Origin of the sequence: Desulfovibrio gilichinskyi (assembly GCF_900177375.1) — a bacterium.
Taxonomy (GTDB): domain Bacteria; phylum Desulfobacterota; class Desulfovibrionia; order Desulfovibrionales; family Desulfovibrionaceae; genus Maridesulfovibrio; species Maridesulfovibrio gilichinskyi.
In genome coordinates, this window is sequence record NZ_FWZU01000002.1 from 518,672 (window position 1) to 749,357 (window position 230,686).

The 230,686-nt window shown below is 42.5% G+C and carries 217 protein-coding genes and 6 tRNA genes (2 of these 223 cut by a window edge); 136 read left to right on the forward strand and 87 right to left on the reverse strand.

Annotated features, from left to right (window positions below):
* The 6 genes from B9N78_RS07235 to B9N78_RS07260 form a co-directional block, all read left to right on the forward strand.
* Positions 1 to 340, forward strand: partial view of an ABC transporter substrate-binding protein gene (locus B9N78_RS07235; protein ID WP_085100520.1) — the final stretch only. It extends 488 nt beyond the left edge of the window; only the last 340 of its 828 coding nucleotides appear in the window; the start codon falls outside the window, past its left edge; it ends in the stop codon at positions 338 to 340.
* 75 nt (positions 341 to 415) lie between these two features.
* Positions 416 to 1,111: an ABC transporter permease gene (locus B9N78_RS07240; protein WP_085100523.1), complete on the forward strand. Its 696-nt coding sequence runs from the start codon at positions 416 to 418 to the stop codon at positions 1,109 to 1,111.
* Complete coding sequence (locus B9N78_RS07245; RefSeq protein WP_085100526.1) at positions 1,108 to 1,758, forward strand: ABC transporter ATP-binding protein; 651 nt, start codon at positions 1,108 to 1,110, stop codon at positions 1,756 to 1,758. Before B9N78_RS07240 ends, B9N78_RS07245 begins: the two co-directional genes overlap by 4 nt.
* 182 nt (positions 1,759 to 1,940) lie before the next feature.
* A complete protein-coding gene (locus B9N78_RS07250; RefSeq protein WP_085100528.1) occupies positions 1,941 to 4,412 on the forward strand; it encodes a glycogen/starch/alpha-glucan phosphorylase in 2,472 nt (823 codons plus the stop codon).
* 156 nt (positions 4,413 to 4,568) lie between these two features.
* Positions 4,569 to 4,862 carry an MTH1187 family thiamine-binding protein gene (locus B9N78_RS07255; protein WP_085100531.1) on the forward strand — a complete coding sequence of 98 codons (294 nt, stop codon included), beginning with the start codon at positions 4,569 to 4,571 and terminating at the stop codon, positions 4,860 to 4,862.
* A 59-nt stretch (positions 4,863 to 4,921) separates the two neighbouring features.
* Positions 4,922 to 5,416, forward strand: coding sequence for a hypothetical protein (locus B9N78_RS07260; protein ID WP_085100534.1), 495 nt, complete (start codon positions 4,922 to 4,924; stop codon positions 5,414 to 5,416).
* Between the two features lie 10 nt (positions 5,417 to 5,426).
* Here B9N78_RS07260 and B9N78_RS07265 read toward each other — a convergent pair whose 3' ends face one another.
* Positions 5,427 to 6,197 carry a UPF0280 family protein gene (locus B9N78_RS07265; RefSeq protein ID WP_085100537.1) on the reverse strand — a complete coding sequence of 257 codons (771 nt, stop codon included), beginning with the start codon at positions 6,195 to 6,197 and terminating at the stop codon, positions 5,427 to 5,429.
* A 116-nt stretch (positions 6,198 to 6,313) separates the two neighbouring features.
* Entirely contained in the window at positions 6,314 to 6,964 is a 651-nt protein-coding gene (locus tag B9N78_RS07270; protein ID WP_085100540.1) for a lactate utilization protein, read from the reverse strand.
* A 411-nt stretch (positions 6,965 to 7,375) separates the two neighbouring features.
* Between B9N78_RS07270 and rpmH the strand changes: the two genes are divergently transcribed.
* The 7 genes from rpmH to B9N78_RS07305 all read left to right on the forward strand — a co-directional run bounded on the left by rpmH (position 7,376) and on the right by B9N78_RS07305 (position 13,156).
* A complete protein-coding gene (rpmH, locus tag B9N78_RS07275; protein WP_085100543.1) occupies positions 7,376 to 7,510 on the forward strand; it encodes a 50S ribosomal protein L34 in 135 nt (44 codons plus the stop codon).
* Positions 7,501 to 7,878, forward strand: a complete 378-nt coding sequence (rnpA, locus tag B9N78_RS07280) for a ribonuclease P protein component (protein ID WP_085100546.1) — start codon at positions 7,501 to 7,503, stop codon at positions 7,876 to 7,878. Before rpmH ends, rnpA begins: the two co-directional genes overlap by 10 nt.
* A gap of 11 nt (positions 7,879 to 7,889) precedes the next feature.
* Positions 7,890 to 8,150 (forward strand): membrane protein insertion efficiency factor YidD, encoded by a 261-nt coding sequence (yidD, locus tag B9N78_RS07285; protein ID WP_212637016.1) that lies wholly within the window; start codon positions 7,890 to 7,892, stop codon positions 8,148 to 8,150.
* A gap of 14 nt (positions 8,151 to 8,164) precedes the next feature.
* Positions 8,165 to 9,769 (forward strand): membrane protein insertase YidC, encoded by a 1,605-nt coding sequence (gene yidC, locus B9N78_RS07290; RefSeq protein ID WP_085101311.1) that lies wholly within the window; start codon positions 8,165 to 8,167, stop codon positions 9,767 to 9,769.
* 49 nt (positions 9,770 to 9,818) lie between these two features.
* Positions 9,819 to 11,420, forward strand: coding sequence for an RNA-binding cell elongation regulator Jag/EloR (gene jag / locus B9N78_RS18500; protein ID WP_085100553.1), 1,602 nt, complete (start codon positions 9,819 to 9,821; stop codon positions 11,418 to 11,420).
* Positions 11,421 to 11,514: 94 nt separating this feature from the next.
* A complete protein-coding gene (gene mnmE / locus B9N78_RS07300) occupies positions 11,515 to 12,900 on the forward strand; it encodes a tRNA uridine-5-carboxymethylaminomethyl(34) synthesis GTPase MnmE (RefSeq protein ID WP_085100555.1) in 1,386 nt (461 codons plus the stop codon).
* A 1-nt stretch (position 12,901) separates the two neighbouring features.
* On the forward strand, positions 12,902 to 13,156 hold the full coding sequence (locus B9N78_RS07305) for a hypothetical protein (RefSeq protein WP_085100558.1): 255 nt from the start codon (positions 12,902 to 12,904) through the stop codon (positions 13,154 to 13,156).
* Here the strand turns inward: B9N78_RS07305 and B9N78_RS07310 are convergent.
* Both B9N78_RS07310 and B9N78_RS07315 read right to left on the reverse strand, forming a co-directional pair.
* Positions 13,153 to 13,815 (reverse strand): TIGR04282 family arsenosugar biosynthesis glycosyltransferase, encoded by a 663-nt coding sequence (locus B9N78_RS07310; RefSeq protein ID WP_085100560.1) that lies wholly within the window; start codon positions 13,813 to 13,815, stop codon positions 13,153 to 13,155. The two genes, B9N78_RS07305 and B9N78_RS07310, sit on opposite strands and share 4 nt — an antisense overlap.
* Positions 13,812 to 14,519 (reverse strand): TIGR04283 family arsenosugar biosynthesis glycosyltransferase, encoded by a 708-nt coding sequence (locus B9N78_RS07315; RefSeq protein ID WP_085100563.1) that lies wholly within the window; start codon positions 14,517 to 14,519, stop codon positions 13,812 to 13,814. The genes B9N78_RS07310 and B9N78_RS07315 overlap by 4 nt, the downstream gene beginning before the upstream one ends.
* Positions 14,520 to 14,566: 47 nt before the next feature.
* Here B9N78_RS07315 and B9N78_RS07320 point away from each other — a divergent pair, with 47 nt between their 5' ends.
* The gene (locus B9N78_RS07320) at positions 14,567 to 15,037 is read left to right on the forward strand and encodes a pyridoxamine 5'-phosphate oxidase family protein (RefSeq protein ID WP_170921392.1); all 471 of its coding nucleotides are present in this window, start codon (positions 14,567 to 14,569) and stop codon (positions 15,035 to 15,037) included.
* Between the two features lie 48 nt (positions 15,038 to 15,085).
* Here B9N78_RS07320 and B9N78_RS07325 read toward each other — a convergent pair whose 3' ends face one another.
* Positions 15,086 to 15,439 (reverse strand): TraR/DksA family transcriptional regulator, encoded by a 354-nt coding sequence (locus tag B9N78_RS07325; RefSeq protein ID WP_085100569.1) that lies wholly within the window; start codon positions 15,437 to 15,439, stop codon positions 15,086 to 15,088.
* Between the two features lie 159 nt (positions 15,440 to 15,598).
* Here B9N78_RS07325 and B9N78_RS07330 point away from each other — a divergent pair, with 159 nt between their 5' ends.
* Positions 15,599 to 16,243, forward strand: coding sequence for a class I SAM-dependent methyltransferase (locus tag B9N78_RS07330; protein WP_085100572.1), 645 nt, complete (start codon positions 15,599 to 15,601; stop codon positions 16,241 to 16,243).
* Positions 16,244 to 16,272: 29 nt separating this feature from the next.
* On the opposite strand, the gene malQ is transcribed toward B9N78_RS07330, so the two are convergent.
* Together malQ and B9N78_RS07340 are read right to left on the reverse strand one after the other, a co-directional pair.
* Entirely contained in the window at positions 16,273 to 17,784 is a 1,512-nt protein-coding gene (gene malQ, locus B9N78_RS07335; protein WP_085100576.1) for a 4-alpha-glucanotransferase, read from the reverse strand.
* Positions 17,785 to 17,884: 100 nt separating this feature from the next.
* The gene (locus B9N78_RS07340; RefSeq protein ID WP_085100579.1) at positions 17,885 to 19,735 is read right to left on the reverse strand and encodes an alpha-amylase family glycosyl hydrolase; all 1,851 of its coding nucleotides are present in this window, start codon (positions 19,733 to 19,735) and stop codon (positions 17,885 to 17,887) included.
* 128 nt (positions 19,736 to 19,863) lie between these two features.
* Here B9N78_RS07340 and B9N78_RS07345 point away from each other — a divergent pair, with 128 nt between their 5' ends.
* Both B9N78_RS07345 and B9N78_RS07350 read left to right on the forward strand, forming a co-directional pair.
* Positions 19,864 to 20,217, forward strand: coding sequence for a hypothetical protein (locus B9N78_RS07345; RefSeq protein WP_085100581.1), 354 nt, complete (start codon positions 19,864 to 19,866; stop codon positions 20,215 to 20,217).
* 213 nt (positions 20,218 to 20,430) lie between these two features.
* Entirely contained in the window at positions 20,431 to 22,305 is a 1,875-nt protein-coding gene (locus B9N78_RS07350) for a bifunctional lysophospholipid acyltransferase family protein/GNAT family N-acetyltransferase (RefSeq protein WP_085100584.1), read from the forward strand.
* A gap of 120 nt (positions 22,306 to 22,425) precedes the next feature.
* Here B9N78_RS07350 and B9N78_RS07355 read toward each other — a convergent pair whose 3' ends face one another.
* Positions 22,426 to 23,445, reverse strand: coding sequence for a threonine aldolase family protein (locus B9N78_RS07355; RefSeq protein ID WP_085100586.1), 1,020 nt, complete (start codon positions 23,443 to 23,445; stop codon positions 22,426 to 22,428).
* 229 nt (positions 23,446 to 23,674) lie between these two features.
* Between B9N78_RS07355 and B9N78_RS07360 the strand changes: the two genes are divergently transcribed.
* Both B9N78_RS07360 and B9N78_RS07365 read left to right on the forward strand, forming a co-directional pair.
* Entirely contained in the window at positions 23,675 to 24,499 is an 825-nt protein-coding gene (locus tag B9N78_RS07360) for a metal ABC transporter ATP-binding protein (protein ID WP_085100590.1), read from the forward strand.
* Complete coding sequence (locus B9N78_RS07365) at positions 24,492 to 25,307, forward strand: metal ABC transporter permease (RefSeq protein ID WP_085100593.1); 816 nt, start codon at positions 24,492 to 24,494, stop codon at positions 25,305 to 25,307. Before B9N78_RS07360 ends, B9N78_RS07365 begins: the two co-directional genes overlap by 8 nt.
* A gap of 144 nt (positions 25,308 to 25,451) precedes the next feature.
* Here B9N78_RS07365 and B9N78_RS07370 read toward each other — a convergent pair whose 3' ends face one another.
* The 4 genes from B9N78_RS07370 to B9N78_RS07385 form a co-directional block, all read right to left on the reverse strand.
* Positions 25,452 to 27,860, reverse strand: coding sequence for a methyl-accepting chemotaxis protein (locus tag B9N78_RS07370; protein ID WP_085100596.1), 2,409 nt, complete (start codon positions 27,858 to 27,860; stop codon positions 25,452 to 25,454).
* A 137-nt stretch (positions 27,861 to 27,997) separates the two neighbouring features.
* Positions 27,998 to 28,435: a hypothetical protein gene (locus B9N78_RS07375; RefSeq protein ID WP_085100600.1), complete on the reverse strand. Its 438-nt coding sequence runs from the start codon at positions 28,433 to 28,435 to the stop codon at positions 27,998 to 28,000.
* A 221-nt stretch (positions 28,436 to 28,656) separates the two neighbouring features.
* Positions 28,657 to 29,283 (reverse strand): LysE family translocator, encoded by a 627-nt coding sequence (locus tag B9N78_RS07380; RefSeq protein WP_085100604.1) that lies wholly within the window; start codon positions 29,281 to 29,283, stop codon positions 28,657 to 28,659.
* A gap of 38 nt (positions 29,284 to 29,321) precedes the next feature.
* Positions 29,322 to 29,939, reverse strand: coding sequence for a D-sedoheptulose 7-phosphate isomerase (locus tag B9N78_RS07385; RefSeq protein WP_085100607.1), 618 nt, complete (start codon positions 29,937 to 29,939; stop codon positions 29,322 to 29,324).
* 172 nt (positions 29,940 to 30,111) lie between these two features.
* Here B9N78_RS07385 and B9N78_RS07390 point away from each other — a divergent pair, with 172 nt between their 5' ends.
* On the forward strand, positions 30,112 to 31,233 hold the full coding sequence (locus B9N78_RS07390) for a glycoside hydrolase family 3 protein (protein ID WP_085100610.1): 1,122 nt from the start codon (positions 30,112 to 30,114) through the stop codon (positions 31,231 to 31,233).
* Positions 31,234 to 31,236: 3 nt separating this feature from the next.
* On the opposite strand, the gene B9N78_RS07395 is transcribed toward B9N78_RS07390, so the two are convergent.
* A complete protein-coding gene (locus B9N78_RS07395) occupies positions 31,237 to 33,768 on the reverse strand; it encodes a PAS domain-containing sensor histidine kinase (protein WP_085100613.1) in 2,532 nt (843 codons plus the stop codon).
* An 878-nt stretch (positions 33,769 to 34,646) separates the two neighbouring features.
* Between B9N78_RS07395 and B9N78_RS07400 the strand changes: the two genes are divergently transcribed.
* Together B9N78_RS07400 and icd are read left to right on the forward strand one after the other, a co-directional pair.
* Complete coding sequence (locus B9N78_RS07400) at positions 34,647 to 35,531, forward strand: flagellin N-terminal helical domain-containing protein (protein WP_085100616.1); 885 nt, start codon at positions 34,647 to 34,649, stop codon at positions 35,529 to 35,531.
* A 485-nt stretch (positions 35,532 to 36,016) separates the two neighbouring features.
* The gene (icd, locus tag B9N78_RS07405) at positions 36,017 to 37,162 is read left to right on the forward strand and encodes an NADP-dependent isocitrate dehydrogenase (protein ID WP_085100619.1); all 1,146 of its coding nucleotides are present in this window, start codon (positions 36,017 to 36,019) and stop codon (positions 37,160 to 37,162) included.
* Between the two features lie 86 nt (positions 37,163 to 37,248).
* Here the strand turns inward: icd and B9N78_RS07410 are convergent, their stop codons facing one another.
* Complete coding sequence (locus B9N78_RS07410; RefSeq protein WP_085100622.1) at positions 37,249 to 37,581, reverse strand: hypothetical protein; 333 nt, start codon at positions 37,579 to 37,581, stop codon at positions 37,249 to 37,251.
* A 146-nt stretch (positions 37,582 to 37,727) separates the two neighbouring features.
* Positions 37,728 to 38,888 (reverse strand): pyridoxal phosphate-dependent aminotransferase, encoded by a 1,161-nt coding sequence (locus tag B9N78_RS07415; RefSeq protein ID WP_085100625.1) that lies wholly within the window; start codon positions 38,886 to 38,888, stop codon positions 37,728 to 37,730.
* A 247-nt stretch (positions 38,889 to 39,135) separates the two neighbouring features.
* Here B9N78_RS07415 and B9N78_RS07420 point away from each other — a divergent pair, with 247 nt between their 5' ends.
* Genes B9N78_RS07420 through B9N78_RS07430 form a run of 3 tightly spaced genes read left to right on the forward strand, consistent with a single transcriptional unit; the run spans position 39,136 to position 41,748 of the window.
* Positions 39,136 to 39,714 (forward strand): aminodeoxychorismate/anthranilate synthase component II, encoded by a 579-nt coding sequence (locus B9N78_RS07420; protein WP_085100628.1) that lies wholly within the window; start codon positions 39,136 to 39,138, stop codon positions 39,712 to 39,714.
* On the forward strand, positions 39,680 to 40,984 hold the full coding sequence (locus B9N78_RS07425; RefSeq protein WP_085100630.1) for an anthranilate synthase component I family protein: 1,305 nt from the start codon (positions 39,680 to 39,682) through the stop codon (positions 40,982 to 40,984). The genes B9N78_RS07420 and B9N78_RS07425 overlap by 35 nt, the downstream gene beginning before the upstream one ends.
* Positions 40,981 to 41,748 carry an aminotransferase class IV gene (locus B9N78_RS07430; RefSeq protein ID WP_085100633.1) on the forward strand — a complete coding sequence of 256 codons (768 nt, stop codon included), beginning with the start codon at positions 40,981 to 40,983 and terminating at the stop codon, positions 41,746 to 41,748. Before B9N78_RS07425 ends, B9N78_RS07430 begins: the two co-directional genes overlap by 4 nt.
* 122 nt (positions 41,749 to 41,870) lie before the next feature.
* On the opposite strand, the gene trpS is transcribed toward B9N78_RS07430, so the two are convergent.
* The 4 genes from trpS to B9N78_RS07450 all read right to left on the reverse strand — a co-directional run bounded on the left by trpS (position 41,871) and on the right by B9N78_RS07450 (position 44,152).
* Positions 41,871 to 42,866: a tryptophan--tRNA ligase gene (trpS, locus tag B9N78_RS07435; protein WP_085100636.1), complete on the reverse strand. Its 996-nt coding sequence runs from the start codon at positions 42,864 to 42,866 to the stop codon at positions 41,871 to 41,873.
* 23 nt (positions 42,867 to 42,889) lie between these two features.
* Entirely contained in the window at positions 42,890 to 43,528 is a 639-nt protein-coding gene (locus B9N78_RS07440; protein ID WP_085100639.1) for a site-2 protease family protein, read from the reverse strand.
* 36 nt (positions 43,529 to 43,564) lie between these two features.
* Positions 43,565 to 43,641: transfer RNA gene (locus B9N78_RS07445), tRNA-Trp, on the reverse strand.
* Positions 43,642 to 43,789: 148 nt separating this feature from the next.
* Positions 43,790 to 44,152, reverse strand: coding sequence for a response regulator (locus B9N78_RS07450; protein ID WP_085100642.1), 363 nt, complete (start codon positions 44,150 to 44,152; stop codon positions 43,790 to 43,792).
* A 454-nt stretch (positions 44,153 to 44,606) separates the two neighbouring features.
* On the opposite strand from B9N78_RS07450, the gene B9N78_RS07455 reads away from it, so the two are divergent.
* Genes B9N78_RS07455 through B9N78_RS07465 form a run of 3 tightly spaced genes read left to right on the forward strand, consistent with a single transcriptional unit; the run spans position 44,607 to position 46,749 of the window.
* Positions 44,607 to 44,804 (forward strand): hypothetical protein, encoded by a 198-nt coding sequence (locus tag B9N78_RS07455; protein ID WP_085100645.1) that lies wholly within the window; start codon positions 44,607 to 44,609, stop codon positions 44,802 to 44,804.
* Positions 44,805 to 44,809: 5 nt separating this feature from the next.
* The gene (locus tag B9N78_RS07460) at positions 44,810 to 45,733 is read left to right on the forward strand and encodes a PP-loop family protein (RefSeq protein WP_085100648.1); all 924 of its coding nucleotides are present in this window, start codon (positions 44,810 to 44,812) and stop codon (positions 45,731 to 45,733) included.
* Entirely contained in the window at positions 45,730 to 46,749 is a 1,020-nt protein-coding gene (locus B9N78_RS07465; RefSeq protein ID WP_085100650.1) for a glycosyltransferase family 2 protein, read from the forward strand. The genes B9N78_RS07460 and B9N78_RS07465 overlap by 4 nt, the downstream gene beginning before the upstream one ends.
* A gap of 19 nt (positions 46,750 to 46,768) precedes the next feature.
* Here the strand turns inward: B9N78_RS07465 and B9N78_RS07470 are convergent, their stop codons facing one another.
* From B9N78_RS07470 to B9N78_RS07480, 4 genes are all read right to left on the reverse strand, one after another.
* Positions 46,769 to 47,311: a hypothetical protein gene (locus B9N78_RS07470; RefSeq protein WP_085100653.1), complete on the reverse strand. Its 543-nt coding sequence runs from the start codon at positions 47,309 to 47,311 to the stop codon at positions 46,769 to 46,771.
* Between the two features lie 157 nt (positions 47,312 to 47,468).
* Positions 47,469 to 47,624 (reverse strand): hypothetical protein, encoded by a 156-nt coding sequence (locus B9N78_RS18145; RefSeq protein ID WP_170921393.1) that lies wholly within the window; start codon positions 47,622 to 47,624, stop codon positions 47,469 to 47,471.
* 48 nt (positions 47,625 to 47,672) lie between these two features.
* On the reverse strand, positions 47,673 to 48,830 hold the full coding sequence (locus B9N78_RS07475; protein WP_425429857.1) for an SO_0444 family Cu/Zn efflux transporter: 1,158 nt from the start codon (positions 48,828 to 48,830) through the stop codon (positions 47,673 to 47,675).
* Positions 48,830 to 49,210, reverse strand: coding sequence for an ArsR/SmtB family transcription factor (locus tag B9N78_RS07480; RefSeq protein WP_085100659.1), 381 nt, complete (start codon positions 49,208 to 49,210; stop codon positions 48,830 to 48,832). The genes B9N78_RS07475 and B9N78_RS07480 overlap by 1 nt, the downstream gene beginning before the upstream one ends.
* A gap of 210 nt (positions 49,211 to 49,420) precedes the next feature.
* Between B9N78_RS07480 and B9N78_RS07485 the strand changes: the two genes are divergently transcribed.
* Positions 49,421 to 50,725 (forward strand): OprO/OprP family phosphate-selective porin, encoded by a 1,305-nt coding sequence (locus tag B9N78_RS07485; protein WP_085100662.1) that lies wholly within the window; start codon positions 49,421 to 49,423, stop codon positions 50,723 to 50,725.
* Between the two features lie 33 nt (positions 50,726 to 50,758).
* On the forward strand, positions 50,759 to 51,082 hold the full coding sequence (locus tag B9N78_RS07490) for an Hpt domain-containing protein (protein WP_085100665.1): 324 nt from the start codon (positions 50,759 to 50,761) through the stop codon (positions 51,080 to 51,082).
* 23 nt (positions 51,083 to 51,105) lie between these two features.
* On the opposite strand, the gene B9N78_RS07495 is transcribed toward B9N78_RS07490, so the two are convergent.
* The 5 genes from B9N78_RS07495 to B9N78_RS07515 form a co-directional block, all read right to left on the reverse strand.
* Entirely contained in the window at positions 51,106 to 51,756 is a 651-nt protein-coding gene (locus B9N78_RS07495) for a putative molybdenum carrier protein (protein WP_245805493.1), read from the reverse strand.
* A gap of 13 nt (positions 51,757 to 51,769) precedes the next feature.
* On the reverse strand, positions 51,770 to 54,268 hold the full coding sequence (locus tag B9N78_RS07500; RefSeq protein ID WP_085100668.1) for an ATP-binding protein: 2,499 nt from the start codon (positions 54,266 to 54,268) through the stop codon (positions 51,770 to 51,772).
* On the reverse strand, positions 54,265 to 55,524 hold the full coding sequence (locus B9N78_RS07505) for an ABC transporter substrate-binding protein (RefSeq protein WP_085100671.1): 1,260 nt from the start codon (positions 55,522 to 55,524) through the stop codon (positions 54,265 to 54,267). The genes B9N78_RS07500 and B9N78_RS07505 overlap by 4 nt, the downstream gene beginning before the upstream one ends.
* A 94-nt stretch (positions 55,525 to 55,618) precedes the next feature.
* Positions 55,619 to 57,397, reverse strand: a complete 1,779-nt coding sequence (locus tag B9N78_RS07510) for an HD domain-containing phosphohydrolase (RefSeq protein WP_245805494.1) — start codon at positions 57,395 to 57,397, stop codon at positions 55,619 to 55,621.
* The gene (locus tag B9N78_RS07515) at positions 57,394 to 57,780 is read right to left on the reverse strand and encodes a response regulator transcription factor (protein ID WP_085100678.1); all 387 of its coding nucleotides are present in this window, start codon (positions 57,778 to 57,780) and stop codon (positions 57,394 to 57,396) included. The genes B9N78_RS07510 and B9N78_RS07515 overlap by 4 nt, the downstream gene beginning before the upstream one ends.
* A 229-nt stretch (positions 57,781 to 58,009) precedes the next feature.
* On the opposite strand from B9N78_RS07515, the gene B9N78_RS07520 reads away from it, so the two are divergent.
* From B9N78_RS07520 to B9N78_RS07535, 4 genes are read left to right on the forward strand one after another with little or no spacing between them, the layout of a single operon-like run.
* Complete coding sequence (locus tag B9N78_RS07520) at positions 58,010 to 59,083, forward strand: hypothetical protein (protein WP_085100681.1); 1,074 nt, start codon at positions 58,010 to 58,012, stop codon at positions 59,081 to 59,083.
* Positions 59,083 to 60,285 (forward strand): ABC transporter substrate-binding protein, encoded by a 1,203-nt coding sequence (locus B9N78_RS07525; protein WP_085100684.1) that lies wholly within the window; start codon positions 59,083 to 59,085, stop codon positions 60,283 to 60,285. The genes B9N78_RS07520 and B9N78_RS07525 overlap by 1 nt, the downstream gene beginning before the upstream one ends.
* Positions 60,285 to 62,288: an ATP-binding protein gene (locus tag B9N78_RS07530; RefSeq protein ID WP_085100687.1), complete on the forward strand. Its 2,004-nt coding sequence runs from the start codon at positions 60,285 to 60,287 to the stop codon at positions 62,286 to 62,288. The genes B9N78_RS07525 and B9N78_RS07530 overlap by 1 nt, the downstream gene beginning before the upstream one ends.
* Positions 62,289 to 62,321: 33 nt before the next feature.
* Positions 62,322 to 63,035: a response regulator gene (locus B9N78_RS07535; RefSeq protein ID WP_085100690.1), complete on the forward strand. Its 714-nt coding sequence runs from the start codon at positions 62,322 to 62,324 to the stop codon at positions 63,033 to 63,035.
* Between the two features lie 73 nt (positions 63,036 to 63,108).
* Here B9N78_RS07535 and mltG read toward each other — a convergent pair whose 3' ends face one another.
* From mltG to B9N78_RS07550, 3 genes are read right to left on the reverse strand one after another with little or no spacing between them, the layout of a single operon-like run.
* A complete protein-coding gene (mltG, locus tag B9N78_RS07540) occupies positions 63,109 to 64,236 on the reverse strand; it encodes an endolytic transglycosylase MltG (RefSeq protein ID WP_342743606.1) in 1,128 nt (375 codons plus the stop codon).
* Complete coding sequence (gene ruvX, locus B9N78_RS07545; protein ID WP_085100693.1) at positions 64,158 to 64,565, reverse strand: Holliday junction resolvase RuvX; 408 nt, start codon at positions 64,563 to 64,565, stop codon at positions 64,158 to 64,160. The genes mltG and ruvX overlap by 79 nt, the downstream gene beginning before the upstream one ends.
* Complete coding sequence (locus B9N78_RS07550) at positions 64,562 to 68,113, reverse strand: FAD-binding and (Fe-S)-binding domain-containing protein (protein WP_085100696.1); 3,552 nt, start codon at positions 68,111 to 68,113, stop codon at positions 64,562 to 64,564. The genes ruvX and B9N78_RS07550 overlap by 4 nt, the downstream gene beginning before the upstream one ends.
* A 289-nt stretch (positions 68,114 to 68,402) precedes the next feature.
* Here B9N78_RS07550 and B9N78_RS07555 point away from each other — a divergent pair, with 289 nt between their 5' ends.
* The 8 genes from B9N78_RS07555 (at position 68,403) to B9N78_RS07590 (ending at position 77,124) form a co-directional block, all read left to right on the forward strand.
* Positions 68,403 to 69,542, forward strand: a complete 1,140-nt coding sequence (locus B9N78_RS07555) for a pyridoxal-phosphate-dependent aminotransferase family protein (protein ID WP_085100699.1) — start codon at positions 68,403 to 68,405, stop codon at positions 69,540 to 69,542.
* Positions 69,543 to 69,914: 372 nt separating this feature from the next.
* Entirely contained in the window at positions 69,915 to 70,508 is a 594-nt protein-coding gene (locus B9N78_RS07560) for a TetR/AcrR family transcriptional regulator (protein ID WP_085100702.1), read from the forward strand.
* A 13-nt stretch (positions 70,509 to 70,521) separates the two neighbouring features.
* Positions 70,522 to 72,657 carry a SulP family inorganic anion transporter gene (locus tag B9N78_RS07565; protein ID WP_085100705.1) on the forward strand — a complete coding sequence of 712 codons (2,136 nt, stop codon included), beginning with the start codon at positions 70,522 to 70,524 and terminating at the stop codon, positions 72,655 to 72,657.
* Between the two features lie 12 nt (positions 72,658 to 72,669).
* A complete protein-coding gene (locus B9N78_RS07570) occupies positions 72,670 to 73,884 on the forward strand; it encodes a response regulator (protein WP_085100708.1) in 1,215 nt (404 codons plus the stop codon).
* 22 nt (positions 73,885 to 73,906) lie between these two features.
* The gene (locus B9N78_RS07575; RefSeq protein ID WP_085100711.1) at positions 73,907 to 75,646 is read left to right on the forward strand and encodes a sensor histidine kinase; all 1,740 of its coding nucleotides are present in this window, start codon (positions 73,907 to 73,909) and stop codon (positions 75,644 to 75,646) included.
* Positions 75,643 to 75,996: a response regulator gene (locus B9N78_RS07580; protein WP_085100714.1), complete on the forward strand. Its 354-nt coding sequence runs from the start codon at positions 75,643 to 75,645 to the stop codon at positions 75,994 to 75,996. The genes B9N78_RS07575 and B9N78_RS07580 overlap by 4 nt, the downstream gene beginning before the upstream one ends.
* 21 nt (positions 75,997 to 76,017) lie before the next feature.
* Positions 76,018 to 76,650: a sensor histidine kinase gene (locus tag B9N78_RS07585; protein WP_085100716.1), complete on the forward strand. Its 633-nt coding sequence runs from the start codon at positions 76,018 to 76,020 to the stop codon at positions 76,648 to 76,650.
* Positions 76,651 to 76,695: 45 nt separating this feature from the next.
* Positions 76,696 to 77,124, forward strand: coding sequence for a response regulator (locus B9N78_RS07590; protein WP_085100719.1), 429 nt, complete (start codon positions 76,696 to 76,698; stop codon positions 77,122 to 77,124).
* Between the two features lie 145 nt (positions 77,125 to 77,269).
* Here B9N78_RS07590 and hypF read toward each other — a convergent pair whose 3' ends face one another.
* The 4 genes from hypF to B9N78_RS07610 are packed head-to-tail and all read right to left on the reverse strand — an operon-like array spanning position 77,270 to position 83,384.
* Positions 77,270 to 79,672 (reverse strand): carbamoyltransferase HypF, encoded by a 2,403-nt coding sequence (gene hypF, locus B9N78_RS07595; RefSeq protein WP_085100722.1) that lies wholly within the window; start codon positions 79,670 to 79,672, stop codon positions 77,270 to 77,272.
* A gap of 51 nt (positions 79,673 to 79,723) precedes the next feature.
* Complete coding sequence (locus B9N78_RS07600; RefSeq protein WP_085100725.1) at positions 79,724 to 80,650, reverse strand: DUF362 domain-containing protein; 927 nt, start codon at positions 80,648 to 80,650, stop codon at positions 79,724 to 79,726.
* Between the two features lie 29 nt (positions 80,651 to 80,679).
* Positions 80,680 to 81,936, reverse strand: coding sequence for a hypothetical protein (locus B9N78_RS07605; protein ID WP_085100728.1), 1,257 nt, complete (start codon positions 81,934 to 81,936; stop codon positions 80,680 to 80,682).
* Positions 81,933 to 83,384, reverse strand: coding sequence for a sulfite exporter TauE/SafE family protein (locus tag B9N78_RS07610; protein WP_085100731.1), 1,452 nt, complete (start codon positions 83,382 to 83,384; stop codon positions 81,933 to 81,935). The genes B9N78_RS07605 and B9N78_RS07610 overlap by 4 nt, the downstream gene beginning before the upstream one ends.
* Positions 83,385 to 83,570: 186 nt before the next feature.
* Here B9N78_RS07610 and B9N78_RS07615 point away from each other — a divergent pair, with 186 nt between their 5' ends.
* On the forward strand, positions 83,571 to 85,061 hold the full coding sequence (locus B9N78_RS07615; RefSeq protein WP_085100734.1) for an ATP-binding cassette domain-containing protein: 1,491 nt from the start codon (positions 83,571 to 83,573) through the stop codon (positions 85,059 to 85,061).
* A 105-nt stretch (positions 85,062 to 85,166) separates the two neighbouring features.
* Here B9N78_RS07615 and B9N78_RS07620 read toward each other — a convergent pair whose 3' ends face one another.
* Positions 85,167 to 85,433 carry a hypothetical protein gene (locus B9N78_RS07620; RefSeq protein WP_085100737.1) on the reverse strand — a complete coding sequence of 89 codons (267 nt, stop codon included), beginning with the start codon at positions 85,431 to 85,433 and terminating at the stop codon, positions 85,167 to 85,169.
* A gap of 12 nt (positions 85,434 to 85,445) precedes the next feature.
* Positions 85,446 to 86,201, reverse strand: coding sequence for a 3'(2'),5'-bisphosphate nucleotidase CysQ (gene cysQ / locus B9N78_RS07625; protein ID WP_085100740.1), 756 nt, complete (start codon positions 86,199 to 86,201; stop codon positions 85,446 to 85,448).
* A gap of 101 nt (positions 86,202 to 86,302) precedes the next feature.
* Between cysQ and B9N78_RS07630 the strand changes: the two genes are divergently transcribed.
* The 4 genes from B9N78_RS07630 (at position 86,303) to B9N78_RS07645 (ending at position 89,504) form a co-directional block, all read left to right on the forward strand.
* The gene (locus B9N78_RS07630; protein ID WP_085100743.1) at positions 86,303 to 86,527 is read left to right on the forward strand and encodes a MoaD/ThiS family protein; all 225 of its coding nucleotides are present in this window, start codon (positions 86,303 to 86,305) and stop codon (positions 86,525 to 86,527) included.
* Between the two features lie 4 nt (positions 86,528 to 86,531).
* The gene (locus B9N78_RS07635; protein ID WP_085100746.1) at positions 86,532 to 87,377 is read left to right on the forward strand and encodes a ThiF family adenylyltransferase; all 846 of its coding nucleotides are present in this window, start codon (positions 86,532 to 86,534) and stop codon (positions 87,375 to 87,377) included.
* A 532-nt stretch (positions 87,378 to 87,909) separates the two neighbouring features.
* Entirely contained in the window at positions 87,910 to 88,143 is a 234-nt protein-coding gene (locus B9N78_RS07640; protein ID WP_085100749.1) for a hypothetical protein, read from the forward strand.
* A 173-nt stretch (positions 88,144 to 88,316) separates the two neighbouring features.
* Complete coding sequence (locus B9N78_RS07645) at positions 88,317 to 89,504, forward strand: PP2C family protein-serine/threonine phosphatase (RefSeq protein WP_245805495.1); 1,188 nt, start codon at positions 88,317 to 88,319, stop codon at positions 89,502 to 89,504.
* A gap of 36 nt (positions 89,505 to 89,540) precedes the next feature.
* Here B9N78_RS07645 and B9N78_RS07650 read toward each other — a convergent pair whose 3' ends face one another.
* The 7 genes from B9N78_RS07650 to flgB all read right to left on the reverse strand — a co-directional run bounded on the left by B9N78_RS07650 (position 89,541) and on the right by flgB (position 95,582).
* Positions 89,541 to 90,869, reverse strand: a complete 1,329-nt coding sequence (locus B9N78_RS07650; RefSeq protein ID WP_085100752.1) for a FliI/YscN family ATPase — start codon at positions 90,867 to 90,869, stop codon at positions 89,541 to 89,543.
* Positions 90,862 to 91,611: a FliH/SctL family protein gene (locus tag B9N78_RS07655; protein ID WP_085100755.1), complete on the reverse strand. Its 750-nt coding sequence runs from the start codon at positions 91,609 to 91,611 to the stop codon at positions 90,862 to 90,864. Before B9N78_RS07655 ends, B9N78_RS07650 begins: the two co-directional genes overlap by 8 nt.
* Entirely contained in the window at positions 91,598 to 92,599 is a 1,002-nt protein-coding gene (gene fliG / locus B9N78_RS07660) for a flagellar motor switch protein FliG (protein ID WP_085100758.1), read from the reverse strand. Before fliG ends, B9N78_RS07655 begins: the two co-directional genes overlap by 14 nt.
* Before the next feature lies 1 nt (position 92,600).
* On the reverse strand, positions 92,601 to 94,205 hold the full coding sequence (gene fliF, locus B9N78_RS07665; protein ID WP_085100761.1) for a flagellar basal-body MS-ring/collar protein FliF: 1,605 nt from the start codon (positions 94,203 to 94,205) through the stop codon (positions 92,601 to 92,603).
* 124 nt (positions 94,206 to 94,329) lie between these two features.
* Positions 94,330 to 94,656 carry a flagellar hook-basal body complex protein FliE gene (fliE, locus tag B9N78_RS07670; protein ID WP_085100764.1) on the reverse strand — a complete coding sequence of 109 codons (327 nt, stop codon included), beginning with the start codon at positions 94,654 to 94,656 and terminating at the stop codon, positions 94,330 to 94,332.
* A 75-nt stretch (positions 94,657 to 94,731) separates the two neighbouring features.
* Positions 94,732 to 95,172: a flagellar basal body rod protein FlgC gene (gene flgC, locus B9N78_RS07675; protein ID WP_085100767.1), complete on the reverse strand. Its 441-nt coding sequence runs from the start codon at positions 95,170 to 95,172 to the stop codon at positions 94,732 to 94,734.
* Positions 95,172 to 95,582, reverse strand: a complete 411-nt coding sequence (gene flgB / locus B9N78_RS07680) for a flagellar basal body rod protein FlgB (RefSeq protein ID WP_085100770.1) — start codon at positions 95,580 to 95,582, stop codon at positions 95,172 to 95,174. The genes flgC and flgB overlap by 1 nt, the downstream gene beginning before the upstream one ends.
* Positions 95,583 to 95,895: 313 nt before the next feature.
* On the opposite strand from flgB, the gene B9N78_RS07685 reads away from it, so the two are divergent.
* The 5 genes from B9N78_RS07685 (at position 95,896) to B9N78_RS07705 (ending at position 99,707) form a co-directional block, all read left to right on the forward strand.
* Positions 95,896 to 96,450: a tetratricopeptide repeat protein gene (locus tag B9N78_RS07685; protein WP_085100773.1), complete on the forward strand. Its 555-nt coding sequence runs from the start codon at positions 95,896 to 95,898 to the stop codon at positions 96,448 to 96,450.
* Positions 96,451 to 96,619: 169 nt separating this feature from the next.
* Positions 96,620 to 97,219, forward strand: a complete 600-nt coding sequence (locus B9N78_RS07690; protein ID WP_085100776.1) for an IMP cyclohydrolase — start codon at positions 96,620 to 96,622, stop codon at positions 97,217 to 97,219.
* Positions 97,220 to 97,466: 247 nt separating this feature from the next.
* On the forward strand, positions 97,467 to 98,945 hold the full coding sequence (hflX, locus tag B9N78_RS07695; RefSeq protein ID WP_483863775.1) for a GTPase HflX: 1,479 nt from the start codon (positions 97,467 to 97,469) through the stop codon (positions 98,943 to 98,945).
* A gap of 282 nt (positions 98,946 to 99,227) precedes the next feature.
* A complete protein-coding gene (gene infA, locus B9N78_RS07700) occupies positions 99,228 to 99,446 on the forward strand; it encodes a translation initiation factor IF-1 (RefSeq protein WP_085100782.1) in 219 nt (72 codons plus the stop codon).
* Between the two features lie 51 nt (positions 99,447 to 99,497).
* Positions 99,498 to 99,707 carry a cold-shock protein gene (locus tag B9N78_RS07705; protein ID WP_085100785.1) on the forward strand — a complete coding sequence of 70 codons (210 nt, stop codon included), beginning with the start codon at positions 99,498 to 99,500 and terminating at the stop codon, positions 99,705 to 99,707.
* 88 nt (positions 99,708 to 99,795) lie between these two features.
* Here B9N78_RS07705 and B9N78_RS07710 read toward each other — a convergent pair whose 3' ends face one another.
* Together B9N78_RS07710 and B9N78_RS07715 are read right to left on the reverse strand one after the other, a co-directional pair.
* Positions 99,796 to 100,107 carry a hypothetical protein gene (locus B9N78_RS07710; RefSeq protein ID WP_085100788.1) on the reverse strand — a complete coding sequence of 104 codons (312 nt, stop codon included), beginning with the start codon at positions 100,105 to 100,107 and terminating at the stop codon, positions 99,796 to 99,798.
* 206 nt (positions 100,108 to 100,313) lie between these two features.
* Positions 100,314 to 101,261 carry a chemotaxis protein gene (locus B9N78_RS07715; protein ID WP_085100791.1) on the reverse strand — a complete coding sequence of 316 codons (948 nt, stop codon included), beginning with the start codon at positions 101,259 to 101,261 and terminating at the stop codon, positions 100,314 to 100,316.
* A gap of 201 nt (positions 101,262 to 101,462) precedes the next feature.
* On the opposite strand from B9N78_RS07715, the gene B9N78_RS07720 reads away from it, so the two are divergent.
* The 4 genes from B9N78_RS07720 (at position 101,463) to B9N78_RS07735 (ending at position 105,530) form a co-directional block, all read left to right on the forward strand.
* On the forward strand, positions 101,463 to 101,828 hold the full coding sequence (locus B9N78_RS07720; RefSeq protein ID WP_085100793.1) for a response regulator: 366 nt from the start codon (positions 101,463 to 101,465) through the stop codon (positions 101,826 to 101,828).
* 232 nt (positions 101,829 to 102,060) lie between these two features.
* Positions 102,061 to 103,149 (forward strand): hydrogenase formation protein HypD, encoded by a 1,089-nt coding sequence (gene hypD / locus B9N78_RS07725; protein ID WP_170921397.1) that lies wholly within the window; start codon positions 102,061 to 102,063, stop codon positions 103,147 to 103,149.
* 1 nt (position 103,150) lies between these two features.
* Positions 103,151 to 104,158: a hydrogenase expression/formation protein HypE gene (gene hypE / locus B9N78_RS07730; RefSeq protein WP_085100798.1), complete on the forward strand. Its 1,008-nt coding sequence runs from the start codon at positions 103,151 to 103,153 to the stop codon at positions 104,156 to 104,158.
* Between the two features lie 127 nt (positions 104,159 to 104,285).
* Complete coding sequence (locus B9N78_RS07735) at positions 104,286 to 105,530, forward strand: EAL domain-containing protein (protein WP_085100801.1); 1,245 nt, start codon at positions 104,286 to 104,288, stop codon at positions 105,528 to 105,530.
* Here the strand turns inward: B9N78_RS07735 and B9N78_RS07740 are convergent.
* The 3 genes from B9N78_RS07740 to B9N78_RS07750 all read right to left on the reverse strand — a co-directional run bounded on the left by B9N78_RS07740 (position 105,527) and on the right by B9N78_RS07750 (position 109,379).
* Positions 105,527 to 107,326 (reverse strand): chloride channel protein, encoded by a 1,800-nt coding sequence (locus B9N78_RS07740; RefSeq protein ID WP_085100804.1) that lies wholly within the window; start codon positions 107,324 to 107,326, stop codon positions 105,527 to 105,529. The genes B9N78_RS07735 and B9N78_RS07740 overlap by 4 nt on opposite strands.
* Positions 107,327 to 107,348: 22 nt before the next feature.
* Entirely contained in the window at positions 107,349 to 108,299 is a 951-nt protein-coding gene (locus B9N78_RS07745) for a chemotaxis protein (RefSeq protein ID WP_085100807.1), read from the reverse strand.
* 114 nt (positions 108,300 to 108,413) lie between these two features.
* Positions 108,414 to 109,379 (reverse strand): tRNA dihydrouridine synthase, encoded by a 966-nt coding sequence (locus B9N78_RS07750; protein WP_085100810.1) that lies wholly within the window; start codon positions 109,377 to 109,379, stop codon positions 108,414 to 108,416.
* Positions 109,380 to 109,715: 336 nt separating this feature from the next.
* On the opposite strand from B9N78_RS07750, the gene B9N78_RS07755 reads away from it, so the two are divergent.
* The 48 genes from B9N78_RS07755 to B9N78_RS07990 all read left to right on the forward strand — a co-directional run bounded on the left by B9N78_RS07755 (position 109,716) and on the right by B9N78_RS07990 (position 141,995).
* Positions 109,716 to 109,791 (forward strand) — tRNA-Thr (locus tag B9N78_RS07755).
* Between the two features lie 24 nt (positions 109,792 to 109,815).
* Positions 109,816 to 109,900: transfer RNA gene (locus B9N78_RS07760), tRNA-Tyr, on the forward strand.
* Positions 109,901 to 109,958: 58 nt separating this feature from the next.
* Positions 109,959 to 110,034: transfer RNA gene (locus tag B9N78_RS07765), tRNA-Gly, on the forward strand.
* A gap of 44 nt (positions 110,035 to 110,078) precedes the next feature.
* Positions 110,079 to 110,154 (forward strand) — tRNA-Thr (locus B9N78_RS07770).
* Between the two features lie 71 nt (positions 110,155 to 110,225).
* Positions 110,226 to 111,419 (forward strand): elongation factor Tu, encoded by a 1,194-nt coding sequence (gene tuf, locus B9N78_RS07775; RefSeq protein WP_085100812.1) that lies wholly within the window; start codon positions 110,226 to 110,228, stop codon positions 111,417 to 111,419.
* Between the two features lie 3 nt (positions 111,420 to 111,422).
* Positions 111,423 to 111,572, forward strand: coding sequence for a 50S ribosomal protein L33 (gene rpmG / locus B9N78_RS07780; RefSeq protein WP_031479713.1), 150 nt, complete (start codon positions 111,423 to 111,425; stop codon positions 111,570 to 111,572).
* Between the two features lie 15 nt (positions 111,573 to 111,587).
* Positions 111,588 to 111,664 (forward strand) — tRNA-Trp (locus B9N78_RS07785).
* 79 nt (positions 111,665 to 111,743) lie between these two features.
* Positions 111,744 to 111,938, forward strand: coding sequence for a preprotein translocase subunit SecE (secE, locus tag B9N78_RS07790; RefSeq protein WP_342743608.1), 195 nt, complete (start codon positions 111,744 to 111,746; stop codon positions 111,936 to 111,938).
* Positions 111,939 to 111,963: 25 nt separating this feature from the next.
* The gene (gene nusG, locus B9N78_RS07795; RefSeq protein ID WP_085100818.1) at positions 111,964 to 112,524 is read left to right on the forward strand and encodes a transcription termination/antitermination protein NusG; all 561 of its coding nucleotides are present in this window, start codon (positions 111,964 to 111,966) and stop codon (positions 112,522 to 112,524) included.
* A gap of 73 nt (positions 112,525 to 112,597) precedes the next feature.
* Positions 112,598 to 113,023, forward strand: coding sequence for a 50S ribosomal protein L11 (rplK, locus tag B9N78_RS07800; protein ID WP_085100821.1), 426 nt, complete (start codon positions 112,598 to 112,600; stop codon positions 113,021 to 113,023).
* Between the two features lie 16 nt (positions 113,024 to 113,039).
* The gene (gene rplA, locus B9N78_RS07805; RefSeq protein WP_085100825.1) at positions 113,040 to 113,744 is read left to right on the forward strand and encodes a 50S ribosomal protein L1; all 705 of its coding nucleotides are present in this window, start codon (positions 113,040 to 113,042) and stop codon (positions 113,742 to 113,744) included.
* 144 nt (positions 113,745 to 113,888) lie between these two features.
* Complete coding sequence (gene rplJ / locus B9N78_RS07810; RefSeq protein ID WP_085100828.1) at positions 113,889 to 114,410, forward strand: 50S ribosomal protein L10; 522 nt, start codon at positions 113,889 to 113,891, stop codon at positions 114,408 to 114,410.
* 44 nt (positions 114,411 to 114,454) lie between these two features.
* Entirely contained in the window at positions 114,455 to 114,841 is a 387-nt protein-coding gene (rplL, locus tag B9N78_RS07815) for a 50S ribosomal protein L7/L12 (protein WP_085100831.1), read from the forward strand.
* Between the two features lie 298 nt (positions 114,842 to 115,139).
* Positions 115,140 to 119,255, forward strand: coding sequence for a DNA-directed RNA polymerase subunit beta (rpoB, locus tag B9N78_RS07820; protein ID WP_085100834.1), 4,116 nt, complete (start codon positions 115,140 to 115,142; stop codon positions 119,253 to 119,255).
* 85 nt (positions 119,256 to 119,340) lie between these two features.
* On the forward strand, positions 119,341 to 123,474 hold the full coding sequence (gene rpoC / locus B9N78_RS07825) for a DNA-directed RNA polymerase subunit beta' (RefSeq protein WP_425429858.1): 4,134 nt from the start codon (positions 119,341 to 119,343) through the stop codon (positions 123,472 to 123,474).
* Positions 123,475 to 123,632: 158 nt separating this feature from the next.
* Positions 123,633 to 124,004, forward strand: coding sequence for a 30S ribosomal protein S12 (rpsL, locus tag B9N78_RS07830; RefSeq protein WP_085100839.1), 372 nt, complete (start codon positions 123,633 to 123,635; stop codon positions 124,002 to 124,004).
* 23 nt (positions 124,005 to 124,027) lie between these two features.
* Positions 124,028 to 124,498 (forward strand): 30S ribosomal protein S7, encoded by a 471-nt coding sequence (gene rpsG / locus B9N78_RS07835; RefSeq protein ID WP_085100842.1) that lies wholly within the window; start codon positions 124,028 to 124,030, stop codon positions 124,496 to 124,498.
* A 21-nt stretch (positions 124,499 to 124,519) separates the two neighbouring features.
* Positions 124,520 to 126,580 carry an elongation factor G gene (gene fusA / locus B9N78_RS07840; RefSeq protein WP_245805502.1) on the forward strand — a complete coding sequence of 687 codons (2,061 nt, stop codon included), beginning with the start codon at positions 124,520 to 124,522 and terminating at the stop codon, positions 126,578 to 126,580.
* A 240-nt stretch (positions 126,581 to 126,820) separates the two neighbouring features.
* Positions 126,821 to 127,138, forward strand: coding sequence for a 30S ribosomal protein S10 (gene rpsJ, locus B9N78_RS07845; RefSeq protein WP_085100847.1), 318 nt, complete (start codon positions 126,821 to 126,823; stop codon positions 127,136 to 127,138).
* Positions 127,139 to 127,149: 11 nt separating this feature from the next.
* Positions 127,150 to 127,782, forward strand: coding sequence for a 50S ribosomal protein L3 (gene rplC / locus B9N78_RS07850; protein WP_085100850.1), 633 nt, complete (start codon positions 127,150 to 127,152; stop codon positions 127,780 to 127,782).
* Between the two features lie 11 nt (positions 127,783 to 127,793).
* Positions 127,794 to 128,414 carry a 50S ribosomal protein L4 gene (rplD, locus tag B9N78_RS07855; RefSeq protein WP_085100853.1) on the forward strand — a complete coding sequence of 207 codons (621 nt, stop codon included), beginning with the start codon at positions 127,794 to 127,796 and terminating at the stop codon, positions 128,412 to 128,414.
* A gap of 2 nt (positions 128,415 to 128,416) precedes the next feature.
* Positions 128,417 to 128,707 (forward strand): 50S ribosomal protein L23, encoded by a 291-nt coding sequence (gene rplW / locus B9N78_RS07860; RefSeq protein ID WP_085100856.1) that lies wholly within the window; start codon positions 128,417 to 128,419, stop codon positions 128,705 to 128,707.
* Between the two features lie 3 nt (positions 128,708 to 128,710).
* Entirely contained in the window at positions 128,711 to 129,541 is an 831-nt protein-coding gene (rplB, locus tag B9N78_RS07865) for a 50S ribosomal protein L2 (RefSeq protein WP_085100860.1), read from the forward strand.
* Positions 129,542 to 129,550: 9 nt separating this feature from the next.
* Positions 129,551 to 129,832 (forward strand): 30S ribosomal protein S19, encoded by a 282-nt coding sequence (gene rpsS / locus B9N78_RS07870; RefSeq protein ID WP_015337856.1) that lies wholly within the window; start codon positions 129,551 to 129,553, stop codon positions 129,830 to 129,832.
* 13 nt (positions 129,833 to 129,845) lie between these two features.
* Positions 129,846 to 130,178 (forward strand): 50S ribosomal protein L22, encoded by a 333-nt coding sequence (gene rplV / locus B9N78_RS07875; protein ID WP_085100863.1) that lies wholly within the window; start codon positions 129,846 to 129,848, stop codon positions 130,176 to 130,178.
* A gap of 9 nt (positions 130,179 to 130,187) precedes the next feature.
* Positions 130,188 to 130,829, forward strand: a complete 642-nt coding sequence (rpsC, locus tag B9N78_RS07880) for a 30S ribosomal protein S3 (protein WP_085100866.1) — start codon at positions 130,188 to 130,190, stop codon at positions 130,827 to 130,829.
* A complete protein-coding gene (gene rplP / locus B9N78_RS07885) occupies positions 130,829 to 131,242 on the forward strand; it encodes a 50S ribosomal protein L16 (protein ID WP_085100869.1) in 414 nt (137 codons plus the stop codon). Before rpsC ends, rplP begins: the two co-directional genes overlap by 1 nt.
* A 1-nt stretch (position 131,243) precedes the next feature.
* Entirely contained in the window at positions 131,244 to 131,438 is a 195-nt protein-coding gene (gene rpmC / locus B9N78_RS07890; RefSeq protein WP_085100871.1) for a 50S ribosomal protein L29, read from the forward strand.
* A 3-nt stretch (positions 131,439 to 131,441) separates the two neighbouring features.
* Positions 131,442 to 131,708 carry a 30S ribosomal protein S17 gene (gene rpsQ, locus B9N78_RS07895; RefSeq protein WP_085100874.1) on the forward strand — a complete coding sequence of 89 codons (267 nt, stop codon included), beginning with the start codon at positions 131,442 to 131,444 and terminating at the stop codon, positions 131,706 to 131,708.
* Between the two features lie 11 nt (positions 131,709 to 131,719).
* The gene (rplN, locus tag B9N78_RS07900) at positions 131,720 to 132,088 is read left to right on the forward strand and encodes a 50S ribosomal protein L14 (protein WP_085100877.1); all 369 of its coding nucleotides are present in this window, start codon (positions 131,720 to 131,722) and stop codon (positions 132,086 to 132,088) included.
* 29 nt (positions 132,089 to 132,117) lie between these two features.
* Complete coding sequence (gene rplX / locus B9N78_RS07905; RefSeq protein ID WP_085100880.1) at positions 132,118 to 132,435, forward strand: 50S ribosomal protein L24; 318 nt, start codon at positions 132,118 to 132,120, stop codon at positions 132,433 to 132,435.
* Positions 132,436 to 132,444: 9 nt separating this feature from the next.
* Positions 132,445 to 132,984 carry a 50S ribosomal protein L5 gene (gene rplE / locus B9N78_RS07910; RefSeq protein WP_085100883.1) on the forward strand — a complete coding sequence of 180 codons (540 nt, stop codon included), beginning with the start codon at positions 132,445 to 132,447 and terminating at the stop codon, positions 132,982 to 132,984.
* A 9-nt stretch (positions 132,985 to 132,993) separates the two neighbouring features.
* Complete coding sequence (locus B9N78_RS07915) at positions 132,994 to 133,179, forward strand: type Z 30S ribosomal protein S14 (RefSeq protein WP_085100886.1); 186 nt, start codon at positions 132,994 to 132,996, stop codon at positions 133,177 to 133,179.
* 15 nt (positions 133,180 to 133,194) lie between these two features.
* Positions 133,195 to 133,578 (forward strand): 30S ribosomal protein S8, encoded by a 384-nt coding sequence (gene rpsH / locus B9N78_RS07920; RefSeq protein WP_085100889.1) that lies wholly within the window; start codon positions 133,195 to 133,197, stop codon positions 133,576 to 133,578.
* A gap of 12 nt (positions 133,579 to 133,590) precedes the next feature.
* A complete protein-coding gene (gene rplF, locus B9N78_RS07925) occupies positions 133,591 to 134,127 on the forward strand; it encodes a 50S ribosomal protein L6 (protein ID WP_085100892.1) in 537 nt (178 codons plus the stop codon).
* Between the two features lie 9 nt (positions 134,128 to 134,136).
* Complete coding sequence (gene rplR, locus B9N78_RS07930) at positions 134,137 to 134,496, forward strand: 50S ribosomal protein L18 (RefSeq protein WP_085100895.1); 360 nt, start codon at positions 134,137 to 134,139, stop codon at positions 134,494 to 134,496.
* Between the two features lie 16 nt (positions 134,497 to 134,512).
* Complete coding sequence (gene rpsE / locus B9N78_RS07935) at positions 134,513 to 135,004, forward strand: 30S ribosomal protein S5 (RefSeq protein ID WP_085100898.1); 492 nt, start codon at positions 134,513 to 134,515, stop codon at positions 135,002 to 135,004.
* Positions 135,005 to 135,014: 10 nt separating this feature from the next.
* The gene (gene rpmD, locus B9N78_RS07940; RefSeq protein WP_085100901.1) at positions 135,015 to 135,188 is read left to right on the forward strand and encodes a 50S ribosomal protein L30; all 174 of its coding nucleotides are present in this window, start codon (positions 135,015 to 135,017) and stop codon (positions 135,186 to 135,188) included.
* The gene (rplO, locus tag B9N78_RS07945; protein ID WP_085100904.1) at positions 135,185 to 135,631 is read left to right on the forward strand and encodes a 50S ribosomal protein L15; all 447 of its coding nucleotides are present in this window, start codon (positions 135,185 to 135,187) and stop codon (positions 135,629 to 135,631) included. Before rpmD ends, rplO begins: the two co-directional genes overlap by 4 nt.
* Before the next feature lie 2 nt (positions 135,632 to 135,633).
* Complete coding sequence (secY, locus tag B9N78_RS07950; protein ID WP_085100907.1) at positions 135,634 to 136,944, forward strand: preprotein translocase subunit SecY; 1,311 nt, start codon at positions 135,634 to 135,636, stop codon at positions 136,942 to 136,944.
* 6 nt (positions 136,945 to 136,950) lie between these two features.
* Positions 136,951 to 137,718, forward strand: coding sequence for a type I methionyl aminopeptidase (gene map / locus B9N78_RS07955; RefSeq protein ID WP_085100910.1), 768 nt, complete (start codon positions 136,951 to 136,953; stop codon positions 137,716 to 137,718).
* 195 nt (positions 137,719 to 137,913) lie between these two features.
* Positions 137,914 to 138,027: a 50S ribosomal protein L36 gene (rpmJ, locus tag B9N78_RS07960; protein ID WP_005027799.1), complete on the forward strand. Its 114-nt coding sequence runs from the start codon at positions 137,914 to 137,916 to the stop codon at positions 138,025 to 138,027.
* 12 nt (positions 138,028 to 138,039) lie between these two features.
* Positions 138,040 to 138,408 carry a 30S ribosomal protein S13 gene (gene rpsM, locus B9N78_RS07965; RefSeq protein ID WP_085100913.1) on the forward strand — a complete coding sequence of 123 codons (369 nt, stop codon included), beginning with the start codon at positions 138,040 to 138,042 and terminating at the stop codon, positions 138,406 to 138,408.
* An 88-nt stretch (positions 138,409 to 138,496) separates the two neighbouring features.
* Positions 138,497 to 138,886 carry a 30S ribosomal protein S11 gene (gene rpsK / locus B9N78_RS07970; protein WP_085100915.1) on the forward strand — a complete coding sequence of 130 codons (390 nt, stop codon included), beginning with the start codon at positions 138,497 to 138,499 and terminating at the stop codon, positions 138,884 to 138,886.
* Between the two features lie 19 nt (positions 138,887 to 138,905).
* Positions 138,906 to 139,532, forward strand: coding sequence for a 30S ribosomal protein S4 (gene rpsD / locus B9N78_RS07975; RefSeq protein ID WP_085100918.1), 627 nt, complete (start codon positions 138,906 to 138,908; stop codon positions 139,530 to 139,532).
* Positions 139,533 to 139,545: 13 nt separating this feature from the next.
* Positions 139,546 to 140,586 (forward strand): DNA-directed RNA polymerase subunit alpha, encoded by a 1,041-nt coding sequence (locus tag B9N78_RS07980; protein ID WP_085100920.1) that lies wholly within the window; start codon positions 139,546 to 139,548, stop codon positions 140,584 to 140,586.
* The gene (gene rplQ / locus B9N78_RS07985; protein WP_085100923.1) at positions 140,576 to 141,007 is read left to right on the forward strand and encodes a 50S ribosomal protein L17; all 432 of its coding nucleotides are present in this window, start codon (positions 140,576 to 140,578) and stop codon (positions 141,005 to 141,007) included. Before B9N78_RS07980 ends, rplQ begins: the two co-directional genes overlap by 11 nt.
* A gap of 88 nt (positions 141,008 to 141,095) precedes the next feature.
* Positions 141,096 to 141,995, forward strand: a complete 900-nt coding sequence (locus B9N78_RS07990) for a selenium metabolism-associated LysR family transcriptional regulator (protein ID WP_085100926.1) — start codon at positions 141,096 to 141,098, stop codon at positions 141,993 to 141,995.
* 62 nt (positions 141,996 to 142,057) lie between these two features.
* Here the strand turns inward: B9N78_RS07990 and B9N78_RS07995 are convergent, their stop codons facing one another.
* The 3 genes from B9N78_RS07995 to mqnE are packed head-to-tail and all read right to left on the reverse strand — an operon-like array spanning position 142,058 to position 145,085.
* A complete protein-coding gene (locus B9N78_RS07995) occupies positions 142,058 to 142,885 on the reverse strand; it encodes a menaquinone biosynthesis protein (protein ID WP_085100929.1) in 828 nt (275 codons plus the stop codon).
* On the reverse strand, positions 142,878 to 143,975 hold the full coding sequence (gene mqnC, locus B9N78_RS08000; protein WP_085100932.1) for a cyclic dehypoxanthinyl futalosine synthase: 1,098 nt from the start codon (positions 143,973 to 143,975) through the stop codon (positions 142,878 to 142,880). Before mqnC ends, B9N78_RS07995 begins: the two co-directional genes overlap by 8 nt.
* Positions 143,976 to 143,993: 18 nt before the next feature.
* Positions 143,994 to 145,085, reverse strand: coding sequence for an aminofutalosine synthase MqnE (mqnE, locus tag B9N78_RS08005; protein WP_085100935.1), 1,092 nt, complete (start codon positions 145,083 to 145,085; stop codon positions 143,994 to 143,996).
* 89 nt (positions 145,086 to 145,174) lie between these two features.
* Between mqnE and B9N78_RS08010 the strand changes: the two genes are divergently transcribed.
* Positions 145,175 to 146,023 carry a 1,4-dihydroxy-6-naphtoate synthase gene (locus B9N78_RS08010; RefSeq protein ID WP_085100938.1) on the forward strand — a complete coding sequence of 283 codons (849 nt, stop codon included), beginning with the start codon at positions 145,175 to 145,177 and terminating at the stop codon, positions 146,021 to 146,023.
* On the opposite strand, the gene B9N78_RS08015 is transcribed toward B9N78_RS08010, so the two are convergent.
* The 5 genes from B9N78_RS08015 to B9N78_RS08035 all read right to left on the reverse strand — a co-directional run bounded on the left by B9N78_RS08015 (position 146,013) and on the right by B9N78_RS08035 (position 149,348).
* Entirely contained in the window at positions 146,013 to 146,933 is a 921-nt protein-coding gene (locus tag B9N78_RS08015) for a DMT family transporter (RefSeq protein WP_085100941.1), read from the reverse strand. The genes B9N78_RS08010 and B9N78_RS08015 overlap by 11 nt on opposite strands.
* A 117-nt stretch (positions 146,934 to 147,050) precedes the next feature.
* Positions 147,051 to 147,308: a hypothetical protein gene (locus B9N78_RS08020; protein WP_085100944.1), complete on the reverse strand. Its 258-nt coding sequence runs from the start codon at positions 147,306 to 147,308 to the stop codon at positions 147,051 to 147,053.
* A gap of 86 nt (positions 147,309 to 147,394) precedes the next feature.
* Positions 147,395 to 147,925 carry a ribosome biogenesis factor YjgA gene (gene yjgA, locus B9N78_RS08025; RefSeq protein ID WP_085100947.1) on the reverse strand — a complete coding sequence of 177 codons (531 nt, stop codon included), beginning with the start codon at positions 147,923 to 147,925 and terminating at the stop codon, positions 147,395 to 147,397.
* Between the two features lie 98 nt (positions 147,926 to 148,023).
* Positions 148,024 to 148,905: a DMT family transporter gene (locus B9N78_RS08030; RefSeq protein WP_085100950.1), complete on the reverse strand. Its 882-nt coding sequence runs from the start codon at positions 148,903 to 148,905 to the stop codon at positions 148,024 to 148,026.
* Positions 148,905 to 149,348, reverse strand: coding sequence for a C-GCAxxG-C-C family protein (locus B9N78_RS08035; protein ID WP_085100953.1), 444 nt, complete (start codon positions 149,346 to 149,348; stop codon positions 148,905 to 148,907). Before B9N78_RS08035 ends, B9N78_RS08030 begins: the two co-directional genes overlap by 1 nt.
* Before the next feature lie 476 nt (positions 149,349 to 149,824).
* Here B9N78_RS08035 and B9N78_RS08040 point away from each other — a divergent pair, with 476 nt between their 5' ends.
* Together B9N78_RS08040 and B9N78_RS08045 are read left to right on the forward strand one after the other, a co-directional pair.
* Positions 149,825 to 150,307, forward strand: coding sequence for an Lrp/AsnC family transcriptional regulator (locus tag B9N78_RS08040; RefSeq protein WP_085100955.1), 483 nt, complete (start codon positions 149,825 to 149,827; stop codon positions 150,305 to 150,307).
* A gap of 157 nt (positions 150,308 to 150,464) precedes the next feature.
* On the forward strand, positions 150,465 to 153,503 hold the full coding sequence (locus B9N78_RS08045) for a proline dehydrogenase family protein (RefSeq protein ID WP_085100958.1): 3,039 nt from the start codon (positions 150,465 to 150,467) through the stop codon (positions 153,501 to 153,503).
* A 61-nt stretch (positions 153,504 to 153,564) separates the two neighbouring features.
* On the opposite strand, the gene B9N78_RS08050 is transcribed toward B9N78_RS08045, so the two are convergent.
* The gene (locus tag B9N78_RS08050) at positions 153,565 to 155,526 is read right to left on the reverse strand and encodes a methyl-accepting chemotaxis protein (RefSeq protein ID WP_085100961.1); all 1,962 of its coding nucleotides are present in this window, start codon (positions 155,524 to 155,526) and stop codon (positions 153,565 to 153,567) included.
* A gap of 342 nt (positions 155,527 to 155,868) precedes the next feature.
* Between B9N78_RS08050 and B9N78_RS08060 the strand changes: the two genes are divergently transcribed.
* Genes B9N78_RS08060 through B9N78_RS08075 form a run of 4 tightly spaced genes read left to right on the forward strand, consistent with a single transcriptional unit; the run spans position 155,869 to position 159,577 of the window.
* Entirely contained in the window at positions 155,869 to 156,984 is a 1,116-nt protein-coding gene (locus tag B9N78_RS08060; protein ID WP_085100967.1) for an ABC transporter permease, read from the forward strand.
* Entirely contained in the window at positions 156,985 to 157,782 is a 798-nt protein-coding gene (locus tag B9N78_RS08065) for an ABC transporter ATP-binding protein (protein ID WP_085100970.1), read from the forward strand.
* Positions 157,779 to 158,924 carry an MlaD family protein gene (locus tag B9N78_RS08070; RefSeq protein WP_085100973.1) on the forward strand — a complete coding sequence of 382 codons (1,146 nt, stop codon included), beginning with the start codon at positions 157,779 to 157,781 and terminating at the stop codon, positions 158,922 to 158,924. Before B9N78_RS08065 ends, B9N78_RS08070 begins: the two co-directional genes overlap by 4 nt.
* An 11-nt stretch (positions 158,925 to 158,935) precedes the next feature.
* Entirely contained in the window at positions 158,936 to 159,577 is a 642-nt protein-coding gene (locus B9N78_RS08075; RefSeq protein WP_245805496.1) for an ABC-type transport auxiliary lipoprotein family protein, read from the forward strand.
* Positions 159,578 to 159,612: 35 nt separating this feature from the next.
* Here the strand turns inward: B9N78_RS08075 and B9N78_RS08080 are convergent, their stop codons facing one another.
* Positions 159,613 to 160,749, reverse strand: coding sequence for a diguanylate cyclase (locus B9N78_RS08080; RefSeq protein ID WP_085100979.1), 1,137 nt, complete (start codon positions 160,747 to 160,749; stop codon positions 159,613 to 159,615).
* Positions 160,750 to 160,981: 232 nt separating this feature from the next.
* Between B9N78_RS08080 and B9N78_RS08085 the strand changes: the two genes are divergently transcribed.
* Positions 160,982 to 161,584 carry a DUF445 domain-containing protein gene (locus tag B9N78_RS08085; protein WP_085100982.1) on the forward strand — a complete coding sequence of 201 codons (603 nt, stop codon included), beginning with the start codon at positions 160,982 to 160,984 and terminating at the stop codon, positions 161,582 to 161,584.
* Positions 161,585 to 161,787: 203 nt separating this feature from the next.
* Positions 161,788 to 162,606, forward strand: coding sequence for a sterol desaturase family protein (locus B9N78_RS08090; RefSeq protein WP_085100985.1), 819 nt, complete (start codon positions 161,788 to 161,790; stop codon positions 162,604 to 162,606).
* 117 nt (positions 162,607 to 162,723) lie between these two features.
* On the opposite strand, the gene rpe is transcribed toward B9N78_RS08090, so the two are convergent.
* The 17 genes from rpe to B9N78_RS08175 all read right to left on the reverse strand — a co-directional run bounded on the left by rpe (position 162,724) and on the right by B9N78_RS08175 (position 180,451).
* Complete coding sequence (gene rpe, locus B9N78_RS08095; RefSeq protein ID WP_085100988.1) at positions 162,724 to 163,395, reverse strand: ribulose-phosphate 3-epimerase; 672 nt, start codon at positions 163,393 to 163,395, stop codon at positions 162,724 to 162,726.
* On the reverse strand, positions 163,395 to 163,859 hold the full coding sequence (gene ahbA / locus B9N78_RS08100) for a siroheme decarboxylase subunit alpha (RefSeq protein ID WP_085100991.1): 465 nt from the start codon (positions 163,857 to 163,859) through the stop codon (positions 163,395 to 163,397). The genes rpe and ahbA overlap by 1 nt, the downstream gene beginning before the upstream one ends.
* A complete protein-coding gene (ahbD, locus tag B9N78_RS08105) occupies positions 163,860 to 165,029 on the reverse strand; it encodes a heme b synthase (RefSeq protein WP_085100994.1) in 1,170 nt (389 codons plus the stop codon).
* Positions 165,029 to 166,012 carry a porphobilinogen synthase gene (gene hemB / locus B9N78_RS08110; protein ID WP_085100997.1) on the reverse strand — a complete coding sequence of 328 codons (984 nt, stop codon included), beginning with the start codon at positions 166,010 to 166,012 and terminating at the stop codon, positions 165,029 to 165,031. Before hemB ends, ahbD begins: the two co-directional genes overlap by 1 nt.
* 173 nt (positions 166,013 to 166,185) lie before the next feature.
* The gene (gene ahbC / locus B9N78_RS08115) at positions 166,186 to 167,370 is read right to left on the reverse strand and encodes a 12,18-didecarboxysiroheme deacetylase (RefSeq protein WP_085101000.1); all 1,185 of its coding nucleotides are present in this window, start codon (positions 167,368 to 167,370) and stop codon (positions 166,186 to 166,188) included.
* Between the two features lie 332 nt (positions 167,371 to 167,702).
* A complete protein-coding gene (locus tag B9N78_RS08120) occupies positions 167,703 to 168,848 on the reverse strand; it encodes an OmpA family protein (RefSeq protein ID WP_085101003.1) in 1,146 nt (381 codons plus the stop codon).
* A 159-nt stretch (positions 168,849 to 169,007) separates the two neighbouring features.
* A complete protein-coding gene (locus B9N78_RS08125; RefSeq protein ID WP_085101006.1) occupies positions 169,008 to 169,343 on the reverse strand; it encodes a hypothetical protein in 336 nt (111 codons plus the stop codon).
* 18 nt (positions 169,344 to 169,361) lie between these two features.
* Positions 169,362 to 170,342 (reverse strand): zinc-ribbon domain-containing protein, encoded by a 981-nt coding sequence (locus tag B9N78_RS08130; RefSeq protein WP_085101010.1) that lies wholly within the window; start codon positions 170,340 to 170,342, stop codon positions 169,362 to 169,364.
* An 87-nt stretch (positions 170,343 to 170,429) separates the two neighbouring features.
* Positions 170,430 to 171,623 carry a glycosyltransferase gene (locus B9N78_RS08135; protein WP_085101013.1) on the reverse strand — a complete coding sequence of 398 codons (1,194 nt, stop codon included), beginning with the start codon at positions 171,621 to 171,623 and terminating at the stop codon, positions 170,430 to 170,432.
* A 1-nt stretch (position 171,624) separates the two neighbouring features.
* Positions 171,625 to 172,713, reverse strand: a complete 1,089-nt coding sequence (locus tag B9N78_RS08140; protein WP_085101016.1) for a glycosyltransferase family 4 protein — start codon at positions 172,711 to 172,713, stop codon at positions 171,625 to 171,627.
* Between the two features lie 106 nt (positions 172,714 to 172,819).
* Positions 172,820 to 173,362 (reverse strand): flagellar export chaperone FliS, encoded by a 543-nt coding sequence (fliS, locus tag B9N78_RS08145; protein WP_085101018.1) that lies wholly within the window; start codon positions 173,360 to 173,362, stop codon positions 172,820 to 172,822.
* Positions 173,363 to 173,475: 113 nt separating this feature from the next.
* The gene (fliD, locus tag B9N78_RS08150; RefSeq protein ID WP_085101021.1) at positions 173,476 to 175,227 is read right to left on the reverse strand and encodes a flagellar filament capping protein FliD; all 1,752 of its coding nucleotides are present in this window, start codon (positions 175,225 to 175,227) and stop codon (positions 173,476 to 173,478) included.
* Positions 175,228 to 175,415: 188 nt separating this feature from the next.
* Positions 175,416 to 176,300: a flagellin N-terminal helical domain-containing protein gene (locus tag B9N78_RS08155; protein WP_085101024.1), complete on the reverse strand. Its 885-nt coding sequence runs from the start codon at positions 176,298 to 176,300 to the stop codon at positions 175,416 to 175,418.
* Between the two features lie 213 nt (positions 176,301 to 176,513).
* The gene (gene tsaB / locus B9N78_RS08160) at positions 176,514 to 177,323 is read right to left on the reverse strand and encodes a tRNA (adenosine(37)-N6)-threonylcarbamoyltransferase complex dimerization subunit type 1 TsaB (protein ID WP_085101027.1); all 810 of its coding nucleotides are present in this window, start codon (positions 177,321 to 177,323) and stop codon (positions 176,514 to 176,516) included.
* Positions 177,324 to 178,388, reverse strand: a complete 1,065-nt coding sequence (gene rseP / locus B9N78_RS08165) for an RIP metalloprotease RseP (RefSeq protein ID WP_085101030.1) — start codon at positions 178,386 to 178,388, stop codon at positions 177,324 to 177,326. It lies immediately after the preceding gene.
* 8 nt (positions 178,389 to 178,396) lie between these two features.
* Complete coding sequence (locus tag B9N78_RS08170; RefSeq protein ID WP_085101033.1) at positions 178,397 to 179,599, reverse strand: 1-deoxy-D-xylulose-5-phosphate reductoisomerase; 1,203 nt, start codon at positions 179,597 to 179,599, stop codon at positions 178,397 to 178,399.
* 48 nt (positions 179,600 to 179,647) lie between these two features.
* Positions 179,648 to 180,451 (reverse strand): phosphatidate cytidylyltransferase, encoded by an 804-nt coding sequence (locus B9N78_RS08175; protein ID WP_085101035.1) that lies wholly within the window; start codon positions 180,449 to 180,451, stop codon positions 179,648 to 179,650.
* Between the two features lie 482 nt (positions 180,452 to 180,933).
* Here B9N78_RS08175 and B9N78_RS08180 point away from each other — a divergent pair, with 482 nt between their 5' ends.
* Entirely contained in the window at positions 180,934 to 182,670 is a 1,737-nt protein-coding gene (locus tag B9N78_RS08180) for an HD family phosphohydrolase (protein WP_085101038.1), read from the forward strand.
* Positions 182,671 to 182,676: 6 nt separating this feature from the next.
* Here B9N78_RS08180 and B9N78_RS08185 read toward each other — a convergent pair whose 3' ends face one another.
* On the reverse strand, positions 182,677 to 183,657 hold the full coding sequence (locus B9N78_RS08185; protein WP_170921394.1) for an MJ1477/TM1410 family putative glycoside hydrolase: 981 nt from the start codon (positions 183,655 to 183,657) through the stop codon (positions 182,677 to 182,679).
* A gap of 426 nt (positions 183,658 to 184,083) precedes the next feature.
* Here B9N78_RS08185 and B9N78_RS08190 point away from each other — a divergent pair, with 426 nt between their 5' ends.
* The 11 genes from B9N78_RS08190 to B9N78_RS08240 all read left to right on the forward strand — a co-directional run bounded on the left by B9N78_RS08190 (position 184,084) and on the right by B9N78_RS08240 (position 199,812).
* A complete protein-coding gene (locus tag B9N78_RS08190) occupies positions 184,084 to 184,644 on the forward strand; it encodes a CsgG/HfaB family protein (protein WP_085101321.1) in 561 nt (186 codons plus the stop codon).
* Complete coding sequence (locus B9N78_RS08195) at positions 184,563 to 185,483, forward strand: glycoside hydrolase family 191 protein (RefSeq protein WP_085101040.1); 921 nt, start codon at positions 184,563 to 184,565, stop codon at positions 185,481 to 185,483. Before B9N78_RS08190 ends, B9N78_RS08195 begins: the two co-directional genes overlap by 82 nt.
* A complete protein-coding gene (locus B9N78_RS08200; RefSeq protein WP_085101043.1) occupies positions 185,431 to 187,551 on the forward strand; it encodes a polysaccharide deacetylase family protein in 2,121 nt (706 codons plus the stop codon). Before B9N78_RS08195 ends, B9N78_RS08200 begins: the two co-directional genes overlap by 53 nt.
* A complete protein-coding gene (locus B9N78_RS08205; protein WP_085101046.1) occupies positions 187,548 to 190,385 on the forward strand; it encodes a tetratricopeptide repeat protein in 2,838 nt (945 codons plus the stop codon). Before B9N78_RS08200 ends, B9N78_RS08205 begins: the two co-directional genes overlap by 4 nt.
* A 2-nt stretch (positions 190,386 to 190,387) precedes the next feature.
* Positions 190,388 to 192,268, forward strand: a complete 1,881-nt coding sequence (locus B9N78_RS08210; protein ID WP_245805497.1) for an SPOR domain-containing protein — start codon at positions 190,388 to 190,390, stop codon at positions 192,266 to 192,268.
* A gap of 93 nt (positions 192,269 to 192,361) precedes the next feature.
* Positions 192,362 to 193,771 (forward strand): sensor domain-containing diguanylate cyclase, encoded by a 1,410-nt coding sequence (locus B9N78_RS08215; RefSeq protein WP_085101048.1) that lies wholly within the window; start codon positions 192,362 to 192,364, stop codon positions 193,769 to 193,771.
* On the forward strand, positions 193,752 to 194,813 hold the full coding sequence (locus B9N78_RS08220; protein ID WP_085101051.1) for a HEAT repeat domain-containing protein: 1,062 nt from the start codon (positions 193,752 to 193,754) through the stop codon (positions 194,811 to 194,813). The genes B9N78_RS08215 and B9N78_RS08220 overlap by 20 nt, the downstream gene beginning before the upstream one ends.
* Positions 194,806 to 196,326, forward strand: coding sequence for a GT4 family glycosyltransferase PelF (pelF, locus tag B9N78_RS08225; RefSeq protein WP_085101052.1), 1,521 nt, complete (start codon positions 194,806 to 194,808; stop codon positions 196,324 to 196,326). The genes B9N78_RS08220 and pelF overlap by 8 nt, the downstream gene beginning before the upstream one ends.
* Before the next feature lie 3 nt (positions 196,327 to 196,329).
* Positions 196,330 to 197,700: an exopolysaccharide Pel transporter PelG gene (pelG, locus tag B9N78_RS08230; RefSeq protein WP_085101055.1), complete on the forward strand. Its 1,371-nt coding sequence runs from the start codon at positions 196,330 to 196,332 to the stop codon at positions 197,698 to 197,700.
* A gap of 22 nt (positions 197,701 to 197,722) precedes the next feature.
* On the forward strand, positions 197,723 to 198,682 hold the full coding sequence (locus B9N78_RS08235) for an NAD-dependent epimerase/dehydratase family protein (RefSeq protein ID WP_085101056.1): 960 nt from the start codon (positions 197,723 to 197,725) through the stop codon (positions 198,680 to 198,682).
* Positions 198,683 to 198,735: 53 nt separating this feature from the next.
* Positions 198,736 to 199,812 (forward strand): HDOD domain-containing protein, encoded by a 1,077-nt coding sequence (locus tag B9N78_RS08240; RefSeq protein ID WP_085101059.1) that lies wholly within the window; start codon positions 198,736 to 198,738, stop codon positions 199,810 to 199,812.
* A gap of 55 nt (positions 199,813 to 199,867) precedes the next feature.
* On the opposite strand, the gene B9N78_RS08245 is transcribed toward B9N78_RS08240, so the two are convergent.
* Both B9N78_RS08245 and B9N78_RS08250 read right to left on the reverse strand, forming a co-directional pair.
* Positions 199,868 to 201,250: an MBL fold metallo-hydrolase gene (locus B9N78_RS08245; RefSeq protein WP_085101061.1), complete on the reverse strand. Its 1,383-nt coding sequence runs from the start codon at positions 201,248 to 201,250 to the stop codon at positions 199,868 to 199,870.
* Between the two features lie 26 nt (positions 201,251 to 201,276).
* Positions 201,277 to 201,699: a desulfoferrodoxin family protein gene (locus tag B9N78_RS08250; protein WP_085101064.1), complete on the reverse strand. Its 423-nt coding sequence runs from the start codon at positions 201,697 to 201,699 to the stop codon at positions 201,277 to 201,279.
* 296 nt (positions 201,700 to 201,995) lie between these two features.
* Between B9N78_RS08250 and B9N78_RS08255 the strand changes: the two genes are divergently transcribed.
* On the forward strand, positions 201,996 to 204,671 hold the full coding sequence (locus tag B9N78_RS08255; protein ID WP_085101066.1) for an ABC transporter substrate binding protein: 2,676 nt from the start codon (positions 201,996 to 201,998) through the stop codon (positions 204,669 to 204,671).
* A gap of 9 nt (positions 204,672 to 204,680) precedes the next feature.
* On the opposite strand, the gene B9N78_RS08260 is transcribed toward B9N78_RS08255, so the two are convergent.
* From B9N78_RS08260 to B9N78_RS08275, 4 genes are all read right to left on the reverse strand, one after another.
* Positions 204,681 to 206,336, reverse strand: coding sequence for an alpha-keto acid decarboxylase family protein (locus B9N78_RS08260; RefSeq protein WP_085101069.1), 1,656 nt, complete (start codon positions 206,334 to 206,336; stop codon positions 204,681 to 204,683).
* A 146-nt stretch (positions 206,337 to 206,482) separates the two neighbouring features.
* Complete coding sequence (locus tag B9N78_RS08265; RefSeq protein WP_085101072.1) at positions 206,483 to 206,893, reverse strand: bacteriohemerythrin; 411 nt, start codon at positions 206,891 to 206,893, stop codon at positions 206,483 to 206,485.
* Positions 206,894 to 206,929: 36 nt separating this feature from the next.
* Positions 206,930 to 208,717, reverse strand: coding sequence for an HD family phosphohydrolase (locus tag B9N78_RS08270; protein WP_085101075.1), 1,788 nt, complete (start codon positions 208,715 to 208,717; stop codon positions 206,930 to 206,932).
* A 266-nt stretch (positions 208,718 to 208,983) separates the two neighbouring features.
* Positions 208,984 to 209,433, reverse strand: coding sequence for a YaiI/YqxD family protein (locus B9N78_RS08275; protein WP_085101078.1), 450 nt, complete (start codon positions 209,431 to 209,433; stop codon positions 208,984 to 208,986).
* A gap of 311 nt (positions 209,434 to 209,744) precedes the next feature.
* On the opposite strand from B9N78_RS08275, the gene B9N78_RS08280 reads away from it, so the two are divergent.
* Positions 209,745 to 212,165 carry a tetratricopeptide repeat protein gene (locus B9N78_RS08280; RefSeq protein WP_085101081.1) on the forward strand — a complete coding sequence of 807 codons (2,421 nt, stop codon included), beginning with the start codon at positions 209,745 to 209,747 and terminating at the stop codon, positions 212,163 to 212,165.
* An 8-nt stretch (positions 212,166 to 212,173) separates the two neighbouring features.
* Here B9N78_RS08280 and B9N78_RS08285 read toward each other — a convergent pair whose 3' ends face one another.
* The 4 genes from B9N78_RS08285 to B9N78_RS08300 form a co-directional block, all read right to left on the reverse strand.
* On the reverse strand, positions 212,174 to 213,415 hold the full coding sequence (locus B9N78_RS08285) for a serine hydroxymethyltransferase (RefSeq protein WP_085101085.1): 1,242 nt from the start codon (positions 213,413 to 213,415) through the stop codon (positions 212,174 to 212,176).
* A gap of 30 nt (positions 213,416 to 213,445) precedes the next feature.
* Entirely contained in the window at positions 213,446 to 214,369 is a 924-nt protein-coding gene (locus B9N78_RS08290) for a tyrosine-type recombinase/integrase (RefSeq protein ID WP_085101088.1), read from the reverse strand.
* 153 nt (positions 214,370 to 214,522) lie between these two features.
* On the reverse strand, positions 214,523 to 216,079 hold the full coding sequence (locus B9N78_RS08295; RefSeq protein WP_085101091.1) for an NAD(P)/FAD-dependent oxidoreductase: 1,557 nt from the start codon (positions 216,077 to 216,079) through the stop codon (positions 214,523 to 214,525).
* A gap of 71 nt (positions 216,080 to 216,150) precedes the next feature.
* Positions 216,151 to 217,995 (reverse strand): UbiD family decarboxylase, encoded by a 1,845-nt coding sequence (locus B9N78_RS08300; RefSeq protein WP_085101094.1) that lies wholly within the window; start codon positions 217,993 to 217,995, stop codon positions 216,151 to 216,153.
* A 433-nt stretch (positions 217,996 to 218,428) separates the two neighbouring features.
* Between B9N78_RS08300 and tssA the strand changes: the two genes are divergently transcribed.
* The 9 genes from tssA to B9N78_RS08345 form a co-directional block, all read left to right on the forward strand.
* Positions 218,429 to 220,012, forward strand: coding sequence for a type VI secretion system protein TssA (tssA, locus tag B9N78_RS08305; protein WP_085101097.1), 1,584 nt, complete (start codon positions 218,429 to 218,431; stop codon positions 220,010 to 220,012).
* A 46-nt stretch (positions 220,013 to 220,058) separates the two neighbouring features.
* Entirely contained in the window at positions 220,059 to 220,541 is a 483-nt protein-coding gene (gene tssB, locus B9N78_RS08310; RefSeq protein WP_085101099.1) for a type VI secretion system contractile sheath small subunit, read from the forward strand.
* A gap of 11 nt (positions 220,542 to 220,552) precedes the next feature.
* Positions 220,553 to 222,037 carry a type VI secretion system contractile sheath large subunit gene (gene tssC, locus B9N78_RS08315; RefSeq protein ID WP_085101102.1) on the forward strand — a complete coding sequence of 495 codons (1,485 nt, stop codon included), beginning with the start codon at positions 220,553 to 220,555 and terminating at the stop codon, positions 222,035 to 222,037.
* A gap of 90 nt (positions 222,038 to 222,127) precedes the next feature.
* On the forward strand, positions 222,128 to 222,610 hold the full coding sequence (locus tag B9N78_RS08320) for an Hcp family type VI secretion system effector (RefSeq protein ID WP_085101105.1): 483 nt from the start codon (positions 222,128 to 222,130) through the stop codon (positions 222,608 to 222,610).
* A gap of 54 nt (positions 222,611 to 222,664) precedes the next feature.
* The gene (gene tssE, locus B9N78_RS08325; RefSeq protein ID WP_085101108.1) at positions 222,665 to 223,084 is read left to right on the forward strand and encodes a type VI secretion system baseplate subunit TssE; all 420 of its coding nucleotides are present in this window, start codon (positions 222,665 to 222,667) and stop codon (positions 223,082 to 223,084) included.
* Between the two features lie 7 nt (positions 223,085 to 223,091).
* Positions 223,092 to 224,822: a type VI secretion system baseplate subunit TssF gene (gene tssF / locus B9N78_RS08330; RefSeq protein WP_085101111.1), complete on the forward strand. Its 1,731-nt coding sequence runs from the start codon at positions 223,092 to 223,094 to the stop codon at positions 224,820 to 224,822.
* Positions 224,786 to 225,829, forward strand: coding sequence for a type VI secretion system baseplate subunit TssG (tssG, locus tag B9N78_RS08335; protein WP_085101114.1), 1,044 nt, complete (start codon positions 224,786 to 224,788; stop codon positions 225,827 to 225,829). Before tssF ends, tssG begins: the two co-directional genes overlap by 37 nt.
* A gap of 28 nt (positions 225,830 to 225,857) precedes the next feature.
* Positions 225,858 to 228,488, forward strand: coding sequence for a type VI secretion system ATPase TssH (tssH, locus tag B9N78_RS08340; RefSeq protein ID WP_085101116.1), 2,631 nt, complete (start codon positions 225,858 to 225,860; stop codon positions 228,486 to 228,488).
* A gap of 23 nt (positions 228,489 to 228,511) precedes the next feature.
* Positions 228,512 to 230,686, forward strand: partial view of a type VI secretion system Vgr family protein gene (locus tag B9N78_RS08345; protein WP_085101119.1) — the 5' portion only. The gene runs 135 nt beyond the window's last position; only the first 2,175 of its 2,310 coding nucleotides appear in the window; it begins with the start codon at positions 228,512 to 228,514; the stop codon falls past the right edge of the window.

Consider the following 230,686-nt stretch of genomic DNA (forward strand, 5'->3'; position numbering starts at 1 on the left):
TCCTGATAAAGAAGCTTGGTATGTTCAGACAGGACAGGGCATGATCAAAAGTATCAACATTGCCGAAGAACGCGATGGATACACAATGACTGACCGTGGAACTTACATTAAGTACGAAGCTACCAAGAAGGGTTCTCCTGATCTGAAAGTTCTGGTTGAAGGTGATAAGACCTTATTCAATCAGTACAGTGTTCTTGCTGTAAATCCTGAAAAATGCAAAAACGCTAAATATGAACTTGCAACTAAATTTTCTGACTGGCTTACTTCCCCTAAAGCTCAGAAAGATATTGCAGACTTCAAACTTCTCGGCAAAAAATTATTTATTCCTAATGCAAAATAGTTTTAAGTTGTCACTATAATGTTGAAAGAAAAGGGGATGCATCTGCGTCCCCTTTTTTTGTACAAGGGTAACTAAATGGACTTTATCACAACCGGTTTTCTTCAGGCATTTGTACTCCTCTTCGGCGGTGACCCCGAAACATATTCAGCAATATTAACCACCATCTCTGTTTCGACTCTTTCTATTATGGCAAGCCTGATAATAGGCGCGCCGCTCGGTTTTATGCTTGGCTATCACGATTTTCTCGGAAAGAAATTTTTGAGGACTGTAGCTGATTCACTGCTCTCGTTTCCTACTGTTGTTATTGGTCTTCTTGTTTACGCATTACTTTCCCGCCGAGGCCCTTTAGGGGAGATGGATCTTCTCTTTACTATTCCGGGTATTGCTGCGGGACAGGCTCTTTTGGGTATTCCCATTGTGACCGCAATGATGGCTACAGCTGTTGAAAATCTTGATCAGCGATTAAAAAATACATTGCTTACTTTAGGAGCAGGGCGCAGTCAGATTTTGCGAACAACTCTTTGGGAAGCCCGCTATAGTCTTGTACTTGCCGTTGCTGCTGCATACGGGAGAATCGTTTCGGAAATAGGTATTTCCATGATGATCGGTGGAAATATTAAATGGCATACAAGAACCATTACAACTGCAATTGCTTTGGAAACAGGCAAGGGCGAATTTGCAATGGGTATTGCGCTCGGGCTTGTCTTAATGATTATAGCCTTCGGAGTTAATTTTTCCATGTCAGGTATTAAAAAGAGGGCTGGTAAGTGAGTGATATCCTATACAAACTATCTAATATAACTCAAAGCTACAGCGGTAAAATAGTTCTTGAACTTGATAGCTTTACCATTCCTAAAGGTGCAATAATCGGTCTGGCCGGACATAACGGCAGTGGCAAGAGCACTCTTATGCGAATTTTGGCTTTTCTTGAGAGTCCATCTTCGGGTGAGATCATTTTTGATGATAAAAAAATTGAAACGCTGGAAACTTCACTTCGTCGCGAAGTCACTTTGCTTACTCAGGAACCTTACCTCCTGAAAAGGACTGTTGCTGGTAACGTTGCCTACGGTCTCGAGCTCAGAGGAGCGAAAAATATTGATAATAAGGTTCGAGAATCTTTAAATCTTGTCGGTCTTGAACCGGATTCTTTTATGCCCCGGCAATGGTTTGAACTTTCCGGCGGTGAGGCGCAGAGAGTTGCTCTTGCAGCACGGCTTGCGCTTAATCCGAAGGTTCTGCTCCTTGATGAACCGACAGCCAGTCTAGACCGGGAAAGCACACTGCTGATACATGACGCTGCGGTAAAGGTTCGCGAAAAATGCGGGACAACTCTTGTGATTGTCAGTCATGATTATCTTTGGCTGGATGATGTTTCTGATACGATTTTTACTTTTGCGCAGGGTCATCTTGAATATTAACACGAATTAATAAGCGTGGTGTATTCTTGGACTGCATGTTTTTTATAACGGTTAGTTTATGGAATTAAAAACGACTCTTTCGATACAAGATGAAATGTGATGGTTATATTTTTCAAGTGGATTTAGACAACTGAAATTGTTAATATGGTCCAATTATCCATTATGAATAAGTAGGAGTACTTATGGCAAAATGTAAATCTGTATTGAAAAAGAAAAATGATCGTGAAAGCCTTAATGCCGATATCTGTGATCACGTGGTATTTTCGCTCAGTAAGGATATAGAGAATGCTACTGAACGGGATATGGGAAGGGCCCTCGCATTGTCATTGCGTGACCGTCTTGTTGAGAGAATGCTGGAAACTCGTGACCGTTACCGCGAGACGAAAGCTAAGCGTATGTATTATTTTTCCATTGAGTATCTGCTGGGTCGCTGCCTTGGTAACTCCTTGTGTAATATGGAAATGCTTTCAGAGTGTGAGGATATGTTTAAAGACCTCGGGTTTGATTTAGATGAAGTCCGTGAAAGCGAGCGTGACCCTGCGCTTGGAAATGGCGGCCTTGGTAGATTGGCCGCTTGTTTTTTAGATTCTTTAGCCACACTTGATATGCCCGGGTGCGGGTACGGTATCCATTATGAATATGGACTTTTCAGGCAGTCAATTCAGGACGGCTACCAGAAAGAATTAGCCGATTACTGGATGGCTGACGGTATGCCGCTTGAAATAATCCGTCCTGATCAGGCTGTTCTTATTCCGTTATACGGCAGAGTTGAAAACAGTATTCTGCCTAATGGTGAATATTTGCCAATGTGGTTGGACTGGGAAGATATTGTAGGTGTTCCGTATGACATTCCAATCGTGGGCTATGGCGGGAAAACTGTAAATTATCTCAGATTGTTTGCTGCGCGGGCTTCGCAGAATTTTGATATGGAAATTTTTAATAGCGGTGATTACATTCGTGCTGTCCAGCGCAAGATTGAATCAGAAATGGTTTCAAAGGTTTTATATCCAAGTGAATCAGTTTCTTTCGGTAAAGAATTACGTCTTGTTCAGGAATATTTTCTGGTTGCGTGCGGCTTAAGGGATATAACCCGTCGGTTCTCAGCTCAAAACAAGAATTTTGAAGAATTTTCAGATTATGTAGCCATTCAGCTAAATGATACTCATCCGGCTTTGACTGTTGTAGAGTTGATGCGTTTTCTGGTGGATGAGAAACGCATTGAGTGGGGACGGGCGTGGAAGATTACTCAGGCAACCTGTGCATATACAAACCATACTTTGTTACCTGAAGCTCTGGAATGCTGGTCGGTAGATCTGCTTGAAAAAGTCCTGCCGCGTCATTTACAGCTTATATATGAAATTAACAGTCGTTTTTTGGATGGGATTAAGAAAAAATATTCGGAAGATATTGAGAAAATCAGGCGCATGTCGCTCATTGAGGAAGGGGGCAAGAAAGAAGTCCGTATGGCAAATCTTGCTGTTATAGGTTCTCATTCCGTTAACGGGGTTTCAGAGCTTCATTCTGAACTCGTAAAGCGCAGGCTTTTCCCTGATTTTTATGAAATGAATCCTGAGAAATTCAATAATAAAACAAATGGTGTTACCCCGAGACGCTGGCTGCTTAAATCAAACCGCCCGCTCGCTAAGTTGTTAACTGATTGTGCGGGGGACAAGTGGATTACTGATCTCAGTGAACTTAAGAAAATTGAAAAATACGCAACAGATTCAGAATTCAGGGATAAATTTGTTGCAGCTAAGCGTGAAAATAAAATTATCCTTTCAAATTTTATAAGAAGCACTTTGGATATCGATGTTTCACCTGATTCTCTTTTTGATATCCATGCAAAACGTATTCATGAATATAAGCGGCAACTACTGAATGTTTTACATATCATCCATATGTATCTGGAAATGGTTGATCATGGGCGGGAACCGCTTTGTGCCCGAACTTTTATTTTTGCAGGAAAGGCCGCACCCGGATACTGGGAAGCGAAGCAGATAATTAAGCTTATCCATAGTGTCGGCGGTGTCATAAATAAGGACAAAAGGGTCAAGGGGCTGATTAAAGTGGCCTTTACCCCTGACTATCGAGTTTCCCTTGCAGAAAAAATTATTCCGGCATGTGATCTCAGTGAGCAGATTTCAACAGCAGGGACTGAAGCATCAGGCACAGGCAATATGAAATTTGCTATAAATGGCGCCTTGACTATCGGGACTCTAGACGGGGCGAACATTGAAATGCGGGAAGAGGTCGGGGAGGATAATTTCTATTTATTCGGCCTTAGACAGGATGAGGTCGAAAACCTTTTAACGACCCGTTCATATCATCCGCGCGAGATTTATGAAAGTTCTGCTGAAGTAAGAGAAGTCCTTGACGCATTGTACTCAAACAGATTCTCTCCGAAAGATCCCGGTCTGTTCAACTGGATAGTGGATAAACTGCTTGCTGATAATGAACAGTATCTGCATCTGGCTGACTTTGCTGAGTACATAGAGGTCCAAAAAACAGTCGGACTGGAATACTCTGATCCTGTTCTTTGGAATAAGAAAGCTATCCTTAACACTGCCCGCATGGGTAAATTCTCAACTGATAGAACTATGCGGGAATATGCTGAAGATATCTGGAATATTAAAGCTCTTAAAAATTTAGAATAGGACTTTATCTGTTATAATTCATGTACTCACTGCGAAGGAGCTTCGAGAAGAATCTCTTTCGCAGTTATTTTTTAGGAATGTTCTTTTGAAGATGCTTGCTTTCTAATACTTTGAACATATAGTATTAGTTCACCAATTAAAATCGGAGAATATGAAATGAGTGTATTAGTTGAGCTTACAATTTTCCCGACGGATAAAGGCATCAGCGTCAGCCCATATGTAGCACGTGTTGTTGAAATACTTCGCGCAAGCGGTTTATCTTGCAACCTTGGACCGATGGGGACCAATATAGAAGGTGAATGGGATGACATTATGGCTGCTGTTACCAGATGTTACCGGGCATTAGCAGAAGATTGCGACCGCATATATATAGTTATGAAGGCCGATTGCAGAAAAGGTGCTGAAAACAGAATGGAAGGTAAAATAAAATCCGTTGAAGCAAAGTTGTAGCTTTTAAAAATTTTAATAATGAAATGTCGAAACTAAAATGTTGCAAACCGGAGATGGTGATGCATTTAGGTATAAAAAAAGTAAACGGGGTATTGTCGCTCTTGGTTGTTTTGATGCTTTCCGGATGTGCTCATCTTGATGTTTCACATTTGAACCGAAAGCCGTGGCAACTTGAGATTCAAAAATCTGTATCAATGGAATTTATGGATTTTGACTATCAGGTAATTCCGCGCACTGACAGCTTCGGAGTACGCGGTACAGCCTTTATCAAAAAAGCAAATGTTCCTGTATGGGCGCAGTGGGTTGGCGAACTTTGGATTCAGGGATATTTAAGCGATGAGGACGGAACTGTTCTTGCGCAGGGAATGCAGGTTTTTTCCCCGGCAAAGCTTGAGAACGGTGTCGGAGTTCCGTTTGATTTTGAATTGAAGCCTGATCAGCTGGACTTAGGTCCTCTGTTCATTTCTTTCGGTTACAGGCTGGTACTCCTCAAAGATAAGCATGACACCGTAAACCCGCCGTTTATGGCTATTGAAAGAGCTGTCATAAAGTAGCTGACAGATTTTACAATGCTATAAGTTCAATATTGCCCCATGCTCCTATTTTAGAGTCATATTGAACGAAAACTCCATCCAGACCGTATTTTGCCCCGGATTTTGTCAAACTTTCTGACAGGGTCCGGGCTTTTTCTATGACAATCGGAACATCAGCAGGGGACTTCAGCAAATTGGCAAGTGCTGTTGCCGCTGCATCTGCAAGCCGTCCGTCTTGAGATCTGACAGTTACAAGATCACCGCTGCCGAGGCTTAAAGAATGCCCTATTGTTCCGGATGACGAGCATACCGATACGGGGAATTCATTCGACTTGATGACTAAACCTATTTTCGAGCCGGATTCCGGATCGGAAAGCAGTGCAACTCTGCGTGTAACGGTTGAGTGCATGTATATATCCCCGCCGTTCTCGACCAGTATATTTTCACTTACCGGTTTCAGGCGCGTCGCAACTTCCTGCGCAACGGCCCCTGCAACCGCGGCCATCGGTCCCACATTACAAAGTTTGGCTGCTTCGGCCATAGCTGTTATTATGGGATCAGCATCCTTAGGGACATCAACAGGTGTAAGACTTGTTCCAAACTGCGGATTCAGAAATATGTGGGCTTTGATTACAGAACGTACTTCATGGATAATTGCAGCAACTTCTGCACGCAAATCTTTTTGAGCCGTGACAAAAAGGTCTGTCTGCTCAACCACCACCTGAAAAGAAGTTTCATTTTGAGATGGTGTAACATTTTTTCTGTAATTTCTAGCGGAATCAGTGTGCTTTTTTCTGGTCAAAGTAATCCCGTAGGTTAATCAGAAAACAGGTTGTTGATTTGTCTAAAAGTTGTTGAAGCAGTCAGGCCGAGTTGCAGTAAACACAATTCAGCCTGACTGTGGTGCAGTCAAAAAGCTTAGAATCCTAGGTCTTCATTGATAAGGACAACGTGGATACGTCCTTTCGGCGAAGATTTTTCAGTGATGCCCCATACTGAACAGATTCTTTCAGGGGAGCTGCAATCGGCGCATGTGCCGGTGACGGCGCAAGGAGTTTTTCTTTTAAGCCTCATGGCATTAACCGGAGCCACATATTCTTTGATGCGGCGTGTTGCTGCTTCAAGGTCTCCGCAAATTTTATTTCTGCCGACAAGGACGATGACATTTTTCGGTCCGAATGCCATTGCTGCGACTCTGTTGCCTGTACCGTCGAGGTTTACCAGTTCTCCCTCATTGGTCACAGCATTTGCGCTTGTGATGAACAGATCGCTTAAAAGAGACTGTCTGCGGCGTTCAATTCTTTCTTCAGGAGCAGGCTTCATATCGTAAGTATCAATTACTTTGACATTTTTAAGCTGTTTAATCTGACCGAAAAGACCTGAGTCCACAACAGTCATAGAACCGCCGAAACTTATAGACTTAGGTGACAGCTGAGGGATAATTTTATCAAGAACAAGGGCTGCTGCGGCGTGGGAGCTGTTTGCAACATGGGTTGTAAAACCGTTGTCATCAAGAACTTCTTTAAGTTCTCCGAGGCGAATGTTCCAAAAATTTTGTATAGGGCTCATTAACTTTCTCCTTAAATTATTTTAGCATTTATAGATTTAACTGCCGGATTTAGGTTTACTGAATCATTTTTTAAATTATGCTTAACAAATCGGCATAACGAAGAACATAATCATTATGAAACGATTAGCCATACTCCTCAATAGATTTTCATGAAAAAATTGATAAAATCAAATTCATAGTGTATCTAAGCAGTAATAGACTTTGACAGAACGGCAAACATCAGGGTATGCGGTCTTGTTTTCACTTCGAAGAACATAGATTATTCAAAGTGATATTAAAAGGTTTTCGCGGTGACCCAGTTTTAAAAACATTTCTTGACGATGTCCCCCGTAGGGGATATATGTTCCCGTTCCTCGTGACCGGAATTATCCCGGCTTAATCAAGAAAATAATTTTTGGAGAAATAGAACAATGAAAAGAACTTATCAGCCTAGCAAAATCAGAAGAAAAAGAACCCACGGTTTTCTCGTTCGTTCACGCACTAAAAGCGGTCGTGCTATGATTGCAAGACGTCGTGCTAAAGGACGCAAAAGATTATCTGTTTAAATTGGACTAAGGAGCATCGTCTCCTTAGAAAGCCTGATTTCGATCACTGCTATGAGCAGGGAAAGAAACACTACACGAGAAATTTCATATTATTCGTGTTATGCCATGGTAGCGGCCCCGGCGGGGTTCGTTTGGGCCTTACCGTGAGCAGGAAAAAAGGGCCTGCTGTTGTCAGGAATCGTATCAAAAGAGTGATACGTGAATTCTTCAGGCTCTATCAAAATCAAATCCAGATCCGTGCTGACATAATTTTTGTGCCGAAGCGCGCTTTGGATGGCAAGAAAATAACTCTTGGTCTTGCTGAAAAAGAACTGATTCCGGTGATAGACAAGCTTAATAAGATTGTTGTCAGCCCGGAACAGCAATGAGAAATCAGGGAATGCGGACTCTGTTTCTTTATCTTATACGCTTTTATCAGAAGTTTATTTCCCCGTTGTTTCCGGGGTGCTGCCGTTTTCATCCTACCTGTTCGCAATATGCCATAGAGGCGATTTCCCTTCATGGAGTGATCAAAGGAGGGATGTATACTTTGTGGCGTCTGATGCGTTGTCATCCGCTATGCAAGGGCGGACATGATCCTGTCCCAGCCCCAAAAAATCTACCACCGCGCAGTCTCGACCTTAATTTAAAGGTCAAATGAGTGAGAAATTAAAAATGGAAAATAAACGCGTTATCTTGGCGGTTGCCTTATCTTTTGTAGTACTTCTTGGCTGGCAATTTCTTTTCCCGACTCAGCCGCAACAACCTGTTCCTGTTCAGACACAACAATCAGTTGAAAAGCAAGAGGCCGTAAAAGGTCCTGTTTCAAACCAATTTCCTGACCCGATGACCACAAGTGCAATAGTTTCTGCAAAAGGAACTAAGCTGAAAGTGGAAACACCTCTCTATTCCGCTGTGATCAATTCACAGGGCGGACTTCTTGAGAATTTTAAACTTAAACTTTATAAAGAGACAATCGAAGCAAATTCACCTGATGTGGATATGGTCGGCGCTAATGCTCTTGATAAAGCTCCTATGGGAATTATTCTTAACGGAATACCCACATGGACTCGCGGAGTCTGGGGTTACGAAGGGGATAATTTGTCTCTTAACGGCGATAAAATCGGGACCCTCGTATTTCGCGGAGAAGTAGAAGGGTTCAGAATTGAACGCCGACTTACATTTCATGCAGACAACTATCTGATTGATGAAGATGTTCGTATTCTTAATGAGTCTAATCCGAGCGGTCAGGGCAGAGTTGCCTTTACCACAGCGACTAAGAGCCTCAGTGCAGACGGTGACCGCTACAATCCTACACGCATTTCATGGTATGGAACTGATGGTCTTAAAACAGAGAGCGACCGTGAAGATCTTCAAAAGACCGGAATTGAAGTCACTGGAGACTTGAACTGGGGAGCTATCGATTCTAACTTCTTTATTCTTGCTCTTCTGCCTGAAGCCAAAGACGTTACTGTAAAAGGTAAAGTGCAGGATGATATTTTCAGAGTAGCCGCTGAGCATACGGTTTCTTTAGATAAAGGAATTGAACGCAAACTGGCTTGTTCTTATTTCTTCGGTCCGATGGATCCGAATTATATGAACAAGGTTTCTGGGAACCTTGCAGCAGCAATTGATTTCGGCTGGTTTGATATTATTGCAAAACCGCTGACAATCGCGCTTGAATGGTTTAACCAGTATGTACATAACTACGGTATTTCCATTATCCTGTTGACGATTGCTATTAAGCTCCTTTTCTGGCCGCTGTCACAGAAAAGTTATAAGTCTATGGAACAGATGAAGCGTTTGCAGCCGATGGTAGCAAAACTTCGTGAAAAATATGGTGACGATAAAGAAAGACTCAATAAAGAGTCTATGCAGCTCTACAAGACATATAATGTCAATCCGGCCGGCGGGTGTTTACCGATGGTGCTGCAGATTCCTGTATTCTTCGGTTTGTATAAGGCTCTGTTGGGGACAGTTGCACTTAGACATGCCGATTTTATTACTCATTTCCCTTTTACTGATATCATTTGGCTTGCCGACCTTTCGGCTAAAGACCCACTTTACATCACTCCTATCGTGATGGGTGCTACCATGTTCCTTCAGCAGAAAATGACACCTTCAGCAGGTGATCCTACTCAGCAGAAAATCATGATGCTTTTGCCCTTAGTGTTCACGTTTATGTTCCTCAACTTCCCGGCAGGGCTTGTTGTTTACTGGTTAGTGAATAACGTACTTTCAATAGCCCAGCAGTGGATTATTACTCGCAAAGTAAAATAAAGGGCGTACGACTGAATTGTTAGAGTGATGAATACTATTAGGAGACAGAATGAGCGAATTCAAAGAATTCCAAGGGAAGAATCTGGACGAGGCAATTAATACAGCCTGTGATTACTTCAATCTGAATCGCGATAAGCTTGAAATTGAAATACTCAGCGGCGGATCTACCGGAGTTTTCGGACTGGTAGGAAAAAAGAACGCCAAAGTTAAAGCCCGTCCCAGAGGCGGAGAAACAAAAGCTTTACTTAATAGCGAGACTAAGCCCGAAAAGACTCAGTCAGTTAAATATGAAAAACCGGTTGAGCGTCCTGTAGAAAGAAAGCCTGCACCGGAAGAAAAGAAGATTCAGCAGGAAGTTGCTGCTGTAAAAGAAGAATCAGCTATCGCGCCACGCGCAGAAGTGGAAACTCCTGCAGTAAAAAGAGAATCTGTTGTTGCTGTCAGAGAAAAAGCAGCTGTTCCAGCTGTTTCTGAGTCCAAAGTTAAAGCAGAAGTTAAAGCAGAAGATGATGCTGTTGATGATGGAATGGATGAGGACATTGAAAATGAAAACTTCAGAGAACGTCGCAGCATTATGGAAGCTGATCCTGAAGATATCGCAGCAGCAGTTCGTGAAGCTCTTGAAAGGATGATTGAACCCATTGTTCAGCAGCCTCCGAAGCTTGAAATTGAAGTCGGTGCAGACAGAGTCAACGTACTTGTTGACGATGAAGAAAACTCCGGTCTTATTATAGGTCGTGAAGGTCAGACTCTTTCCTCATTGCAGTATCTTTGCAACAGGATGGTTTCTAAGAAGCTTCAGACTTCAGTTCGTGTTCAGATTGATACAGGTGACTATCGCGATCGTCAGGATGAAAAACTCCGTCAGCTCGCATGGCATCTTGCTGATAAAGCTATGCATACCGGAAGGGTGCAGAGCACTAAGCCTTTAAGTTCTTATCACCGCAGAGTCGTTCATATGGCTTTGCAGGAAGATAAGCATGTTAATACTCGCAGTAAGGGCGATGGTCCTATGAAGCGTGTGCTGATTCTGCCGCGTCGCAGCCGGAACACCGGTGGCCGTGTTGGCGAACGCACTGAAAGTACCGACCGTCCGGAACGCAGCGAAGGATATACTTCTCAGCCTGCTGACCGCTATAACAGTCGCGGACCAGCTCGTAGTGATGACCGCGGACCTGCTCGCAGTGATGCCCGCGGCCCAGCCCGTAGCGATGACCGCGGACCAGCACGCAGCTATGATCGTGGCCCAGCCCGCAGCAGCGAGCGTGGCCCTGCCCGTAGCGATGACCGCGGCCCAGCTCGCAGCAGTGAGCGTGGACCAGCACGCAGCGGCGAACGTGGACCTGCTCGCGCACCTGAACGCGGTACCCCGCGTACAGATGGTCGCAATGAAGGTTACGCAAGCCGTAATCGCTCTGAAGGATATGCCGGAAGCGGACGTGATGAAAACTTCGGTAATCGTCCTCCTCAGGATGAAAACTTCGGTAATCGCGCCCCGCGTGACGAAAACTTCGGCAACCGTGCACCGCAGAACGAAAGTTTCGGTAATCGCGCACCGAGACCAAGCAACACACGTAATACTGGACGTACCGGCGCAAACAGTGCTGATACTACCGATGGTTACAACGACGATCGTTACAACCGCTATTAGACACCAGTTCACGAGCGGTGAATACAGACTTTAAGATAACCCCGTGGACATTGTTCACGGGGTTAATTTTTTAATCTGTTAATGGAGACTTAATATGTCAGTCAGTTCTTCCGGCACTATTGCTGCTATTGCTACTCCTCCAGGTGAAGGTGGAGTGGGAATTATCCGTGTAAGCGGCGAAAATGCGCTATCTATTGCAAAAACTATTTTTAAATCCTCTAAAGATTCTTTTTCAGGGTTTAAGCCATACACAATGCATTATGGCTATGTGCTGGATGAAAACGGTCTGGAACTGGACGATGTTCTAGCTGTTTTCATGCCCGGACCGAATTCATATACCGGTGACGATACCGTTGAGTTTAACTGCCATGGCGGCAGAGCTATTCTGGGTGCGGTTCTCGGTGAAATTTTGTCACGGGGAGCGGTCCTCGCACGTCCGGGGGAATTCACCTTAAGAGCTTTTTTGAATGGTAAAATGGATCTTACGCAGGCTGAAGCTGTTGCGGAAATGATTCATGCTCCATCTAAGGGAGCCGTCCAGCTAGCACGTGTAAAACTTTCAGGAGTGCTTGGAAACCGTATTGAAGAACTTCGCGGCAGGCTGGAAGTGCTCCGTACTCATTTATGCGTGGCTGTTGATTTTCCGGATGATGAACTTGAGTGCTTGCCACTTGAGGAGATGATGACGGAAGTAACCGATGCTGTAAAAAATATTTCTGAAATTCTTGCAGGCGTTGAACGCACCCGTGCGTGGCGCGAGGGCGGGCTTGCTGTTCTTTCCGGTAAAGTAAATGCCGGAAAATCGAGCCTCCTAAACGCATTGCTTGGCCGTAACCGTGCTATTGTTACCGATATTCCGGGTACAACCAGAGATTTTATTGAAGAAACTCTCAGTTTAGACGGCCTTCAAGTGCGAGTGGTCGATACTGCCGGACTGCGTGAAACGACTGATAAAGTTGAACAGGCCGGTCTTGATATGGGTAAAGAACTTGCGCAGCAGGCTGATCTGGTCCTTTTAATTATTGACGGCTCCAAACCGTTTGACCTTTCTGATATTGATCCTGAATTCTCAGCGCAAAGCGGCAAATGTATAGCTGTAATCAATAAGATCGACCTTGTGCAATCAATTCCATCTCCATCAGAAGTAATGCTTGGTGCAGGGTATGAAGTTGTTGAGATATCTGCCAAAAAGGGACAGGGTATTGACCAGCTTGCTTCAACTATCCGGGAGCATATCCTGTCTGGTTCCGGCGAACCTGACCCTGATGAACTTGTGCCTAACTCAAGGCAGGCTGCAACACTGCGAAGAGCTTTAGCTGAACTTGACGGGCTTGTTGAAGATATTAAAATGACAATCCCTTATGATTTACTCGGAGTCCGTTTGGAATCGGCTTGTTCCGCCTTATCTGAAATAACAGGTGAAATTACTCCTCAAGAAGTTCTTGATTCAATTTTCAGTAAATTCTGCGTTGGAAAATAAAATGAAAAATAAGATTGTTGATATGCGCGCTGTTACATGCGGTCTTGTTCCTGCAATAGTTGCAGAACTGGATGGAACATCAGCTCCTGTTGTTGATTTTCATATCAGAATGGGAATCCGCGAAGAAATAATGAGCGGTTTCGGTTCAGGCGGTAATTGGGATATCGAGATAATTCCTGATCTCGGTTATGATCTTTTAAGATTTACCCGCAAGCATAACAGCGTTGTTTCCACCCTTAATGTTGTCGAGTATTAAGTGATTTTTAGGTAATCTTGGTATGTTTTAAACGTATTCGGGCAGTTTTTTTCACACTCTTTATTTTGCAGTAAAGATATTAAATCTTCAAGCGTATCAACATCTGAGTGTTCCGGTAGAACGTATGGCTCTAGTTTGGCTGATTTAAATTTTTGCATTGTTTGTTCAAAAACATGCGGAGTGCTCCAGCATATGTTTGTGAATGGAATCTCGGTCAATGTCTCAGCCTGAAATCCTATAAGGTAATATCCTCCGTCTTTTGCCGGACCGATGCATGCCGGATATTTACCAAGAACGGCTAAACCTTTTTTAATTGTTGAAGTTGAAAGATCCGGCAAATCACTTCCAATTAAAACACATTTATCGTAACCAAGCTTAAATGCATCGATAAATGCGTTTAGCATCCGCTTTCCTAAATCCTTTCCCCGTTGCGGGATCAGCCTTCTATTTCCAAGCCATTTATTATATTCTGACGCTGGTTCTTCCGGGTCAAAAAAGATTAAAGTTTCAATTTCGCTCTTATCAACTCTTGCAAGTAAATCCTCAACAAAAGCCGCGTAAAAAAGTGCCGCCTGTGTATTGCCGACATCTTTTCCAAGCCTTGTTTTGACCTTGCCAGCTATCGGTAACTTTACGAATATCAGCAGAGCCTTATTCAATTTTCAGCTCCATTATCAGAATACATTTTTTTAAGAGTAACCGGACTTAATCCGCATAAATGAAGTATTCTAAGCAGCCAGTTGCGCAAAAAACATTTAACCTTTCCTGTTTTTTGGTACCGACGGGCAGAGGTTATTACTGATTCTTTGAGTATAACAATTTCAAGCCGCTTTTTTTTAATATTTCTGAAAAACTCAACGTCTTCCATAATGGGAATCAACGGGAAACATCCTAGTTTGAAAAATGTTTCTTTTTTAATAAAAGGAGCTTGATCTCCGTACGGAACACGTTCTATTCGTGAACGAATGTTTCCTACATATGCGATCAGCCGCATGATTCTGGAATAGTCGTCAAAACTGAGATTGAATGCTCCGGCTGAGGAACTTGGAACATCTAATGCTTCGCGGATAAGTGTGCCGGAATTTGGAGGCAATATTGTATCTGCGTGCAGAAACATCAGTATTCCACCTGTAGCAACGCCGGCTCCTGTGTTCATTTGAGACGCGCGTCCTGACTTTGCTGAAATTTTGATTATGGTTTTATCTTTGATGAATTTATTCGTTGATTGACTTGGCGATCCGTCTACGACAATAATTTCGCATCCGGTTCCCAAGTTTGATCTAACGTTATTTATGCAAGTATTTATAGTTGCTTGTTCATTGAATACGGGGATAATAACGGATATTGGTGTATGGATAGACATGAAGTATGTTTATACTCTTTAACCGACAGAATAAAGAGGAGATGAGTATGTCTGAAAAGATGAAGCCCAGAAAGGGTTTTTCCAGTGATGAAGGTGTAATCGAAGAAGTATTACGGAAAGGGGAAGTTCTCCATCTGGCCTTAAAGGACACGGACGGTGTGTATTCTGTTCCTGTGAATTATGGTTTTAAACGCGGAGCAATATACATTCATTCTTCTAAAACCGGACGCAAAATATCTGCGCTGGCTTTAGGTGATGAAGTCGGCTTCAGCGTACTTGCTTCGCATGAGGTTAAGCCGCATGAAAAACCATGCAAGTGGGGATGCTCATTCAGCTCTGTAGTCGGATGCGGAGTCCCGCGCATTCTTGAAGATCGTGAAAAAATAGCTGCCCTTAATTTGATTATGAAGCAGTACAGTGATGAAAAATGGGAAATAGAACCAGCCGCTGCAAGTGCCATAGAAGTTGTTGAAATAATGATTACAACAGCTACTGCGCGGATAGTGGATAGGGAATAAACTCCGACTGAGAATATTCCCTTCCGTAAATTGTGGCAGCTGATCTGCTCAACCTGCCCATGCAAACTGGCTTTCTTCTTCCAAGCGAGCCTGACAGGATATGCAGAGGCGCGCAGTAGGATTGGCCTTGATTCTGGCGAGTCCAACTTCCTGTCCGCAATCATCACAGATGCCGAAATCGTAATGGTCGACTCTGGCAAGAGTTTCTTCGGTTTCTTTAATAAGCTTGCTTTCACGTAAATGAAGAGCAAGGTTGATTTTCTGTTCACTTAAACGTGAAGCATACTCATTGTCATCAGCACAAGTTTCAACGACCGTTTCACGACTTTCTGACCTTGCGATGAGTTCGGCAAGATTCTGTTCAAGATGTTTTCTGATGAGAGCCCGTTGAGTCGAATTCATGATTTTCTCCATGTAATGTTGGAATCATTTATTGGTTTTTGGACTATGGGGCTTATACATTTGACGATCTTCCTTTAAATCGCGAGACCGTGACGGTTTTGAGTCATATTGGTGTCATTTTTTTAGTGCAGACTGTTTTGAGATTAATGGAGAATATTTATGGCTTTATATTCAAGAGATTACGCAGAATATTGGGAAGATAAAGGTTCATTAAAAAACTTTTCAACTCCTGTTAAATTTACAGAATTTAAGAAATATGTTTCCAGCGATGCGGATATTTTGGATGTGGGATGCGGCTACGGACGCGTCATGAAGACTCTTTTTGAGGAAGGTTTTAAAAATATAAAGGGTGTTGAACCTTCTGCCGCCTTGCGTCAAAGGCTGCTTAAAGAGGGGGGAGAGTTTGAAGTTAAGCCGTTAGAAGATGGGATAATACCTTATAAAGACGGATCCGTTGACGCAGTTCTTCTCGTTGCTGTTCTCACCTGCATACCGGAAAATAAAGATCAGGATCAGCTTATGAGTGAGGTTTACCGCGTGCTTAAACCGAGCGGAGTTCTGTATATTAATGACTTTTTACTCAATACAGATGAGCGCAATATTGAGAGATATAACCGCTGTCAAAAGCAGCATGGTACATACGGAATCTTTGAAATTGAGGGCGGAGGAATCCTGCGCCATTTTTCAGAAGAGCGCATTAAAGAACTGCTAGGTTCATTTGATGAACTTGAGCATGAAAAGGTTGTTTACACGACAATGAACGGTAACCGTTCCAACGGATTTTATTACATAGGCCGTAAATAGTCAGTTTGCTGTTTTTATTACTTAATAATTTAATCTATCCTGCTGGTGCGTCCGAAAAGTTCTGTCATTTCCCCCAGACGTTCCCGTATCAGTTGTGTAAGCTGCCCCGGGACCAGTTTCCAGCCCCAGTTGCCGTTGGCTTCTCCGGGGATGTTCATGCGTGCTTCTCCGCCCAGATTAAGCAAGTCCTGAGTCTGGAAAATACACAGGCAGGCTACGCTGGACATTAAAAGCCTGATGAGTTCCCATGAAATTTTGGATTCGTCTATCCAGTCATGTCCAAGATACGACAACATATTTTTGCGGCTTACTTCATCAGCATCCTGATTGAACCATCCTCGGTTTGTGTTATTATCATGAGTACCGGTATATACGACGGAATTTCGTTTATGATTGTGGAGAGCATCTGCACAGATACCGATATTTTTCCCGAAAGAAAATTGCAGAATGCTCATGCCGGGAAATTGAAAACGGTCCCTGAGATATGCAACATCAGGAGTTATATGCCCAAGATCTTCGGCTATAATGCGTAGACATCCGGTACCGCAGGTAGCTATTTCGAAAAGCTTATGCCCGGGAGCTGGAACCCAGTATCCTTCAATCGCTGATTCTGCTTCGGCCGGAACTTCCCAGTATGCTGAAAACCCTCTGAAATGATCAAGTCTGGCCCAGTTATATAAGCCTAGATTATGGTTAAGCCTGCTGACCCACCAGCCGAAACCTTCTTGCTCGAGAATTTCCCAGTTATAAACCGGATTTCCCCAGAGTTGTCCTGTTTTACTGAAATAATCAGGCGGAACACCTGCCACGCAATATGAATTACCGTTTTCATCAAGTTTGAAAATTCTGCGGTTGGCCCAGACATCAGAGCTGTCGTGAGTGACGTATATCGGGATATCTCCGATAAGTTCAACTCCGATTTCAGCAAGATGATCGCGAAGCTGCCCCCATTGCCGGAAAAAAATCCACTGGCAGAATTTAACAAATAATATTTCCCGCGCCAGCAATTCTCCCCAATAGTGCAGACTTTCTTCTGTTCGATCTCTTATATCTTGCGGCCATTTCGTCCATCTTTCACCGTTTAAATGAAGCTTAAGCGACGTAAATAGTGCAAAATCGTTAAGCCAGTGCATGTTATCAAGTAAAAACTGGGTAAACACATGGTCATCGAGTAAATTATTGGCAACTCGCGAGAAAGCCATACGGAGAAGTGTTTCTTTTGCAAGGGCAGCCGCATCAAAGTCAGCTTTATCTGAGTCCGGAAGAGCAAAATTATTTATTTCTTCATCGTCAAGCAATCCATATTCAACCATAAGTTCGGGGCTTATTAATATGGTGTTGGCGGCAAATGCTGAAAATCCTGAATAAGGTGAATTGCAAAGCTCACTCGATGTAGGAGTTATGGGCAGAACCTGCCAGAATCTCTGGCCTGCTTCCGCCAGAAAATCTGCAAATTCATAAGCCGCAGGGCCGATATCTCCGACTCCGAATCTTGACGGTAATGATGTGAAATGGAGAAGTATTCCGCTGGAACGTTTCATCATGAGCTCCTTATGCTGACCAAAAACGATATAATAATATATCTCAGAGCATGGTAAGGATGTCCAGCTACTTTGTTTTGAGCAAAGAAATAAAATCAGGTCATATATTCAATGGGGTATGAAAATATACTGCAAAAGATTGCGCGGCTAGTTCCAGCGGTGTGGTGGTTGATAAAATTTTATCTAGAGGAACACCGTATCCTCCGAAGGCTCTCGCGCCGCTGTAAAGTTTAAGTGTCCATGGTCCGGTCGGTAGATATGACTCAAGTTTTTCAGTGATTGCAACCTTATTGAAATTAAAAATGACAACCGCATACCTTCCATCCGAAGTTGAAGGATTTCGAAGCATCAGGATAACTCCTGGCTTAATTTCCTGAACCTGACACCTGTTGTGACACGGTTCTTTCAGTGCCGGGTGTTCTTTTCTTAAAAGTAACATTTTTTTATAGAACGCAAGCATGGCTCTGCCCTGTTCAGAATCCTTTTTATTCCAGTCCAGTTGACTGGTAGTGAAAGCCGATTCATCGCTGGGATCAAGCTGTTTCTCTTGGGAAAATTTCAGTTCATGGTAGTGTTTGTCTAAGGTTTCATTTAAACTTGGGGCTGTGGAATAGTCCGAAAAATAATTGAATGGAGCTGTTTCTCCGTATTCTTCTCCCATGAAAAGTAACGGAGTGTATGGAGAGAGAAGTACGGCTCCGGCGCTCAGTTTAGCAGCTTCAAATCCTGCTTTTTTGATTGTTCTGCATTCTTCTCCCGTGCAGATAGTTTGCTCATGATTTTGGGAGTAGATGACTAACTTGCTGCCTGAAAACTCTTGAGTATTGCAGCCATGGATTCTTTTCCGATAATCAGAAAATTCTCCGCGATATGCAAAGCCGTATTGCATGGCCGAGACCATTTTTTCAGGATATCGATAGTCACGGAAAACTCCGTTTATATCCCCTGTTATTCTGTAGTGCAGGGCGTGGTGGAAATCTTCATCCCATAAAGCATCAAAGCCGTATCCACCCTTGTCATTAGGCTGTATAGAGCGAGTGGAGTTGTGATGGTCATTAATTATTAAAACACATTTTCTGTTATTTTCTTTTTCAAAAGATCTAATGCGAGTGGAAAGCTCTTCCAGAAAATGGATCGGACTTTGATCATAGATTGTTTCAGCATTATTTATGCGCAGTCCGTCGATGTGAAAGTCGCGCAGCCATGACAGAGCACATTGGATATAAAATTCGCGAACACCGAAACTGTATTGCTCATCAAAATTAATGGCTTTTCCGTGTGTTGTTGTGTGTATGTCACAAAAGAATGAATCGAAGGCTGAACTTAAGCTTTTTACAATATTATGCTGGCAGAATTCTACAACTAAAATTACCGCTATACCGCGATCATGGCTTGCCTTAACTAAAGCTTTAAATTCATCCGGTGTCCCGTAACCATTGTGTACTGCATAAGGAAAAACAGTTTTATTACCCCAGCCGCGGTGACCTGCAAACTGTGCAACTGGCAGAAGTTCCAATGTGTTTATTCCAAGTTCAGACAGATAATCCAGCTTGGAAATAAGAGCGCGTAGCGTTCCTTCCTTGGTGAAAGTTCCGACATGGGCTTCGTAAATAATCATTTCGTTTATCGGCAGGCCGGAAAAATTGTCTCCTTCCCAGTCAAATTTATGATGATCAAAGACAGTTGAGTAGGTATTTATTCCTTCAGGCTGCCATAACGATGCCGGGTCGGGGATTTTTTTTGAAGCATTAAGCAGAAATGAGTATGATGTGTCCGATGTCAGATTTTTCAATGTTAATTCATGAAAACCATAGTCGGTTTGATTCATCATAAATATATGATCAGGGTCATTATTAAAATTGATTCCAACGGTTTGGACATGAGGAGCAAATAGTCTAAACATGCAATTACCATTTTCATCAAACCGTGCTCCGAAGTGTTCTTTTTCCATTCTTGCTCTCTTAAATGCGGTTTTGTTTTAAATTTCAATTTAAGTTATAGTTAAAGCAAGCTTCGTTCGGCCCGTCTTTTGCAAGTGAATGAGTACTTACAGCTCGTAACATAATGAGGAGGCAGACCATGAACAGCACTATTAAGTCAGGCGCAGTAGAAGAACATGTACAGATAGCTGAAGTTATGGCCGGTGAAAAATCAATTTTACATGAGCTTGATTTTCAAGATGTGGCCATCTCAACTGTTGCCGTGGATGCTCTTAAAAGAGCAGCTAAGGCAGTAATGGAAAAATTTCTTCCTGGTAGTCAACCCGAAAAACTCACAGAATCTCAGGCAATAGCCTTTTTTATAGACAGAGTATTCTGGGACCAGAATTCTAAGGGATTGATCCTTTGCGCTGACGTTGCCACACGTAGTTTTTGTATTCCTATTCCAAGTCATCATTGGCATATGAAAACAGACCTTGGAACTATTCAGTAAATATTTTTATAACTTATTGCAAGTAAAAATAGAATAACAGGAGGCTTAGCCTCCTTTTTTTGTAGTTATATATAGATTAATAATTTAAAAATACTAATATGCTATAATAAATGGAGGCATATTGTAAGCGGGATGTAACTATTAAGTAACACATAAAATTGCAGATTCGAGGTATTGTTTTGCGACTAAAAACAAGTAGCAAGGGAGTACCAAATGGTTAATGAGATCTGTTCCGATCTGTTTAAATTGAGGTCACCTTTCGAAGATAGATTCAGGGGGGCTCTTTTTTCAATATTAGAAAAACCATTATCAGGGCTGCTATGTCTTCCTAAGTTGAATTCAATGTATAAAAAAGTTTCTGATGAGCAATACTGGAAAGATGAGCCGGACTTTATAGGCAAGGCTCTAGATTTGCTGGGTGTTTCGTCCGAAATTTCTGAGAATGAATTAAAAAAAATTCCAAGTTCCGGTGCTGCTGTTGTTGTATCAAATCATCCTTTCGGTGTTGTTGAGGGATTAGTCTTGCTTAGAGCGCTTAAAACTGTGCGGCCTGATGTTAAAATTATGGCAAATTTCATGCTCGGACTTATTCCGGAGATGCACGAACATCTGATTTCAGTTGATCCTTTCGGTCGTAAAAAATCACATAGTGATAATATTTCCGGTTTGAAGGAAGCCGTTAAGTGGGTAAAATCCGGCGGGATGCTGGTTGTTTTTCCGGCTGGTGAAGTTTCAAACTTAAAACTTAAGGACGGAAAAGTTGAAGATTCTGCATGGAGCCCGACAATCGGCGGAATAATCAAACGTACCGGAGCCAGCGTAGTTCCTGTTTTTTTTAATGGTCGCAACAGTTTTTTATTTCAGCTGATGGGAATTATTCATCCCCACTTGCGTACCATGTTGATCCCCCGGGAAAATCTTAATAAACAATCTGATCCTGTAAAGTTTGCAGTCGGAAGTACTGTGTCAGGTGACCGTTTATCCTTGTTTGAGACAAATCAAGAGCTGATTGAGTATTTAAGATTTCGAACATACGCACTCAAATCACGCTTTAAAATTAAGAAAAAATCAAATCTTCCGGTATTTAAAAAGAAGCTTAAACCTTTGTGTGATGAAGTTTCACAGGATAGGATTATTGCGGAAGTAGGTTCGCTTTCAGCGGAAAATAAACTTGCTGAGAATAATGAGTTTACAGTCTATGAAGTTCATTCTGCAAAATGTCCTTTTATATTGCGTGAGCTTGGAAGGTTGCGCGAGAAGACATTCCGCACAGTCGGCGAAGGGACCGGAAAGCCGGTTGATGTCGACAGGTTTGATAATACGTTCATTCATCTGGTGCTTTGGAATTATAAAAATAACGAGATTGCAGGTGCATACCGTATCGCCCGCACAGATGAGCAGATTGAGCATTATGGAATGAAGGGGGTTTACAGCGATTCCTTTTTCAGATTTACGGACGGCTTTTTTAAAAGTGTAACACCTGCGCTTGAGCTCGGACGTTCGTTCATCCGGCCTGAATATCAGAAAAACTATGCGTCTCTTTTGATGCTCTGGAAAGGAATTGCCGGATATTTATCCAAGAATCCTAAGTATCGCTACTTATTCGGATGTGTCAGTATCTCGAATGATTATAAAAAAATATCACGTGAATATATGGCCGATTCACTGCTGCGTCATCATGGTAGATCTGATCTTGCCACAATGATCTCTCCGACTAAGCCTTTAAAGTTTAAAAAACTTAAATATTGGCAGAAATGTCTGCCGCAGTCGGCTTTTTCCGAACCGGATGATCTTGAAAAAGTTGTGCAGGACATTGAAGGCGGGCAGGGTATTCCTGTGCTGATTCGCCATTATTTAAAAATAGGCGGCAGGCTTGTAGGGTTCAACGTTGATCCTGATTTCGGTAATTCGCTTGACGGGCTTATTGTTGTTGATCTGCTTGAAACTTCCGAGAGAAGTCTTGCTAAGTTTATGGGTAAGGAAGAATCCAGTTGTTATCTGGATTACCACAAAGCTTTAGAAGCAGAGCAGAGTAAGATTAATGATGAAAGATTGATTACTGGGGATATTGATAGAATCGCAGTATGACAAATTATTGGTCACAAGCTTATTGAAACAGAACCTAGTCAGTATGAAAAAAGCCTCCCGCATTTTAAGTGAGAGGCTTTCTTTTTTTGCTTGAAGTCTTGCGAACTCGGCCTTGTGTGATTAGATAAGAGTCTTCAAGGCTGAGACGAAGTTATCAATATCTTGGTCTGTTGTTGCCCATGAAGTCATCCAGCGTACTTCTGATGCTGACTCATCCCATACATAGAAAGGGAATTTTTCTTGCAACTTAGGGATGACATGAGGAGGAACGATTGCAAAAACAGCATTGGCCTCCACAGGGCGGGTGATTTTTACTTCACTGACTTCTTGAACTTTGTGAGCGAGAAGAGTAGCGAGTTCGTTGGCTCTGGCGGCGTTCTCTTTCCATAGCTCATCAGTCAGCAGAGCTTTGAACTGGGCTCCTACATAACGCATTTTAGAAATCAGCTGCATGCCTTGTTTGCGGACGAATTCAAAATCCTTACCGATTTTCGAGTTGATAAAGACCGCTGCTTCGGCGCACATGCATCCATTCTTAGTGCCGCCGAAGGAGAGGACGTCAACACCGCAATCAACGGTCATTTCTTTAAATCCGGTTCCAAGGGCGACTGCTGCGTTGGAAAGTCTTGCTCCATCCATGTGGACCAGCAGTCCGTGTTTATGAGCGTAGTCGCAAATGGCTTTTATTTCAGCAAGTGTGTAAACAGTGCCTAGTTCCGTGTTTTGAGTTATTGAGATAACGGCCGGCTGACTTTGGTGTACATCTTTTCTTCCTGCCAGCAGCGGGGCGATTGATTCAACACTGAGCTTGCCGTGAACAGCTTCGGCATGGGCAATTTTTATCCCTGCAACAGCTTCGACGGCGCCGCATTCGTCAACATTTATATGTGCGGTGTCAGCGCATATGACGCTGTTCCAGCTATTTGTTATGTGTTTAAGGATCAGTGTATTGGTGGCAGTTCCGGTTGCCATGAAGAATATTTTTGCATCGCTGCCGAAATGTTTTGCAAAAAGTTCTAAAGCTGCTTCTGAAACGGGATCGTTGCCATAGGAACTCATATCGTCACTGTTAACGCTTATAATTTCCTTCATTATAGAAGGATGTACTCCCGCGTAGTTATCACTGGCAAATGCGCGCATTTAATTGTCTCCGGATGATTGATTAAGTTTTGATAGCAGAAAATAGATGTCGATTGCTGCTTAGTCAATCAGGAGCTGTGAATGAAAGCGACAGTTTGTTACAAAAATAAGTTATGTTTTTTGTTCATAATGTAATAAGTAAGATTTTGATATTATAGTGAGTGTGTATGTTTAAATTTCGTTTTAATTGCTTACTCGTTATCGAGTTTGCCGGAGGTTTTGCACTGTAATGAGCCCCGAAAAAGTTATAAGTTTTTCAAATGTAAGTTTCAGATACGGTCCTCATGACGTTATTGATGACGTCAGTTTTGATATTTTAAAGGGAGACTATCTTGCCGTGCTCGGCCCCAACGGAGGCGGCAAGACAACTATGCTTAAACTTTTGCTGGGTCTTCTAACTCCTGAAAAGGGTAGTGTGGAGGTTCTTGGCACGGTCCCGGGAAAGCATGGCGGGCAGATAGGATATATGCCGCAATATACTTCTGTTTCGAAAAGTTTTCCGATTACAGTGCGTGATGCTGTGCTTATGGGGAAAGTTTCACCCGGACTTAAAGGTGTTTTCGGCATAAAATTTGGGAAAAATGCTTCATCCGCTGTGGAAAAAGCTCTGGATCGTGTAGGGATGCTTACGCACATCAACCGGAGAGTCTCAGATCTTTCAGGAGGGCAGAAGCAACGTGTTTTTATTGCGCGTGCTATTGTTGATGAACCGCAGATTATTTTGCTTGATGAACCGACCGCAAGCATTGATCAGGCCGGTAAAAACAGTCTTTACTGCCTTCTCAGGGAACTAAATCAGGATATGACCGTTGTTATGGTAAGCCATGACATATCTGTTCTCGGTCAGGGAGTTAAGTCTGTGGCATGCGTTAATAGAAAAGTTCATATGCATGATCAACCTAAAATAACCCGCGAATTGTTAAGTGAAGCATACGGAGAAAATGAACGCGGATCGTGCCCTATTGAGCTTATTACCCATGGAGAGCTTCCGCATAGAGTGCTTGAATTCCATGACGAATCTGACCGTAAACCGGAAGGAGACTGGCATGATTGAGTCCCTCGGTTATGAATTTATGCGCAACGCTTTGATCGCAGGGTTGCTGGCTTCCATTATCTGCGGAATTATCGGCTCATTGGTGGTGGTCAACCGCGTTGTGCTTCTTGCCGGAGGAATCGCTCATGCCTCGTATGGCGGAGTGGGGCTGGCCTTTTTTCTGGGTCTTCCTATGCTTCCGGTTACTGCGGTTTTTGCCGTGTGTGCGGCTTTGCTTATGGCGCTCGTAACCATGCGGGTAAAAGAGCGGGCTGACACTTTTATCGGCGTTATGTGGGCTGGAGGGATGGCACTTGGTATTATCCTTCTCGACATCACTCCCGGCTATAATGTTGACCTAATGAGTTATCTTTTCGGAGGCATACTTGCCACTCCTAAGTCCGATCTGCTTTTGATGACTGCACTGGCTGTAATTGTGCTTTCTGTTGTTTTTGCCTGCTATAAAGGGTTTTGGGCCATGTCATTTGATGAGGATTTTGCCAGAGCCAGAGGCGTTCCGGTTACATTGCTTTATTTTATAATGCTTGCATTGATCGCTCTTAGTGTTGTGATGGTAATCCGTGTTGTCGGGCTTATTCTGGTTATTGCACTTTTGACGATTCCTCCGCAGATTGCCGAAAGCAGAACCTCATCACTGCATACAATGATGATTCTTTCAACTTTGCTCAGCATGATTTTTTGTGTGACGGGACTGCTTTTATCCTACGAGCTCAACGTTTCGTCAGGGGCAACTATCATCGGAGTAAGTGTGCTGGGATTTATTATTTCTCTTTTGGTAAATAAAATTAAAGGTCACCGTGGTGCTTGAAAATATCAGGTTTAAATTGGAAAAGCCGCCTCTCCTCATATAAAGAGGTGCGGATATTTGATTTGATACAAGTATTTTATTATTTATAAAAAAAGGCGAATTTCATTAGAAATTCGCCTTTTTTAGATTTTATAGAGTGATAAATTAAGACTGCATATTCCTGATGAGTGTCTTAATTTTTGATGCCAGTTTGGCTACCTCTGCAATGGCTTCCGCTGATTGTTCTGTCGCTTGAGCAGATTCTGCTGATATTTGATTAATCTCTTCAGTTGCTCTGTTGATTTCTTCACTTGTTGCGGACTGCTGTTCCGCGGCTGTTGCTATGCCGTGAATCTGGTCAGCGGACGCTTCAACCATATCAACTATTTCATTTAAAGCTTTTCCTGATTTGGCTACAAGGTCAGTCGATTCAACAATAGATCCGACAGCAGTATCCGTTGCCGTGATATTTGTGCGAGTGCTGGTTTGGATCGATTTAATCGCCTCGCCGACCTGTTTTGTGGCATCCATGGTTTTTTCAGCCAGCTTACGGACTTCATCCGCAACAACTGCAAATCCACGTCCTGCTTCACCTGCTCTGGCTGCTTCAATCGCTGCATTAAGTGCCAATAAGTTTGTCTGATCTGCAATGTCGGTAATAACATTCATTACAGAGCCTATCGCTTCGGTTTGAACTCCAAGCTGTTCCATGCTTGACCTAAGTTCTTCAGAATTTGTCTCAAGAGCTTTTATAGAGATAACTACCTGGCCTACTAAATTTTGTCCTTCAACCGCTTTAGCTTTAGTTACTTTTGCATTTTCGGATGCTTCACCTGCATTGCGGGCAACTTCAAGGACTGTTGAGTTCATTTCTTCCATTGCAGTTGCTGTTTCACTTGCTCTTGCCTGCTGAGTTTCAGCACCTCTGCGTGATTGCTCAACCTGTGCAGCCAGTTCTTCTGCGGCGGAGGAAAGCTGATCGGATATGCCGTCAGCTTCGCGCGCAGTTTCTGCAATTTTTTCACTCTGTGCAGTAATAGCCTGTTCGTTTTCTTTGATGGTTGTCACATCATTCATAATCATGAATGCGCCGATAAGTTTGCCATCAAGGTCATGCAACGGCGCAATGTCTATTACTGCAAAGAACTGTTTGCCGCTTTTATTTTCTGCGGATATTTCGATATTTGTCTTGTTCTGATTATTACGGATGCAATCTGCGATGGTCTCAGTAATAGTCGAATGATTCAGCAAATTATGGACGGAGGTTCCAATATACTCGTTTAGTGTTCCGGAATAGCCGAACTGATCAAGCAAGTGTTGGTTGATGAAAGTGATATTTTCATCAAGGTCTACAACTACACATGGAAGTGTTAAACCGTTTAGCAGACCACTTGAAAAACCAAGTTTGTGTTTGAGTTCTAAAACCATGCTTTTAACCGAAGCAATCGTTTCACCTACAACATCATCTGCTCCATATTCGAGATCTGAATCGTAATCGCCTTTTGATACTTTAGCCGTGAATTTTGAAAGGCTGTGCAGCGGTTTTGTCGTGTATTTAATAAGGAGCAGGAGGATAATCACTGAGACGAAAAGGGCTATAACTGCAATGACTATATTGGTAATGAAAATGTCTTTATCAACACCATGAGTCATCTCTTCTTTATTCATTATGAATGCGAAGGACCAGTTCCACGGTTTAAAGAGAGTGACGAAGGCAACTTTTTCTTTTCCATCTTTAGTATAGCGGACAAGTCCATCAGTTGCTTGTTCAAATTTGTCCCAGTAAGGTTCACCAGATAAGTTATTACCTTTCATTGTGGGATGGAGAAGTATTTCACCTTTCTTATTGAAAATGGTTGCATAACCCGTCCCACCGACATTAGCAGTGCTTACTGATTTTTCGAACGCAGGGGTTATAATTTTGCGCCCTACGAATATCACACTGACAATTTTCCCTCTAAGGTTTTGTAAAGGTTTGTAGGCAGTAATGTACCATCCGTTTACTACATATGCCATACCGTAATATGTTTTACCTTCCATTACAGCTTTATAGACTGGGCTGCTGGAAGGAATATATGTTCCTGTTGCGCGGTTTCCGTCAGTCTTTAAAACATTAGTGGAAACTCTTAAAAGTTTATCAGGTAGAACTTGAAAGACTGTAGCCGTTCCGCCTACTGTTTTTTGCAGATCGTCAACTATATCGAATGATCCGTTCATAACTATTCCACCGAATTCTAAAGAGGGAATAGTTACGTTTTCGCTTTGTTTTGTTACTTGATTAGTAATTGTTACGTTAAGAGGAGCACGTTTATTAAGTTTTGGAAATCCTAACGAAAATATTCGTTTATCCATGATATCAATGTCAGCTTTGACTTTATCAAGGATGATATCATTTTGCATTTCCATAAGAGAGTGAACGCCTTCCGCAATTGAAGCCATGGACGTTTCGCCTAATATATTCAAAGATGTCTGAACTTTGTACAGGTTGATTGTCGTCATAGATATGATGGTTGCCATAACTATTGCGACGGCTCCAAGCATCAGTTTTGCTTGAAAAGATAATTTTTTAAACACGCATAACTCCTGATCCAAGGTTATGAACTTGCATGGTATAATCTGCAATGTACTCTTTACAAATAATAGTCAAAATTATCAATTAATATATGAATTAAATTCATAGTTTGATGATAATACCAAAATTTTAATGGTTTTTAATTACTTTCATGTAATGGTCGTGATATTTTTGACAAAAGCTTAATAACGTTACTTTCCTTTTCGTTTTTTACACGCGATATTCTTGGAGCTGCTTTAGCATAATATACAATGATACTATCACCGCCGGAGAGGGCCTGCCATTGTCTGTCGGGGATGCCGGCGATTTTTTCCTGAGTCTGTCCAAGCGGGTCAATAAATTGATACCGTATAAAATGTTCGACTTTTGGGTCGGCAGAAGATTGCAACTCATGATGATTAACGCTTATTTTTTCAATCACTGTTCCTACTGTTTCACTTTCTCCAAATGCTCTGATCCGTTCAATTCTTATTTCTTGGTATGGAATAGCGTACAGGGCGCATAAGAAAAGAAATGCTCCGACAATCAGCAAGTTTTTTTTAACGGGAGAATAGTTTGGAATATAAAATATACTCATTGTTCAAAAGGTATCACCAGCGTCTTTGGTAGGCAAGTGACATGTCTAAACTTATCAGTAAAACTGATTACATAAGGTAGCAAAGTTTTATGAAAGGCGAAAAATGGAGGAGTGAACTCACTAAGTGATTCTTTTTGAAGATAAGGAGATTAATAAAATGAATTAGGATGGATTTGTTAAAACCAAGAGATTCAATAAAATAAATTTCTTGGCTGTTTTGCCTAATTTTTGGATAGGGCAATTTTTAATCCTAGCGCGATAAAGACTACACCGGAGAGAGCTTCGAGTCTTTTTTTGAATTTACTTCCGGAAATAAGCGGGCGCATTTTTCCAAGAGTCAGGGATAACGAACCAAGCCACATAACTCCCATGCAGATATGAATGCTCATAAGTAAAAAAGATTTCTCAATAATATTATCAGCAGGGGATATAAATTGCGGCAGAAGTGCAAGATAGAATACAGCTACTTTGGGGTTTAGAACATTTGTCAGAAATCCCTCGCGGACAGATGATGTAAAATTTCGTTTAGAGCCGTTGTTGATGACTTGTAATTCTTCTGAGTCAGTTCTGCTACGCCGCAGTGATTGTATTCCAAGGTAAATTATATAGAGGGCTCCGGCCATTTTGACGAATTCAAATGCAGTCGCAGAGTTCATGAGAATCATGGACAGACCGAACGCCGATGCCATCGCGTGGACAAGTAGCCCCGCGTTAACGCCAACCACGGTGCACAGCCCGTCTGATGTTGAGCGGGTCAGCGTATTGTTAACAACCAGCATTGTATCAGAGCCGGGAGTGACGGTTAAGATTGCAACAATCGGAATAAAAGCAAGAGTCAGTCCATCCATTTTATATCCCTCAACGAACACGATTATTCTGGAAAAAATTATTCTGAAATAAGGTATGGCTCCAGTTCTGAAACTGCTTCAAAAAGAAAATGGTCGATAAGCTCGCAGAACAGATGTCCGACAGCAATATGAACTTCCTGCACAATGGCTGTGTCTTTGCTTGGAATGCTTATTATGTGATCACAAATAGGAAGCATTTCACCTGAACTCATGCCGGTCATGCCGATTGTCACCATCTGTTTCCGTTTCGCTTCTTTCAATGCTCTTATCACATTCGGACTTGTGCCGGAAGTGCTGATGCCGACAAGTACGTCTCCGGGTGCTCCTAAAGCTGCAACCTGTTTTTCAAATATCATATCAAAGGAATAGTCGTTTCCAATTGACGTGAGTATTGATGAGTCGGTAGTAAGGGCAAGTCCGGGTAATGGTGGGCGTTCAAGTTTAAACCTGTTCACCAGTTCAGCTGCAAGGTGTTGACAATCAGCCGCGCTGCCGCCATTGCCACAGAATAAAATTTTCGATCCCTGAGCAAGGCGGACAGCCATGGCTCTGGATATTTCAACAACTGACTGAGCGTCCTGTTCAAAAAAGGCTTCTCTTACTTCAAGGCCGGAGCGGGCGTGATCGAGTACCTTTTGCAGAGCTGTCTGGGACATATATTTTCCTTATTGGGAGTTTGATTTTTAATCCGTATGGTGAATTCCGTTTATAGGAAATAAATCCGTGTGGCAATATGCGTGATTCGGCTTTTGTAAAACATTGATCATATATAAAGTAATTATTTATATTAGTTAACAGATCAAAACAATCTTTGCGGAGTATATACCTGTGAATAAGTTTTTATTTTTTGCATTTTTTTCACTCATTATCGGTTTTGCGGGATGTAGTTCCAAAAATATATCCGCGCCTTCTTCTGATTTGGATGCAATGATCGGCCAGATGGTTATGGTCGGATTCAGAGGGATGGAGGCCAAAGCTGACAGCTTGATTGTAAAGGATATTCGCGATGCTCGCATCGGCGGGGTCATTCTTTTCAGTAAAGACTGTGCGCTGAACAGCACTGAGCGAAATATTGCTGATTACAAACAGGTGAAAGAACTGACGGCTTCACTTCAGACTCAAGCCCGTATCCCGCTTTTTATTGCAGCGGATCAGGAAGGTGGACTGATTTGCCGATTTGCCGCCGACAGAGGTTTTCCAGCAACTTCTTCTGCTGCGGAATTAGGGAACAGCGGTGATTTGAGCGCCGCCGTTAAAGCCGGTGAAATTATAGGAAAAACTTTAAGCAAAGTCGGCGTTAATGTAGATTTTGCTCCGGTTGTGGATGTGAACCGTAATGCTGCAAACCCGGTGATAGCCGCATTGCAGCGGAGTTTTTCTGATGATCCGGCAATTGTCGCTGATTTTGCCGGAAGTTTTATCGATGGTTTGCACTCTGAAAAAGTCATTTCCTGCTTGAAACATTTTCCTGGTCACGGCAGTTCCACCGCAGACAGTCATAAAGGTTTTACCGATGTAACGGATTCGTGGTCAAACGAAGAGCTTATTCCATTTCGCAGGCTTATTAAAAGTCATAAGGTTGACATGGTCATGACAGCTCATATCTATAACAAGAACCTTGATATAAAATATCCTGCAACTCTTTCTCGTGCTGTTATCACTGGAATTTTACGCAAACAGCTTGGATTTAAGGGTGTTATTATTACTGATGATATGCAGATGCAGGCTGTGAGCGGTGAATATGGGTTTAAAGACAGTGTATTTAAAGCTGTAAATGCCGGAGCTGATATATTGTTATTTGGAAATAATCTCATATATGAACCTGGATTAGGATTTAAAGCTGTTAAAGTGCTTAAAGAACTTGTCCGTGAAGGCAGTATTTCTGAAGAGCGAATAAAACAATCATATAAGAGGATAATGAATCTTAAGAGTCGTTATCATCTAATTTAAATATTAGTTCTGTATAGTTGGCAGCATGATTGTAAATGTAGTCCCTTTTTCTTTAGAGGAATGTACACTCAGAGTTCCCTTATGATTTTGTGTAATTATAAAATATGAAACAGAAAGACCAAGCCCGGTACCATTTCCGGGCTCTTTTGTAGTATAAAACGGTTCAAAAACTCTTTTTCTGGTATCGTGGTCCATTCCAGGCCCATTGTCAGAAATAGAACATTTTATCATGTTGCCTAAATTTGAAGTTTTAATAATGATCTCAGGCGTAACCGTCATGTCATCCCAGTCAAACATTGCCTGCGCAGAGTTTCTAAGTAAGTTGAGTATGACTTGTTCAATCTCGGTTTTGGAGCAAAAAATCGGAGTCAATGATTCTGCATAATCTTTAGTTATTTTTATTTTTTTAAAATCATGCTTTTTATTAGGGTCATAGTCTTGCAGAGCTAAGGATAGAGAATTATCGATTAGATCTCTGATGTCACAGGATGCTTTGCTGAAATTGCTCTTACGGCTGAATTCGAGCATGCGCGAAACTATTTCAGCCGCGCGAACTCCAGCTTCAGTAATTCCTTCTATAATATTAATGATTTTACGGTCTTCTACATATGCGATTATCGAGTCTATATTGCATCCGGCTTTTTCTGCGGCCAGTGTATTAGGAGCAAGGTCAGGAGAGAGTCTTCTGACAATATTTTGAATGCCTTGCAGAATCCCCCCAAGCGGATTGTTAATCTCGTGGGCCATTCCTGCCGCAAGACCTCCGATGGACATCATTTTCTCTGTCTGAATCATCATTTCTTCGATTCGGGCCCGTTCTGTTGCATCATCAATTCGTATAACTGCTCCCTTAATATCTCCGCTGAGCGGGTAGATCATGATATCTTGAAATTTTTGTCCGTCCTGACCATATGGTGAGCGAATTTCTGTTTCAGGTATTCCTGTCTCGATGGCTTTTTCAATATGTGATGAGTATTTTGTAAGAGCTGGAAAAGCCTCACCTATTTTTTCCCCGAGAAGTCGGTTTGCCGCTATTGTAGATCTTTTTTCTGCATTTGAATTAAAGTGAATGATTTCTCCTTCACTGTTGACTCCGATTATCAGCGACGGCATCGAATCTATGATGTCCTTTATGTAATTTCTTGTTTGCTGCAGTTCCAGTTCAACACGTTTGCGCTCAGTTATATCAGTACCGACTGAAAGGATTTCAATCGCGTTTCCTTCGTCGTCATAAACAGGGCTGTTTGACCAGTAAAGCCATACCTTATGCCCGTCTTTACGGATATTTTGATTTATTTTGTTCGGAAAGTCCTCGGGATGTTCAAGCATTTTAAATATAAAATTTTCAAGGTCTGAGTCTCCGCTTTCAGTCGCAGTTACAATAGTTCCTATAATACTTTTTCCGAGTATTTCCTGCTGAGAGAATCCGAAAAATGACTGCGCATATTCATTAAAGAAAGTGCAATTCCCTTTCAGATCCATTCTGAGAATTATGCTGTGAGCTCTTTGAACTAAGTCTTTATATTCTTGTCTTGATTTAGAAAGATCTTTTGAATGAACCGCAACTTCATCAAGTAATTGCAATATGTTACCGGCAAAAAAAGCAGCGGTAAAAATGTACTCACGGTTTTCAATAAAAGACATTTTTTCAACTTCAGCGTTCCAGTCAACTTTCCTTATATTTTCAGCAGCATATTCTATGGCATGTAGATGAGTTAGCTTTTGAACCGGCGGCATTGATACATCGGCGAGCAGCTCTCTTATGCGGGCAAAATCTTTTTCCGTATCTGCAAGATCCCATGTTAGAAACGTAGATCTTTTAAGGATTATAATGACGGTAGTAATAGCAAGAAATATAAACAGCAAAACGCAATAAAATTCATTGGAAATGTCTTTTGCAACAATAATTGTAACTAAGCCGGCTTTATCAATTTGTCTTTCGGCTGAGGTAAATATGTGCAGTGAAGATATCATTATTCTATGCAGTTTTTCATAGTGAAGATTGTGAAGGTCCCCTGTATGGAAAATACAGTTATTGTCGTTATTAAATATGAAAAGTTCTGTTTCCTGCGGTGAGACCGGGATTAGATCTTCAGAATTGAGTTCCAAAATTATAAAAGAATTATCGAGCCGTTTGACCAAATAGAGTTGGGTTTTGTCTTGTCCGTTTCCTGAGAATAAAGAGGATTGTCCGGGGGCATAGTCTTTAATTTTATTAAATAAAAAAGAATCTGATATATCTGGATTTTCTACAGGATAAGGTCTGCTGTTGAAGATCTCTCCTTGCGTTGAAACTCTGAGTATAGAGGTTATACCATAATCAAGAGAATTCTTCGACTGCATTATCTTTTCAATGAAATCAATTCTATTAGAGAAGTATGTTCCCCATGTGTCAGCTTTTTCATTTATTTCGTTATTAATCATCCAAGAGAAAAGCATAAGTGAAAGTAATAAGCCCATAATGGAAATTATAAGTAAAAAGGAAAGGTAATTGCGTATGCGTTTGCTGAGCGTATGTATGCTTCTGATTTTCATTATGCTGAAACTGTTTAGTTTTTTAAAATATTAGAAGAAGTGTCGGTTAAAAGATCCTGTTACCCCTACTTATGCAAGTTCAATTTCTTTTTACAGGTAGATCATCAAACTGCACCTTGTAAAGATTTTCTTGCGGTGTATCAATGTAACTGCTTTGATTAATTGTGTTTTAATAAACTGCAACATTCCTCTGCTTTTTAAGTCCAATATCCGCATTCGTCCGCTTAAGGGAGGAATCTTTTTCCGTTTCAAACGGGCAGAAGTTTCCGCATCTGTGCCTTATACCCCATTTCTTAAGTATTATTCATTTTTATATATGTCTAAAAATGCAATCTAAACAAAATGTTAAGGTTGTATAAATCTAGAATTGTTAAATTAATCTTTCTTTAGGCATGACCATTGCAATGGCTTTTGCAGATAAGAGTTTCAATCAACTGACAAAGGAGAAAGTTCGAAAAAAGAACGGCGTTAAAGTGGGCATGATTGAGCAATAAGTCGGATGAAGATTCTCGGAGGTTGGTAATGTGCGGACACGTTCGCATAGAGATATTTCCCATGTGGGACATGTGAGAATCAACACCGTTTAAGGCTATGCCTGCGAAGAGTCGCGGATTCATAAAGGATTCCCGCGCATTTGTGGAAAGATCAGACGGACACCTGCGTGAGTCCGATTGCAGGTAGTGCTAAGTGATGTCCTCTAAGCGACGTTGGTTTTTGCCGGACTTGGTAGCCGCTGGCTACGACAGTCTAACTGTTCCGGAGGGTATTGTATGAAGTAAATTCGAAGTAATTTATTTAAGTTTGTCAACTAGTTAGAAGCTCGAAGTGGATGGAACCACTTAGGCGTACTTTCTGAAATAATTCAAGGAGGAATTATTATGTCGCTCGTAATTAATCACAATTTGATGGCAATGAATGCTAACCGTAACCTTGGTAGTGCTTACAACAGTCTTGGTGTATCAACCCGCAGACTGTCTTCAGGTCTCCGTGTCGGAACAGCAGCAGATGACGCAGCCGGTCTCGCAATTCGCGAACTTATGCGTGCTGATGTTAAGACTTTGAACCAGGGTATTCGTAACGCTAACGATGCTATCTCCATGATCCAGACCGCTGACGGCGCTCTCGGTGTCATTGATGAAAAGTTGATCCGCATGAAGGAACTTGCAACTCAGGCAGCTACCGGTACTTATAACTCTGACCAGCGTCTTATCATCGACTCTGAATATCAGGCAATGGCTTCAGAAATTACCCGTATCGCTAATGCAACTGACTTCAACGGAATTCATCTTCTTAACGGTAACTTGTCAGGTGCGAACTCCGCTCATAATGGTAACGGACTTACCTCTACCGGTCCTGTCAAGGTCCATTTCGGTTCAGGTAACGATAGTGCTGAAGACTATTACTACGTATCTATCAATACTTCTACCGCTTCTGCCCTTGGTGTCGGACTTGCAGCTAATAACTCAATCTCCACACAGGCTCTGGCTCAGGCGTCTCTTGATAAGTTGAATAATGCGATCATATCCAAGGATAAGATCCGTGCAAATCTAGGTGCTCTCCAGAACAGACTGGAAAACACTATTACCAACCTCTCGGTTCAGGCAGAAAACGTTCAGGCTTCAGAGTCACGCATCTCTGATGTCGACGTTGCGACTGAAATGACTGAGTTCACTAAGAACCAGATCTTAACTCAGGCCGCAGTGGCAATGCTCGGACAGGCTAACGGTATGCCTAGAATGGCAATGCAGCTCATTGGTGGCTAACATCAGTGAGTGATTAACTCAGAAGGGGAGGTCCGCTTACGCGGGCTTCCCTTTTCGTATTTCTATTGTTACTTTTTTAACAATCCGCTGAATATATAGTCTTGCAGTCTTTTAGACGTTTACTTTTTTGCAATTTTGACCTAATAACGACCTCTAAATCCGGCCTTGCCGGGTTAAAGATGTCCGTTTACTACAACTAATCATATTCAGAAGAGTGTTTATTTTACACTTCTATGCGTACAAAAAAACGGCATCATGCGCAAACGGCGTATTTGGTGTAACTTTTTTGAAACTGACTTGATCTTCTTGCCGGGAAATCCCGCTAAATATTCTTTTTCAAGCAGCCCTTCATTTTGTTGCCCGCATATTATCAGCTCTGACGTGATTCGCAGTGCTTCATCTCTTCTCTTTCTGCGTATTGCGTCGTAGCACATCCACTTGTATGGCTTTGAACTTAAGCTGTGTACCGACCAAAGGAGATCGTTTTGTCTAAAAGAACAGTATATTACATTGAAGGTGATGGTATTGGTCCTGAAGTTTGGGGACCAACACGTCCTATTATTAACGCTGCGCTGGAAAAAGCATATGCCGGTGCTAATACTTTAGAATGGAAAGAGCTGCTCGCCGGAGAAAAAGCTTTCAAAGAAACTGGCGAGTATTTGCCGCAGACAACTCTTGATACGCTTAAAACAGCTGATTTAGCTATGAAAGGCCCCCTTCAGACTCCAGTCGGAAAAGGTTTCCGTTCATTAAATGTTACTATCCGTCAAACTTTTGATCTTTATGCCTGTATACGTCCTATCCAGTATTTCAAAGGTATTGAATCTCCTGTCAAAAGACCTGACCTTGTCGATATCGTTGTTTTCCGTGAAAATACAGAAGATGTTTATGCCGGGATTGAGTGGAGTTCTAACTCTGCAGAAGCAAAAAGAGTAATCGACTTTTTAGTCGGTGAAATGGGTGCTAAAATTGACAGTTCCGCCGGAATAGGCATTAAGCCCATCACTCCTGCTGGTTCAAAACGTCTTGTTCGCAGAGCTCTTGATTTTGCTCTTGAACATAACCGTGAGTCAGTAACTCTGGTCCATAAGGGTAATATCATGAAGTACACTGAGGGTGGATTCCGTCAGTGGGGTTATGATCTTGCTGCGGAAGATTATGTCGGAAAAGTAGTAAAAGAAGGCGAAGAAGCCACAGGTAAAGTGATACTTAATGACCGCATCGCCGATGCTATGTTTCAGGAACTGCTTATGCGCCCTGAAAAATACAGCGTTCTGGCTACAACAAACCTTAATGGTGACTATCTTTCCGATGCTCTTGCAGCTCAGGTCGGCGGTCTCGGTCTTGCTCCGGGTGTTAATATGGGTGATACTCTCGCATTTTACGAGGCGACTCACGGAACAGCACCGACTATCGCAGGTAAAGATATGGCTAACCCCGGTAGTTTGATTCTTTCCGGTGCGATGATGCTTGAACATCTCGGTTGGCATGAAGCTGCTGATTTGATTAAAAACTCTGTTGAAAAATCTTTGGCTGCTAAAAAGGTTACTGTTGACCTTTCAAGCCAGATCAGCGGAGCGACAACTGTCGGCTGTAAAGAGTTTGGTGAGATTATTCTCGCTAACCTGTAGTCACGTAGAATCGGCACATAATAAAAATGAAGCCCTCCTGATATATATCAGGAGGGCTTTTTCTATAGGTGAATGAAGGTAAAAATCTACTCTACGCTGACTTCAAGTCCTTCCTTTGTGTGCTTAAGTTCAATGTAGCAGTCAGGAGAATCTAGCGTTGTGGTTGTTATTTTTGCGGCTGTGTCCAGTCCGTTATCAGCAATGGTCCGCAGAATAAGTTTGGTATCTGAAATACCTGTTCCAAGATGAACCTTTTGACCTGGTATCAATCTGAACTGGGCAAACATTACTTTGGTATCTTTGTAGCGAAGAGATCCGGCAACTGGAAAAGTGCAGGAATTTCTTATAGTGATTGCCGCGGCTGGACCCGCTGTCAAAATTGATATGAGAGCAAAAGCTGTAATTAATAAGTTTTTCATTTTTTTCCTAATATAACAAATTTGGTATCTGGATTATCTATTAACGCGACTGTGTAAAGTCAAGTTTGCCAGATTATAAATGAGGTTATAATAGTATTAAATGAGCTAGCGCCAAGAACTTATTTTATTTCAGTTATATGTTTAACCTATTTAAATTCTTTTACATACTTTTCAAATCTGTTCATGCCTTCCTCTAAATTCTCAATTGAGTTGGCATACGAAAATCTTATGTAACCTTCGGCGCCCTGTCCGAAATCAACCCCGGGAGTCACTCCTATATGGGCTTTTTCGAGAATATCAAAAGCTAGTTTGTAAGAACTCCCTTCAAATTTTTCAGCAAAAGACTTCATATTGACCAGTATATAAAAAGCTGCGGTCGGTTCAACTTTGATATCAAATCCGATTTCGCGAAGACGTTTGAGCATAAATTTGCGGCGCTGATCGTAAATACCTTTAATGCGGTTAACATCACCCCAAGATTCGGTGAGGGCGGCTACTCCGGCCCACTGGGCCATTGAGTTCGCAGATATAAAAAAGTTCTGACAAAGTTTCTGCATTGGGCGGATGTACTTTTCAGGTGCGATTATGTAGCCGAGTCTCCATCCGGTCATGGCGAATAGTTTAGAAAAACCGTTCAGCACAAAGGCGTGATCTGTATATTCAAGAATTGAATGTTCTTGCTCGCCGTAAACTAGTCCATGGTATATTTCGTCTGAAATGATCCAAGGGCCGAGGTCCGCAATTTTTTTCATACGCTCAGGTGAAAGAACCGTACCTGTGGGGTTGGATGGTGAATTGATTAAAATCGCCTTTGTTTTTTTGTTTATGGCTTTGGCAATTTCTTCAGGGCGGAACTGAAATCCGTCTTCTTCGCTGATAGTAACTTTTACAGATTCAGCTCCGGCAAATTTTATGAAGTTGTCATAGCAGGCGTAACATGGATCGGATGTGATGACGTTGTCGCCTTGATCAAGAATAAAGGTGAAGAGTAAAAGCATGGCAGGGGAGGTGCCCTGAGTCACAATTATGCGGCCAGGGTCAACGTCAACGTTATATCTGTCTTTGTGATATTTGCTGATTGCCTGACGCAGTTCAGGAATTCCAAGGCTATGAGTATAGTGAGTTTCGCCTTTATCGAGAGCTTCACAGCAGGCTTTTTTGATACATTCAGGTGTATCAAAATCAGGCTCACCGATTTCCATGTGGATTATATTTTTACCCTCGCGTTCCATTTGCTGCGCTGCTTCCAGAACGTCCATGACTAAAAATGGTGTGATCTCACAAGCTCGTTTGGAAATACATTCCATGATAGACTCCTTATTAAACAGCTCTCAGCCGTATATGTGGTGTGATAATTATTTCAATAGCATTGCTGCATTTGTAACGCTTTATACAGCCTCATAAGGCGAAGCGCAATAAGACATCTATCAAGCTTAATTGAAATTTAAGTATAAATCTGCTGACCTCATAGATCTTGCCCATGTGCGGCTGCAGGAGTAACTAGTCCGCTACCGATTCAAACAATCAAATATTCTTAATGGTACAGCGCAAGTAATGAAAATTCTTCTTATTGATAACAACGATAGTTTTACTAATAATCTTGAACATTTGTTGGTTAATGAAATTAACCATGCTGAAGTGACTGTCGTTTCATACTCTAAAATTCTACCATGCACCGTAAAAGCTGATTGTGAACATAATAAAAAGTCATTCAATCTTGATGAATTTGACCTGATAGTAATTTCGCCAGGGCCCGGAAAACCTCAGGATTATCCCGGGTATGATTTTGTGATTGACTCTGGAAAGCCCATATTGGGCATATGTTTGGGGATGCAGATTATAAATGAACATTTCGGCGGTCAGACTTCCCGCCTGACTGGCTGTTTTCATGGCAGAGCTGAGGATATTGATTTTAACGGTTTAAACATAGCCGTAGCCAGATATCATTCCCTATATTGTAATGTCGTCGGGCAAGGGGTGGAAGTGGTTGCCGCAAACAGTTGTGGAGTGCCTATGGCTATCATTCATAATAAGCGTCCATTGCTGGCTTATCAATTTCATCCTGAATCATTTTTAACAAAGCAAGCTGGAGTTTTTATTGGCTACGCCCTCAATTTTTTCGGAATTAATTAACTTTGACAGGTTCCGGGAAATAGCACTTCATTTTGTAAGAGAACAGAATGCAGATGTTCTTTTGACTTCTCCGGGATTTGGACATTGCGGGCGAAGTTTTATCGGGATTTTGCCTGACGAAGAGTTTATTCTTACTGATGAATTAATAGTCGAAACTCTTGAGCATGAAGTTAAAGCTTTCGCTTTTTCAGATAGCAAACCCAGTATAGGGTATGTCAGTTATGACTGCGGTCAGGTTTTGCGATCAGTTAAAACTATAAAACATACACAATATCCGTTTGTTCATCTTAAAAAGTACAAGGCTGTGCTTGTTCATGATGAAGTAGACGGAAGCGTTAAATGTTTGTGCGATGATAATTCCTTTATTGCTTTTATTACTGAGCAGGCACTGAGCGCAGGTCAGATTACTGATATTGAATTGCCGGGTTTTTCTGATCACGCAGTAACCATGTCACTTGATAAAAAAGGGTATGAGGACGGAGTTCGCAAAACTCTTGAACACATCCGCGATGGTCTTACATATCAGCTTAACTTGTCTACAATGTTCCGTATTAAGGATGTGGATATTGATCCTGTACTATGGTTCTTCACTCTTAATAAGAAATTTCCTGCCCCATACTATGCTATGTTTAAAAGTAGTGAAGATTTGATAATTTCCACTTCACCGGAATTATTTTTACGTGTTGAAAATGGTCATGTGCTGTCTGAGCCTATTAAGGGAACTCTTCATTTTGAGGAATATTCAGCTGAGCTTGAAAAAGAGTTAACTTCGTCACCGAAGGAAGATGCTGAATTATCCATGATTGTCGATTTGGTCAGAAATGATATTTCTTCTGATTGTAAATATGGTTCAGTTAAAGTTGAAGATCACAAATCGGTGTTTGCGGTTGATAATCTGCTCCAGATGTTCAGCCGTGTTCGCGGAGAACTTGCCGAAGGACGTGATTGTCTGGATTTATTTTTTAATGCTTTTCCGGGCGGGTCTATCACTGGTTGCCCCAAGAAGAGTTCTATGGAGCTGATTGAAAAACTTGAGCCTCATAGCCGCGGTCCTTTTTGTGGAAGTATCGTTTTGATTGAAGGCTCGCAGAATATGATTTCATCAATTGCAATCAGAACTGCTGTTTACAATCTGAAAGATAAGAATCTCACCTATTGGGCAGGAAGTGGTATTGTAATAGATTCTGACCCTGAAGATGAATACTTAGAAACGCTTGCCAAAGCCGGAAAGATTTTACATCCACAAAAGCATATCTCGGAGGACTCGTGATTTATTATAGAAACGGGAAGTTTGTAGAAGATTTAGTAGATATGGACCTGTCGCAACCTGCTTTTAGAACAGGATACGGTTTTTTTGAAACTATAGCTTGGAACGGGAGAAAAGCGTGTCATCTTGATCTACATCTTAAACGTGCACGAGTAAGTCTAAAAGAATTCAGCGTCTTTGAAGAATCAATAGATTATGAGAAAATTATTTCAGAGGTCATTGAGGCTAATGCGCTTACAGGGCGTTTTGCACGAGTAAATATCTTTTTCCCTGTAGAGAAAAGTAAAACGTTTCCTATTATTACAGCCGTCTTATTTGAACATGATCCTGAGAGAATATGGTCGCTTATGGTAGCAAAAGATATTTTTCTGACAGGACTTATGCGCCATAAAACAATGAACAGAATGGATTATCTGTATGCGTGGCAGACTGCTCATGAGTCAGGATTTGATGATGCGGTGTTGACTGATTTTGAAGGAAGGGTACTTGAATCATCAGTTGCTTCGCTTCTTTTTAAGAAGGGAGACATGTACATTGAACCGCAGACTTATTATAAGTTACCGGGAACTTCACAAGAGATAGCCGCTAAGCATTTAAAAATCGAATCTAAGCCGGTTTTGTTAGAATCGGTGCATGAATTTGATTATGTGTTTGCTCTAAACACACTTGGTGGAATGATTCCGGTTTCAGCTATCGGGGATGTTGTTTTTGATACTGAACATGAAACGTCCCGGAAAATTTCAGATATAATTTTAGAACTGAATTAAAGCATTTCTTAAGAATTTTAATCTGAGCCTCGAGCTAATAAGAAAAGCCCTTTTACATTATGTAAAAGGGCTTTTAATTGTTCTGTATTAAAAGAATCTGATGGAAATAAAATCTTATTTAATTAAAAATTAAACCCGACTTTTTCACGGATAATTTCCATGTTTTCTTGTGCTCTAGCACGGGCTTTTGCAGTGCCTTCAGCGAGAATCTGCCAGACGATGTCGGGGTTCTCGTCGAGTTTAGCGCGTCTTTCATGCATAGGCTCAAGGAATTTAGCCATGTTGTCAGCCAGAAGCTTTTTACAGTCAACGCAGCCCCAAGATGCATCCCGGCAGCCGGCTTCAATTTCTGCACACTTGTCTGCTCCGGTGAGCAGTTTGTGATAAGGGTACAGGTTGCAGATTTCAGGATCGCCAGGATCAGCCTTACGCAGTCTGTTGGAATCTGTGAGCATGGTCATAACTTTGGGGCGCATTTCGTCGGCTGATTCGCCGAGGAAAATTCCGTTGTTATAGCTTTTGCTCATCTTACGACCGTCAAGACCGGGGAGTTTTGCATCTGCTGTAAGCATTGCTTCAGGTTCCGGGAAAAATTCTCCGTTGAGATAGTTAAATCTACGGGCAATTTCTCTGGCCAGCTCAAGGTGCGGCAACTGGTCCTGTCCAACAGGTACAAGCGTCGACTTATACATGAGAATGTCGGCAGCCATGAGTACCGGGTAGCCAAGGAAACCGTAGGTAGCCAAGTCCTTCTGAGTGAGAGCTTGGCGCATTTCTTTGTAGGTCGGATTTCTTTCAAGCCAGCCGACCGGAGTCAGCATGGAAAGAATCAGATGCAGTTCCGCATGTTCTTTGACCTGAGACTGATGGAAAATTGTACACTTTTCAGGATCAAGTCCTGCGGCAATCCAGTCTTTAACAAGGTCCGGAACAAATCCTTTGATTCTTCTGGGGTCAGAGTATTCACTGGTCATGGCATGCCAGTCGGCAACAAAGAAGAAACATTCGTTATCTTCCTGAATTTTAATCCAGTTTACTAGTACTCCGAAATAATGTCCTAAATGAAGACGGCCTGTAGGTCTCATTCCCGAAACGATGCGATTGTTTGTATTACTCATGGTCCAATAGTGAGGTTAATGATTTAACTGAGCAGCAGATTATAAAAAAAGATTATAACCGGGCTGATGAATTTGCTTAAGAGCCCTAAGACTGCCAGAAGGATAACGATAACAAATCCATATCTAAACGAAAGATATTTGTAAGCTGCTTGTCTCGGCAAAAAACCGGCAACAATTTTACTGCCGTCCAAAGGTGGTAGCGGAAGCAGATTAAAAAAGCAAAGAGCCAGATTGATGATAACACCTGTTTTTGCAATCAGTGCTGTCGGTTCAAGAACTTTAAGCATGATCGGAGAAAGGCTTCTCAGATCAATGGCGAAAATACCTTTCAGTATCATAGCAAATATAATTGCTAAGATCATGTTTGCGGCAGGTCCTGCCAGAGAGACAAGCATCATTCCGCGCTGAGGATTCTTAAAGTAGGATGGATTGACAGGAACAGGTTTAGCCCAGCCGATCATGCGGGTAAGAACCAGTGCCAATGTTCCGAGTGGGTCGAGATGACGCAAAGGATTAAGCGTAAGCCTTCCTGCATCTTTAGCCGTAGGATCACCGAGCAGCCATGCCACGTATCCGTGGGCAGCCTCATGACATGTTATTGCTAGAAGAAAAGGTAGAGCCAGTATACTCAGCTCTTTGATTATGCTTGCGATGTCGAACATTGGTGTCCTTTGTTCGCTATTTGAAGAAGGATAAAATGGCAGGCCAGGAGGGATTCGAACCCCCAGCATCCGGTTTTGGAGACCGGCGTTCTAGCCGTTGGAACTACTGGCCTGCATTTTGTGAATTACTTCCCTGACGAAGAATTCATGTGGTTGCTATCATGAACTTTATGCATGGGCAAGAAAAAAAGGAGCCTGTTTTTAGCAGACTCCTTAAAAAGATTAGTAAAAATGTTTATTTTACTCTTGATCCAGAGCTTTTTAATGGCTGAGAGCTTGGACGACCTTCATCTTTAATTCACTCAAATCGACAGATTTAACCACATAATGATCAGCAGCAATTGATTTTAAATCATGCTTAAAGCTGTCATATGCGGTGCTTAAAATTACAGGTAGTTTTTGGTCCTGCCTCCTGATTTCCTGAAGCAGATCCAGTCCTGACCGATTGATTCCTAATTTTATATCAAGAATCACCAAGTCGGGAGCCTCTCTGTTTATAACTTCAAGAATATCTTCGGATCCGTCAGAGGTCGCAACCTGATATCCTTCGGCCACCAGTTCTTCCTTGTAAAGCATACGAATATGTTTTTCATCGTCAACGACTAAAATAGTAGGTTGAGCCATTTTGAACTCCTTCAAAGTCATGTTTCACTTTAATACTTTAGTTCAACATCCGAGTTCCGGTCAACATTAATAAATATTTTTTCGAATGATTTGTTGTTAAAGTTGATAAAAAGATATGTGACCGCTACAAAATTTAATAAGGTGAAAATGTTAATTGTAAGCATGTTAATTGGTTCTCCTGCTTAAGGCAAACTGTGTAATTATTAATTAAATATATTGTACTTGCCCTTTTTTAGAAGCGACTATTTTTTCACTTCTTAGTTGCACCATAGCATAAAAGAAAAGTTTTGCCTGTTAAATTTTACGGTAAAGTCAATTTTTTAATTTATCGTTAAAAGAGTTAGCTGATTTTGAATTTAAATAGCGAAAAGCTTGATGAAATCAGGGTTAAGAGATAACTCCTTTGGTCCTAGGTAATAATTAAATTTGAATGAATAAATCAAGGAGGCTGCTGATGGTTAAGGTATTACTTCAGCCTGAAGATGAAATAGTCACTTTTACGAAGATCAATACGGCGATGCAATTGCTTAATAAGTATAATCTTCATTACACGGATGCGTTGGTGATAAGAGACGGCGAGCTCTTAACTCAGGATCGTAAAATCAATAAAGACGATGAAATTATTTTGAGAAAAGTTGTCTCAGTCGGGTAAATTATATGAAATGTAAAGTTTGCAAAGCAGAGGCAGTTGTAGCACTGCCCAGTCATAATACGGCTTTTTGTCCAGACTGCTATGATCGGTTTTTCATGAAGCAGGTTTCGGAAGGAATAAGAAAACGCAAGCTGCTTGAAGCTGATGATAAAGTTCTGGTAGCTCTTTCGGGTGGTAAAGATTCCCTTGGTCTTATGTATGCCCTTGCCGAGCTGGGGTATAATGTCACAGGTCTTCATATTGATCTTGGTATTTTTGATTCCTCTAAAAAAGCCAGATCTGTTGTCGAAGATTTCTGCGCTGACAAGGGGTACCCGCTAAAGGTAGTGGAGCTTGAAAAAGAAGGAACTCCCATGCCTTTGATCAAAAAGCATATCAACCGTCCTATCTGCTCCGTGTGCGGAAAGTTTAAAAGGCACTATTTCAATAAAGTTGCACTTGAAGACGGGTATACCGCTTTGGCTACCGGGCATAATCTTGATGATGAAGTAGCAAGGCTTTTTGCCAATACATTACGCTGGGATCAAGCATATCTGTCTGATCAGGGTCCGCTTTTACCTGCCGAGAACGGGTTTGCTAAGAAGGTTAAGCCTCTTTACAGAGTTTCAGAATTCGAAACAGCCAACTTTTCATTTCTTAAAGGGATTCCCTATCATCATCTGCCATGTCCTTACAGTTCCGGTGCAAGTTTTACCGGGCATAAGATGATCTGGCGAAATCAGGAAATCCGCAGTCCCGGTTCTAAGCGAGCTTTTTACGGAGGCTTTCTTGAGCGCGGCCAGCCTGCGTTTGCTGCTATTCATCATAAAAAGAAAGAGTACGAAGTTGTGCCTTGTACTAAGTGCGGTTGTCCTACTTCGGTCGGAATATGCGGTGTATGCAGAATTCGCGAACAGCTTGATGAAGCTTTAGCTGCGGAAGCCAGATGATCGCTCCGAAAGTCTCAGTGACAATGCCCTGCTACAATTGCGAAGCAACCGTAGGGCTGGCCATTGAGAGTATTCTCGGTCAGACATTTAAAGATTTAGAATTAGTAGCGGTCGATGACGGTTCAAGTGATCAGACCGCTACAATTCTTAAAAAATATTCTGCTCTTGATTCTCGCGTTAAACCTCTCTTTTTAGATCACCAAGGAGTTGTCGGGGCTGCAAATGCTGCGATTGACCTTTCACAGGGGGAATTCCTCGCCCGGATGGATGCGGATGATCTGGCAATGCCTTCGCGTATTGAAAAGCAAGCGGATCTTTTAGCTCAGAATTCTCATGTTGGGCTTACAGGAAGCCTTGTCGTTTTCGGCGGAGACCGCGCTACATGCGGAGGATATGCTCATTATGTTGACTGGATTAATACTCTGGTTGAATCTTCCGAAATATCACTGAACCGTTTTGTTGAATTCCCTTTTGCTAATCCATCTATAATGATGCGCAGTGCGCTGGTTGACGTGCATGGCTCTTTTCGCGATGGAGATTTTCCTGAAGATTACGAATTGGTGCTTCGCTGGCTTGAGGCAGGAGTGCTGATGCAAAAGGTTGATGAAGAGCTTTTAATCTGGAATGATCCGCCAGATCGTATTTCCAGAAATCATCCCAAATATACTGTGGATGCTTTTTACCGCATTAAGAGCGAGTATCTTTATCGCTGGCTGAAAAAGAATAATCCTGATCATCCAAGGGTCGGGGTTATCGGTTCAACCAGAGTCTCCCGTAAACGTTATGGCATGCTTGAAAAATTCGGAGTTGAAACAGCTTTTTTTGTAGATGTCGACCCGCGCAAGGTTGGGCAGAATATTCATGGTATAGCGGTGATTCATCGTGATGATCTACCTGCTCCGGGTGAAGTCTTTCTGCTGTCATATGTGGCAAGTCACGGCGCAAAAAATGAGGTGACGCGGTTTCTCAACGCTCGCGGATACGTAATGGGTAAGGATTATTTGCTGGTGGCCTGATTAGCTTTTTGAAGTAAGATTAAAATTTGCTTCTGATAAAATCCGTGATTGTTTTGATTGCGGATTTTTTTTGCGGAATATCGTTTTCATCCGATGCAGAATCCCACCATTCAAGATCACTGAATTCAACCGGCAACCGTAGTGTAAGGAAAGGAATAAAAAATTTCAGAACATTTTCTTTCGAAACAGCTTTTGCAGAATCGAAATGGAAAAAAACTTCTCCGATAAACCAAGCCTTGTCTTTTGGAGTAGTCGGCTCCGGCGGGCGGATATACATAAAATGAGGGTCCATCTCAGAATTAACGCTATTATCCTGAAATGACGCAAATAGTTCGCTTACCTGCTTTCTAATTAATTTATCACCGTAAACATCCACAATAAATGTGAATTTAAGAAAGCCTGTTTCAGGCGTATGGTTATGGCGTGATATTTTAAGAACGCCGTCTTTTCTCCTGTTTTCATCATCATCAAGAAAAAGATCAAAAGCACAGAATCCGATAAAATCTTCCGTGCCGCGGAGTTCATCTAACTGTTTTTCTATTGCAGCGGTACTGTCGTCCATTAAGTGTCCTGAAAGTTGATTTTTTTTAATTTTACCAGTGATAGCATTTTACTTAACCAGCAACAAGTGTGGATAATTGAAGCAGAGAGACATGTTTGAAAAAGCCCTCTTTATACAATAACAAGAGGGCTTCATTTTTTGGTTTGTGCCGGAACTGTTATTCGCTATCTTTGCAATCCGCATTTTTGGCAGGTTCTTTTTGGTGTGAGGTTGTTTCCTCGAAAATATTCCGGGAACTTTTGCGGACCATATGAAATATCGCAAACACAATGACTAGCATTATAATGGCACCTTCAACGACTTCACCTGTCATGGCCTACTCCTTTGTCCCGTTAAATTTTTGATCTTCTTATTAAGTCTTTCAGTGAGAATGAGCTGATCCTGAATTTCCGCTTATAATCGAGATTATGCGTGGAACAGCAAGCAATACGATTAAAATAATCGCGCTGATTGTGTAGAATAATCCATGAACATCTTCAGCTCCGCTTTGGACCCAATCGGTTATGCTGAGTCCAAGTGAATAGTACATCCAGTTTGTCAGCATGCCAAGAGCAAGTGAACAAACAATTATTGTTCCAAGATAGATAAAAGCAGAACGTTTACCCAGAAGCTTGGCAACAACCGTGAATGAAGCTGCGTTTGTGGCCGGTCCTGCAAGCAGAAATACCAAAGCTGCTCCCGGTGAAAGTCCTTTAAGAGCAAGTGCTGCCGCAATCGGAGTAGATGCTGTTGCGCAGACATAGAGAGGGACCGCCGCTGCAAGCATGATCAATAACGGCAGAAAGCCGTCTCCGAGATTTCTCTCGATAAACCCGTCAGGAATGAGCGCTCCGAATATTCCAGCCAGAATAACACCGAAAATAAACCATGCTCCTATGTCCTGCAGTAAGTTGCCGAATGAGTATTTCATTCCATTTGAGATCTTGCCCATAAACGTCACAGGGGTTTCGGTTTTTCCGCAGTTGCAGTTTGAGCAATTATCAGGTTCTGAACAGCTTTGTTCTTTATCGTAGGAGTGATCATGGTTGTGATCGTGAGCGTGTCCGTGATTATGGTCATGTTGAAAAAGAACCGCATCAGGTATTATCGGAGAGGTGTGACCGTTCTTTTTTTCATCTCTATCAACCATTATTCCGGCAATTACGGCAGTAATAAAGGCTGCAATCGGCCTTAAAATTGTCATAATAGGATCGAGCAGGGCATATGTTACAGCTATTGAGTCAACTCCTGTTTCCGGGGTAGAAATCAGGAATGAGGTTGTGGCTCCTTTGCTTGCTCCCTGCTGCCTTAATTGCGCCGCCGCTGGGATTACACCACAACTGCAAAGCGGAATGGGAACGCCTAGAAGCGATGCTTTGAAAATATCCGATGTTTTGCCGGAGCCTAAATTTTTAGAAATGAATTCAGGTCCGACAAAAGCTTTGAGAAGTCCTGCAACGAAAAAACCAAAAAGCATAAAAGGTGCTGATTGAAGCAGCACATTCCATGATTCAAATAAAATTTTAGTCAATATATCGATCATTTTATCTCCTGTCCGCACCCTTCGTTAGTGAGATGCGCCAGCGCAGTTTGAATGATTGTTTCTACATGGCTGTCATCAAGCCTGTAGAGAGCCTTTCTTCCTTGTTTCTCAAAGCGAACCATTCGTGCAGCCCGAAGAATTCTGAGTTGGTGGGAAACCGCGGAATGGCTCATGTCCAAGATCTCTGCAAGGTCACATACGCATAGTTCTCGTATCGAGAGTGCGTGTAAAATTGTGATTCTTACAGGTTCACCGAGGATTTTAAAAGTTTCAGCAATTTCCTCCATCGTCCGTTTGGAGCACATTGTGCTTTTAACTGCAGCAATGTCTTCTGGATGCGGGGAATGTCCGGAACATGAGTCTGTGTCGTCAGTCATATTAATACCCTTTAAGTGTTTATGTATGATCATCTGTTCATATGTTAATATTTAAGGTAAAAAGGTCAAGCTAAAAATAGTTAATAAATTTTTGAATCATGCACATAGTAATATAATGATTTGCCGGATTGATTAAAATTATATAATCTCACAAGAAATTTTAAATATTGTGTCCAATATGATGACTTCCTAGCTTAATTGGAGATTATAATGCCTCAAGCTAATGTGATGAATAAAAGTATTGTTTGTTTTCTGACTTTTTTGATGACTCTTTTGCTTGTCCCGGCTGTTTACGCAGCGCAGGCGGATGTTCAAGTAAAAAACAGTGATATTGCAGACGAAATTATAACGATGTCGTGGCTTGACCGTCTTAAATGGGAAAACGAAGATAAGACTGTTCAGGTTAAAATCGGCGGACTTTATGGTTTTGACTGGGCCCAGATAAGTAATGATAGCCGTGTTGGGTCTGTTTATGATCCAGTGCAGAATCATAAAGAAGAAGTCAGGTTGGCGGAACCTATTATCGGTTTAAAACTTTATGATCGTTTTGAATTTCGCTTGCAGTATGAAATTGCCGGTAAGCGTGGACAGTTTCTTGATCTATGGGGACAAATAAAAGATATTCCCTATCTCGGAAAAATTAAAGTCGGTAATTTTAAAGAACCTTTTTCCATGTCCGTTTTGGCTGGGCGTACAGGGTCCACTATGATGGAGTACTCTCCGTCTACGGTTTTTGCTCAGGCTCGTAATCTTGGTATCCAGTTTGAAAATACTTATCTGGATGACCGTATTAACGCTGCGGCAGGTATTTTTAATAAAAGTAATTATCTAGATAATTCCTTCACAGATAATAATTCCGGTATGGATCTGACAGGCCGTATCGGCTGGCGCCCTTATCTTGAAGACGATGGCAAAAAGCTGATTCATGTCGGTCTTGGATATTCACACCAGTTTCTTGATGCTGACGCGCAGAAGACAAGTTTTTCTCCTACTACAGGATCCAATCTCTCGCTGATAAAGCTTTCCGGTACAGGGTCGATAGCAGCGTACAGTCAGGATCTAGTAAACCTTGAGCTCGCAGGAGTCTGGGATCAATTCTGGCTCCAAAGTGAGTACACTTCCGCTTATCTTAACACAAAAGATCGCAACAATGCCTATTTTTCAGGTTATCACGTTGATGTAGGTTATATTCTCACCGGAGAGAGCAAGCCTTTTAAATCTGCAAATGCCGTTTTCGGAGCGATTATCCCTAAAGAACCGTTCAATCCGTTGAATGGAACATGGGGTGCCTTAGAAGTTGCTGCGCAGTACTCGCATGAGGATATGAATGACTATCACGCGAATGTTCGCGGCGGAGTGCAGGATAACATCGGAGTCGCTCTTAATTGGTATCTGAATGCACACACCCGTGTTGCCGGTAACTATATTCATGCAGGAGTTGCAGGAAGAGAAAATTCAGCTCTCAGTAACGGGGAGATGGATATTTATCAGTGCAGGGTAATGTTTTATTTTTAATGGTATTAATTTGACTGAATAAGCGAGAGCTTTGTGAATAATTCTGAGGAAAATGATAATATTGTTTTTATTGAATCGGCATTAATAGATTTAGTGCCGATTTTACTTGATACTCTTGCTAAAGAATTAGCGGAGATTGAAGAAACTTTTGGAGACGGTGATTTTGTAAAATTACAGGAACTGGCTCATTCTTCACGCGGAGCTGCTTTAACCTATGGATTTGAATCATATGCCGAGGTGTTGCTTGATCTGCAACATGCGGCCAAGAGTGAAACCGCAGAAATCACAAAATATCTTTTTTGTTTATTACATGATTTGCTTGAATCGGCGGAATTTAAAGTAATCTCTTCTACTTAAAGTTTGCTGGGAGAAGTTTTATTTCAAACGGCAGAGTTTAATGCGTTGATCAGAAAGTTTTTTGTAGCCGAACATATTCCGGGACTACCACTTTCCCTTGGCCCTGCAATATTAAGCACTTTTATTTTCATAGAACTTACCCATGCCCTGAAAGTTTCAAGAGCAAGTGGAGAGTCCAGCGGGATCACTGCGGTCGGCTTGCCGTATCGTTTTGCTAATTTTATAGTCAGAGATGTTCCTTTGGACTCACAATCCCCGGGAAAAATTAATGTCCCGTCTGAATCAGCAACGTTCTGTTCTGTCCTTTTCCAGTAAGAGCTGTCATCCATTTCTCTCAGATTATATTTATCTGGGATTATGCCGTCTTCGGCTTTACGACCTTTCGGGCACCATCCCGTGTGCGGGATTCCGAGATGAATAGCTGCGTCCAGTGCTCCGCGGTCAACACCTGTCTGCCCGCCTGAGACTATGCTGAATCCGGTTGGTAATTCAAAAGTATCAGTCTTAAATGTGTTGTTTTCTATATCAAGCAATGCACCGCAATTGGGGCATCGTACTTGATCAAGACTTTTTATCAGAGCCGGAATCATGTCAAAGGCTGCAATCGGTCCGGTCCATAAACAGGCTGTACATGATCTGTAGCCTTTACTGCCGTATGGTGCTGGTCTTTCCATAGATGAATCAATATCAGTTATCAGGTATAATTACAAGCTGAACCCCCGGGGTACGTGAAATCTTGTCCAGATCAAGTGTTGTGCTGATTTCAGCCGGTACAAACAAGGTTCCTTTAAATCCTTGTTCTATTCTGATCCAAAGTTCTGAGGGTACGCAGTAGTTTATTTTACCGGGGCATATCACCAGCAGATTCGTAACAGGCGGAACTTCTGCTTTACCAAGGACCATGCAGGGATCGGTCATAATCAAATCTTCATGCAACATTCCGTGTATGGTATCAATCAGTCGCTTGTCATCGATTGGTTTGATAAGGGCCGCATCACCCCCGGCCTTTTGTCCTTCCGCAAGAGCACTGATGACAATTACCGGAATATGGCGGGTTGCGGGGGTCATGCGTAATTGTCTGATTGCTTCAGCTCCGTCCATTCGCGGCATTTTAAGGTCCATGGTGATAAGCTGCGGCAACTGTTTCCGTGCCATTTCGACCGCTTCAATTCCATCTGCTGCCGATATTATTCTGTATCCTTCGTCTTCAAGAATCTGTGATAAAAATTCGTTAAGAGCCGGATCATCGTCTGCTACGAGAATAAGGGGACTGCCTTTCATGTTAGAGCGTCTGCCGACAGTATTAATTTTGCTTAGTGTCGTGATCGGGGTCACATCTGCTTCAGGTGCTCCTATTGCCAGAGTGAAGTGAAAAGAGCTTCCTTCACCTAATTTACTGTCAACCCAGATGCGTCCGTTATGATGTTCAACGATTTGTTTACATATAGGAAGGCCGAGTCCTGTTCCTTTCGGTTTACCTGTCAAAGTGTCGCCGACCTGCTTAAAGCGTTCAAAAATTTTCTTTTGATCATTTTGGGAAATACCGCTTCCTGTATCACTCACACTGATCAATATTTCATCATCACGGCCATGGGCGGAACAGGTGATAGAACCGGAATTTGTAAATTTTACGGCATTGGAAATCAGGTTTACCATGACTTGCATAATTCTGTCGCGGTCACCGAATATAACGGGCAGGTTCTCGTCTACATCAATTTGCATGATAATGTTTTTATTATGCCAGAGCGGGTTAGTTGTCTGACTTGAAACATTGAGAACTTCCTTCATGTCTACAGGAGCATTTTTCCAGTCAACTTTACCGGATTCCATTTTAGCAATGTCCAGTACATCGTTAATAAGCTCGGTTAAGCGTTCTCCTTCGGAAACGATAATACCGATGTTGTCCTGAATCTGGGTCATAGCTCTTTGAGCTTTTATCTCTGTTGTCTGGCAATGCGGAAAAACCGTTTTCTCGAGTTTCTTACTAATTATTTTAGCGAATCCTAAAATTGAAGTCATAGGGGTTCTCAGTTCATGTGAGACGGTGGAAATAAAGTCAGTTTTCAGATTATCAACTTCTTTTTCGTATGTGATGTCTCTGACCAGAATAACCGCGCCAAGACATAGTGTTGTATCGTCTTCACAGTCTATCTTATTAATCGGTGTGGCTACAGCTTTCGCAATCATGCGGTTAGGCAAAATGATTTCAGAACTGTACACTTCCTGTTTACACCCTTTTACTAAATCAAAGAGCTGTTTCATTTCATCCGTAAAAAAATATTTTACATCTTTGCCGATAACATCCTGTCCTTCAAGGCCGAACAGTTCTGCAAGAGCCGGATTTGTGAGAGATATTTTACCTGAGATATCAATAACCAGCAAACCGTCAGCAAGGTTGTCTATAATAACTTCCATATAGGTAAGAGTGTCTTGCAACTCACTCGTCGCATTCGTCACAGCCCGTTCAAGGCCGGAAATAAGTGTGGTTAGTTCGCTGGCCATGTTTTGCATTGTTCCTGCAAGAAGGCCTATTTCGTCTTTAGAAGTTATTTCAATTGAAGCAGAAAAATCATGATCTGATAGCTTACGTGCATACTCGGTCAATTTGTTCAGGGGTTCTGAGATACGGTTAACAATTATATACAGCAGGAAGACGCTGCCCCAAAAAATAAAAAACATTACACCTTGCAGTTTTGCAATTGCTATCCATACGTATTTGGTGATCAGCTCCTTATCCATTCCAACATGTACATAGCCGGCCATGCCTGCAAGAATAGGCTTGGTAATATCAATCACTTCTCCAAATCCCGGAAGATCTATTTCTCTGATTGAAAATTCGTTGGGGTGTGAGTGGCTATGTTTTAGAATTTCCGGGACGCAGGGTACAAAGGTATGGGAAATGATATCGCCGTTTTCATCCTGCACGTACACATATGCAGCTCCGTCTATGGCCTTGAATTGGTCTATCATTGACTGAATTGTCGAAGAATCACGGTTAAGCAGAATTTCTACACTTGAACTGGCAATGCTGCTGGCGATAGCCTTTCCTTTGCTTACGTATTCATCCGTCATATGGTTATACAGAGTAAGCGCGGAGACCAGTGACATTGATATTGATATTACTCCGAATAGAACAAAGTTGAGAAGGAGAGTCGTTTGAAAAATTTTAGACATTCTCATTTTCATTTGCTCCACCTGTTCCAATTTGTAAGAGGTATGAATTGCCCTCCTGAAACAGTTGTATAGTATACTTCGTCAAGACCTTGATGTTTGCCCCGTCCGAAGCTGATTGGTTCATCGAGTCCAATATCAAGATCTCTTATGGATAACGTTGCAGAGTAAAGACTTTGGTTTTTCTGGCTTTCCATCATGCGCGTAAGGATTACCGACATCACTTTTGCATTGAGGTACCCCTCAAAGCTGATGAAGCTGAATTTCAACGGGTTATAGTCTTTGCTGAACTCTTCAGGCGGAGCGGGAGGATTTTCAGACATTACTTTCCGGTAGTCGCGCACAGCTGCAAGGGAAGTGTCTTCATAGGTTGGAACGGCTTGAGTATTTATAAGGTCTTCGGTGTAATTTTTACCGCTTGATCGCTCGAGGCTATTTAAAAGCTGCAACATGTTTTCGCTGCCGACAAAAGATAGATTGCATATTGGAATATTCAGTCCGGCATCTCTGGCATCTCTGATAAAAGCAGCACATGCTTCATATGTTCCTATTGAAATGATTGCATCAGGCTGAGCTGCTGCGAGTATTTTTACCTGCTTTTCCATGGAACTTTTAAAGTCAATTCCTCTTCTATAGGTTGCTTCTGCAACAATACGCAGATCTTTCTCCGTAAGAGCTTTTCTGACTCCGTCCCATCCGCTTCTGCCATATGCGTCTGCCTGATATAGAACTGCGATTCTTCTGCGGCCTACCATAAATAGATTATGTACGAGTCCCCATGTTTCCTGTCTGTATGATGTTCTCAGGTTGAAAACATATTCTTCATAGGGAAATTCTCGTTGCGGCTGGGCGCCTGTGAAGGGGAAGAACATATATAACGGCTTGTCTGTATTGAAGTGTTTAATAACAGGAAGAACTCGTGTCACAGTGGGAGTCCCGACATAGTTGAACAAACAGAGCACATTATCCTTTTCAATCAGGTTGATGGTATTGCGGATAGCCGGGAGAGGATCGTATCCATCATCGTAATATTTAATAACAACTTTGCGGCCGTTAATTCCTCCGTTTGCATTTACCTGATTGAAATAGGCTTGTGATCCGCGAAAAAGCTCAATCCCGAGTCCTCTGCTGTGTCCTGTAAAGGCGGCAGACATGCCAAGAAGTATAGGGTCTTTCGGTGGTGTGCTTTTTTTGGCATACGCTGTTGCAGCGAGGCAAAGAATAAAGAGCGTAGCGGAAAAGAATATATGTTTAATGTGAAGTTTGTTCATAACGGAAATCCTATAAGTTATAGTCGCTTTCTGACGAGGGTTACTGCCTTTTCGCGAACTGTTCTCTATAGATAGGCATTTCATTTCCGTCAGATCAGTTTAAATTATTTCTGGGAATTTTGCAGAATCTAGGGGAGACCGGACGGTCTAGATTGATCGAATCAGAGCCTTTTAAAATTTCTAGAATATTATCAATAAAAAATTTGACCAGATGCTTGTTCAGTTTCCCTTCTTCGGCTTCTTGCTCCAGTATCTTTAGTGCACGGGATTGCGGGGTTGCAGGTTTATAATGGCGTTCCTGAGTTATCGCATCATAAATGTCTACTATTGCCAGCATTTGACTTTGAATGAGGATATCATCACCTTTGATTCCTGATGGATATCCGGAACCGTCAAGCCGTTCATGATGTTGACAGATAATCGTCAGGAGTTGCGCCAGATCCTCGTGAAATGGAATATGTTCAAGAATTCTCTTGCTTTCAGCAGGGTGCCGTTCAATTTCACGTCTTTCTTCAGGGGTAAGGTTGCCTTTTTGAATAAGCAGACTTTTTTGTTCCTCAGGTTGGAGCAACTGAATATTTGCACCGTTGATGTTGAACTTAATTTCACTGATATTATGGATAAAATCCAGATCATCCTGCTGAGGAGAGAGGGAAATATTTATCTGCTTTACTCTGTCGTAGTCAGATTCCCACTCTTTGTGGTGGTATATGCCGAAGAGTTTCATTCGCATGCCGATTACATCAAGTATCGAACTTGGAAGGCGTGTTTTTTTAGTCAGCACATATTCTTTAATACCAATTTTCCCGATGTCATGAAGAATTCCGGAATAAAAAATTTCGCGCAGTTGTTCATCTGTGAATTTAGTTTCGGTAAAATGATTATCCTCCTGCGAAATAAGGCGCGCAAAAGAAACTGCGAGGTGGGCGACTCTGTCGGAATGACCGGCTGTGAACGGGTCTCGCGCGTCAATCGCTTCTGCCAGAGCTTTGAGGAGAGCGTCCATAAGGACTCTGATAGATTCAAAGTTATATGCGTTGCTTATGGAAATTCCTGCTACAGATGCCAGCGTGTAAACATGCTTCAGGTGGGCCGCGTTGAAAGCATTGGTATGTTTAGATGTCAGGACAAGCACACCTTCGCAAAGGTGTGGAGAAGGTATGGGCATAATAAGGATAGATCGTATTTTGCCGCAAAGTTTATTTTCACAGCGATGGTCCTGTTTGGCATCATTTAAAATTTCACCGTGCAGGCTTGTGATAATATCAGTAAAAAGCGAGCAGCCTATCAGTTCTTCAAAAGTTTCTGCACTGTCAGCACCGAAACTGTCAAAAACAGTGAAGCCATTTTCTTCCGGAAGATAAACTGCGCCCATTTCAGCAGGAATAGTGGAACTTCTGCATTCCTTAATCAGAGCTTTAATGACATCTTTAAGTTTTAGTGAGTTGTTAAGCTCGACTATGGATCGGTGTAATATCGAAAGCTCCCTATACTTAGAGAGGGTTTCCTCTCCAAGAAGGCGTCTCGCTTTTTCCGATTCAATGTGAGTTGATATGGAATATGAAGTAAATTCAAGAACGGCTTTGATCTGATTAATTTCTTTTTCAGATAAGGCATGAAAATTTTGAAGTGAAACCCCTATGAATAAATTTTCATCAGCGTCGTTAACTACAGGGGTAAATATTGTTTTCTCAAAAGGGTAAAGCGAAGGGTCCGCGCAAAAAACAGGAGAGTTGTCAATGTAAGCACATAAAAGTGAATTTTCAGGGAGCAGAGCTGTAGCCTTTTTAAAAAAAACTTTCAGCTTTTGCGGTCTGATAAATCTCTTTAACCGTATTTCTGGTTTGATGCGGGTATTCATTGAGTTGATCATTGATCAAGCTTTAGTATTTCTTTTGCAACGGCTAGAATTTCATCGGGATCGAACGGTTTGGTCATGTATCTTTCTGCGCCGATATTCAATCCGTGCTTCCTGTCGACTTCTTGCCCTTTTGCCGTTAAAAGTATTACCTTAACAGAGGATAACTCAGGATCTTCGCGAACTTCCTGACATACTTCGTAACCGTTCATGTATGGCATCATTATGTCCAGAAAAACCAAGTCTGGACGCTCGGAGCGGATTAGATCGAGTCCTTCTTCACCGTTTTCAGCGGTTAGAAGCTCAACATCATAATCATCTTCCAGTTCTTCCAGAGTTTGCTCTAAAAGCATTCTGATGTGGACTTCATCGTCCACAACTAGAATTTTTCCAGTCATGAGTTCTCCTTTTTGTTGTCATACAAGGCTTATGTTTACATATTGTAATCCTCATCTGCAAGAGGTAGTTCTGCTAAAGATTGAATTATTGTTTTTTGTGATGCAATATAAGCAATTACACGGAATTAGTACAAAAATGGAACTGGTTGTAACTAGAGTATCTGCATTTTTTTATATATTGAACACATAATAACGCTTTTAATAATAATTATTAAGTTGAGAATGTATTATGATGCAAAGTAAAGTTGATTCCAGATTCCTTGAGTCTGTTAAAACATCCTTTTTTATTTTTCCTGATATTCCTGAGCCTGTGAAAATATTTTTGTGGCTTGTAGCTTTGGGGTCTTCAATTGCTATATTTGTTGTGCTCTGGAAAAAATATAAGCCGCACACCTTTCTTAAGGAGTATCTTGAATCTTTTCCTCCGCTCGACATAAAGTCGTTCAAATTACCGAAAGTTGGAAAAGCTGTCAGTGCTGAAAGCAAAGTCCCCCGTGTCAAAGTGGCTGGGAAAATTTCTACTGATAAAAATATTTTGGACTGGCTTGTAAAAACAAAGCAGGCGCTTGATGTTTCGGTCGATAGATCTAGTCAGAGAACACTTGCAGCCGTTGTAAATGTTGTGGATATTCAAGGCCTGGATATTACTGTAAAAAATAAAGATATTGTAACTGAGTCTCTGTTGTCTCCCGGAGTCACTGTGAAGTGTATTTTTGCGGAGTTGCAAAAGGATACTAAGAAAATCAATGCCTTTGTCGGCAAGGTTAAGAATATTTCAGCTACGGGCGAAACGGTTATTACCCGTACTTCTGCATTCGGTTTTATACGGCGCAGGGCTTTTTCCAGAAGAAAAGTTGCAGACCAGCGTTATATAAAAATTAAAATATGGCGCCTTGAGGATGATAATTTTGACGCAGAGTTTCTTCTGGATCATATTGAACCGGAAATAATTATTGATAACAGGATGAATGTTGAGGTCTCAGTAAAGGTTCCGCAGGTTTTAGATATCTCAAAAGGCGGGATTGCCATTTTAGGTGCAGTTCGGGATGGCGGGGATATGTTGTCCCGCAATAACAAGGTGTTATTATGTATGCTCATTTATCAGCCTCTTCGAAAGACTTTTGATCCTCATCTTATCTATTGTGAAGTTCGCGCGGCAAAAGCAGCCGGGCAGGGAATGCTGCGTCTCAGTTTTCAATTTCTGCGCAGTGTTAAGATCCCTCCACGTAAACGCAGTACCATGTTTAAAGGGCAAGCTGTTATGGCTATGAATCTCGCTCAAACAAAAAAAGGGCAGCAGTAATGAAACGTATTGTAGTATTGTTTCTTTTACTGCTTCTTGCATGTGACAGAAGTGTTTATGTGAAGGTGCATGAAGACAAGAATCCGGGAGTTTTTCCTGATAAAGTGGTTTTAGGATCATCGCTCGCGCTTGAAGGGCATGCCAGCTATCTCGGCACACAAACTCTGCATGGAGCTCTCGCCTATATAAATGACGTTAATTCAGAAGGCGGAGTTCATGGCAGGAAGCTTCAGCTTATTTCATATGATGATTCGTATGATCCGCCTAAGTGTCTCATAAATACTCAGCAGTTAATTATTAAGGATAAGGTTTTTGCTTTGTTCGGTTATGTCGGGACACCTACAACCGTTAAAGTTCTGCCGTTGATAGCCAGTGCTCATATTCCCTTACTTGGGATGTTTACCGGAGCAAATGCTCTGAGAAAACCGTTTAACCGCTACGTCATTAATGTCCGTCCTTCATATTATCAGGAAACAAAAGAAGCTGTAAGCCATATGGTGCGTGATCTTGGGCTTAATAAAATAGCTGTTTTTTATCAGTATGATGAATTCGGTTTTGACGGCCTTACAGGGACAGAGCTTGCATTGAAAGATTGGAATCTTGAACCGGTCGCACGCGGGTCGTACACTCGAGGTTCACTTGATGTAGCGGAAGGCGTAGCCCGCATTAAGGATTCAGGCGCAGAGGTCGTTTTTCTTATCGGAACCACTGATCCATGTATAAAATTTATTAATGAACTGGGAAAAAGCGGTCTTCACCCAGTATATTATACCGTTTCTTTTATGGGAGCTAGGGAGTTTGCACGCAATCTTGGGAATAATCATAAAGACACCCTTCTCATGTCACAGGTTGTTCCTCCGTTTACATCTGTAGCTGACCTTACACATTCTGATGCAGCTGACTATGTTGCGGCATTGAGACATTCGTATCCGCATGATACCCCGAATTTGGTCGGACTTGAGGGTTTTTTTAATGCAAGAGTTCTCGTTGAAGGTTTGCGGCGCGCCGGACCTGATCTGACAAGGGATAAATTTATTAATGCCATTGAATCAATGAATAAATTTGAGATTGATCCAGGGGTTACAATTTCATTCGGCAGTAGTGATCATCAGGGAATGGACAAAATTTATTTCACCCGCTTCCATAACGGGCAATTTGAAGTCATGGATAATTGGGCTGAGCTTCGCCGGAGTCTTAACTGATGGAAAGATTTTCTAATTTGAGTCTGAAGAATAAAATTTTCTTTTCCACTCTGGGCGTAATTTTAATGCTAAGCGCGGTTATTGCTCTTTTGGCAAGGGGTATTCTTGTGTCTTCACTGACTACCGAACTTGAAATGCGCGGCGTTGCCATTGCCCACTCAATCGCTGAACGTGGAGCAGGATTTATTCTTGATAAAAAATATCCGCAGTTGCTTAGTTTAGTATTTGACGAAGCGACTCTCGGGGAACGTCAAGACCTGATAACTTATATTTTTGTGCTCGGTAAAGATGGAAACGTCCTGTGCCATACCTTTACAAATCCTTTTCCTGAAAAATTGGCCGTGGCGAACATTGTCGCGGAGAATGAATCAAAATCCGTCCGCTTAATAGATTTCGGTAAAAGCTCGGCTCATGATATTGCTGTTCCGATCAAGGAAGGTTTGTATCGTATAGGAACTGTGCATGTCGGGCTTAGTAAAGTTCATATTGATGAGCTCGTTTCGACTTTGCGTATAACTTTCTTAGGTTTTATTTCCGGCGTTGTTATCATCATATTTATAATCAGCCATAGGCTTGCCAGATACATTACCAGCCCTGTTGCCAAGCTTACACGTGTTTCAGATGAGCTTTCACGCGGAAATTTTGATACAGGTCTTGATATGCTGTCAAGCGGTAGCGGCTGGGATGCTTCGCAGTGTCCAGTGTACCAGAATACTGATTTTCCCTGCTGGCATTTTGACCAGACTTTATCTGTAAACTCTAAAGATGCCGATAATAAACATAATTTACAACACTGCAAAAATTGTCATTTTTACATAAAGCGTCAGGGCGATGAAGTTGTTCAGCTTGCTGACAGTTTTAAGAATATGGTCTGGTCTATTAAGCTGTACCGGCGCCGTTTGCGGGAGTCGGAAGAGAAATATAAATCCATGTTTGACAGCGGACCCGACCCGATCCTTGTTGTTTCCTGCTCTGATTTTAGGATTCTGGATGCTAATCCAAGAGTCAGTGAGCTGTATGGTTATTCGAAAGAAGAGCTTATCGGCGAAGAATTTTTACGTCTCGGTCCTGAATCAAATCTTGAGTGCATTAAAGCTTTTGAAGAGTATGGCGGACCTGCCGGATGTATTTATTATCCAAAAATACTTCATCTTAAAAAGAACGGGAATCCTGTTTATGTGAATATGCATGCCTGTCCTATTTCGTACAAGAGCAGTCCATCCATGATTGTGGCAATTACGGATATCACCGAAATTATTGAAAAGGATGCACAGCTGGTGCAGGCTGCGAAAATGAAATCTTTAGGTGAAATGTCCGCCGGGGTGGCTCATGAAGTCAATCAGCCGCTTAACGCCATAAAAATGGGCAGTGAATTTCTGGCACTTATGGCTGAACAGGGGCGCGATGTTCCTGCTGTTCAGCTTAGTGAGGTTGCAAGAGAAGTAAGTGCACAGGTTGATAGAGCTGCGGAAATTATAAATGCGCTTAGAGCATTCGGCCGCAAGGCTGATTTTAAGACGGATAAAATAGACATAAATGATCCTTTGCGTAGTGTACTTACGTTGGTTACCCGCCAGTTTGAGTTGCAAAATATTGTATTTAAAATAGATTTAGCAAATAACTTATCCCCGATTATTGCACAGGATAATAGATTGCAGCAGGTTTTCTTTAACCTTATTAATAATGGACGTGATGCTATTTCTGAGAAGAAAGACAACCTCAAAGCAGACAGTGAAGAATATATAACTATTAGAACTTACGAAAAAGACTCAGCAGTTTGCCTCAGTGTTTCCGATACAGGTGTAGGAGTACCCGAAGATGTCAGGGATAAAATTTTTGAACCGTTTTTTAGTACCAAAGAAGTAGGATATGGAATGGGGTTGGGGCTTGCCATTACATATGGCATAGTCCGAGATTACAAGGGCAGGGTCGATATAGAAAGTGAGGCTGGTAAGGGGGCAACTTTTATAATTTCTTTTCCGGTTCTAAGTGACGAAACTTAAGGCATTGTTACACTGTTTTCAGCAGGAGGAAGCGTGAGTAAAATTTTGGTGATTGATGACGAGAAAGCAACTTTAAGCATGTTTAAGATGTTGCTTTCAGTCTATGGTCATGAGGTTTTGACCGCTGAAAACGGCGAAGCCGGGATAGAACTGTTTATTGCGGAAAAGCCGGATTTAGTAATGACTGACATCAAAATGCCCGGAATGGACGGTTTGCAGGTTCTGGGTAAAATTAAAGTTGTGTCACCTGAAGCTGAGGTTATTGTTATAACAGGTCACGGAGATATGGAGCTTGCTATTAAGGCGCTTAATCTTGATGCAACTGATTTTTTAAACAAGCCTGTAAAACGTGAAGATCTTGAAAAAGCACTGAAACTTTCGGATGAAAGACGGGCTTTTGTTCTTAGCAAAAGGGATGAAGTTAAGCTCACCTTCGAAGGCGATGTCGCTGTTATAAGTGTAATGGGCAGCCTTACTTCAAAGTCAGACGGATTCATAAGCGGTATTTTTGCTGAGGCCATAAATAGCGACTGTAAAGAGATTTTAATGATTTTTCAGGAAAAGTCTTCGATTAACGGAGGCGGTATGGATTCCTTGCTTAAAGGAATTGAAAAAGCTTACTCCCATAATTGCAAACTTTACATTGCCGGACTGTCGGTCAATTTTCAATCTGTCTTTCATTCAATGGGCATAAGCTCCATGGCCTCTATGTATGAGACAGAGGCAGATGCCCGGGCTGATTTTTGAGATACAAGTGCACATGATACAAAAAATCCCGCTCCGGTTTAACCGTGCGGGATTTTTTATGCGATCAGTTTATTTATTCAGTATTATACGATCGGTAAGTATCTCTGTTCCGATGAATCTGAAATTTTCTGACAGCCTTGTTGTGCTCATCTAAACTTTTACTGAAATAGTGAGAACCGTCCCCTTTCGCTACAAAATAGAGATAATCATTTTTCTCAGGATCTATCGCTGCTTTCAGTGATTCCAGCCCCGGTGAGCATATAGGACCCGGTGGAAGCCCGCGGTGCTGATATGTGTTGTAAGGGTTGTTTTTGTCGTTAATATGTTTTTTCCTGATATCCCCGTCAAATGTTTCGCCGAGTCCGTAGATGATGGTAGGATCAGTTTGCAGTAGATAACCTCGTCTCAGTCTATTGGCAAAGACTCCAGCAATCCTTCTGCGTTCAGAGGCAACGCCGGTTTCTTTTTCTACCAGTGAGGCCAATATCACCGTTCTATGAATCTGTTCAGGTGATGGGAGTGTGCCGTTCCACGCTTCTTTTGCCGCAGCACGAAACTCTTTAAGCATAGTTTCGACAAGCGTTATGCCTGAGTTTTCTTTCGGGTTGGTCAACAGGTACGTTTCAGGGAACAGATATCCTTCGGCATTATCAGCCGGAATAGAATATTTAGCTAATAGTTCATGATTGAAAACTGCGTTTTTGAACTCCGCATATGTGCTCAGCTTGGATTTTTCTGCTGAATCGGCAGTATTCCACCATGAAAGCCCTTCAGGGACTGAAAATCTATGTAAAATACCGGAAGTTGTCGTCAGGGTTTTTAGAACCTGCGGCGCGGTCATGTTGGTCCAGAGATTAAATTCTCCGGCTCTGACTTTGTTTTCCTGTCCCTCCGCCTGCGCTAGTTTACGAAATCTTTTGGAGTCTAAAACAAGTCCATTTTCAGCAAGATTTGCAGAAACTGTCCAGAGGGTTTGGCCGGGGGATACTGTGAACAGAATTTCTCTTCCTTCACTTTCAGGAGGTATATTGAGAAATTCCCATGAGCTGTAGATGAACCATGAACCTGCGACCATCATGACCATGCAGGCAATAGCCAACGAAGGAAGTATAAAGCGCAGGACTATGCCCTTGCCCGCCACGTTTCCAGAATTATTTTTGCGGCCTGGCTGTCCAGATTCTTCTTTCCTTTTCTGTTCCAAAGTCCTGCCTCCTTGAGTTCATCTTCAGCAGCTATAGAGCTTAATCTTTCATCGACGAGATGTATGGGTAGAGTTGTGCGCCTTTCCAGCGAGGCCGCAAAGTTGCGGACCTGACGTGTTGTTAAGGTGTCTTCTCCTTCAAGTGAAAGAGGAAGGCCGATGACAATCTCATCGACCTTTTCCGTTTCAAATATTTCAAGAAGTTCGGAAAACATTGCGTCACGGGTAGTTTTGGCAATTACTTTGAACGGGTAAGCCAGAATACCTTCAGCGTCAGTCAGAGCAAGCCCTATCCGTTTGGTTCCGAAATCTATGCCTATAGTTTTCATGGTTTCAAATAGACGATTCCGTCTGATCTCTGGGCTTTTTCAAGCATCTTTTTAAAATCCTTGCGCCATTTAGGTCCACCGATGAGTTCTGCAATGTATTCAACAGTATGCAGGACTCTATTATGCTTTTTAAGTGTCGCAATGTTCCGCTTGATTCCGACTTTACAAGAAGGACAGCCCACAAGAACCGGAGTCTTTTTATTCTGACCATGAAGATCGTGTTCGAGCTGGCCTTTTTTACGGTCGCGCAGTTTGTTGTATATTGCAGGGCTGGATATTGCGCCAAGACCTGATTCACCGCAGCAGCCCGGTGAGAGAATAATCTTGCTGCCGAGAACTGTTTCAAGTGCCTGTTTGTAAATAGCAGGGGCTTTTGATTTAGGTGTGTCTGTCCATTCAGTGTGACATGACGCATGGTAAACAACTTCTTCATTGGCCGGTAAACTGTGAAAATCAAGGTTGCCGGGATTAGTCAGCAGATATTGCACTGCGTCATAGCGTTTTAACTTTTTGTTCATCCCTTGAGCAAAGTCATAGGATTCGATGGATTCACGGCAGGTTCCACATGCTGTGATGATAGTGGAAATGTCCATTCCTGCAATGTGAGCTTTAGCTATTTTGTACTGAATATCACTTATGTTGCGATGGCGGTTTGTGTTGTAAGCTTCTACACATCCGCTGGAGAGCAAAGGATACCCGCAGCACAGATGCTTAGAGGGCATAACAACGTTGACGCCAGATTTAAGCAGTAAGTAAAGTGTCGCCATTCCGATATTTCTGGAGAACAGACTGGCTCCGCATCCGGGGAAGTAGAAAACACTGTCCGGGGCGGAAGAACTGTTCATGAACATTGACGCAACATCAAGTGCTAAGTCTTCGCTGAGGTTTTTGAAGTCCATCGCCGGTGTTTTGCTGTGCAGCATGGGCGATTCCATACGTCTGCGCCAGTGCCCGGGGACAAGCCCCACAGCTTTACTTTGCAGAGAAGCTGAAAGTGATAAAAACTTAGCAACTTTCGGAAGTCGGCTGTGCGGATCTTTAGAAACAAAACCAAGTGCTAAGTTCTTTATCGGATGACCGCCTGTTCCTTTATATTCGAGGAAACTTCTGATTTGAAGTGCTGCTCCGGCAGAATCAATTTTAACAGGGCATACTGAAGTACACTTACCGCAGGCTGTGCAGTGTTCCATAATTTTTCTGAGTCTTGTCATAAGCTCAGGGGCCGGTTCACCGCGTTGAACCTGAGAATAGTAAATTGCTTCGATCAGCGCGCCGAGAGCAATGTTTTTATTTCTCGGGTGATACATGAGGCCCTGTTCAGGGTAGTACATCGGACAGACCTGTTTACATTTTCCGCAACGGGTGCATGTCTGAATATTACGCAGAAGTTCAATCAGGTGTTCTTTATCTTTGATCGCTGTTTTATCCAGATCGTTGATAAGCCTGTTGAAAGAGAAGGTATATGATTCAGAAGGAAGCTCTCTGCGGGTAAGCTTTCCGGGATTAAGAATGTTAAGCGGATCCACTATCTCTTTGTATTTTCTGATAGCTGATATTTTTTCGTCAGTTAAGTATCCGATTTTAGTGATACCGATTCCGTGTTCACCGGAAACCTCACCTTTCAGTTCAAGAACTTTCTTAAAAACATCGTCTACTGCTTCGTGAGCACTGTGCAGCATTTCCGGATCATTTGAGTTTACCGGAATATTTACATGGCAGTTTCCGTCTCCGGCATGCATGTGGTTTGCAATGATGATGCGCTGGTCTTTAAGTTTTTGGAAAATCTTGCTGATTTTTGCATCCAGTTTAGGGAATTCTTCACGAAGTTCCTGAAAAAGATAGTGTACCTGACTTTCAAGTTCCTGATCGCCAAGTTCTGCACCGGTTATTTTCCCTTTGAGAATGTGAGTAGTTCTTTCCAGAGCTATTTCAATTTTCGGTTCTTCAAAAGGAAAGCCTTGAAGTTCTTTTACCGCCAGCAGGGAGCGGCGGTAAATCTTGGCCAGATAAATTAAGTTTAGATTTTCCAGAAAGTCCGAAAAATCAGGAATAACTTCAAGGGGGATAACAATATCTTCATTGACTTTGAATCCTGATGTCCGTTTTGCAATCGCGGATAATTTATGCCTGTCTTCCCAGAAGAGCTCAGCTTCCTTGTCGTCTCTGGCTGCAAAAATATCTACGGAGTCGTATGGTTGCGCGATGGCAAGAATGTTGTCCACTGCCGTTTGCAAAGCATCCGCATCATCAGAGTCGAGCTGAAGCAGGAGGACTGAAATAGGATCGCCCTCATATTTTTCAGATTTCTTTATGTATTTGATAGCTTGAACATATTTAGGGCCGAATTCTTCAAGGGCGGAAATCTTTACGAGATCTCCTTCCTCACGAATTGTGTCACGCAGTGCTACAACGTCTTTAATGACCATCATTGCATTACGCATAGATTGCCCGAAAAATTCAAGGCAAAGTGTGCGGGAACTTTTAGGCCGTGGATAAAGGGTAAAACATGCTTCAGTTATGATACCGTCCACGCCTTCTTTCTGCACGCCGGGCAAGCCGCCGAGGAACTTGTTGGAAACATCTTTTCCAAGTCCCGGGCTGCGGATTTCATCAGCGGAAAGAACCAGTGTCTCGAGAAGATTTCCTTTTCCATCAAAGACTTCAAAGGTAGCTGACTCATTGACGAAAATTTTATGACGTGGGTGATCCTTACGGCGGACTTCAATCAGATTACCTTTGGGCATAACCATTTTGTAGCTTTGAATATTATCAATTGTACAACCGTATTCAAAGGCGAAAGGACCGCCTGAGTTTTCTGAAATATTACCACCGATCGAGGAAGCTGATTTGGAAGCAGGATCAACTGTGAAGAGAGTGTTTTTTTCTGCGGCCGCATTGATAGCGTCGAGGGTTATTACGCCGGACTGGGCGCAGAGTGTAAGTGCTTCTGTATCGACACTCAAAATCTTTTTGAATTTTGAAAGCGAGAGGATAACTATGCGTTCCATTGCCGGAATTGCGCCGCCTGTCAGTCCGGTTCCGCCGCCGCGGGGAATAATGCCGAACTGCATATGATTTGCCAGACGGACAATTGCGCGAACCTGCTGAGTGTCTTCCGGGAAAAGTACTGCGATTGGAAGTTCTATTCTTAAGTCTGTTGCATCGGTTGCGGATTGTACCAGTTTATCCGGTTCAATGCTGATGCCTTCGTCGGGTAGAATTTCTTTGAGCTTTTCAATAAGCCGCTGTCTGAATTCAATGTCCGCATCATGCTTAAGCCAGAAATTTTCGACCGCATGGGTTAATCTTTGCGGATATTCCCCTGACAGTGTCGGGCGGGCAAGAGTCAGATTTCTTGAAACACTTTTGCGAACCAGTTCCGGGTCTATGAACGGGTTGTATCGCACTAGAAAAAGTTCCGCAGCAATGCTTTCAGCAAGTGTGCGGACATTTTCAGGCCAGCCGTTAAAATCGAAAGGATTTAAGCCGAGGACTCGCGAAAGCAGAGCTTCGGATGCAATAGAAATATGTGGACCTAATTGAGGCATAATATCTTACCGTGAAGTTTTTGTAGTCTAAGGCAGAACTGCCGTGGTGAAGAAAAAAAAGGAAATATAGGGTCCGCCTTGATGAAATGCAAGTCTCTATTGAGAGTCTACGTTATTTTTTTAAACTTTCCCTTCATATATTGATAGGTACTCTTTGAGTTGTTGTAAAGATGAAGGTATGTAAAAGCTTGACATGCAGGGGCAAACTAAAAGATTATTCCGCTTCTTTAAATTGTTTTTACAGTGCTGATGTATCATTTAAATATATAGCTGAAATGAGGATGCAGATATGATTGGAGATGATTTCGCTGAACTGAAACTGTTCATTACCGGACCTATTATGCTGCGCGACGAAGTTCGCAAAGCTGCTTTATTGCCTGAATTCGGTCATCGCGACTCTGAAAACATCAAGCGTTTCGGCTCCATCATGAGCAATCTCATGACGATTGCCGGAAACCCTGAAGGATATACTCCTATCATATTTAATGGGTCTGGAACGAATGTGCTTGAAGCTTCAGTCCGTTCACTTGTTTCGGATACCGATAAAGTCCTCAATGTCTCGGTTGGAGCATTCGGTGATCTTTACGGTAATCTGTCTGCTGCTAACGGTAAGAATCTTGTTTCGCTAAAATTTCCATACGGCAAAGCCATTGATCTCAAAGTTCTTGAAGAATATTTGATTAAGCATAAACCGCAGGTGGTAACTTTCACTCATAATGAAACATCAACAGGTGTTATTAATGATGTTGTTGCTGTTTGTAAAATTATCAAAGCTCACGGAGCTTATGCACTTGTAGACGGTGTAAGCATCTTCGGCGGAACTGATTCGACTATCGGTGAAGCCCGTCCTTTAATGTACTGTACCTCCACTCAGAAATCACTTGGGCTTCCGGCAGGATTCGGTATCGGCTATGTTAATGACGAAACACTCGAAAAGGCTGCCGGAGTTCAAAACAGAGGATACACAACCGATATTCTGGCTCAAATTGAAAAAGCAAGGTTGTGTCAGACTTTAACAACTCCTAATGGAACTCTCAGCAATCAGATGTGTGTACAGCTGGATTACATTGTTAATACAGAAACAGTTCCAGTAAGGTTCAAACGGCACGAGGAAATGCGCAAAATTGCGCACGACTGGGTTGATGGGATGAATGGCTATGAGCTGTTTGCACAGGAAGGATACCGTTCGCCAAGCGTGACAGCTGTTAAGACAGCAGCTTACATGACAATTGACCGCTTAAAAGAAGTGAAAGAGCTTATGCGCGGGCATGGTTATTTATTTGATCCAGGTTACGGTAAAATTAATAAAGAACTACAGGATCAGGGCGAATCTCCCATATTCAGGATAGGGCACATGGGAGATATTATGCCGGATATGCTTAAAGATTATCTGAAAATTCTTGGAGAAGTCCTCAGTACTTTTGAATAATTAGTATTCAGTCTTTAATGATAAGGCCCTGAATTCGTTTTTTGCGAGTTCAGGGTTTTTTTTGTTCCGTGGTAAATGAACCGTAAATTGTTCATAATGGAACGAAACATCATAAAAAGTTCATTGATGCACTTATTATTACGATGATAAATGACTTCTGATTAGTGACTTAGGTGAAAAAAAGCATATTATGTGAAAAAAATATCATAGCGCATTAGATGCTGAAATATTTATAAAAGCCTTTGTTTAAGTCTGTTTAAATAGATTGAGTAGCAAGAAAATATGCTGCTGACATATTGACACAGGATTTGATGAAGAATAATGTCTATTTTCCGACTGAGTGCTCAGTCAGTTTTTCTATATGGAGGAATGATGACTAAAATGTCCAAAAAAAAGGCTGCTATTTTGGAAGCGGCAACCGTGCTTTTCGCGAACAAAGGGTTTGCTGATACTTCAATGAGTGAACTTGCGAGCATGACCGGAGCAGCTGAAGGGACAATCTTTTATCATTTTAAAAATAAGGAGCAGCTGCTCCTTACTATTTTGTCTGCGACAAGGGACAGCATTCTGGAAGAATTCAATGCGCATATGGAAGAGCGCGAATTCAAAACCGGAATGGAAATGATGGAAGAGGTCGTTGTTTTTTACCTTCTCCTCGCCGGACGAATGGAACATCAATTCCTTCTTCTGCATCGGCTTTTTATATATCAGCTGGCAGAAAGCAGGACGGAATTCAGAGAAAATCTGGAGGATATTTATAATTGTCTGGTGACTCTTTTTGAGCAGGCAATTGTACGAGGACAGGAAGATGGTTCCATCGGTGATGTGAAGCCTAGAAAAAGTGCACTCATTGTTTTCACGATGGTCGATGGCTTGGTGAGATTCAAAAATTTTAACCTCTATGATGCGGGGGCTCTGTTCAATGAACTTATTGAGTCCGTTCGTAGAATGTTGAAATCAAACTAGAGGTGTTTATCTGATGCTTACACGAATTTTTCCTTTTTTAGGCTGGTTTGATAAATACAGCAATACAGCATTAAGGGCCGATATTATCTCCGGCCTGACGGTTGCGCTTGTACTTATTCCCCAGTCGATGGCATATGCCCAGCTTGCCGGGATGCCTGCATATTACGGTTTGTATGCTTCGTTGCTGCCGCCTCTGGTCGCAGCTCTATTCGGCTCAAGTCGTCAGTTGGCAACCGGTCCTGTTGCCGTTGTTTCGCTTATGACTGCCGCTTCTCTTGAACCTTTAGCTACAGCCGGCAGTCCAGGATTTATCGCTTATGCACTGCTGCTGGCTCTGCTCGTAGGGGCTTTCCAGTTCCTTTTAGGCGTGCTTCGTCTCGGGCTTGTTGTTAACTTCCTGTCTCATCCGGTCGTTAACGGTTTTACTAATGCTGCTGCGATTATTATTGCGTCTTCACAGCTTTCAAAAATGTTCGGTGTTTACGTAGATAAAGCATCGTTGCAGTATGAAACCATCATGCGCGTTGTCAGCAGTGCAATGCATTACAGCCATTTGCCGACACTCGGTATGGGGGTATTGGCATTTGCCATTATGATGGGACTCAAAAGATTTAATCCTAAAATACCTAATGTCCTTTGCGCGGTTGTCATCACAACGGTACTTTCGTGGGCAACAGGTTTTAATCATGATGCAAAAATCAATATCTCTGCGATTCAGGATACAAAAGCACAGACTTTGATTACTGAATTTAATGAGACAGTAAGAGGCATTGAGCAGCTTGCCAAAAAGCGCACGGATATTTCCGTAGCTGAAGACTCTGCGAAAAGCTCAAAAAATGTTATCGGGTATTACGACGCTGAGCATGACCTTAACGTTGTTGCCTATGAATCAAAGCTTCTTAATCATAAATCACATTTATACCGTGAAGAACTTAGAAATATGCTTTTCAGCGGTGTGGCACAGGCTGACGGTACTATTAATTATTACCTGCGCGGTGCTGTTCCTGCCGGTATGACCAGTGACGGGCGTACTTGGCGTATCAAGGTCGGAAATAAAATTCTAAATCCGGAATCACTTACAATGATGGGTGGAGGTGCTGTTGTCGGCAATGTTCCTTCAGGATTCCCGCCTATCGTCATTCCGAATCTTGATATCAAAGTAATTCTTAAGCTTCTTCCTTTCGCGATTATCATTTCTTTGCTCGGTTTTATGGAAGCTATCTCCATTGCTAAAGCAATGGCAGCTAAAACTGGACAGCGTCTTGATCCTAATCAGGAACTTATCGGTCAGGGGCTTGCTAATATGCTCGGTGCCTGTACCAGCAGTTATCCCGCATCAGGCTCTTTCTCGCGTTCTGCAGTTAACCTGCAATCCGGCGCGGTGACAGGACTTTCAAGCGTTTTCACTTCGCTTGTAGTTGCCGTTACGTTGCTGTTTTTCACCCCGTTGTTGTATCATCTCCCTCAGGCTGTACTTGCTGCGGTTATTATGATGGCCGTTATCGGTCTTATCAATGCATCAGGTTTCCTGCATGCATGGAAAGCGCAGAAGTTTGACGGTGCTATCTCAGTAATATCATTTCTCGCAACTCTTGCATTTGCTCCTCATCTGGACAAGGGTATTATTATAGGAGTAACTCTGTCACTGGCAGTGTTTCTGTATAAGAGCATGCGTCCCCGTGTTGTCGCCCTTGCCAACAGTGATGATTATGTTTTGCGTGATGCCAGTTTGCATGGACTCAGGGAATGCGCGCATATGGCAGTTGTCCGTTTTGACGGTCCTCTGTTTTTTGCCAACGCAAGTTTTCTTGAAGAGCAGATTGCGAGACGGCTTAGAGAAAAGAAAGATCTCAATCATCTTATCTTGGTCTGCAACGGAATAAACGATATTGATGCATCAGGGGAAGAAGCTCTTTCTCTTGTTGTGGAAACTGTTCGCAGTGCCGGTGTGGATATCTCGCTTTCCGGAATCAATGAAGCGGTGCTGGCAGTCTTGAAACGCACGCATCTTTATGAAAAAATCGGAAAAGAAAATATTTATTCAAATACTGAAAAGGCACTTTGTCAGACTCATGAGAAAGCTCATCGTGACGGTACTGAACCTAATTGCCCTCTTTCAGATTATTGTAGCATACACAGCAACTCCTAATGGAGGTTGAAGATGTCTGATATACTTTTATTCAGCGGCCTGTTTTGTCAGGCTGAGTCTGTTGTCAAACGGTTGCTTGATGATACCCGTTGCAGTCTGATTACTGATTCGGATATTGTTGCAGAAGCTGCAAAGCTTAGCGGAATGTCTGAAAAAGCAATTGCGAAAGCTTTCGTATCAAAAGGTTCTATTTTCAATAAATTCAATCATGAAAAAGAAAGATCAGTAGCATGGCTCAGGCTTGCCTTGGCTGAAAAATTGGTCAAGGGTGAAGCTCTGCTTGTGTCGGGATTTTCAGCACAGCTGCTTTCTCAGTCTATTTCGCACGTTCTTAAAGTCTGCATTATTGATGATGTGCATAAGAGAATTGAAGTTGCACGAAATGAAGAAGGGTTTTCCGAAAAAGAAGCTATCAAGGCAATGCAGCGTAGTGATGAAGAGAGAAGTGTATGGGTAAAAGAACTCACAGGTGAAAAAGATCCCTGGACAAGTTCTCTGTACGATATGGTTGTTCCTGTCGATAAAATAGGTGTTGATGAGTCTGTTGCTCTCATTAAAGAACAGCTTGGAAATGCGGCTGTTCAGATTACTGATAATTCCAGACAGGAAGCTCTTGATTTTCTTCTTGCTGCCAAGGTTGAAACAGCACTTGTCACCAAGGGGCACAACGTTGAAGTTTCGGCTAAAGCCGGAAATGTTGTGTTGACCATTAATAAAAAGGTGTTGCTGGTTGATCGTCTTGAAAAAGAATTGGTAGAACTAACGCAGCCGCTTGACGGTGTTGAAAGCGTTGAAGTCACTTTCGGGAAAGATTTTTATTCCCCCGATATTTACCGTCGTATGGATTTTGAATTGCCGTCAAGAGTTCTGCTTGTTGATGACGAACGTGAGTTTGTTCAGACTCTTTCTGAAAGATTATTAATGCGCGATCTCGGTTCGCACGTTGTTTATGATGGTGAATCCGCGCTTGATATAGTGAAAGACGACGAGCCTGAAGTAATGATTCTTGACCTGAAAATGCCCGGAATTGACGGCATTGAAGTGCTGCGCAGGGTTAAAGCCAGCAGACCTAATATTGAGGTTGTTATCCTTACGGGGCATGGATCTGACCAAGATAAGAAAGTGTGTATGGAACTCGGAGCGTTTGCCTATTTGCATAAACCTGTAGATATAGAAGTTCTCAGTTTAACACTTAAAGAAGCTTACGCAAAAATTCGCAAAGCTTAACTTAATCTATCCGGGGTAGGCCATGTCACTTAAAGGACTTCTTCGACCGGAATTCTGGAACGCGGATAAAAAAACTGCGGGACCGTATAAGAGTTTATTTGATTACAAGCGCATCTGGCAGCTGTGCTTTGCAATTCTTGTTGTGGTTTCGCTGGTTCCGTTGTTCATCTTGGCCTTTATAGATTTTAATGTCACCCGGGTAGCTATTAAGTCTGAAAATATGCTCCGAGGGGCGAGGACGACCTCAAATACCCGAAGATCAGTCGCTTACTTTCTTGAGGAGCGGAAATCAGCTTTGCAGTTAATTGTAAAGCTTGATGATTTCCGCTCCCTGCCGCGAAAAGAACGGCTTGGAGAGATGCTGAGCGCACTTAAAAACAGTTTCGGCGGTTTTGTTGATCTGGGTATTATCGATGAAAACGGTAAGCAGCTTGCCTACGTCGGCCCCTATAATCTGGAAGGAAAAGATTATAAGGGGCAGGCGTGGTTTAAGCAGGCCTCGGATCAGGGAACATACATCAGTGATGTTTTTCTGGGATTTCGCGACAGCCCCCATCTTGTTATTGCCGTAAAGCATTTTATTGATGACGTTCACTACAAAATTTTCCGTGCAACTCTTGATACAACAGAGTTCAACGGGATTCTTTCGTCGCTTGATCTGTCCGCCGGGGCGGATGCTTTTCTTGTGAATTCTTCCGGTATTATTCAGACTCCTTCCAAATGGAATGGAAAAGTTTTTTCAAAAATGTCTTTTCCGCTGCCGGAAAAATCATTCAGGACCAAGGTGAAAGAACTTACGCTTGAAAAAGATTTGCGGGCGATTGTAGGCTATGCGTATATTGAAGGAACTCCTTTCATTATTATGGTAGTTAAGCCGGAAGCTGAACTTATGGAAGCATGGCGGGAGTCCAGGGACACACTTACATGGATATCGACAATCAGTGTGGCTGTGATTCTTTTGGTTATGTGGGGAGTTGCTTCTTATATGGTTGAACGGATCTACATGGCAGACATGACCAGATCAAAATTATTGCAGAAAATGGAGCACCACAACCGTATGGCTTCAATTGGAAGGCTGGCGGCAGGAGTTGCTCATGAGATTAATAATCCTCTGGCGATAATTAATGAAAAGGCCGGTCTTTTAAAAGATTTGTTTACATTTAATAAAGCATATGAAGCAGATGCCAGAGTTCTAGGAATTGTAGATTCCGTTATAAATTCTGTTGAAAGATGCGGCAGAATTACTAAACGACTCCTCGGATTTTCACGGCAGGACGATGTTGAACTTAGACCGGTTCTTCCACAAAAAGTAGTTGAGACAGTGCTCAGTTTTCTTAATAAGGAAGCGGAATATCGCAGTATCAATGTTACGGTTGATGTGGAAAATGGCATTTATGAGATTGTAACTGATCGGGGCAAGCTCGAGCAAGTTCTGCTTAACCTCATAAGTAATGCTTTTCAGGCTATGAAAGACGGTGGATCTTTACTGATAAAGGTCGGACGCGGTGAAGAAAATCGAATAGATTTTTCAGTTAAAGATGACGGATGCGGTATACCTGCCACAGATCTTAAACGTATCTTTGAACCTTTTTATTCTACTAAAAAGCAGACAGGCGGGACAGGACTTGGTCTTTCTATCACGTATGGACTGGTTCAAGACCTCGGTGGACAAATGACTGTTAAAAGTGAACTAGGCGTAGGGACTGAATTTTGCTTTTCAATTCCTGTGAATCCTATAGCTAAGGAGGAAAGCCGGAAATGAAAATTCTACTTGTTGATGATGAGCTTGAGCTTGTTTCCGCTCTATCGGAACGACTTTCGTTTAGAGGTTTTGACGCAGAATGGGTCACAAGCGGTGAAGAAGCTATAGCAAAAGTAAATACTTCGAAATATGATCTGGCGATACTTGATGTGAAAATGCCGCGAATCAGCGGTCTTGAACTTCGTAAGGAACTCGAAAAAATATGTCCGTCCCTTAAGTTTATATTCCTTTCCGGTCATGGCTCGGAGGATGATTACTACGAAGGATCTTCCGGCGCAGATTGTTATTTGATCAAGCCTGTTAAAATTGAAAACCTTGTTGAAAGAATTAATATTGCTTTAGGTCTTTAATAATTTCAGTAGGAGAGTATCATGGGGTCAACTGAGAATGTTCCTTGTCGGGAAGGGCTTTGTTTTTTCGGTAGGGTGAGTGCCATAATTTCTCATGATGTTAAAAATGTTCTGGCAATTATCAACGAGGAAGCCGGACTCCTGCAGGATTTATCGCTCATGGCCGCGCAGGGGATGGAACTTGCCCCTGAAAGGCTTGTCAAACTTGCTGAAAAGATACAGAAACAGATTAAGCGTGGCGACTTGATAATCAAGAATATGAACAGGTTCGCGCATAGCGTTGACGTTTCGGAATGTGAAGTTGATTTAAATGAAACTCTTGCGCTGATAATTGCTCTTTTTACAAGAGTATCCGCCTCAAAATGTGTTACTGTTCTTCTTAAGGAAGGCGAAAAGGTAACAGTAAAATGTGATCCTTTTTCAGTTGAAATGCTTATTGCCGGATGTTTGGAAATATGCATGGACAGTGCCGGAAAAAACAGTGAAATAACAGTTGAAGTTTTACAGAAAAATAGCGAAAAGGTAATCGCTGTCAGCGGCCTTGAGCATGATGTTGCAGAAGAAAAATTTCAGGCAATAGAATCGATGGCAACAGGCATTAATGTATCTGTTAAGATAAAGCCTCAGGATAAAGTCTTAGAAATTATCTTTTAAGTGTTGAAAGTTTATACTTAACTCTTAATTCAGTTGGAGAAAGCCATGGCGGAAAAAGTACTATTAGTCGACGATGAAAAAGAATTTGTGGAAGGCCTTGCTGAACGCATGGAACTTCGTGGAATGAATGTAAATACATGCACAAATCCCCAAGACGCTCTCGAAATGGTAAATAGTGATTCATACGATGCTATTATTTTAGACTTACAAATGCCCGGTATTGACGGGATTGAAGTTCTTAAACATATCAAAGAAAGTAAACCTGAAATGCAGGTGATTCTTTTAAGCGGACATGCCACAGTTGAAAAAGGCATTGAAGCTATGAAGCTCGGTGCGATGGACTTTGTCGAAAAACCGGCAGATATTAATGTTCTTATTGATAAAATTAAAAAAGCTCAGGCTCGGAAAATGATTCTGGTTGAAAAAAAGACCGAAGAAAAAGTGAAGGATATTCTGGAGCATCAGGGCTGGTAGTAAATATTTTTGCTGTTCTATAAAAATGCGGTGAAAACTTTATATAAAAGTTTTCACCGCATTTTTTTGAGCGAAAAAATTATTCGTGAAATATTATTTAAAGTTAATATTAAACATAAGTCTTAAACGTAAGTGTCCGGGGATATTAATCAGTGCTTTCAATGTTAAGCATTTGCTGACCGTATACCGCCTGTCCTAAAGATATGCATGCATCACTTGGCGGTAGAACTCTGTGAACCAGCGGAGTTAAACCCCTTTTGCAAAGCTCTGAGGGAAGTTCAACTGCAAGTGTTAAATTCTGCATTACTCCGCCGCTTAGTCCGACGGTTTTAATACCCGTCTGCTTTGATATTATTTCAGCGCAATCAGCCAGCCCTGAAATTAAACCTTTGTGAAATTTACGGCTGATTATTCCGGACGAAACTCCTGCTACATAATCGCTGTATGCCTGTTTGAAAAGCTCACCAGTGCAAATTTCTATCAGGTCGTTTGTATCATCATTTAAAGAATTCCCTGATATTTTTTTGACAGGGCATATATATTGTCCGCGTTCACCTAGATCCTGAATTTTTTCCAGAATTATAGCGGCTTGACCTTCATAGGTAATTGTACTGCAAAGCCCGAGCATTGCAGAGATTGCATCGAAAAGCCTGCCGCAGCTGCTTGTTGAAGGGCAGTTAATATCCTTATCCAGCATTTGATCCAGCATCTTTGCACCCGCACTGAATTTTTCAGGAAGCGGCAGTCGCTCTGCATCGATCCCCAGGTCGCGTGCGGCTCCTCTTGCTATTCTCCACGGTTCACGCACGGCAGCCTCGCCGCCGGGCAGTCTGAGATGAGTAAATCTGGCCAGCCGTTTATTTTTAAGTTTTTCATTATCAATAAATAAACACTCTCCGCCCCAGATGGTGCGATCCTCACCGAGTCCTGTGCCGTCCAGAGCAAGTCCTATAGCCGGACCGGAATGCTTATTTTCAGCTAAAACTGAATAAATATGGGCATAATGATGTTGCAGCGAGGTGGTTGGAATTTCTTCTATTTTTCCTATCTCAGAGGCCAGTTCCGTGGTCATGTAATCAGGGTGAAGATCATGCACAATAAGCTTTGGTTTAACCTGTAATATATTTTGCAGATGCAAACGTATTTCTTTCCAGAATTGCAAGGTTTCGAGGTTTTGCATGTCTCCGATATGCTGACTTGAAAATGCCTGATCACCTTTTGTTATACATAATGTATTTTTAAGTTCAGGGCCTGTCCCAAGTACGCATGGTCCGCTCTTTGCGAGAAATACAGGGGACGGCGTGTAGCCTCGGGCTCTGCGCATAAAGACTGTTCTGAAATCAGTTCCGGCAGATTGAGCTTCAACTTTTTCGGCCTGTTCGCTGTTGAATTCAGGTACTGAGCGGGCTACAGAATCATCCACACGGATAAGGATATCCCGATTGTGGAATAGAAAAATATCGGCAATATCCGGCAGTCTTGTTAATGCTTCGCGATTACCTATGCAGATAGGTGCGGAGCTCATGTTGCCGGAAGTCATGACCAAAGCCGCCGGAGACGGTTTCAGCTTGGAAAAATGTTTAATCAGAACATGGTGCAGCGGAGTGTATGGAACCATCAGGCCGATAAAGTCTGTGTCCGGAGCAATCTCTGAAGCAAGCGGATAATTTGAACTTTTAGGAGCAAGAACTATGGGGCGTTGTATACCTTCTAAAAGTTCATGATCATTTTCTGAAAGATCAGCAATTTTATCAGCTTCAGCCATGTCTTTTACCATCACCGCCAGCGGTTTGTCCGGACGGTTTTTCCGCTCTCTAAGAGTCTGTACTGCAGTAGAATTTGACGCGTCACATACAAGGTGAAAGCCGCCGAGTCCTTTAACCGCGGCAATTTTACCTTCGGCTAAAAATTCTGCCAGTTTTACAATACCATTATCTATTCCTTCGAACTCATGGCCTTTATTATCTGTCAGCCATACTTTCGGACCGCAATCTTTACAGGCATTTGGCTGGGCATGAAATCTGCGATCAAGTGGATTTGTATATTCTTCGCTGCATTTTTCGCAAAGCGGAAAACAAGACATTGATGTTACAGGGCGGTCATAAGGAATTGATCGCGTTATTGTGTAACGCGGTCCGCAGTTTGTACAGTTGGTGAACGGATATTCATACCTGCGGTTATCTGGATCGTTCATATCATTAAAACAATCAGGACATGTTGCCACATCAGGGCTGATCAGAACGCAATGTCCTTCCCCTGCAGTACTGGAGAGAATGCAGAATTCTGTCTCATCGTTTATCAGTTCAATTTTTTTTTCTTGCAGAGATACAATTCGGGCCAGTCGCGGAAGATCTTCTTTTAACGCTTTGTCAAAATTTTCATGATTACAACAGTCACCTTGAATCTCGATCAGCACTCCTTCGGGGCTGTTACGCACAGTGCCGGACAGTTTACACTTAAGCGCGGTTTTGTAAATAAAAGGTCTGAACCCTACGCCTTGAACTTGTCCTGTGATGGTGAGTATTCTACGTGAAAGACAGTAGGTCATATTTGAAATTCTCTTTGAATATTGTGTGTTCGATGCTGAAGATTCATAGTGCTAGCGCACCCGGCTGATAAGACTTTTTAATCTGCCTTTAATAAGGCGGACAACTTCAAATTCCATAGGACTTAAAACTTCGGGGAGTATAAAGTCTGTCGTATCAAAGTCGTCAGGAGGTTCAACTACATATTTAATTTGATCAGGATCATAGCCGCGAATTTTTTGATTTGTTATTTCTTTCCAGAGCTGCACCCGTTTAGGGCTTAACCCTAGTAACATGTAAATTGCGGTATCAAGTGCATATGGATTCGGAGAGCCTGCAAGCAAACTCATGGCAAACGGTTTTCCGGATATGGGGCCGGTTACGTGCATGGGATAAATTGCATCCATAAGGTTAAATGCAACAGGCATAGCTGCGCAAACTTCAAGGACCATTTTCTCCATGAGTCCTTTGGTTTCACCGAATCTGGTGTGAGCAAAAGCTTTTCGGAATCCAACAACTGTACCGAAAAGATTTTTGACCGCTCCGGTAACTAAAAACTGGCTATGGGCTTTTAGTTTTGGGACATTGACTATCATATCTGTTTCAAGTGCATCCCTTGAAATTCCTATTGAGGTTCCAAAGGATAATTCCAGCGGAACAGGGCGGCCGAGTGTAATGGGCTTAATTCCGAGCGCGGCAAGACCTGATGTCATACCTATAGCTTTGGAAACTTGCGCGGCAGTTCCGTAGCCTGGGGAGTCGCCTACTGTAACAACGGCTCCGCAATCAAGCAGATAGCGGCATAATGAAATTGTTACATTGGGATGAGTGCAGGCTAGAGCATTTTTGGGCGAAACTAAATTGGGTTTAACCAGAACTTTGGTTCCGGGAGCTACTTTGAATCCTGTTTCTTCAATAATCAAACCTATTGCCGCATCCATAAAGGTAGATTCGTATTCAAGTAAGCGAAAGTATGCGACTGGTTCTTTGTTCTGATTCATTATTTGTATCAATAAAATTTGTGAAATACCTACTCTTTGATCTTGGCCGTTTTAGGCGCAGGAGCTTTTGCGGGTGCTTCCGGTTTTGTTTTAGGTTTTGCGACTGCTACTTTGACATTCTCTTTTTTGTTTTCTGGTTGAGCAGTTACTTTTTTGTTCAGGTTTTGTGAAGTAGCTGTGGAAGAATTTTTTTGCGTAACAGCTGAACTTTCAGGTTTTTTTGTCGGTCTGCTATTTGCTGCCGGTGCCGTTTTAGGGGAGATTGCTGCGGCTGCTTTCCCTGCTGTTTCAGGTTTTGACGCAGGTACAATTCTTTTCTTTGCTTTAACCTGCGTATCGGTTGGTTGGCTGGATTTTTTTATAGCATCTTTTGAAATAGCGGTCTTGACCGCAGGTTTTGTTGATGTCGTTTTTTGTTTCGCTTGAGTCGGTATGTCAGTTGTTTGAGGTTTCATTTTTTTCTGAGGGGAAGCCGTTTTTGTTGGCACTTTAGTTTTTTTATCAGCTGGAGCCCCTGAGGTTTTAGCGGCTTTTTTCTTTAATTCAGCTAGTTTTTTTGCTGCTGCAAGTTTCTCTTTTTTTTCCCGTCCACTGATTCTAATTAAGAATGCAGAGTCAGTTATTGTTCTGAAAAATAGAAGATTAGCAAGATCCCAGAGCGTGGCAATAAGCAAAAGGGTTAATGTGCCAAGCGCAAGGTATGTGATTCCTGAAGTTTCATTTATAGGGGGAGCTTTTCTCAGGTTATACGCAGGAACAAGCACTTCTGACCGAATTGCTTTTGTAAGATTTTCCTGATCGGTCATTTTCTGAGATGCCAGAGAAAATGCTAAATGTTTCAAAATACGGTCAACTACAAACATGGATTGGGTTGCAGACATGGAATATTTTTTTTCAAGCGCATCGTTTCTGTTGAAGTAAAGCATCCATATATCGCGAAGAAAATATTGTAAGGTGTATCCAAGATCGCCCTGAATTCGAAGTGTTCGTCCGCTTGGTGTAACCATCATCTTATTACGAAGGAGTATACGTGTTGCAACCTCGGTTATTTCATTAGTGCTGAAGGTTAGATCTGCGGTAATGCTTTTTCCAAGGTTACCTTTATTTTGCTGTGTGAGTTTGTCAAAAGGTGGGCTTATACCTTTTCGCAGTGAATTGAATGTGCTCTCCATCGCATCAAAACCATTATGCCCGCCAAATAAAGGAATATACATTGAACCAAGGGTAAGCATGCTTAACAGGAATAATAGTGCGGATAAAATAAGAGTTTTTCCGGAGTATATCATTTGGCTGCTCCTTCTTTTTTAGCGGGTCGTATGATTTTGAAAATGTCCGCCAGAAGTGAGTAAAAGAGCCAGCTGCAAAAAATACTCATACCTATGATCATTATATATAGACCGCTTTGGTCGAGTGCTGCGGTTATATTAACGGGAATATCCGCGCCGGCTTTTCTGAGTTCTTCAGGTAGAGAAAGAACCCTGTTGAGAATTACAGAAATTACTAAGAGGGAAATTAGTCCTTTTATACGGTAAGGTTCAATAAATCTGATAGCTTTGCCGCCAAAATGAATTCCGGTCATTGTACCGAGAACAAGTCCTATCATACAGTATATATTTACAAATCCTTTGAGTCCGAAAGCACCGATTGTAAGAATCCCGGATGATGCAGCCAAACGTACAAGGTCTGTACCTGCCACCATTGCCGCCACGCATCCGAATCCTCTGGTCAGAATTGTAAAACTTAAAATTATTCCGCCTGAGCCTGTCAGAGCCATAAAAAAGCCTCCGACTATAGCAATAAGAAGTGCCGGAATTACAGGTATTTTAGAATAAGGCTTTTCGTCAGCAAGGTCTGTAATTTCTTTTGCAGCTTCTTTTGGATCAGTATCTGTTGATGCAAGGTTCAGTTCATCTGTTTCATCTTTTACTGTTCCCGGGAATTTAAGATACGGGGGAAATTTCATGGTCCTGATTGTTCGTGCTATTTCCCAAGGTTCCTCATCAGGAAATGAAATCAGTACAGATTTGTCTTTATTTTTGTCTGTTGCTTCATCTTTATTTGTTGCAGGGTTTGCAGCAAATACTCCTTCTTCTGTTGCGACCTGTTTGCTTTCTCCTTTTGCAGGGTTCATTTGCACGCCGCCGCTTTTCTCCTTATCCGCATTTTGTTTGCGCAGCATCGCAAGTGCATATTTACGTGCAGCATCACGAAAGTCAGGAACAATGATAAATGTGTATATTATAAGCCAAATGATGATCATGGAAGAAATAAAAACGTCATTACCTGCCGGATCAGCAAGGAATACACTTGTAGAGAGTTTGAAGCCGGCAATTCCTCCAAGTGTTGTTCCAACTGCTGAAATTGCGGCAAAAGGATAATTTATCCGCTTGTTGAATCCCATTCGAACAGCTTCAATTGTGCTGAAAAGGAAAAGTCTGAACATTTCCGAACCCACCGCATATATACCGGATATTCCTGCGCTCATAAGGGCCGGAACGACGATTAATCCTCCCCCGGCTCCGATTGATGAACTCAGCATTCCTGCAACGAGGCCGATTGCTGCGGATATCAAAAATCCCGGGCCTTCTCCGTCCGGAAGAATGTAAGGATTATTTGTGTTGCCGATGATGGCAGGAACTTTAAGAATGTCTTCGCAATTCCCTATAATCGGGATCAGCAAAGTCAGAAGAGTAAAGCTTAATATAAATAGATGTTTATCGGAAATGTATTTCATAGGAGTCCTGTCTGATCTATTGAATAATTTTGATAACTATAGGAATAAAATAACTTTTTATCAACTGAATATAAAATTTGATTTGTATATAGCTTAAAACTTGCACCGCCTGTTCTTAAATAGTAGTTGAATTGGTCCGAATTATTATAAAAAAGTGATTTTTGTATTTTATAAAATGGGGTTCTCATGACTAGTAAGATTGTTTCCATGCATAATGTTTCTCTTAACCTTGAGCAGGGACCCATCCTTCAATCAATAGATTGGGATATTAAAAAAGGAGAGCATTGGGCTGTGCTCGGTCCTAACGGAGCAGGAAAAACAACTTTATTCAGGGTTCTTGCCGGGGCGGTCTGGCCTGATGACGATACAACCCGTGAATATTATTTTGACGGCAAAAAAACGAATAGTCCGATTGATGCGCAAGAGCGGATATACATTGTTTCGCCGGAACAGCAGGACGTTTTTCTCCAAATGGGCTGGGACGTCAGCGGAGAAGAAGCGGTTCTTGCCGGAAAAGATAATACCCATTTTCTTTATAGACTTGCAGACGAGTGGGAATATGATGAAGCGAGAGCTTTGATGAAAACTCTCGGCATGGAAGATCTTGCTAAAAGAAGCATTGTTGCAATGTCCCGTGGTGAGGGAAGAAAAATTCTTATTGCCCGTGCGCTTATTGCCCGAGCTGACGTAATTATTCTTGATGAGTTTTTAGAAGGAATAGATCAGAAGTCTCGTGCTCAGCTTGTCGAGGCGATTGATGCTGCCGCCGCTGCCGGAGTTACAATTGTTTGCTCAGCCCACAGAAGCGAAGAACTACCTACATGTATAAATAAAACTCTTTATATCGCAGGCGGTAAAATTGATCACTGCGAAGACGGGAAGGGAAACGGGGGTTCCTGTATTATTGAAGCTGCTGCGGAACGTATTCCTCCGGCTGTAAATACGATTGAACCTGGCAAAACTCTTTTCAGGTTATGTGATGCAAGCGTTGTTTTTCTCGGTAAAACAGTTTTACATAATGTTGACTGGGAAATGAGCGGCGGGCAGAACTGGGCTGTTCTCGGAAATAACGGAGCTGGGAAGTCCACTCTTATACGACTTCTTTACGGTGACGCAGCGGCTTATGCGGCCGAGGAGCAGATGCAGCGACTGCCTGAAAAAGGTGATAATTTAAGCTCTGTCCGTGGTCGTATGGGGATGGTTTCCGCCTCGCTTCAAGCCACTTTCGGTGAAGCTGTCGGACGGCCTATCCGTATTTTGGATCTGGTTATTTCAGGTTTTTATTCTTCTGCAGGAGTTTATGATGAAATAACAGATGAATTACGCGCAAAGGCTTATGATTGGCTGAAATTTTTCGGTATTGAAAAACTGGCTGAGCGATCTACATTGCAGCTTTCATACGGACAATTACGAAAGGCTTTTATCGCGCGAGCTCTTATGTCAGAGCCGGATGTCTTGCTGCTTGATGAACCTTTAGCCGGAGTTGATGCCGGTTCGCGTAAAGAAATATCTGATTTGCTGGAATTGTTAGCTGCGGCGGGAGTCGCGATGGTTTATGTTACACATCATAAAGAAGAGCTGATCCCTTCTATTTCACATGTTCTGGAAATTACTGACGGGCGGGTTTCGTTCAGCGGTGAAAAAGACAAGTATTTTGCAAGGCAGAATGTATTGTAAAACTGGTATTACAGTTAATCAGCTAAAAATTTAATATAATAAAAAACGGGAGGATTTCTTAAAAGAAATCCTCCCGTTTTTTATTTGAAATGTTGGTAGCCGATTTTATTTCTTGACCCATCCGCGTGATGCCATACAATTTTCGTATGCTCTGTTTTCCAGCATGTATTCTTTCTGTTCCTGTTCATATGTTTTAAGAAATCTTAGATCATTTCCTGGAGCTGAACCGGTCACCTTTTTCGCTCTGGATGTACATTCTGTACGGTCTTTTACATATTGATCCCCCTGATTAATTGAGGGGTCTAAGCTGGGATTTTGATATGTAGTACACCCTGTAAAAAGAAGGAGCAGTACCAATATAAATGCGCGCATAAGTTTTCCTTATCAGGCTGTTACAAAAAAGCCTTTGTTTCGTAGATTCTCTTTATTGTAGGGAAAAAGTTCGCCGTCGAGCCCGATCATTGATCCTCCGGCAGCTTCAACAATAGCTTGTCCCGCGGCAGTGTCCCATTCCATAGTTGGGTTGAATCTGGGGTACAGATGGGCTTTTCCTTCAGCAACAAGGCAGAATTTTATAGCACTTCCGGCCGGAGTAAGTTTTGCAACATTTTTTGTGCTGAGATATTCTTCCAGCTCCGGCGAAGGGTGCGACCTGCTGCCGACGACTACAAGCCCTTCATCATTATCCGCAGGTTTGGTATGTATCTGCTCAGGAACTTTACCGTTTCTACTTACAAACGCTCCGGTTTCAATGCTTCCGGTATACAAAGTGTCACTGGTCGGCGCGTAAACAACTCCAAGTACAGGACGGTTATTGCGCATTAACGCGATGCAGACGCAGAATTCTCCGTTGTCTTTGATAAATTCTTTTGTCCCGTCCAGAGGATCAACCAGAAAGAATTCTTTCCATGCCTGCCGCTGCGAAAAAGGAATATCCGCTCCTTCTTCCGATAAAACAGGGATATCTGGATAAAGGATCGTAAGTTCCTCCATAATAACCCTGTTGGAGGCCAGGTCTGCTTCAGTCACGGGGGAGTTATCTTTTTTACTGCTGACTTTAAACCCGGTGCTGCGTACTTTCATTATAGCTTTCCCAGCTTCACGGGAAATTTTAGAGAGATTAATTATCATGTTTTTCATATGTTGATCCTTTATCAGCCTTTTTTATCGGTGTCATCAGCTCTTGCAGTAAGATTGCAGTAAGTTTTGACATATTTTGCATAGCTGATTAATTATGAACTATGAAAATTAAAGTAACTTGTTTTGGTCATCTTGCAACATTTCATGCAAGTCGTGACTATGTGGAAGTGGACAAAGGCATTGTTGCCGAAGATTTACCACGTATTTTAGGTTTTTCGGCAAAAGACGCTGCCATGTATTTTGTCGGTGAAAAACGGGTTGATCCCGAATATGAAATTTCCAGTGAAGATGTTATTAAAATATTTCCTCCAATAACCGGCGGGTGAAAAAGTGAGCATTGAAAAAGAAATTTCAGATAGATTGCAGGGGAGGGGGATTGAAAAAGAATTTTCACCTGACCTGAAAGTAAAAATTATTCCTTTAGCTGTTTCGCGATCTACTTCGGCTGAGCTTGGATTAGATCAGAATTTCGTTGAGCGTGTAGTCTTTAAACAGGGAGCCATGCCAGAGAGATATTCTCGAAACATGACAACATTCAGTCAGAGTGATCAGGAACATTTTTTCGAATCAAAGGTTGCAGTGGTTGGTCTTGGCGGCCTTGGCGGTCATTTATTGGAAGCTTTAGCCAGAGCCGGAGTCGGACATATAGTCGCGTGTGACGGAGATGTTTTCGAGCCATCTAATTTGAATAGACAGCTTCTAGCCACTGAAAGCTCGCTTGGACAGTCTAAAGCCGATGCTGCTTATGAGCTGATTAGAATTGTTAATCCTGCTGTTTTTTTAGATGTAAGGTCTGACTTTCTTGAAGGTGATCAGTTTGAAAATTTCATCAAAGGATGTGATGTTGTTGTGGATTGTTTAGGCGGCTTAGAACATCGAGTTCCGCTTAAAGATAGTGCCGCTAAACTTGGAATTCCTCTTGTTACCGCAAGTGTTGCCGGGTGGGCTGGAATTGTTTCAACTGTTTATCCCGGTGATCACTCTCCGGCAGATTTTTTTGGTGATAATAACGGTCTTGAAGAAACACTCGGAACGCCTATACCTGCAATTTTAACTGCTGTAGGTGTTCAAAGTGCTGAAGTTTTAAAAATCTTGAGCGGTAAAGGCGCTGGGTTGGCAGGTAAGGCTTTTATGTTTGATTTGTCAGGGCTTTATTTTGATGTTGTGACACTTTGATTCCGCGAAATATTATTTTACCATTTAGCTAACGTCTTAAAAGTTTGCTTTCTTCATTTCTTCAATTTTCAGCCCATATTCATATTTTAAGTGTTTATGCTAAATCATGTCTTGGGTAATCCGCTTCTTATTTAAACACAAAATCAATTTTAAGACTGCTCTTTTAGATAGATAATTATCTAAATTGAGTATTTTTTTCTGCAAAACATCAATTAATGTGATTTCACATATTATTAAATGTGTTTTTTGCATGCAATCATGATTTTATATTGTATATTTTTATTCAATCAATTTTATCAGAAAATAAGTTGTATTAATTTTTAGTGTAACTATACGTAAAATTAGAGTTTTATATTCAACTATCTAAGCAAATCTATTTAGAAAAATTTTTAATAATATAAAAATGGTTTATGGTCCGCAAATAGCTGAATCTATTAGAAAATATGCAAAAAATAGTAGACATAATAGCGTGTCAAATATAGATCAGTCTCCACATTAAACATAATGTTTCATAAAAATACATGGAGGCCATATGGACAATAAACTTGAAGAAGTTGTTACTGAGTTAAATTATATATCAGCAGCACTGGAATTTCTTGGAGAGGTTATGGAATGTTCTGAATCAGAAGGGATAAGAATTAATAAAGGCGGTGTTTCTTATATAGTTAAGATTCTCAGCCAACGTTCGTCCAAAGTTTCTGATCTATGTTGGAACATTCAGTCAGGGTGTGAAACTGTCTTTGCAGCGGATAACATTGAATCATGACGTTGCTGTTGATTATACTGTAGAATTATAAAGTACTATGATACAAGGTTCGGTAGTTGCAATGTTTTACTTAGCATGCGCGAAAGTTTAGCAGGTTCTTCTGATTATATCGCTTTTTTATGATTAATTATTAGATAATTTGTCTGAGTCGTAATTGTTTCGGAGGTAAACGGGTGAGCATTAAAGCACAAAATAGTTTGTCAGATGAAAAATCTCCTCTAATATTGGTTGTGGATGATTCCATAACCATGAGAAATTTTCTCACGAGAGTTCTTGAAGATGATTACCAAGTGGTGACTGCTTCTGACGGCCATGAATGTATCGATAAATATAAAGAAATCAGTCCAAGTGTTATTTTGCTTGATTTGCTTATGCCTGTAATGGACGGGTTTGATGTAATTGATAAAATTCGTAATGAACTTGGCGATCCGGAAGTAATTATCATTGTTCTCACAGGGCAGGATGAGCAGGAAATTAAAGCAAAAGCTCTTAATGCCGGTGCTAATGATTATTTAACCAAACCTTTTCACGTGGTTGAGCTTAAAGCACGTGTCGGCGTTGCAATCCGGCAGGTTATGCTTACACGTCAATTGCAGTCAGCAAATTCCAAGTTGCAAAAAGCATATGATATCATCGATGATGAAGTACGTTTGGTCGCAAGACTTCAGGATAAACTTTTGCCGACAAAAGTTCCGGTTATTGATGGATTAGAGATTAAAAGTTTATATAGACCGTCCGGACGGGCCAGCGGGGATTACTTTGACGTGTTTGATCTTGAAGACGGGGTAATCCGTGTTGTCATGGCCGATGTTTCAGGACACGGACCTCAGGCTGCCTTTATTATGGCGATTGTCAGAACTTTGTTTAAAGCCGACGGCTCTGAAGCACACGATCTTTCGCACAGCTTGTTTCAGATTAATACTCATTTGGTGGATCTGATCGGTGAGGACAGTTATTTTGTTACGCTTTTCGCCGCAGATATAGATTTTAATACTGGGGTTATGAAATATTTAAGTGCCGGCCATTGCCCCGCACTCATTATGCAGGACGGAGTTATGGGAGAACCTCTAAGGGCTCATGTGCCGCCTTTAGGTTTTTTCCCCGTAGACAGCACCCTCGATGAACGACATTTCAATACTTCATTAGAGTTATTTCTTTTCACGGACGGGTGTTATGAATGGCGGATGGGGGATGATTTTTTCACCCTCGAAGCCTTTATGGATATAGCAGGTAAACTGATGCGTAATGAGAGTTTAAAACTTGATGCTATTGAAGATATGCTGGAAAAAGAAACCGGAGTTCGTCCTGTTTTTGATGATGATGTTACCGCTCTTTCAATCAGCTGGAAAAAGGATGTGTGAAATTAAGCTTTCTAATCCTTTTTAGAAACATAAAATTTATTTTTTACTCTGGCTTGCAGCATTCAAGCGTATAAGAGCATCGAAACTTTCTTGAAGTGTTTGCTTTTCAGTGACCAACTGCTGCAAAAATACGTTAATAGCCGGAACCATTTTAATAGCGGTATCAATTTCAGGATTTGCGCCTGATTGGTAGGCTCCTATATTTACCATGTCTTCAACTTTTTTGAAGGTTGCAAGCTGTCTGAGAACCTGTCTGCCTGCAGTAATTACACTCTGCTCAGTGATATCACCTCTTACTCGACTGACACTCTTTAATACATCGATGCATGGATAGTGTCCCTGATCGGCTAGCTCGCGAGTGAGCACGATGTGCCCGTCAAGGATTGAGCGTGTTGCATCAGCTATAGGTTCAGTAAAATCATCGCCATCAACAAGAACAGTGTAAATGCCCGTTATTGATCCAAGCTGACTTTTTCCGGCTCTTTCCAGTAATTTGGGAAGCTGTGCAAAAACTGACGGAGTATAGCCGCCTCTGGTTGGCGGTTCGCCTGCGGCAAGTCCAACTTCACGTCCGGCCATTGCAAAACGCGTAACTGAATCCATCATCAAGATGACATCATTTTGTTTGTCGCGAAAATATTCGGCGATTGCCGTTGCGGTGTAAGCAGCTCTCATACGTAGCAGCGGGCTTTTGTCGGATGTGGCAACGACCAGAACTGAACGCGCCATGCCTTCAGGCCCTAAATCACGTTCCATAAATTCGACAACTTCTCGACCGCGTTCGCCTACAAGAGCAATAACGTTGATGTCCGCCACCGTGTAGCGGGCAATCATGCCGAGCAGTGTCGATTTTCCGACGCCTGATCCTGCCATGATACCGACACGCTGACCTTTCCCCAATGTGAGAAGGCTGTTTATAGCTTTTACGCCGACATCAAGTGGTTCATTGATGCGCGGTCTTTCAAGAGGGTTTGGCGGATCACGGTGAAGAGGGTTGAAACTTTCCGGGATAATCGGCCCCTTACCGTCAATCGGTTGCCCGAATGCGTCTACAGCTCTTCCGAGAAGGTTCATTCCAACGGGAATATGAGGCGGAGCACTGGCATTTTTGATCAGACATCCAGGCCCGATACCGTGAAGTTCTCCGTAAGGCATGAATAGACATGCACCGTCACGGAATCCGACAACTTCCGCGGGGATAGGTTCAACGGAATCTTCTCCCGGCATGAGGTGGCATACAGAACCAAGGGGAGCCTTGATTCCTTTACCTTCTGCAATCAGACCGACAACTTTTGTTATTTTGCCGTAAGAGCGGCAGGGATCAATGGTCGAGAGCAGCTCGGTGCACCCTTTCATGTCAGCCATTTACTTCTCCGGCTGTCGTTGCAAGCTGTTCAAGTATTTCCTGAACACCTTCCCAGCGGGAAGTGATAGTGTTATCGATCATAGCGTCTTCGGCTTCGAGTATAATTCCGCCATTATCAATGGCGGGGTCAGCTTTGATACGCCACTTAGAAAGGCCCGGATGGTTAGTCTGAGCCTGCTCTAGAAGTTCAGCGATAAGCTGCTGATCTACAGGGGAGACTTTTACCGTAAGCATAGTCTGAGAATCAATGCGTGACAGAGCTTCATCAAGAAGTGCTGCAAGGATTTCCTGCCTGCGTTCTTCCATTTCCACTCCCAATGCTTTTTCAATGACCATAAAAGCCAAAGAGATTACATCAGTGGATTGAGCCGCCATTACAGATTTCGATTGTTCTTGAATACCGGCTAAAGTCTGTCCGAGTTGCTGACTGAACCCGATCATATGCTGTTCGCCTTCAGCAGCAGCCTGAGTCTTCCCTTCGGCATATCCTTCAGTTTTTGCGTCAGCTTTTAGTTGTTCAGCTTCAGCCATGGCCTTAGCAATAATGTTTTTAGCCATATTTTGAGCTTTTACTTTAACTCTCTCAAAATATTCCTGATCAGTGTCTTTGTCCCACGTAGGCTTTTTTTTCCCTTCCATCTCCTGAATAGTCATTTCCTGGGCATTGTTATTTGAATCAAGCCCCATGATGACTCTACCGGTGTAGAATTTATTTTCAGCTTCTGTGCTAGACAAAGACATCTCCGGATCCTCTGCTTATCATTATACGTCCTTCGTCTTCTAGACGACGGATGCTTTTAACTATGTTTTGTTGCGCTGACTCTACATCTGAAAGTTTTACAGGTCCCATTATTTCGAGATCTTCACGAATCATGTTGGAAGCACGTTCAGACATATTCTTGAAGATAAGTTCCTGAAGATCATCAGATGCTCCTTTGAGAGCCGTGGTGAGTTCTTCGTTGGAAACTTCTTTCAGAAGTTCGCGTATTCCTCTGTCGTCGAGTCCTTTGATATCCTCGAACACGAACATGAGGTTTCGGATTTCTTCTGCCATCTGTGTGGACTCTTCTTCGATTTCCGAAAGAACTTCTTCTTCTGTTGCTCTGTCCACGGCATTGAGAATTTCTGCTACTGCAGGAACTCCGCCAACCTTCTTACCTTCCTTGCCGCCCATGGCGATAAGCTGACTCTGGAGCACTCTGTCAACTTCCATAAGCATTTCTTCTGCCACGGCTTCCAGTTTGGCAAGTCTCATAAGGACTTCGGCTCTGACTCCGCCCGGCAGACTGGAAACGAGATCCGCTGCTTTTTCGGGGTGCAGATGTCCGATAATCAGGGCCAGTGTCTGAGGATGTTCGTTCCTGAGAATCTGGGCAAGAATTTTCGGACTGACATTTTGCAATTCCTGGAATGGAGCAGGGCCGCTTTCGAGGTCGAGCTTATCCAGAATGTATTTCGCTGTTTCTTCGTCAAGGGATTTGCTGAGAAGTCTTCTGACCTGATCAGCTCCGCCCATAAGAAGTTCTGCGCCGTATGCCAGAGTTTCATTGAACTCTTTGAGTACTTCAAGGACTTGTTCCTTGGGGACTGAATCCATTTCAAGCATAGCTCTTGAAACATCAGCTATTTCCGGACGACTCATGCGCTTGAATGATTCCGCCGTAAACTTATCCCCGAGGGCAAGAAGTACTATGGCTGTTTTTTGATGCCCAGTGAATGGGGTTGACAATTTATGCTGCCTCCTGCTTCAACCATGACTTCAGAACCTGCACTGCCTGGTCCATATTCTTTTCTGAAAGCTGCAGAGCCTGAGCCTTGGCGTTCTCTAGCTTACGTGCCGTATCTAGAGCCTCTTCGTCAAGGTCGCTTTCATCAAGAGACAGTCTTTCAACTCCTTCAGGAAGTCCAGCCATTTCATCAAGATCCTCTTCTGCGATGCGAGGTTTGATGAGTGCCATCACAACCGGGCGTACTACAAGGATCAGGAAGAGGAAGATGAGAAGCCCGTTAAGGAAAGGCTTTCCAAGTCTTTGAGCGTATTCAAGCATGGTGCGCATGAGACCTTCGTCACCGAATTCGCCCTGAGTACCGAAGGTAATATTGGATACTTCCAGAGCATCACCGCGGGTGGAATCGTAACCGACCGCTGAGCGAACTAAATCTTTGATGCGCTGCATTTCTTCTGCAGAACGCGGAATGTAAGTTACTTTTCCAGTATCAGGATCTTTTTCGTATGTGCCGTCAACTACAACTGCTACACTTAAGCGTTTGAGCTCGCCGACCGGGACGATTATCTGCTGTTCTTCTTTATTAATTTCATAGTTGGTTGTTTTAGTTTCACGGTTGGATTCCTGTGTTGTGGCTGTTCCTGTGAAACCGTCACCTCTGAAATTCGCTTCAGGAACTCCGCCGTCTACGTTGGCAGTACCTTTAGTCTGTTCACCGCTGGACTGTTCACTGCGTGCAACCTGGCTGTCAGGGTCGAATGATTCAGTTTTGATTGTGCGCTGTCTGAAATCGAGATCTGCATTAACTTTGGCAATAACTTTTTCAGAACCGACTATCGGCATAAGCAGACGCTGAATGCGCTGTTCAATTTTGTTTTCCATTTCAGCTTTATACTGAAGCTGGCTGGAGCTGATGTTTAAACCAAGTCCGCCATCCTCTTCCGGCTGATACAAAACCTGACCGCGCATATCTGTAATAGTAACATGCTCTTCTTTTAACCCTTCAACAGACATAATTACCAGATTCAGGACACCCTTAATCTGCTTGTCAGAAAGTTTTTCGCCGTCTTTGAGTTTTAAAACAACGGATGCTGAAGGAGCTGATTGTTCTTCAATGAATAAAGATTTAGCAGGAATTACCAGATGTACTCTGGCTCTTTCTACCTGAGGAAATTCGCTGATTGTTCTTGCAAGTTCACCTTGGAGAGCGCGCTGATAATTGATGCGCTGAATGAAGTCAGTCTGTCCGATTTGAACTTTGTCGAAAATTTCGTAACCGATTCCCTGACCGTGCATTGCCCCTTCACCTGCAATTTTAAGGCGCAGGTCATACACTCTGTCCGCAGGAACCATGATTGTGGCCCCGTTGTCCGTAATTTTATAAGGTTCTTTTGTTGATTGCAGAATGTCTACAACGCGGGAAGCATCTTCAGGATAAAGTTTAGTGTAAAGAACTTTATAGTCAGTCTGGTTGAGCCAGAAGACCATAAGAAGGAATGCGATTACAACAGAGGCTGCAAGACCTCCGATGAGAATCCGTTGGGAGACTGTGCGGTCGGACCAGAAACCTGTAAATTTAGCTAAGTATTCATTGATGAAGTTGGGCATAATCAAACTCCTAACGATTTTTCAAAAGGCAAGCAATAAGTGGTCCGACTTTATAAAAATTAATTATTATATATAGTTAAATGTTAAAATTTGGGTTGTGAAAACTGTTGTGACAAAAAAGTGTCTAGAAAGGCATTTTAAGAACTTCCTGATATGCGGTCATTATTTTGTTACGGACGGTGCTGGTCATGCTCATTGCCAATCCTGCTTTTTGTAGTGATATCATCAGTTCGTGGACATTTTGATTTTTGCCGGAAGCAAAATCTTCAATCATGGAATTTTTTTGAGTCTGCAGGTCGTTAACAGCACCCAAAGAAGACTTGAGTGTCGTTGAAAATGAATTTTCCTCAGGCTTTCCAGTCTTCATGACCGAGTCAAATTTCTTTTCAAATTTATTTTGGGTCTGAAGTGCGTTAGTGTAAGCTTGCATAGCTATGTTTTTGATGGCCATTTTCTCATTCTCCGTAATTTCTGAAATTAAATCTGTCGACTATCGTTGATATAAATTTGTGCTCAGTAAGAATTATCAGCCTTGACCGATTTTAAGAGCTTGATTGAACATTTTTTTTGCTGAATCAACTGACTGTGCATTCGCTTCGTAAGATCTGCTGATTGTGATCATGTTAACCATTTCTTCAATCACGTTGATGTCAGGGTATCTGACCATTCCTTTGTCATCGGCGTCAGGGTGGTTCGGTTCATATACTTTTTTAAACGGGCGTGTGTCGGCGACTATGCCTCTGATTGTTACACCGCGCAGTTGTTGATTCATTTCGCTGTTCATTGCTGTGTCAAACGGGGAGAGTAGAGGGGTAGACTCCATTGCAACACTTTTGCGACGGTAAGGTCCGCCTTCTGCGGTGCGCGTAGTTCTGGAGTTCGCCATATTCATGGATACGACGTTAAGGTACTCTCTTTGCGCCTTGAGCCCTGAAGCTCCCAGTTCAAGTGCTGTCATGAAGTTCATTATCTAGCTCCATCCTGAATAACTTTCTGCATTCCCTGGAAATTCTTGCTGATTATCTGGGTCAATGCATTGTAAGCCAAAGTATTTTTGGTCATTGTGACCATTTCTTTATCAATATCTACTGCGTTTTCACCGTGAACGACTCTCGGCTCAAAATTCGAAAGAGTCCTGCCGCTGAATTTGTTCGCTTCAAAATTAGCAGGAACATGCATTTTACTGGTTTTAGTCATTTTGCCTCTGGCATCTTTATTGAGAGCCTTTTGAAGGCTGTCTTCAAATTCCAGAGTCTTTTCCTTGTAGCCGGGGGTGTTAACGTTTGCCAAATTAGATGCGACAAGATTTTGACGCTGTAGTCGCAGATCCATAACCTTACCTGTTAACGCTATTTGGTCTTCAAAGAATCCTTTCATCTCTAGGTACTCCTGCAAAAAATTCCTGGTTCTTCCAAAGTGCGGAAGCCGATTACGGTATTAATTGTCTTGTGATAAGCAAAAGCCGTTCCAAATGCATAAAGTGTTTATATAGTTGCTTATTTTTAACTATATAAAGTTTTATACTTGCAAGAGCGTCGTAAAGCGGGCGGCTTTAAAACTTATATATATATTGATGCAGGTGGCATTTTTTGTCTTGGCACACCAGTTGCATAGTTTGTGGCAGGCCAATAATGGTCGAAAAAAAATGCCGTCACTCCAATAAAGGCGGTAAATATTTTCGGAGGGGATTATGAGTCATTTAGATTATGAAATTAACAAGGAACTCGGTGAGTGTTATCTGTTCATGGGCGAACTGGATAAAGCGGAAGATTACTACAAAAAAGCTGCCGGATCTAACGGTGTACATCCTGATCCTTATATCGGGCTTGCTACTATCGCGATTCAGCGTGGTGAGTATGATTCTGCCATGACGCTTTATAAAAAGGCGCATTCTGTTGAAGTTACCGATAAGAGTTTTGCCGGTATGGGACTCATTATGATGGAAACTGACAGAAAACTTGAAGCCTTTGCAAGTTTTTCTGAAGCCTTGATGATTAATCCGAGCAATATGGTTGCACTTTTCGGCATAATCAGAATTGGACACGAAGCTGAAATAGTTGACCAGGCAGTTCCATTTTTGGAAAACTATCTGGCAATTGATCCTAAAAAGCACGAAGTCCGCTACTCTCTTGCCGGTTGTTTCATTTGTATGGACAAGAAAGCAGAAGCTATTGAACAGCTCGAAATGATTCTTGAAATGGATCCTGCAAATGTTGAAGCAAAGGAACTGCTGGAGCAGATTTAAGCTCTGCGGCACCTTTCCATAAAGATGACTCCCCTCCAGGTTGGTCCCGTTCTTAAGTTAATGATAATTTAAGAACGGGAGCCGATACTGATAAAATGTAGAAGCGGGAGCTTGCCTTTGGATGATAAATCCGGCACAACTCCACAAAAACAATAGCGGGAGAAGTGTTATGGATATGTTGCCTATAAAGCGCGGAATACTCAGTGTTACTGATAAATCCGGACTTGCAGAATTTGCGTCTGAACTGGCTGGTTTCGGTGTAGAACTTATAAGCACCGGTGGAACCAGAAAAGCTCTTCAGAGTGCTGGACTTACTGTTAAATCCGTAAGTGAAGTTACCGGTTTTCCTGAAATAATGGGCGGACGCGTCAAAACTTTGCATCCTAATGTGCATGGTGGAGTGCTTGCGGATAAGGATAATCCTGAACACATGTCTACTCTTGATGAACATGGAATCAAGACGATTGATATGGTTTGTGTAAACTTATATAATTTTGCCAAGGCTGTCAGCGAAGGACAGAATCTGAGGGACGCTGTTGAGCAGATCGACATCGGCGGACCTACTATGCTTCGTGCTGCCGCAAAGAATTTTCATTCCGTTCTGGTTGTCCCAAGCCCCGTGCATTACCCCCGAATTTTAGATGAAATGAAGCAGAATGGCGGAAAGATATCTTTGACACTTAGAAAAGAGCTTGCTGCTGAAACTTTCGCGCTTGTTTCACAATATGATTCTATGATAGCCAAATATCTGGCAGACCACGACGCGTAAATATTTAAGCGGAACGGCAGAATTCTGACGTTCCGCTTTCACTGTTCAAATATCCTGCGGGATAAAGGAAGATGCTGTCATAGCTCTTAAAGTAAAAGGAAATACGCAGGGTTTAAAACCCAGCGAAGTCAAACGGATCAATCGTCTTGCGGAACGCAGTTATAGTGATCCGTGCGGATACTCCAATGAACAGGCCCGTGAACTTTCGATTCTCAGTAACGAGATAGGAAGACAGCTCGGTTTGCTTGTGAACCGGCAAGGCCGTCCTGAGATGATTCTTGTCGGCGATCCTGCCTCGATTTATATTCCTGAATTGCCTAGGGCCAGACAATCCGAAGGACGATTGCGCGGACTCAGGCTGCTTCATACTCATATATCCGGGGAAAATCTTTCCGAAGAAGATCTCATGGATATGGTCTTTCTGCGTCTGGACAGCGTCACGGTAATTGTTTCAGATTCGCATGGCGATCCTGATTTTGTTCAATACGGCTACCTGCTTCCACCCGGATCAGGTGAGAAGGCATATGAACAATTACCTCCTGTTCGCTGGGATACAGCGGATATGGATCTTCCGGCGCAGGTAAAAGCCCTTGAAGATGAGTTCAGCCGCGCTGATAAAACCCGCGATACTGCTGACAAGCGTGAACGGGCAATTGTTGTCAGCGTTTCACAGGATTCTAAGACTGTACAGGATCGTTCTCTTGATGAACTGGTGGATCTTGCTGATACAGCAGGTCTTAAAGTCGAAGGAAGAATGATTCAGCGTATTCGTCAGATTAATCCCAAATTTATTATGGGTAAGGGAAAGCTTGCAGAACTTGAAATTCTGGCCCTGCAGGCTGACGCAGAAGTTATTTTGTTTGATCAGGAACTTTCTGCCGCGCAAATGCGTAACCTTGCCACTATCACTGAGCGAAAAGTCTTGGATCGCACACAATTGATTCTTGATATTTTTGCTCAGCACGCCACGACAAAAGCCGGCAGGTTGCAGGTCGAAATGGCGCAGCTTAAATATTTGATGCCGCGCCTTGTCGGAAAAAATAATGCCATGTCACGTTTGATGGGTGGTATCGGTGGACGAGGCCCCGGTGAAACAAAGCTTGAAATTGACCGTCGCCGAGTTAAAGATAAGCTTACAAAACTCGGGGATGAACTGAAAAAAGTCAGCAAGCAGAGAGGGTTCACCCGCGACCGCCGCGCCAGAGCAGGTGTTCCGGTTGTTTCTCTTGTGGGTTATACCAATGCAGGAAAATCCACGTTGCTTAATACTTTGACAAACAGTGTGGTGCTTGCGGAAGATAAACTTTTTGCAACTCTTGACCCCACAAGTCGGCGTATCCGTTTTCCTAATGATCAGGAGCTTATTCTTACTGACACCGTCGGTTTTATTCGTGAGCTGCCTAAAGAGCTGAAAGAAGCTTTCAGGGCTACTTTGGAAGAGCTTGAAGCCGCAGATGTTCTGATACACGTTGCGGATGTGTCCCATCCTGAAGTGGAAGAGCAGATTGAAGCGGTTGAAAAGATTATTGCAGATATGGAGATGAATGAAATCCCCATAATCCTGGTTTTGAACAAATGGGACAGAATAAGTGAAGAACAGCGTGAAATTGTGCAGAATTCTTTCCCTCAGGGAATCCCTGCCAGCGCACTGGACCGTCAGTCTCTGCGTCCTCTGGTCGAACTTGTTCTTGATAATTTAGAAAAACTGTCAAAAAAAGTCAGATAAATCGGCATCATTTTTTTGCTGATATATTAACATCTTATTGTTGATAACGGCCCTCCTCTATATTCTGAGGTGGGCCTTTCGTGTTTTATGTGGTATAGTTATACAATAGTTGAGTTGTTTTTTATTAACGAAATGACTTTTGGATAATTATTTTTTTGTTATTCCTTGTGCATTAGTGTGAAAAACTCTGTTGCAAGTCATATATGAATTTTGCTAAGGCTATCTGGTCCCGAAGGGATAGAAAAAATATCACTGGCTATGTGCTGTGTGATGGAGGAAGCTGTGGCTAAAGAAGAAGCCATTGAAGTTGAAGGTGTAGTGCAGGAAGCTCTGCCTAATGCCATGTTCCGTGTTGAACTTGAGAATGGACATATTATTCTTGGGCATATATCCGGTAAATTGCGTAAGTTTTATATTCGCATTTTACCTGGAGATAAGGTTAAAGTAGAACTTTCCCCTTATGATTTAACACGTGGGCGTATAACTTTCAGGATGCGCTAAATTTTGTTTTAGTTTTGATCCCTGTTCTAAATCCTGAGTACATGGAGTGATATGAGCTCGAAAGGCATTGTAAGCTGGTTCAACGAGCAAAAAGGGTTCGGTTTTATCATAGATGAAGCCGGGCGGGATGTGTACGTCCATTACTCCGAAGTAATTCGTGACGGGTTCAAAACTCTTAATGTCGGTGAAAAAGTTGTTTTTGAGCTTATTGATGATAGTCTTGCTCCGAAGGCTGCTTCTGTACGGATTTTGAATTATTAGATTGGAATATGAAAGGCCCGCTTGCTGTGATAACAGACGGGCCTTACTAATATTATTTCAAGTTTGCGACAAGTTCTCTTTGACCTGCCTAGTTTTTTGTCGGTTCTAAAACCGCATCGATATTTATTTTGCGGGAAGTTAGTTTCCCGTCAATTATCTCATGTCTTGTCATCTGCCAGTCCAAATGATCTATAAAATCGACCTTAGCCCATGCTGTTTTGGGAAGTCTTTTGACCAGTTCTTCTAAAAAATCATCTATATCTATATAATGACCTTCATAATCGACATTAAGTAAATCGTTTTTATAAACAATTTTATTAAATGGGATTTCATCTTTAATCTCATCAAAATCTTTTTGCGAAAGTCCCTGTACATCTCCGTAAACTCTGACAGCTTCCATTATATAAACTCCGTTATCTTGGTATAAATTGGGATCGCGTCCAGAAAAGATAAAATGATCAATTTATCATCTTATTATATCTGATTATTAGGTAATCTTTAATTAAGCATTATTTTTTGTAAGAAAAGTGCCGGTGTATAAAAAAAGATTCACTCCAAGAGTGAATCTTTTTAATAAAAATGGAAAAAATAGAAAATCCGAAATGGTTATGGTCTGACAGCCTCAATTAGTTTAATCGCTTTTTCAGGCAGTAAATGAAGGTCCGGTTTTGACACTTGCTCATTAGCTCCTACCGAGTCTCCCTTATGTCTTAGCTCCTTGGTAATGATTGAGGAATATAATATAACAGGCGTTTCTTTAAAGTCCGCGTCCTCTCTGATCCATTTAGTAAGACTGAATCCGTCCATAAGGGGCATTTCAATATCTGAGATTATGATTTCCAGGTAATCTTTTATGGGGCGTTTTTCCTTGTGAGCGATATCTTTAATTTTTTTCAGAGTATTTAGAGCTTCTTCGCCATTGTGGACGATAGTATGCCTGAAATTGGCGGAAGTAAGAATTTTGTCCAGCATAGCACGGATAGTCGGGGAATCATCACAAACCAGAGCTGTATATGCCTCTGAAGCCACCGCTGACGGTTTCGAAAGATTCCCGCCCAGAGTCGGGTCAAGATCTGCCAAAATACTTTCAAGATCCAATAGCTGAATAAATCTGTCTTCACGCTCAACTATACCTATGATACAACTCTCATTAAAGCTGCTCATAAATTTATCAGGCGAAAGAACCTGCTGCCAGCCGACTCTATGAATTTCAGTTACACCGCTTACTTGAAAACCCGAAACCGTCTGGCTGAATTCAGTTACAATGACGATGTCGTATTTCTGGTTGTCTTTTTTAAGTCCAAGCCATACGGCAAGATCAAGGACGGGCAAGATATGATTCCGCAGAGGGATTGTTCCCATAAAGCAGGGATGCTCCGCGGATTCAGGGTGCTCAAGGTTCGGACTTTCAATCACTTGCATAACCTTGGCTACGTTGACTCCAAAGTGACATCTTTCTGCAGGGCCTGAATCAGATGCGGGTATATCTATATAAAATTCAAGGATCTCAAGTTCGTTGGTCCCTGTTTCAAGTAGAATTTCGTTTTTTGCCATTTCAAAGGCTCCAGCTTTTAAAGTATGAGCAATAGATGCTCAAGTAATACGTGACAGTCATCCGATTTCAATAAATTACATCAATAGAGTTTGAAGGTCTATATTTTTTGAGATATAAAGATATAGTGAGTTAAACAATAAAATCTTTACAAATTTTTATTATCGGGTTTAATTCAAAGTATAGCAAAAAAGGTGGACATTATGTATAAAATACTGATTGCTGAAGATGATAGGATTTCTCAGAAACTGGCAGCACGATTTGTAGAAGGAATGGGACATATTCCGTTTATCAGTCCGCATGGTAAGCACGCGTACGAAGCATTAAAGGCTGAGAATGAATTTGATGTGCTGATTACAGATTATATGATGCCGGAGATGGACGGAAGGCAGCTTATTCAAACGCTCCGCGGTGATTCTAAGTTTATGAAGTTACCGATAATTTTGATGTCGGCGGTAGTAGGTGTTTCAGATATTTCTAGTCTGCTTGAACTTGGAGCTACGTATTTTTTGACAAAGCCGATTGATAAAAATGAATTTGAAGAAGTTGTTAAGCGTTGCCTGAAGTAGCTGTTAACTATTAAATATTATAGTGCCTTATAGCGTAATGAAGTTTTATTTAGCGGATTCCGAGATTTAATCGGGGTCCGTTTTTTTGTTTGTAAAATTAAGAGGTCACTACGGGGTTGTTACGAATCCAGATTGGGTATAATGAACTCCTAAGATTTTTTAAAAGTAAGGTTATATTTTAATTGTATTTAATATTACCTTAAAACGTTAATATGGGGGGTGCGCCTTGTCCCTGAAAGTTTTAGAGCAATTTAAAAATCCAGAACTTTGTAAAGAAATTCTTGATTGCCTGAATAAAGAAATTGAGAAAGAAATACGGTTCATGGAAGTCTGCGGAACTCACACTGTAGCAATTTTCAGGAGCGGGCTTCATTCTGTTTTACCTGAAAAGGTTATTCATTTGAGCGGTCCGGGGTGCCCGGTATGCGTTACTCATGAATCAGAAGTTAACGCTTTTTTGGATCTTGCAGGTAAAGACAGGGTTATCATCGCCACTTTCGGAGATCTGATAAAGGTTCCGGGGAAGAACGGGCATTGTCTTAAAAATGCTCAGGCAGACGGTGCAAGGGTGGAAATTATTTATTCACCTTTTGATGCGCTTGAAATAGCCCGCGAAAATCCGAATGATACGGTTGTTTTTCTTGGGGTAGGGTTTGAAACCACCGCTCCGGCCATAGCCGCAACGGTTTTAATGGCAGCAGAGCAGAAGCTTGATAATTTTAAGGTTCTGTCTTTTCATAAACTTGTTCCTCCAGCTCTTGATGTCCTGATATCCGATCCTGAAACAAAAATTGACGGCTTTCTGCTGCCCGGTCATGTTTCAACAGTTATCGGTATTCATCCTTATGATTTTATCGGTGCTAAGTATGGCAAACCTGCTGTTGTTGCAGGGTTTGAACCTGTAGATATCCTTTTAGCCTTACTTCAGATGGTTCGATCCAGAAAAGAGGCGCATCCAAAGGTCGTCAATCAGTACCAGCGCGGTGTTTCTGAAAACGGCAACCCAAAAGCTGTTGAAGTTATGTATCAGGTTTTTAAACCGGCTGATGCATTATGGCGCGGCATCGGGATGATTAAAGGCAGCGGTCTTGAGTTTGCAGATAGATATGAAAGCTTCGATGCTAAAAAAGTTTTTGATCTTAAAATCGGAGAATGTCCGGCTTTACCCGGTTGTAAGTGCGGAGAAGTATTGAAAGGGAAAATGACTCCAGATCAATGCCCTCTGTTCGGGAAAGCCTGTAATCCCTCTTCACCGGTAGGTCCTTGCATGGTTTCAACCGAAGGCAGTTGCGCCGCATACTTCAAATACAAAGTAGATTAATATGTCCTCAGATAAAGTTTTACTTGATTACGGTTCTGGCGGAAGAGCTTCCCAGAGACTTATTTCAGAGCTCTTCATTAAACATTTTGCTAATCCTGAACTTGAACGGCTTAATGATGCTGCCGCATTTAAAATTGACGGCAAAATTTCCATGAGTACTGACAGCTTCACGGTTGATCCGATATTCTTCCCCGGCGGAAACATCGGTTCTCTTGCTGTGCACGGCACAGTCAATGATGTGGCCATGCTCGGCGCAATTCCTAAGTATATGACTTGTGCCTATATTATCGAAGAAGGTTTTCCAATGGCAGATCTTGAGATAATAGTTAAATCTATGGGAGAATCAGCCAGAGAAGCCGGAGTGGCAATCGTTACCGGTGATACTAAAGTTGTTCCTAAGGGAGCTGTTGATAAAATATTTATCAACACGACAGGAGTCGGCCAGATTGTTGCGGATCCTATGCCCAGCGGAGACAGAGCTGCCGTTGGTGACGCTGTTCTGATCAGCGGAACGATGGGGGATCACGGTTTGACAATTCTCGGAACGCGCAAAGGGCTTTCTTTAGAATCAAATGTTATGAGTGATTGTGCGTCCCTTAATCATCTGCTTGTTAAGCTTGTGCAGGAAATTCCTGACATTCATGTTTTCCGTGATCCTACGCGCGGCGGGCTTGCCACAACGCTGAACGAAATTACAACCGCTTCAAATGTTTGCTGTGAACTGGAAGAATCTTCAATTCCGGTTAAACCGGAAGTTGTCGGAGGTTGTTCTTTCTTAGGACTCGATCCTCTTTATCTCGCAAATGAAGGTAAATTCTTGTGTATTCTGCCTCAGAAATACGCCGAGAAGGCCCTTGAAATCATGCGTGCTGATAAACTCGGCAAGGATGCTTGTCAGGTCGGGACTATCACCGATGCAAATCCAGGAAAAGTCATTCTCATAACTCCGTTAGGAGGAAGGCGTCTTTTAAATATGCTTGAAGGTGAACAGCTGCCTAGAATCTGCTAGTATATTTCTCATAGATAAGTTTTATTAAAACTCCGTTTCTTAAAAAGAAGCGGAGTTTTTTTGTGCAACAGAAAATGGTGAAACATAAAAGATAATGTGCTAAGAATTAAGTAGCAAAGGAGTAACCGTGGAAAATCTGACTAACGAATGCCTGATCTCTATAGATAAAATATTAGATGATGAAAGTATCGAGGTTTATTTTCAACCCATACTTTCTCTGGAGTCTAAAGGTATTATCGGTTTCGAAGCCTTTTCACGTGGAGTTAATGAGGCGGGGAAAACAATTGTTGAACCGGTATGCATGTTTAGTTCTTCGCTACCGCCGGAAACGCAACTTAAAGTTGAAAAGTTGTGTGTGAACAATATTTTGAAGTCTTTTAAGAATATTCATCTAAAATATAAAAATATGATTCTTTTCTTGAACGTAAACAGCAATGTTTATAATCTGCCTGAAAATGAGAAACAGTATCCGTTTAAGACTCTGGAATCATATAATTTTAATCCCCGTACAATCGCATTTGAATTTGAAGTTTCTCAACTTGAAAAAAAAATACCTCTCAGCCTGATAGGTTCATTGCAGAAAAGCGGTTACAGAATTTCTCTTGATAACACCCGTGTAAGTTTAGCTGGATTAGAAGTTGTTTTTAAAATCCGCCCGGATTTTGTTAAGCTTGATAGGTTTTTTTTCGGGGGAATTGATAAATCAAATCATAAGAAAAACATGGTCAGGGCTGCATCTCTTATTTTTGAACAGGCAGGTGCGATGCCTGTTGCCAAGGGTGTTGAAACAGAAGCGGAAGCTCTCGCTCTGGCAGAATCAGGTTTTTATCTTCAGCAGGGTTTTTTTTATGCAAATGACAGTAATGGTGAAAACGGTTCCGCAAGTTTCAGTGATAAAATAGCAAAGCTGAATTCTGATTTCAGAGCTGTTAATATTGCAAAGTTTGATGAATCCCGTGAAAGATTCGCCCATTTTCATCTTGTCTTAAAAGGTACAGTGTCAAAACTGCAACAAGAAGAACTTTCAGGTCTGAATAATATTCTTAAAGAATTGGTAAAAAAAGAGCGGGATATTGTATCAGTTTTTGTTTTAGATGCTTCCGGCAAGCAGGTTTCGCAGCGTTTTGTAGGCAGATCAGGAGATCTTATAGGGCGGACTGTGGAAATGTCCGTTACCGGTAGTGACCACAGCCATGAAGATTATTTCATGTATTTAAATTCAGGGCTGGAGAAAGTTGCCGGAATTAAGCAAATTTCTGCGTTCTGCCGTGAAGATTCGAGATATATTGCAGGATTTTTTTACAGAGATGACGGGAGGCGGGGATTAATCATGGTCCTAGAGTATCTGGATAAATCCCAAAAAGATGATTAATTTTTAACAGCAAGAGACAGTATTCTGTTTCTCTGCCGCTTTTCCTGAAATTTTTTGAAGGCTTCAATTGATTTAATGATCCCTATTACTTTGTTTTCGCTGTCTATAACTGGAAGGAAAGATACTCCTGTCCTTTCAAAAAGCATCAAAGCTTCTTTTAAATTAGAGTTCTGTGGAACTGATACAATTGTTCTGTTCATGATGGAATCGACAATTGCAGGAAGTTCCTTCAGGTAATTTTGATCTTTAAAGTACGGGCGCATGTCTCTAAGCGTTAGAATTCCTTCTATCTTTTTATCATCGTTTAATACCGGAAAGTGAGGAAAAGGCGAACTGAGGACCATTTCCATTGCTTTGCTCAGTGGATCAGACATCTTCAAAGTGTCAAAATCTGTTTCCATTACTTCGGTAATTGCGACATTTACTAAAACAGATTCATCATGACCTCTGATAATGTTCACTCCCTGACGCAGTAGTTTGGCTTCGTAAATTGAATATCCGTTAAGCATCCTGACAACCAGTGTGCTTGTCATACATCCGACCATCATGGGTAGGATAATTTTGTATGAGTAGGTAAGTTCGAAAACGGTTAAGACGGCGGTTATAGGGGCAAGAGTCGTTCCTGCAACGACGGTTCCCATTCCGACCAAAGCATATTGACTGTGTGTAAGGGCCAGGCTCGGGAAAAGCATATTTAGTCCAGTGCTGACGGATATGCCTAAAGTTGCCCCCAGAACGAGCGAGGGAGCAAAAATGCCTCCGCTCATACCCGATCCAAGGCAAAGCGATGTCGCAACCATTTTAGCAGCAAGCAGGAGCAGAGCAAGGTCAAGCGGCAATACTCCGGTGAGGCTCAGGTTTACGGTTTCGTAGCCGACTCCCAATACTCCAGGGATTTTCAGCGCAATTAAACCGAGAATGAGTCCGCCGATTCCAGGTTTAATCCAGTCTTTAATCGGAATCTTATCGAATATGTTTTCTGTGGTTCGGATCATTGCTATAAATGCGAGTGAAACGAACCCTGCAAGAATTCCCAGTATGAAAAAAATGATCAGTTCTTCGAAGTTGTTGAAAGTGAAGTGTGGTGCATCGAAGGTCGGAAAGTCACCCCAGAAGAATTTTGAAAGAGCTGACGCTGTGACAGATGCCACGATTATGTGGCTGATATAAGATATTTCGGTGTCCAGCAGAAGAATTTCGATCGCGAAGAGGGTACCTGTCAGCGGTGCATTGAATGTAGCAGAAATTCCGGCGGCGGCTCCCGCTGCCACGCAGACAGGAAGCATGCTTTTATCCAGCTTGAAAATTCTGGAGACGGAGGATCCGAGTGATGCCCCTATCTGAACGATTGGACCTTCACGGCCGACTGAGGCTCCGCACCCGATCAAAAGGCTTGTAACGAGTGCTTTTAAAAAGGTGATTCTGTGTCTGATTACGCCGCCGCGAACGGCAATAGCCTTGATAACTTCCGGAACTCCGGGGCCTTTTGCCTCAGGAGCCCAGTTGGTGATGATCACTCCGGCAGCAAGTCCTCCGGCGCAGGGTAGCAGAAGAACCAGCCACCAAGGTGAGTTGGCGGCACTTTCAAGAAAATCGGAACCTTTAGTCCAGAAAGCTGATTGAAAAATCTCTATCAGCCATCTGAAAAAAAAGGCCCCCAATGCTGCCGCAAGACCGATGACAACGGAAAAAGTCATTAGCAATAAGTATTGAGTCCTGGGACTTTCTAATTTTGAATCAGACTTTTTTCCGGTGCTGTCCGGCTCGCTGCTGCCAGGCCCGTAGCTTGACGCCATGGTAAATTAATTTCCAAGAACTCTATTTTTGGATAAGAGCGATTGCTCTTTTAGCAAGCTGTGTTACTTCCGGTTTTGATATCTGATCATCCGCTCCGACTGATTCCCCTTTGTGGCGAAGCTTGTCGGTAATAATAGAGGAGAAAAGGATAACAGGCAGTTCTTTGAGAACAGGATCAGCTTTTATGCGTACAGTGAGGTTATGCCCATCCATGACCGGCATTTCAATATCTGAAATTACGACGTTTATATAGTCTTTGATAGGTCGCTTATCTTCAAGTGACATCTTTTTCAGTTGCAGAAGTTTTTCCCAGCATTCACGTCCGGTATTAGCTGTCTCAACCAGAAATTTGGCTCTGGTCATAAGTTCATAAAGCATTTCACGGATAAGAGTGGAGTCGTCGGCGATGAGTGCTTTATAACCACCGGTAACTTCCCAGTCTACGGAATCATCAAGCTGGAGGCCAAGTGCCGGGTTAAGCTCTGCAACGATTTTTTCAAGATCAAGGATAAGAGAGATACGATCTTCAAATTTAACAACACCTGTGATTGAGTCCTGTGAAAGAGAAGATACATATGCTGAAGGAGCTTCAACTTTTTCCCAGCTTATTCTGTGAATTCTGGTTACACCGGAAACAAGGAAAGCAGAAGAAACGTTATTGAACTCTGTAACAATAACTTTGGGAGGCTCGGTTTCAACACGTTCCTTGTTAAGCCAAAAGCTTAAGTCAACAAGCGGGATAACTTTGTTGCGAAGATTGAATGTACCCATAATTGACGGGTGTGCTACTTTCGGCAGGTGAGTGACCTTTTCAGGCATTCTTATAATTTCGAGTACTTTTGCTACGTTTACACCGTAAAATCCGTGGTAGTTTTCTTCCCCGTCTTCCTGTGGTGCTTCTTCAAGCCAGAACTCAACGATTTCAAGCTCGTTCGTACCTGCTTCAAGTAAAATATCGGTCTGGGATGACATAGTGGTCTCCGGTAATGGTCTGGTCAATTGTATGATTTCAAAATATATATTACCCTTAGAAGAGACAAATCGTCAACACAGGGTAAATAAAAAAACAAATTAATTTAAAAAAAACTATTCGTCTACTAGCTTTGATATTTTCCGGACAGTTTCAAGAAGTTCTTCCCAGTTCTGGCATGTTGAAATGCTGCCGCGAACCGCTCTGATTCCGTTTTTACCTTTTGCATATCTTGGCAGCATGGATCTGATTTTTCGGAAAGAACCGTTGCTCCTGTCAAATTCACGACTGGAGAGAATATGTTCTTCCATTGTTTTGCCTAAATCGAAGTCAGGCAGAGATTCACAGTTAGGTTCGTCAATAAGTTTTAGGTATCGTGAGAAAATTGCAGGATCATATAAGGCACCGCGCGCAAACATAATTCCGTCAATTCCTGTCTGCCTGATACATTCTATGCCGTCTTCCGCTGTAAACAAGTCACCGCTTCCGATTACCGGTATTGATACATGCTTTTTTAGAATGGCCAGCTTTGACCAGTCAGCTGTGCCTGAAAACATCTGTTTGGCATATCTCGGGTGGAGAGTGATCCAGCCTATGCCGACATCTTCAAGCCTTCTTGCCACTTCAAGGTAATTATCTTCACCGGACATGAACCCCAGCCTTATTTTAACTCCTACGCGGCCTTCTCCTGCAACTTTGACCATGTTGGCTGCCGTTTGTACAAGTCTGTCCGGTTCAAGCAGCAGGGCGGATCCTCCGCCAGCTTTAAGTACTTTTTTAACAGGGCATCCTGAGTTTAAATCGAAAAAAGTATGGCCCTGTTCTACAAGATCAGGCATTGTATCTAAATAGTCTTGAGGATCACCTCCGAAAAGCTGGACCACAAGAGGATTGTCTTCCTGACAGGTTGCAAGAAGAGATTTTGTTCCGTTACCGTTGTATTTAAGACCTTTAACGCTGATCATCTCAGTGCAGGCTACTGAACAGCCCCGTTTTCTACATAACATACGAAAGGGGAGGTCGGAATATCCTGCCAAAGGGGCAAGCCAAGGTTTTTTGGGATGTATAGAAAGTAAATTCATATAGTTATACCTGAAATAAAAAAGTGTTTGAGTGGTTGTAAAACAATTTTAGCAAGCGGGGATGGAATACACCAAAAGGGTGTAAAGTCAATGTTTACGTGCCCTGCAGAGGTATGTAGCTGAGAAGGCACTAAAAAAAATATTAAAAAATAAAAAAAAGGTGTTGACTTCTATACCGATTTCCATTTAAACCCCGCTTCGTTGCTTCGGCAAAACACAGTTCATTCAAATTTTTCACTTTGCACTTCGAAGAAAAAAACTTTCACCTCGGTGAAAAAAAGATTCAGAAAAAGCTTGCAATCTCGAAAAAGAACTTGTAGTAAAGTCGACCTTAGTGCTGGCGTAGCTCAATTGGTAGAGCAGCTGATTTGTAATCAGCAGGTTGCGGGTTCAAGTCCCATCGCCAGCTCCAGAAGTAACAGTTTTAAAATATAGTGGTGGGGTTCCCGAGTGGCCAAAGGGAACAGACTGTAAATCTGTCGGCATCGCCTTCGGAGGTTCAAATCCTCCCCCCACCACCACATTTGATAATCGCGCTGTAGGAGACAGGGAGACCTGTTGTGTAACTACGGACAAAGAGCGGGAATAGCTCAACGGCTAGAGCATCAGCCTTCCAAGCTGAGGGTTGCGAGTTCGAATCTCGTTTCCCGCTCCATTTCTGAATTTACCTCCCATAGTCCACCTGCGCGTTTAATCGATGCCCACGTAGCTCAGTCGGTAGAGCACTTCCTTGGTAAGGAAGAGGTCTCCGGTTCAAGTCCGGACGTGGGCTCCATACATTTATTTAATGACCTTTGAACGCTTTAAATCAGCACGAAGCTGAAAGAAAATTTAGGGGGATTTATCATGGGAAAAGCTAAATTCGAACGGAAGAAGCCTCATGTTAATATCGGTACCATCGGTCACATTGACCATGGTAAGACTACTTTGACCGCTGCTATCACTAAGATGGCTGGTCTTGCAGGAAACGGCAAATACGTCGCATTTGACGAAATTGACAAAGCTCCTGAAGAAAAAGAACGCGGTATCACAATTGCTACTGCTCACGTAGAATACGAAACTGCTAATCGTCACTACGCACACGTTGACTGTCCTGGTCATGCTGACTACATCAAGAATATGATTACTGGTGCAGCACAGATGGACGGAGCAATCCTTGTTGTTGCAGCAACTGACGGTCCTATGCCTCAGACTCGTGAGCACATCCTGCTTGCTCGTCAGGTTGGCGTACCTTTCGTTGTTGTTTTCATGAACAAGTGCGACATGGTTGACGACGAAGAGTTGCTTGAACTCGTAGAAATGGAAGTTCGCGAACTTCTTTCTGCTTACGAATTCCCTGGTGATGACCTTCCAGTTATCAGAGGTTCAGCTCTTAAAGCTCTCGAATGTGAAGACATCAAAAGCGACGAAGCAAAGCCTATCTTTGAACTTCTCGAAGCTTGCGACACATACATTGAAGAGCCAGTACGTGACATCGATAAACCTTTCCTTATGCCAATCGAAGATGTTTTCTCTATCTCCGGCCGTGGTACTGTTGTTACCGGTCGTGTAGAACGCGGAATCATTAAAGTCGGTGGAGAAGTCGAAATCGTTGGTATTAAACCAACTGTTAAGACCACTTGTACCGGTGTTGAAATGTTCCGTAAACTCCTCGATCAGGGTCAGGCTGGCGACAACGTTGGTGTACTCCTTCGTGGTACCAAGCGTGAAGACGTTGAACGCGGACAGGTTCTTGCTGCTCCTGGTTCAATTCACCCACACACAAAATTCAAAGCTGAAGTCTATATCCTCAATAAAGATGAAGGTGGACGTCATACTCCATTTTTCTCCGGATACCGTCCTCAGTTCTACTTCCGTACTACCGATATCACTGGTATCGTAACACTGGAAGATGGCGTAGAAATGGTAATGCCTGGTGATAATGCAACATTTAATGTTGAAATGATTCACCCGATTGGTATGGATCCAGGACTGCGTTTTGCTATCCGTGAAGGCGGCCGTACTGTTGGAGCTGGTGTTGTAACTGAGATTCTGGAGTAAGACATGCGTGTCAAAGTTCTGATGCAGTGCACCGAGTGTAAACGTCGTAACTATTCGACGATGAAGAATAAAAAGAACACTACTGGTCGTATTGAATTGAATAAGTATTGCCCTTTTGATAAGAAGCATACTCTTCATAAAGAAACCAAGTAGATTCTATAAAAACGCAGGCCAGTAGTTCCAACGGCTAGAACGCCGGTCTCCAAAACCGGATGCTGGGGGTTCGAATCCCTCCTGGCCTGCCACTTCATTTTGGGAATCAATATGGCCAAGAAAAAAATTAAAAGTGCGGGATCTCAGCAGACCAACGTGGAACCTCAGGGGATGAGTGCTAAATTCAAAGAATTTGGCGAATTCCTAGAGCAGTCGAAGGTCGAGATGAAGAAGGTCATATGGCCTACTCAGAAAGAGACTATTCAGACCTGTACCGCTGTCTTGGTCCTTGTCGTAGTCATGTCGATATTTCTGGGTGTTGTTGACCTTGGCCTCTCCAAATTTGTTGAGGCTATATTATCTTAAATCAACCCAAACAACAGAAAGCCTCATGAACGAAGACGCTGAAAAACCTCAGGGAAGGAAAGCCCGTTGGTATATAGTTCATACTTATTCAGGTTATGAACAACGGGTTGAGCAAACTGTCCGTGAAATGATGAGAATTGGTCAGGATAATGGACTGATCGAAGAAGTCGTTGTTCCCACGGAAAAAGTAGTCGAATTGGTAAAAGGGGAAAAAAGAACGTCTACTCGGAAATTTTATCCGGGTTACGTCATGATCAAAATGATCATGGAAGATGAGTCCTGGCATCTCATCCAATCTATCCCTCGTGTAACTGGATTCATCGGTGGTAAAAACCGTCCGACTCCAATGCGTGACAGTGAAGCGGCTAAAATCCTGAGCCTGATGGAAGACCGTCAGGAACAGCCGAGACCTAAGTTCAACTTTGACCGGGGCGATGACGTCCGGGTTATTGACGGACCTTTCAGCGGTTTCAACGGCCTCGTAGAGGATGTCAACTACGATAAAGGTAAGCTTCGCGTGTCAGTTTCCATTTTCGGCCGCCAGACTCCGGTGGAACTGGACTTTGTTCAGGTTACCAAAGGGTAATTCAGACTGCACTGCATTTTATTCATTCCGACAGTGAGTACCCTCACTGAATTTTTATATAGGACATAAAGCGATGGCCAAGAAAGAAATAGGCAAAATTAAGCTTCAGATACCTGCTGGATCAGCAAATCCGTCCCCACCGGTCGGACCTGCGTTAGGTCAGCATGGCGTCAATATAATGGAATTCTGCAAAGCGTTTAACGCTAAAACGCAGGATCAAAAGGGCATGATCACTCCGGTCGTTATTACGGTCTATCATGACAGGTCCTTTTCCTTCATTACTAAGACTCCTCCGGCTTCCACATTATTGCTTAAAGCTGCAAAGCTGGCAAAAGGTTCCGGAGAGCCAAACAAGAACAAAGTCGGTACTGTTTCCAAAGCTCAGGTTGAAGAAATCGCCAAGCTTAAAGCACCCGATTTGACCGCTGCAAATACTGAAGCTGCTATGAATAGCATCATGGGCACCGCCCGCAGTATGGGCATTGACGTCACAGACTAGGTGAGGGGAATAGATCATGCCTAAGCACGGAAAAAATTACAGAAAAGCAACTGAAGGCGCAGAAGCTCGCGGTTTAACCGTTGAAGATGCTGTTAAGCTTGCAGTTGAAAAGGCATATGCCAAGTTCGACGAGACCGTTGATGTTGCCATCAACCTTGGAGTTGATCCTAAGTATTCCGATCAAATGATTCGTGGCGCAGTAACCCTGCCTAACGGTCTCGGTAAAGTTGTAAGAGTAGCTTGCTTTTGTAGCGGTGAAAAAGAAGCGGAAGCCAAAGCAGCCGGTGCCGATTTTGTCGGTGGCGATGATTTGGTTGAAAAAGTTAAAGACGGATGGCTTGATTTCGATAAAGCCATTGCTACACCTGATATGATGGCGAAAGTCGGTCTTATCGGTAGAGTACTCGGACCTCGCGGTTTGATGCCTAATGCTAAAACTGGAACCGTTACTTTTGATGTTGCTAAAGCAGTCACTGAAGTAAAAGCTGGACGCGTTGAATTCAAGGTTGATAAAGCCGGTGTTCTTCACGCTCCAATCGGAAAAGTTTCTTTCGGTGCTGAAAAGCTCCTTCAGAATCTTAAATCACTTCTTGACACTGTCAATAAGCTTAAACCTACATCCGCTAAAGGAACATACATGAAAGCAGTTGCTGTTGCGACTACCATGGGTCCTGGATTTAGAGTTGATCCTTTGGCAGCTAGAAAGTACGTAGAGTCCTAAATCATCAAGTGCCGCCTCTGGCGGCTTTTGATGTTTAAATACACGGGAAGTTTAGTCGAAGAAAGCAGGAGGGATGGTCCCTTAATATCCTGCCGAGACATTACTTTGACTTGCTTTCCGGGTCAAATCATTAGGAGTGTTAAGGTGAAAAGGCAAGAAAAAGCCCAGATTATTGAGCAGCTCACTAAAGTAGCTGAAAGGGCGAGCATTGCCATCGTTACTGACTTTAAGGGTATTGATGCTGAAGAACTTACTGCTCTTCGTACAAAACTCAGAGAAGTCGGTGTCGATTGCCAAGTCGTTAAGAACACTCTGGCCCGGTTGGCGTTTGAGGGTACCACTCATGGTATTCTGGCCGATAAATTCAAGGAAAGCTGTGCAGTTGTAACCGGATATACTGATCCTGTTGCAGCAGCTAAAGCAGTTGCAGATTTCGCTAAGGGAAGTAAAAAATTCTCCATGCGTTTTGCCAGCCTTGAGGGTAAGTATCTTGACGATAAAGGCATTGAGGCGCTCTCCAAGCTTCCAAGCAAGGACGAGCTCTTAGGCATGGCTCTTGGCACACTGAATGCTGTGCCGACCAATTTTGTGAGAGTTCTCGCAAATGTACCTCGCGGACTTCTGAATGTTCTTACTGCTGTTAAGGACCAGAAGGAAGCTGCATAACCGCCAAGTCAAGGCAATTCAAAGAATCCCAGGAGGAAATTTCCATGTCAGATATTACTAAAGATCAGGTTGTAGATTTTATTTCCAACATGACCGTTCTCGAACTCTCTGAGTTCATCAAAGAACTTGAAGAAAAATTCGGTGTTTCTGCTGCAGCTCCTGTAGCAGCATTCGCAGCAGCTCCTGCTGGCGCTGACGCTGGTGCAGCTGCTGAAGAACAGACAGAATTCGACGTAATCCTTAAGGCTGCAGGCGGAAACAAAATTGCTGTTATCAAAGCAGTTCGCGCTCTCACAGGCCTCGGTCTGAAAGAAGCAAAAGCTAAAGTTGATGAAGCTCCTGCAACTATCAAAGAAGGCGTAGAAAAAGCAGAAGCAGAAGAAGCTCTTAAGCAGCTTACTGAAGCCGGTGCTGACGCTGAAATGAAATAGCTCAAGCAAATTCATTGTCAATGCAAGAGGAGCGCAAGCCCCCGCACGGGGTTGCGCTCTTCTCGCTGTTAAAAAGATTGACAAAATTGCCTGATCAATTATTTAGAATAGATTCGGAATGGCGCAGCTGGATCTTTATTGCGCAATCTAAATAGTTACAAATTTCTCGTTGAAGGCAAAATTGTTCTGCCGTACTATGTTAGTCTTGCACTTTTTGACGTTCCAATGATTGATTATTGGTTGATATTCGTCAAATCGCTTCTTCCCAACCCTAACCTTCTCACTTGATGAGGATACGATGGGTCAGCTCAGAAAAATATTTGGAAAGATCAAAGTCACTCTGCCGGTACCTCACCTGCTTGAATTGCAGGTTGATTCCTTTGTAAAGTTCCTTCAGGTCGGCGTAGCTCCGGCCAGTAGGGCAGACATTGGTTTAGAAGGGGTATTTCGTTCGGTTTTTCCTATTGAAGACTTCAATAAAACTGCAAGTCTTGAATATGTTAGCTACGATATCGGTGAACCTAAATACGATATGGATGAATGTATTGCTAAGGGACTTACTTATGAAGCCCCTATCCGTATCAAGGTCCGCCTCGTAGTCTTTGATGTTGATGAAGAATCCGCAAGCAGGACTATTCGCGACATTAAAGAGCAGGACATTTATTTCGGAACCGTACCGCTCATGAGTGAGCAGGGTACGTTTATCATAAACGGTACTGAACGCGTAATTGTTAACCAGTTACAACGTTCTCCCGGTATCATCTTCGAACATGATTCGGGAAAAACTCATACCAGCCGTAAAGTGCTCTATAGCTGCAGGGTTATCCCTATGCGCGGTTCATGGCTGGATTTTGATTTTGACCATAAAGACATCCTTTACGTTCGTATTGACAGACGCCGTAAAATGCCTGCGACTGTTCTTCTTAAAGCGATGGGACTATCTAAGCAGAATATTCTTGACCACTTCTACGAAGTCGAAGAATACAAGCTTGATAGGCATATTGCACGACGTAAAGTTGTAGAAAATCAGTACCGCAAAGAAATTGCATGGGTTGACCTCACGCTAGAAGATGGCACCGTCATCGTCGATCGTGATAAACCTATTACAAAATTCAGCTGGCGCAAGCTTATCCGCGGCGGAGTTGAGTATATAGAAGTTGACCCGAAATCAATCGTAGGTCAATTTGCTGCTCATGATATAACTGATCCGGATACTGGTGAAGTTATTGCTGAAGCCGCTGATGAAATTACTGAAGAAATCTTTGAAAGAATTCAGGAAGTCGGCCTCAAAGAAGTGAAAGTTCTCCTTACTATGGGGGCTGATACTTCTTCTTCATTGCGCGATACTCTCATGATGGACAAGACTACTGACGTTGAAAGTGCACAGATTGAAATCTATCGCAGACTACGTCCAAGTTCTCCTCCGACTGCAGAAATCGCAGCCAACTTCTTTGAAAACTTATTCCGCAGCGCGGATTATTATGACCTTTCAAGTGTTGGTCGTTATAAATTGAATGCTCGTCTGGATGTTGATACTCCTCTTGAGCTCAAGACTCTTACTAATGTTGATATTTTAAAAGCTGTTCTGTTGCTTTGTAAGCTTAAAGACAGTCATGGACCAGCTGATGATATTGATAACCTCGGCAACAGGCGTGTACGTCCTGTTGGTGAACTTGTCGAAAATCAGTACAGAATCGGTCTTGTCCGCATGGAAAGAGCTATCAAGGAGCGCATGAGCCTCCAGGAAGTAGCCACTTTGATGCCTCACGACCTGATCAATCCTAAACCTGTTGCAGCTGTTCTTAAAGAGTTCTTCGGTACTTCTCAGCTGTCACAGTTTATGGACCAGACAAATCCGCTTTCTGAAGTTACTCATAAACGCAGATTGTCGGCTCTCGGACCTGGCGGTCTTACCCGCGAACGTGCAGGCTTTGAAGTTCGTGACGTTCACGTAAGTCATTACGGCAGAATCTGCCCTATTGAAACTCCTGAAGGACCAAACATCGGTCTTATCGTTTCCTTGACGACTTATTCCAAGGTTAACGAATTCGGTTTCATTGAAAGTCCTTACCGGACAATCAAAGATTCCACTATGACTGATGAAATACTATATTATGATGCGACCAGAGAAGTCGGTCACGTAGTAGCACAGGCAAACGCACCTATTTCTGCTGAGGGCGCATTCGTTAATCCGCTTGTAACCTCACGCCTTAATGGTGATGTTTCCATGATGCCGCGTGAAGACGTAACCCTCATGGACATCAGCCCGAGTCAGACTGTATCAGTTTCAGCTGCACTTATTCCGTTTCTTGAGCATGATGACGCTAACCGCGCACTCATGGGATCGAACATGCAGCGTCAGGCTGTTCCACTCCTTAAGACAGCGCAGCCGCTTGTCGGAACAGGTATGGAAGCTAATGTTGCGCAGGACTCAGGTAGTTGTCTACTCGCAGAACAAGATGGATATATTGATTACGTTGATGCTGAGCGTCTCGTATTAAGATATGATGACGGGATTTATCCTGAAACAGGCGGCGTAAAACATTATGAGCTTCAGAAATGGCACAAGTCCAATCAGAACTCATGTTATGGTGCTCGCCCAAGACTTCAGGTCGGAACTCGTGTTACTAAAGGTGAAGTTCTTGCTGACGGACCTGGTATCAAAGACGGAGAGCTTGCTCTTGGTAAAAACCTGCTCGTAGCATTTATGCCATGGTGCGGTTACAACTTTGAAGATGCTATCCTGATTTCTGAACGTGTTGTTAAAGAAGATGTTTACACCTCAGTCCATATTGAGGAATTCGAACTCGTCGCACGTGATACCAAGCTTGGACCAGAAGAAGTTACCCGTGATATTCCTAACGTCAGTGAAGATATGCTCAGCAATCTTGACGAATGCGGTATCATCCGCCTTGGAGCTCGCATCACACCTGACGATATCCTCGTCGGTAAGATTACTCCTAAAGGCGAAACTCAGCTTACTCCAGAAGAAAAACTCCTTAGAGCTATCTTCGGGGATAAAGCGCGCGATGTTAAAAATACTTCTCTCAAAGTTCCACCGGGAATTGAGGGAACGGTAATTGACGTCAAAGTGTTTAACCGCAGATCCGGTGAGAAAGATGACCGTACAAGGGCCATCGAAGATTTCGAGCTTGCCAAGCATGATATGAAAGAAAGCAAGCATATCGATTCTCTCACAACTAAGACTCGCGAAAAAATATACGCGGTTGTTAGTAACAAGCAGATTAACCAGACTCTTATGGGACGCAGAAAGGGTGAAGTACTTGCAGAAGCAGGACACACAATCACTGATGCAATTCTTAGTGAGATTCCGCTTAAGAAGCTTGCCGGGCTGTTCTCAGATAAAGACACCAATGAAGCTGTTAAATTCCTTCTTGGTGAATATGATAAACAGATACGTGTTATTAAAGGTATTTATGACGTCAAACGTGAAAAAGTCACCGAAGGTGATGATTTACCTCCGGGCGTCATTAAAATGGTCAAAGTCTACATTGCGGTTAAGCGTAAACTTTCCGTAGGTGACAAAATGGCCGGTCGCCATGGTAACAAAGGTGTTGTTTCCCGTATTCTTCCAGAACAGGATATGCCGTTCTTTGCTGACGGTACTCCAATGGATATCGTACTTAATCCGCTTGGTGTTCCTTCTCGAATGAACATCGGTCAGATTATGGAAACACATCTTGGCTGGGCAGCTCTGGAACTCGGACATAAGTTCGCCAGAATGCTTGATGCCGGTGATGCTCTTGATCAGATTCGTAAAGAGGTCAAAAGCACCTTTGATTCAGAAGATGTTTTTGAACTTGTCGACAGCCTTGATGATGATGAATTCAAAGATGCTCTTAACAGAGCTCGCGAAGGAATTGTCACTAAAACTCCTGTCTTCGACGGTGCTACTGAAGAAGAGATCTGGGATCTGGTTGTTAAAACCGGAATCGCCGATGACGGTAAAGTCACCCTTTGGGATGGCCGTACCGGAGATCCTTTCCAGAACCGCGTAACTGTCGGGGTTATGTATATTCTCAAACTTCATCACTTAGTTGATGAAAAGATTCACGCCCGTTCAACCGGACCTTACTCGCTGGTTACTCAGCAGCCTCTTGGTGGTAAAGCTCAGTTTGGTGGACAGAGACTCGGGGAAATGGAAGTTTGGGCTCTTGAAGCATACGGCGCAGCCTATCTGCTTCAGGAATTCCTGACTGTCAAATCCGATGACGTTACCGGTCGTGTTAAGATGTATGAAAAAATCGTCAAAGGAGACAACTTCCTTGAAGCTGGACTCCCGGAATCATTTAACGTTTTGATCAAAGAGCTTATGTCTCTCGGTCTCGATGTCAAATTGCTTCAGGATGACGAAGAAGAAGAGGAAGAAGACTCTTCCGCTATAACTCAATAATGAGCGCGGGGCCGCAAGGCCCCCGCGACTAGATAAACCTTTTCACGAAAGGGGTATATTAATGAGTCTGGACGAATTGTTCACTATGCGTAGAACATCCGGAGCAGGCGACGCTGGGCGCAGCCTCAAAGGAATTCAGATTTCCATTGCTTCCCCCGAAAAGATCAGAGAATGGTCTTTCGGTGAAGTTAAGAAGCCCGAGACAATTAACTATAGAACTTTTAAGCCAGAAAGAGACGGTCTCTTTTGTGCGAAGATTTTCGGACCAGTTAAGGACTACGAGTGTAACTGCGGTAAGTATAAGCGCATGAAGCATCGCGGCATTGTCTGCGAAAAATGCGGTGTTGAAGTTATTGCTTCCAAGGTTAGACGTGAACGTATGGGGCATATTGAACTTGCAGCTCCTGTCGCTCATATCTGGTTCCTTAAGACACTTCCATCCAAGATCGGCACGCTTTTAGATATAACAATGGCTGACCTTGAAAAAGTTCTGTATTTCGATTCATATATAGTTCTTGAGCCTGGTGAAACACCTCTTAAGGCGCACCAGATTATTTCTGAAGATCAGTATTTTCAGGTTATAGATCATTATGGTGAAGATTCTATCAAAGTAGGAATGGGAGCTGAAACAATCAAAGCTCTGCTTGCAGAGATTGATATGCTCGCTCTACGTACTGAGTTGCGCGAAGAATCTTTGACTACACGTTCTCAGACTAAGAAAAAGAAAATCACTAAACGTCTTAAGATCGTTGAAGCTTTTCTCGAATCTGGAAACAATTGTCAGTGGATGATCATGGATGTAATTCCTGTCATTCCACCAGAGCTTCGTCCTCTTGTTCCGCTTGACGGCGGACGTTTTGCGACTTCTGATCTTAACGATCTGTATCGTCGTGTTATTAACAGAAACAATCGTCTTAAACGACTGATTGAACTCGGTGCTCCTGATATTATCATCCGTAATGAAAAAAGGATGCTTCAGGAATCTGTTGATGCTCTCTTTGATAACGGACGACGCGGCCGCGCAATTACCGGTACTAACGGTCGCCCTCTGAAATCTTTGTCTGACATGATTAAAGGTAAGCAGGGTCGTTTCCGTCAGAACCTTCTCGGTAAACGTGTCGACTATTCCGGACGTTCTGTTATCGTTGTTGGACCTTACCTTAAGCTCCATCAGTGCGGCTTGCCTAAGAAAATGGCTTTGGAACTTTTCAAACCGTTTATATATGCTGAGCTTGAACGCAGAGAGATTGCGACTACCATCAAAAGCGCGAAGAAAATGGTTGAGCGTGAAGATTTAGTTGTATGGGATATTCTTGACGACGTCGTTCGTGAATATCCTATTATGCTTAACCGTGCTCCGACTTTGCATAGACTAGGTATTCAGTCATTCGAACCTATTTTGATCGAAGGTAAAGCTATTCAGCTTCATCCGCTTGTATGTTCTGCATACAATGCTGACTTTGACGGTGACCAGATGGCAGTTCACGTGCCTCTTTCAGTAGAAGCACAGATTGAGTGTCGAGTTTTGATGATGTCATCAAACAACATTCTGTCACCTGCAAACGGACAGCCTATCATCAACCCAAGTCAGGATATTGTTCTCGGACTTTATTACCTGACAGTTGACCGTTCGTTTGCTAAAGGGGAAGGAATGATCTTCGCCGGACCTTGGGAAGTTATTACTGCCCTTGATGCCGGAGTTGTAAGCCTTCATGCCCGTATTAAAGTAAGAGTAGAAGGCAAAATCGTAGAGACTACCTGTGGTCGTATTATTGTTGGTGAACTTGTTCCTGAAGGCATGAGCTATGATCAGGTCAACATGGTTATGACCAAGAAAAATATTGCACGCCTTGTATCCGATGCTTACCGCACCGCAGGAAGTAAAGCTACAGTCATTCTTTGTGATAAGTTAAAAGACCTTGGTTATGAGTATGCAACAAGAGCCGCAATTACTATCGGCTTAAAAGACCTGACTATTCCTCAGAAGAAAGCCGGTTTGCTAGAAGCTGCTTATAATGAAGTTGAAAATATTGAAGCTCAGTACCGCGAAGGTATCATTACCCGTACTGAAAAATATAACAAAGTAGTCGACGTTTGGACTAAAGTTACTAATGACGTTTCAACAGAAATGACTAAAGAAATGTCTACCGATATCTTGGTTGATCCATTGACAGGAAAACAGGAGTCTAACTCCAGTTTCAATCCAGTCTTTATGATGGCTCATTCAGGTGCTAGAGGTAACCAGGACCAGATGAGGCAGCTTGCCGGTATGCGCGGTCTTATGGCCAAACCTTCCGGGGAAATTATTGAAACTCCGATTACTTCTTCATTCCGTGAAGGTCTGTCGGTTCTTCAGTACTTTATTTCTACTCACGGTGCTCGTAAAGGTCTCGCGGATACTGCACTTAAAACTGCAAACTCCGGTTATCTTACTCGTCGTCTTGTTGATGTTGTTCAGGATGTTACTGTTGCTGAGAATGATTGTAGAACAGTTGACGGTCTTGAGCTGACTCATTACATCAAAGGCGGTGAGATTAAGGAACGTCTCTCCGAAAAAGTACTTGGTCGTGTGACAATTTATCCTGTTGTCAAAGAAGGAACTGACGAAATATTAGTTCCATCAGATACTTTAATTGACGAACGTTATGCGAAACTTATTGACGAAAACGGCATCAACTCGATGATCGTTCGTTCACCTCTGACTTGTAGAAGCAAGCATGGTATATGCGCCATGTGTTACGGTCGTGACCTCGCAAGAGGACATATCGTCAACGTTGGTGAAACAGTCGGTATTATCGCAGCACAGTCAATCGGTGAGCCTGGAACCCAGCTCACAATGCGTACCTTCCATATTGGTGGTACTGCAAGCCGTGAAATTGAACAGTCATCTTTAGAAGCCCAGCATAACGGTATAATTGTACTTAACCGTATGCGCTCTGTCCGCAATGCTGAAGGACATCAGATGGTCCTTGGTAAGAGTTGCCAGGTTGCTGTTGTGGATGAGCAGGGTAGAGAACGTGAAAAATACGTTCTGCCTCTAGGTGCTAAACTTTACGTGGAAGACGGGCAGTCGGTTACCCATAATACGGTTTTGGCCGAATGGGATCCGCTTGCAGAACCGTTTATCACAGATGTTGCAGGTACGGTTAAATTTACCGACTTAGTTGAAGGTAAAACATTCCAGGAACGAGTCGATGAAGCTACTAACAGAGCTACATATACCATCACGGAATATCGTACTACGAACTTCAAACCATCAATGTCTATTTGCGGAGAAGACGGAGAGCCATTGACTCGTCCAGGGTCAACTTTGAAGGCTACTTATCCTTTGCCTGTAGGTGCTATTTTGATGGTAAAAGACGGTGACACAGTTACCGCCGGTGAAGTGCTCGCACGTAAACTTCGCGAAACTTCGAAGACCAAAGATATTGTTGGTGGTCTTCCACGTGTTGCGGAGCTCTTTGAAGTGCGCAAACCAAAGGAACTTGGAATCATTACGGAGATTGATGGTGTGGTCTCCTACGGACCCGAATCCAAAGGCAAGCGCAAAATTATTGTTAGCCCAGAAGTCGGAGTTACCAAGGAATACTTGGTTCCAAAGGGTCGTCATATCACTGTTCAGGAAGGAGACTTCGTTGAAGCAGGCGATTTGATGACTGAAGGACTTCCAGAACTTCATGACATCTTGAAAGTTAAAGGCGAGAAATATCTCGCACGTTTCTTGGTGGAAGAAATTCAGGACGTTTACCGCTTCCAGGGTGTTGGAATTAACGATAAGCATATCGAAGTTATTGTCCGCCAGATGCTCAAGAAAGTTTCCATCGTTGATCCCGGTGAAACACATTTTCTTGTTGCAGAACAGGTAGATAAACAGCGGTTCATGGAGAAAAATGAGGAAGCAGTCAGAAACGGGCTTAAGCCTGCTACTGCGCAGACCCATGTTCTCGGAATTACTCAAGCTTCGCTTTCAACTGCGTCATTTATTTCTGCTGCATCATTCCAGGAAACGACAAAGGTTCTTACCGAGTCATCCCTGCGCGGCAAGAAAGACTATTTGCGCGGTCTGAAAGAGAATGTTATCGTTGGACGCTTGATCCCTGCCGGAACAGGCTTCCGCAGATATGCACAAACTGCTGTGATCGTTCCGGATCAACCAGAGCGTGCCGATAAGTTTCTTGAGGAATTGGAAGACGAGCCGTTGCTCATTAATGAAAGATAATGCTCGCGCCAGTACGCAGTTGAACACAATTTTAAAACAGGTCGTTGCAGCCTGATTTTATCTTGATTCTTATTTAGACTTGATTTGTTCTTGACAAATCTCGAAAATTTGGTCTAACTGCGTCGGTCTTTGCATAACGAAATAAATTTGGAGGGTTCATGCCAACCATTAATCAGCTCATTAGAAAAGGGCGTGAAAAGCAGCTTAAGCGTAAGAAGACTCCTGCTCTTCAAGCTTGCCCCCAGCGTCGTGGCGTATGCACAAGAGTGTATACAACCACCCCTAAAAAGCCTAACTCCGCGCTGCGTAAAGTCGCACGTGTACGTTTGACTAATAGTATTGAAGTAACCGCATATATCGGTGGTGAAGGTCATAACCTTCAGGAACATTCCGTGGTACTTATCCGCGGTGGTAGGGTAAAAGATTTACCTGGTGTTCGTTACCATATCGTTCGTGGTTCACTTGATACCGCTGGTGTCGCAGATCGTCGTAAGGGTCGTTCTAAGTACGGCGCTAAACGTCCTAAATAGTTTATATTCTAAGGAGTATTAATATGCCTCGTAAAGGTCCAATACCTAAGAGACAAATTCTTCCTGACCCAGTATATGGAAGTCAGCTTGCAACTAAATTCATGAATAGACTCATGATAGACGGCAAGAAGAGTGTCTCTGAAAAAATATTTTATGAAGCCCTTGAATTCCTAGGTGAAAAAACCCAGGAAGATCCTATTAAGGCTTTTGAAAAAGCAATTGAAAATGTTAAACCGCACGCTGAAGTTAAATCTCGCCGTGTCGGTGGAGCAACATATCAGGTTCCAGTAGAAGTTCGTCCAGAACGCCAGGGTTCTTTAGCTATAAGATGGCTGATCAATTTCGCTCGCTCCAGAGGTGAAAAAGGTATGGTCGCTCGTCTTAGCGGGGAATTCCTTGACGCTTACAACAAGCGTGGCGGAGCTGTTAAGAAGAAAGAAGACGTTCATCGTATGGCAGAAGCTAATAAGGCTTTCGCTCACTACCGCTGGTAATCGGAGTCTATCGTGTCTAAAATGATATCAAGTGATAAACAGCGTAATATTGGTATTATGGCCCACATTGATGCGGGTAAAACTACCACTACTGAACGTATATTATATTACACTGGTGTTTCACATAAAATAGGCGAAGTTCATGACGGCGAAGCCACCATGGACTGGATGGTTCAGGAACAGGAACGCGGTATCACTATTACTAGTGCTGCCACTACATGTTTCTGGAAAGATCACCGTATAAATATTATTGATACCCCTGGACATGTTGACTTCACAATGGAAGTTGAACGTGCTCTTCGTGTCCTCGATGGTGCTGTTGCAGTATTTGATGCTGTAGCTGGTGTAGAGCCTCAGTCTGAAACCGTATGGCGTCAGGCTGACAGATACAATGTTCCACGTATCGCTTTCATCAATAAAATGGACCGTACCGGTGCAGATTTCTTCCGTTGTGTAGATATGCTTCGTACTCGTTTAGGTGCTAAAGCAGTACCTCTTCAGATTCCAATCGGAAACGAAGATGCATACCTAGGATCAGTCTGTCTAGTTACTGGTAAAGCCTTCTTGTACCATGATGAAACCATGGGTGTGGATTACAGTATCGAAGATATTCCGGCCGATTTAGTTGAAAAATACGAATCAATGCGTCTGGAAATGATCGAAGCTATTGCAGAAGAAAATGAAGAACTTCTTGATAAATATCTTGGCGGTGAAGAACTTACACCCGAAGAAATTGTCAAAGGTATCCGTGCAGCAACAATCGCTCTGAAAATATGTCCTGTTCTTTGCGGTACCGCATTTAAGAACAAAGGCGTACAGCCATTGCTTGATGCTGTTATTGATTATCTTCCTTCTCCGCTTGATATCCCTGCAATGATCGGGATTGATCCAGACACAGGTGAAAGCATCGAATGTCCTTGTGATATTAATAAGCCACTCGCAGCTCTTTCATTTAAGTTGATGACTGACCCTTTTGTCGGTCATTTAACATTCCTCCGTCTTTACTCCGGTAAAATTGTCAGTGGTGATACTTTCATCAACGCTGCCAGCGGTAAGAAAGAGCGTATCGGTCGTCTTCTTAAGATGCATGCTAACAAGCGTGAAGAAATTAAAGAGGCGTTTGCTGGAGATATCGTCGCAGCTGTAGGTCTAAAGACCATGGCTACCGGTGACACTCTTGCAGAACAGAAAAAAGCTGTAGTTCTCGAATCACTCGATATCCCTGAACCGGTTATCGAAGTTGCTATCGAACCTAAAACCAAGGCTGACAGAGATCTTCTCAGTCAGGGACTTGCTAAACTTGCAAAAGAAGATCCTTCTTTCCGCGTCAAAGGTGACGAAGAAACAGGGCAGACTCTTATCGCAGGTATGGGTGAGCTGCATCTCGAAATTATTGTTGACCGTCTTCTTCGCGAATTCAACGTTAATGCTAACGTTGGTGCTCCTAGAGTTTCATACCGTGAAACCATTACGAAGAAAGTTGAGTCTAACCTCAAATATGCTAAACAGTCTGGTGGTCGTGGTCAGTACGGACATGTTGTCATCACCATTGAACCTAATCCAGAGAAAGAATATGAGTTTGTTGATGAGATCAAAGGTGGAGTTATTCCTAAAGAATACATTCCCGCAATTGACCGCGGTATCGCAGATGCTATGAAAAACGGCGTAATTGCAGGTTTCCCTTTGGTTGATATCAAAGCTACATTGACCTTCGGTTCTTATCATGACGTTGACTCCTCAGAACAGGCTTTCTACATTGCCGGTTCTATGGCTCTCAAAGATGCTGTTAAGAAAGCAGGTCCACAATTGCTTGAACCTATCATGGCTGTTGAAGTCGTTACTCCTGATGATTACCTCGGTGATGTCATGGGTGACCTTAACGGTCGTCGTGGTAAGGTCAGCAACATGGAAGGCCGTGCTAACGCACAGGTTATCAAATGTGATGTCCCGCTAAGCGAAATGTTCGGTTATGCAACTGACCTTCGTTCTAAGACTCAGGGACGTGCAACATTCTCCATGCAGTTTGACCATTACGAACCAGTCCCAGCAAGTATTGCAGAAGAGTTGATCAATAAAAATTAAGATTAAATTTAACTTTATCTTAGATTTTACTTGACAGCGACAGCTGAAAAGCAGTAAGCCTCCCGAACCCACAGTGTTTGGGAGGCTCTTTTTTTTTACGGGAGTCGCCCGTGAAACCACGGAGATAAGGTATAAGGTTCGGCATGCTGGCTGGACGACCATACCAGGCAATAAAAGGAACCTCACAGCCTTTTAGCCGTTGCAAGCTAGCCGTCTCTGAATCAATTCAGGAGTATTATTATGGTTTCTATGACTAATGATCGAATTCGTATCAAGCTCAAGGCTTACGATTACCGTATCCTTGATAAAGCTGTAACTGAGATTGTGGATACTGCCCGCAATACCGGCGCAGCTATCGCAGGTCCCATCCCATTGCCTACACAGATTCATCGCACAACAGTGCAGAAGTCTGTGCACGTTGACAAAAAGTCTCGTGAGCAGTTTGAGATGCGGATCCATAAACGCTTGCTTGATATCCTTGAACCCACCCAGCAGACAGTTGACGCACTTGGTAAGCTTAGCCTACCAGCCGGCGTTGACGTCGAAATTAAGCTATAGGGGGGGGCAACATGGCAAAAACTATCGGACTACTCGGTAAAAAATTGGGCATGACCCGCGTGTTCTCTGACGATGGTAGCATTGTACCAGTCACAGTACTCGAAATTGGACCATGCCCTGTCATTCAGGTTAAAACTGAAGAGAAGGAAGGCTACAACGCCATCCAGATCGGATACGACTCACTGCCAGAACGTAAGGTTAACAAACCTTCCAAAGGTCATCAGGATAAAGCTGGAAAAGGCTATTTCCGTCACCTTCGCGAATTCCCGCTTGAGTCTGTAGCTGATTATGAACTTGGTCAGGAAATCTCTGTTGATATCTTTACCCCGGGTGAAAAGGTTAAAGTAACCGGCACATCTAAAGGTAAAGGTTTCCAGGGTGTAATGAAGCGCTGGAACTTTAAAGGTATGAAGGCATCTCATGGTGCAGAAAAAGTTCATCGTTCACCTGGTTCAATCGGCCACGCTACTTTCCCTGGTAAAGTCTTTAAGGGTAAAAAAATGCCCGGTCAGATGGGTAACGAGCGCGTCACTGTTTCCAACATTGAAATCGTAGACGTTCGCACCGAGGAAAATGTTCTCGTGGTTAAGGGACAAGTTCCTGGACCCAAGAACGGATTGGTGATGATCCGCAAGACCAGCTAGAGGGAAAAAACATGGCTACCATTACTATATACGATCAAACGAAAAAGGAAGTAGGGAGCATGGATCTTGCTCCGGAAGTTTTTGAAGTTCCGGTCAAGCCCGAAATCCTGAACCTTGTTGTCCGCGCACAGCTCGCTGCAAAGCGTAGCGGTACACATGCCACGAAGACTCGTGCCATGAAGCGCGGCGGTGGCGTCAAACCTTGGCGTCAGAAAGGAACAGGACGTGCACGTGCCGGTTCCTCACGTTCTCCGCTTTGGCGGGGAGGTGGTGTGACTTTCGGTCCACAGCCCAGAGACTACTCCTTCAAGGTTAATAAAAAGGTCCGTCGTCTTGCTCTCAAGATGGCTCTTACCTCAAGATTCAGCGAAGAAAAACTGATGATTGTTAAGAATATCGACCTTCCCGAGATTAAAACTAAGCTTTTCGCTCAGGTTGCAGAAAATCTCGGACTTTACAAAGCCTTGATTATTGTCAAGGATGCTGATAATAAACTCCTCCTTTCTGCGAGGAATATCCCAGGCATTAAAATGATCTCTGCTGACCAGATAAATGTTTATGACATTTTACGTCACCATCAGGTTGTTATGCTTGAGAATGCAGCACAGGATCTGCAGGAGAGGTTAAAATAGTCATGGACTATACTCAGATTCTTATCAAACCGGTCATTTCAGAAAAGGCTACTGACATTAAAGAGACTTCTAACCAAGTCACTTTTTATGTATTGCCATCTGCTAATAAGGTTGAAGTAAAAAAAGCTGTCGAAAGCGCTTTTGATGTTAAAGTTGATTCCGTACGTATTGTTCGGAAAAGACCCGGTCTTCGCAGAAAGTTCGGTCGCGTTGTCGGCAAATTGTCCGGCTACAAAAAAGCTTATGTTAAGCTTTTAGCGGGCGAAAAAATCGAATTCTTCGAGGGAGTTTAAGAGATGGCTACTCGTAAACTGAAACCTACCTCACCTGGTCGCCGTTTCCAGACTATCTCAGATTTTGATGAGATCACAAAGTCTACACCGGAGAAAGCTCTTACTAAAGGGCTGACCAAAAAGGCAGGTAGAAACAATAACGGTAGAGTTACTTCCCGTCATCGTGGCGGTGGTACTAAACGTCTTTACCGTATTATCGACTTCAAACGTAATAAAGTTGAAGTCCCAGCAACTGTTGCTTCAATAGAATACGATCCTAACAGAAGTGCTCGTATCGCTCTGCTTAATTATGCAGACGGTGAAAAGCGTTATATTCTCGCTCCGGTTGGTCTCAACCAGGGTGATAAAATTATTGCTGGAGAGAAAGCCGATATCAAACCCGGTAACGCTCTTTTGCTTAAGAATATCCCTGTTGGTACTGTCGTTCATAATATAGAATTGCATCCCGGTAAGGGCGGACAGTTTTGTCGCGCTGCCGGTACTTACGCTCAGCTTGTGGCTAAAGAAGGCAAATATGCTCTTATGCGTATGCCTTCCGGTGAAGTTCGCAAGGTTCTCGCAACATGTTGTGCAACCGTTGGTCAGGTTGGAAATATCCAGCACGAAAAGATCTCCATCGGTAAAGCCGGACGTAACCGCTGGCTCGGTAATAGACCAAAAGTCAGAGGTGTTGCTATGAACCCTGTTGACCATCCACTCGGTGGTGGTGAAGGTCGTAGCTCTGGTGGTAGACACCCTTGTTCTCCGTGGGGTATGCCTGCTAAGGGATACAAAACACGTAGTAAGAAGAAACCTTCTTCCAAGCTCATCGTTAAACGCCGCGGGCAGAAGTAGGAGACTGTAATGCCAAGATCACTGAAAAAAGGCCCGTTTATAGACGATCATCTGCTTAAAAAGGTCGTAAAGGCACAGGATTCCGGAGACCGCAAGGTTATCCAGACCTGGTCCAGACGTTCAACCATCATTCCAGAAATGGTGGGACTGACCTTCGCAGTTCACAATGGCCGTAAGTTTATTCCTGTCTTTGTCACAGAAAACATGGTAGGACACAAGTTGGGTGAGTTTTCACCTACTCGTACTTATTATGGACATGCGGCAGACAAGAAAAGCAAAGCCAAACGCTAGAAGGTGTTAAGCAATGGAAGCTAGAGCTATTGCAAAATATATGCGCATTTCTGCACAGAAAGTGCGCTTGGTAGCGGAAAACATCAAAGGGAAGCCTGTTGAGGAAGCTCTCAACATTCTGAAATTCACACCCAAAAAGGGTGCAGAAATGCTCAGTAAAGTGCTTTATTCTGCTGTTGCTAACGCAGAGCAGATTCCCGGAGTGGATGTTGACACTCTCCGAGTATCCATCGTCAAAATTGACGAAGGTCCTACTTGGAAGAGGATTCAGCCCAGGGCTATGGGGCGTGCCTTCAGAATTTTGAAGCGCACAAGCCATATAACCGTCGTAGTAAAAGAATCGTAGGGTAGCGTCATGGGTCAGAAAGTACATCCATACGGGTTCAGGCTTGGTTACACCAAGAACTGGCTTTCCAGGTGGTTCAGCAAAAAGGACTACCCCGCTTTCGTCTACGAGGACGACAGCATTCGTAAATATGTTAAAGAGAAAATCTTCCACGCAGGTATTGCGAAGATTGAGATAGAACGTGCCGGTGGCAAAATTCGTCTCATCATTCACACAGCTCGCCCCGGTATTATTATCGGTCGCAAGGGTGTTGAAATCGAAAAACTGCGTAATGATCTTCGTCAAAAATATAATAAAGAATTCGCCCTTGAAGTAAGTGAAATTCGCCGTCCTGAAACTGACGCGCAGCTCGTTGCTGAGAGTATAGCTCAGCAGCTCGAACGCCGTGTAGCTTTCCGTCGTGCGATGAAACGTACTGTAGGTCTTGCTCGCAAATTTGGAGCAGAAGGAATTAAGGTTGCATGTGCTGGTCGTTTGGCCGGTGCTGAAATCGCTCGTACTGAATGGTACCGCGATGGCCGCGTTCCTCTTCAGACTCTTAGAGCTGACATTGATTATGGTGTTGCGAGAGCAAACACCACTTACGGTGTCATCGGCGTTAAGGTCTGGATCTTTAAAGGAGAAATTCTTGATCACGAGGTGAACCAGTAATGCTTTCACCAAAAAAAGTTAAATTCCGTAAACGTCAGAAAGGGCGCAATAAGGGTAAAGCTCAGCGTGGATCCACAATAGCTTTTGGTGATATCGCCATTAAGACTTTGGAACACGGCAAGCTCAGCAACAACCAGATCGAAGCTGCTCGTATCGCTATTATGCGACACATTAAGCGTGGCGGACAGGTCTGGATCAGGGTTTTCCCTGATGTGCCTGTAACTGCCAAGCCTGCTGAAGTTAGACAGGGTAAAGGTAAAGGTTCCCCAGTTGGTTGGTGTGCACCTGTCAAACCAGGACGTATTCTTTATGAAGTAAAAGGTGTTGACCTTGCGCTTGCTAGAGAAGCTCTGGTTCGTGCATCCCACAAACTCTCTGTCAAGACTATGATTGTAGTTAAGGAGGGTTTGTAATATGAAAACCAAAGAATTGCGTGAACTTGATACCACTGCTCTTGCTGAAAAGTTGAAAGATGCCCGTTTAGAGTTGTTTAATTTACGCTTTAAGCATGCAACTTCTCAGTTGGAAAATACCCAGAGCCTTGTCAATGTTAAAAGAGACATTGCAAAGCTTCAGACAATTCAGCGTGAAAAGGAACTGGGAGCATAAGCCATGGCAGAGCTTAATTTAAAAGGAAACAGACGTGTTCTTAACGGGCTAGTCGTCAGCGATAAGGGTGACAAAACTATTGTTGTCCGCGTTGAAACTCTCGTTCAACACCCACTGTATAAAAAATTCATCCGCCGTCACACAAAATTCATGGCACACGATCCTGCTAATGAATGCGGTGTTGGCGATAAAGTACAGATTGTAGAATTCCGTCCCCTTAGCCGACGCAAAAGGTGGCATTTGGATAAAATTCTGGAAAAAGCAGTTTAGGGGTATAAGCCATGATTCAGGTAGAATCCAGACTAGACGTAGCTGACAACTCTGGTGCCAAACAGGTCCTTTGTATTAAGGTTCTCGGCGGTTCAAAGAGACGTTACGCAAGTGTCGGAGACATTATTGTGGTTTCCATTAAGGAAGCTATGCCCCATTCCAAAGTGAAGAAGGGCTCTGTGATGAAAGCTGTCGTTGTACGTACCAAGAAAGAAATTGGGCGTCCTGACGGATCTTACATCAAGTTTGACAATAACTCTGCCGTTCTTCTGAACAGCTCAAACGAACCAGTAGGGACTCGTATATTCGGTCCTGTTGCAAGAGAATTGAGGTCAAGCGGCTTCATGAAAATAGTTTCTCTTGCTCCTGAGGTTCTTTAAATCCTTATCATAAGAGAAGGTTAAACGGCATGAACAAGATACATGTTGATGACAAGGTAATGGTCATCGCCGGCAAGGATAAGGGGAAGATCGGCAAGGTCTTAAAGATCAACCGCAAGAAGGATACTATCCTTGTTGAGCAGGTTAACACGGTTTCCAGGCATACAAAGCCAAATCCTTATGCTAATCAGCCCGGCGGTATTGTTGAGAAAGAAGCCCCTCTTCACATCTCCAACATTCAGGTTGTGTGCCCATCGTGCACAAAATCAACCAGAGTTGGAGTTCGTGAAAACAATGACGGAACTAATGTCCGTTTTTGTAAAAAATGTAACGAAATCATCGACTAGGGTCTTGCGATGACACGTCTCGAACAAATATATACGGACAAGGTCGGCCCGGCTCTTAATAAAGAATTCGGGTATAAGAGTTCAATGGAGATTCCTTCTATAAAGGCTATCTCACTTAATATTGGACTCGGCGAAGCAAGCCAGAACGCAAAGCTCATTGACGGCGCTGTAACTGAACTTACTGCTCTTGCAGGTCAGAAAGCTGTTGTCACTAGAGCCAAGAAATCCATCGCAGCTTTTAAGTTGCGTGAGGGCATGCCAGTAGGCGCCCGTGTAACTCTTCGCAGAGAATACATGTGGGATTTTCTTGATAAACTCGTTAGTTTTGCGCTCCCGCGTGTGCGTGACTTCCGTGGAATTCCTGATAAAGGATTTGACGGTCGTGGTAACTTCACTCTTGGTATCAAGGAATTAACCATATTCCCTGAAATTAGGCTCGATCAGATTGAGCTTACCAAAGGAATGAATGTGACAATCGTCACCACCGCTAAAACTGACAAAGAAGGCAAGATGCTCCTCGAGCTTCTTGGAATGCCCTTCAAGAAATAGGAGGTCAGTGTGGCCAGAACAGCGTTAAAAGTTAAGGCTGGACGTAAGCCTAAGTTCAAGGTGCGCGGTTACAATAGATGTCCAATTTGTGGACGTCCTCGCGCATTCCTGCGGAAATTCGGCGTATGCCGTATTTGCTTCAGGGAGAAGGCCCTCGCGGGTGAACTTCCAGGCGTGCGTAAAGCCAGCTGGTAATATAAGGAGTTTGATATGCCTGTTGTCGATCCAATCGCCGATATGCTGACCCGCATACGTAATGCTCACGGTGCTTTCCATAAGACCGTGTCCATTCCAGGGTCAAAAATTAAAACCGCAATTGCCGGAATTCTTAAGGATGAAGGTTATATTAACGACTTCACAGCTGAAGAAAAAGATATAACTGTAACTCTTAAGTATGTTGATGGAAAATCGCTTATCAGCGGTATGAAAAAAATCAGCACACCCGGAAGACGCGTATTTGTAGGCGTTGAAGATATTCCCAGCGTCCTTAATGGACTAGGGGTTTGCATACTTTCCACTTCAAAGGGCGTAGTTGACGGAGTCAAGGCGAAAGACTTGAACGTCGGTGGCGAGCTCTTGTGCGAAATCTGGTAGAGAGGGTTTAAGATGTCCAGAATTGGAAAAAAACCTATTGATATACCTTCTGGTGTAGAAGTAACTGTCGGAGCTGATTCAGTTTCCGTCAAAGGACCTAAGGGTTCTATTTCTACTCCTATACACCCCATGGTCAGCTATAAAATAGCTGACAATGTGGTAGAGGTAATGAGGTCTGGCGAAACTCGTCAGGAATGTGCACAACACGGCCTGCACCGCACCCTTCTTTTCAATTGTATTGAAGGAGTCTCCAAAGGCTTCTCTAAAACATTGGAAGTCATTGGTGTCGGTTATAAGGTATCTGTGCAGGGTAAGAACGTCGTACTTAACGTAGGATATTCACACCCGGTACAGTTTCCACTTCCTGCTGGCATTGATGCCACAGCAGAAGGTAGCAAGCTTACTGTCGGCGGAGTTGACAAACAACTCGTTGGCGAAGTTGCCGCACAAATTCGTCGTGTACGCCCACCTGAACCTTACAAAGGTAAAGGTATTAAATACATTGACGAACAGATTAGACGTAAAGCCGGTAAGTCCGGTAAAAAATAGGGTACAGCCATGAAAATGACTAAAGAACAGGCAAGAAGACGTAAAAAAGTACGTATCCGCAAAAAAATCAGCGGTACTGCTTCACGTCCACGTCTTGTCGTTTTCCGTTCAAACAAGCACATGTACGCTCAGCTCGTAGATGATTTGATTGGCAAAACCGTGACAGCTTCCTCTACTTGCGCTCTTTTTAAGGGTGACGATGCTGTGAAGCTCACCTGCAAGGCCGCTGAAGCTGTTGGTAAAGACATTGCTGCCAAGGCTAAGGAATTGAATATCGATAAGGTCGTTTTCGACCGTAGCGGATATATCTATCACGGCAGGGTCAAGGCCCTTGCAGACGGCGCTCGTGAGGGTGGCCTGAAATTCTAAACTTATGGGAATATCCATGGAACAGAATGATCTGGGTCTGATTGAAAAAATCGTTTATCTCAACCGAGTTGCTAAAGTCGTAAAAGGCGGTAGAAGGTTCTCCTTCAGCGCCCTGGTTGTGGTAGGTGACGGTAAAGGTCAAGTCGGTTTCGGACTTGGTAAGGCTAACGAAGTTCCTGAAGCTATTAGAAAAGCTTCAGAAAGAGCACGGAAGGACATGATTTCCGTACCTCTTCTTGATGGAACACTTCCTTACGAAGTTCTGGGCCGTTATGGTGCAGGACGCGTTATGCTCAAACCCGCTTCAAAGGGTACCGGAATTATTGCCGGTGGACCAGTTCGTGCGGTGCTTGAAGTAGTTGGCGTTCACGATATCCTTACTAAGGCTATCGGCACTAATAATCCGCATAATGTACTTCGCGCGACTGTCGCCGGGCTTGCTTCTCTGCGTAGCGCAGACGAAGTTTCTCAGCTTCGCGGGAAGAAAGTTGTGACTCCCAGAAAGTAGGAGTACTAAAATGGTTAAAGTTAAACTTATTCGCAGCAAGATCGGTTGCAATCCTAACCAGCGCAAGACTCTTGTCGCTATGGGTCTGCGTAAGATCAGGCAAGAAAGAAGCTTTGAAGATAACCTCGTTATTCGCGGTATGATCAGCAAAGTTGCGCACCTTGTGGAGGTAACAAAATCATGAGGCTGCATGAATTATATCCGTTCCCTGAGGAACGCAAAAATCGCAAACGCATAGGTCGCGGTGGTGGATCTGGAACTGGGGGAACCTCAGGAAAAGGTCATAAAGGTCAGAACGCACGTTCTGGCGGTGGTGTCCCTGCCTGGTTCGAAGGTGGACAGATGCCTCTAGCACGCCGTTTGCCTAAACGTGGTTTCAAGAATCCTTTCCGTGAAGAGTATGTTGCTCTGAACATTGGAGCAATTCTTGGAGCTTTCGAAGGCAAGACTGAAATCTCTCTTCAGGATATTTATGATCGTGGTCTTTGTAAAAAGAATGCTCTCGTAAAAGTTCTTGGAATGGGCGAAATCAGTTCAGCTGTTACCATTGAAGCTCATCGCTTCAGCGCGTCTGCAACTGAAAAAATCACCAAGGCCGGCGGAACGGCCACAGCTCTGGAAGGATAATTGTGGCAACTGCTGGAGTTGACAATCTTTCCCGACTGCCGGAACTAAAGAAAAAAATCCTTTGGACATTTTTTCTTCTGGCTGTCTACCGGGCCGGGATTCACATCCCGGTTCCCGGTGTTGACAGTGCAGCACTAGCCGATTTTTTTGAGAGTGTTTCTAACACTCTTTTCGGCTTGTTTGATATGTTCTCCGGTGGCGGGTTGCGTAATCTGTCCATATTCGCGTTAGGCATTATGCCTTATATCTCCGCGTCTATTATTATCCAACTTCTTAATGTAGTAAGTCCAGACCTCAAAAGACTTAGTCAGGAAGGGGCTCAGGGACGCAAGAAGATTACTCAGTATACCAGGTATGCTACTGTATTAATTACAGTCGTACAGGGATTCGGTATTGCCATGGGATTAGAAAGTATGGTTAGTCCTACTGGCGCACCGGTTGTTCTCTATGCTGGATGGTCCTTCCGCTTAATTACTATTCTCACTTTAACTGCTGGAACCGTTTTCTTGATGTGGCTCGGTGAACAAATGACCGACCGCGGAATCGGAAACGGAATTTCAATGATCATCTTTGCCGGTATCGTAGCAGGTTTGCCTGCTGCTATTTTTAATACCGTAAGATTAATGAAAGCTGGAGAAATAACTCTTTTCCTGCTCATTTTCATTTTAGTATTTATGATCGCCATTCTAGCTTTTATCGTGTTTATGGAACGAGGTCAGCGTCGAATACCTATTCATTACGCTAAGCGTATGATGGGACGTAAAATGATGGGTGGGCAGACTACACATTTGCCTCTTAGAATTAATACCGCAGGTGTTATTCCCCCGATTTTTGCTTCCAGTATTCTGCTCTTTCCAACTACTTTGGCAAGTTTCTCTAATATTGAGTGGCTGTCAAAGATGTCTGCGCATTTTAGATCGGACTCTATCCTATACAATGTTGTATTTGTAGCTCTGATTATCTTTTTCTGTTATTTTTATACAGCGATCATTTTTGATCCTAAAGGAATTGCAGAAAATATTCAAAAGCAGGGTGGTTTTATCCCTGGTATCCGTCCCGGCACTAAAACTCGTGAATATATTGACCGAGTGCTTGCAAGAATTACCCTATGGGGTTCCTTGTATGTAGCAGCCATCTGTGTAATTCCTATGTTGTTAATCGCACAGTTCAACGTTCCTTTCTATTTTGGGGGAACTGCACTGTTGATCGTAGTAGGTGTGGCCATGGATTTCATGGGCAAGATCGAATCCTACTTGATTTCACGTCAGTATGACGGACTCATGGGCAAGGGAAGCAAGATTAAGGGCAGGTAGTAAGTTTTGAAGAAATTCAGAGGGATATACCTCAAAAATGACAAAGAGATTGGCCTCCTTCGTGAGGCCAATCGTTTTGTTTCTTTGATACTGGATATGCTTGGTGAATCAGTTAAATCTGGTATCAGCACCATGGATCTTGAGGACCTTGCAGCCAAAGCTTGTGAAGACTTTGGTGTAGAACCGGCTTTTAAAGGATACCATGGATTTCCTTTTGTCTTATGTTGTTCTGTGAACGAAGAAATAGTTCATGGGTTCCCGTCTAAAGAGCGTATTCTAAAAGACGGAGACATCATCAGCATTGATATGGGAGTTGTTTATAAAGGTTTTGTAGGTGATTCAGCCCGTACTTTTGCAGTTGGTTCAATCCCTGAAAGTACTCAAAAGTTACTGGATGTAACTTACGAGTCTTTAATGAAAGGTATCGAACAAGCTCGTCCCGGTAATAATCTTTATGAGATTTCAAGGGCAGTTCAAGTACACGCAGAGTCTAATGGATTTGGAGTTGTACGCAGGTTTGTCGGTCACGGTATCGGCCGTAATATGCACGAGAAACCTGAAGTTCCGAATTTTGTTCCTGCCGGATTGCCGGGAGTGACTCTTAAAACGGGAATGGTTATAGCCATCGAACCGATGGTTACAGTGGGTTCATATGAGGTAGAAATTCTATCTGATAATTGGACTGCCGTTACCAAAGACAGGAAGCTGTCTGCCCATTTTGAGCACTCAATTGCCATTACATCTGATGGCCCGATAATATTGAGCCTATCTTAATTTTAACAAATTGCTTAAACAGTGCTTGATTTTTCAAAATTAGTTCTGTATAAGTCATCCTTTGAATTTTCGTGGCAACGGAAGACTTGGCATGGATTCAACTGCCTTTTAGCCGGGTAGTTGATACATCATTGGCCCGCAGTCGGCTTGCTCCCGATTGGTTAAACTGTTAAACTGCATTATTTGGAGACGGTCATGAAAGTAAGACCATCTGTTAAGAAGATTTGTCCCAAATGCAAAGTAATCAGACGCAAAGGTGTTCTCCGGGTGATATGTGAAAACCCAAGACACAAACAGCGTCAAGGATAGAGAGGTATAACTGTGGCTCGTATCGCTGGAGTAGACCTTCCGAAAAATAAGCGTTTGGATATTGCATTGACTTACATTTTTGGTGTAGGTCGCACTACTGCACTCAAGATTCTTGACACCGTAGGTGTTGATTGGATGTTGAAAACTGATGACCTTAGCGGTGATCAGGTAAACGACATTCGTAAAGAACTTGAAGATAACTATAAAGTTGAAGGTGACCTCCGTCGTAACCAAGTTGCTGATATTAAGCGCTTGATGGACATAGGTAGTTACCGTGGACTCCGCCACCGTCGCGGACTGCCCGTACGCGGACAGAGTTCCAAAACCAACGCAAGGACTCGTAAAGGTCCCCGTCGCTCAGTAATGAGTAGGAAGAAATAGTAAATAAGATCAATCCGCAGACTTTGAGCCAGATTTTATAGGGTCTTCGTGCTGCTGGTATAAATTCAACTCATCTGGAGAGAATGGTATGGCTAGACCTCGCCGTTCCGGCAAGAAAAAAGAAAAAAAGAATGTTCCCGTGGGCATAGCCCACGTTAAAGCGACATTCAATAATACTATAATTACCTTCACTGATTTAAAAGGTAACGTTATCAGTTGGGCTACTTCTGGTGCTTCCGGTTTCAAGGGATCTAGAAAATCTACTCCTTTTGCTGCTCAGATTGCAGCAGAAACCGCCGCTAGAAAAGCTCAAGACCAGGGTATGCGTACCGTGGGAATCTTTGTAAAAGGCCCCGGTTCCGGTCGTGAGGCTGCTATGCGCGCCATCGGTAACATCGGTATGAAGGTGAACTTCATTCGCGATATCACGCCCATACCGCACAACGGCTGTCGTCCGCCGAAGCGCCGCAGGGTCTAACGTTCGCAGGAGAAAAACCTTGGCCAGATATACAAAAGCAAAATGCAGACTCTGCCGTAGAGAGGGCGAAAAGCTCTTCATCAAAGGCGACCGCTGCTTTACTGATAAGTGTTCATATGAACGTCGTCCCTATGCGCCTGGTATTGCTGGACGCATGAGAAAGAAAATGAGTGACTACGCTATTCAGCTTCGTGAGAAGCAGAAAGTGCGTCGCATGTACGGTATCCTTGAAGGTCAGTTCCGCGGTTATTTCAAGCGCGCTGATTCTATGAAGGGTGTAACCGGTGCTAACCTTCTCATTATTCTTGAAACTCGCCTTGACAACACCATTTACCGCTTAGGATTTGCCAATTCTCGCAATCAGGCACGCCAGCTTGTGAGACATGGTATTTTCAATAAGAATGGAAGACGTGTAGACGTTCCTTCCATGCATGTAAAACCTGGTGATGTTATTGAAGTTCGTGAAGAATCCCGTAAAATTCCGGTAATTCTCGAAGCTCAAGAAGTCATTGCTCGTCGTGGTTGCCCAGAATGGCTCCAGTCTGACGGTGCTGCCTTTAAAGGTGAAGTAAAAGCGATGCCGACTAGGGAAGACATACAGTTCCCTATCAACGAACAGCTGATTGTCGAGCTGTACTCCAAATAAGAAGGATTAGTGCATGCTTATTCAAGACGGTGACAAACTCATCAACACACGCAACTGGGCCGAGCTTGTCAAGCCGGAACAGCTCGTGCGCGATTCCAAGTCCAACGAGCTTTACGGCAAGTTCATTTGTGAACCCTTGGAGCGTGGATTTGGCACAACCATAGGCAATTCCCTTCGTCGGGTACTTTTGTCTTCTATGCAGGGTGCAGCTGTGGTTGCTGTTAAGATCGAAGGCGTGCAGCACGAATTCACCACCATTGAAGGTGTGATGGAAGATGTCACTGAAATCGTGCTGAACATCAAACAGATTAGATTCGCAATGACAACTGATGAACCTCAGTTTCTTACCTTATCGGTAAATAAGCAGGGTGTCGTCACCGCAGCTGATATTCAGGAAAACCAGAACGTCAAAGTCCTCAATCCTGAGCAGACTATTGCGACTCTCTCTGAGAAGATGGTACTCGATATGACTTTCGAGATCCGTATGGGTAAGGGATACGTTCCTGCTGATATGCATGATGGTCTTGTAAACGAAATTGGTCATATCCAACTAGACTCAAGCTTTTCTCCGATCCGTAAGGTAGCTTACAGTGTAGAGCAGGCTCGTGTCGGTCAAATGACCAACTATGACAAGCTAGTTCTTGAAGTCTTTACCGATGGTTCTGTCACTCCTGAAGATGCTGTCGCTTATAGCGCAAAAATTCTTAAGGAACAGCTTTCTGTTTTCATTAATTTTGATGAAATGGGCTCTGAACAAGAAGAGTCTAAAGAATGTGACCTCGACCTGAACCCGAATCTGTTCAAAAGTATCGATGAACTTGAATTGTCCGTTCGTGCGACTAACTGCCTCAAGGCTGCTAACATTCGTATTGTTGGCGAACTTGTACAGCGTACTGAACAGGCCATGCTTAAGACTAAGAACTTCGGACGTAAGTCTTTAGATGAAATCCGCAGAGTTCTTGACAGTATGGAACTTAAGTTCGGGATGCCCTTAGAGGATTTCGACAAAAAGCATCAGGAATGGCTGAAGAGGAAAGAGAAAAATGAGGCATAATAAGTCCGGAAGAAAGTTCAACAGAACCGGTTCACATAGAAAAGCCATGTTCCGTAACATGGTCCGTTCACTGTTGACTTATGAACATATGCGTACCACTGAGCCTAAAGCGAAAGAACTGAGAAGTTTTGCTGAAAAGCTGATTACTCTAGCACTTCGCGACGATCTACACTCAAGACGTCTTGCTTACAAGACTCTCGAGAATCATAGTCTCGTTCAAAAGCTCTTTGATGAAATCGGTCCCCGCTTTGTTGGCGGTGGCGGTGGTTACACTCGTATTATCAAGCTTGCTGAACCACGTAAGGGCGACTGTGCTCCTATGGTGATCATCGAACTTACAAAACGTGCTGAAGCTCCTGTAGCTGCGGCGACTGAGGCTCCTGCAGAGGCAACTCCTGCAAAAGAAACTCAGGAAGCATAAATTATGCTACTTAGAAAAGGGGCGGAGTTAATTCCGCCCCTTTTTTTTTAAATTTTATTTATAGATATTTCTGATATGAGGTATTGGGATGGACTTACGAAGACTTGAAGCTTTTTGTAAGGTATACGAATGTAAAAGTTTTTCTAAGGCAGGAAGAGAATTATTCCTCTCACAGCCTACGATTAGTGCACATATTTCGACTCTTGAAGAAGAACTGGATGTACAGCTTTTTGACAGATTGGGAAGGTCTATTTTGCCGACTCAGGCTGGAGATGTGCTATATCGAAATGCTAAAAATATTTATGACCTGATTGGAAAAGCACATTCTGAAATTAATTTGCTTCGTGATAAAGTTGTGGGTGATTTAGATATCGGGGGAAGTACAATACCTTCTCACTATCTTTTACCCGGGATTTTATATGAATATTGCAAAAAATATCCTGATGTACGAGTTCATATGTCAGTCGGCGACACTTCAGAAATTTTACGCAAGATTCGCTGCGGTGAACTGATTGTCGGAATTGTCGGTGCGGCAAGTGATGCTCCGAACATTGATTTTGTTCCCATTATGCGAGATGAGCTGGTAATTGTCGCTCCGCCTGTGCTGGTAAAGAACTATGAAGGGATTGTTGATATTCAGCAGCTCGCTGAATTACCTTGGGTAATGCGTGAAGAAGGGTCCGGTACTCGTAAAGCTCTTGAAGCGGGCTTGTCAGAGATTGGAACCAGTATTCGTGATCTCAATGTCACTGTCTGGGTTGAATCGACTCAGGCCGTAGTTCAGTGCGTTAAGGCAGGGCTTGGCATCAGTGTTACATCTCGTCTTGCAGCTCAGCCTTTGATAGATTCTGGCGAGCTTGTTCATATTAGCGGATTACCTTTGAACTTAGAGCGCAGTTTTTATCTTGCGCACCTTAGCGGTCGAGAGTTTTTCCCTGCCGTTCGCTATTTTATCGAACATATTAAAAACAGTGCTTTTGATTTTTAAAAGAACTTTATTAAATAAAAAAGGAGCCGGAAATATGAATATTTCCGGCTCCTTTAGTTGTATTATATTTCAATGAAATTAAGATCAGGAACTTTCGATATCTGCCCTGTCTTTTTTAAATACTCTGCGAAAACTTTAAGTCCTTCAGTTTCCATTTCCTTCAGGTTGTAGACTAACCCTTCATAATAAGAATTTACTTCAGGCAGTGCGAGAACGCTTTTTTCAGCAGTAAGCTCTGACATGCGTCCAATATTAGCCTGTCCCCATTCCTTGCCTTTTATCAAAGTACGTACAGCGTCTTTAACGGCAGGACTGTCCGCCACGTCTTTACGTACTACCCATACTCCAAAGATAAAGGGGAGTCCTGTCCATTGTCTCCACGCTTCACCCAGATCCAATTTATATGGATAATCTTTGTGATGCCGCAGGTTCAAAGCTTCATCACCTATGGTCAGAATAGCTTCGGGTCTTTCGCCTGATTCAATCAGTTCTGCTGCGTTGCCTGTTTCATATTCTGGATAAATAGGAATATATTCTGTCAGCAAAATCTTCAGTAAGGCAGCTGAAGTATGTGTCTGTGCACTGACAAGAATTTTACATCCTTTCAGCTCTTCAATGGGCTTGCGGCTGATCAATAACACCGACTGAACTGGCCCACAGCTGCCGATAGCTATGTCAGGTATCAGTTTATACTGCTCTGCGTGGCGCAGATATTCGATTGAAGATGTTGATGAAATATGGAGCAATCCTTCAGCCATTAATTTATTAAGTTGAGCTGGAGGGCCATAGAAAAATTTAAAATTATTTTCTATGAGTTTTGATTCCAGTGGATAATATATCGGGAGAACATTTAAATATGATATTCTGCCTACTTTAATTTCATTAACCATTGTGTTTCTCTGTAAGGGTATAATCCATAAGTCTTTGCTTCGGAGCGAATCCTGCTTTTTTAATCAGATTTGCTATTTCATTTTCAGATAAACTGAAACTTACACCGGCCGCTTTAACGACATTTTCTTCAATCATTGTTGAACCGAAATCATTGCCGCCATAAAAGAGTGCGAGCTGGGCAATTTTAGGCCCCATTGTAACCCATGAAACCTGTATGTTGTCAAAGTTATCGAGTACGATTCGTGATACAGCCAACATGCGCAGATATTCAACGCTTGTCAGCCTGCGGGCATTCGGAATGTTGGTGTTGTCCGGCTGAAATGTCCATGGAATAAAGGCGGTGAATCCGCCTGTTCGATCTTGAACTTCGCGAAGGGCAAAAAGATGTTTCAGCCTGTCGGAAGGTTGTTCCGCATGTCCGAACATCATGGTCGCAGTTGTTCTTATTCCCATGTTATGGGCTGTTTCCATAACGTTAAGCCATTCCTTGGTAGAGCACTTGTTCGGTGCAATCTTGCTTCTTACTTCATCTACAAGTATTTCAGCTCCTCCGCCGGGAATGGAGGCAAGCCCCGCGTCAATAAGCCTTCTCAGCACATCTTTAACAGGAATTCTTTCCAACTCGCTGAAATACACAATTTCCGGTGGTGAAAATGCATGTATGTGAACCGGATAATTATCTTTGATAAAACGGAGCATATCTTCGTAGAAAGTGAGCGGCAAATCAGGGTTATGACCGCCTTGCATAAGAATTTGCGTTCCGCCCAGATCTACAGTTTCCTGAATTTTCTGTCCTAGCTCTTCCCTGCTGATGACGAAACCGCCGTCTTGGCCCGGAGCTACATAAAATGCACAAAACTTACAGCCGCATGCGCAAATATTTGAGTAGTTTATATTTCTATCAACTACGTAGGTAACGTTCATATCCGGGTGTTTAGACATTCTGACCTGATGTGCTAAACAGGCCAGATCAAATATATCAGCTTTTTCCAGCAGAATCATTGCTTCATCAAAATTAATGCGTTCTCCGGCGGAAACTTTTGCGCCTATTTCTAGAACTTCTGCCGGACTTTGAGTAATACTTGTCATATTAAATATCCTTCTGACTCAGGAAATTTCATTAAAAGCAGCATCGCGTTCAACCGGAACAAATCCGCAACCGATAATCATCTCTTCCAGATCTTTTCTGCTGATAGCCTGATCAGATGATGCTCCTGCCATATGCCCGATTATTTCTTCCACAACTGTTCCGTCAAAGTCATCTGCTCCGTAGTGAAGAGCAGCCTGAGCCTGTTTAACAGTGAGCATTACCCAATAGGCTTTTATGTGTGGAATGTTGTCCAGCATAAGTCTGCTTATGGCTATGGTTCTTAATTCGTCCAACCCCGTCAGCGGGTTATCTATTTTAAGTTTGCTGTTTTCAGTTAGAAACGGAAGAGGGATGAAACAGTTATAACCGCCGGAAATATCCTGCTGTTTGCGTAACCTGTCCAGATGATCAAGGCGATCTGCAATTGATTCGACATGCCCGTAAAGCATTGTGCAGTTTGTGGAGAACCCTAGTGAATGGGCTTCGCCGTGTATCTTAAGCCATGTTTCGGCATCGATTTTTTTAGGACATATTTTGTTGCGCGTTTCAGAAGCGAATATTTCTGCTCCGCCGCCTGTCAGCATTTCAACTCCGACCGCTTGTAACCTTTTCAGAATTTCAAGAGTCGTAGTTTTTTCAATGTTTGCGAAGTTTGCAATTTCAACAACCGTAAAGCATTTCAGAGTTGCCTTGGGAAATTCTTTTTTAACCTCTATGAAGGTTTCTTCAAAAAAAGAAAGAGGAATATCTGGATGACATCCGCCGACCACATGAATTTCACGCGGCGAAACGGGGGCATTACGCAATTTCTCTAAAATTTCATTCTTTGATAAATGAAATGATCCTTCCTCACCGCGTTTGCGTGCATAGGCACAAAATTTACAACCGTTAATACAAATATTGGTATAGTTGATATGGCGGTTCAAGACATAGAAAGCTTTGTTTCCGTGCAGCTTGCGCCTTGCTATTGATGCCAGAGCGCCCAGTGCATTGATGTCGGCGCAGTTATATAGGATGTGACCGTCTTCAATAGAGAGTCTTTCCCCGTCCAAGACTTTTTCCAGAATGGAACCAAGCCCTACGTTTTCGAAATATTTTTTTGAAATCATATTTTCACCTTTGTTGAACCGTAAATAAAAGTCGGCTCGTGCTATGTCAATACTGGATTTTATATCAGTAAAAATATAAAACTATTTCCATGAGCAAAATACTGAAATTGGGCTTTTCACCATGCCCCAACGATACCTTTATATTCCACGCTCTCGCAAGCGGAGCGATCAATATTGAACCATACAAACTAAGCATTACTCTTGCTGATGTTGAAGAACTGAATTCTCTGGCCCGCACCGGGCAGATGGATATCTGCAAAGTTTCAGCTCATGCGGCCGCGCATATTATGAATGATTATATTCTTCTGCGTGCCGGAGGAGCTATGGGCAGAGGAGTAGGGCCTCTTTTACTGACTCGGGAACCTTGCACTATAGAAGCCCTGAATGGCAAGCGTGTAGCTATACCGGGCATCCATACAACTGCAAATTTATTGTTCAGTCTCATGTGCCGTGAAGCCGGAATACATGTTGAAACGGTTGAAATGGTCTTCGACGAAATTATGCCAGCGATTGCTTCAGGCAAAGTGGAAGCCGGGGTGGTTATTCATGAAGGGCGTTTCACTTTTAGCGGGATGGGACTTACAAAGCTTGCCGACCTTGGAAAGTGGTGGGAGGATTATTCAGGTCTGCCTATCCCGCTCGGCTCTATCGCTATAAAAAGGTCACTTGGAAGCGAAGTCGCTTCATTGATAAACTCCGCAATACGTAGAAGTCTGACTCTTTCACAGGTCGACCCCAGTCAATCATGGTCCTACATAAAGAATCATGCGCAGGAGATGGACGAGAATGTTATCAACGAGCATATAAACACTTTTGTTACCGACTACAGCATGGACGTAGGTAAAGAAGGTGAGGACGCTGTTTCCAGGCTGCTGCGCGAAGCAGCTCAAATGGATTCACTCAATCTTCCGGATGGTCCATTCTTTATTAAGGAATAGGGTTAACTGCTAATTTAGGTTTTTTACGGCTGCGATGATCCTGGCTGAGTATTACGCCGAACATCACAAGACCTGCGGCAAAGATTTGGATAGTGTTTAATTTTTCATCCAGTATCGTACAGCCCATGATCAAAGTAAAAACAGGAATTAGGTTAACATATGCAGTGGTCTGACTGGCCGGCAGGCGACTCATTCCATAGTTGTACAAGCCGTATGCGCCTAAAGTGATACCTATTCCCAGATAGATAATTGAAAACGCCGCTGCCGGGTGAAATTCTGTCGGCAACACCGTTGTCGGCAGGGCCAGCAACGGGAGATAGAACAATGCTCCCATGGTTGCTTGAAAAGCGGTGATAAAAACTGCTGAATAGCGGGCGGTCATTTTCTTTAAAATGGTCATATAGCCAACTGCGCAGCACATTGCTAAAAATTCAAGAAAATTTCCTAGAACAGGATTCGGTGATGCGTCTGTTGTGCTGCTGTAGATTGAAAGCCAGATTCCCCCGGTTACAGCCAATAAAAATCCGAGGACAGTTTGCTGACTCAGTTTTTCTCCCAAAATAAATCTTGATGACACAGCCATAAGTAGTGGCAAGGTTGCCACGATCATTCCGGCTTCTGACGCAGAAGTGTACAGCATAGCATGGCTTTCAAATATAAAGTACATGCACGGTTCACAAAAAGCCATGAAGACCAGCAGTTTAAAGTCTCCCTTTTGAAATTTTTGTTTTCGCAAGGATGGAAGAAAAAAAATAATGCACAGTGATGCCAGCATCATTCTTCCGAAAATAACAACCATGGGGTCGTAGACAGCCAAGGCAATTTTGAGAACAATAAATGAACTGGCCCACAGGAAAACCGCGGTAACAAGGGCGACCATAGGTACATATTTTGAATCAGCAAAGGGCATTTTGTTACTCTTAACAGCAAATTTTTACACGGTGTAAGGTAAAAACAAACATTAAAATAGAAAACCCCGGAAGAACTGATTCTTCCGGGGTTTTAGTTTTTTTAAAGAAGATTCAGACTATTTGCACCACGCAAGCAGGTTGAATGGATGGTAATTGTTATCCGGATTTTCTGCATAACGGCAACCGAGGTTTGAGTCATCGCGTTTGTTGATGATATCAGAATCAGACCCTACAAAAAAATTGCATTTGTTATTGTTGCATACAACGATAACTCCCCATCCTGATTCCGGTGGGGCAATCCAAGGGGAAAGAGGTTCATTGCAATGGGGGCAGAGTCTTTCTTCTAATTCAACACCGCTATAAATATAAGTCATGGCTGGTCTCCTTGAAATATGCTTAAAAAGATTGACGCTGTGAATTAATTCACAACATCCATAAAGTAATGATCATTGATAGAACGTCAAGAGGCTGATTCAACTACTTCGCGTAAAGCCTTGAACAGAGCTCTGGAAGATTTAGGAGGTTTTCCTGAATCTATTTCCTTTTTAGCATTTCTGGCGAGTTGCGCGATTCTTTGTCTTTCTGCATTCGGATGAAGTTCCATAAGCTCATCAAGCATGGTCATATCGCCTTCGATAAGTCTTTTTCTCCACTTCTCAAGCATATTGAATCGCATGTTGTCTTCACTGTTACCGAATTCGACGTCATTTAGAAAATCGATTACGGGCTGAGTTTCAATTTCACGCATTAATTTGCCGAGGTACTGAGTTTGACGTCTTTTTGCTTCATGAGCAGTAATAGCCTTAGCTTCCAAAACTTCGTCTATGAAATATCGTGGAAGTCCTGATTTCTTAAGAGATTCAGGGCCTAATTCCATTAATTTTTCAGCTAATTTCTGTAACTTAGTCATTTCCCGCTTTTTATGGGAGCGACTAGGTCCTGAATATTCCTCTTCTTCTTCGTCGTAGTATTCTTCTTCGTAGTTAGACATATTTTTTCTGTTTTGTAGTTATGGATAGCCATAACGAAATGATGAATTTTTAAAAAAGTATCATCCACTTTTTTACGAATAATCACAAGCTAAGATATTCAGCTTCTGTTAGTGAGCCAGACTCCGCCAATTGTGAGAATTCCGCCGATAATAAGCGGCAATCCTACAGATTCACCAAGAAGAATCACTCCTAGAAGTATGGCTGTTATGGGAACAAGATTAATAAATATGCCGGCTTTTGACGGACCTATTTTCCCGATAGCGTCACAATACCAGCTGAAACCCAAAGTTGTTCCAAGAAAAGCGAGGAATATAACGCAGCCGAAGTCAAGTAAGGTTATTTTTTGTACTTCGGCGATCAGGTTGTTGGAAAAGGCCGGAACAGCCAGCATCACTGTGCCGAATAAGCAGGACCAGAATACAGCGTTAAAAGGTGAAACTTTTTTCATTACCGGCTTTCCGGCCAGAGAATAGGCTGTCCAGCTTAACACGCAGCCTAGAATACAGAGGTCGCCGAAACTGACTCCTTGAGTCAGCAGAGTTATGGGATTTCCATTTCCAATAACAGTCGTCACGCCGACAAGAGCAAGCAGAAAACCAGCCGCTTTTGATAAAGTGAACTTTTCTTTAAATATAACGGCAGAGCCGATGGCAATTACTGTCGGTACAGCAGCAATTATCAAAGAAGCTCTACCTGCTGAAATGGTTTGAAGCCCCGTGAAGAACATAATATTATAAAGAAAAACTCCGGTCACAGCCATAAGCATTAAAGGTAAGATATCTTCTTTTTGACACTTCGGAGGTTTTCCCGTTGATCTGCATATGAGTAGAAACATAAAAAATGTCGCGAATAAAAAGCGGAGAAATGCTGCTGAATAAGGTGACATGTCACCTGCTAAAATTTTTCCGGCAATCCAAGTTCCGCCCCAAAAGACTACAGACCCGATCAGCTTAAGATAAACAATACGCGATGATGACATTAGTTTTTGGTGTTCTCATTAAGGATGTTTAAGGTGTAGTCAGTAACTTCTTCAACGAGATCTAAACATACTTTTTGCTTAATACCTTCGTTTTTAAATTTGTTACTTCCGTCAGGTATCGATAAGTCGCAATCGGTAAGTTTAAAACAGTTGTCACTGTTGAATTTGTTTTTAAAATGGGCCGTGAGTAACTGTGTAAGCTTATAGCACAGATCTACTGACTGGTCAGGGGCTGTCCGTCCGTGAATCAAACTTATAGCCAGAATTCCTCCTGCTAAAGCTCCGCAATTTCCTTTAGTTCTTGCTGTCCCGGAACAGAACGCTGTGGCAATAGCCGGAACATTAGAATTCTCAATTTTTCTTGCCTCGCAGATTGCAAGCAGAACGCTTTCTGCGCACATGTAGCCGTTTTCAAAATAATATCGTGCTCTTTGTCCGTGCATATAGAATTCTCCGGTAAAATAGGGATACGTCAGATTTGTATTGGTAGTGATAGGTCAAGAGTGGGAAATATTTAACTTCGTAAGATTGTAATGGAAAATAGTTACCTCGGATTAATGTGTCAAGATGGTTTAAATGTGACACTTGAAGCCGAGCCTGTGTCTAAAATACAATTTTTACGAATATTATGCTGTAAAAGCTTTCAATTGAGTACAAAAACATTTAATTGAGTGTTAGATTAGCTAAATTTTAGAGTATTATTGTGTATGATGTTTTCGGAGTCATCAGTATTTGTTTTCATGCGGCTCAATTCATGGTTGCTGAATCATGATCTTTATTTTAGTAGGAACATAAATGATTTTTCTGACTTATCTTCTCAAAAAATACTGTTTATCAAAACTTTAATCTGTGTTGCGGTGTTAATTGCGTCTTTTGTCTTGACAAAACCTTTAAAATTGAATTTTATTCGTATAAACACATGAGTAAGAAAAAAATCGACGAAACTGACAGAAGAATTCTGACAATACTTCAGAATAGCGGAAGAATTTCGAATGCCGATATCGCAAGAAAGGTCGGAATGGCTCCTTCTGCTGTACTTGAGCGGGTGCGTAAGCTGGAAAGCAAGGGCATACTTGTCGGATATGAAGCTATTGTATCCCCTCAGTCTGTAGGACGATCCCTGACAGCATTTATTTACGTTAATGCGAGTGAAGGTGTCGGAGCTACAGATACAGGTGCTGAACTAGCTAAGATTCCCGGGGTATTGGAAGTGCATTATTGTGCAGGACGGGACAGCTATTTAATTAAGGTCAGGTGCGAAGATACTGACGGCTTGGCAATTATGCTCGGCAGTATCGGAAGTATTGAGACCGTGAGGGATACGAATTCCACCATCGTTTTAAATACGATTAAGGAATCCAGAGCTATTCCCCTTGGCGAAGACATCGATGAAGATTTTTAGCAGACTGAGCAAATCTCCTGCCGATAGTTTTGCAGCATAGCCTGAATTGGAGCTGTGAATGCTCCAATTCATGGATTGCCTGAAACTTGGGTGTGATTTTTAATCAGTCTGCGAAAATAATTTCAAAGGCGAACATTAAAAATCATGGAGAATTTTTATGAGTGTAGAAATTTCTACTCTTGACCCGCAGGTCATTGAGCGCGGTAAAGTCTTTTTTAAATCTATTTCAGGTGAGGCCCCATCCGTTTTTAATAAAGGATGGTGGACTGGAAAGGTTATGGACTGGGCAATGAAGAATGAAGACTTCAAGGTCCAGATGTTTCGCTTTGTCGATGTTCTGCCATATCTGAATACTTCTGATTCACTTTCAAGACATATTGAAGAATATTTTGCAGCGGATGACAGCAATATCCCTGATGTTCTTAAATGGGGCGCATCTAAAACCGGATTCGGCGGAGGTCTTGTTGCAAAGGTTCTCAATAGAACAATCCGCACTAATATTGAAGGTATGGCCCGTCAGTTCATCATCGGTCAGCAGGCTAAAGAAGCGGTAAAAGGAATTCGTAAACTCCGTAAAGACGGCTTTGCGTTTGTTCTGGACCTCTTAGGTGAAGCGACTGTCAGTGAAGAAGAAGCTCAGGCTTATCTTGACGGGTATATGGAAGTTCTGGGTGCCATTGAAAAAGAATATAAAAAATGGGATGCGCTTGACAGTTCCGGTGATCTTGACTGGGGAAGTGCTCCTAAAATAAATGTAGCTGTAAAGCCGTCAGCATTTTATTCACAGTCCAAGCCTGTTGATCTTGAAGGAACAGTGCAGGGCATGATTAAAAGCATTGAACCTGTTTATCAGAAAGTGATGGGCATGGACGGGTTCATGTGCATTGATATGGAGTCTCTGAAATATAAAGAGCCTACCGTTGAAATGTTTAAAAGGCTCAGAAAGAAATATCCGGAATATCAGCATATCGGAATTGTTTTTCAGGCATACCTTAAAAGCGTAGACAATGATGTTAAAGGATTAATCGAGTGGGCCAGAGCAGAAAACCTGCCTATATCCATACGTCTTGTAAAGGGTGCTTACTGGGATTCTGAAACAGTCATAGCCAAACAGAACGACTGGGAAGTTCCGGTATGGACGCATAAGCCTGAAACTGACGCGGCTTATGAACGTGTTGCCAAAATGATTCTTGAAAACAGCGATATCTGTCATTTTGCCTGCGCATCACATAATATTCGTACTATTTCAGCTGTCATGGAAATGGCCAGTGTTATGAATGTTCCGACTGAAAGGTATGAATTTCAGGTACTGTACGGAATGGCTGAACCTGTCCGTAAAGGCTTAAAAAATGTTGCCAAGCGTGTACGTTTATATTGCCCTTACGGTGATCTTATTCCCGGAATGGCGTATCTAGTTCGCCGCTTGCTTGAAAACACCGCAAATGAATCTTTCTTGAAACAGACTTTTGCCGATGAAGCAGATGTCAGTATTCTTCTTGAAAATCCTGAACTGACCCTTAAACGTGAGTTGGCGAATAAACCCGCTGCGAAGCCTGACACGCGAATCCGTTATCGAGGAGTTGAGGGCGAGCTGGAACCTTTCAGTAATTTCCCCCCGGTAGATTTTACAGTAAAAGAAGAACGTGAAGTATATCCTGCTGCTATGAGCAAAATACGCAAGGATTTCGGTAAAAAGTATGCACTTCATATTAACGGGAAGGATGTTGTAACTGACGATACTCTCGATTCATATAATCCTGCGGATCCTTCAGAAATTATCGGAACTGTTTGTCAGGCCGGAATTGCTGAAGTTGATCAGGCTGTCAGTGCGGCCAAGCAGGCTTATATTGACTGGCGCAATGTTGAACCTAGAGAACGTGCGCAGTATCTTCTTAAAGCTTCAAAGTATTGCAAAGAACATATTCATGATCTTTGCGCTTTGCAGGTGCTTGAAGTCGGCAAGCAGTGGGATCAGGCACAGGCTGATATCGGTGAAGCAATTGACTTCATGGAATATTATGCCCGTGAAATGATCCGCCTAGGCGATCCTAAACGTATGGGTAACTCTCCCGGAGAGTTCAGCCAGTATTTCTATCAGGGTAAAGGTGTCGCCGCTGTAATCGCTCCTTGGAACTTCCCTCTGGCAATCAGTGTCGGAATGGTTGCAGCTGCTATTGTCTGCGGTTGTCCGGTTGTCTACAAACCTGCTGGTATTTCCTCTGTCGTCGGGCACGGACTTGTCGATATGTTCAAAGCCGCAGGACTTCCTGACGGTGTATTCAACTACACCCCGGGTCGCGGTTCTGTAATGGGTGACTATCTTGTCGATCATCCTGATATCGCTGTAATAGCTTTCACAGGATCAATGGAAGTAGGTTTAAGAATTCAGGAACGTGCTGCAAAGGTTCATCCCGGGCAGGAACATTGCAAAAAAGTTATCGCCGAAATGGGCGGTAAAAATGCAATTATTATTGATGATGATGCCGACCTCGATGAAGCCGTGCTCGGAGTGCTTTACGCCTCCTTCGGTTTCCAGGGGCAGAAATGTTCTGCCTGTTCCCGCGTGATTGTTCTTGATTCTATTTACGATAGATTTGTGCACCGTCTGAAAGAAGCTGCTGAATCCGTTAAGCTTGGACCTGCTGAAGATCCTTCAAATTACATGGGACCGGTTGTCGATAAGGCAGCACAGAAAAATGTTCTCAATTACGGCAAAATAGCTGAAGAAGAAGGTAAAGTTCTTGTTAAGCATGAAGCCCCTGCTGAATACCTTTCAAAGGGTGGATGCTATACGCCTCTGCTTATAGTGGAAGGAATTACCAAGGAACATCGCATTGCTCAGGAAGAAGTTTTCGGACCGATACTCGCTGTCATGCGGGCAAGCACATTCCTTGAAGCTGTGGATATTGCAAACTCAACAAAATTTGCATTGACCGGAGCAGTCTATTCCAGAAGCCCTAAAAATCTTGAATATGCTTCCAGAGAATTCAGAGTAGGTAACTTATACCTTAATAAACCAAGTGTCGGAGCTCTTGTTGAAAGACATTCCTTTGGCGGATTTAAGATGTCAGGCGTCGGTTCAAAGTCCGGTGGTCCTGATTACTTGTTACAGTTCATGGACCCGCGCTTAGTCTGTGAAAATACTATGCGGCGCGGTTTTGCACCGATTTCTGATGATGATGATTGGGTAGCATAAACTGTAATCAGTTAATTTGTTAATATATTAAAAAGAGGGGCTGCATACGCAGCCCCTTTTTTTATTTACTGCAATTGTTAAGTTTACCAATTAATGATTTGAGCGATCCGGCAAGTGAGGTTATGTTTTTAACTGTCTTTATCGATCTATCCACACTTTCTGATGTCTCGGTAGAGATGGTATTGATCTCTATGGTCGCCACATTTATCTGTTCACAGGCTGCGGATTGTTCTTCTGTTGCTGTGGCAATAGAATGAACTTGGTCGGCGGACTCAGCTACAAGGTCAACGATGGCTTTAAGAGATTGACCTGCCTCGGTTGCAAGTTCAGAACATTGTCTGACAGATCCTTCAGTATCATTCATTATTGCCAGACTGGAGGCTGTGCCATCCTGAATGCTTGAAATTGCTTTGCCGACTTCCTGTGTAGCGGTCATTGTCTTTTCAGCAAGTTTGCGTACTTCATCTGCAACCACTGCAAAACCTCGTCCAGCTTCACCTGCTCTGGCCGCTTCAATCGCAGCGTTTAAAGCCAGAAGGTTTGTCTGGTCGGCAATATCAGAAATGACGCCCATGATCTGACCGATTGCTTCCGCCTGATGACTGTGTTCAGCTAGAGCATTCTTTAACGAAGAGGTGTTTCCCTGAACTTCATCTGTGGCACTTACAACCTGTTCAACAATTTTGAATCCTTCGGCCGCTTTTTTGCTTGCTTCCGATGTCCCGCTTGAAGCATTTGCTGAACTGCCGGCAACTTCTAATATTGTAGCGTTCATCTGCTCTACAGCTGTTGCCGTTTCATGGGTGCGATCTTTCTGGTTGTCGGCACCTGTTTTAATTTCACGGCTTTGATTAGAGAGTTCTTCCGTTGCGGTATTCAAATCTACAGTTATGGTCTCAATTTCATTTGAGATTGCAGACATTTTGTCAATCAGAGAGTTTGCGTATTCTTTTTCCTTTTGCGCTTCCAGCATTGACAGCTCGGCTTTTTCCGCCTGCGCATTCGCTTCAATACTTTTTTGCTGCGCGTCATTCATGCTCCGTTTCAGCTTAATAATCATTTGAGCAATGGTTACACGGAGCGATTCCAATTCGCCTGAGAGCTCCATCTTTTCGCAAGCGTCATAATTGCCTTCGCTGACTTGCAGAGCACATCTTTCAAGAGAATTCAGAGGATCAAGAATAGACTTTATAATAAGAGTTATTGCAATGAGCAGTAAGAGCGTTGTGGCAACTTCAACACCGACAACAATCGATGAACTCATGTTTTGCTGGTTTTGACGAAAGGCTGTTGCTCCAGTTGAAAGTTTTTTTAGGATCGGTTCCATCTGGCGCGCAATTTGTATAAATTCAACGTCATCTTTTTTAATTTTCAGTGAGAGATCAGCATACTCTTCCATGTCACTTTGATAACTGGAGAGGAGCAGCAAGATTTCCTGTTTTCTTTTTTCAGTAAAACCAGATTGCTTAACATGTTCTATTAAGCCGGTCATAGTTGATTTAAAGTTTTCAATCTGCTGGGTTTCTCCCCACATCATGAAGTTTTTTTCATAGCGGCGGAGCAGGTTAATCGGCCCTTCAAAAGAATTGTCTTCATCAACTATGTTTTTTTCAACTGAACGAATGGTGTCCCGCAGTTTTCCCTGCACTCCTTCTGTCGGAATCAGCCCCAACTTGATGTAGTTATCGGCTATGGCTGAGAAGGTAGCCATGTATGCAGCTGCTTGTTTCATTCCTTCTGCTGAAATCTTTTGTAAATCAGGTTCGTGAATTTTTTTAAGATACTGTATCATGATGTCATAATTTGACTTCATTCTATCAAGATACAGGGTATCTTTTCTCATTAGGAAATTTTTTTCCTGCCTGCGTGTCTGCAGCAAAAAAACGTCCGCCTTAACAGCATTGTCCTCAAGGGTAATAGCTTTAGAGATTAGTTTTTCACCTACGTAATTAACGGTGAAAATTGTTGCTAATCCTATTATTGCGCATAAACCGATGAGCCATAATTTTACTCTAATTGTCATTAGCTTGCCTTTTTTGCCATGCAACCTCCGATTCAGATATTCAGAGAGTAAAATACAAGATGTTAAACTTCAATAGTAATAGTATAATAGTAATGTCTGATTTGATCTTTTTTTTTTGATTATATGTATTCGTTTCTGACTTAAGAAGTAACCATCGGTTAATTTTAGTAAAATTCAAAATTATAATATAATCTCTTGTAACACCGTCTTTGTTTGTTATAAGACTGCAAACATATGTTTTCGGATTCATATTTTGAATATTTATTTGCAGCTTTCTTTTCATCTTTTCTCCTGATAAATATTTATATTAAAAGTTAGAAAAAATTAAACCATGAAGGATATATGGCGTCAGGTTTTATTAAACTTGAAAAAACAGGTGGCAGCATTAAGCTTTCAGGAAGGCTTGATGGTGAGGGGGCCGGTAAAATCTGGGAACAGGCTCGCCTGGCTGTTTCTTCCGGCGTAAGCGTTGTGGACTGTTCTGCCGTAGATTATATGGACGGCGGAGGAGCTTCTCTGTTTATGATGATGAAGGTTGGCTGCAGGGATAGAAATGCGACTCTGAGTATTAATGGATTAGATCCTGAATTCAGTAAATTTCTCGAACTTTTTGATGTTGATAAAGCTGCCCCGTCTAAGATTTCAGAATCAGGAAAAACCGGCTTGTACGGCTGGATTAGTTCTGTCGGCGAATCAGCTCAGACTGTTACAAAGGATATGAGGGCTCAGGTAGAATTTACCGGTAACTGTGTATTTGCCTTTTTTGATGTGGCTTCAGGTCGCCGTCGTCTCCGCTGGCCGGATTTCTGGCTGACGGCTGAAAAGGTCGGTGCTGACGGGTTGCCGATTATTTTATTGATCGGTTTTTTGATGGGGCTGATCATGTCATTTCAGTCAGCTGTCTCACTTCGGCGTTTCGGCGGTGAAATTTTTGTACCGAACATGCTCGGACTGGTAATGTTCAGAGAGCTTGGGCCTATGGTTACAGCCATTTTGCTCGCAGGTAGAACCGGTTCTGCCTTTGCTGCGGAAATCGGAACAATGAAAGTGAATGAAGAGCTTGATGCGCTAAACACTATGGGTCTTAATCCGGTAAGTTTTTTAGTTGTCCCGAGAGTCATTGCCACCGTTTTTGTTACTCCTCTTCTCACCTTGTTTTTTAATTTTATGAGCCTGGTAGGCGGCGCACTGGTGATGATGTCCATGGGCTACCCGCTTGCAACCTTTTGCGGTAGAGTTTTTCAAAATGTGCAGTGGATGGATTTCTCCGGTGGAATGATTAAAGCCGTTGTATTCAGTTTTCTTGTTGCCGGGATAGGATGCCAGCGCGGCCTTGTTACTAAGTCCGGAGCAAGTGCGGTAGGTGATTCTGCAACGAGTGCTGTAGTCAGCGGTATTGTTCTGATTGCTGTTTTTGACGGAATTTTTGCTGTAGTATTTTTCATGGCGGGTATTTAATTGGGCGAGCCAGGAAAAAATATAATAGATGTTCAGAATCTGACCTGCGCATATGGTGAACTAGTCGTTATAAACGATATTTCATTCGGAGTTAAGCAAGGTGAAATCTTCGTAATTCTCGGTGGCTCCGGTTGCGGTAAAAGCACCGTGCTTAAGCATATGATCGGCCTTTACCCTCCTGCGCACGGCAAGATATTTATTGACGGTGATGATATAGGTTCAGCTTTCGGGAAAACGCGGCTTGATATTTTACAGCGCATCGGGGTTATGTATCAAATGGGAGCCTTGTTCGGTTCTATGACTTTATTGGAAAATGTGAGACTTCCGCTTGAAGAGTTCACATCTATGCCTCTTGAAGCTATGAATTATGTTGCCAGAATGAAGCTGTCACTTGTCGGACTTGAAGGCTCTGTCGATAAAATGCCGTCTGAATTGTCGGGCGGAATGCTTAAGCGTGGCGCAATTGCCCGAGCAATGGCACTTGATCCAAAAATTTTATTTCTTGATGAACCGTCAGCAGGTCTTGATCCGATTACTTCTGCTGATCTGGACGAATTAATCCGTAGTCTTTCGCGTTCACTCGGAGTCACTTTTGTAATTGTCACCCATGAGCTGCAATCAATTTTTTCAATAGCGGACAGAATAATTATGCTTGATAAGAGCACAAAAGGGATTATTGCCGATGGCGATCCCCGTAAGCTGCGTGATGAATCAGATATTCCTTTAGTCCGCCGTTTTTTTCATAGAGAACTGACTGAAAAGACAAGTAAAGTAACACCAGTCATGGAGACATTATGAGCCGTAAGACAAACCCCTTCCGACTGGGACTTTTTGTAATAATTGGATCACTTCTATTAATTGTTGCTCTTGCAATTTTAGGTGCAGGCAAAATATTTGAAAAAACAATTAAAATGGAAACTTATATTAACGAGTCCGTTAACGGACTGGAAATCGGGTCTCCCATTAAGTTCAGAGGCGTGAAAGTCGGTACTGTCAGTAAGATCGGTTTTGTTACTGATGAGTATGTTGCCATGAATGAAAGCGAATTAAGATATGTTTATGTTGAAGGCGAACTTGACAGTAAAATGTTCAAGGAGATGGAAGGCAAAGGTATGAGGGAAGCTGTTCAGGAGGAAGTTAATCGGGGGCTGCGGGCCCGTCCTGTTTCGCTTGGTTTGACCGGTCAGCTTTTTCTTGAAATTGATTATGTGAATCCTGACAAAAATCCTCCGCTTGAAATCACCTGGAAACCTGAATTTATTTATGTTCCTTCAGCCCCGTCCATACTCAGCAGGGTGGAAGGAGCTGTCGCTTCAATCAGCGAAACTCTGGAAGATATCAGCCAAGCCAAGATTGCCGAAGCTATTGAGGATGTTAGAAATGTTGCGAAAAGTGTAAGTTCCTTTTTAGATAAATCTGATCCCGGGGAGCTTAGCAAAAGGTTTAGCGGAACCCTGACTCAGGCGGAAAAGTTTATTGCCCGCGTTAATGTTCTGCTTGCAGATCCGAAGATCGATTCGCTGATGCCGGATGTTGCGTCAGCTGCTCATAATTTAAAATTTGTTATGGAATCTTCTTCCGGTGATATTGTTAGTGCTCTAAAAGATATCCGCAAAGCTTCAGCTAGTGCTAAGAATGTAAGCGGTGATTTAGAAGGATTCCTGCAAAGTCCTGAAGGAAAGAATACGTTAAAAGATCTGTCAAAAACTCTGAATAATATTGGTCAGGCTTCTGATAAGATTAAGGACGCTGCTATCAGATTTGAGGGCACACTTTCACGGGTTAACGTGATGGTTGCAGGGCAGCAGGGAAATATTGAATCTATTTTAGATAACGTGAGAAGCCTTGTTGAAAATTTACGAGAGCTCAGCAATGAAGCCAAAAAGTATCCTTCCGGAGTTCTTTTCGGTGATCCTCCTAAAAAAGCGGTGGTAAAATAATGGAGCGGATTGTGAAAAACTATATTTCAAAAAAAGTGATAACAGTATGCTTGGCAGCCTGTTGTGTAATGGCTGTATCTGCTGGATGTGTAAAGCTTGAACGTCCGTCTCTTGATCGCAAATATTATACTTTGTCGGCTGTTCGCAGCGGACAGAATGTTTTTACTAATGGCACATCTAAGAATTTGATTGTTCGGCGTATTAAAGTCTCATCCCGTTATGAAGATAGGGATTTAGTTTATCGCATATCTGAAAACGGTTATGAATCTGATTATTATAACGCATTTTTTGTGCCGCCTGCTTCCATGCTGACGCAGGAACTTAAAGGCTGGATGGCGGATTCCGGAATTTTTGCACATGTTCTGGGGACTGACAGCATGGGGACTGGAGAGTTGCTGCTTGAGGGGGTTGTAAACTCTATATACGGAGATCTCAGCGGCACTTCACCTAAGGCTGTAATCAACATGCAGTTTTTTATGTTTGATAATTCAAATCCGGATATGCCGATTATTTATTCGCGAACTTTCAGCAAAGAAATTGTTGCAGATTCTTCCAGTGCATCAGCTATCGTTGTTGCAATGAATAAAGGATTCACGGATATTTTCAGTGAGCTTGAGAAAGATATTGCGGCTGTCGTAAAAGTTAAAAATTAGACAGCAAAGGCTACTATAGCAATTAATTATATTTGTTAAAAGTGAACTCTGTTTTTACCTTTTATTTTAGCGCGGTACATATTTTCATCGGCACGTTTTAGCATGTCGTCAAGAGTTTCTTCAGGCTGGTACTGCGCTATGCCTATGCTTATGGTCTTTTGCACAGGTTCATCGTCTTGCGGGTGGAATTCTTCTTTAGCCAAAGTTTCGCGAATTTGTTCTGCTATAAGTGCAGCCTCTTTGCTTTCAGTTTCAGGAAGGAAGATTACAAATTCTTCTCCGCCATATCTGAACCCGCTGTCATGCTCGCGCAAAGATTTTTTGATGATTCTGCCTACACTTTTGAGTACAACATCTCCGGCGCAGTGCCCGTAGGTGTCATTGAAATTTTTAAAATTGTCTACATCCATAAGTAAGGTACATAATGGAGTATTTTTGTTGTTGCTTTTGTCTAGTTCTACACATGCTACTTCTTGTAAATGTCTGCGGTTATAAAGTCCGGTCAACTGGTCGGTAATGCTGAGGCTTTTGAATCTTTCCTCGCTTTCCCTTAATTTTTCTTCCGCCTTTTTTCTTTCAGATATTTCTTTTTCGAGTTTTAAATTTTTATCGTCCAGCTCTTGTAGCAAAATGGAAAGCTGCGCGGAGTTATCCTCCTGCAATTCTTTAACTTCCATAAGTTCATCAATCAGTTCTTCTTTGCGAAGCTCATTTTCTTTTTCTACGGTAATGTCGTTAAAGATACAGATTGAATTCTCGCACAAGTTGTTATTTTTGATATTCTTTATAGACATATCAACCCAAATTTTTTCATGGTTTTTATTAACCATTTGGAAGATTAAGGTTGTATTATTATCAGAATTTGACAAACAAGTCTTTATTCTGCCGGCTGTATAGGTATCAGCTGACAGAAGGATTTGATGAATAGGCTGATGTAAGATTTCTTTTTGAGAAAATCCTGTAATACTGTTAAAAGCATTATTAGCGAAAACAATATCACCGTTGTTGTTTAGAACTACAATAGCGGACTGAGCATGCGCAAAAATTTTTCTGAATTGTACTTGCCCGCATTCAGGACATTTTATTGCAATTTTATGTTCGAGCGCTTCATACTTTTGGCGCAAAGATTTAATATCAGCGGAGTCCGCTGAAGTATCTAGTTCCTTGTTCATATCAACCCCCAGTTCCACCTTTGATTGATTATTCGAAACAGAAAATACACTGATTCTATTACTAATCAAGTTTTTTATGCAGCACATATTATAATCAGGCAATAATGCAGTTGAAAAACAATAAATCTAATATTGTTGCAAGGAACTTGCTCTTTTATAAATTTTAGACAACTATGTCGTCGCACTTTGCGAATAAAGCAAAGAAGTAAAATAGTTAAGGGAATACAAAACGATGATTACAATGAAGCTTCTTCTTTCGCCGGTTATATGTGCACTGATCGGTTGGGTTACAAATTTTCTTGCTGTTAAAATGCTTTTCCATCCGCATAAGGCTATTCACATCGGACCATTTGTTATTCAGGGTATTTTCCCTAAACGACAGAAGGAACTTGCTGAGAGCTTAGGAGAAATGATTGAACGGGAACTGATATCTCATACTGATATTAAAAACGTTATTCATGATCCTGCTTTTATTAATAAGCATAAAGATGTTGTTCTGGAATATCTAGATGTGTTTTTCAGAGAAAAACTGACAACTCTTCATCCGATGGTCGGGATGTTTCTTAACGATGAAACCCTTAAGACCGTCAGAGGCATGCTTTCCAAAGAACTTGATGAAATGTTGCCCAAGCTTATTGATACAACAGCATCTGAACTTGAATGCTCACTTGATTTCAAATGTCTTGTTCAGGATAAGGTGGAATGTTTTTCTATGGAACAACTTGAATCAATCCTTTTCGGCATAATGAAAAAAGAATTCCGATTCATTGAAGTTATCGGTGGTGTGCTCGGATTTATTATAGGTCTTATTCAGGTCGGAATTTTCCTTTTGTAAATTTAACTTATAAAAATTTGTTAAGCCCATCATTATGACGTACTTTAATGATGGGTTTTTTATTGGGGAAGAATATACTGGCTAAATATTCATATAAGTATGCAGCATATGATTTTTACAGCGGAATAAAAACTGTTTACGATTGTAGTTGTGCACAGTTTTTAAGATTTCGCTGATTTAGTTTTATCAGGGGTGATATTTTTATGGAGTGGGACGACATAATCAGGTTCATTGCTTTTTTGGGAACCGGAATAATTCTCGCACTATGGGAGAAAGTTTCGCCACGTCGCACAGGTAAAGTTGATCGAGGCTTAAGATGGAGTAGCAACCTCGGGATGGTGATAGTATCCGCACTTTTTATAAGGTTGATATTCCCCGTTCTTCCGGTCGCTTTAGCCATTTATATCAGCACAAAAGGGTGGGGATTGATTCCACTGCTTAGGCTGCCTTTTTGGAGTGAAGTTGTTTTGGGTTTCCTTTTGCTGGACCTTGCAATATATTTTCAACATCGAGCCTTCCATTACTCTCGTCCCTTATGGATGTTGCATCGAATGCACCATGCCGATACTTTTTATGATTTTACCACCGGAGTACGTTTCCATCCTTTTGAATTTATTTTGTCCATGATCTTTAAACTTGCTGTGGTTGCTATGCTTGGTATTGTCCCGCTAGCGGTGGTCTTATTTGAAATAGTCTTGAATTGTGTTGCTATGTTTAATCATAGTAATATCAAACTTCCTCTGAAAGTAGATAAGATCATGCGCCTTTTTATTGTTACGCCGGACATGCACAGAGTCCATCACTCCACGGATCGGCGTGAGATGAACAGCAATTTCGGTTTTAATCTGCCGTGGTGGGATAGGCTTTTTACCACGTATAAAGCTCAGCCTGATTTGGGACATGAGAAAATGATCATCGGGCTGAATCTTTTTAGAGATACGAAGTATCGCTCATTCCACTTGATGGTTGCGATGCCCTTTCTTAAAGGGCAAGTAGGGCCGGAGGATTCCAAAGAATCCTAATGATAGATCAGATTTTATAAATTAGAGTATATAATAAAAAGGCTGCAAGCTGAAAACAAAACAGCGTCCCCGGATTATCATCCGGGGACGCTGTTTTTAATTGTTTATAAGCTGGAACTATTTTCCTGCGCAGCGTTCAATAAATAATTTATGACGTTCTGCGTAAGGAGGAAACTTGAAGAAAGCTGAACCGGAAACAAGTACATCTGCTCCTGCTTCTACAAGCTCTCTACAGTTATCGATAGTTACACCGCCGTCTAGCTGGATTAGAGTGTCCGCTTTCTGCTCAGTAATCATAGCTTTTAAATCACGGACCTTATCGGTGCAGAAAGGAATATACTTCTGTCCGCCGAATCCTGGGTTAACGCTCATGATAAGAACCATATACAACTGCGGAATCAGGTATTTGATTGATTCCAGAGGAGTTGCAGGGTTGAGAGCAATTGCCGGTTTGGCTCCTGCTTCAACAATTGCTGCTACAGCTCTTTCAAGATGATTTGTAGATTCCGCGTGAATACAGATAAGATCTGCTCCGGCATCTGCAAATTCAGTAATATATCTTTCAGGCTGTTCAATCATCAGGTGGCAGTCGAAAAACAGATTGCATTCTTTACGCATGGACTTGATGACAGGCGGGCCGAAAGTTATATTCGGTACGAATTTACCGTCCATAACATCAAGGTGAGCCCATTTGAGTCCCGCTTCTTCAAGAGCTTTGAGTTCATCGGCCAGTCTGCTGAAATCGCACGAAAGCAGTGATGGCGAAATAATGGTTTCTTTTTCAGCCATTAGTCCTCCTCCTTGTCATCTTCCATATTAAAATCAACTTTGATTTTAAACATGAAACTTGCCGGAAGGTTCAGAACTTTAATTCCTGTTTTATCGGTAATAGACTGGAGGGTATTTTCGACGTCTTCAAGGTCTGTACCTATGTAAGTGAACCATATGTTGAATTCATTTTCGCGCAGATAGTTATGAGTCACGCCTTTATGTTTGTTAACTTCTGCAACGAATTCATCGATCTTCTCTTCGGGAACTTTTGCCGCGCAAAGAGTAGATTTCCAGCCGAGCTCTCTGGAACCGAAGTTTGCACCGATTCTGCGGATAACTCCGTCTTCTCTGAGCTTCGTTACACGGCTTAAGGTTTCGTCTTCGGTAATTCCTATCTGTTCGCCCACAACCGCGTAAGGGCGGGAGGCGATAGGGAATCCTGATTGGATAATGGTAAGTATCTGCTTGTCGACTGCGTCCATTTAGGACTCCTTCTTAGCTTTTTTCTTTGGAGTGTATGAGCATAAAGGCTCAGGTCCGAGATAGTTCCCTTCCATGGTGGCGGCTCTAGCGCGGCATCCTCCGCAAACTTTTTCAAATTCGCAGTGTCCGCATTTACCGTCATAAGTTTCCGGGTTTCTGAGATTTAAAAATTGTTGCGATTTACTCCAGATCTGCGGGAAAGGCGTTGTGCGCACGTTGCCGCAATCAAGCTCAAGGTAGCCGCAAGGCTGAACTTGACCTGTGTGTGATATAAAGCAGAACCCGACTCCGCCAAGACATCCGCGGCTTACTGCGTCAAGGCCGAAATTCTCGAAATTAACCGGGATTCCGTCTTCTTTCGCACGCTGTCTCAGGATGCGGTGGTAGTGCGGGGCGCATGTTGCTTTCAACTGCATGTCAGTCGTTTTCTGGAAATCGTAGAACCAGTTCAGAACTTCTTCATACTCATCGGAGCTGATGACCTGCTCGCCGAGTTCCGCAGCTCTGCCCATAGGGACCAGCAGGAATATATGCCATGCCGATGCGCCGAGGTCTTTGGCAAGATGGAAGATGTCTTTGAACATGTGCAGGTTATTACGGGTCACAGTTGTGTTGATCTGAAACTCAATACCTGCATCTTTAAGGAACTGTATGCCGCGCATTGAAGCATCAAAAGCACCTTTTTCACCTCTGAATTCATCGTGATGGTCTGCAGATGCTGCATCGATTGAAATTGAACAGCGTTCAATTCCGACTTCTTTGAGGTGAACAGCATTTTCAGCAGTAAGAAGTGTTCCGTTAGGGGCCATTACGCAACGCAAGTCTTTTGTCTTGGCGTAAGCGACCAGTTCGAACACATCTTTTCTGAGCAGAGGCTCTCCGCCTGTGAAAATGATGATTGGATTTCCAGTTTCAGGGAAAGTGTCGATGAGTGCTTTTGCTTCATCGGTTGAAAGCTCACCGGGGTAAGGTTCGGGGTGAGCTTCCGCACGGCAGTGTTTGCATGCAAGGTTGCATGAACGGGTTACTTCCCATGCAATAAGGCGCAGTGGAGGAGAACCGTCAGCATTTGCCTGCGGGATAGGGTTTACGCCCGGATGTCCACCTGGGTGGCCTTTCGGATGCCCTGCCGGATGGCCGGCGGGGTGTGATTTATTATTTTCGCTCATTATTTATTACCCATATATTTGAGTACGTCTTCTGTGAAGTAAGTCATAATTAAATCTGCTCCGGAACGCTTAATGCCGATGAGAGATTCCAAAACTACAGCTTTTTCATCAATCCAGCCGTTTATTGCAGCGGCTTTGATCATTGAATACTCGCCGCTGACCTGATAGGCCGCAACAGGCGTATCAAACGAGTCGCGGACCATACGGATGACATCCTGATAAGGTCCGGCAGGTTTAACCATGATTATATCTGCGCCTTCAAGAACGTCTGCTGCTGCTTCACGAAGTCCTTCGCGTGCGTTAGCCGGGTCCATTTGATATGTTTTGCGGTCACCGAACTGAGGTGCGCTTTCTGCCGCTTCTCTGAAAGGGCCGTAGTACGCTGAGGCATATTTGACAGCGTAAGACATTATCGGGAGCTCTTCAAATCCTGATTCATCAAGCCTTTCACGGATAGCAGCAACACGGCCGTCCATCATGTCGGAAGGAGCGACTATGTCCGCTCCGGCTTTTGCATGGGACAAGGCTGTTTGTGCGAGAAGCTCAAGGGTAGGGTCATTAAGAATTATACCGTCTTTAATCAGACCGCAATGACCGTGGGAAGTATACTCGCAAAGACATACATCTGTTGCAACAACTAGGTCAGGCCATAGTTTTTTAATTCTTCTTACAGCCTGCTGAACAATTCCCTCTTCGGCATATGCCTGTAATCCTAAGGGATCTTTTTCTGCAGGAAGGCCGAAAATCATCAGACTTTTCAGGCCGTTTGCGACTGCTTCACCAACTTTAAGCTCAAGCTGCTTAAGGCTCAGCTGAAACTGACCGGGCATGGAAGAGATTGGTTTTTTGTAGTCCTGATCGTCTGTTTCAATAACGAAATAGGGCATCATCAAATCAGCGGATGAAAGAGTTGTTTCTCTGACTAAATCGCGAATTACTGAGGTACGTCTAAGTCTGCGTCCTCTGTGAAAGTCGAATACCATAGCTTACTCCGTTATAAACGGTGAAACGTTTTTATAAATCCGGCGAGTAACGGCCGGTAAAGCTTAATAGCGCAAATCCCGGCGGACCTCAAAGAAGACCGCCGGGATTAATGTATCATTGTCGTCTGGGCGACTGCTGAATGTCCGTTGTGAGCAACAGTATACAGTAGAGCCTAGTCTTTCTTGATTTCCTCGTCGGTGAGGTAACATGCTGGGTCTTGAGCCCAAATGTCGTCGTAGTACGCTTCAGCTCTGGCGCGGAAGTTGCCGGCACAGATGTTGAGGTAACGACACTGTGCACATCTGCCGCCTACATGAGGTTTTTTATCTTTCAGTTTGTGCAGCAATTCAATTTTAGGATCGGTCCATATTTCTGAAAATGGACGTTCAAGAACATTGCCGAAAGTATGGTTACGCCAGAACTGGTCTGCATGAACCTGTCCGTCCCATGAGATACAGCCGATACCGCGACCGGAGCTGTTTCCTTCATTATATTGGAGAAGCTCTAAAACTTCTTTAGCACGTTCAGGATCTTCTTTAAGCATACGCAGGTAAACATAAGGTCCGTCAGCGTGGTTGTCTACTGTCAGGATTTCTTTAGGAGTTCCTGCTTCGTCCATGGCTCTGGTTTCGTCCATGATGAGGTCAACAACCTGACGTGTTTCTGCGTGATCAAGATCTTCTTTGATCAGCTCAGATCCGCGGCCTGAATATACCAGATGGTAGAAACATGCTCTTGGAACTTCGAGATCTTTAAGAAGCTGGAATATTGTTGGAATTTCTTTCCAGTTGCGTTTGTTAATTGTGAAGCGCAGACCTACTTTCAGGTCTTCAGCTTTACAGTTTTCAATGCCTTGGATTGCTTTTTTGAATGCGCCTTTGACACCGCGGAATTTATCGTGAGTGTCTTCAGCACCGTCGAGGGAAATTCCTACGTAAGAAAGACCGACTTCTTTAAGTTCTTTAGCTTTATCTTTGGTGATGAGAGTTCCGTTTGTTGATATAACGGCTCTCATTCCTTTACCTTTGGCGTGGTGAGCAAGTTCTACCAAGTCTTGACGGACAAGAGGTTCACCGCCGGAGAAAAGCATAACCGGAGCTCCGAACTGCGCAAGGTCGTCAATCATGGTTTTAGCCTGAGATGTTGAAATCTCATCTACACCGTCAGGATCAACAGCCTGTGCATAGCAATGAACACATTTAAGGTTGCATCTTCTGGTCATGTTCCAGACAACAACGGGCTTTTTATCTTCGGAGAACTGGAGGAGGTGAGAAGGGAGTTTTGCTGAGTCGCGTCCGTAACGCAGGACATCAGAAGGTTCAACCGCTCCACAGTAAAGTTTTGAAATACCAATCATTTAAAAAGTCCTCACTAGCCGGGGAAATAGTTTCCGTGCCAGGTTATTGGGTTAGAACGATTTTTTTTCAGGGACGGAGATTACTTCATTAAATCTTGATACCGTCAACTCATGAAATCATCGATTATTCATACTGAATGAGCTGTGTGGATTACCACAAATGACGACAGGGGAAAAGTCGAAAATAGGTGTATTCTGCAATGTTTGTAATTGTATGAATTTATAGTAATATTTATCTAAAATAGTCCTTTTTGATATGATCATCGCAAAAAAACATCCTCTTTCGGTTCCATATCGAAGGAGGATGTATAAAATTTATGCGTATTTTAAGCCTATGGAGCGATCGAAACCTGAACTCTGCGGTTTAAAAGCTTGTTATATTTAGTGGTGTTCGGGACCAAAGGCTTGGATTCACCAAACCCTGTAGTTGCTATGCGGGTAGAACTTATAGGAAAATTTTTAGTAAGGTATGTTTTAACAGCCTCGGCTCTTTTTTTACTTAATTCCAAATTATATTCTGCGGAAGCATCAGCATCTGCATGCCCTGCAATAATTACATTCTTCTCCTTGAGTTTGTCACTGGTCAGAGCTTTTCCAAGCTCGTTTAAAATAGGATATGATTCAGGTTTTATTGTTGCAGAATCTACATCAAATTGAATTGCTAAATTAATTGATTTAGCTTTCGGCGGAGTCACGGGTGTGCCGGTCGGGGCAGATGTCATTTCTGCCTGCGATTCTTGCGGAGTTTGCACCGTTTGCGAGGATACAGGTGGTTGCTGAGGAGTGTATGCTATCATCTGCGGTTTATCCGCATCAGCTTTAGCCGCTGTAAGTCCTGCGATAATACCTTTATTGGTATTTTCATATCTTGCCCAGGATGTAAGCGGTACAGCCATGTCTGTTGCAATTGATTGCACTATCTGGAAAAAGGCCGAATCCGGCATGCGGTGTTCGCGCTTAATAATGATAAAGTCATCATCCATTCGCTTGGGTATGCGTCCGGACTGCTCAAAAGAGCAAACCATTTGCCCGTGTTTTGTTTCATATATTTTGACTTGAAGTGTTACAGCGGAGTCATCCATTGTATGGCCTAAGTATAGATACGGAACAAATCCGACTACCAGCAAGTCAAACCCTCTGGAGCGTGCGGTAAACATTGCATCGTCCAGTCCGCGATATACCAGCTCATCGTCAAAAACCATTGATGGAAAAATTTGTAGACTTGTCCAGTTTTGCCAGACATTTTTACTGATCAGTTTACCCCAGTCTTTTCCATCTTTAATTGTTTGAGTTACAAAATATGGATAAAATAAGGCGGAAAGTGGACCATAATGGGGTTTTTCCGGTCTGGAATAAACCATAAGCTGCGATAACTGAACTTTTGCATCTTCGTAAAAGATGGATTGAGTTGTCAGCTGAGGTTCAAATTTAGTGCAAGCAGATAACAGCAGAACTAGTATTATCAGATACTTTTTCATTGTATATATCGTAGGTGAAAGGTTTCGCTCCGGTGCGTCCGAAAAATGACTATAAACCGTATGCTTTGAAAATTAGCAAAATTCATGCCGCGTAATTAGAATAATCTGAAGATGGAGTAAGAAAAATGAGCGACCTTTTTGTAAAGGCCGCTCATTTTATTATTGAAGCAATTTTGTGGGGGAAGGAGCTGTCTGCATTGATTCCAGAATTTGTTCTCTGGATTGGATTAAACTTTCACGCAGTTCAAGTTTTCGCTGCGTGGATAATTTTTTAAATTCCGGCTGCATGGTCAGAGTGGTCAGCTGTTCCATTTCCGCTTTTATTCTTTCCACCCGTTGCAACACATTTTCTTGCGGCTGGCAGACTTGCGAGCAGGCATCTGCTAGATCAGATATTTCTTTCGCCATGCTCTGGAAGCTTTTAGGATTAATTTCTTTTTCCAATTGCATACGTTTCTTAGCTTGAGAAAGGAGTTCTTTAATCCATCCAAACATATGTGTGCCCTCAGGATATTAAATTGTCGGCTGGCTGAAGCCTGAATACAACCCCAAAATTGTCAGCAGCAGCACTGCCGGCATAATTATGGAAAGGACAACTCTCATATAAGAAGTGTTGTGAATAGTTTTATATGCAATAACTGAAAATGCGAAACTTGCAATTGATCCCACAGCATACCCTATGACTGGTATTATGCACAGCATTATCGGAGCGTATGCGTATACAGCTGCACGGAAAGTTGCCTGAAAGCCTCTTTCGCCTGCCCCGAAAACCAGAAGCATTACATGAGTCATCCCGACGATAGGGAAAAAACTGATTGAGCCTAAGATCGGATAAACGCCCAGCAGCATCAGTGCCGTGGTTCCGCCGTTTATTGCAACGGAAGGATCGACGGCTTGTCCCATTTGAGAACCGAGCCCCGTGGAAACACCTGCTATTGTCCATATATAGCTGCATATTCCCTGAAACATCATCAAAATGAACAGGAATATGAAGGGTTTCATGAACCCGTTAAGCTCCATGTCTTTAAAAAAAGTAGTAGGGGAAAGAATAGTCTTTTTTATTGTGAGAAATAAAGCCGGGAAAAATCCATATTTTTCCATTACTTCGAAAGGAACTTCATTATCCGCAGCTTGTTTGCAGTCTGCTGTTTCTTCTGCATGGATTGAGTCATCTTCAGGAGACATTGAGCCAAGGCTCTTCCATATATCTGATTCACTTTGCTGGTGCTGAATGTGTGTAGATTCTAGTGGAGCCTGACTGTGAGTAGTATCGTCTTCTGAATTGTCATGGACAAGGTTCGTTTGCTCGTATGAATCGTACTGCTGCTCGCCTTCAGGTCCCATATCATCAATGTTTTCATCAAGTTCATCTTCAAAAGATCTGAATCTGAATTTTATATGGCACCTTGGACATGTTGCAAGCTGTGCATTTGCCGGTATTTTTTCTTCCGGAATTTCACTGGTAAAATTGCATTCTGGACAGATAACTTTCATATTATTTCCTTAAGGCTGATTGTCTGAATAGTTTTGTCAGACCTAATAAATTTTATATTTTAAGGCAATGGTAATTGTTAATGAACATCATCTATATGAAATTGAGGGTAGAATTATCGGTAGCAATGGAATGTCTTTTTGCGGTTTAAGTAGTTCTGAAGCAAGGGTCGGAAGCTCAGAATTAAGTTTGTGTTTGATCATTCCGGATGTCGCATTATTAAAATTTGCCAGCTTTGATTCAATTTCATCGCGATTTTTAATCAGATGAGTAAGGTGGCTTATTGGCGAACCTGCAATAATTCCTGTATATCCTTTAAGTCCGATAATCTGTTCATGAATATTGTTAATGAATTTAATCTTTGGAGAATTGCGGAAAAAACGAAGCTGCAAATCAGGCCAAAGTCCGAACCCTATCCTACAGTGATCTTTATCCGGGTAAAAGGTTAAACGGGGGAAGTGCCATCCATCACACTTGTCATACGAAGCAATTCTTTTCAGTAAATCCCAGTCATTAATTGCGAGCCGTTCATCTGCGTCTAAGTATAGAACCCAGTCACCATGACAGTGCTCCAGCATTATATTTCGCTGTGCGCCGAAGTTGTTGTTCAGCGGGTTGCAGATATTTACGATTTTTATGCCGGACTCGCAAGGAATTACGGGGATTTTTGAATAATCGTTGCAGTCCCAGACCAGAACCAGTTCATAAATCCATGATGGGAATGAAGAAATGAATGAATCAAGATCCGGCTCATCTGGGCTGACTATTGCTGCGGCAGAAATTTTTATATTTGAATCCTGAGTGTCCGGTATCTGAATATTTTTATGGCTTGAAAAAAGTTTTTGTAATGATTGATGCTTTTTTTTGCTTTCACCTTCAATACATGGATTGAGAATCAGGCGGCTTTTGGTGGCTGTAAATCCGTATTGAATCAGGAGTAATAAAACAGCCCAGATGGATGAATCAACAAGCAGATGGGTGTTTGAGTTTAATGGGTCTGATGTAAAATTATCTTTTCGGATTTTTAGGATATTTTCGGGGTAGAGATCACAAATTATTAATTCCATCCAAGTCGGTTTAGACTTGGCAAGAGCTTTGGCCAATTTGCCGTCTCCTGCTCCGAACAGGATAATTGAGTCTGCACCTGATTGCTCAGCAAGCTGAATATTTCTTTGAACAACTTTTTCAGTGTCGCAATTTACTGTATTATCATTGTGTTGCTTTTGGCCTTCAAGCTTAAAGGAAAGTATTTGCGCTGAATATATGTCAAAAGGATGGCTCATATTATTTTTGAAAACCTTTAGATTCTAACAATTCAATATAAATATTACCCAGTTCGGCTGCAATGTCTTGCGCGCGGAATAGCTCGGATGCCTTGGCTCTGCCGTTTTCACCCATTTCGCGAGCTTCCTGCGGATGGGTTAAAAGAAATTTAACCGCCTCTGCATATTCTTGAATATCGTTTGCAATCAACCCTGTTTTTCCGTGATCAACAAGTTCCAGCTGTGCGTTGTCGCGTAACTCTTTGCTCGGATGAGTTATGACAGGCAGTCCGGCAGCCATTGCTTCCGCTATGACAAGACCGAAAGATTCTCCTGTATCATTTGCATGGGCTAGAAAAGATATGGAGTTAAAAAAATCAGAGAGCTCTTTATCTGTAAGAATTGGGTGTAAAAAGTTAACGTATTTCTCAAAGTCGTGCTCTTTGACAAATCTTTTAGCTTCGGGAATTCCGCCTATAATATTATAAGTAAAGGGTGCGATATCATTATTTTTAATCATTTGGTGTAAACTCGGTAGTATCCCAAGGGCAAGAGTAGACCATTTTCCTGGGTCAGCTCTTGAAATTCGACCAAATGTATGCGGTGGAAAATAGCGATCGACAGGGCTGTTGGCAGCGAAAAAATCTGTATCAACGGGATTATAGAGAACAGAATATTTAGGAGGCAAAGCCGGAATTGAATTAATTTTTTCAAATCTTTGCGCGCAAAAGCGGGATACAAATAAATGGCGGTCAATGATCTTTCCATCCGGGCTGGGATCATAATGGCCGAAGACATTTGTTTCAACAATGACAGGTATGCTGGCAAGTTTGAAAGGACGTAGTGAGCCTGATTCAGGCCATCCGGCGCGGTGCAGATGAACTATGTCGGGTTTAAATTTTTCTAGAAGCGGTAAAAGGTCAATCCCTATGAATGTTTCAATACCGTTTTGACGCAGCAATTTTGCTCTTGGTCCGTTTAATGGAGAGAATACCGCTGCATGAAATTTTTCAGTATCAAGGTTAGTGACAAATGATTGCATCACCTTTTCTGTGCCTCCAAGTCCAAGTGAGGAGGCTACGTGCAGTACTCGTATTTTTTCTTCTGCCATGATCTGAATTAAATGACAGATATGAGATGGGATGTAAAGAAATCAGCATAAAAAAGCCTCTGTTTTCAGAGGCTTTAATAATTTTGCGGCGGAATCTTTTAATTGTCTATCTAGCAGAACCGTAAGCACTGGCTGCTTTTTTAAGGCGTATAGAATTCGGAGCTGGCATGTTGCCGGAAGCCGTTGGAAGACCGTATCCCGGGCCATTTACAAAGCTTGCATTAATATTTGTTGAACCACTGGAGGCTGATGACTGTGTCTGCAATGGAGCATCTTGAGCATCCATTTTTGAGATTATTTCTCTATATGCAGAGGAAATACCATCAATGATTTTGATAACTTCATCAATTTTTTCATTGTCCATCTTTAAATTTGCCTGCAACAATCTTGTGTTGCAATAAATATAAAGCTGGCTCAGATTTTCAGCAAGAGAACCACCTTTTTCTTTGTTGAGGCTTGCTGTCAGTTCTGAAATAACTTCAATAGCTTTTGAAATAAGAATTCCTTTGGCGGCATAGTCTTTTTCGTCAATCTTAATTTTTGCCTGCTTCATGAATTTGATGGCGGCATCATAAAGCATGAGGAGAAGTTCTCCTTTAGAAGTGGTGTGTACCTGAGTTGAAAGATATGCTTGAGCGGCTTTATGCATTTGGTGCTCCTCCTGCCATATATATCGACCTACTTTTGTAAAAACCTTAGAGGGAATTTGAATTATTTTATAAATACTGGAGAACAGTGTGTTTTTAAAGGCTTTTTAAGTTTTTAGCTGCTACCGGAACCTAGCTGTTTGATGCTTGATGTCAACTGGGCCTGAATGCCCTGATATTTACCCAGCAAAGCGTCAAGTCTTGAATATTTCAATTTCAGGTTCTGTTCAAAAAGGTCAATTCTATTTTCTTCACGCTCAATTTTTTTATCAATATTATCCATAATATCATTATAGTTTTCTTCAAGGATATTAAGTGGACCGGTTTTACTGAGAATGTCACTTATTGCTCCGACCATTTCGCCGGCTTTACCTTCTTTGACACTTACTAGAATTGCATCTGAAGCGTTGTCGTTAGAGTTACCGTAAACTCCGTCAGTATGATTTAGAACTTTCATACCCAAACCTGCTTCCGGTGTTCCGCCTACCCCTGTAATCTCCCATGTTCCTGCTATCACTGCAGCTGCATGTCCATTGATAGTTGCAGAAACAAGGACGCCACCGGAAACCTCATACTGAACGTTATATGATCCAGGCTCGGTCGACCCTTCAATGTGAGACATGTACTGAACGTTTGGGGAGTTGCTGGTTCCTTTTTCATGCGCTGCAAAAATTTCTGCCACAGCATAAGGATCATCTAAAAGAGCCTTACTGAGTTCGTCCATATCAAGTTCAAGAAGACCTGCATTTGCTCCACCTGTATCTGCATTCGTCAATATTCCCACTTGAGATAGCGATGAATACTTGTCGCCCTTCGTTCCGCCTCCAGCTAAGTCTTCAAACCAGGTAAATCCTTCTCCTTTTGATGCTGTGATACTTTTAAGTCGCTGTCCTATCAGAAGTTCAACACCGTAGTTACCTGTAAGTATAGAACCTTTTGGTTTTTCAGACGTTGTGTCAACGGCAGTCATGTCCTTAATTTTTTGTCTGACTTCATTAATTTGGTCGACAAATTTTTGAACATTTTCTTTGATTTTTTCAGTATCAGTAGTGACACCAAGTTTAAAAGGAGTGGTAAATATATTACTGGCATTCGCTACACTAGTATCTTTCAGCGTAAATGTTAGCCCGATAATAGCATCATCTATTGTGTTACTTGCTCGTCTCATGAAATCGCCGGGAGGGAAACCGTCTACATTTATCTCAGCATCTTGAGCCAATTGAGTGCGAGTTAAATCCCCCAGTGCGGGATCAAGTCCAACAAGACTATCTACGATAATCATGCTTGCTTGTCCTAAGTCTAAACCGCTTAGTTGCAGGTGTAATGTGGTCCCATCTGAAATTGTTGTGGCTCTTATTCTGTCTTTAGTATCAACATGGTTATTAATTAAGTTTATAAACCCTTCCATAGTTGTACCGGCTGGAATATTACTCAGGACAATCGCATCACCTTGATAAGTGAAAGAAAAGGATCCATTTGAGGAAAAAATAGAGTCTTTAATGCTAGCTACTCCACCGTCGGAGCTGCGAATATCGTTTTGAGCTAGCTTTCTCACAAAGAGATTATGCGATGTAACAGTAGCTTCACTGGTTGCTGTAGCCGTGACAGCGTCTTCATTAGAACTTGTAGCAACCTTACTCATGAACTCGTCAATGGTGTCCATGGACTTAAGTGTTGTCTGTAAAGCTAAAAGAGATGTGTTAAGCTCATGAAATTGATCAACTTTTGAGCTCCAAGATTTCTTCCACTTCTCAAGAGATGTGATTTGGGTACGTTCAAGTTTAACGAACCCATCAATCATAGCTCCAAAGTCCGTGCCACTACCAAGGCCGGCGAAGCTTATATTTCCTGAAGTTGTATCAGCCATTTTAATCTCCGGGAATTAATTTCCCTAATTTTTGTCTTTCGCTTATGGCTTGCAAGGGTAGTGCCAATTTATTTTATGTTTTTTGGAGATAATTTCGAAATTAAGTAATAAAAGCCGGACCGAATTTTTCGCTCCGGCTTTTACCGTTTGTCTGACTTTTAGCTCAGTGCGTTAGCTATACGGTGAAATTAACCACCGATCAGATTCATAGCCATTCTTGGCATACTGTTCGCCTGTGACAGCATTGCAACAGCCGACTGAGTCAGAATCTGATTCTTGGTGAACTCAGTCATTTCGGTTGCTACATCAACATCAGAGATGCGGGATTCCGCAGCCTGAACATTTTCAGCCTGCACGGACAGGTTGGTAATGGTGTTTTCCAACCTGTTCTGCATAGCTCCGAGGTTAGCACGAATCTTATCCTTGGATATGATTGCGTTATTCAGCTTATCCAGAGAAGCCTGTGCAAGTGCCTGAGTGGATATTGAGTTGTTAGCTGCAAGTCCAACTCCGAGCGAAGAAGCTGTCGAATTGTTAATGGAAACGTAGTAATAATCTTCTGCAGAATCGTTACCGGTACCAAAGTGAACCTTAACCGGACCAGTAGATGTGATACCGTTACCGTTGTGCGCAGAATTTGCTCCTGACAGGTTTCCGTTAAGCAGGTGAATGCCGTTAAAGTCAGTTGCGTTAGCAATTCGAGTGATTTCTGATGCCATTGCCTGATATTCTGAATCGATGATCAGACGCTGGTCAGAGTTGTAGGTACCAGTTGCGGCCTGTGTTGCAAGTTCCTTCATCCTGATAAGCTTTTCATCGATGACGCCGAGTGCGCCGTCAGCTGTCTGGATCATGGAAATTGCATCGTTAGCGTTACGAATACCCTGGTTAAGAGATTTGACGTCTGAGCGCATGAGTTCGCGAATTGCGAGACCTGCAGCATCATCCGCCGCTGTTCCGACACGAAGACCTGAAGACAGGCGACGAGTCGAAACTGCAAGGCTGTTGTACGACTTCGAAAGATTTCGATTCGCATTCATTGCCATCAAATTGTGGTTAATTACTAAAGCCATGTTTTCCTCCATGAAGTGATATTGGCGTCCTTGCCAAAAACATTGCTCTGGAACTTAAGGTTCACAAAGCTATCTGGTCCTTCCGTGCAATTCTGATCGGTTGTTCTTATGATTTCTTTAGAGTTGTTTTTGTTTTTTTAGTTTAAAAAACAAAAAAAGGATCTCCAATATCCATTGGAAATCCTTTTTGTAAAAAGCATATTTAAGACGATGTTAAACTGGTGAAATATCCTTTAACATCTTGCGGGCAACTTCTAAAGAGATGCCTAATTTTTTAGTGATAGCTTCAAGATTATCTTCAGCATCAGATCCTCTAAGGTACAGAGGGAAGGGCATTTTATTACTGAATTCTGCCAAATCAGCACCGGAAAGGATATCGCGAACTGCCGGAGTGTTGAATCTTTCAGGAAGTTTTTTAAGTTGAGGATTGGCTGCTAAAAATTCGTCAAAAAAAGACTTGTTTTTCAGTAATCCGCTTCCCAGAATGACAGCTTTTTCATGGTTAAAAGATTTAATTATCGAAGCCGCTTCTTCTACAGACACCGGAAGGACCGGAGTAAGTTCTTTTGGAACACTTCCCCCTTCGGCTAAAGGCTCGAATCCTTGAATATAAACCTTCAGTCTGCGTGAATGAGTTACAACCCAGATTGGAGCGTCTGTGAACTCAGCAGGGCCGGCAGCAAGCAACGGAAGGTATCCCAGTCCGGCAATCAGTGCGTTGTTACCGGAAATAATTCCTGCCGCCGCAGAAAAAGTCAGCCGCAGCCCAGTGAAACTGCCCGGGCCTGCGATGCAGGCCAGATGGGTAATCTCTTTTGCTGTAAAGCCGAAAAGGTCCAAGCTGTTTTTAATGGCCGGAACCATGAAAAAAGCTGATTTACCGGGGACAATTAGAGTTCTTGCGTCGAGAAGTGAGAACTTTTCCTCAGTTTCTTCGCGTTTGGCAAGAATTATCTGAAGAGCTTCTTCTGTGCCGTCGAGGGCCAGTAAAAGGTCCATTTTATTATTTGAAAGTAGACTCATTTATTTAAACGTTCGGACTAAATCGTTAAAGATAGCAAAAGCCATCAGGGAAAACAGGAAGAGCAGGCCGACACGGGTTGCCGCGCTCTGAAGTTTTTCACTCAGCGGTCTGCGTAAAACAGTTTCCAGTCCGAAGAATAGCAGGTGTCCACCGTCAAGCACTGGAATCGGCAGTAAGTTAAGCAACCCCAGGTTTATGCTGATGAAGGCGGTAAACTGAAGCAGTTCAAGTAATCCGCGTTCAGACTGTTGTTTAATGGCTTGCGCTATCATGATCGGCCCGCCGATTGAATCCATCGGCACGACTCTTTCAACCATTTTAACAATACTTGTGCAGATCAGTTTTGTTACAACCCACGTCTGTATAACCGCCGCTTTTGCGCCGGATATTCCGCTAAGCTTAACAGTTTTAGTATTGCCGGAAGCGACAATTCCAACAACAGGGACTCGGATTGTTTCACCGAAAAGATTTTTAAGTTCCTGAACTTGCGGAGTAATTATAATATTTTTCTGTTCACCGTTTCTGGATATTATAAAATCAAGGGAATCTGTTTTACTGGTTTGAATGGTTTCAGCAAGATCACTCCAGAACACAATTTTTTTCCCGTTTATGGAAATTACATTGTCACCAGTTTGAATTCCGGCCTGAAGAGCCGGTCCGTCAGGTTGCAGATTACCCACTTCTGGCGTCATCCCCATCTGACCATTAGTCAGAATTATTCCCCAGAAGATTATCCATGCCAGAATAAAGTTGAAAACAGGTCCTGCTGCAACAACAAGCATTCTGTGCCACGGTGGGCGGTTCATGAATAGTTGTCCGGAACTGAACTCTGAGTCCTTGTCCATATTTCGTTCCTCTCCGGCAAGGCTTACATAACCTCCGAGAGGAATCAGTGATAATTTGTACTCTGTTTTTCCGATTGAAAATCCGGCAAGTTTCGGGCCGAAGCCGAGTGAAAAGGTTTTTACTCCGATTCCGAGCAAACGGGCGACGGCAAAATGACCTAACTCATGAAAGAAGATTAAACCGCCGAGAACCAGTATGAAATAAAATATCCATGTCATGTTTTGCCTTAAGCGATAGAATTCATAACATCGCGTCTGGTTTTGACGTCAAGTTCCAGAACAGCTCCTGCTTCACTTACGTCGCAGGATGTATGCTGTTCCAGTGCTGAGTCTATTATTGAGGGGATGTCAGTGAATCCGATTTTTTCGTGCAAAAAGAGATCAACAGCCACTTCATTGGCCGCGTTCAATACGATAGGGTGGCTTTGTCCTGCGGAGAAAGCTTCAAATGCCAATTTCAAACAGGGGAAAACCTCAAGGTCAGGTTTTTCAAAAGTCAGAGTCCCTATTTCTGCAAGGTTCAAAGATTTCAAATCAAGAGGAACTACCTTCGGGAAGCAGATGCTGTATGCAATCGGAATCTGCATGTTAGGAAGACCCAGATGTCCGAGCTGTGAACCGTCAACGTATTCAACAAGTGAATGAATAATACTTTGAGGGTGCACAACTACATCAATCTGTTCAGGCGGCAGCCCGTATAAATGACAAGCTTCAATAACCTCAAGTCCTTTGTTCATAAGGGTTGCGGAGTCTATGCTGATCTTTGCTCCCATATCCCAGTTGGGATGGTTGAGGGCTTGTTCGCGGGTAACATTTTTAAGAAATTCTTTACTTTTACCGCGGAAAGGGCCGCCGGAAGCTGTAAGAATAAGTCTGCTTACGTCCGATCCGTTATGACCTGCAAGACCCTGAAACAACGCGTTGTGTTCTGAATCGACTGGTAAAATCGTCGCGCCTGTTGCATGACAGGTGGCCCTGATAATGTGCCCGCCAAGAACCAGTGATTCTTTATTAGCCAAAGCAATCATTTTGCCTTTTTTCGCTGCGGCAAGAGTCGGCTCGAATCCGGCTGCACCTACAATAGAAGAAAGAACAACATCGACTTCATCAAGTGAAGCTAATGTGACATATGCTTCGGGTCCTGTGAGAATTTCAGGTTTGTAGTCTGCGGGGAGCAACTGTTTTAATTCTTCAGCTATTTTGTCTGTAAGGACTGCAAGGTATGCAGGGCGGTGCTTGATTGCCTGCTGCGCTAAAAGTTTAGCGTTTCTGCCGCCTGCAAGAGCTGTTATTTTAAAAAGATCAGGGTGCTGCTCAATTACTTTCAGTGTGCTTGTGCCGATTGATCCAGTGCAGCCCAGAATAGAAATTGTTCTAGGGAAAGCGGGCAGTTTTGCAGTAGCAGGCCAAGGAGATATGTATGTTTTCAAAATTAAAATTCCGTCGTGTTTTGTGAGCTGAAAATTTTTAAGCTCTGTTTAGAAAAAGGCGTGTATCTGTCTTGCCAGAATATACACTGGAAGCGCAAGGACAAGACTGTCTATTCTGTCTAAAACTCCGCCATGTCCCGGTAGAATTTTTCCCGAATCTTTAACGTCGAGTTTCCGTTTCAGTGCGGATTCAAAAAAGTCTCCCATTTGAGAGGCTATATTTAAAGAAGCGGCAAGCACTGCCCAGTAAAGAACAGGTGCGTTGCCTAACGCTCTTCCATAAACTGTGCAACAGACAATACAGGCAATAAATCCACCGATTGATCCTGCCCATGATTTTTTCGGGCTGATGCGTGGCCATATTTTCTTTTTTCCGAAATATGTTCCGGCATAAAATGCGGCAGTATCAGATGCAGACGATGAAAGGAGAACAAATAATATTTCCCAACTGGTCATGGATGTTAAAAACTGAAGAGATAAAGGAATATAAATCAGTCCGGAAAAAAGAATCAGGGAATTTTTATATGAAGCGGTGTCGGGATTTGCACTATAAGAAAAAAGGAATTTGAAATTATAAACCCAAAACAGGGCGAGGAGTAAAATTATAACCCGTGTAGGTGAAGATAAAGACGCTGTTAAAACTATTGCAATTCCTGAAATTACGCCGAGTAATTTAGCTATATAGTGTGATTTGTCTTTCCAGAACATGGAATAAAATTCATTGAGAGCAACAGCGGCGAAAAGTGTAACTGCACCGATAAGGATATATCCTCCTAAATACAGTGCTGAGAAAAGGGCTAAGACAAGAAGTACCGAGGTTATAATCCGTTGTTGCAAGGAGCTTAAGGTCATGAAAATCCTCTAATAAAATTTCCAATTAATTCAATCAGGAAATATTACATTTGTATTTTTTTTTATATTATATTTTCTTCTAACTAGATTTTAATATTTCAAAACAAAATCAGTCAGTGGTTTCTGGTTTAATTTAGGTTTGTTTTGTAAAAAACTGCATAATTATAATTCATTAATAGTTATCGGGCAACCCGTAGACCCTTCTTTTTTATGATTAGTTAGATCATAACTTGATCCAAGTCTACAGCCGTTAATGGTAAATAATCTGATATCTTGAGTTGTGAATATAAGACTATACTGCTTCTTTGAATTATTTAAAGAAGGTGTTCTTTATCATAATTAGATTAAGCTGTTCAATCCTGTAATTATTGTGATATCTTAATTATACTCTTGTATTTTTCTATAGTATAGCAGTATATTTTAATAAAAAAGGTAGAATTGCAAATTCTTATTATACTGGTTGATGTGAACTCGGGGGAGTTATGAAAAAAAAGATTGCAAAAATAAATAGTACCGGTGCTGCCGCAATTGAGAAACTTTTAAGAGGTATGATAAAAGATACTGAGTGTGTCCAATGCCGGAAGGCATTGAAAGATCTTACGAGTCCTATTCTTTCAACTGTTTCCCAGATGTTTGGTGAACAGATGGATCTTGTGGACAGACTTACGGAGATCGGTCTGGCTCTTTCAGGAGAAACTCGGCTCGAACATCTCTTGGAGATGATTGTTGATGAAGCGCGTGTTCTGACAAAAGCAGACGCAGGCACTCTTTATATTGTAAACAAAGAAGCTCGAAAACTGGAATTTTCCATTATTCAAAATGACTCTATGAATGTGCGTATAGGTGGAGCCAGTACTAAAGAAACATCGCTGCCTCCTGTCCCTCTTTATACTCCAGACAATATTCCAAATAAATCTCACGTATCCGCCTATTGCGCTCTGACTGGAGAAACAGTCAATATTGCAGACGTTTATGAAGCTGAAGGCTTTGATTTTACCGGCCCTAGAAAGTATGATGAAACCACAGGTTACCGTTCAAAATCTATGCTTGTTCTGGCTCTTAAAAATCATGAGCAGGATATAATCGGTGTACTTCAGCTTCTTAATGCGCTTGATGAGAATGGTGACGTTGTCGAATTTTCGACAGATGTCGTTGATATTGTCGGGTCACTTGCGTCGCAAGCGGCGATTGCCCTGACTAATGTCCAGCTGATCCAGGGCCTTAAAGATCTGCTCTATTCTGTTATCCAGAGTATTGCCGCGGCGATTGATGCAAAATCAACTTATACCAACGGTCACATTGAACGGGTTGTGACTTTGACCATGATGATTGCTGACGCTGTTAACAAAACAACTGAAGGTAAGTTGGCAGATATACAATTTTCCGCAGATGAGCTTGAAGAGTTGAAGCTTGCAGCATGGATGCACGATGTAGGTAAAATTTCTATTCCGGAACATGTAGTCGATAAATCAACTAAGCTTGAAACGATTTATGACCGGTCAGAACTTGTTGATAACCGGTTCAGATTAATTGCTGAGATTGTTAAAAACAGGAAACTCGGAGAAATCGTTAAGGTTTTGTCAGATCAGCCCGATCCTGATTTAATTCACGCTATTGAAGTAAAATATGCAGTTGAACTTGAACAGATTGAAAATGACAGAATATTTATCGCTTCCTGTAATATTCCTAAGGAGTTTATGACCGACGACCGGATTGAAAGGGTCCGCGAAATTGCCACACGCACTTATGAGAGCGGAGGCGAGACTTTCAATTGGCTAAGCGATGATGAGGTCACAAATCTGTGTATTCGCAAGGGAACATTGACTGATCGTGAACGCAAAATTATAGAAAGCCATGCGGCAATTACGCTTGAGATGCTTTCGAGACTTCCTTTCCCCAAAAGACTTTCACACGTTCCGGAGTACGCCGCCGCACATCATGAAAAACTTGACGGCTCCGGCTATCCGAAAGGTTTGACTGCTGAAGATCTTTCATTGCAGGCACGAATCATGGCTGTCGCTGACATCTTTGAAGCTCTTACCGCTAAAGACAGGCCGTATAAGAAACCCATGAAGATTGCGCAAGCCATTAAAATTCTCGGTTTTATGGAGAAGGATAACCATATTGACCCCGATATTTACGGACTATTTCTAGATTCAGGTCTGTATATGGAATATGCAAAGGCTGAGCTTGATCCATCACAGTTTGAAGAGGATTAAGCCTGATCACTGAGTGTTTTTTTCTCCTTTCTGATATTTATAGAAATCTGTCAGTTTATCGAGCGCCGCATCCGGTGTTGACGCGTAAGGTATGACCGGAAAAGTCAGTTTGTTAATCTTTTTCAAATAATCAGTATATTGCGACTCTTTGATGTATTCAATATCAAAAATGGCTATTCCAGACTCAGAAAGCTCCTTTGCCAATTGCAAGCGATAGTTCTGATCTTCTTTGCTGAAAACATTTTCCAGCAGGCTTTCCAGTCCGACCATGTTTATTGTTTTGAAATATAAATCACGATAAACAGGGGAGCAGTCAGCAATGATTCCAAGACCGTTCTGCGGGCAGATAATAAAACTTTTACCAGATTTTGCGCGGCAGTAATCAGCAATTCTTTTTACCAGCTTAACCATATCATCTGCGGTTGCTTTTACATCAACTCCCTGTTCATGCCAGAACCAGTATGCATCAATAATATCTAGATAAACACCGTCAAAGCCAGCCTCCAAAATGCGGTCTAAATATGGGCGCAGTCCTGTTTCCCACCAGTCCTCACGCCAGTAGCGTACTTTGTAATTTTCAGGCCAGTCAGGATTTTCCGGACCCAGAAAGTTCGGAGGATTATCATTCCATTCTTTTTTCCAGTAGAATCTGTATTTTTCCGCTTCACCGATGGAAAAATAGCAGAGAACTGTTTTGTCGAATTTGTGCAGAACAGAAACATCTTCAGCAGTAAATCTTTTGTTGTCAGTTCCATCTGCTGAGTAATCCATAACGACTAATTCGTATGGAGATTCAGCCAGCATAGCAATCGATGGGCTTTGAAGCCAGAAGCACCAGCTTGAAATCTTTTTTTTAATTCTGTGAGTTGTTTCAGCCGGTTGAGTTTTCTGGGTGATTTCGGGCAGTTTCGTGGAACACGAAAACATGATAAAAGATATTGTTATCAAAAATAAATATTTAAATTTCAATATGTTAGTGTAGTACATATAAGGATTCCTGAGTTTGGGATGAATTTATAATTGGTTCTTAAACGAAAATATATCATTTCACTGGAGGAAATAGAAGTAAGTTCTCTGTTTGTCAGTAACTAGCTTAAAATTTTTAAAATTTCTTTTCAATATAATCATAACGGATTATGCTTACTGTAAAGGTGTCTCATAGACTTTTGGCGATGTGATTACATGCTGATTATGCCGTTGTTAAAGTGGCTTTTTTGATTCGGTGACTAGCAGGTATGTGTAAAGCAATGTTTCATAAATTGTTATATGTTGTTAAACCGTAACAGTTATCATGTATTCAAAGTTGTTTGGGGGATAATTTATAATTAAATTGTAAGTTAGCTTTATAACATATTTTAATCTCATTAGAGGTTCTAAATACTTAACATTTGACATGGAGTCAGGAGGGGTAAAGTGAAAAAGTGTTTATTTCCAGTGTTTTTTTTGGTCATAATTCTTGCAGGATGTTCCGGTTCTTACATGCAAGGATATACGCAGCCTCAAGGTATTGCCAGTGAAGCCCGCCATGCCGCAGTTCTTCCTTTAGTTAATTTAACAACCACACCTAATGCCGGACGTATGGTCGGCGACTTGCTCGCAACCGAGCTTTATTCTTCCACTAAGTTTCAGCTGATGGAATCGACTGAAATGCTCAAACGAGTAAAGGGAGACAACGATGATCTGGAATTTGTCATGGAAGATGCTGTGGCCCAGAAGGTCGGAGTAAGTCTCGGCGTTGATACAATTATTTACGGCTCCGTTTCTGAATATCAGTACAAGCGCGGCGTAAATCAAAGCCCGACTGTCGGAATCAATTTGAGAATGATTGATGTTTCTTCCGGAAAAGTCCTTTGGGCTTCATCTGTATCTAAAAGTGGAGGTTGCTTTTTCGGATGTACAGAATCTTTAAACAGCGTGGCTCAGGAAGCTTTGGCAGAAATGGTTGCTTCAATGACCGCTGTTCCTGCTCAATAGTTTTTACAGTGGCTCTAATTTCATTTTCACTGCTTAGCAGCACTTTTGCATTTGGAAAAAGCAAAAATGAAGTGTCGACATGGTGCTGTTATTATGGACAGCAGGATAAGACTGAAGATTTAGCCCGGTTTGACCTTGCTGTTTTAGATGCTGGCGGCCAAAAGCCGGAACAGCTGCGTAAACGCAGAGTTAAATGTCTCGTTTATGTCAGTCTTGGTGAAGTGCATACGGACAGTCCTTATTACGCGCAGGCCGCAAAGCTTGGATTGCTGGTCAGATATAATGAAAACTGGGATTCTTGGGTGGTTGATATCCGCCGTCCCGAGTGGAAGAAGATGCTCTTTGAACAGATAATTCCAGATGCGCTTAAGAGTGGATATGACGGACTTTTTTTCGATACTCTTGATTCTCCGATTGATATGCAGAGGCAGGACCCTGACACATATAAAGGTACTGAACGAAGCTGTGTTGAGTTGATTAAAGACATTAGAAATCATTACCCGAAGTTGTTTCTCTGTCAGAATCGTGGATTTGAAATTATTCAGAGAACTGCTCCGTATATTGATTATCTGTTAATCGAAGGTCTCAGCAGTTCTATGGATATTGCTACCGGAATCAGGAGTGATGTCTCTGATCAGGATCGTGAATTTCTAATTACCAAAGCGCAGTCAGCCATTAAAAAAAATCGTAATCTTGTGGTTCTCAGTTTGGATTATGCTTTGCCGGATGATAAGCAGGAAATTGACAAAGCTTATAAATTTTCACGAAAACAGGGGTTTGTTCCGTATGTCAGCACTCCAGAACTCCATCAGGTTAATACCTATGCGCCTGCTCCTTAGTTTTATTATTTTTATTCTTTCTTTTTCTACCGCAGTTCCAATGAGCTACGGAGCGCAACTGAAGCGTAAAGTCATGGTCCTCTATAACAGTGCCGAAAAGCAAAATGCTCAGGGAAACCTTTTTGTAGAAGGGTTTGCCATGCCGCTAAATTATTTGGGGATTTTATATGAAGTGCGTGATGTAAATAAACGGCCTCTTCCTGATGCAAAGCAGATGGAGCAGTGCATTGGGATTTTTACAACATTTGCTGATGAGTTTATGGAAAAACCGGAAGACTATCTGAAATGGCTTATCAACCAACAGGAAAACGGCCGGAAAGTCATTATTGCAGGCAGTTTCGGAGCCCGTCAGAATCTTAATAATGACGCGGTAGATCCTGCTCTGGTTAAACGAGTTTATTCGAATTTAGGTTTTTCATGGCAGGGTAACGCAACAAATAACAGTGTTCGCCTTGTATACGATAATATCGACCCAAAAGAGATGAACTTTGAGCGCAATCTTCCTTTGTTTCCACCTAGATATGCTCAGATTATCGCCGTTGATGACCATGTTAAGCCGTGGGTAACAGTAAAAATTAAAGATAATCCAAATTCTTCAGGTGTTGCAGTTGCTGCCGGGCCGAAGGGAGGAATTGCGCTTGATGGTTATATGCGGTGGCAGGATCCTGTAACTTTTATTGAGCAGTGGTATCTCAATCCTTTTGATTTTTTACAGCAATCTTTGAATTTGAAAGGGATACCGGCTCTCACTCCGACAACGCTTAATGGATTAAGAGTAGCTTTTGCTCATATAGATGGTGACGGTTTTGCCGGTTATACTGAAATAGATAAAAATAAAAATTGCGCAGAAATCTTGATGGAACGCATTTTTTCCCGTTATGATTTCCCTAATTCTGCATCGGTAATTGCCGGAGAAATTGATCCGGATGTAAAAGGAAGCCCTGCTAACGTGCTTCTTGCACGGACTTTGTTTGAAATGAAAAATATCGAGCCTGCATCACACTCGTATACTCACCCTTTTGCCTGGAATAAAAAACTTAGAGAGTCACCCGAGTATAAAGATGAATTTGTTGTGGGGCAATACGAGAAAGCCGGTTATAAGTTTAATGCTACATATGAAATTGTTGATTCATGCAAATATATTTCTACTGATTTAACTCCGCCTGATCATCCCTGCAAAACTCTCTTCTGGTCCGGAATGTGCGATCCGGTAGGTAGTCAGGCTGAAATTGTCAAGAAGGCCGGACTGCTGAATTTAAATGGCGGTGATACTATTTTTGATGCCAGCCACAATTCCTATTTTGGAGTATCTCCGCTTTACAAGCCTCTTGGTGAACAAAGCCAGATTTATACCGGACAGGCAAATGAAAATATTCTGACTAATTTGTGGGCCGGACCTTATTTCGGTTTTCGCAATATAGTGGAAACCATGAAGCGGACAGGGACACCGCGTAGAGTCATGCCGATCGATATTTATTACCATTTTTACAGCGGTGAAAAATTTGCTTCGCTCAAAGCCTTGGAAGACGTTTATGATTGGGTTGTATCTCAGAACTGCGCCAAGGTTTACGCCTCTGCCTACATCAAAATGGTTAACGGGTATTTATCCGGTAAAATAGATATTATTGATGCCGATCATTTCGTTATATCAGATTATGATGATTGCCTTTCGCTCCGGCTGGACGGGGCTGATAAAGTCCCTGACTTAGCAAATTGTAAAAATATTATCGGCTATGACATAGAACCGGAAGGTATTTTTGTGCATTTGAACCCCGGAACCGGCAAGGCTGAACTTGTCTTATCCTCAAATATTAAAGTTAATGACGGGGTTGCGTATATTAAAAGCGGCTCAGGTTGGATAAAAGATTTTAAGCGTTCAGAGCGGGGCGTAAGATTTATTTTTGAATGTTTTAATAAAGGTAAAATTGTCGTTGCCGGTCTGAAACCTGATCATAAATTTAAGATTGTCGGTAATAATTTCTCTGCAATGGAAGTGACCAGCAGCAACAGGGGAGAGGTTCTTTTACAGGATGTAACGTCTGGACCGTTGGAGATTTCGCTGATTTGAACATCAAGTTATGGCGAATACTTTTATTTGTGCTCGTATTTGTCGGAGCCACCTATCTTATCTACCCTTTCCCGAAGGATATGGTTCCGCTGTATCTTAAAAACGGTGATATTGCGAAGGCTACCGATATAATTTCGACACTTCTGGATGAAAATCCGGACGATCTGCAACTGCTTGATTTGGGGGCGGATGTTTATCTTCTTCGCGGTATGCCGGAGAAGGCTATCGCAAGTTTAAAGCGTATCCTTGATTTTGAACCTGAGGATATCTCTATCCTTGAAAAGCTTGTTAAGTGTTACGAGTGGAATGTTATGCCACTTGATGCTTTGCAAACATGGGAACGCATTGCACTGTTAAGCCCTAAAAGGGAAAAGCCGTTAGAAAAAATGGTTATGTATTATCGTTTTTATAACTTGGTGCATAAAGAAGTTTCGGCGATTATAAAGCTAAATAATTTACAGACAGCTGAAGAAATTTCAGATGCTTTTAAGACAGGAATAAACCTTGAAGTTTCCCGTATTGCAAAAGAATATGATGCTAAAAAAGATGATCCTTATCTTGATTACCTCATAAGGCATATTTATATCGTAGGAGAGCAGTACCGAGTAGATTTGGAAAATAGTGAAAAAATCAACTACTTAGATTATGTTACATATGCATGTGAATATTATGTTCAGGTTGGACGAGTTGAAGAAGCCGCAGCATTTGCTTCTTACATGGATAAAAAAACAGGCAATGGAATAGAAAGTCGTATTCAACTTGTTAAAGTCCTTGGGTGGTCGCAGCAAAATGCTGCCGCTTTAGATCTGGCAGAACAACTTTATAAACTTAAACCTGATAATATTGCGCTGCTGACTGAAATGTCATGGCTGGCGCAGAGTTTAAAACGAAATGATCTCGCTGAATTGTCATTGCAAAAATTAGTGCGTCTTGAACCTGATAATACAAAGCACCGCGAAGACCTCGGAAATATGTATATTGATGAGGGTAAATTCAGTCAGGCTGTCGCGATTTTTAGAGATTTGGCTCAGAAGTTCAGTAAGTTAATAACGTATGCTCACAGCATGCTACGGGCAGCCTTATATAGCTCTGATCCTCAGCTTATGGAAAAAGTTGTTGCTGAAACAGAGCATCTCGATATTACTGATCCAGAGTACCAAAGGACTAAAGCGGAACTTTTTCTTGCTCTCAATCGTCCGCGCGATGCATATGCCTTGTTGCGGGTCGTGGCTGAGGGGCCGGATGGTCAGCTGGATGACTTTGTCAGACTGCTGGACGCAGCCGGAGCAACAGGGGATGCCAAGCTTGTTGCCGACACCGTCGATTTGGTTTTGCGTTTTGCACCTGATGACAGTTCCCTTATGCGTCAAGGTGCTGAAGCTTGGTTAAATGCCGGTAATCCTGAAAAATCTTATCAGCTGTATCGTCAGGTTGTAAGTAAAGAAGGGCAGGAAAAAGATGTTATCGGAATGCTGCTGGCTGCTTCTGAAACTCAAAGTCTTAAAACTGCAAAACAGGCCGCGGAATACGCTGTTAAAGTTTTACCTGATAATTTAAAAGTTCTGTCGCAAGCCGGAGAAATAATGCTTTGGCTTAACTCTCCGGTTGATGGTTATCCTTATTTCAAGAAGGCGGCTGTTTTGACAAGCGGTGATAAAGAAACCGTTATGAAACTTATGCAGGTTGCTTCTTATACTGCAGATAGCAAAATTTTTAGAGACGCAGCGACGGTTGCCGTAAAACTGCGGCCTTCTGATGAACAGGTTGCAATGCTCGCCGCAGGAGTATGGGCTGCTGCCGGAGATACGAAAAAGGCTGCACAGCTTATAGCCAGTTTTGCAGGCAGGCAGGGTGAAACATATGAAATGCTCATGCAGTGGGCAGAATTTGCAGATCAGTCAGGGCTTACTGAAGAAGCATATAGACTCTATGAGCAGATTTATTCACTGAATTCCAGCGATAAGAAAGTACGAGCAAATTTAGCAAGGCTTGCAGGATGGACAAATCGTCCCAAGGTTTCAGCGAAGCTTTTCGGAGAAATGTCTGATGAACAACCGGATAGTTTCTCTTTGGCACTGCAGGCGGCAAAAGGTTATTCTGACGCTGCCGAGTATACCGATGCTGTCAGGTATTACGAAAGAGCTTTGTCATTTAAAAGTGGCGATACTGACTTGAAGCTGGAACTTGCGCGCAATTACGGCTTTGCAGGGATGAACGATAAGCGGATTATCTTGCTGCAAGAACTTAATGCGCAGGGAGTACTTCCGCAGGTGGAAAAAATAGAGCTGGCCAGAGCGTATCTTGATGATAAAAATCCGCAGAAAGCTCTTGAGATTCTTGAACCGTACGTGACTTTAAAAATTCTGCCGAGGTTTGAAGGCTTTTTGCTTGCTTCCGCTTACGATCAGGCTGGACGCAGGCAGGATGCTTCTGAAATTTATAAAAAGCTCGGCCTTGAGTATGGTAACGATGGTGTCTTCATGGCCCGCCTTGGAGCCGAGGCCCTTTTTAATAATCACGCAGATGATGCTTTTTCTTTGTTTGAATCTGCCCTCAAGGTGGATAAAAAGAATCAGACTGCTTTAAAAGGGATAGCTATGATTTATGCTCAGCGGAATGAGTATAAAAAGGCTGCTGCTAATTTCAGAGCATACAGCAGAATTGTACCGGATGATGCGGATGCCAGATTCCAGCTTGGGGAAGTTTATATGCAGACGGGCCGTGAAGGTGAAGCCCTGAGAGAGTTTAAAGCGGCAAAAAGAATTTTGAAGCGGCAGGGCATTAATGAGAAATCAATTTTCAGCCAGGCTGACAAGGTCATTGGGAAGGAATAATTTTGAAAAAAGTCAAAGACTATAAATTTATAATCTCGGTAGTGACATGTTTGTTACTGCTTATTTTTACGCCTCTATTGCAGGCTAAAGATACTCCTTCAGCTGTGGTTGAAAAAGTATGGACTGTTCGTGTTTCTACTTTTGAAAATGAAAGCAATGCGTGGGATTTTGTTAAATATTTGAAAAGTAATGGCTATAAACCGGTTGTTATAAGAATTTTCGATTCAAAATATAAACTTTGGACGGCTGTGCAGATCGGTGATTACCCTACACGCAGTCAGGCTGTGGCGTCTGCCAGTTCATTTAAACGCAAAATGAAGCTGGACTATCAGGTTAAAGGGATGGATCGAGAATTTCTTGCTGAAAGGACCGCTGTTTCACAAAATGCCCCGTTACCTGCAAGACCTGATGAAGCCGCACCAAGTTACTCCGTAAAGCGAAAAGTAGTTAAGACTGCTCTGAGTAGTGGTAAGACAGCAAATAGTTTGCGAGGAGTTTCTGAGGATTCCTTTTATGAACTTACTCAGGATGATGTGTTGCGGGATGTTTCTAACCTCCAAAGAAAAATTATTTTAACCCGTATAATGATCAGGCGTGGTTACATTAGTGATGGAATCAGGATGTATGAAGAACTTGTTAAGACACACCCTGAAGATATGAACCTGCGCGAAGAATATATTTCAACGCTTATCGATAACGAAGAATATAATAAGGCCGGAAGTCTGCTTCAAAGCTGGCTTGAAGATGATCCTGCCGCTTCCGGTGCTTTAAGTCTTAGCTCTCGGATTAAATTTTTAACAGGCGACTATTCACAGCAACAGGCTTCTTTAAATTATCTTTTGAAACTTCGCCCCGGGGATACGGATGCATTGTCTTCCCGCGCCTATGGACGACAGGACGACGGGGATTGGCTTGGCGCAATTGAAAGCTTTTCCGAACTGATTGACCGTGATCCTGAAAACGTTGATGCACGGCAAGCTCTGTCCGGACTTCTAAAGCAGCACAGACCGAGGCTTAATCTTACTCCTCGTGTTTACCTGCAGACTAATGATACTATAACAACTTCAATGAACACTAATTTCTCCATGCAGTTGGATGAACTGACTCGCGGCGAATTTATTTATGATTTTACGCAGATTTATCGCCCAGCCGGCGATGGTATTGAGAAAGTAGATAAAACCGTTAACCGCGGAGCTTTTCTCTTCCGTAGAGATCTCACCCGCACGTTCACCGGAATTCTGGGTGTAGGAGCTTTTGAGGGAACAGCGGAAGGTTTTACCGGCGCACTCGGGTTTGATTGGCTGGTTAGCGATTCAGGTCCTCTGTCTTTAATGCTTGATTACAATAATCCGTGGACAGATGAACCTTCCGCCGCAAATTATAAAGGTCGATATAATCAGATTTCAATGACTTATGACGGTTTTTATAATGATACATGGGGGCTGTTCATGAACGGTCAGGTTCGTCAGTATGTCGTAGATAACGACAGATTATACGGAACCAAAGGGGTTTATAATGTTATTTTAACGAGAAAGCTTTTGGATAACCCAGAGCTTTATGTATCCTATTCATACTACCGTTCACATTTTAAATACGATGATGATAATTATACACCGATTGCAATGGTGCAAAATGAAAGTATTCATACACTTAGTACAAGCTTCAGCAAGTGGTTTTGTGATTCCATAGGAATGCAGGTTTCAGGAGGAATAAGGCAGGATGAATTTAAAAGTTCTCCAAGCTATTTCGCTTCTCCGAATTTGCTTATGAAACTCGGCGAGAGATGGGAATTTAACGCAGGCTATGAATACAGCAGTGATTCCGGTCTTGTCGGCGGCGGTGAAAGTCAGGCAATTACCGGAGGAATCAATTATGTTTTCTAATTTTATTCTTACTACGTCATTCGAAAATATAATTTTTGAAGCTAATAATAGATCTATTGTGAATAGAATCATTCTATCAGCGGGTTGCAGATAATGCTTAAGGTTCATGCTGTCATAAAAAAATATAAGCTTTCAAAGTATTTTGAAGCTTTTACCGGAATAATCGCTCTCACGGTTATCAATTTAATTTTTTTCCGATCTGATCCTGGTTTTGTTAACGTTTCCCCGCATCCTTACTGGATTATCGTGTTGCTCACCGCTTCGCGTTACGGGTTCAGCGGTGGAGCCTTTGCCGGGAGTATTGCCGCGATTGCTTATTTGGGATTTACCTTACTATCAGTTCCGGACCTTGCTCTTGTAAATTTTAAAAGTCTTTCGATGTGGGGAAAGCCTGCGTTGTTTTTTATTGTGGGTGTTGTTATCGGCGAAATGCGTGAACTTAATATCAAAGAATACAATTTGTTAAGTGAAGAACGTGATGCGTATAAAGAAGCTTTCGGTAAAATAAAAACAAAGTTTGATGTTTTAAGTGAAGCAAAGCAGGAAATCGATACCAGAATTATTTCTCAGGAAAACACTTTGGGAACTTTGTATGAAGCTGCGCAGGGCCTGCGCTCTTTGAATGAAGAAAGTATATTTCCTGCTGTTCTTGAAATTCTCAGAGATTTTATGAGTGTCGAAGATTGCTCCATTTATACACTCGAAGGTGATGAATTTAAACTCAATACCGCTATGAGGCATGGGAAAAGTCCATTGCCGGACACTATTCCATACTATGAAGGATTAATGGGACTTGCGGCTGAAGATAAGAAAACGGTCTCTATTAAGGATGTTGCTAATCCGGAAAGCATGCCCCTTGGCATAATCATTTCGGCGCCGATTTTAGCGGATAATCAAAAGCATGTAATCGGTGTTTTGAATGTTGAAAAAATGCCTTTTATGAAATTCAACAGTGATTCCGTAAGAATTGCCGGACTTGTTGCCGACTGGTGCGGAAGCAGTATTGAAAACGCTACTATCTTTCAAGAAACTAAAGACAAACTTATCGCAGATGAAATGATCGATGCTTATACGTATGATTATTTTAAGAGAAGACTGCGCGAAGAATTTGTAAGATCTCGCAGATATGAGCTGGATTTGTCGCTTATTCTTCTTGAATTTCCAAGTTTGGAAAATGCTTCGGATGAAGGCAGAGAAGATGTCTTGATGGCGTTCAGCATGATTTTGAAAAATCAGATTCGCGAAATTGATATTTTGTTTTTAAATGATAAACCAGGATCATTTTTTCTAATCCTTCCAACCACTCCTCCAGCCGGTGCGAGGGTGGTGGTTAAAAATATTTTGAATGCGTTTAAGGCATTAAGTATGATGGCGTTTGAATCAGATGCAAGTCTGGTTGAAATTCGCGCCGGAGTTTCCGGTTATTCAATGGATATGGAAGAACCGATGGATATGGTTAAAGCCGTAGAAGAGGATGTCGTAAGTGTCTTATTTGCGGAGTAAAGTAATCCTTGCGGGGCGACTTTGGTTCGCTGCCGCTTTTTTACTTGCATATCTGTTCGAAATCAGTGCGGGCTGGTTTTATGTAAACAGGTCTGCATCTCCGTATTTTATATACGCTGCGCTGTGTGTTCATATTTTAGCAGCTCTTTCCTTTTTTATTACCCGGCCTAAACCCAGATCTTTGCCGGGCGTCGGATATTATTACCCGCGCCTTATGGCTTTGTTTACGTTTTTTATGCCAGGAATCGGACTTCTTGGAACATCGATGACCTTGCTTTTTTCACGAATTTTTATGGACAGTCACGGTCTTGCCAAAGAGTATAAAGAAAAGGCTTTTGAAAGCGGAGCTCTGGACGTTGATCTTCCGGATGATATCAATGCTTTTTTGTATGAAGAACTGGATATTCATCCTATCGCAGATATCCTTGCCGGTGATGATGTCGGAATGAAACGCGGCGCAGTTAACTTGCTTAGAAGGATCGGTTCGGCTGAGGCTGTTTCGCTGCTGAGAAAGAGTTTGTCTGATGAAAATGCCGAGGTCCGTTTTTATGCACATACCGCTCTTGCCCGTATGGAAGAAGATTACTCTCAGCTGCTTGATAAAGCAGAAATGCGCACTAAAAAATATAACAGTGCGCAATCTCACGCGGAGCTAGGCGCTGTTTATAGAAATTATGCCAATAGCGGTCTGCCGGAGATTAATATTCAGGAACACTCGTTGAAGCTGTCTTGTGAGAACTGGAAGATTGCGTGTGAAATGTTACCTGATAATACGGATTACCTTATGAGGTTGGCGGAAATTTATATTGAAAGCCATAGGTTCGCTGAAGCTGTCGAACTATATAAAAATACTCGGAATAATCCTGATCTCGAACTGGAATCACGTTTAGGAATATGCAGAGCTTACTTTGAAATGGGCAATTTTATAGCGTTGTTCCATGAAGTTGAGACCATGCGGGCGAAACCTGCTTTGGAATCTTCTGATCCATTTAAAAAAGTTGTGTATAATTTTTGGATGAGTGGAGATTCTGTATATGAGTAATGACGATAATAAAAATGAAAAAGAATATGATGTTTGTCTGCTTCTGGAAGGGACTTATCCGTTTGTTTCAGGAGGGGTCTCAAGCTGGATTCATAATTTAATTAAGGGAATGCCTGACCTGACATTCACAGCGGTTTGTATTCTGGCAACGTCTAAGGAAAAAGCTGAATACAAGTATGAAGTTCCGGATAACTTTGTAGATCCCAAAATTATTTATCTTCATGACCATGTGGATATTAAACAGAGTATGTTTAATAAAATTTCTAAGAAGAATATGCAAAAGATGACAGAATTTCATAAGAACATTGATCTGTTAGATATAGATTTTATGAAAGAGATTGTCACTTTGTTCCGTGAGGGTAAGTTTCCTCTCAGCGAATTAATACATGGTAAAAAAACCTGGGATCTATTGATTGAGCGGTATGGACCCGAAGTAAATAAAGAGTCCTTTATCGATTACTTCTGGACATTTCGTTTTACACATCTCCCAATTTTTAAAATGCTCCCGCTGGAGCTGCCTAAGGCAAAAGTGTACCATACAATTTCAACCGGGTACGCTGGGCTTTTAGGGGTTATTGCAAGGATTACCACAGGTCGTCCTTTGCTGCTCACTGAGCATGGAATTTACGTTAAAGAACGTAAAATTGAAATTTCGCAGGCTGAATGGATTTACCATAAAAATGATGACAGATTTAGGGTGGATAGTAAGCTCGGAGCAATTCAGACATTTTGGATTCGCATGTTCGAGCAGCTTGGAAAAATCTGTTATGATTATTCTTCAGAAATATACACGCTGTACGAAGGTAATAAGCAGTTGGAAATACTTGAAGGAGCCGATCCTGCAAAAATCAAGATAATTCCGAATGGGATCAGTCTTAAAAATTTTCTGGGGTTAAAACCTGAAGACCATGATTACAAAGGGCAGACTGAATTCGCCGTTGGTTTTGTCGGCAGAGTTGTGCCTATTAAAGATGTTAAGACATTCCTGCGTGCCTGTAAGATTGTTGCTCTTAAAATTGATAAGCTCAAAGTTTATATAATGGGGCCGACCGAGGAAGATGAAGAATATTATGAAGAATGTCTGAATCTCGTAAAGCTGCTTCACCTTGAAAATATAGTAGAATTTACAGGCAAGGTTAAGGTTGCAGATTATCTTCCTATTTTGGACGTAATTGTGCTGACAAGCATCAGCGAAGCGCAGCCTCTTGTCATAATGGAGGCCAACTGCGCCGGAGTACCTGCGGTTGCTTCAGACGTCGGTTCGTGCCGTGAATTACTGGAAGGGCGGACAATCAGTGATAAAGCTCTCGGACCTTCAGGCATTGTAACAAAAGTTGCAGATCCGGTCGGGACAGGGGAGGCTATTTTGACCATACTGCAAAAGCCTGTTCTCAGAAAAAAGATGTCACTTGCCGGTATTGAACGGGTGAAAACTTTTTATAAAGAATCTGATTTGAACAAAACATATTTGAAAATTTATCATAAGCACATGAAGATGGAAGACTTGGAGTAACAGATGGCAGGTATAGGATTTGAATTAAGGCGGATGCTCGGCAAGGACAGTTATTTGTCCGAGATGTCAGCGTACTTGTATGCTGCTATGGTTTCATCCGGCCCATGGCTCATGAGCGTCCTTTGTTTATCTATTCTCGGGCTGTATTCATATTCAGGTTTTTCGCGTATTGATCAGGAAATTTTCAGAACAACGATTATTTATGTTTATGCTTTTACGCTGATTTACGTGGGGTTCATTCAGCTTGTGGTAACTCGTTATCTTGCTGATAAATTTTATCTGGGTGAAGAGCGGATTACACTTACAGCTTTTTTTTCAAGTTCAATCCTTGTGCTTGCCTTAGGAGCAATTATCGGTGTCGGTGGGATTTGGACCTTTGAACTTACGCTTACATATAAAATTATAGCAGTTATTCTGTTTCTTCTTGTTGCAATGATCTGGCTGGCTATGATTTTCCTTTCCGCTGTAAAAGATTTCCGCAGTATCGTGCAGGCTTTTGCCATAGGCACTTCGGTCAGTGTTGGTGCAGCGTTTCTGCTTTACCCTGTTATGGGGCTTAATGGATATCTGCTTGGGTATACCATAGGGCAGGCTGTGATTTATTTCTGGCTGCTGGCGAGGCTGCTGGCAGAATTTTCACCAGGACGGGTATGGGACTGGGGGATGCTCGCTTATTTTATAAAGTACTGGCAGCTTGCTTTAATCGGTGTGCTTTTCAATCTGGCAATATGGATAGATAAAATTTTGTTCTGGTTTGCGCCTGATTCGCGAATGGTGGTTCCTTACCTGCGAACGCATGATTTGTACGAAGGTCCGATCTTTTTTGCATATTTAACAATTGTTCCTACGCTTGCAATCTTTTTAGTCAAAATTGAAACGAAGTTTTATGAACATTATCATGATTATTTTGCTAAAATAATGTCTAAAAAAGACCTTTTCAGTATCTTGGAAGAGAAGAAAGGAATGGTCAGCATGCTAAGGGAAAGCTTGCGTGAAATTCTAATTGTGCAGGGAACATTGACGCTGTTATGTCTTTTTATGGCTTCAGACTTTATTGAGATTGTAGGGCTTTCTCCTATTCAGAAACCGCTTTTGCAGATCGCGTTGATCGGTGCATTCATGCAGGCTATGCTCTCTATTGCTGTAATTATTTTATTTTATTTTGACTTACGTAAAGAGGTTTTACTGATAACCTTGGTTTTTCTATTGAGTAACGCAGGGCTTACGTTACTCAGTATGAAATTAGGTTTTACTTTTTATGGCTATGGGTACTGCTATTCCTGTTTTATGTCTTTAATGTGCGCATATTACTTTGTTTCAAAGAGTGTGACAAACCTAGAGTACATCACATTTGCCGGGCAACCTATAATTTAGGATTGTGAAAAAAGGGGGGGCTATGACAAAAAAAATATGTCTGGTTACAGGATGTGCTGGATTTATAGGCAGTCATCTCACACAGCGACTCATTGATCTCGGTCATTTTGTTGTGGGAGTTGATAATTTGTTTTCCGGGTATGTACACAATATGGAAGGTTTTTTGGATCATCCGGATTTTAAATTCCATGAAATTTCAATAACAGAAGAGGATTTGCTTGAAAGTTTAAAAGAAGCATATCCTGATCTTGATGTAATATTTCAATTAGCAGCTATTGTGAGTGTTCCTTATTCTGTTGAACATCCTAAACTTACAATGGACGTTAATTTTGAAGCTGCAAGAAAAATGTTTGAAGCATCGATAACGCTTGGAATTTCACACTTTGTTTTTGCCGGATCTGCCGCAGAATACGGAAATGAAGAAAGGCTTCCAGTCCGCGAAAAATATGCAACGGATGAGGTAAAACATTTCAGCCCGTATGGCGCCTCGAAGTATAAATTTTCATCGTTTTTAGAAAAATCTGGGTCAGGGTGTTCTCTGCGGTTTTTTAATATTTTCGGACCGCGTCAGGACCCCACAAGTCAGTATAGCGGTGTGATCTCCAGGTTTATTGATTTCGGACTGGATGGTAAAAATATGGTTATATTCGGAGACGGCACTCAGTCCCGTGATTTTTTATATGTCTCGGACGTTGTTGATTCCTATTTAATAGCCGCGGGACTTGATCCTCTTGGGCGCGGGCCGCTTACCGGAATCTATAATGTCGGAACCGGAAACGGAATTTCAATTTTGGAATTGGCGAACACTGTTTCCGCGTTAACAGCTGCCCCTTTAGAATTTGTTTTTAAGCCTGAACGGGTTGGTGACATAAAACATTCCCGCGCAGATGTAAGTAAAATTTCAGCTGCGGGATTCAGTCCTGCGGTGTCTTTTGACGATGGGTTAAAAAAAACGATTGAATGGTCAAGGTCCTGTAAGTAATTTCTGCAATTATTGTCTCAGTAAAATTATATCAAAGAATAAAGGTTTATAAAATGGTTGAGAGTAATGACGATTTGGAAATAAAAATTCTGCGTAACGCTGAAGTTCAGGAAGCTTCTGCCGAGTACGTCGATAAACTTTTCTGCAAATCAAATAGCGATTTTGAAGTTGTCGCAATTCTTAGGAAGTTGGCGTTAGATAGGATTTATCATGAAATGATTGAGAATCCTGACGAGTTCAAGGAGAAACCTCAACTGTCATCCGGTGAACGATGGGATGGTAAAAAACCTGCCGGACCTAGAGATTTTTTAAAAAAAAGAATTGCTCTTCCGTCGCTGCCTCAGGTTTTGATTCAAATTCAAAATGTCATTAATGATCCGGATAGCTCCGCAAGTGATCTTGCTGAAGTTATAAGTATGGACCCAAAGCTAGTCGCTGCAATTTTACGTCTAGCCAACAGTGCCATGTTCAATTTTAGAACGGAGGTAGATACTCCCACAAGAGCTGTAGCCCTTTTAGGCTTTAAACAGGCCGGTTCTTTAGCTCTTGGAACGGTTTCTCTAAGTTTATTCAAACGTTCAAAAAATGCAGTTCTTGAGGTTGAAAAATTTTGGAAACATTCTATAGCCTGCGGGATTATTGCTCAAGAAATTGCCCGCGCCGTAAAACTTGGTGATCCTGAGCGTTTTTTTGTATCCGGCCTTCTTCATGACATAGGGCTTTATGTACTCTTTGAGAGTGAAAAAAGTCTTGCTGTTGAATTGGTGCGCCTAGCCAATGAGAGCGCAGAGAGTCTTTATGATGCTGAAAGGGAACTTTTAGGTTTTGATCACGCCATCCTCGGCGGGGTAATAATTAAAGATTGGAGTTTTCCAAGATCTCTCGTTATTGCCGCGGCCGGGCATCACAGCCCTGAAAAGGCTAAAGAGGATCCTGATGCCGGAGTCGTGCATGTTGCTGATTATGCGGCCAGATCATTGGGATATGACCTCGGTATTTCTCCCGTTCTCGGAAATCTTGATGAAGCCGCATGGGATAATATCGGAATTACAGTTAATCAGTTTGCCGGATTGATTCCTCAATTTAAATTGTTGATTGATGAAATCTTCGAAATATTAAGCTCAGAATAAAAAATGCCCGGCATGAATCATGTCGGGCATTTTTTATTGTTGTTTTAAAGTTGCTTTATTTGACTAGTTCGTTTCCGGAGCGGCTCCATGCCAACGCCCCGCCAGCGAGTGAACAAACATGAGTATGTCCATGGTTCTGAAGATAGCTGCCGACAATGTTGGAGCGGTATCCTGAACCGCACATAACAATTACGGGAGTCTCTTTCTCTACCTGCAATCCTTCTTCAAGTACCAAAGCAAGAGGTTTATGGATTGCTCCCTTTACATGTCCACTATTCCATTCGTCAGGAGTTCTTACATCAAGTAAAATGAACTCGCGTTCATCCTGTATTGCTTCCTGCAAATCCCATGTAGATTTTTGTGCAAGGCTTTTTACAGGGTATCCGGACAGCAGCCATGAACTGATGCCGCCTAGAAGGTATCCAAAAATATTGTCATACCCAATGCGGTGCAATTCTAAACACATGCGGTCGTAGTCCTGTTTTGAATTGACTACTAAAAGAATGTCCGCATTTGGTTCAACAACCATACCTACCCAGTTGGCAAGCTGCTTTTCAAGGCCGATATTGATGCTGCCGGGGATATGGAATCCTCCGAATCCCGCAGCGTCGCGAACGTCGATAACTGTGGCACCTTTATCCATAATCTGCTTGAACCTTTCAGGGTTCATCGCTTTATCCAAAGGGCATCTTTCAAGAAGAGGCGCTCCTTTGAAATTTGTCTCGATTATGTGGGTGAACGATTTCGGGCGTGCTGGAAAAGATTCCAGAACCTTCCTTTTGAATTTTTTAAATGATTCAAATTTAAGCATGGGATTGTTGCGTCTTTCATACCCCAAAGTGGTACTAGGTTTCGCACTCATTCCCTTGCCGCAAAGTGAACCCTGACCGTGAGCCGGAAACACTTCCAGATAATCAGGAAGATTCCCGAGTTTAACGTAAAGGCTGTTGTAGAGGTTTTCCACCTGCTCATCCAGAATTTCATTTCCCGGCAGGTCAGGGCGGCCTATGTCGCCGACAAATAGCAAGTCACCTGTTAGAATCATCCATGGATCAGTTCCGCGCACCATATCCGTCACAAGAATTGATATAGCGTTAGGAGTGTGTCCGGGAGTATATATAAACTCCAGTTTTACACTGCCTATAGTGAAAGTATCGCCTTCTTTAATCGGAGTATGAGGGTATGCCACCTTTGCATTTTCATGGATGAAAAGAGTCGCTCCGGTGATCGATTTAAGTTCCTGTTCACCACCGACATGATCAGCGTGAACATGCGTATTTATTACATGAGTGATCTTCATTCCCTCTTCGCGGGAAATATCAAGATAATCCTGTATATCTCGCTTAGGGTCTACAATTGCCATCTGTCCGGCTGCCGGGCAGCCTATTACATATGAATAGCAGCCAAGTCCTTCAGTCGTAATTTGTTTAAAATACATTATTAGAGACGCTCCGGTCTTTTCATTTAAATTTTAAATTTTCCAATCCACAAATCATGAAGATTACAGAAACTTGTTACATAAAACTTTTTGCCGGAACTGTTTGCGGGAAGCGGGTACTTTGATACAGCCGTTTTGTCCGTGGGCGCAAAGGTATGTTCGCCGATTGGGGTACCTTTAGAGTCTACAATAGTGTGGCGGACTATATAATGTTTTTCAGACATCGGGTGAGGTGTCGTTACAATAATTTCTGTATCGGTGATCTCTACCTTAGGAACATGGGTTCCGGCTTTTCCTTCCCAATGTCCTTGATGTTTCTGGGTGAAAGCAACATTGTAAGGAAACTCAAGTTCATCATCGGCAGAAACTGTTCGTCCGGTAAGTAGCGTGCCGGTCACTGCCGCCGCTGCGGCTACAGACATTGTCATGAATGCTCTTCGTGAAGTCATTTGATTTCTCCTTATGTTAAATTGTCCTTAATACCAATGTTTCTACTATTGTATTTAATAATAGATTTAATTTGTCAAGAATGATTACTATTTTGTCATATTTTACTCGGAAGATAGTATCAATTTTTTTCAGAAGGTAATACCTTTCAGTAGCCTTTCTTGTTGGTGTTAACAGAAGTGTATGATAATGAATTATGTAAATTATAAAGAATAATGTTGCTAAAAATAATAAATTTATATCTATCTGCTATATGATTTTTATTTGTTAAGAATTTTATAAGCATGCGAGATGTTTTATGCGAAAAGTTTTTTTTGTAGTCTTATTTATATTCCTTGCCGCTATTTCTGTTCTTACTGAACAGGCTCACGCTTCTGCTAAACGTGTTCTTCTGATCAGTTCCTACAATCCGGCATTTCCGACTTTTTTTCAGCAAACAAATGGATTGGAATCAGTTTTTAAGCCTGCTGGAATTTCACTGGATATTGAGTTCATGGACAGCAAACGTTTTTATAGTCCTGAAAATATTTTAGCATTCCATAACCTTTTAAAACTGAAACTGCTTAGACTTTCCCCATATGATATAATTGTAACATCAGATGACAATGCCTTTAAGTTCGTATTGGAATACCAGAATGAATTATTCCCGAATATTCCGGTTGTTTTTTTGGGAGTTAATAATCAGGAACTAGCCAGATCTATGAATTTTAATGATCTGGTTACCGGGGTTATTGAAGCTGTTTCAATGCATGAAACTTTGGGCCTTGCTTTTGATCTGTTTCCAAAGGCAAATAATATTTATGCTATCGTTGATGGCTCTCCCAGTGGGCAGGGAGATCTTGAAACATTCAAAGGACATAGTGCTCATTTTTCGGGCAAGAAATTAAAGGTTTTATCGCTTGGTAATACCTCATGGGATGAGTTTGGCAGAAATCTTGAGAAAATATCAGACAACGATGCAATATTGTTGCTTTCAGCTTACAGAGATAAGTCAGGAACAGGAAAGTTGTTTGCCGATTCACTTGAGCTGATTGTTTCACATAGCAAGGCGCCTATTTTCCATCTATGGGAGCATGGTTTAGGACAGGGGATTATAGGCGGTAGAGTTATTTCTCAATTCGAACAAGGGGTCGCTGCTGCAAAAATATGTTTAGACATTTTTAACGGGAAGCAGGTTAAAGATATTCCAGTTGTTGAAGGTTCTGAAGTTAATAAGTTTATATTTGATAATAATATTTTGAAGAGATTTCATATTAACAAAGACTCTTTGCCTCCAGGAAGTCTGGTAATAAATCAACCTAAATCGCTTTTTACTCAGCATCGGAAAACACTTTTAATCGCGCTGTGTTTCGTAATTCTTCTTTTGTCTTTCATAGGAGCTCTTATTGTTTATATTTTCCGCCTGCGGAGAGCTGAAGACAATGCCAGAAAAAGTGAAGAGCGGTTTGCTCTCGCAATGGACGCAAGCAGAGACGGTCTTTGGGACTGGAATATAAGTACGGATGATGTATACTATAGCCCCGGCTATAAGGCTATGCTCGGTTACAAGTTTAACGAGGTTCCTTCGCACGTAGACGCGTGGGTTGATTTAATCCATCCAGCCGATCAGGACGCGGCAATAGAGGCTAATACGGACTGCATTGAAAACAAAACAGATTCTTTTGAAGTTGAGTTCCGGATGCAGACCAAGAGTGGTAAGTGGGTTTGGATTCTAGGTCGTGGCAAAGCCGTAGAACGTGATGAAACAGGCAGAGCTGTTCGTGTTGTAGGAACTCACACGGATATTACCGAGCATAAAAACATAGAAAAAGAACTGCGCAGACTTCGCAATTATCTTACAAATATAATCGATTCTATGCCTTCAATCCTTATCGGAGTTGACCATGAGGGGGTGGTCACTCAATGGAATCGTGAAGCCCAGCGCGTGACTGGATTTTCGGCTGCTGATGCCGAAGGAAAACTTTTGTCGGATGTTTTTCCAAGACTGACTCCGCAGTTGAAGTGGATTGAAGAGTCTTTATCAAGTCATCAGATTCATACTGATTCCAGAGTTCATACGCAGGAAGATGGGTCGGACAAGTTTGAGGATATAGCCATATACCCTTTAAGCTCTAACGGAGTAGAAGGGGTTGTAATAAGGGTTGATGATGTTACTCAGCGGGTCCGCCTTGAAGAAATGATCGTTCAAAACGAAAAGATGATCTCTATTGGTAGTTTGGCCGCAGGAATGGCGCATGAAATTAATAATCCTTTAGGTGCTATTGTCCAAGGAACTCAGAATCTTTCCCGTCGGTTATCGCTTGATCTTCCTGCTAATTTAAAGATTGCCGAAGAATACAATATCAACCTTGAGAAAGTCTATGAATATCTTAATGATCGCAGTATATTTAAGATAATTGAAGGGATAAACGGTTCAGGTCTCAGAGCGGCTGCGATAGTAACTAATATGCTAAGTTTTTGCCGTAAAAGTGATAACGCCGTGAAAAAAAATAATTTGGCGATGCTGTTAGAAAATTCTCTTGAAATGGCTAAAAATGAATATGATTTAGATAGAAAATATGATTTTAAGAAAATAGAAGTTGAGCGGGAATATGCGCAGGACCTTCCTGATATTTGTTGTGACGGCAATGAAATTCAGCAGGTTTTTTTGAATTTAATAAAAAATGGAGCTTATGCTGTATCAGATAAATCTTATGTTAACAGTTCTCCTAAGTTGTTTCTCCGGCTTCGTTTAGAGAGGGATACGGTCGTTGCTGAAATTGAAGATAATGGATTAGGCATGGATGAAACAGCTCGAAAGCGCGCTTTCGAGCCATTTTTTACAACTAAACCGACTGGATCTGGAACAGGACTTGGGTTGTCGATTTCATATTTTATAATAGTGGAGCAACACAAAGGTCATATGGAAGTCTTTTCTTCACCCGGAAACTGGACCCGCTTTATTGTGAAGCTTCCCATAAAGTCAGAATGTTAGGACCCGAAATTATTTATTCCAGCCTCCGTCTTTAAGTACTACTCGGTTGAGCGCTAAAGCCATTTCTGATGCTTCCATCTTGTCGGTAACTATTTCTATGTAACAACCGCAGTCAGCTTTGTCTGCTCTCTCAAGTGCCGTGTCCAGTTCTTGATTGTTAACAACTTTTGCGGTGAACCAATCTTCCATACCGAATGCTTCCGGCAATTTGCTGTAATTCCATTGCGCAATTTCGTTGTAATATATGTACGGATTTTTACCTAACATGCGTTCAATAAGATATCCGTCATTGTTCAAGCAAAATATTACGGGCTTAAGTCCTAATCGTCCGAATTGGCTGATTTCCTGAACCGTAAGTTGATGCGCCCCTTCCCCCGTTACAAGAACAACTCTGCGATCAGGAGCTGCGACCGCGGCGCCGAATGAGGCAGGCGTTGCCCATCCTATCGAACCCCAAAGAGTCTGGTTGTAAAACAAGGCTCCCTCTGGAAGCTTTGCTGTGATCAGCCCCATAGACGATGTGCCTGTTTCTGCAATAATGATATCGCCTGATTTAAAAAACTTCTCAATCCGCGGGTACAGTGAGTCAGCTGTGATTTTATCTTCAGCCGATCCTTGTGGCTGGCCAAGTCCTTTTACTTCATGATTTTTGATAAAATTTTGCGATTTAATTTCTTTTTTTAAGGCTGTGATAACATCTTTTATAAAAACGTTATGGTATGTTGCGTGCCCGACATGTACATGGTCAGGATGGATATTTATTTCACCTATGGGATCAAATTTTATAGTGAATGCGCCAGTGTTTATATCAGACCTGATAGTTCCGAAGCTTACAATCAGATCGCTTTCTTCGACAATTTGCCGCACGTCCTCAGCAATAAGGCTGCCGCTGTAAACTCCGATGAAGTTTGGATGAAATTCTGAAAGTGTTCCTTTCCCCATAAGCATAGAGGTGAATGGAAGTCCTGCTTTCTCTATTATTTCCTGTGTTTCCATACGCAAATCATAACGACCTATTAATGTTCCAACTACTGCAACAGGTGATTTTGCTTTACCAATTTTATCTGTGATGATTTTAACCACTGTTGCCAGAGTTTCTTGATTGCTTTTTTGCTTCACTAAAGGGTGTGGATCGGAACAACCAAGTTCCATCATGGCAAAGTCCCCTGGAATTCCGAAGTATACAGGTTTCTTCTGAGTTAGAGCTGCATTAATGAGACGGTCAACTTCTGAAACAGTATTTTCGGGAGTGAGGATGGTGCTTGCGCATACTACCGGCTGAACCATTTTGTGGAATAGATCAAATTCCCCGTTGCCGAGGGTATGGTGCATAATATTATCCCCTTTGAGGATAGAATGCTTGGGCATGCCTACAATATGGAAAATAGGCAGATGTTCTGCATAGGCTCCGGCAATGCCGCCGAGAGCATTGAGTTCTCCGACTCCATAAGTGGTGCATAGAGCTGAGCAACCTTTGATACGGGCGTAACCGTCAGCCGCAAAAGCTCCATTAAGTTCACTACAGCAGCCTATCCAGTTAAGATCCGGGTCATTGCATATGGCATCGTTAACGGGAAAAGCGTAGTCACCCGGAACTCCGAAAATATCTGTGACTCCGATTTCTTTGAGTCGTTCAAGCAAATGAGAAATAACTGTTTTCGACATGACTGTGACCTCTGATGGTTGTGATCTTTTAGATTAGTAAAGTTATATTATCTAAAATAATGACATTTCATGAGGGGGATGTCCATGTTACAGTGATAAATTATTGTCTCCGGAGTGTAATTCTTTACTCTTTCAGCGTAATAAAGTTAATTTGCTGATTGGCTGTGGATAAACATACCAAGTCTTTTATCAGTGTCGTTAATATGTTGTACAAGCCATGTGCTTAAATAGTTCAATATTTCCATGGAAGTATTAGCAGCACCGTTATTACATAGATTTTCAACTTCATTTACTTTAGCAATAAATTCTTTATGTTCATTAATGTGAGCCGGAGTTTCAGGATAATCATATTTTTTCATGATTCTTACTTCAGCTCCAAAATGTTCAAGAATGTAAGTGTGCAGGTCTGAAATAATGTTTAGAACATCCTGATCAGAATTATTGTTTGATATCATCATATCGTAAAGAACATTAATCATTGTAATTAATTCTTTGTGTTGATCGTCTATCTCTGTGAAGTTGATTGATAGAGATTCATTCCATTCAAGCATAGGCATAGTGTTTCTCTAGGTTGAAGGTGAAAGGTTGAATTATCATTTATATAAAAAGTCGCTGATTTCTACAGCATCACATTGCTCAGGACTAAGAAATTTTTGTGCATATTGTGTGAAAACTTCTCTTTGCAGGAAAATATTGAAAATATCACAGTCAATATCCTGATCGTTACACATTAATTTCATAATTTTGAGTGCTTCAGATATTTTTTTTGCTTTTTTATATGGCCTGTCCGAAGCTGTCAAAGCCTCAAAAATATCGGCAATAGTAAGAATGCGTGCTTCGACCGATAGATTTATTTTACTTTTCTTAAGTGGATATCCTGTGCCTATCAGCGTTTCGTGATGACTCGCCGCAATCTCTGGAACTCTCTTTAAACTGTCCGGGAAAGGGATTTGCTCCAGCATTTCAAGACCGATTAGTGTGTGCTCATTTATTTTAAAGCGATCTTCAGCAGTAAGCGAACCCTGTTTTATGCATAAGTTGTAAATTTCTCCGCGATTATATTCATTTTCGGGCGTAGAAATTGGATTGCCCAAGGTGTCTCTGATATTAGGGTATTTTTTTGTGCGCGGAATAATATGTTCAGGTTTGTCTGCGAGAAGTTTTTGTATGCTTGGTATACTGTCTTCAGGTGTTTCGTCTTTGCGTCTTAGTTCGTCAATTGAAATTCCTATTTTGTCACTGTAATGGCTAACCCATGACCTTTCACCTATTCTTTTAATTTCTTCAATATCCTCATCAGACATGAATTCTCCTCCGATATTGCTTTGGGCTACGAAGGTAAAATCTATTTCAAGTTGCTCCAGTTCTGACTCCAATTCCTCTTTTAAAAGGGTAATGTCCGTTTCCCCTTCAGCTATTTTTTTATAGTATTTTATTTCTGCGTCTCTACGAAGCACTTCAAAGCGCATGCGGATTTCATGTATACGGTCATATATCGTTTCAAGTTTTGTCGCTTTGTTTATCACGTATTCCGGAGTGGTTATCTTGCCGCAGTCGTGTAGCCATGCGGCAATCCATATCTGCCGCCATTCTTCTTCAGTTTCTATTTTGAAATTTGTCAGAGGGCCTTCATTTGTCTCGTTGACAGCGTGAGCCAGCATTTCTGCCAGAACAGGGACTCTGGTACAGTGTCCTCCTGTGTACGGAGACTTGGAGTCAATTGATGCTGCAATAACTTTGATTAAAGAATTAAATGTTTCTTTAAGTGAATTGACTAAATTGCGGTTATCCAGCCCCACAGCTGCCTGCGCAACCAGCGATTCTAAAAGCCCGTTTGTAGTATGAAATTCAGTATTGCTGATATCGTGGATAGATTCTCTGCAGGGATTGAAAAGTTGAAGAACTCCGAGAAGTTCATCTCCTCTGGTAATTATCGGGACAGAAATTGTCGAGTTTATAATATAATCAGTCGGCTCGTTGTCTAACCCTGTAGGGAATAATGAAAGATTTTGATCTGATGTCAGGATAATTTCTTTGTTTTTATAAGCTTTGCAAGCATGAAACAATACAGACTCTTTTTGCAGAAAATCCATGATTTCGGGAACGACTATTACACGCGGGGCAGGGTGTTCTGATAATCCGCCGAGGACCAAACTGGATGAGTTAAGAGATATCAGCTCCACTGCAAGCTTGTTGCCGTCTTTTAAATATATAACTCCACCGTCTGCATTAGAAAGGTCCCGTGCGGAATCGAAAATAATGGTAATTAACTTGGCAATATTTTTTTCCGCGGAGAGAGCAAGGCCTGCTTTTACCAGTTTTTCTAATTTATTCTGGGTAGAGATAAGACTTTCTGTATTTGAATGAATCGTAGATTTCATAATTGTGCAAGCATCTCCTGGAGCTTTATTTTAGCGATGATAGAACTTACAGGCATAGTGGATGAAAGTTAAATTTATGAAATTTTCAGCTTTTAACGCAAGGACTTTAACTAAAATAAAGCCTTTTTACGTAGCGGTCTACGCTGATAGTTCTTTTAATAACAAAAAGTCGGTAAAATATCTCAATAACTCTGATGAGTAGCTTGTTGATATTATTTTTTATTATACACAAATAGGGAGGTGCATGGCAGTCTTAGAAAATTATTTTATTTTAAATTCTGAGTTAAAAACTTATCAAGCTGGTTTGTAAATTTTTGCTTGTCCTTGGGGCCGAGAGGGGCCGGACCGCCTGAAGCTAAACCCCCGGTCCTAAGTTCTTCCATCAGATTGCGCATGCTTAAAAGTCCCTTGATGTTGTCCACAGTGTACAGCTCACCTCTGGGATTAAGGCCGATAGCGCCTTTAGTGACAATCTTATCTGCCAAAGGGATGTCGGCGGTAACAACAAGGTCGCCGGCTTCCGCGAGTCTGGCAATTTCATCATCAGCAACATTGAATCCTGCTGAAACTCTAATTGAATTAATGAGCGGTGATGAAGGCGTGGAAACATTCGTATTAGCAACAAGCGTCATTCCAATATTACGCCGCATGGCTGTCTTGAATAACACTTCCTTGATCATGTTGGGGCAGGCATCTGCATCAACCCATATATGCATATTAATCCTCTTCGATTTGAGCAGCGGTTTTAGAAACCGCATGCCCTGTACCTGATGGCGATTTAAATGAATGATAATTTTCTAGTAAGCGAGAGTGCTAACTTAAAATATTATGGGGATATCTGCAACTTGGGGGATGTGGGAAGTGGGAGATGCTCAGTATGTTTTAATATGTGTTGTGAAATATATGTTATTTGAATTTTAATGTGTTATTGACGTTGTTTTTTTTATAATGTATTTGCTACTCCTTTGTGTAGCTATGCCTGCTTAGTATTTTTTATTTAACTGTTATTTATCGATAACTAGGAATTATGAATGTATCATTAAATACGGATGAGCACCAAAACCTTTTTAAATCAGAGGAAGCATGGCCTTTTGCTATTCGAGAGAATAAGGTTGAGGAGTGCATTGATTTCTTGTTGTCTGAAGCTAATCCTACCCCCAAGCTTTTAAATATTTATGGGGTGTCAGGAAGTGGAAAATCTTTTTTAGCGAAAGAAATAGTCAAAAAGTCGATGGAAAAGGAAAAATGTGGGGCAGCCATATATATTAATGTCCCGCCTAGTGATTTAGATTCATTTGCTATTTTAAAAAAAATCAAGGTACTCTTAAATAATGAGCATAAGGCTACCCGTGATGCTCCTTATTATGTTTCAAAGCAAATTGCCTCTAGGTGGCGGTTAAAACAAAACTATTCTTCATCATGGAAGAAATCTTATTTATATAGGGCTGTAAGGGATTTAGTTGGCCTTATTCCTCTTGGTGGACCATTTCTTAAAGCCATTATGCCTCAGATTTTGCCATCAAATGGCAACAAAGAATATAGTATTACAAAGCCAATTCATTTTTTACTTGAGCAAGCAAACTCTCAGAAAATAATTTTAGTATTCGATAATACTCAATTTATACCAGCAACAATTATAGATTTACTTGAAGGTGAATTTGAATCAGCTAACTGCTCATTTTGCTTAATATTAATTGAACGAATTTTATGTAAACGTTGTGTTAACTGGCTTCCTAATATACCAAAATTAATAGCGAAAGAGATAGAGTTGGGACGCGCTTCCCGTAAAGAAATAGAATTTCTAGTTCAACAGATTCTTCCTTCTGAATTTCCTAATGAAGAAATTATTGAAGCTGTCTATAGGCGTAGTGGTGGGAACCTTAAATGCGTATGGTTTCAGCTTAAATTTATTTATGGGCGACGGCTTTCACAAGTTCAAAGCAACTCTCCAGATTCATATGAAGATGTAATTCAATCTTTAACTCCAGGAGATCAAACTATTTTAAGATTAGTAGCTTTGGTTCTTGGAGGATTGTCAATAGTACATCTAACCAAGCTGTTAGCGATTATAAATATACATATAAATTCTGAGACAATACTCGGGTCAATTTCAGATTTGAAGGAACTAGGACTGCTAATTATAAACAGTGATAGTAATGATAAGGTTAAGGTTGAACATGAGATTGTTGCACATATTGTTGATAAATTAACACCTGAAGAAGAAAAAATGGAATTGAGGCAACAGCTAGTTACTGCATTTTGCCAAATACTTAGAGATGACCTTGATATTACTCGAAATGCGGCTCTGTATGATAAATTGATTGGGTTTGCTCATGAAAAAGAATTTCGTGCAAGTCCGCATATGCAAAGTAGTATTGTTGCATATATTCATCAACAACACTTAAATGAATCCTTTGCTTATCTGGTTTCTATTTGCCGGGATACTGTTTGCTGGGATGTTTTGGATATTTTACCTTCATACTCAATAAAGGAAATGTTGAATGCTATTCAAAAATGTTCTTTTTTTAGTTTTGGTCTTATTGCTACTGAAAAATTAAAAAAACATCATGAACATAGGCAGACAGCTTTACTATTTGAATCTAAATATCTTGTGCAATTGTTTAGATATGATGAAGCAGAGTGCTCTTTGTCTAAAGCAATACCCTCAAAGGAGAAAGACGTTGTAAATTTCAATATTATGAGCAACTTGTGTCAAGATGAAGATGCAGCAAAGATATCTTGTAAGATCTTTAATTCTTTATCACTAGAGTCTTCTTATGAATTTGACTATACAATTTTAAGAAATTCTGGACATTTATTTACACCTCAAAAAGCTTATAATGTCTTAATTGCAGCCAAAGATGGATATACCAGAATCGGATCATTATTTGGAGTTGCAACTACTTTAAATAATTTAGGAATTGTTGAAATTTTTAGAGGAGAAAAAGAAAAGGCTAAAAAAAATTTTGAAAATTCCCAACAAATGCTTAAAACTTTGAGATCGAATGAGGAGTATCAACCATTAGTTAATCTTGCAGGTTTATCTTTTAGTGAAGGAGAGTACAAAAAAGCTCGAAAGCTTCTATTAAGATCCAGGAATTTAGCTCCTTGTTCCTTAGTAATGGACGAAGCCATGCTGAATTTTAATGAAGCTGTAATTTCTCTAGTTCTTGGTGAGATTTCAGAAAATGTAGCTATTGATATTTTTCAACAGATTTATGCGAATGCCACAAAAACTCGAGATTTACGATTTATTGAAGTTGTAGCATGGCTTTGCGCTACAGTAGAGGTAGAATTTAGTGGATATTCTCAGACCAAATACTCTAGCAAAATGATTTCTAAAATATTACAAAGTCATAATGTTGGATTAGAACTATTAGTCAAAACTAAAATAAAAAAAAATGTTATAAAAGTTCCTTTTGTCCTATCACCGCATTGGCGTTATTGATATGTACGTTACTTAGGCTGCCAGTTATATTTTTGTGTCAACTGCTTTATTAACCGCTGCGATATATCTCCACCATTAATTAATTGGGCAATCCATGAACCTAAAAGATTTATATCACTTTCTTCATAATCTAATATTGCAAGATTTGTTGTTCCTATTCTCAACCCAGAAGTCTCTGTAGGAGATCTCCGGTCATTAGGTACTAAATTCTTATTGATGAGCACTCCTAACTCTTCAAATCGTCTTTCGAAGTGAGCTCCACTACCTTTTTCTTCTAGCTCTACTAATAAAATATGACAGTCGGTACCACCTGTCGTCAGTTTAATGTTATTTCTTTTTAAGCTATCCCCTAATATTTTTGAAACACTAATTATTTTTTTTGCATGCTCTCTAATATCTCGGCACTTCCATTCTAAAAGAGCTGTATATTTCCCAAGCATATTTGTTTCATTTGCTCCTCCCTGCGTTACAGGGAAGATGGAAGAATGAACCTGACTTTTAAGTGATTCGCGGTAAATAATTATACCGGAATTGGGTCCACGTAAATTTTTTACAGTGTTAAAGGTCACAAAGTCACAGTATGGAAAAACAGATTTATGCAGCCCTGCTGCAATAAAAGTAGCTGTATGCGAGATATCTGCGTGCAAAAATGCATTGTATTCATTAGCTATGGCTGCGCATTTTTCAAAATCAATTTCACGTGGCTGAGCGCTGCCTCCCACTATGATTAATTTAGGATGAATCTCTTTTGCTAAATCTCTGAGCTGTGTATAATCTACTTGGCCTTCTGGTGTTAATCCATAATTCACAGTTTTATGTCTTCGTGAAATGAGCACTGTATGTGATATATGCCCACCATCACAAGGTTTAAGACACAAAACTTTATCATTAGGTTTAAGGATTGCATTGTAAGCTATTTGATTGGCTTGAGTACCTGAATGGGGTTGAAGTGTTGCTCTATAGCCTTTTGGGTTACCAAATAAATCTAAAACTAAAGATTCTCCTTCAGTTTCAACTATGTCCATCATGCCAGCCCCAGGCAAAAACCTTGCTCCAGGCATACCTTCTGCAGGAAGTACAAATGAAGGTTCAGAAAGAGATTTTAAAACAGATGAAAAAGGATAACTAGCACTCGCGATCAAATGAATATAATTATTTAAAATTCCCCATTGAAGATCAATGACTTTAGAAAGCCGACTCATACTATCTTCGGAACTTCCTTTACATCGTTGGGTGTAAGTTTTTACCATTCATAATTCCTAGTTATCGATAAGTCCCTCCTAACGAATATCCTTCCTAGGATGCTTCAAAGTCAGTATTCCGCGTTGTGATGACAGGCTGACGTGGGTGTATATTTCTGTGACTGCTAGTGAACTATGTCCTAGTAATGTTTGGATATTTCTTATATCAACGCCGTTTTCAAGGAGCATGGTTGCAATGGTGTGCCTGAACATGTGCGGGGTGACGTTTTCAGTTACACCTGCGATGGCGCAGTATTTCTTGATTATTCTTCGGACTGACTGGTCGGAGAGGGGATTGCTGTCTCTGTTTAGGAAAAACGTTGCAGAATTATGTAATTTATCTTTATAAAGCTGAACGTACTCTTTTAAAATAGCTAAACATTTTTTTTCACAAAGCGGTATTATTCTTTCTTTTTTACCTTTACCAAGTATCTTCAGCTGATTGTTCTTTAAGTCTATTTCATATGGTGTAAAATTGCATAGCTCAGAGACTCTTATCCCTGTAGAAAATAGAAGTTCTATTGCAGCTATATCGCGAACAGCTTCGCGATATAATCTGCATTCAGGAGAAAATTTATTTTTCTCTAAATATGCATATTTTATTATTCTATTTAATGATGTTTTAGAGACAATTTTAGGAAGTATTTTTGATCTGTTTAGCTTTAAACGTATTTTTCTGAATGGAGTGGTGCTTATAATATCTTCGTATTCTAAGAAAGTAAAAAAAGATTTCAGTGTGGCAATCTTTCTTTTTATACTTCTTGGTTTATATTTTGAGTTTAAAAAAGCAATAAATTCTCTTAAAATATCCTTATCAATACTATTTACGTTGTTGCTCTGTGTTTCTATCTTACTTTTAAATTGAGATAAATCTTTTCCATATGCATTTAAAGTAAGTTTTGAAAGATCTCTCTCAATTTTACAATGCTGCAAAAATATTTCTATAGCGTAATTCAGTTTCATATATAGTATCTCCCATTGTTTGAAGGTAATAAATGCTTCAAACAATGGGAGTGATCAATTACTATATATTTTTAAAAAATCATAGAATGCTGGTTAGTTACTGTTTTAAACTAGCTGGGATAAGGGAGAAGAGTATTGCTTTTCTCGTTGTTTTTATGCGGTGGTAAGCGACATAACAATCGCCTGAGCGCATTTTTCCCCGTCCATCGCAGCGGAAATTATGCCTCCTGCGTATCCTGCTCCTTCACCGCACGGGAAGAATCCTTTTACACTGATGTGCTCAAAGGTTTCATTATCTCGCGGGATGCGGACAGGTGAGCTGGTACGTGATTCCACAGCCAGTACTTTAGCTTCATTTGAATCAAATCCCTTGAATTTGCGTCCAAGCTCCGGCAGAGCCGCGCGAAGTCTTTCGGAAACCATAACAGGCAACAGTTCGTGAACAGGTGCGCTGTAAATTCCGGGAATATAGGAAGTCTTCGGAAGTTTTGCAGAAATGCGACCTGCCACAAAATCTCCAACCCGCTGGGCCGGAGCTTTTTGCGTCAGTCCGTCGCCTGCCGCGAACATTGCTTTTTCGACAGATGCCTGAAAAGCCAGTGCGGCAAGAGGATCTTTACCTGCGTTTACATCTTCAAGCCTGATTTCCGCAACTAGCCCGGCATTGGCAAAGGGAGCGTTTCTTGCGGCAAGGCTCATGCCGTTAAGCACAAGCTCACCGGGTGCTGTAGAGGCCGGAACAATATATCCGCCGGGGCACATGCAGAAGGAGAAAACTCCGCGTCCTTCAACCTGCGTGGCAATTCTGTAACTGGCTGCGGGTAGATTTTCGTGCCGTGGGGATTGATGGTAGAAAATTTTGTCTATTATTGATTGCGGATGCTCAATGCGAACACCTAAGGCGAAAGGTTTTGCTTCGACGGTAATTTTGCGCGCCACAAGAGCATGGAAAATGTCTCTTGCAGAATGTCCTGTAGCCAGCAGAACTGCGTCAGCAGAAATTATTTCCGAACCGTTTAAGCGAACACCTGTCACCCTGTTCCCGTCCAGAATAAAATCATCTACATGTGCGTCAAAGCGAATTTCACCGCCGCAAGCTGTAATATCTTCACGCATTTTACTGACAATTTTCGGCAGAACGTTGGAACCTAAATGAGGGTGCGCATCAACGCGAATATCCTGCGGTGCGCCGTTGGCAATAAACAAGTCAAGAATTCTGCCGACGTTGCCGCGCTTGGTGGCACGGGTATAAAGTTTACCGTCTGAATAAGTTCCTGCTCCGCCTTCACCGAAACAGTAATTCGAGTTTGGATTAATATCCCCTTCGGTGTAGATTTTTTTAAGATCCTTACGTCTGGCATTAACGTCTTTACCTCGCTCCAATATTATCGGGCGAATTCCATTTTCTAAAAGCGTCAGAGCTGCGAAATATCCGGCAGGTCCGGCTCCCACGATGACGACACGTTTATCTCCGAGGCTGACAGGTTTAAAAACAGATTCCTGCGGTTCAACTGATTCAGGGTCGCCAATAGCAACTTGCAGCACGTAAAGCGGACTTTTGGAACGTGCATCAACCGATCTGCGGACAACGCGGGTGGAAAGGTTTTTATCATCAGGCATGTCCGCTTTTTGCAGTGCGGCTTTGCGGATTGCATTCACAAGGTTTATTTTGTCCGGAGTAATTTTAATTTCAACAAGAACTGGCTTCATTCTGATCTCACTTTTTTATCTTCGCTAACGGTTGCTTTTTTCAGAGCTGATTATTCGTAATTGCTGGCGCGTTAAATAATTCCGTGTAACGGACCGCCTACAGCCCCAAGCGCATCAACTCGTTTTTCAATTTCAGGATCATCTTCCAGTGCTGGCGCATGGTATGTTTTGAGTCTGGCATCAATAATTATGGAAGTCGTTGCACCCCAGTGTTTAGCGTGGATGAACGCTCCGACTCCGTACATATCCGTTGCCGGATCAGAGCGGGTGAATGTTACCCATAAGAAATTATCCCAGTTTTTAGCAGTGAAATTTGCATCGTCCGCAACAATGATCATAGGAAATCCTTCGATCCCTTTGGCACTCTTTAATGCTTCACCCAGTCTGTCCAGTTGCGAGTCTTGCTGATCGCGTTTCATCCGATGCTTGGTTCCTTGAATGATCAGGATACCCGGCGCGAATACCTGTACATCGCTAAATCCGTCAGGCAGGTTTATATTGGTCGGAAGCTGCGATGACAGAGAACGTTTTTTTGATCCAGCGGCGGCAAAGACCATCTTAGAACCTTGATTCAGGCTGATGCCGGAATAGTCCAGTGTATCGATGGTTGTTCTGGTAATAAAGTGAAGATCGCGGGTCAGATCGGCGCGTTCCAGCATGTGGCGGAAAAAGGCCGGAATGTCATGGCATGATTCGCCAGAACGCATATCTTCTTTAGCCGCAATAAATACGTATTTTGAAAGTGATGTCTGAGTGTTGCCAAGTAGTGACATTGCGTTAGTCAGCAGTTCCTGCGGCTGTCTTTCCTTCGCATATGGAACGTAACGCTCGCTGCCTACAGCTAAAAGCAGAGGATGAACGCCGGCTGCGTCTACAGCATGAACTTCATGTACTCCGGAAAAAACAGACGGCACAAGGTCCGCTGTCAGTTCGTGTATGAATTCACCGAACATAGTGTCTTCCTGAGGAGGGCGACCTACTGTGGTAAAAGGCCAGATTGCATCATTTCGGTGATAAACTTTATCGACTTTTAAAACCGGAAAATCGTGCGCAAGACTGTAATATCCGAGATGGTCTCCGAAGGGGCCTTCCGGTTTTCCTGTTCCGTCGACAATGGAACCGCTGATGCAGAAATCAGCTTCGGCAGGCATTGGCAGGTAGCCTTTACGGGCGACCATGGGAATGCGGTGTCCGCCGATTGCTCCTGCAAAGAAAATTTCAGCCAACCCTTCCGGCAAAGGCATGACAGCGGCCATGGTCATCGCCGGTGCGCCGCCGACAAATATATTCACTTTGAGCGAGGAGTTTTTTTTGATTGCCTGTGCGTGATGATGACCAATCCCTCTATGAATCTGGTAGTGCAGTCCGATTTCTTTATCAGGAATAAAGTCGTTGCCGGAGAGCTGGACTCTGTACATGCCTATATTGGAACCGCCGTATCCCGGCCCGTCAGGACTTTCAGAGTAAACCTGAGGTAAAGTGACATATCCGCCGCCATCCATAGGCCACGATACAAGCTGCGGCAGTTTGGAAACGGTGGTTTCATTTTCCATAATCGGTCCGGTGGAAACATTTTTAGGCATGGTATGCCATGCTGTTTTCGGTGCACCAAGGTATTTCCACGGTTTTTTGAGGGCTTCCATGGGGCTTAGTTTGAGCTTCATCAGCCGTTCAACCATTTTAACGGTATCGCGGAAGATGAAATTCATTCTGTCTTTGGTTCCGTAAATATTCGCAGCCATGGGGAACCGGCAATCCTTCACATTTGTGAATAGCAGGGCTGGACCTCCGGCCTGAAAGACTCTGCGCTGGATAGCACCTATTTCCAGGTTGGCATCCACAACTTGATCTATGCGCAATAGTTCACCGCGTTTTTCAAGTGCATCCAGACATTCACGTGTATTTCTATATCCCATGTGTAGTTCCCTTATTTAATATGAAAAAAAGCGGGATTATCCCGCTTAATGCTTTTATCTTACCAAACCTGTTCCAAGGTGGTCGTTATGCATAATTTATTGTTTTGATACTTGAGCTGCGGAAAGAAAATAATATCATTATTTTGAATTAACGATTCATATTTTTGGTGAAAGTTTTCGTACTAGCTCTTTGTATTCAAATGAATAGAAGCGGTCAAGAGTCTGCTGGAATGGATACGTTCCATATGTCTGTTTTGAAAGTAGTTTTATGTTGTAAATAACTGGTACGTTTATTTTTTAAAAGCTTGATTGCCAAATTTTTAAGCATGAAGTATCTTTGTAAGTAAGAGTGAAAAAATTTGGATTATAATTCCGACATTGTACGTTAACTATCTGACATTAAATGATGTTTTATAATTGTTCTGGAGGGTTAATGGAATTTAATGATCTGGGCATTAAACCTGTCAGCGATGCGAGTCCTGCCGGAGAAGACGCGCGTTATGATCCAGAGTACGATGAACTTCAACATGAGATTGATAAACTCTCCAGCGCAACGGCTGGCGGTTCAATAAATTGGAAGAATGTCGCAACGCTCGGGTCTTCCATACTGCTCACTAAGTCAAAAGATATGATGGTTGCTTCTTATCTCGGAGTTGCGCTGATCCATTTGGAAGGCGTGGAAGGTTTTTCAGGTGGCGTGCAGGTCATGCTCGATCTGGTTAATACTTACTGGGAGACTATGTTTCCAAGTAAGAAACGTATGCGCGGTCGTTTCAATGCCATTAAATGGTGGGCTGACAGGGCATTAGATTTTTTAAGGGACTATGACGGAGGCGATCTTCCGCAAGACGTTGTGGGAAATCTTTCACAGCGCATCAAGGATCTTGATTCAGCGTTATCCGAGAAATCTGAAGATGCTCCGATATTAAAAAATCTGGCTGACTATGCGGACCGTCTGCCGATTATACCAGAAGAAAAACCGCTGCAAGTTCCTTCTGACGAATCTGATGATGGCGCAGAACTGCCTGTCCCGCAGGTTGTTGAAACCTCTTCCTCCGTATCTAAAACTGCTGCGCCGTCTTCTGTCAGCAGCCAGACTGCTGCTGGGAATCTTCATTCAGAAGGAGACTTCCTTAATGAGCTCAAGACCGGAATGGATTCTCTTTCTTCTGTGGCGGACTACCTGCTTGCAAATGATACTGCTAATAGTTCCGGATACCGTTTTCGCAGGATTGTTGCGTGGATGCCTGTCATAGCTCTGCCTCCATCGGAAAAAGGAAAAACATTAATTCCTCCGCCGAGCAGCGAAATAAAAAATTCCATTATAAATCAGTTACAAAGCGGCGACTTTGCCGGGGCTCTTAATGCTTCAGAATCGATGATCAGTGTATATCTTTTCTGGCTTGATATCAGCCGTCTCGCTGCAGAGGCACTTGATGGACTCGGCGATTCCTATAGTGATGCCAAAACTGCGATTGAGCTTGAGACTGCTTTTTTTACAAAGAGGCTGCGCGGTATCGAATCCATGACCTTTTCGGACGGAACCCCCTTTGCTGACCAGAAAACTAAATCATGGCTGAACAGCCTTAACAAAGTGCAAGAATCCGGTCTTGGCGGGGAAAATGGAAAAGGATCTGATGCTGATGGTCTTTTTGCGAAGGCCTCTGAATTGGTTAAAAATAAAAAAATATTTGACGCTGTGACCATTATTCAGGATAGTTTAAATAGAGTGGTTTCTTTTCGTGAGCATTTTTTGTTGCAGCTGGGAATGGTCAGGATTCTAACTGAAGTAGATCAAGGCGGGCTGGCACATGTTCACGTTGAAGAGGTCCTTGAACATATTGAAAAGTTCAACCTTGAATCTTGGGAACCGGCTCTTGCTTTGAGCGGTTTAAAAACTGCTTACGAAGCACTGCTGGCAGAGGGGGGAGACGCAGCTGTTAATTTGGCTGCAAGCACATTAATGCGCATCGCTCGTCTAAACCCTGTCGAAGCGTTGAAGATAAATGGATTGTAAACAGGTTTAAATTTGATTTTCTAACGATTTACTGGAGGTCTTAAAAATGGCGAAAGAAGGTTCTGTAGCCCCTAAAGAAAGGGTTAACATAGTCTATAAGCCGGAAACAGGTAATGCAAAAGAAGAAGTTGAACTTCCTCTTAAATTACTGGTTGTCGGCGATTTTACTCAAAAATCTGATGACAGAATGGTCGAGAACCGTGATCCAGTAAATATTGATAAGGACAACTTCAATGAAGTCCTCAAAGCACAGGATCTGGAACTCAAAATTTCGGTGGGCAACAAACTTACTGCAGATGCTGATGCGCAAATGGCCTTGAATTTGAAGTTTGAAACTCTCAAGGATTTCGATCCGGATCAGATCCTTAAGCAGGTTCCTGAACTGCAAACGCTTATGGAGTTGCGTGACGCCCTCAAGGCTTTGAAGAGTCCGCTTTCCAATGTGCCTGATTTCAGAAAAAAGGTGCAGAGTTTAGTGCAGGATGAAGGCGCGCGTGAACGTCTGCTTAAAGAACTTGGTATTGAGTAGGGGGGACAGACATGGCTGAAGAGAAATTAGAGCAACAGCAACAAGGTGCAGAGACCACTACTGAAGGGTCTTTGCTGGATGAAATAGTAGAGGCCACTAAACTTAAACCAAATGACGAAGCTTATTCTGTTACCAAAGCAGGATTGCAGGCTTTTCTTGAAGAAATGGTTAAACCTGAGCGGCAGGGAGCTAAGATTTCCGGCAATCTTGTTGATGACATGTTGGCACAGATTGACCAGAAACTTTCGGCGCAGATGGATACTATTATTCATCATAAAGAATTCCAGCAGCTTGAATCTTCATGGCGTTCTATGAAGTTTTTAGTGGATCGCACTGACTTCCGTGAAAATGTCCGCATTCAGATGATGAATGTGTCCAAGGAAGACTTGCTGGATGATTTTGACGATGCTCCTGAAATAACCAAATCCGGTCTTTATAAACAAGCTTATACTGCCGAATACGGGCAGTTCGGTGGTCAGCCTTTCGGGGCTATTATCGGTAATTACGATTTCGGCCCCGGTCCGCAGGATATGAAGCTTCTGCAGTACTCGGCGTCGGTCGCAACCATGACTCATGCTCCGTTTATTGCGGCTGCAGGTACTGAATTCTTCGGTATTGAAAAATGGAGCGAACTTCCTAATCTTAAAGATTTGAATTCTATTTTCGAAATGCCGCAGTATGCAAAGTGGAATTCTTTCCGCGAATCGGAAGATGCACGTAATGTCGGTTTGACTCTGCCTAAATTCTTGCTTCGTCTTCCTTACGGACAGGACACTCTACCTGCTAAGAGCTTTAATTATCAGGAAAGTGTTAAAGACGGAGATGACGATTTCTGCTGGGGAAATACGGCTTTTGCGTTTGCTTCCAAGCTGACTGATTCATTCGCCAAATATCGCTGGTGTGCAAACATCATCGGCCCGCAGGGCGGCGGAGCTGTTGAGGATTTACCTCTGTATCAATATCAGGCCATGGGCGCAGTGCAAACCAAGATTCCGACTCAGGTACTCCTTTCGGAGCGCAGAGAATTTGAACTTGCCGAAGAGGGCTTTATCGGCCTGACCATGCGTAAGGGAAGCGACAATGCCGCTTTCTTCTCAGCTAATTCATGCCAGAAACCGAAATTCTTCGGAATCAGCAAGGAAGGCAAAGAAGCTGAACTTAACTATAAACTTTCAACTCAGCTTCCATACATGATGATCATGGACCGTTTGGCCCATTATATCAAAGTGATACAGCGTGAAAATATCGGTACGTGGAAAGAGCGTGGCGATCTTGAACGGGAGCTTAATACCTGGATATCTCAATACGTTACTGAAATGGATAACCCGGCTCCGAGTGTCCGCAGTCGCAGACCGCTGCGTATGGCTCAGATTGAGGTTAATGATGTGGAAGGCGATCCGGGCTGGTATTCAGTTTCTTTGAAAGCCAGACCTCACTTTAAGTATATGGGCGCCGCATTTACTCTGTCATTGGTCGGTAAGTTGGAAAAAGAGTAGTTTCTTAAGTAAGTCCGGTCGCCGGAATATGTGTTCCGGTGATGTCCGAATTGTGTAATTTTTAAACGTTAATTCACAAGGAGTAGGATTATGGCACTGACTTCATACATGAAGGTAACAGGCAAGACTCAGGGGCAGATTAAGGGCGATTGCTCGCAGGCTGGTGATAAGAAAGATTCAATGCTTATCTACGCTGTAGAGCATAACGTTGAAATTCCGAAAGACACTCATACCGGCCTACCCACAGGTCAGCGCGTTCACAAGCCTTACCATGTTACTAAACATGTAGATAATGCTTCTCCTAAACTGGCTCAGGCTTGTTGTAAGGGTGAGCAGCTTACTGTTGAAGTAGATTACTACCGTATTGATGTCACCGGTATAGAAAAGAAATATTATACCGTGAAAATGGAAGAGGCGATCATTGTCAACGACAAGCATTATAAACCGCTTACTTTCCTTGAAGACAACAAGGGATACCACGATATGGAAGAGATCAGCTTTACTTATTCCAAAATCACATGGACTTATGCGGACGGTAATATTGAATATACCGACGATTGGAAAGGCAATTAGCCAAAATTATGAAGGAGCTCCTTCAGGAGCTCCTTTTTTACTGCGGGAAAATTTATGAATGAGCAACGGCTGCTGGAGCGCATAAGACTGATGGAAGATGATCCGGACCGCCGTGATACCGTGGAAGCCGGGCAGGTTATCAAATCCATTCTCAGCTATCTGCGAATGATTCTAAACACCCGGCAGGGGAATGCTCAGATTGCTCCGGATTTCGGGGTACCTGATTTTACCAGCATGATCGGTGCAACCGGTCTTGATGCCGTCAGAGATATCGAGGCTTCCATGACTGAGGTTATTCTCAAGTTTGAGCCGCGTCTGGAGAATGTGAATATTTCATTCATACCCGATGAGGACATGCCTCTTTCATTGCAGTTCAAACTGCATGCAAAGCTTGCTCTTGAAGGTCAGGAAATGCCCGTAGTTTTCGAGACTGTGCTGGACCCTGATGGACGCATTAATGTCATAGACATTTAGGAAACGCATGATAGATAAGTATTACCAACGAGAGCTTACACACCTGCGTGAGCTTGCTGTCGAATTTTCAAAGACTCACCCGGCACTGGCTCCTATGCTTAGCGGACCGGGATCTGATCCTGATGTGGAGAGGCTTCTTGAAGGTTCGGCTTTTATGTCCGGTATGATCAACCAGAAGCTTGATGATGAGTTTCCTGAGGTTGTACATGGACTTGTGCAATTGATTTTTCCTCATTACCTGCGTCCGATCCCTTCTACCACAATTATTAAATTCACTCCCAAACCAAGTCTTATGGAAACCGTCCGTGTTCCGGCAGGCGTGCAGCTTTCATCTATTCCTGTAAAAGGTGCCGAGTGTACTTTTTCAACTACTTTTGACGTGGAACTGCATCCTTTAACAATTACAAAGCTGGATTTTAAACAGCGCGCCGGAACTTCCGGAACGTTGACTATAGGATTTGAACTTAAAGGTATGCCCCTTGAAGAATGGGATGTCTCAAGTTTGCGGTTTCATCTTACCGGAGATTCTGCCGAGGCATCTACGCGCTACAAGGTTTTGTTTAATTGTACCCGCTCAATAAGTATCAGTGCTCCCGGTGAACCTGTTTCAATGTTCGGTCCAAGCAACCTTCACGCAGTAGGATTTGAGGATCATGAATCCTTGTTACCTTATCCTTCACAGTCTTTTCCCGGGTACCGCATTTTGCAGGAGTATTTCATCCTGCCTGAAAAATTTCTTTTTTTTGATATAGCTGGTCTTAAAAACTGGAAAGGGCGCGGCAAGGGCGATAAGTTTGAAATAGTGCTGGAACTAGATAAACTCCCGTCTGATTTAACCCGTTTTACCAAAGAACATCTCTGCCTGTTTGCAACACCTGCCATCAACCTTTTTCAGCGTGACGCTGAGCCAGTTATCCTCGACCATAAGAGGCCGGAATATCAGGTGCGAACGTCAGGTGATTCGGGTGGAGATTATCAAGTCTACTCAGTTGATACAGTTTCCGGGTATGTACAGGGAACTGTGGAGGAGAGAGCTTACAAGCCGTTTCATATGTTTAACCCTCAAGCAGGTGAGATGCCTGTTTATACCGTTCATCATCGGCGTTCGATTGTTCAGGATAAAACAGATCTTTTTGTTTCTGTGGCTTATCCGGCCATGGGTAAAGAACCTCGGCAGGAAACTTTGTCCATGTCATTAACCTGTACAAATGGTTCCCTGCCCGAAAAACTTCGGTTCGGTGATATCTCCAAACCCACAGAGACCTCACCGGAGCTTGCCTCGTTTGAAAATATCCGGCCGCCGACTTCTCCGGTTCAGCCGCCGCTCGGCAATAATCTTCTGTGGCGGCTGCTGTCACATTTGTACATTAATTATCTTTCCATGGCAGAAGTGGAAAGCCTCAGGGCTATGGTTAAACTCTATGTCTTTACCGACACCCGCGACCGCGGATCTGTTGTGGCAAATACTAAGCGGGTGGATGCCATTACCGGAATGCAAGTAACTGAGGGGGATAGGCTGGTTAAAGGACTTGTCATGCGCGGGAGGGACATCAAAATGTCGCTGAACGGGGACGGTTTTGCCAATAGCGGCGATTTGTATCTGTTCAGCTCTGTTATGAATAGATTCTTTTCAGGGTATGCCTCTGTGAACTGTTTCACCAGACTGACCGTTGAAGATACACTCAACAAGGAGTTCTATAAGTGGACAGCAATGATCGGAAATCGTCCGCTTCTATAACCGGAGATCTGCTCGATAATCCGACCCAGTACTCCTTTTTTCAAGCTATTCGTTTGTTGCGTCTGCATTCCGGCGGGTGCACAGGAAAGGATCTTGAAGCTTTTTTTCGCGATCATTTGCGGGTTCGCCCGCAGCTTTCACTTGGTTTTCCGGCAACAGATCTGACATATGCTGAAGAGGAAAAACACGAAGACGGAGATACTTACCGTTTGGAGGCTACTTTTCTGGGGCTTTACGGGGCCTCATCTCCACTGCCTGTTTTTTATACCGAAGAGCTTCTTAATGAAGCCTCTGAAGATAAGTCAGTAACAAGAGATTTTGTAGATATCATCAATAATGATGTCTATGCCTGTTTCTTCAGAGCCTGGAGTCGTTCTCGTCTGATGGTCAAGGTTGTTGATGAGAAGGATTTTTCATGGCTTGAAAGATTATACAGCCTTCTCGGGTTCGGTCATAGAGTTATGATTGATTCTGTGCCGGAAGAATGTCGCAGTTTTCGTCATATCGGATTGTTCACCCAGTATCCGCGCAGTGCTCTGGGACTTTGCACCTTGCTTAAGGATGCGCTGGAGCACAAGAATATTGAGGTGCAGCAATGTATTCTGCGCAAGGTTAAGTTGCCTGAGGATCAGTTATTTTCCCTTGGCGTGGATTCAAATGTTCTCGGGGAAAGGTCTTGGATTGGAGAAGAGCTTGATGACCGCACGGGTAAACTGGCCATAGTTGTCCGCGAACTGGATGACGTCCATTACCATAAATTGTTGCCCGGTGACGGTGACGGTCAGCGGCTGGATAATCTTGTCCGGGGATATTTAGTAGAACCTTTCCAGTATGATCTTGTACTGGAAATGGCGGCCGGAGAGGCTAAAACCGCAATTCTTGGCGGAGAACAGTGGTCCGGGCTAGGATGTGATACTTGGATTTTTTCAGGAGAGCGTCTCGGATCTGCGAGGGCTACATTCCCTAATAAAGGCGGGCATGTTCGTCTCTCTCATAATACGCTGTAAGTCTAAATAATCTGAAAGGGGATGAGTTATGATTAATGTTGATATGAAAAACCTGCTTTCCAAACTTAACACCTACAGCACCAATGCTTTGCATAATGCAGCCGGGCTTTGTGTTTCTCTGACCAACTATGAAGTTTCAGTTGAGCATTTCTTTGTCAAATGTCTTGAGGATGTAAACAGTGATATTCCTCTAATACTTCACCAGTACGGGGTGGAAACAGCCAGACTCTCTTCAACTCTTTCCGACGTTCTTCAAGATTTCAAAACAGGTAATTCCGGCAGACCAGTATTTTCTCCTATGCTGATTGAACTTTTTGAAGACGCATGGCTTATTTCTTCCGTAGAGCTGGGCGATACCCGCATCCGCTCCGGCGCTGTTCTGCTGGCATTTCTATCTAAACCTAATTTTTATGCTTCAGGTTCCTATTCGAGTCTGCTTGCTGAAATCAGCCGGGATTCTCTGCTTAAGGATTTCTGGTCTATTGCTAAAACCTCAACTGAGCACAAGCTTCCAGCAGCAACAGCCGCCGGCTCTGCCGCTTCCGGAGCGACAAAAGGTGAGGGCGGATTCATTGAGCGTTTTTGTGTTGATTTTACTGCCAAGGCTAAGGACGGAGGTATTGATCCTGTTTTCGGTCGTGACAGTGAAATGCGTCAGATGGTGGATATTCTGGCTCGCCGCCGTAAGAATAACCCCATCCTTGTCGGTGAGCCCGGTGTCGGTAAAACCGCGGTCATAGAAGGACTGGCTTTGCGCATAACCGAGGGTGATGTTCCTGAGATTTTAAGCGGAGTGACTCTGCTTGGCTTGGACATGGGACTTCTTGAAGCCGGCGCGGGTATGAAGGGTGAATTTGAAAACAGGCTTAAGGGCGTTATCGAGGAAATTAAGTCCAGTGAAAAGCCCATAATCTTATTCATTGATGAAGCCCACACTTTAGTCGGGGCCGGAGGAGCCACTGGCGGCTCTGATGCTGCCAACCTGCTAAAACCTGCCCTTGCCAGAGGTGAACTGAAAACGTGTGCTGCTACCACATGGACTGAATATAAGAAATATTTTGAGAAAGATCCGGCGCTGGCACGTCGTTTCCAGCTTGTAAAGCTTGATGAACCGTCAGTGGATACTTCAGTTATCATTCTGCGCGGATTGCGTGATAATTATGAAAAATCACACAATGTTATAATTCGTGATGATGCCTGCATAGCCGCGGCTGTTTTTTCAGATCGTTATATTGCCGGTCGTTTTCTGCCGGACAAAGCTATCGATCTGCTTGATACAACCTGTGCACGCGTAAAAGTTAATCTGTCATCTAAGCCCGCCGTGCTGGAAGATTGCGAGCGAACTGTTCAGGCTCTTGAACGGGAAAAGAAGGCTGTTGACCGTGACCGCATCAACGGAGTTTCGGTAGACGAGCAGCGGTACAAAGAAATGGACGAACTTATCGTTTCGAAAATTAAGGAGGGCGATGAGATTCGTGAAAACTGGCTTAAGGAAAAGGACGCAGCCCATGCTGTCCTTGATATTCGCAAGCAGATTCAGGATGCCGGAGACAACGAAGCTGAAGTTGAAAAGCTTAAAGAAGAGTTGAGTAAAGCAGATCAAGCACTGGCTGATTTACAGGGCGAAGATGCAATGGTGCAGATCGAAGTCTCTCCTGACCTTGTCGGGCGTGTTGTATCCGACTGGACCGGAATCCCCGTTGGTAAAATGGCCCGCGATGAGGCTAAAACAGTAGTCGACCTTGATACTCGTTTACAGGCTAGAGTAAAAGGTCAGGATCAAGGACTTTCCGCCATTGCCGAAGTCATCAGGGCTTCAAAAGCGGGGATTAAAAATCCTGATCAACCTATCGGAGTATTTTTACTGGTCGGACCTTCCGGCGTTGGAAAGACTGAAACCGGATTGTCACTGGCTGACTTGCTTTTCGGTGACGAACGGTCGGTTGTGACTATCAATATGAGTGAATTTCAGGAGAAACATACGGTTTCTCGCCTTATCGGTTCCCCTCCGGGATACGTGGGATACGGAGAGGGCGGAATGCTTACCGAAGCAGTGCGTCGCCAGCCGTACAGTGTTGTGCTGCTTGATGAGGTCGAAAAAGCTCATCTGGATGTTATGAATACTTTCTATCAGGTCTTCGACAAAGGAATTCTTACCGACGGCGAAGGTAAGGATATTAATTTCAAGAATACCATTATCATCCTTACTTCCAACCTTGCTACGGATGTTATTCAGGAAATGACCGGAAGCAGTGATGAAATGCCGATTGATGCTGTCGTTTCGGCAATCAGGCCCATTCTCTCACAGCACTTTAAGCCTGCACTGTTGGCACGCATGAATGTTGTGCCGTATGTGAGCCTTAATCCTGATGCTATGAAGCTTATCACGCGTCTAAAACTCGGCAAGCTGGAGAAGATGCTTCTCAATAATAATAAGATGAAAATGACTTATGATGAATCTGTCATTGATCAGATTGCCTCCAGATGTACCGAGGTTGAAACAGGAGCGCGTAACATTGAGTATATCTTAAATGGTAACGTGCTGCCGCAGATGTCCAAGAAAATTCTGGGGCATATGACAGAGGGCGGAATGCCTTCTTCAGTACATCTCAGTGTGGATGATGACGGTTCGTTTGCCATGGAATTTTTACAAGATTAACTGCTGAATGAGGGAGCAATGATATGGCTGAGAACACCAAACCCAAGTTCACATTTGAATCCAAGGCAGTTGATAAAAATACTTTTAATGTAGTCAATTTCAAGGGAACGGAAGGTATTTCCACCATCTACAGATTCAATATTCTGCTGATATCAGAAAAAACGGATCTTGATCTGGGGGCTATACTGCAAAACGGTGCGGAGTTCACCATCAAACGCGATGACGGGGACATTTCGTTTAACGGAGTGCTCAGTTCTTTTGAACAGATGCATCAGGCTGCGGGTATGGTTTTTTATCGGGCCGAACTGGTTCCCCATCTCTGGCGGACCACGCTGACCCATTGCAATGAAATATTCTTAAATAAGAATGTTCAGGATATTCTTGCACAGGCCTTGCAGAAGGGCGGTTTGAAACAGGGGCTTAATTTTGATTTCAAGCTTCAAGGATCATACCCGTCACGTGAATATGTCTGTCAGTATGATGAATCATACTTTAATTTTGTGTCCCGCTGGATGGAGCGGGACGGTATGTATTATTATTTTGAGCAGACTGATCAGGGCGAGAAGATGATTATAACTGATACTCATATTTCACATTCGCCCATGTCGGAAGGTACATCTCTCAGCTATTCCCCGCCGAGTAATCTTGATCACGCAAGGCGTGAAGAAATTGTTAAAAACTTCATGCTTAAGCAGCAGCCTCTGCCTAAAAAGGTGCTGCTTAAGGATTATAATTATCTTAAACCAAGCCTCGAAATGAAAGCAGAAGCTATGGTTTCGCAGCAAGGTCTCGGTGAAATATATATCTACGGTGATCATTTTAAGACTATCAGTGAAGGGCAGACTCTTGCAAAAATACGGGCTGAAGAATTTCTCTGCCGCGAGAAACTTTTCCACGGTGTATCTACAGTTCCTTATATTCGCACCGGATACATATTCGAAATGAAAGATCATTACCGTCAGGATTTTAATCAGCGGTATCTGACTACTGATGTTGTTCATGAAGGCAGTCAGGAGGCATACCTTGTTTCCGGTCTTGGACTGCATCTCGCGGGTGATGAAGACCGTCTTTATTACAGGAATTCGTTTACCTGTATTCCGGCAAATACTCAGTTCAGAGCTGAACGTAAGGCCGCTAAACCAAAGTTTTCCGGCACAATGAATGCTAAAATCGATGCTTCCGGAAGTGGCAAATATGCCGAACTGGACAGTCATGGACGTTATAAAGTTATCCTGCCTTTTGATGAGTCGGGGCGCAGTCAGGGCAAGGCTACAACATGGCTCCGCATGGCTCAGCCGTATGGCGGTTCAAATCATGGTATGCATTTTCCTTTGCACAAGGGGACTGAAGTCCTTTTGACGTGCATCGACGGTGATCCTGACAGGCCGATTATTCAAGCGGCAGTTCCTAACCCAGAAACACCAAGTTTAGTTACAGATAATAATCAGACTAAGTGTATGATCACTACGGGTGGTCAGAACCGCATCCACATGGAAGATCAGTCTGGCAGCGAGCGCATATTGATGCATACTCCTAAATCCAATACATGGATTCGGATGGGGACTCCCAACGATCCCCCTGCTGCCGGAGACGGAGATGGAGATGGAGATGGAGGGGATGAACCTAAAAAAGGCTGGTCGCGTGAAAACGAAGGTGGCGAGGATGGGTATAAACTTAATACTTCCGCGCACATGTCCGTCTTTGCCGGTTCTTCTGCCTCAACGATTCTAGGCAACGAGTTTAAGTTCATAGGCGGGTCTTCTGAGGAAGTCATTGTTGGTAATGACACAAAGGTTTTTATTGGCTTTAAGGAAGATGTTGTTGCGGGTCTTGAAACTGGACTTAGTATTGGTGGCGAGATAAAATTTGCTCCATTCCATACCGTTATCCATGAAGCGAAGAGCAAGCTTGAGGGAGAAGTTGAGCATCTCCAAGGGGAAGTTACTAAAATGTCCGGTTCGGTAACGAAGCTTGCTGGAGAAAAAACTGTGATGGATGGTGAGCTCAGTACTTTGCGAGGTGAACACAATACCTTAGTTGCAGAGCATAATAAATTGGCTGGCTCTACCCAGAAGCTTGCGGGGGAATCCAGTAAGCTTGCGGGGCAGGTAGACAAAGTCTGGGGTGAGATGAACACCGTTGCAGGGTGTCTGACTAATTTGTGCGGTGAAGTTACAGAGCTTAGCGGAGATAAGAGT

What these genes read in the sequence shown, in the direction of transcription:
- rpsC (WP_085100866.1), top strand. Translation starts at nt 130,188, where the DNA reads ATGGGTCAGAAAGTACATCCATACGGGTTCAGGCTTGGTTACACCAAG.
- B9N78_RS07510 (WP_245805494.1), bottom strand. Translation starts at nt 57,397, where the DNA reads ATGATCAACTCAATGAATACCCGCATCAAACCAGAAATACGGTTAAAG.
- rplA (WP_085100825.1), top strand. Translation starts at nt 113,040, where the DNA reads ATGCCTAAGCACGGAAAAAATTACAGAAAAGCAACTGAAGGCGCAGAA.
- B9N78_RS08050 (WP_085100961.1), bottom strand. Translation starts at nt 155,526, where the DNA reads ATGACAATTAGAGTAAAATTATGGCTCATCGGTTTATGCGCAATAATA.
- B9N78_RS07320 (WP_170921392.1), top strand. Translation starts at nt 14,567, where the DNA reads ATGTCTGAAAAGATGAAGCCCAGAAAGGGTTTTTCCAGTGATGAAGGT.
- B9N78_RS07385 (WP_085100607.1), bottom strand. Translation starts at nt 29,939, where the DNA reads ATGTCCCAGACAGCTCTGCAAAAGGTACTCGATCACGCCCGCTCCGGC.
- B9N78_RS08125 (WP_085101006.1), bottom strand. Translation starts at nt 169,343, where the DNA reads ATGTTTGGATGGATTAAAGAACTCCTTTCTCAAGCTAAGAAACGTATG.
- B9N78_RS08275 (WP_085101078.1), bottom strand. Translation starts at nt 209,433, where the DNA reads ATGCATATATGGGTTGATGCAGATGCCTGCCCCAACATGATCAAGGAA.
- B9N78_RS07465 (WP_085100650.1), top strand. Translation starts at nt 45,730, where the DNA reads ATGATCGCTCCGAAAGTCTCAGTGACAATGCCCTGCTACAATTGCGAA.
- B9N78_RS07480 (WP_085100659.1), bottom strand. Translation starts at nt 49,210, where the DNA reads ATGACTGACGACACAGACTCATGTTCCGGACATTCCCCGCATCCAGAA.
- fliD (WP_085101021.1), bottom strand. Translation starts at nt 175,227, where the DNA reads ATGGCTGATACAACTTCAGGAAATATAAGCTTCGCCGGCCTTGGTAGT.
- B9N78_RS07325 (WP_085100569.1), bottom strand. Translation starts at nt 15,439, where the DNA reads ATGAATTCGACTCAACGGGCTCTCATCAGAAAACATCTTGAACAGAAT.
- rplN (WP_085100877.1), top strand. Translation starts at nt 131,720, where the DNA reads ATGATTCAGGTAGAATCCAGACTAGACGTAGCTGACAACTCTGGTGCC.
- yjgA (WP_085100947.1), bottom strand. Translation starts at nt 147,925, where the DNA reads ATGTCTAACTACGAAGAAGAATACTACGACGAAGAAGAAGAGGAATAT.
- B9N78_RS07655 (WP_085100755.1), bottom strand. Translation starts at nt 91,611, where the DNA reads ATGTCTTTGTCTAGCACAGAAGCTGAAAATAAATTCTACACCGGTAGA.
- fusA (WP_245805502.1), top strand. Translation starts at nt 124,520, where the DNA reads ATGATATCAAGTGATAAACAGCGTAATATTGGTATTATGGCCCACATT.
- B9N78_RS08295 (WP_085101091.1), bottom strand. Translation starts at nt 216,079, where the DNA reads ATGAAGCCAGTTCTTGTTGAAATTAAAATTACTCCGGACAAAATAAAC.
- B9N78_RS08250 (WP_085101064.1), bottom strand. Translation starts at nt 201,699, where the DNA reads ATGACTTCACGAAGAGCATTCATGACAATGTCTGTAGCCGCAGCGGCG.
- B9N78_RS08120 (WP_085101003.1), bottom strand. Translation starts at nt 168,848, where the DNA reads ATGAAAAAGTATCTGATAATACTAGTTCTGCTGTTATCTGCTTGCACT.
- rpsE (WP_085100898.1), top strand. Translation starts at nt 134,513, where the DNA reads ATGGAACAGAATGATCTGGGTCTGATTGAAAAAATCGTTTATCTCAAC.
- rplF (WP_085100892.1), top strand. Translation starts at nt 133,591, where the DNA reads ATGTCCAGAATTGGAAAAAAACCTATTGATATACCTTCTGGTGTAGAA.
- rplV (WP_085100863.1), top strand. Translation starts at nt 129,846, where the DNA reads ATGGAAGCTAGAGCTATTGCAAAATATATGCGCATTTCTGCACAGAAA.
- B9N78_RS07710 (WP_085100788.1), bottom strand. Translation starts at nt 100,107, where the DNA reads ATGGAAGCTGTCAGAGTTTACGGAGATGTACAGGGACTTTCGCAAAAA.
- B9N78_RS08215 (WP_085101048.1), top strand. Translation starts at nt 192,362, where the DNA reads ATGCTTAAGGTTCATGCTGTCATAAAAAAATATAAGCTTTCAAAGTAT.
- rplQ (WP_085100923.1), top strand. Translation starts at nt 140,576, where the DNA reads ATGAGGCATAATAAGTCCGGAAGAAAGTTCAACAGAACCGGTTCACAT.
- B9N78_RS07580 (WP_085100714.1), top strand. Translation starts at nt 75,643, where the DNA reads ATGAAAATTCTACTTGTTGATGATGAGCTTGAGCTTGTTTCCGCTCTA.
- B9N78_RS07365 (WP_085100593.1), top strand. Translation starts at nt 24,492, where the DNA reads ATGATTGAGTCCCTCGGTTATGAATTTATGCGCAACGCTTTGATCGCA.
- rplK (WP_085100821.1), top strand. Translation starts at nt 112,598, where the DNA reads ATGGCCAAGAAAGAAATAGGCAAAATTAAGCTTCAGATACCTGCTGGA.
- tssA (WP_085101097.1), top strand. Translation starts at nt 218,429, where the DNA reads ATGGAATTTAATGATCTGGGCATTAAACCTGTCAGCGATGCGAGTCCT.
- B9N78_RS07305 (WP_085100558.1), top strand. Translation starts at nt 12,902, where the DNA reads ATGAAAAATAAGATTGTTGATATGCGCGCTGTTACATGCGGTCTTGTT.
- B9N78_RS07250 (WP_085100528.1), top strand. Translation starts at nt 1,941, where the DNA reads ATGGCAAAATGTAAATCTGTATTGAAAAAGAAAAATGATCGTGAAAGC.
- B9N78_RS07270 (WP_085100540.1), bottom strand. Translation starts at nt 6,964, where the DNA reads ATGAGCCCTATACAAAATTTTTGGAACATTCGCCTCGGAGAACTTAAA.
- B9N78_RS08140 (WP_085101016.1), bottom strand. Translation starts at nt 172,713, where the DNA reads ATGGCAGAAGAAAAAATACGAGTACTGCACGTAGCCTCCTCACTTGGA.
- B9N78_RS08010 (WP_085100938.1), top strand. Translation starts at nt 145,175, where the DNA reads ATGAGCAAAATACTGAAATTGGGCTTTTCACCATGCCCCAACGATACC.
- B9N78_RS07590 (WP_085100719.1), top strand. Translation starts at nt 76,696, where the DNA reads ATGGCGGAAAAAGTACTATTAGTCGACGATGAAAAAGAATTTGTGGAA.
- rplR (WP_085100895.1), top strand. Translation starts at nt 134,137, where the DNA reads ATGAAAATGACTAAAGAACAGGCAAGAAGACGTAAAAAAGTACGTATC.
- rplE (WP_085100883.1), top strand. Translation starts at nt 132,445, where the DNA reads ATGACACGTCTCGAACAAATATATACGGACAAGGTCGGCCCGGCTCTT.
- B9N78_RS07375 (WP_085100600.1), bottom strand. Translation starts at nt 28,435, where the DNA reads ATGAGTATATTTTATATTCCAAACTATTCTCCCGTTAAAAAAAACTTG.
- B9N78_RS07460 (WP_085100648.1), top strand. Translation starts at nt 44,810, where the DNA reads ATGAAATGTAAAGTTTGCAAAGCAGAGGCAGTTGTAGCACTGCCCAGT.
- B9N78_RS08155 (WP_085101024.1), bottom strand. Translation starts at nt 176,300, where the DNA reads ATGGCTTTAGTAATTAACCACAATTTGATGGCAATGAATGCGAATCGA.
- B9N78_RS08280 (WP_085101081.1), top strand. Translation starts at nt 209,745, where the DNA reads ATGAATGTATCATTAAATACGGATGAGCACCAAAACCTTTTTAAATCA.
- B9N78_RS08015 (WP_085100941.1), bottom strand. Translation starts at nt 146,933, where the DNA reads ATGCCCTTTGCTGATTCAAAATATGTACCTATGGTCGCCCTTGTTACC.
- B9N78_RS07615 (WP_085100734.1), top strand. Translation starts at nt 83,571, where the DNA reads ATGACTAGTAAGATTGTTTCCATGCATAATGTTTCTCTTAACCTTGAG.
- B9N78_RS08235 (WP_085101056.1), top strand. Translation starts at nt 197,723, where the DNA reads ATGACAAAAAAAATATGTCTGGTTACAGGATGTGCTGGATTTATAGGC.
- fliS (WP_085101018.1), bottom strand. Translation starts at nt 173,362, where the DNA reads ATGCATAAAGCCGCTCAAGCATATCTTTCAACTCAGGTACACACCACT.
- B9N78_RS07380 (WP_085100604.1), bottom strand. Translation starts at nt 29,283, where the DNA reads ATGGATGGACTGACTCTTGCTTTTATTCCGATTGTTGCAATCTTAACC.
- B9N78_RS07575 (WP_085100711.1), top strand. Translation starts at nt 73,907, where the DNA reads ATGTCACTTAAAGGACTTCTTCGACCGGAATTCTGGAACGCGGATAAA.
- mqnC (WP_085100932.1), bottom strand. Translation starts at nt 143,975, where the DNA reads ATGACAAGTATTACTCAAAGTCCGGCAGAAGTTCTAGAAATAGGCGCA.
- rpsG (WP_085100842.1), top strand. Translation starts at nt 124,028, where the DNA reads ATGCCTCGTAAAGGTCCAATACCTAAGAGACAAATTCTTCCTGACCCA.
- B9N78_RS07525 (WP_085100684.1), top strand. Translation starts at nt 59,083, where the DNA reads ATGAAACGTATTGTAGTATTGTTTCTTTTACTGCTTCTTGCATGTGAC.
- B9N78_RS07990 (WP_085100926.1), top strand. Translation starts at nt 141,096, where the DNA reads ATGGACTTACGAAGACTTGAAGCTTTTTGTAAGGTATACGAATGTAAA.
- B9N78_RS08090 (WP_085100985.1), top strand. Translation starts at nt 161,788, where the DNA reads ATGGAGTGGGACGACATAATCAGGTTCATTGCTTTTTTGGGAACCGGA.
- B9N78_RS07495 (WP_245805493.1), bottom strand. Translation starts at nt 51,756, where the DNA reads ATGGAAAGACCAGCACCATACGGCAGTAAAGGCTACAGATCATGTACA.
- B9N78_RS08035 (WP_085100953.1), bottom strand. Translation starts at nt 149,348, where the DNA reads ATGCACGGACAAAGAGCACGATATTATTTTGAAAACGGCTACATGTGC.
- B9N78_RS18145 (WP_170921393.1), bottom strand. Translation starts at nt 47,624, where the DNA reads ATGACAGGTGAAGTCGTTGAAGGTGCCATTATAATGCTAGTCATTGTG.
- trpS (WP_085100636.1), bottom strand. Translation starts at nt 42,866, where the DNA reads ATGAGTAATACAAACAATCGCATCGTTTCGGGAATGAGACCTACAGGC.
- B9N78_RS07400 (WP_085100616.1), top strand. Translation starts at nt 34,647, where the DNA reads ATGTCGCTCGTAATTAATCACAATTTGATGGCAATGAATGCTAACCGT.
- ahbC (WP_085101000.1), bottom strand. Translation starts at nt 167,370, where the DNA reads ATGATTGGTATTTCAAAACTTTACTGTGGAGCGGTTGAACCTTCTGAT.
- B9N78_RS07705 (WP_085100785.1), top strand. Translation starts at nt 99,498, where the DNA reads ATGAGCTCGAAAGGCATTGTAAGCTGGTTCAACGAGCAAAAAGGGTTC.
- B9N78_RS08085 (WP_085100982.1), top strand. Translation starts at nt 160,982, where the DNA reads ATGATTACAATGAAGCTTCTTCTTTCGCCGGTTATATGTGCACTGATC.
- B9N78_RS07550 (WP_085100696.1), bottom strand. Translation starts at nt 68,113, where the DNA reads ATGCCTCAATTAGGTCCACATATTTCTATTGCATCCGAAGCTCTGCTT.
- B9N78_RS07620 (WP_085100737.1), bottom strand. Translation starts at nt 85,433, where the DNA reads ATGCGCGCATTTATATTGGTACTGCTCCTTCTTTTTACAGGGTGTACT.
- B9N78_RS07340 (WP_085100579.1), bottom strand. Translation starts at nt 19,735, where the DNA reads ATGGAAAAAGAACACTTCGGAGCACGGTTTGATGAAAATGGTAATTGC.
- nusG (WP_085100818.1), top strand. Translation starts at nt 111,964, where the DNA reads ATGAACGAAGACGCTGAAAAACCTCAGGGAAGGAAAGCCCGTTGGTAT.
- tssB (WP_085101099.1), top strand. Translation starts at nt 220,059, where the DNA reads ATGGCGAAAGAAGGTTCTGTAGCCCCTAAAGAAAGGGTTAACATAGTC.
- B9N78_RS08030 (WP_085100950.1), bottom strand. Translation starts at nt 148,905, where the DNA reads ATGTCATCATCGCGTATTGTTTATCTTAAGCTGATCGGGTCTGTAGTC.
- B9N78_RS07980 (WP_085100920.1), top strand. Translation starts at nt 139,546, where the DNA reads ATGCTTATTCAAGACGGTGACAAACTCATCAACACACGCAACTGGGCC.
- flgB (WP_085100770.1), bottom strand. Translation starts at nt 95,582, where the DNA reads ATGAAAGGATTCTTTGAAGACCAAATAGCGTTAACAGGTAAGGTTATG.
- B9N78_RS08255 (WP_085101066.1), top strand. Translation starts at nt 201,996, where the DNA reads ATGCGAAAAGTTTTTTTTGTAGTCTTATTTATATTCCTTGCCGCTATT.
- B9N78_RS08130 (WP_085101010.1), bottom strand. Translation starts at nt 170,342, where the DNA reads ATGAAAGTTATCTGTCCAGAATGCAATTTTACCAGTGAAATTCCGGAA.
- B9N78_RS07565 (WP_085100705.1), top strand. Translation starts at nt 70,522, where the DNA reads ATGCTTACACGAATTTTTCCTTTTTTAGGCTGGTTTGATAAATACAGC.
- rpsH (WP_085100889.1), top strand. Translation starts at nt 133,195, where the DNA reads ATGCCTGTTGTCGATCCAATCGCCGATATGCTGACCCGCATACGTAAT.
- B9N78_RS07240 (WP_085100523.1), top strand. Translation starts at nt 416, where the DNA reads ATGGACTTTATCACAACCGGTTTTCTTCAGGCATTTGTACTCCTCTTC.
- B9N78_RS08135 (WP_085101013.1), bottom strand. Translation starts at nt 171,623, where the DNA reads ATGAGCCATCCTTTTGACATATATTCAGCGCAAATACTTTCCTTTAAG.
- rpoC (WP_425429858.1), top strand. Translation starts at nt 119,341, where the DNA reads ATGCGTAGAACATCCGGAGCAGGCGACGCTGGGCGCAGCCTCAAAGGA.
- flgC (WP_085100767.1), bottom strand. Translation starts at nt 95,172, where the DNA reads ATGAACTTCATGACAGCACTTGAACTGGGAGCTTCAGGGCTCAAGGCG.
- B9N78_RS08200 (WP_085101043.1), top strand. Translation starts at nt 185,431, where the DNA reads ATGTCAGCACTCCAGAACTCCATCAGGTTAATACCTATGCGCCTGCTC.
- B9N78_RS07315 (WP_085100563.1), bottom strand. Translation starts at nt 14,519, where the DNA reads ATGTCTATCCATACACCAATATCCGTTATTATCCCCGTATTCAATGAA.
- B9N78_RS07630 (WP_085100743.1), top strand. Translation starts at nt 86,303, where the DNA reads ATGAAAATTAAAGTAACTTGTTTTGGTCATCTTGCAACATTTCATGCA.
- rplO (WP_085100904.1), top strand. Translation starts at nt 135,185, where the DNA reads ATGAGGCTGCATGAATTATATCCGTTCCCTGAGGAACGCAAAAATCGC.
- B9N78_RS07610 (WP_085100731.1), bottom strand. Translation starts at nt 83,384, where the DNA reads ATGAAATACATTTCCGATAAACATCTATTTATATTAAGCTTTACTCTT.
- B9N78_RS07440 (WP_085100639.1), bottom strand. Translation starts at nt 43,528, where the DNA reads ATGTTCGACATCGCAAGCATAATCAAAGAGCTGAGTATACTGGCTCTA.
- B9N78_RS07415 (WP_085100625.1), bottom strand. Translation starts at nt 38,888, where the DNA reads ATGGAATGTATTTCCAAACGAGCTTGTGAGATCACACCATTTTTAGTC.
- tssC (WP_085101102.1), top strand. Translation starts at nt 220,553, where the DNA reads ATGGCTGAAGAGAAATTAGAGCAACAGCAACAAGGTGCAGAGACCACT.
- rplC (WP_085100850.1), top strand. Translation starts at nt 127,150, where the DNA reads ATGGCAAAAACTATCGGACTACTCGGTAAAAAATTGGGCATGACCCGC.
- rpmJ (WP_005027799.1), top strand. Translation starts at nt 137,914, where the DNA reads ATGAAAGTAAGACCATCTGTTAAGAAGATTTGTCCCAAATGCAAAGTA.
- fliE (WP_085100764.1), bottom strand. Translation starts at nt 94,656, where the DNA reads ATGGCCATCAAAAACATAGCTATGCAAGCTTACACTAACGCACTTCAG.
- fliF (WP_085100761.1), bottom strand. Translation starts at nt 94,205, where the DNA reads ATGCCCAACTTCATCAATGAATACTTAGCTAAATTTACAGGTTTCTGG.
- secE (WP_342743608.1), top strand. Translation starts at nt 111,744, where the DNA reads ATGAGTGCTAAATTCAAAGAATTTGGCGAATTCCTAGAGCAGTCGAAG.
- B9N78_RS07350 (WP_085100584.1), top strand. Translation starts at nt 20,431, where the DNA reads ATGGTTAATGAGATCTGTTCCGATCTGTTTAAATTGAGGTCACCTTTC.
- B9N78_RS07570 (WP_085100708.1), top strand. Translation starts at nt 72,670, where the DNA reads ATGTCTGATATACTTTTATTCAGCGGCCTGTTTTGTCAGGCTGAGTCT.
- B9N78_RS07485 (WP_085100662.1), top strand. Translation starts at nt 49,421, where the DNA reads ATGCCTCAAGCTAATGTGATGAATAAAAGTATTGTTTGTTTTCTGACT.
- ruvX (WP_085100693.1), bottom strand. Translation starts at nt 64,565, where the DNA reads ATGAAAACTATAGGCATAGATTTCGGAACCAAACGGATAGGGCTTGCT.
- rpsL (WP_085100839.1), top strand. Translation starts at nt 123,633, where the DNA reads ATGCCAACCATTAATCAGCTCATTAGAAAAGGGCGTGAAAAGCAGCTT.
- B9N78_RS07605 (WP_085100728.1), bottom strand. Translation starts at nt 81,936, where the DNA reads ATGATATACTCCGGAAAAACTCTTATTTTATCCGCACTATTATTCCTG.
- B9N78_RS08320 (WP_085101105.1), top strand. Translation starts at nt 222,128, where the DNA reads ATGGCACTGACTTCATACATGAAGGTAACAGGCAAGACTCAGGGGCAG.
- mnmE (WP_085100555.1), top strand. Translation starts at nt 11,515, where the DNA reads ATGTCAGTCAGTTCTTCCGGCACTATTGCTGCTATTGCTACTCCTCCA.
- rplW (WP_085100856.1), top strand. Translation starts at nt 128,417, where the DNA reads ATGGACTATACTCAGATTCTTATCAAACCGGTCATTTCAGAAAAGGCT.
- B9N78_RS07750 (WP_085100810.1), bottom strand. Translation starts at nt 109,379, where the DNA reads ATGAATTTACTTTCTATACATCCCAAAAAACCTTGGCTTGCCCCTTTG.
- B9N78_RS08080 (WP_085100979.1), bottom strand. Translation starts at nt 160,749, where the DNA reads ATGAACAAGGAACTAGATACTTCAGCGGACTCCGCTGATATTAAATCT.
- B9N78_RS08285 (WP_085101085.1), bottom strand. Translation starts at nt 213,415, where the DNA reads ATGGTAAAAACTTACACCCAACGATGTAAAGGAAGTTCCGAAGATAGT.
- B9N78_RS07255 (WP_085100531.1), top strand. Translation starts at nt 4,569, where the DNA reads ATGAGTGTATTAGTTGAGCTTACAATTTTCCCGACGGATAAAGGCATC.
- rpsQ (WP_085100874.1), top strand. Translation starts at nt 131,442, where the DNA reads ATGGCAGAGCTTAATTTAAAAGGAAACAGACGTGTTCTTAACGGGCTA.
- B9N78_RS08245 (WP_085101061.1), bottom strand. Translation starts at nt 201,250, where the DNA reads ATGTATTTTAAACAAATTACGACTGAAGGACTTGGCTGCTATTCATAT.
- rpmC (WP_085100871.1), top strand. Translation starts at nt 131,244, where the DNA reads ATGAAAACCAAAGAATTGCGTGAACTTGATACCACTGCTCTTGCTGAA.
- B9N78_RS07555 (WP_085100699.1), top strand. Translation starts at nt 68,403, where the DNA reads ATGATTGGAGATGATTTCGCTGAACTGAAACTGTTCATTACCGGACCT.
- pelG (WP_085101055.1), top strand. Translation starts at nt 196,330, where the DNA reads ATGGCAGGTATAGGATTTGAATTAAGGCGGATGCTCGGCAAGGACAGT.
- B9N78_RS08060 (WP_085100967.1), top strand. Translation starts at nt 155,869, where the DNA reads ATGGCGTCAGGTTTTATTAAACTTGAAAAAACAGGTGGCAGCATTAAG.
- tssF (WP_085101111.1), top strand. Translation starts at nt 223,092, where the DNA reads ATGATAGATAAGTATTACCAACGAGAGCTTACACACCTGCGTGAGCTT.
- B9N78_RS07640 (WP_085100749.1), top strand. Translation starts at nt 87,910, where the DNA reads ATGGACAATAAACTTGAAGAAGTTGTTACTGAGTTAAATTATATATCA.
- B9N78_RS07450 (WP_085100642.1), bottom strand. Translation starts at nt 44,152, where the DNA reads ATGGCTCAACCTACTATTTTAGTCGTTGACGATGAAAAACATATTCGT.
- rplL (WP_085100831.1), top strand. Translation starts at nt 114,455, where the DNA reads ATGTCAGATATTACTAAAGATCAGGTTGTAGATTTTATTTCCAACATG.
- B9N78_RS07715 (WP_085100791.1), bottom strand. Translation starts at nt 101,261, where the DNA reads ATGGCAAAAAACGAAATTCTACTTGAAACAGGGACCAACGAACTTGAG.
- B9N78_RS07420 (WP_085100628.1), top strand. Translation starts at nt 39,136, where the DNA reads ATGAAAATTCTTCTTATTGATAACAACGATAGTTTTACTAATAATCTT.
- B9N78_RS07600 (WP_085100725.1), bottom strand. Translation starts at nt 80,650, where the DNA reads ATGAATCAGAACAAAGAACCAGTCGCATACTTTCGCTTACTTGAATAC.
- B9N78_RS08185 (WP_170921394.1), bottom strand. Translation starts at nt 183,657, where the DNA reads ATGTACTACACTAACATATTGAAATTTAAATATTTATTTTTGATAACA.
- pelF (WP_085101052.1), top strand. Translation starts at nt 194,806, where the DNA reads ATGAGTAATGACGATAATAAAAATGAAAAAGAATATGATGTTTGTCTG.
- B9N78_RS07515 (WP_085100678.1), bottom strand. Translation starts at nt 57,780, where the DNA reads ATGACTGGAAAAATTCTAGTTGTGGACGATGAAGTCCACATCAGAATG.
- B9N78_RS08180 (WP_085101038.1), top strand. Translation starts at nt 180,934, where the DNA reads ATGAAAAAAAAGATTGCAAAAATAAATAGTACCGGTGCTGCCGCAATT.
- hypE (WP_085100798.1), top strand. Translation starts at nt 103,151, where the DNA reads ATGTCCTCAGATAAAGTTTTACTTGATTACGGTTCTGGCGGAAGAGCT.
- rplX (WP_085100880.1), top strand. Translation starts at nt 132,118, where the DNA reads ATGAACAAGATACATGTTGATGACAAGGTAATGGTCATCGCCGGCAAG.
- B9N78_RS07470 (WP_085100653.1), bottom strand. Translation starts at nt 47,311, where the DNA reads ATGGACGACAGTACCGCTGCAATAGAAAAACAGTTAGATGAACTCCGC.
- rplB (WP_085100860.1), top strand. Translation starts at nt 128,711, where the DNA reads ATGGCTACTCGTAAACTGAAACCTACCTCACCTGGTCGCCGTTTCCAG.
- B9N78_RS08260 (WP_085101069.1), bottom strand. Translation starts at nt 206,336, where the DNA reads ATGTCGAAAACAGTTATTTCTCATTTGCTTGAACGACTCAAAGAAATC.
- B9N78_RS07740 (WP_085100804.1), bottom strand. Translation starts at nt 107,326, where the DNA reads ATGGCGTCAAGCTACGGGCCTGGCAGCAGCGAGCCGGACAGCACCGGA.
- rpmH (WP_085100543.1), top strand. Translation starts at nt 7,376, where the DNA reads ATGAAAAGAACTTATCAGCCTAGCAAAATCAGAAGAAAAAGAACCCAC.
- rplP (WP_085100869.1), top strand. Translation starts at nt 130,829, where the DNA reads ATGCTTTCACCAAAAAAAGTTAAATTCCGTAAACGTCAGAAAGGGCGC.
- malQ (WP_085100576.1), bottom strand. Translation starts at nt 17,784, where the DNA reads ATGAAACGTTCCAGCGGAATACTTCTCCATTTCACATCATTACCGTCA.
- B9N78_RS07650 (WP_085100752.1), bottom strand. Translation starts at nt 90,869, where the DNA reads ATGGCTGACATGAAAGGGTGCACCGAGCTGCTCTCGACCATTGATCCC.
- B9N78_RS07995 (WP_085100929.1), bottom strand. Translation starts at nt 142,885, where the DNA reads ATGGTTAATGAAATTAAAGTAGGCAGAATATCATATTTAAATGTTCTC.
- rpsS (WP_015337856.1), top strand. Translation starts at nt 129,551, where the DNA reads ATGCCAAGATCACTGAAAAAAGGCCCGTTTATAGACGATCATCTGCTT.
- B9N78_RS07505 (WP_085100671.1), bottom strand. Translation starts at nt 55,524, where the DNA reads ATGAACAAACTTCACATTAAACATATATTCTTTTCCGCTACGCTCTTT.
- B9N78_RS07685 (WP_085100773.1), top strand. Translation starts at nt 95,896, where the DNA reads ATGAGTCATTTAGATTATGAAATTAACAAGGAACTCGGTGAGTGTTAT.
- cysQ (WP_085100740.1), bottom strand. Translation starts at nt 86,201, where the DNA reads ATGAAAAACATGATAATTAATCTCTCTAAAATTTCCCGTGAAGCTGGG.
- B9N78_RS08040 (WP_085100955.1), top strand. Translation starts at nt 149,825, where the DNA reads ATGAGTAAGAAAAAAATCGACGAAACTGACAGAAGAATTCTGACAATA.
- B9N78_RS07520 (WP_085100681.1), top strand. Translation starts at nt 58,010, where the DNA reads ATGATGCAAAGTAAAGTTGATTCCAGATTCCTTGAGTCTGTTAAAACA.
- B9N78_RS07330 (WP_085100572.1), top strand. Translation starts at nt 15,599, where the DNA reads ATGGCTTTATATTCAAGAGATTACGCAGAATATTGGGAAGATAAAGGT.
- tssH (WP_085101116.1), top strand. Translation starts at nt 225,858, where the DNA reads ATGATTAATGTTGATATGAAAAACCTGCTTTCCAAACTTAACACCTAC.
- B9N78_RS07560 (WP_085100702.1), top strand. Translation starts at nt 69,915, where the DNA reads ATGACTAAAATGTCCAAAAAAAAGGCTGCTATTTTGGAAGCGGCAACC.
- hemB (WP_085100997.1), bottom strand. Translation starts at nt 166,012, where the DNA reads ATGGTATTCGACTTTCACAGAGGACGCAGACTTAGACGTACCTCAGTA.
- B9N78_RS08070 (WP_085100973.1), top strand. Translation starts at nt 157,779, where the DNA reads ATGAGCCGTAAGACAAACCCCTTCCGACTGGGACTTTTTGTAATAATT.
- jag (WP_085100553.1), top strand. Translation starts at nt 9,819, where the DNA reads ATGAGCGAATTCAAAGAATTCCAAGGGAAGAATCTGGACGAGGCAATT.
- yidD (WP_212637016.1), top strand. Translation starts at nt 7,890, where the DNA reads ATGCGGACTCTGTTTCTTTATCTTATACGCTTTTATCAGAAGTTTATT.
- B9N78_RS07360 (WP_085100590.1), top strand. Translation starts at nt 23,675, where the DNA reads ATGAGCCCCGAAAAAGTTATAAGTTTTTCAAATGTAAGTTTCAGATAC.
- ahbA (WP_085100991.1), bottom strand. Translation starts at nt 163,859, where the DNA reads ATGGACGCAGTCGACAAGCAGATACTTACCATTATCCAATCAGGATTC.
- rpsK (WP_085100915.1), top strand. Translation starts at nt 138,497, where the DNA reads ATGGCTAGACCTCGCCGTTCCGGCAAGAAAAAAGAAAAAAAGAATGTT.
- mqnE (WP_085100935.1), bottom strand. Translation starts at nt 145,085, where the DNA reads ATGATTTCAAAAAAATATTTCGAAAACGTAGGGCTTGGTTCCATTCTG.
- B9N78_RS08265 (WP_085101072.1), bottom strand. Translation starts at nt 206,893, where the DNA reads ATGCCTATGCTTGAATGGAATGAATCTCTATCAATCAACTTCACAGAG.
- B9N78_RS07745 (WP_085100807.1), bottom strand. Translation starts at nt 108,299, where the DNA reads ATGTCATCCCAGACCGATATTTTACTTGAAGCAGGTACGAACGAGCTT.
- B9N78_RS08020 (WP_085100944.1), bottom strand. Translation starts at nt 147,308, where the DNA reads ATGACTTATATTTATAGCGGTGTTGAATTAGAAGAAAGACTCTGCCCC.
- rpmD (WP_085100901.1), top strand. Translation starts at nt 135,015, where the DNA reads ATGGTTAAAGTTAAACTTATTCGCAGCAAGATCGGTTGCAATCCTAAC.
- B9N78_RS08195 (WP_085101040.1), top strand. Translation starts at nt 184,563, where the DNA reads ATGTACAGAATCTTTAAACAGCGTGGCTCAGGAAGCTTTGGCAGAAAT.
- rpmG (WP_031479713.1), top strand. Translation starts at nt 111,423, where the DNA reads ATGCGTGTCAAAGTTCTGATGCAGTGCACCGAGTGTAAACGTCGTAAC.
- B9N78_RS07690 (WP_085100776.1), top strand. Translation starts at nt 96,620, where the DNA reads ATGGATATGTTGCCTATAAAGCGCGGAATACTCAGTGTTACTGATAAA.
- B9N78_RS08045 (WP_085100958.1), top strand. Translation starts at nt 150,465, where the DNA reads ATGAGTGTAGAAATTTCTACTCTTGACCCGCAGGTCATTGAGCGCGGT.
- B9N78_RS07455 (WP_085100645.1), top strand. Translation starts at nt 44,607, where the DNA reads ATGGTTAAGGTATTACTTCAGCCTGAAGATGAAATAGTCACTTTTACG.
- B9N78_RS07395 (WP_085100613.1), bottom strand. Translation starts at nt 33,768, where the DNA reads ATGAAAATCAGAAGCATACATACGCTCAGCAAACGCATACGCAATTAC.
- B9N78_RS07345 (WP_085100581.1), top strand. Translation starts at nt 19,864, where the DNA reads ATGAACAGCACTATTAAGTCAGGCGCAGTAGAAGAACATGTACAGATA.
- rpe (WP_085100988.1), bottom strand. Translation starts at nt 163,395, where the DNA reads ATGGCTGAAAAAGAAACCATTATTTCGCCATCACTGCTTTCGTGCGAT.
- B9N78_RS07585 (WP_085100716.1), top strand. Translation starts at nt 76,018, where the DNA reads ATGGGGTCAACTGAGAATGTTCCTTGTCGGGAAGGGCTTTGTTTTTTC.
- B9N78_RS08175 (WP_085101035.1), bottom strand. Translation starts at nt 180,451, where the DNA reads ATGACCTTAAGCTCCTTGCAACAACGGATTATAACCTCGGTACTTCTT.
- B9N78_RS08240 (WP_085101059.1), top strand. Translation starts at nt 198,736, where the DNA reads ATGGTTGAGAGTAATGACGATTTGGAAATAAAAATTCTGCGTAACGCT.
- B9N78_RS07500 (WP_085100668.1), bottom strand. Translation starts at nt 54,268, where the DNA reads ATGAAAATGAGAATGTCTAAAATTTTTCAAACGACTCTCCTTCTCAAC.
- B9N78_RS08300 (WP_085101094.1), bottom strand. Translation starts at nt 217,995, where the DNA reads ATGGGATATAGAAATACACGTGAATGTCTGGATGCACTTGAAAAACGC.
- B9N78_RS07720 (WP_085100793.1), top strand. Translation starts at nt 101,463, where the DNA reads ATGTATAAAATACTGATTGCTGAAGATGATAGGATTTCTCAGAAACTG.
- B9N78_RS07530 (WP_085100687.1), top strand. Translation starts at nt 60,285, where the DNA reads ATGGAAAGATTTTCTAATTTGAGTCTGAAGAATAAAATTTTCTTTTCC.
- rpoB (WP_085100834.1), top strand. Translation starts at nt 115,140, where the DNA reads ATGGGTCAGCTCAGAAAAATATTTGGAAAGATCAAAGTCACTCTGCCG.
- B9N78_RS08290 (WP_085101088.1), bottom strand. Translation starts at nt 214,369, where the DNA reads ATGAAACTGAATTACGCTATAGAAATATTTTTGCAGCATTGTAAAATT.
- B9N78_RS07355 (WP_085100586.1), bottom strand. Translation starts at nt 23,445, where the DNA reads ATGCGCGCATTTGCCAGTGATAACTACGCGGGAGTACATCCTTCTATA.
- B9N78_RS07410 (WP_085100622.1), bottom strand. Translation starts at nt 37,581, where the DNA reads ATGAAAAACTTATTAATTACAGCTTTTGCTCTCATATCAATTTTGACA.
- tuf (WP_085100812.1), top strand. Translation starts at nt 110,226, where the DNA reads ATGGGAAAAGCTAAATTCGAACGGAAGAAGCCTCATGTTAATATCGGT.
- tssE (WP_085101108.1), top strand. Translation starts at nt 222,665, where the DNA reads ATGAATGAGCAACGGCTGCTGGAGCGCATAAGACTGATGGAAGATGAT.
- rpsJ (WP_085100847.1), top strand. Translation starts at nt 126,821, where the DNA reads ATGGTTTCTATGACTAATGATCGAATTCGTATCAAGCTCAAGGCTTAC.
- hypF (WP_085100722.1), bottom strand. Translation starts at nt 79,672, where the DNA reads ATGACCTACTGTCTTTCACGTAGAATACTCACCATCACAGGACAAGTT.
- ahbD (WP_085100994.1), bottom strand. Translation starts at nt 165,029, where the DNA reads ATGAGCGAAAATAATAAATCACACCCCGCCGGCCATCCGGCAGGGCAT.
- B9N78_RS08270 (WP_085101075.1), bottom strand. Translation starts at nt 208,717, where the DNA reads ATGAAATCTACGATTCATTCAAATACAGAAAGTCTTATCTCTACCCAG.
- rplD (WP_085100853.1), top strand. Translation starts at nt 127,794, where the DNA reads ATGGCTACCATTACTATATACGATCAAACGAAAAAGGAAGTAGGGAGC.
- rseP (WP_085101030.1), bottom strand. Translation starts at nt 178,388, where the DNA reads ATGACATGGATATTTTATTTCATACTGGTTCTCGGCGGTTTAATCTTC.
- yidC (WP_085101311.1), top strand. Translation starts at nt 8,165, where the DNA reads ATGGAAAATAAACGCGTTATCTTGGCGGTTGCCTTATCTTTTGTAGTA.
- tsaB (WP_085101027.1), bottom strand. Translation starts at nt 177,323, where the DNA reads ATGAGTCTACTTTCAAATAATAAAATGGACCTTTTACTGGCCCTCGAC.
- B9N78_RS07260 (WP_085100534.1), top strand. Translation starts at nt 4,922, where the DNA reads ATGCATTTAGGTATAAAAAAAGTAAACGGGGTATTGTCGCTCTTGGTT.